A 220,172-nucleotide genomic window follows, 5' to 3' on the forward strand; every position below is an offset into this window, starting at 1 on the left:
TAGCCGTTGCCGAGGTCGCGCGGGTCGAGCAGGCGGGACTCGAGTGCGGCCGAGGAGAGCGCGGTCGGCTTCTGGACGGCGTCGGCCGGCTTTCCCGTACGGAAGGAGGGGGTCTGGTGCTTGGCCCCGGTGGTGTCGGTGGCGCAGGCGGGCAGGGCGAGGAGGGCGGCGGTGATGCCGAGTGCGGTGGTGGCGACGCGAACGCGCATGACGGAACTGACCCCTTGGTGCTAGGCGACGGGTGGTCAGTGCGGGCCCGCAGGCCCGGTGGGGTCGTAGGAGTGGTGGTCAGTGCCCGAGGTGGCGCAGGCAGTCCTCGAACGTGGCGTGCGTCGCGTCCGCCGGTCCGGAGTGCCGGTTGTACCAGGCGGTGTCGATGCGGGTCTCCTGCTGCTGGTGGCCTGCCCGGCAGCGCAGCCAGATCTCGCCACGGGTGGAGAGGATGAGCCAGTCCCGGTATGCGCCGCACTCGGTGCAGGCGGCCATCTCGCCTTCGAGAACGAGGGGCTGCTTCCACGGCATCATCTTGCCGTCGACCTGGTCGTGGCTCGGCACGCGCAGTTCCGGCGGGAGGAAGTCGTCCACGATGGCGGCTGGCTCGGCGGACTCCGGCTCAGGCGCCGGCACTCCGAAGCCGGGCGGGACTTGGCCCTGCAGCTGCACGTACAGCTCGGCGAACTGTCTCTGAGCTTCGCTCGGCTCCTTGGCCCTGCGGCGTATCCGGTGAAACACCTCGGCGTCCTCCTCTACCTCAGCACCTCGTCCTGCGCGTTTCATGATCGTGCCCCACGCCCCCGGCGGTTTCAATTCACAAAGTCCACAGTCACCTCCGGCCAGGTCAGCAGAGGTATTCGGCTTCTCGGCTGCCCAGAGGATGAGTTGGCCACGATGCGTGTCTCCATGCGCCAGGGTGGCCATGCCAGGGTGTGCCCGATCACACGCCATCGTCTCCCTCGACCGCTCAACTTCGCGACGCCTACTGGCTCGACTCGCCCCACCTGCGCCATGCCCTCCGTCCTGCGGGTGCACGGATGCCGACAGCCCCCACATCGGACCTGGTCGCCACCGAGGTTCGATGTGGCGCACGACCATGCTCTGGATTGCGGGCGAAGCGGTGGCGCTGTCCCTCCTCTCGGTGATGCACTGAGTCCGCGTGCAGGCACCCGGCGGGCTCACAGGGTCTTACGTGATGTGTCCTCTCCGCTGCGCTGCCTGCCGGGCGCGGAGGGCCTGGTGGTCGTCCCGCGCGTTGCGGACCGGCGCCCTGCGGTGCTGGTCTCGGGCAGGTGGGAGGCGTCGGCGGGCAGATCGGCGGTCCGCCGCATCCGCCACACGAGCACGTCGCTGACGGAGTCCGCGGTGCCGAGTTCGCGGCGGCCGGCAACGTCGGACAGAAGGACGGCCGCGTCGTGTCCGGCGGCTTCGGCTTCCGCGATGGTCGCCGCCAGGGCGTACCAGCCGGGTACGGCGAGGATCTGCTCGGCCAGCTCCGGCAGTGCCTCGCGCAGCAGCACGGTCTGCCGCTGGAGCATCGGTCGGCTCAGGCGTCGGCCGCGCTGGTAGAGCACGCCTAGGGGCTGGGCGGCGGCGGCCTGGTAGGCGGTGCGCAGGTGCGCGGCGGCCCGGGTAGCGGCCTCGGCCTGCTGGGCGTGCCCCTTCCTGGCGTGCCAGTGCGCGGCGGCGGTGATGAGGAAGAACAGCATGTCGATAGCCATGGCCGTGGTGGCTCCGTCCTCGCCGCGGCCGAGGGCCGGGCCGCTATGGACGAGGTCGCGGGCGGCCTGCCGCAGGGCTCGATCGTGCCCGCGCACGGCGCGGACGTGGGAGCGCGAGGCCCGTTCGAAAGCCGTTGCAGCGTCGCGCAGTTCGCGGCGGGTGTGGGCGGCGGAGGTCTTCGCGAGGGCATCCAGGACCTCGCCGGCCGCTGCGATGTGGGCGGCGGCGACCGCGTCCTCGCCGTGCTCGACGACGAGCACGGCCTGCCACACTGCCGAGGCTGCCCCGCGGCGTGCGGCGGCCGGACTGCCCGGCTCCGTACGGATCGCATCCTCCTGCCGGGCAGCCGGAACGTCCTGCGCGTCACCGGCCCAGCGCTCGCGGATGCGGGGCAGCGACAGGTCGGGGGCCAGGCGCGCGCCGGGGTAGAACACCGGCTCGCCGTCCTTGTTCAGGTCATCGGGCAGGGCGACCTTGTACCCGAGGAGGTCGCCAGAGGGAGCGGCGCGCTTGCGGATCAGGAGGCCGGCGGTGGCGAGCCGGTCGAAGAACTCCTCGTCGCTCCTCGCGCCGGCCACCGCCCGTCGTACGGTTTCGCGCAGTTCCTCGCGGGCGGTGCGCTCGCGACCCTGCCGCTCGGCTTTGTGGCGTTCGGCGCTGGTGGGCCGTTGGGCTGCGGTGCCGTCACCGGGGGCGACCTGGTGGAGGCCGAGTTCCTTCTCGATGAGCCGGGCTTCTGCCTGGGCGCGGGCGCCGGAGCGGAAGTCGTCGGGGCGGTGGCCGTCCTCGGTGACGAGGGTGGCGACGATGTGGATGTGGTCGTCGGCGTGGCGTACGGCGGCCCAACGGCAGCCGGGCTGTCCGTCGCCGGGGTCGATGCCGGTGGCGGCGACGATGCGGCGGGCGATGTCGGCCCACTCCTCGTCGGACAGGATCCGGTCGCCGGGGTCGGCGCGTACGGAGGTGTGCCACACGTGCTTGGCCGGGCGGGCGTGCTTGGCGAGGGCCATCACGGGTTGGTCGAGGAGCTGCTGGAGGTCTGTGAGGGTGGCGCTCGGGTGGCGTCCGGGGTCGGGGGACATGCCGTCGAAGGAGGCGACGAGATGGGGGTCGGTGTGATCCTCGTACTTGCCGGTCTCGTAGAGGTAGTAGAGGAGACCTCTGGTGTCCGACCCGGACGGGTTGACGCTGGGGATCATGAGCCGTGGTGCCCGATCAGCCGTGTGGCGGCTTCGTGGGCGGTGTCGGCGGCACGCCGTACGGCGGCGACGGCCGCTTCGAGTTGAGGAACGTCTGCACCGGAGTTGAGCGCCTTGACTGCCTGGTTGAGATTACTGCCGGCCCAGCCGAGCCGACGTCGGCTGTCGAACAGGGCTGTGATGACTTCGCGTTCGTCGGCGATCTCGGCGCTGGTGCGGTTGAGGTCGCGGGCGGCGGCGAGCGCGGAGCGGGCGAGGAACCCGGCGACGGACAGATTGCACTGGGCGGCGGCGGACTTGATCATGGCGAACTCATCATCATTGAAACGTGTGTTGGGCTGGTGGAGGCGCTTCTTCTCGGGCGACTGGCGCGGACGCTGGCGGGCGCGAGGAGCGCGCTGTCGGCGTACACGCGGTTCAGTCTGCTTCTCCTCCTGCCCTGGCTTCGATCCGCCCCCGGTCGAAGCCTCAAGGACCTGCGCCCCCCGGTGCAGGTCCTCTCCCGCCCCCGAGGGGGCGGGTTCGGCGGAAGCTACGCTTCCGCCCCAACTTGCTCGCCCCGAGACCGAGTTGGAGTCGGGATCAGGTTCCGGGGTGGTGCCGTTCTTGCGTGCGTTCGTCATCAGGATTCGGGCCTCGTAGAGCGGGTGCGCTGCTGGATGGTTGCGGCCAGCGCGAGGACATCGGCTGGGCTGGCAAGGACGCGGACCGGCCCGTCGGGGCGGTCCTGGACGAGCCACTGCCCGGTCGGCGTGAGGACGACGGCGTGTAGGAGTTGCCGGCGGACCAGGACGTCCGCCCAGGCATCGGCCTCGGCGACGGTGGGCTCGGAAGAACGAGGGGGACGCGGAATCACGGCGTACCTCCTAAGCGGGGCGGTGGCCCGGCACGGAGCCGGGCCACCTTTGCGGGCACGGGCTTTGAACTGGGGCTTTGCCGGTTCAGCCGCACTCGGGGCAGCGCCCGACGTGGCTGTTGAGCGCGCGAGCCATCCGCTGTTTCGCCGAGGCAGCTTGCTTCGCGCTGGACTTCGCCGCCGGCCTGCCCGCGTGCCGCTCGGAGTGAGCGAGCATGAACCCGATCTCTCGCTCGTACTCCGCGCGGACGGTGTCGAACTGGTGGCAGGTCTTCATCGGGCGGTGCTCCTCGTCGTCGTGATGTCCTCGTTCCGCAGCTCCTGGAGGACGAGGCCGAGTCGGTCGTTCCCGACACCCGTCAGGCCCTGGCGGCGGATGATTTCGCGCAGCTGCACCCGGGTGATTGCTCCGTTGCCGTCCCGTTCGAGCAGGGCGGGAACATGGGGGCGTACCTCGTGGACAAGCTGGCGCTCGGGCTCGCCCAGCTCGCGTGCCGGGCGCTCCGTCTGCGGAGAGCGGGACCGGGCACGGTTGTCCTTGTTCTTCGTCCGGGACTTCCTGGCCGGCTTCCGACGGAGTGGGACCTTGTGTCCTCGGTCCTGGGTGGTCTCGGTCCCGGACTCGGTGGCGGTCGGTCCTCGGTCCTCGGTGCTCTCGGTCCCCGACTTCGCGAGGCTCGGTCCCCGATGAGAATCTGGGTCCTGAGCTGCTACTTCTCGCGCGTTGCGGTCGGTCCTCGTGGCCGCTGAGACCCGGGCTGCGGCTTCTGGATCGGCGGGACCGGTCCCCGGGACCGCGCCGTCTTCAGGGGGCTTGGTCCCCGCGGTCGTTCCCGTTTCGTCGCCCTTGGTCCCCGCGCCGACCTTGGCTTCAGGGTCCGCCTCCTCCGGGACCGGTCCCCGAGGAGTCCTCAGTCCTCGGTCCGGGACCGGCTCGTCGGAACTGTCGGGGCCGGGGACGGGGACCGGCACATTCGATGTCGGCTGTGCGGGGACCGTGGCCGCCGATGCGCTGCTGTGCGCCGGGGACCAGGGAGAAGGGAGCGGGACCGTGGCGAGCGCGAGCGCGTGTCGCCGGGCGGCGAGCTGGTCGAGCAGCTGTGCTCGCTGGAGGGGGTCAGTGCCGACCGAAGCCCTGCCGACCGCCTTCGACAGGCGTCGGGTCAGCCGCCGGCCTCGACGGTTCCGCTGCTGCTCGGGTGTGCGCTCGGCGAGGCGGGCGGCGAGGGCGACCGCACGGGCGGTGGCCCGGTCCCGGGTGATCTGTGCGGCGTCGCGGTCTCGCGCGGCGATGCCGAGGCGGGACAGGAGACGCTCACGTGCCTCCCGGCCCAGGACGGCGATCAGTCCTTTTGAGGCGGCGCCGGGTGTGCGCAGGCGCAGTTCGATGCCCATGGCCAGGTGCCACAGCATCGCCGCCATGACTGGTCCGACGAAGGCGCGGACCGTGCCGCCGATGGGGCCGCTCTCTGCGTAGGCGGGGATCACCTGCACCGTGGTGATCACCCAGACCAGCATGCCCGGCAGGCCGGGGGCGCCCTGGACGGCGAGGTTCTGCCGTGCCATCAGCGCGGTGGCGAACAGGGCGAGCTCGGCGGCGGCGAACATGCCGGCGCGCTCGGTGGCGCCGGCCATGTCGAGGTAGTCGGCGGCGAACCGCCACGAGGTGTCGGCGCTGTAGGCGGTGCAGCCGAGGGCGGCGACGGCGGCGACCTTGACCGCCGGGCCGCCGAGACGTTTCTGCGAGCGAGATCCCCGGCGCCGGATGGTCCAGGCGGTCAGCACGAGCGCGAGGGTGGCGGGCACGACGGCGGCGAGGAGGAGAGGGAGGTCCGAAGTAGCACCGAAGGCGAGGAGGGGGTGGGTCATGCTGCCTTTCCGAGAGGGGCGTGCGTCGGGGGCGACGCTGCCGGGCGGCCTGCCGGCTGCTGCGTGCCGGGAGCTGCGGGCGCGGGGGTGCCCTTGGTCTTGGAGGTCCTCTTCCGCTTCTTCTTGGGGCGGGGCACGCCGTAGTTACGGTCGCGGTCGAGGACCTTGTTGGCGGCTTGCCGGAGCAGGTCTCGGGCGTGCTTGTGGCTGATCTGCAGGGCGGCGGCGAGCCGGTCGGGCTGCCAGCCCCGGACGTAGGCGTGGTCGATGACGACCTGCCGCTCGGCCTCGGTCAGGTGCACGTCGCGTCCCTGGAAGAAGGCGGTCACGCGCCGGTAGTCCAGGCGCTGGTGCAGTCCGTCGTGCAGCGGGCGCCGCTCGGCTTCGGTGAGGCCGCCCCAGACGCCCTCCTTGAGGACGTTCTCCAGGGCGAAGTCCAGGCACTCGCGGCGTACGGGGCACCAGCCGCACAGCTCCTTCGCCTCCGCGATCTCCTCGTGGTCCCGGGGCCCGGGGAAGAACACGGCGTCGGCGTCTTCGACGTCCATGCCGTGGCACGCTGCGCGGGTGTGCCAGCTGGTGTCTGCGATGCCGCGCAGGCCGGTGGCTGGCGCGTCGTGGGTGGTGATGTGGCGCAAGGCGGGTCTCCGATGTGCTGCCGCGGCGGCCGGCTAGGGCGGTGCTCGGCGGGTGCGGCGTCGGGTGCCGGCTGCGGCGCGGGGCGTGCGTCGCAGCCGGTGCGGGACGTGTCGGGTGGCGGTGCAGCGGACGGGATGCACGCGCCGGGTGCGCCGGTCAGGCCAGGGCGGGCTGCTGGGCCTGCTCGGTGTGCTGGGCCTGCTGGGCGGTGGCGAGGTCGAGGCGGCCGGGGTGCGGGGTGGCGCGCGGGGCGGTTCCGCGGGCTCCGCCGTCGGGGCCGATCCTTCGGCGGCGGCATGGTTCGCCGGGCTGGGCCAGGCACCACTCGCACCGCACGCTCAGGGCATCGGGCATTCCCTGCGCGACAGCGGCCTCACGGGCTGCGCGGGCGGGTCGGTAGGGCGCGAGGGCTGCTCGGGCGGCGGGCGGTATGCAGGAGCCGATCTCCCGCAGCCGCGCCTCCAGCTTCGGGTCGACTCCGTCGCGACCGCTGGTGATTGCTCGGGCCTGCGCGGGCTGGGCCGTGCCGGCGGCGACGGCGCGGCGGGTGCCGGCCAGCTCTGCGGTCCAGGCGGCCTGGTCGTCCGGGTCGACGGACGGCGTGGGATCGGAGTGCCTCGCCAGGCGGTCGCGTCGGTAGCTCTCCCAGGGGCGGGCCACGTCCGCGGGCAGGATCTGGTACGGCGAGGTGCGGATGTGCTGGCGGGCGGCGACGCGGACGTCCCAGCCGTGCGGGGTGGCCATCGGCACGTCGCCGAGCAGCTCGTGCCACTGGGCGAGCTGGTCGCGCGCCTCGCCTTGGTCGGTGCGGATGGTGCGGGGGTCGAGTCGGCCGATGTAGGCCAGCAGGGCTGCGATTTCGCGGCGATCCACGGTCAGCCCTCCGTTCCGGTCGGCTCGTCGAGGGCGGCAAGCAGGGCGGCGGTGTGGGCCTCCGTCCGCGTCATGCCCCCCGGTACGGCGGTGTTCTTGCCGGGCACGGCGTAGAGGTTCGGTCGGCTGGGAGCGTGCTCCCGGGCGACCCAGGCGCGCCAGTCGGCAGCCCAGGCTTCCGCCGCCCTCGGGGCATGGCCCGCCCGGTGTACACGCCACTTCGCGTCGGCGGCCCGCAGGCCCTGCTCGCCGAGGCGATCGAGGTGTCCCTGCTGGCGGGCCCAAGTGTGGGTAGCGGAGTCGACCTGCCACTCGGCAGCCGGGAGGACGGCAGCACCACTACTGCTGTACCTCCGGTTCAAATCAGGTTCACTACGGTTCTGTGTGCCGGTAGCCGGTACATCGCTGTGCCGGTGGCCGGTACGTCGCTGTGCCGGTTTCCGCCTCGACCTGCCGGTTTCCGGTACTGCCGGATTCCGGACCCTCGCGGGGGATTCCGGCACCTCACGCGGGCGGATTCCGTACCGCCGCAGAGCCGAGAGCCGAAGCTTCGCGGGGCCCGCGGGCTCGTCTGCTGCTGTGTCGCTGTCTTCCTGCTCCTGCTGCTCTCGCTGGGCCTGGGCGACCACTTCGGCGGCGAGAGGCATGCGGTAGACCGTGCTGCGCTGCGGACCCACGAGGTCATCGAGCTGTTCCAGCTCGCCGGCCAGGAGCAGGCGCTCGATGGCTTCGCGCACCGTGGAGACCGAGGCGCGGGTGCGCTTGGCCAGGCTGGACAGCGAGGCCCAGGAGATGCACTGCTCGTCGGCCACCCGGTCGGCGATCGACAGCAGGACCAGGCGCGCGGCCCCTCGGCTGGAGCTGTGCTCCCACACCCACTCGCGGGCTTCGCTGCTCATCGGCCGCTCCAGACGAGCGGGCGGGTCCGGCTGGCCGCCGGGGCCAGGGTGGTGCGGTCCGGCTCGGGGCGCTGAGGCGCCGAGGCGGTAGTGGCTGCCGCGCAGGCCAGGCGGAAGGGCCTTTTACGCAGGGCAGGAGGCATGCGATACTCCCCTTTGCAGTGTTGCCACGCTGACGCGCCCCTCGGAAGGACTCAGCGTGGTGATGGTGGGCACTCTCCGCCCTTGCCGGGGCGGGTATGCCGCTTAGCGTTCGGCGTCCGTGAGTTACCGCTCTCGGGCGCCGTCGCTGTTTGCGGACCTTCGCGGTCCGGTCCGTGCTCGCGGTCTCCTCACGTTCGTCGCCGCAGGCGGGCTGCCCGGGGACGACGAACATACGCACGGACCGGTGTCAAGATCCAGACTTGGTCTTAAACTCTGTACTGGTTGCAGAGAGTCACCGAACCTTCGCGTGCCGCAGCCGTCCGCAGAGAGCCTGGCGGGGTCCGCCCTCGCGTCGAAGTGCACCGTTGCCGCGGTTGCCTCGTACGTCAAGAGCCTGCCATTGTGCCCGAGTTGGAGCGGGAGTCTGGTATTCCCGGCAGCGGAAAAGCGATGTGGATGAGGAGTTTCCACGGTCGCCTCCGCGCTTTCCGATCGAAGATCAAATACGGCCTGCCAGACGTGACGTATGTGGCTGGGTGAATGTGGCTTGCACCACGTCGCCCGGCGTACTCCAGCCGGCAGAAACGGACAGGTCGACCTGAAACAGGCGGTACGCGCCACACGGAAACGTGCTGGTGAAGAAGAACTTTCCACACGGGTGATCGGCGCGTCAAACTGGTGTTTATGGCGGGGTAGGGTGGCTGAAGTTACGACGAACCCGTCCTGGAAAGGATCATGAAAGAGTGGCCGAAGGTCAGGTGAGCCCCAAGGGGCTCATGGATCGTCTAAACCGCCTGTTCGACACTGTGCACCCGCCTGATCGCGGCCCTTACAGCAACGCTGAAGTGGCCGAACTGATGGAGAAGCGAGGGCTGGGCAAGCTGTCGGGGCAGTACCTGTGGCTCTTGCGGACCGGGCAGCGCGATAACCCGACGAAGCGTCATCTCGAAGCGCTCGCAGGGTTCTTCGGCGTGGATCCCGCCTATTGGTTCGACGATGCCGTCGCCGAAAAGACCGTGCAGGAACTTGAGTTGCTCGCGCTGCTTCGCGACGCGAAGATCAAGAACGTTCTTCTTCGCCTATCCGACGTCTCCGCAGACGGAAAGGATGCCGTCCTGGGGATCGTTGAGAGCGTGCGAAAATCCGAGGGGTTGCCGCCCTCAACTGGCGCGTAAACGGCCGTAGTTCAGTAAATGATCAAGGAAAGCAATGTGGTCTGCACGTAGGCTGCGCCGGCCTGACCTCTTGGCCGAGCTGAAGCTCCCGCACGTCACCAACATCCGCGACCTCAGCGACGAGGTCTCTCGCCGCACGGGACGGACGGTGGTCCTAGAGCCCCGGGAGCAGGCGCCCTCGGTGTGCGGGGCATGTGCCGTTACAGAGAGTGCCGTCCACGTTTTCTACGACCCGTGGACCAGTGTCCTGCACCAGGATCACATCATCGCCCACGAGTTCAGCCACCTACTGCTCGGCCACCACGAGAACCGACCGGTCTCCGCGCTGGCTCCGGCCTTTATCACCAGCGTGGACCCGGCCACCGTGCAGATGATGTTGGGGCGCACCAAGTACGACGAGGACGAGGAGCGAGACACCGAACTCCTAGCATCGCTGCTCCAGCGCCGCATAATCGACCGGTGGTTGCGCAGCGACGAGCCCTCCGGGGACGAAGTGCAGGATCGGGTGACGCACACGCTGCTGCGCCGACGGGAGGCCCGGCCGTGAAGGACCTGCTCCACCCGATCAGCCTCGTCGTCGCGATGCTCGGCTTCCTCTGCCTCCTGCGGGACGTGCCCACCCGGCGCCGCGACCCCGCCTCCGCCCCTGCTGTCAGGGCTCTCGTTCCTGTTCTCCATCACGCCGATGTGGAACTACCTCGACCGCGTGCTCGGCACCGTCAACATATCCGCGCCCCTCGCGCAGGGCTGCGTGGCCGCGCTCCTGGCCTGCCAACAGGTGGTCCTCACCTACTGGGGATCCCCGCCCGAGGTAGCCCGCCTGCTTAGTCGCCGCTGGCTCTGGGCCGGCTTCGCGGTGATCGCCGGGCTGCTGGTGCTGTTCGCCCTGCTGACGCCCAACGCGCCGCACCCGATCGACTTCACGCTCTACTACGCGCACGACGACTGGTACGCCGCGTACCTCACCCTGTACGTCACGGCCTACACCATCGGCGAAGTCTTCCTCGCCCGCGCCTGCTGGCGCCTGGCCCGCCGCAGCACTCGCGGGTCCGTCCGCGTCGGTCTGCGCATCGTCGCCCTCGGCGCGACCGTCACCCTCGGATACAGCGCCGTCCGCATCGGCAACGTGATCGCCGGCGCCTTCGACACCTCCCTCGCGGAATGGGAAGGCTTTGCCTGGACCTGCGGCGATGTCGGCGCCATGCTCACGCTGATCGGCTGGCTCGTGCCCACGATCAGCGACCAGGCCCAGAGCGTCCGGTACCGGATCAAGCAGTACCGCAGCTACTACGGCCTGCGCCCCCTGTGGCTGGCCTTCTACAGCGAGGCACCTGAGATCGAGCTGCCGATCGACAGGGTCGACCCGGCCCAGCGGCGCCGTTTCCGCCGCATCTCGATCCGGCTCTACCGCCGAGCCGTCGAGATCCGGGACGGTCGGTTCGTGATCCGCCAGTACCTCGATGCCGCCGTCCGCGAGGCCAGCGAAGCCCGTCACCGGGCCCGAGGGCTTCACGGAATGGATCTGTCCGCGGCCGTCACGGCGGACCAGATCCTCGCCGGAATCGCGGCCAGGGCCGCGGGCACCCGCCCGGAGCCCGACCAGCTCACCGAGTTCGCCGACTCCGAACGCCAGACCGCCAGGCCCATGGACGACATCGACGCTCTCCTCGACGTCGCGCGCCACCTGCCCCGCCAGCCCGCACGAGCCCCCCACCTTGAGCGAGTCCCAGCATGACGAACGACCTCACCCACCAGCCCGCTCATGTCCAGCTCCAGGCCCTGGACCGCGGCGAGATCTCCAGCCGCGAACTGCTTGACCTGCACCTCGCCCAGATAGACGCCAGCCAGATCAACGCCGTCGTCACGCGCGACGACAGCGCGGCCCGAGCAGCCGCGCATGCAGCCGACGAACGCCGCGCCCGCAGCGAGAGCACCGGCGTCCTCAACGGCCTTCCCCTCACGATCAAGGACAGCTTCGAGACGGCCGGCCTGCGCACCACCAGCGGCGCCGAAGACCTCGCCGACCACGTCCCCGCACGAGACGCCGACGCGGTCGCCCGGCTCCGCCACCAAGGTGCCGTCATCATGGGCAAGACCAATACCCCTGCGTACTGCCAGGACCTGCACACCGACAACGTCCTGTTCGGCCCCACGCTCAACCCGCACGACCCCAAGCACACCACCGGCGGCTCCTCCGGAGGCCCCGCCGCAGCAGTCGCCGCCCACCTGACCCCCGCCGACCTCGGCAGCGACCTCGCCGGCTCCCTGCGACTCCCTGCCCACTACTGCGGCGTCTACGGCCTGCGCCCCACCCACGGACTCATCCCGGCCCGCGGCCACATCCCCCGCCCGCCGGGATGGATCACCAGCAGCGACATGGTCACCCCCGGCCCCCTGGCCCGCCACCCCCGCGACCTCGACCTGCTCCTCGCCGCACTGACGACACCGTCACCCGACGAAAACAACCCTTGGAGCGTCACGCTGCCCACGGCGCAGCGCCAGATCGGCCAGCTCCGCGTGGCGGTGTGGGCCGACGACGCGAGCTGCCCCGTCGACCGCAACATCGCCGATGCTGTCGCCGCCCTGGAAGGGACACTCGCCTCCGCCGGCGCCAGTGTCCACCGCACTGCGGGGCCGGTCGGCTTCGCCGAATCACTCCGCCTCTTCGAGCAGCTCCTCCACGCCACCACGACGGCCGCCACCGACGATGCCGTCGGCGAGGCCGAACTCGCCGCGGCCCGTGACCTGCACGCGGACGACGCGAGCCCACGGGCCGCCATCCTCCGCCACCGCACGCAGACACACCGCGCCTGGCTCCGCGCCAACGAGGAGCGCCTCCGGCTCCAGCAGACGTGGCACCGGTTCTTCGCCGACGGTCAGTACGACGTCCTCATTACGCCCGCCGCTCCCACCGCGGCGATCCCGGCCGGGAGCCGTTCTCTCACGGTCGGCGGCGTCGAACGGAGCTTCTTCGACCAGACCGGCTGGGCGAACCTCACCAGCCACGTCGGGCTGCCCAGCCTGGTCATGCCGATTGCGCACGGCGCCGACGGCCTCCCGATCGGTGTGCAGCTCGTAGGACCGGCCTATTCGGACCGGACCCTGCTCGTGATGGCCGAGCACCTGGCGCCCCTGCTCGGAGGAACGGCCGAGGGCGTCATCGCACCACGGAGCGGATGACCTCTACGTCACCGTTGTAGGTGACTGCGTCTTCATCGGCGGTAGGCGGTTCGAACCGAGCGAAGAAGTCGTCCAAGGCTTCGGGATATGGACAGGATTTGTTGCTGTCCGTTGTCCACGTCTCGGCCACCGCGATGTGCCCCCGAACGCCTTCATGAGGCGATGGGCCGGGTGGTGCTGCGCTCCAGGCGCGGCACCGAGATACTTCCGGCGTTCCCGGAGATGGGGGCTGGGGCTGTGCAACTGCCGGATGCCACCACTCTGGACGGCGAGCTGCTCGGCTGGTTGGAAGCGTTCGAGGACGGCGACGGCCCGGGCGACCGGGGCGGTAATGATCCAGCTGGCCGGAACTCCATGGGCGTCTTCGCCCTTGAAAGCGAGACTACGCAGCCGGTGGCGGTAGACGCGGCCGTCCGGATCGCGTTGGACGCTCAAGCAGCCGCGTTGCAGGTGCTTGACTACTGGTGCAGGGGTGTTATTCCGACCATGCGCAATCCTCGCCCAAGGCGGATCTGTCAGCGCGCTAGTCGAGACCGTGGGCTCACGCCACCCCGAACGTCCGCTTGTGCCGATGAGCGAGCGTAACCTTATGGTGCCGAAGTACGTGCACGGCCTCGGCTCCCCGGCCCCGCACCATAGCCCTAAGCTGATCAGATGGCGGACAACCTGCTCATCCATGGCGGCAACGAGAACGCACTTCGCACCCTGAAGGACACCGGCCAGTATCGAGGCAGGGTCAAGTCGGCATATCTGCGACCGCCGTGGGACACGCAATGGGGGTTCGAGCACCACGAAGCCCCTGGCCGCGCGTCCTGGCTCGGCATGATGCAGGTGCATCTGCGTCTGGTGCGCGACCTGCTCGCCCCTGACGGCTCTGCGTGGGTGCACGTCGACGACCGGCAGTTCGCTGACTGCCATGTGCTCATGAACAAGGTCTACGGCCGATCGAACTTCGTATCTACAGTCGTCGTTCCAAAGCCTGCACGGAATAACTCCCGTCACTTCACGGTCAGCCACGACTACCTACTTGTCTTCGCGAAAGACGCCTCGACATGGCAGCCGAACCCTCTCCCTCGTACAGCCGAATCAGAGTCGAGTTTCCGCAACCCTGACAACGATCCCCGCGGGCCGTGGCGAGCAGCCGACCTCTCCTCCCCCGTTCTTCGTGAGAATCTGCGCTACGAAGTGGTAGGTCCGTTCGGCACGGCCATACAGCCACCTGCCCGCCGTTCTTGGCGATTCACCCAGCAGCGTTTCGAGGAACTCGATCGCGACGGACGTATCGCATGGTCGCCCAGCGGCCGTCCGACGCTGAAGCTCTATCTATCGGAGGCCCCTGACAAGCCGCCCTCCACGGTATGGAGCCCGTCCGACATGGGGACAAGTTTCCAAGCGCGCCAGCACCTGCGCGGACTGCTCGATGACATGCACCAGCCGGCTCCGCCGCCGGAACAACTGCTGCAACAGATTCTCACGATCGCGACCAACCCCGGTGACCTCGTGTTCGACTACTTCGGCGACTCAGGCACGGCCGCTGCGGTCGCGCACAAAACTGGCCGCCACTGGCTCGCTGTCGACGGCGAGTCGCACGTCGTCCGCGACCGTCTGGACAAAGTGATCAGCGGTAACGACTCAGGCGGCATCACACATGAAGTGAACTGGACAGGCGGCGGTCACTATGACGTAATTGCGGCGGCGAGACCCGACGAAGAATCCGGGCCCCTTGATTCGGGCGCCGACGAACATGTGCGGATTCAGGTCGTCACGTACCGCAAAGACGGCAGCGTCGTTCCCGCATTGGACTCGACCGAGAAGGACCACCGATCGGCCGAGCTAAAGGTCATCAGGCAACGCCGCGAACTCCTGCAGGAGCTGCGGAAGGTCGTCAGCGACAGGAGTGCGCCGGAAGCCGCAGTTCAACGGATAATCGGACGCAATCACTGGATCTTCGGGGGTGAGTACACGGAAGCCTCGGAACGACGTGACCTGTTGCCCCTCGACCAGCACGACATTCTTCTCGTGCGCGCTGACCGAAGCGTTCACGTCGTCGAACTCAAGAAGCCCGGCGCCGCACTTGTCAGGTGGCACCGCAACGGCCTGATCATGTCGAACGAGGTGCACGAGGCGGTGAGTCAATGCAGGAACTACGTTCAGAGAATGGATGACGCGGGACCGACACTGGAAACAATCCACCGCAACACACTTGACCTTGACTACGATTACCTTCGTACACGGGGGACCGTTGTGATCGGGAATCCTGATCACGTGGAGGTACCTGGAGTCACTCAGCAGATGGTCGCCCGTACCATCCGTTCCTTCAACACGGACCAGAGCCGAGTTCAGGTACTCACCTACTTGGATCTGATCGAACGCGCGGAAGAAGCACTCCGCTTCGTCGAGGACGACCTCGAAACTCCTGGTATCGAGAGTGCACCCTGATGAGGTACACGCTGGTCTCTCTGCGGACAAGTCGATGCACTCCAGCGTGTGTTACCGGCCTGAACTCTGCTCGTGGTCTTGTGTAAGGCGGGCGGCGAGGTAGTCGGCCCAGTCTCGGCGGCCGTAGGTGACCCAGCGGACGGCCGTGTTGACGTGGAGGCCGAGGAAGTCGGCAAGAATTGCGGCGGGCAGGTCGGCGGCAAGGGCCGGTTCGCGCGGGCCCACGCCTGCCAGGACGGCCGCCGCAGCGGATCGGCTCCGAGGTGATCGGGCAGACGGCTGCGGTAGGCCCACAGAAGCCGCACCGCACGCCGGTAGCGGTAGGTGGAAGTAAGGCACAGACGCAGGCTGACCGGCTCACGGTGGTAGTCGTTCAACTCCGCGCCACTCATCTGGGCGAGCGTGCGTCCGCGGGCGTCGGCCCACAGCAGGAAGTGGCGTACGCAGCTGAAGTAAGTGCGGATGCTGGCGATGGTGATCGGCTGCTCCCCGGGCGGGGTGTCCTGGGTGAGCTGGGCGTAGAACAGGCGCTTGGCGGTGGGGACGAACGCCGTCGGCAATGTCGTGAAGTCCAGCTTGAGCGACTTGCGGTCGGCACGCAGCCACGCCGGCGTCGTCGACGAGCGCGCCGACGGTGACCCGCAGGACACCAGCGACGTGATCGACGAGCGTGCCCAGGAGCCCCACGTCCTTGGCGCGAGCGACCAGACCGCTCTCCTCGGTGGGTTCGCGGTTCACCGCGTCCTCGAAGGATTCCCCGGCCGCCACGTTGCCGCCAGGCAGTTCGAGGGTGCCGCGGCGGTGCAGGCCCAACAAGATGCCCTGTTCACTGAGCAGGATCGCTCCGACGCCGACGCCGGCGTGCGCTTTCGGCGCTCTGGTGCTGCGGGGTCGGCTGGAGACGCGCGCCGGCCGGTCGGGGACGCGCCGGGCGCGGATGAGCTGCTGGATGACCATGGCGCACTTGTCGGGGTGCGGTAGCAGGTCGATGGCCTCGACGCGGAAGCCGTACTCGGTGAGCAGGTCCTCCCATAGCTGCGGTGCCAGGACCCACATCTGTGTCGGCAGGGGTGGGTCGTCGCGCAGCAGGATCATCTGCTCGCGCGGGGCTACTTCCGTGGACGGACCGCGGCCGTGCAGGTCGGTGTGCAGGAGCGAGAGGATCAAGGGGGCGCCCGGACGCAGGCCGTCGCGCAGTGCCGGCAGCGAGCGGTGCGGGTCGATGAAGGCGAGCGTCCCGATCGCGTACGCGGCGTCGAACGGCTTGGCTCCGGCCAGGTATTCGGCCACGTCTGCCTGGACGAACTCCACGCCGTCAACGTCCGCGTGGGCGGAGACGGCGCGTTCATGCTGGGTCGGGGACAGCTCGATGCCGTGACGCGGGCTCCGTGAGCCTGGACGAGGTGGACGGCGTGGTGGCCGGCTCCGGACCCGATGTCCAGGACCCGGCGGCCGGCGACGTCACCGAGGACTTCTGCACCCGGTCCGATCCCTTCCCAAGGCGTCCAGCCGAGCCGGTCGGGGATGGGCGGGGTGTAGGAGCGGGCCAGTTGGCGCTGGCCGTAGATCTGCCAGGCCCGGGTGTTGCTGTCCTCGGCGGGCATGGTTGCCTCCTGGGTGGGGGAGCTGGGGAGATCAGGTGTGCGTGATCAGGTAGGCGGGGCCCTCGCCGCGCCGGGCTCGTTCGATGGCGTCGAGGCGGGCGAAGGCGCGCGGCGCCATCAGCTCCTGCCAAGTCGCGAGGTCGTGGACGGCCCACATGTCGTGCTCGGCGGGATCGAGGCGGATCCGGCCGAACTGGTCGGCGGTCAGCTGGCCTCCGTCGAAGATGAGCCCCACCTTGTTCAGCGGCAGGCGCGGCCCGGCGTGCAGGAAGTGCGTCAGGAGCAGCTTCGGCGTGTCCAGACCGAGTTCGAGGCCCGTCTCCTCGACCGCCTCGCGCCGGGCGGTCTGCAGCGGGTCCTCGCCTGGGGCGTCCAGATTGCCGCCCGGGAACTGCCAGAATCTCGAGCCGCAGACCGAACGGAGCTGGACCGGCCGGTCGTGTTCGTCGCGGATGTAGAGGCAGCCGTACACCGTGTGGTGGGGGACCGTCGCCGCGTACTGCGTGGGCGTCATTGGCAGGGGGGCGGCCGGGCCGGGCAGGGCGGTGGTCGAAGGCTAGGGCGAGAACGCCGAGGGCTTCCTTGGCCGGCGGGTAGATGCTGCGGAGGTTGGCGAGCAGCTCTCCGGGCGGCCCGTCCGGGTCGATGCGCACGGTGTCCTCCGAGCTGAGCAGATCCTCGAAGGAGGCGTATGGGGTGATCCGCTGCACGATGATGTCGAGTTCCCGACCGGTGTCCCGGTCGTGGAAGACGACCCTGTCGCCGACTGCGACGGCGCGCTTCTGCGAGGTGGCCACTCTTACTTCGATCGTCTTGCGGCCTGCTTCCACTTGGCGGTAGTACCGCCCGAGCAAGTGCATGTGGTGCTCTTGTGGTTCACCTCCGGTCGCCGGACTCGGGACAGTTGGGATCGCCTGCTGGGTGTCGTCAGGCACGCGTGCCTCCGTTCGATGTCTTCCGTCCGTCGCGGTCTTGGGATCGCAACCGGGCCAGGGTGCGGTGGCGGCGCTCCTGTCCGTCCGGATCGGCGTGGGTGGCGATGAAGTGGACGAGGATGCCAGCGCGCTAGGGCAGTTCGATCGGTCCGTAGCGCGCGTGCGGCTCCTGCCGCATCAGCGCGTCGTACCGGTCCGCTACCGAGAAGTGCCAGAACTCGGTCGCATAGTTGGTAAAACCTGCGTTCTCCATGGCGTTGAGCAGCAGCGTGCGGTGGTGGCGCGCGCGATCGCTGAGGTTCGGGGCGTGAGTGAAGCAGGCGCCGTCGCTCTCCTCGGGGGAGGCATTGACGCGGGTGCCGAGGTCGAGTTCGTGGCCGTCCTGGTCGATGAGGGTTACGTCCACGGCCGCGCCCGCGGAGTGAGGCGCGATCTCCGGCGGCGACACGTACCGGCTGGCGGCCTGATGCAGCTGCTCAGCTGTCCAGTCGGGGTGAGCGGCGGCTAACTCGCCCCGGTACTCGGTGAAGTAGTGCTGCTGTAGGACCAGCGGCCGGTAGCCCTCGATGAACAGCAGGTCGGTGCCAGCGGGCAGGAGCGAGCGGGCGTGCTCCAGCCGGGCGAGGACGCCCTCGCGGACGTGGGCGAAAGCGCCCAGCGGGTCTTGCTTGCGGGGATGGATGCGGAAGCTGTGATCACGCACGTCGACGAGCGGCTCCCCGCACTCGCGCACCGGGATCGCGGCGACCCGCTGATCGGACATCAACACCAGAAGGTCCATCGAGTCTCCCTGTGACGGCTTGCACTGCGGTGGCGGGACGGGGGAGGCAGAGGCCAGGTCGGTTTCGCGCGATGGTGTCCTGCAGCGTGCTGTCGGCCGGGATCACGGTCTCCAGACTGCCGGGCAGCAGATCCAGTTCGCGGTACCAGGAGGCGAGGTGGTTGTCGGTGACTTGCGCCAGGTACGCGGCATCCGCCTTCGACGCGTGTCGGACAAACGTCGTTTCCAGCGGCACGTCCAGGTAGTAGCAGTTGGAGACGCCGCGGTGGTCGCGTACCAGAGACGTGATCATGTGGCTGTAGCGGTCGGCGTACAGGATCCCTTCGAGCACCACGTGAAAGCCGGCGTTCAGTGCTTCGCGTGCGATCCGGCCGAGCAGGGCGATGTTGGCGCCGCGCGCGGTGTCGTGTTCCCTGAGCACGTTCCGGCGGATCACGTCCTGGCCCACGATCGCGATACCGCGGCCGTAGTGATCTCGCAGGCCCTGGGCCACGCTTGACTTGCCTGACGCCGAGTTGCCGCGGATCACCACCAGACGGGTGTTCTCACGGCCGGCCGCAGTTGCAGTGGACAGACGACGGTGTGCGCCGCTCGGTGTGCGGGTCATGCGGGCCAGCCCGTCTCGCTGTACAGGTCCCCGTTCTGGATCTTCGCGATGGCTTGGCGGGTGTAGGAAACGAGGTTGTCGGGCAGCGCGGCGGGGTCCCAGAACTTCCACTGGGTGCACTTGTCCGGCTCACGCAGTTCCGGTTCGCCGCTCCAGGTGCGAGCGCGGAAGAACAGGCCCATGCGCGGCCGGTCCCCGGCCTTGTCGATGTGGTGGACGACGTGGACGAGTTCGACGTCTTGTCGCTCGATGTGCAGGCCGGCCTCCTCCTGTGCCTCCCTGATCAGGCAGGTGATGGCGCTCTCCTGCTCGCAGTGGCCGGCCAGGACGTGCCAGGTGGACGGCGCGAACGCGGAGTCGGGGTGGCGCAGCCCGAGCAGCACCGTCCCGTCGGGCCGCTCCAGGTAGAGGTGGACGCCGATGACGTTGAGGACCGTGCCGTGCGGGGAGGCAGGCCGGCGCTCCTCGTTCGATGACGGCCCGCCCTGCGGCGCGGTGCTGGCCGGGCGGCTGGCGGCGTGGCGCCGTACCAGGTCGCTGGTGGTGGGCGCGATGCGGAGACGGTGGAGGTCATCGGGGGCGAACCAAGCCAGCATCACCCCTTCCGTCAGGTGGAGTTCGCGGGGATCTCCGTTCCAGCGGCCGGCGTAGATAGCGATGGGCACGGTCGCGCCGGCGTCGTCGGAGGCGTACTCGGTGCCGAACGGGGTCAGGTCGGCGAGGTCGAGGCCGGCTTCCTCGGCCAGTTCGCGCCGCACGGTGTGTTCCAGGGTGGCGTCCTGGGGCTCTCGGCCGCCGCCCAGCAGGGACCACATGCCCGGCTCCCAGATCCGGCCGGGGAAGTAGTCACGTAGGTGGAGCAGGTACTCGCCGCGGTCGTTGTAGATCAGGGCGGAGGCGTTGACGGTCTCCGGTTCAGTTTCGGGCGTGAGCTTGAGCAGCTTCTCGCGTAGGGAGGGGGAGGTCACCCTGTCCACGGGCCGCCACTCGATGCCGCCGACCTCTTCGTCCAGCAGCACCACCGGCACCTCTGTGGCGGTGTGCAGGCGGAAGAGGAACCGGAGGTCGAAGTGCTGGTGGCCGGGTTCGCCTTTGCCTGGGTGGGCGTCGATGTCGTGGGTGTCGATGTCGAATGGCACGGTCTCGTAGCCCGGCAACGGCGCCACAGCCTCGGCCGGGATCCCGGTCTCCTCGTGCAGCTCCCGCAGCGCCGCCCCTGCCAGGGACTCGTCCTCGGGCTCGGTGTGTCCGCCGGGGGCGAGGACCTTCCCGCTCGCCAGGTGCAGCAAGTGCAGGACGCGGCCGAGGGGTCGACGACGATCGCGCCGCAGGTGACGTGTCCGGTGAAGGTGGTCCGGCTGGCGATGTCGGTGGGACGGTCGAGGGCGTCCAGGAGGCCGCCGAGCTGTTCTCGCTCGTGAGGGTGGCGAGCAAGGTAGGTCTCGACGGTGGTGCGGATGTGGTGGTGCGACAGTGGCATGGGGCTACCTCAGAGGTGCGTGGAGCGGGACGAGTCGAGGCGGGGTGGTCGTTCGTGTCAGCTCAGCCGCATCCCCTCCGGCGGGACTTCCTCGATGGCGGCGGCGCGAGCCGTGGGCAGGCGCCACCGCTTCCGGGCTGTCTCCGCGGCGAGCAGGGCTTGCCGCGCTCCGGGCGGGCCCCATCCCAGGAGAGCGGCTGTCTGGGCGGGGGTGGCGAGCAGGCGGGCGAAAGGGCGCCCGGTGGCGGGGTCGACGGTCGCAGGCCCGATGGCGGTGACCCGGGCGGCAAGGCGGAGCCGGGCGTTAGGCCCCACTCCGCCGTAGACCTCGCCGGTCTCGTCCAGCACCCAGCCCAGTCGTACCGGATCGGCCAGGGTGAGTTGGGCTTCCTCGGCGGCTTCGCGGCGCAGGGTGTCCTCGGGCGTCATGTCGGTCGTCTCCACGGTGCCGCCGGGCAGCATCGGCAGCGCGCCACGGGGGCCGGGGTCGGCCACGAGGACGACCCGGCCGTCCGGGACGAAGCACCACGCCCAGGCTTGCTGCACGGGGAGCCGCTCGGGGACGGGGCCGCGGTTGAGAGGGCTGTCCCACAAAGGCCGGTAGCGGACGTGCACGTCGTGGCGGTCCAGCGCCGGGACGTCGAGGATGTGTCGGCCGTCGGCGAGTTGGGCGGTGGCCGTGTTCCCGAGCCGGGCACGGTAGGCGGCGAGCATGATCTGCCCGTCCACAGGGCGCAGCCGCTGTACCGCATCCCGGGTCTCCAGGAAGGCGAACTCGGACAGCTCCTCGCGCGGCAGGCGGATGGCCTCGACCTGGTCGGGGCAGAGGGTTCCCCCGTCGAAGACGAACCGGATCTCCCCGGGGAAGGGAGTGCCGGGCTGAATGTCGGGGTGGTTCGGGGAGAGGGAGTGGACGGCGAGCACGCCCGCCAGGGGCATGTTCGCCAGGCCCAGTTCCTCGGTGATCTCGCGGCGGCAAGTGACGTCCGGATGTTCGCCGGGTTCGACGACGCCTCCGGGCAGCAGCCACGAGCCGTCCTCGCGGTAGGTGGGGTGCACCAGCAGGACCCGGCCGACCTCGTCGGTGATGATCGCGGCGGCGCCGACCCATACTGCGTGCCGGGGTGCGGCGTGCTGTCCCGTGGACAGGGCGGCACGTGGTGTGACGTGATCCGAAGGGGAGACGGGAGAGGTCACGTAGCTCTGCCTTCCGAGACGGTGGACGGGCGAGTGCAGCGCGGGCGGGTGAGCGGTGATCAGGAGGCACCGCCGTTCATCGGGCGCTGCAGCTCCCCGGGTCGGTGAGCAGGGAAGCGCTGCTGGGAACGATCGGCCAGTCCACGGTGATACGGGTGTGCTTCTTGGCGAACACGTGCGGTTCGTGGTCCGTGCCTGCCGGAGCACAGTCGGCTGTCGGGCGGGCGGTGATGAGGGGGCAGCGGGCGCCGCGGTGGTTGCGCTGCCAGTGCTCGACCTGCTCGGCCATCTCCTGCGCGGCGACGTGTCCTTGGGCGCCATGGCCGTGGACGACGAACCTGTACAGGCCCTTGCCATCGTCTCCATCGCCGATGCGCTCAGTGGCCAGCCGGGCGAGGGAGGCCCCGCGGACGATGGCGGCGCCGGGCCAATGCCGGGGCGGCGGGTTCAGGACCCCGTTGTCGCCGTCGGGGTCGACCTCCAGGCGGCAGAAGCCGGGCAAGGCGCCGGCGAGGTAGAGGGTGAGGGCGTCGAAGGGTTCCTGGCCGCCGACGGTGACGTGGGTGCGTGTCACGGTCGGCTTGCGGGTGAGGGCAGAGGCGAGTTGATCAACGGGCAGCGGGGTGCCGTCTTCCCAAGACAGGTGGACTCCGGTGCCGGGGACGGTGCGACGGTCCGTCTGCCAGGCGCCGTCGCCCTGCATGGCGACGAAGCCGCAGACGATGAGCGGCTCGTCGCTGTGCAGCGTCCCCTCATCTTTGGTGAAGCCGATGGCCCAGTGGTAGCCGTGCAGACGCAGCGGTGCGATGAGACGGCCGCCCTCGGCCAGGGCGCCGATCCAGGGCAGATCCCAGGTGTCGACGGTGACCACGATGGCGTCGAATCCGCCGTCCGGAACCACACCGGCGGGCAGGTGCTCGGCGTCCGCAGTGACCACGCGGACGCGGTCGTACCCGGCCTCGGTGAGGAAGCGGGCGGCCCTCTCGGAGACGGCAGGGTCGATGTCGAGGGTGGTGACGTGCCCGGCCGGGCCGACGAGTTCGGCCATGAGGGCGGCGTTGTAGCCCCCGGAGCCAATCTCCAGGACACGGTGGCCAGGCCGAATGCGAGCGGCTTCGAGCATGTCGGCCTGTAGCCACGGTGCGGAAACGGAGCTGATCACCCGGCCGTCGGGCGCGTGGCGGGTGGGGATGATGTCGTTGGCGTACGCCGCTTCCACAGCGACGTCGGGAGCGAAGACGTGCCGGGGCACGGTGCGGAAGGCGCGCTCGACAGCGGCGGTGCGGATGTGGTTGTCGGCGCGGAGCTGCTCGACGAGCTGGTGGCGTAGCTCGCTCACGTCGCTGACTTCCGTAGCCGGTGGAGTCGTCACGGCATTCCTTCCGGGGCTAGTTGGGCGGGTTCGGACGTGGAGCGGAGGGAGCATCGGGAGCGGCCCTGTGCCTCTGCCTGGCAGAACGGTGGCCTCGCACGGGCCGGGTGATCAGGGGGTGTCGCCGCTCATCCGGCGCTGCAGCTCCCACAGGGTCCGGAAGAGACCTGGCTCCTGGGTGAGCTGGGCGTAGGTGCCCTCCTGGACGATCCGCCCTTCGTCCAGGACCACGATCCGGTCGGCGACGGCCACGTTGGTGAGGCGGTGCGTGATCAGCAGAATGGCGCGGTCCTTGGCCAGTTCGCGCAGGCCGGCGAAGATCCGGTGCTCTGCGCGGGCGTCGAGGGCGGCCGTGGGTTCATCCATCACCAGGAGAGCCGCCTGCCGGTGGAACGCGCGAGTGAGGACCAGGCGCTGCCACTGCCCGCCCGAGAGCTGCTGTCCGCCGAACCACTCGCTGGTCAGGAGGGTGTTCAGGCCGGAGCGGAGGCCCGGCAGCATCTCCGCGGCGCCGGACGCCTCGCAGGCGGCTAGCAGGGCCGCGTCGCTGGTGTCGCCCTGCCCGAACGTGATGTTGTCGCGCATCGTCAGCGGCAGGTACGTGAACTTCTGCGGGACCAGAGCGACGTGCTCCCACGACCCCCACGGGTGCAGGTCCGCGGTGGAGGCGTGGTCCCAGGCCACGTCGCCCTCGGTGGGCAGCAGCAGTCCGCACAGCAGGCGCGAGAGGGTTGTCTTGCCGGAGCCGTTCTCCCCGACGAGCGCCACGATCTCCCCGCGCCGCACGTGCAGGGAGACGTTGCTCAGGCTGTCCTTCGGGGCGCCGTCGTAGCGGTAGGCGACGTCGCGGACCTCGAAACGCTCCGGGGCCGTGGTCACGGGCGCGGTGCCGCGGGAGTCGGTCATGGCCTGGCCGTGTGCGTTGTCGAGGAAGTTCTGCCAGTCCTGTACGTACCAGCCGGTGCGCACCAGGCGGGCCCCGCCGTTGATGATGCCGCGCACTGAGCCGGTGGCGGTCTGGAGAGCGAATACGGCGCCGCCGCCGGCCGCCAGGCTCATCCGCCCGGAGGCCAGGAGCCACAGCAGCGCCGCCCACACCGCGGTCGAGGCGATCCCGCCGGCCACTGCTCCGGCCAGTCCCATCCAGGCACCGGTGTTCGCGGCTTGGCGTTCGGCGGCGTTGACCGAGGCGGCCAGCCGCCGGTACCGCCCGATCAGGAAAGGGCCGGCCAGGCAGGCGCGCATCTCCTCACTGGACTCCTGATAGGCCATGTGCCAGCGCAGCTTGCCCAGCATCCGGCGCCGCCCGGAGGTCTCCAGCCCGGCGAGGTAGATCACGCGGGCGGAGCGGACGTAGGCGGCGGCCTGCGGCAGGCAGGCGAGGAAGAGCAGGGGAAGGAGCAGGGGGTGCAGGACGGTCAGGACGGTGGCGCCTGCCGCGAGCGTGGCGGTGGCCGCGAGGACGTCCTGCGCTTCTTCGACGAGGTCGGGGGTGACCTGGGCGCCGCGGTCGGCGATGTCGTAGGCGTCGTTGTAGCCGGGCTTGTTGTTGGCGGCCAATTCCGCGCCGAGCGCGGCCTCGATCATCGTCAGCTCTGCTGCCCGGCCGAGCACCGGGCGCAGACGGCCGGTCAGCCAAACGACGGTGATGCCCAGCAGGGTGCGCAGGCCGGTGGCGGCGGCGATCACGGCCAGCTGTGGGGCGGCGTCCCACAGCCGCTCGGTGATGTCACCCGAGGAGATCAGCGCGGTGATCGTGCCCGTGACGGCCAGGAGGCTGAGGGCAGCGAGGAGGCCGGTCCCGATCTGGCACACCAGCAGGCCGATGGTCGCGCCGCGGTCCACGCGCCAGGCCATCTGCACCGAGCGCCGCACGAGCGAGGGAAGGCGCCGCGCCATGGTGCGGGAGGTCAGCAGGGAGCCGGCCTGGAGCCTCGACTCGTCGCGGTAGAGGTATTCCTCCTCTCGAACACCGGCCTCCTGCGGTTCGTCGTCCGGCGCGGTCTTCTTGGGCGGTTGCGGCGGCTGGTCTTGCGTAATGGCCGAGGTCATCGTTCCCCCTAGGACGGTCGCTGCGGCAGAGTCGTGAGGTCTAACGACACGGCTGCGATATCGAACACACGTCATTCGGTCGTGCTGGGAAGCCCGCTATTTCCTGCGTCAGGGAACCCCGCGGGCGCGGGATCCCTGGTGGCTTGGAGCGGCTGCGGGCAGGAAATGGCCGAAACGCCGACACCGCCAAACAGCATGGGCAGCACGGGGGCATCCCGGGTCGTCCCCTCTTAGCTGGGATCTGGTTCGGCCTGCAGCAGCCTTTCCAGTTCTGTCTCGGCGTGGCCGACCGCGCCCGTCAGAGCCTCATGGTGGTGGGCGGACAGGACGCCGGATCCCAGTCCGGCCGCGGCGATCACCGCGTTGAGCGCGTCTGTCGCCCCGTCGTCCAGGGCGGACGCGGCGACGGGGTGGTGCAGTGCGTCTCGTGCGGCGTAGGCGTCGAGTCGGGCGACGCTGACGAGGGAGTCGAGTATGGGGGCGGCATGTCGTCCGGTGCGGTCCAGTTCCAGGGCTGACAGGCCCGTCCGGGTCTGGAAGGCGGCAGTCGGCGGATCGGGGTGGGCAAGGAGCTGGACGGCCTCATCAAGGGTGCGGTCGAGGTCGAGTTCAGGGACGGGGGTGTCTACGGGCCGGCAGTGGGCGTGCAGGAGGAGGGCGATGGCTCCCTCCCAAGGCTCCGTGGGCTGGGTGGTGTCGATCAGGTCGCGGGCCTGTTGGTCCAGGCCCTGTTCCATCAGAGCCATGATCTTGATCTGGCGGCCGTCGAGGAGCCGGTTGCCGATGCCGCGGTGCTGGCTCATGGCGTCGGCGGCCTCGGCCCACCGGCCGATGCAGGCGAGGGCGCGGGAGCCGTCCACGAGGAGGGTGACGTAAAGCTCCTGGCACACCGCGCGGTGATCCTCGTCCGTGCCGGTCAGGGTCGAGAGGTCGACGGTGTGGCCATCGATCTCGGTCTTCTCCCGCTGCCGCGCGGCGCGGTTGAGGCGGACCAGCAGGTCGTAGGCGGCCTCGCCCTGGCCGTCCCGGGTCAGCAGCCGGGAGAGGTTGACCAGCGGCATCAGCGACATGACTGCGATCGGTCCGCTCAGGCGTCCGGCGTCGGCGAAGACCTGGTGCTGGCGCCGGCACAGGTCGGCGGCCAGGTTGGGCAGGCCGACGTCGGAGGCGATGAGCGCGGCGTAGTTGAGGACCCCGCAGGCGCGGGCCACCAGGTCGTGGTGGCTCACACCTGCGGGCGCGACGGTCAGCCCGGTGAGGTGGTTGATGCGCTCCTCCAAGGGGAGCGCGGGCGCCTTGGTGCGGCGGACCAGGGGGATGCGGCTGGCTATCGCGGGGATCATCGGCTCAGCCCTTGCGCGCCCAGTCGATGACGAGTCGGCTGTAGGGCTTGTCGACGAGGAAGCGGGCGTCGTCCGCCGTCAGCCGGTCACGCGAGTCCGCGACGGCCATCCGGAAGCCCGGCTCGGGGGCGTCGTTGCCGCCGGTCGCGTCCCAGGCGCGGATCTCGCTCACGACGCGCTCGGTGAGGTCGGCGCTTCCCTCGCCGTGGCCGATCACGCCGACTTCCCAGTACCGGCCCTGCTCGTCCTCGCCCTCCCGGATGGTCAGGTATGCCAGCGACCCGCCGTCGAGGGCGGCCATGGAGCCCCACCCGAAGTGCGGGGTGAACCCGGGGCGCTGGCCCGGCAGCCGGGACAGGCCGTTGGGCAGCACGCAGGCCAGGTACAGGTACAGCCACTCCCAGGCTGAGCCCTGCCGGAACTTCACCCCGGTGTAGAGCTTGGTCTGCTGCTGGTCGAGGACGGAGCGCAGCGCGTCGCGGTCGACGTCCTGCTCGCTGAACGTCTCCAGGCGCACGTTGCCCTCGCCTGCCATCGGTACGAGGGTGTACACGTCGTCGCAGACGCCCTTGCGCAGCGGGATGAAGGTGGCCATCTCGCAGGAGACGGTCTTCCACGTGTCGCCGTCGCGTTCGAAGGCGAAGGATCGGGAGATGCTGCCGCGGATGCGCATCGGCAGGACGAGGCGCCCGCCGGGGGCGAGCTGGTCGAGGATCTTCACGGGTACGTCGCCGGCGCCGACAGTGAAGATGATCCGGTCGTAGGGGGCGTGCTCGGGCAGCCCGGCCGCGCCGTCGGCCATCACCGCGGTGGCGTTGTCGACGCCGGCCTCGGCGAGGTGCTTGCTCGCGCCGGAGACGAGGTCCTGGTCGACGTCGAGGGTCCACACCTGCCCGCCGGGGGAGACGATCTTGCCGAGGAGGGCGGCGTTGTAGCCGGTGGCGGCTCCAGCCTCCAGGACCTTGTGACCGGGCTGGGCGCCGAGCTGTTCGAGCTGCGTGGCGACGATGGACGGCGCGGAGATGCAGGAGATCATCTCCCCGTGCTCGTCGTGCTTGATCGGGACGGCGTCCTCCTTGTACGCGCTCCCCAGGTCGACGCCCGGCAGGAAGGCGTGCCGGTCGGTGGTGCGGAAGGCGTCGATGGCCGCCTTGCTGCGCAGGTGGCCGCTGTCGACGAGCCGCTGGGCGAGGGCTTCGCGCAGCTGGTTGGGGTCGGTTACGGGTGTCACGGTGGTCTCCATTCGAGGGAGGCTAGGGTCCGCTGAGGCGGACTTGGGGGTAGACACGTCAGCTCCTTCTCCGGTGGAGAAAGCGACGTGACGGCCGAGCCACGCGGTGGCGGCCTGCGTCTCGACAGGCACGCCCGCACGGTTAAACGCGAAGATCGCGTGATGGGCGATGACGGCCCGGATTCCGCGTATCAGTCGGCCGTCTGCGGCGAGCCGGCGCAGGCGGCGGCCAGCGTCCTCGAACTCGGCGACGCGCTCGACCCAGCCCGCTTCCGCGTCCGGGCGCAGGGCCGCGTCCGCGTTCATCAGCCGCCGCATCGCGGAGACGGCTCTGTCCAGTGCGGGCCCCTGGGGCGGGGTGACGGGGGGCCGCAGGGCGGCCCACCGGGCCCATACGTCTCCGGCTTCGAAGGGGTCCAGTCCCGCCGCGCGGATCATGGCGGACAGCAGCATCACGCTGCGCTCGCGGGCGCCGGGGGTGCCGGTCTCGGCGAGCGCGGCCGGGCTGTCGGCGCAGAACACGTCGTGCGCGACCTCCATGCCCTCGGGGCCGCCGAAGGCGTGCGTCTCCGGCTCGTAGATCCCGCCCACCCAGCCGCTGATCACGCGGTCGGCGACGAGCTGGTCCAGCAAGTCGGCGACGGGCTGTTCGGTACGCAGGCGCACGCCGGCGTCCTTGCGCAGGAAGTGGAAGCGGCGTTCGCCCAGCGCGGTCGCCAGGGCCTGGGCGGCGTCCGCGTGCGGGTCGGGAAAGGCCACGGAGGCGTGCCACCAGGACGTGTCCGGGGGGACGGGCAGGTTCTCTTCGTCGAGGGTCATGAGGAGGGAACTCCTTGCGAGACGGCGGGGTGGGGTCAGGTGAGCAGGAGGACGCGGGTCCAACCGGTGTCGTCGGTGGCCTTCAGGGCAAGTTGGGCCCCGGCGCGGCCTTCCATGAATCCGGGTTTGGGCAGGTGCTCCCAGTCGGCGGCCAGCCGTCGGTGCAGGTCTTGGATGATCGGGGCGAAGCGTTCGGGGCTGGTGCTGTCGGCGGCGACTGCGCGAGTGAGAGTCAGCAGCCCGGCCCAGCCGTGGCAGAGCGACGAGTCGGTGATCCGGGCGAGCCGCAGCGGGTCGGTCAGGATCGCCTCGACGGTGTCCTCGGCCGCTTGGCGCCGTACGGGGTCGCCGAGGGCAAGCGCGGCGAGCTGCTGGGCGCGGGCGATGCCGGGCTGGCCGTAGCACCAGGACTGGCGGGCCGGCTCCGCTGCGGGCGGCTGGTCGGCGTCCAGGTGGGCTGTGGTGGACCAGTAGTGGTCGCCGTGCCGGTCGAGCCAGGTCGCGAACGTGTCGACGGCCTCCTCCTGGCCGGGGACGCTGACTCCGGCGCGCAGGGCGAGGGAGAGCACGGCCAGGGGCCCCGCGATGCCGTGGGCCATGCCGTTGTTGCCGTGCCCGCCTGCCATGTCCTTCCCGTCGGGGCCGACCGGCGACCACCACCCGGGCAGGATTCTGCCGTCACAGCGGGCGGGGTGTGCGAGCGCGACGAGGCAAGCGAGCACGTCGGGCAGCCGGGGCGCGATCGGGCGGCGGGACAGCAGCAGTGCGGCGAGCCCGGTCATGCCGCGGATGAGGTCCCATTCGGCGAGGTGGGGCAGCGCGCCGGCCTCCTGCCGGCGGTGGGCGGCGGCGAGCCGGGCGTCCACGACGCGGTCGACGGCCGCGCGGACGTCGTTTGCGGCCCCGTGGGCGCGGTCCAGGACGAACTCCAGGGCGGGTGCGCCGTGGAAGAGGCTGGCGTTGCTGCCGGTGCTGACGCCCCGGACGGTGGCCTGGGCGAGGTGGCGGCGGGCGGTGGACAGGTCACGGCGCTCGATATCGAGCAGGGCCATCCCCAGGGCGCCCTCGGACAGGTCCTGCGTACGGGGCACGGTCGTCGTAGTCATGAGCGCCTGGCCAGGGGGACGACGATGCTGTGGGCCCGGCCGCCGATCCACCCGTTGGCGTCCGGCGGGGGCGCGTCGTGCAGGGTGGCGATGCCGAGGGGGCTGGCGTCCAGGTGCGCGCGCAGGAGGTCCAGGTCGACGTCGCGGGTGAGGTTGAGGGGCAGCTGCTGGTCGTCCTCGGCGAGCAGGACCCGATCCGGCACGCGGAACCGGGAACGCCAGGCATGGAGTTGGTCCGCCCACTGCTGGAGTGGGGCGGTGCGGGCAGGCAGCGTACGGCTGCGGATCTTCCACCGCGCGGTGGTGAGGAGGGTGCGACGGTAGGTGAGGGTCGGGGTGAAGGGCAGGGTCCAGGCGGCGCCCCAGTCGAACCAGGTCACCTGCGGGGACGCGGCCCGGCTGATCTCGCCGAGGAAGCGGGCCATCGGCGGGGTGTAGTTGTTCCATAGGAAGTTGATGGCGGTGGGGGCCAGCAGCTCCAGCGGCTTGCCCGTCGCGGACTCCACCAGCTGGGGGCGGCCGTCCGCGACGGTGACCGCCAGGTCGCGTGGGAAGAGCACGTGCGGTTCGGGACGGCGGAATTCGCCGACGCTGACGATCCGGGGCAGGGCCTGTGGTGCGCGGGTGAGCAGGTCGGCAGGCACCCGCCCGGCGTGGAAGGAGAGCTGCGCGAGTTCCGCCTCCGGATCGACGGTGGGCAGCTTCGCGTACGCCGTCTCGGTGCCGGGCAGGAGGTGCCAGAACCGACCGGTCATCGATCCGGCTGAGCGGGAGACGGTCAGAACGTGCAGCCGGAAGTCGCCTCGGTCCAGGGCCGGAAGAGAGGAGGCGTGGACCTGCGCGGCCAGTTCGAGGTGGGGTGCCAGGGCCTGGGGCTTGTCGCCGGCCGCTGCTTCCAGTTCCTCGATCATCGCCCCGGTCAGCGCGACGGTGCGGCTGCCTTCGGTGGCTGCGGTGCCGGCCAGCTCCAGCAGCAGGCGGTCGCGCCGGGACATCGGCCGGGGCGGTTCGCTCGCCGTGACGAACCCTGCCGGGAAGCCCACGCCCCGGTCGGGGTCAGTCACCGCTTCCACTGGCACTGCGGTGTTCTCGCCGTAGCGCTCGGAGAACTGCTCGATCCACCGGCGCCAGGTCGGTGTCCCGTTCGGATGGGTAACCAGGCGGGCCAGGACGGTGGCCGCGGTCTCCGATTCGGTCAGCACCTGCTTGGGCAGCCGCACGTCGGCGTCCAGCCGCAGGTCGCACGCTGTCCGCAGGCTGGCTGCCTGGGTGTGCGTTGCAGGCGGTAAGACGTCGGTGGGGTCGGCGATGGTGGCGGGGGCGCGCAGGGAGGAGCGCAGCAGCCGCACCCGCAGCAGTTCACCTAGCAGCCGGTCGCGCGCCGTGTCGCTCACGGTGGGGAACTCCGCGGCCAGTTTGTCGGACAACTGGCGGTACGTGATCGGTGATCGCGCGAGGTCGAGTACGAGGCGCAGCGCGGGGCTGAGGGCCAGGCGGAACTCGGCATCGCCCTCGGACGGTACGTGGATGTGCTGGTCGCGCTGTCGGATCAGGGTGTTGACGCAGACCTCGGCGTCGGCCATGCGCGCAGCGTCGCTCTCCCAGGCACTGAGCATCTCTTCGAGCCCCACCGGGTCGGGGCGGGTGACCGCCTGGTGCTTCTCACCGAAGCGCACGGACGTGGCCTGGGCGAAGCCGAGCGGGGCAACGCCGGCGAACAGGCCGTAGGGGGTGGAGCGGCGGGCGTAGCGGATCGCGTAGCGGGCGGTGGCCAGCGCCGCCCGGCGCATCCGGCGCACCTTCGGTGTGCGGCCGTCGATGATGGCCTGCACCTGGTCCGCCAGGTGAGGGCTCGTCTGCGACACGGTCCGGCGGAAGTCGGTGTCGGACCACACCGTGCTCAGCCACGCGCGCCACTCGTCCACGGGCGCTTTGGCCACCGGCCAGGGCGGCATGGGGGGCTCGGTCGTGTGCACCGCGGCGCGCAGCATGGCCTGCCCCGCGCCCTCGTACAGGCTGGACCGGTGCCGTGTCATCAGCGCTCTCCTCATCTTCTGCGTGGCGGGCGGGGCGGGCCGGACGGGGAGAGCCCCGTCCGGCCCGCGTTGCTGGGGTGTCCCGGCTTACGAGGTGGTGCAGGCGCTGGGGCAGGAGCTGCCGCAGGTGTCGCCCGTGCTGCACATCAGGACCGTCTCGGTCGCCGGCGTGCCCTCGATGAAGGTGATGTCGAGTCCGAACGGGTCGGTCTCGTCGGTGGTTGCCAGGTCCGACTGCACGGGGGCGGTCGGCCTCTCCGTCTGAACGGCGGTCATGCTTGCCTCCTAGTGGCGATGGGTGGTGCGGGATCCCGGGACCCGGTCGGGGCCCGGAGCTTGGTGCCAGACGGTGGCGGGCGAAGGCGTCGCCTGGTCCAGGACGTCTGGGATTCGATGGGCCCCGTGCCGTCAGGCTGCTACGGGCTGCGCTTCCTGGTGGGCCTTTGCGGCCTGGTTCAGGACCTTGGTGAAGTGCTCGGCGCGTTCGTCGCCCTCGGCCTCCTGGGCGCGGAGGTCTCCGAAACGGGCCCAGTAGCGCCGGCAGACGTCGCTGTTCATGAGCATCGAGGCGTAGAAGGGCAGTTGTCCGTCGCGGACGAAGCCCAGGCGGTCGCGCAGGCTGAGGGTGCAGATCTGCTGGTTGGCATGGAGTAGCTGCATGTACTCCTCGACGTCCACGTCCTCGGGCGCCCAGAGCTTGGCGAGGTCGGCGTTGGTGGACATCTGCGCCAGCCAGTCGAGCTGATTGCGGGCGACGACCGCCTCGTTGCGCTCGGCCTGGTGCCGCGCGTCCTGCCTGAGCCGGGCGGCTCCGACCACGGCGGTGGTGACGGAGACGGCAGCACCGGCAGCGAGGACGGCGGTGGTGAGCTTCATCTGTCAACGACCCTTTCGCAGAGTGAGTTGCGGCCGGGAGGCCGACTGGTGGAGAACCTGGGGTTCCGCTGCTTCACGCGGCCCCCGCGAGGACGACGGTCGGGGCTTCATCGGCCGAGTCATGCGCGGTGTACCGGCGGCGCACCGCCTTCAGAGCGACAGCGATCGGCGGCAGACCCACGGTGGCTCTGCGTGCGTCGACTGACTCCGGCGCGCGCAGCGGGCACAGCTCGATGCCGTCGGCGCACAGCAGGAGCTGGGTGCCGTACTCCTGGTCGCGCCCGCAGGTGATGAGGGCGCGGTCGTGCAGGTGCGCCCAGTGCTGGACCAGCGCGTCGCCGGCCTGGACCGCACGTCCCAGCAGGGTGGTGGCGGCGCGCTGGAAGTCGGGTTCGTCGTCGCTGTGCAGGGCGATGCTCCACGCGGCGCGGGCCGCGTCGGTGCCGACGAGGCGGTGGCCGGGCCAGTCGTGCTCGGCCAGGATGCGGCGCAGCACCTTGGTGTTGGCGTGGTCGGTGTCCCGGCCCTGTCCGAGTTGGACGGCGTCGAGCTGGTCGCGCACTCGTTTGGCCCGATGCGCGGCCGATTCCGTGGCGCGGGCGATCAGCTCGCGGGCGAGGTCGGGCCGATGCGGTTCGTCAGTTGTCACGCGTTGCTCCGATCATCCGGGGCCGGCTGAGGCGCGTGGACCTGGCAGCTGATCAGCGCGCAGAGCCCGAGGCGGTGCTCGGCGGGGAGTTCGAGGCGGGCGACTCGATCGCCGTCGCGTCCCGGGCCGGATCCGCAAATGTCCCAGCCGTTGTCGGTGAGCCGACGCAGGAGGGCAGCGAGGGGTTCGGCTTCGAGAGTGTGGCGGGCCAGCGTCTCGGCCCGTACGTCTTGGAGGTCGAGTCGGGCGGCGAAGTCGGACGCCCACAGGGTGATCAGGCGGGTGATGTCATCGGACTGGCCGGGCAGGGTGTGGACGCTTTGGAGGAAGAGGCACGCACCCTGGCCCCATCCGAGGTCGGGGTCACGCTCGGGGATCATGCAGGCCAGCAGCTTTCCGTCCTCGTACAGTCCGGCGGATATGGTCTGCGCCTCGCGGAAGAATGCCGGGATGTCGGCGCGGGCGGGTACGGGCAGGCCGTGCATTGTGAGCCAGCGCTGGCGGTCCTGGACGAGGGCCGCAGCTTCCTCGCGCTCGGCCGCCGTGCGCAGCATGCGCATCTCGTAGATGGCGGTCGGAGGCGTCTGCGTGAAGGGGACGGAGGCGGAGCGGTACTCGCTGGCCGCTGAGGTCGTAGGCCGGGTCACTGGCTTGCCCCGTTTAGCGTCGCGTGGGCGGCCTGCTCGGTCGGCAGCAGCTGCCAGCTGTGCGCCAGGACCACCAGTTCGGTGGTGTCCTGTGCGCCCGTGTCGGCGCGGAGCTGGTCGAGCGCGGCGCGCTGGTCGGCCGGGGCGAGCTTGGCGGCGACGGCGATGTCGCGCGTATCGCTGTGCTCAGCGACGGCTCGCAACAGCAGCAGCTGCTCGGGGCTGAGCTTCGGAGCTGGCCTGTCCGCCGTGGGAGAGGCCACCTGCTGGGTGGTGAACAGGCGGTGCACGATGACGGGGGGCTTGCAGCGGGGCGGGCAGTGGAGGCTCGCGCGGATGTCGCGGATGTACTGGCGGACGGTGACCGCCGAGAGCCCTGTCTTCGCGGCGATCTCTTGGGGTGCACAGCCGTTCGCGAGGTGTTGGGCGACGCGCTGCAGCGTCGGCGTCAGAGGGGTGATCGGTGCGCTGGTCGTCATGGGCGGGGTCACGGTGTCTCTTTCTCGGCTGGAACGGACGGTCACCGGGGTGGGTGCCGCCGGTCCCCGCGGGGGACGGGGCCCGGCGGCACCGGCCCGTGCGCGGCGGTCGGGATTCACGGGGTGCCGCGTACGGGGGCTCATGCGGCGGTCGGGTCGGGGCGTGCCCAGGCGGCTTCGGCGGTGAGGCGTTCGGACCACTGGATGTGGTCCTCGTCGAAGGCGGCGTCGGCCAGGTGTATGCGCTGGACCTCGAAGGTTCCGGCGGGCGGGTAGGTGTGCTGGATGTCGCGCCACAAGCGCTGGAGGACGTAGTCGCGGTCGAAGGCGTGGGCGCCGTGCAGTTCCATGGCGTCCTGGGCCGACTGCGCGGCCCACTGGTGGCCGAGGTACTTGGCGTTGATCAGGTCGGCGTCGCAGGGCAGGCCCTGGTCGAGAAGGTGCACGGACTGGTAGGCGAGTATCCGGCCGGCGCGCAGACGGGCCTCCATGCCACCGATCCGGTCCCGCAGTACGGGCAGGTCGGACAGGCTGCCCCGATAGCGAGGACGGGTCTTGAGACGAGCAGTGGTGGCGGTCACGACCGCTTCGTGAATGCCGAGGCTCACGGCGGCCAGGTTGGGACGGCCATACAGAATGCTGCTGCTCTGGGCCACGCTCAGCCCTCGACCGATCTCTCCGACCACGTTGTCCTCGGGAACACGGACGTGATCGAGGTCGAGTCGGCCGACGGAGAAGCCGTGCAGACCGAGGCCGGGGCGGTGCTCGGGGACCGAGAGCCCGCGGCGGCTTGATTCGACCATGAACGCGGTCAGCGCCTGGGAGGTGCTCACGCCCGCTTCGGCGGTGCGGGCGACGACGAGGTGGGCACCGGCGAGGTGACTATTGCCGATATGGACCTTGCGGCCGGTGATCACCCACTCGCTGCCGGCGCGTTCGGCTGTGGTTTCGATGCCACCGATGTGTCCGCCAGCATGTGGTTCGGTCACGGCGATCGATAGCAGCAGGGAACCGTCCGCGACACGGGGCAGCCAGCGGCCCTTCTGCTCGTAGGTGGCGAAGTGCAGCAGGGCGCCGACGGGGATCAGGGTGGCCTGCAGGATGGCTGCGGCAGCCGCCGAGATCCGCGCGATGCGGTGGACAAGGATGGTCTTGGCCACATGTCCGGCACCCAGCCCGCCGAAGGAGGCCGGGATGGTGACGGCGAACCAGCCCCGTGCGGCCATCAGGTCGGCGACCTTGCGCTCCACCCTGCCCGGAGCGGCCTCCATACGCGCGGCGCGCGACGCGATGTGCTCGGCCGCGAAGGCGTCCGCCTCGTCCCACAGCACTTCGTGGCGGGCGGTGAGGTAGGGGCGCAGCGCCGGTGGCGGTGTAGTGGGTGTGGCGGACATGGTCTCCCTCTCCCTGGGCGAAGGTCGCAACGTGGAGCGGCCGGGGATCGACTACGGCTCCCGGGTGGGGGTGGTGGAACGGCCTAGCGGACGGGGGCGCGGACCATGTGGTCCATCACCTGGGCACCGGCGTTGATGACGATGTCTCTGAGCCGTCGGGCCTCGCTCAGGGGGCGCTTCTCGGGGTCGATGACGCACACCGTGCCCAGCACGGTGCCGCTGTCATGGACGAGCGGGGCGCCGAAGTAGGAGCGGATCCCGACGGCGTCGACCACGTGGTTGCCGCTGAAGCGCGGACTGGCGTGCACGTCGTGCAGCGGGAGAGCCTTCTTGCGGGCCATGACGTCCGGGCACCAGCCGTGGTCGCGGCTCATGGTGCGGCCGACGATGAAGTACCCGCTGTCCGCCGGCGGCTGGTGCAGCCCGACGAAGGTCTGCTCCTCCAGGAAGAGATTGACGAACCCGTACAGGAACCCGGCCTTGGCGGCCATGTCGCGGGCCAGGTCGTCGAAGTCCTCGCTCGCCACGGTAGGCACGCCCAGGCGGTTGAGCAGCTCGTACCGTTGCGCCAGCTCCGGTGCCTGCTGGGTCTGTGGCCCGGTGACGGCGGTGGCGGGCGGGGTGATCAGCCCGCGGGCGGCGTCCCGCGTGCCGCGTCGCGGCAGGGACAGTGCGGGTGGGTCGGTCGGCGATGCGAGGTAGGGGTTGGGGTGATGTGACATCAGGCGTCCTGGAGGGTGGTAGTGGGCGTGTGGTGCACGCGGCTCGCGGAGGCGTTCTTCACGGCGTGGCCGACGAGGGTCAGCAGGACGCCGGCGACGTGGTTCGGGTCGCGGGCGTCACAGGTGATCACCGGTACGGAGGCAGGGAGTTCGAGGGCAGTTCGGACCTGCTCGGGCTGGTAACGGTGCGCTCCGTCGAACTGGTTGATGGCGACGACGAAGGGCAGGCCGATGTCTTCGAAGAAGCTGATGGGGGTGAAGCTGCTCTCCAGACGGCGGGTGTCGACCAGGACGACCGCCCCGACGGCGCCGAGGGAGAGGTCGTACCAGAGGTCGACGAACCGGTCCTGGCCGGGCGTGCCGAACAGGAACAGTTCCAGGGGTACGGGCGCGTCGGGCAGGCTGAGGCGGCCGAAGTCGAAGGCGACCGTGGTGGTCTGCTTCGCCTCGATGCCCGCCAGGCTGTCCACGTCTGCGCTCGCCTCGGTCAGGTACTCCTCCGTGCTCAGCGGCGCGATCTCGCTGACGGCGCCTACGGCGGTGGTCTTGCCCGCGCCGAAGCCCCCAGCGATCACGACCTTCAGCACGGTCGGCGCGGCGTCGGCGCGCGGCTGCGGCGAAGTACGCAGCACCGCGCCCGGGTCATCCGGCCTGGGGGTAGGCGATGGCATCAGGCCACTTCCTCTTCAAGCCCGCTGAAAGGGCTGCCAGCAGTTGGGTAGACGGACCGGATTCCGCGCCTGTATCGGCATAGGGGTGGGTGAGGGGGACGACCAAGGCGTCGGCGTCCAGGAGGTCCGAGACGAGGATCTTGACGGCGGTGACGGGCCGGCCAAGTCGTCCCGCCAGTTCGACCACCGATCGTCGGCGCTCCCGGCACAGGGCGAGGATCTCCTCGCATTCCTCGGCCTGGGCCGGGCCGGGCCTTCCCCGTCCTGCTTCCAGCACGGTTTCCAGACCGAGCAGGTGCCGCGGCCTGGTCCGCCCGCGCGTCAGGGTGTAGGTCCGCACGAACATCGACTCCTCGGTCGCGCGGCCGTGTGTGCTCACCGGACCTCTCCGCCCGTGCCGACGCGGACCGGGATCAGCATGTAGGGGGCGAACTTCTGGACGAGGCGCCCCATCTCGAATCCGACGGTGCCCGCATCGGCGTCCGTGGTTGCGATGACGGCGAGGATCGTGTCCATCTCACCGCGTTCGTTGCCGGGGTGGTTGTCGAAGGCCGCGCTGCGCCCGGCGCTTTGAACGAAGAAGAGGCAGTCGTCGCGCTCGATGATGACCTGCCGGGCCGGCCTCTTCTTGTGGCTGGGGCCGGTGATGTTCGCCGCGAGGGAGGCAACTCCGCTGAGGGCTGCCGACAGTTCGTCCGCCCAGTCCTTGTCGACGTCGCTGTCCAGCAGCCGCAGTCCGTCGCGGGACAGCAGGACGGCGTGCGTGACGCCCGGGACGTCGGAGGCGAACTGACGCAGCAGCCAGGCCATGTTGTCCCGCTGTCCGCTTGCAGTTGTCTCGGTTACGGGCGCGTCGCCGGTCACGTTGTCCATCGCGGGGTGGGTGCTCATAGGGATCGCTCCAGAAGGGGGAAGGTCGCCCGTGGATGTAGCGGGCCACCGGGAACGTCGAGGGACGGGGGTTCAGGGAGCGGGCTGCTCTGTCGAAGCGGTGGAAGAACCGGCTCTCCCGCCGGCCTGGATGCCGTTCCGGAAGGCGGCTGCGAGCCCTGGCGTCGCCCCGGTCACGGGGGCTTGCTCCCGCTCGCGCGATGGACGTAACGAGCCGGCCTAACGTCTACGCGTGGGAAGAGCGGGCGCATCAGCAGAGTGACCTGCCTCTACGGCTCCTGGTGCCCCCACATTGCCGGGGTGCGTGACCTGGCCTGCCGTCGGGACGGCTGGAGCCGCGGCGACCTGCTGCGGCGGAGCGGAGCGGGCTTCCTGGGGTCGCGCGGTCGCATCGTCAACAGAGGGAATCGCTACCAGGAGGCGTGTCGGGATGACGACGAGGGCGGTGGTCCCTCCTGTTACGTTCTCCTGCAGGAGAACGGACAGCCCGTGCGACTGGGCGATCTTCGCGGCGACCAGCAATCCGAGTTGGCCGGCCCGGACTTGGCCGCTGACGTCGACTTCGTCGGGGGCTTTGAGCAGGTGGTTCATCTGCGCCCGCGTCTGCGGATGCATGGGGACAGCCCGGTCCTCGACTTCGACCGCCAGCCCGTTCGCCACGCGCTGCGCACGCACCATCACCTTCGTCGCGGGATCGGAGCACTCGCAGGCGTTCTCGATCAGCTCGGCCAGCAGGTGCGTCAGGTCCGGGCCCACATGGCCGGGAAGACCTAGCTCGGCGCCCACGGACCCGGCGGCGACGGACACACGTGGATACTGCACGACCTCGGAGACGGCGCCGCGCAGTGCCGTCGCGACGGGAACGGGCCGGCGCACGCTGCGCAGGGACTGGCCGCCCAGCACCGCAGTGCTCTCGACCTGGCGACGCATCCGCGTCACGAGGTGGTCGATCTCGAAGATCTTGGCCAGTAGCTCCGGGTCGTCGGTCAGCATCTCCAGCTCGCTCAGTGCCTGAAGCGCTTTGCCGACCAGGGCGTGCTCGCGCATGGCCAGACGGCGCAGCACTTCCAGGAGGACGACGGACTGGGACTCGTCGTGCACCCGTATCAGCGACGCGATGGCCTGCACCTGGAGGGCACTCAACGCCGTGTTGATCTCGGCGTTCGGACCGGCCGACGTTGGCGCCTGCAGGTCCGGCAGCGGCGGGCGTCCCCCGCGGCACAGCTCATCCGCCGACCACTGCACCGACTTCTCGACAGCCGCCGCTGCCCCCGCAACCGCTGCCAGTGCCACTGCCCAGTCCTCCTCCGCGGTCGCCTGCACGGCCCCTGCCGCCGTACGCGCTCCGCGAGCCGCCGCCGTGGCGACTCCGGCCAGTCCGCAGACCAGGCAGGCCAGGAGCCACCCGGGGCCTACGGCGGACACCGACCAGAGGGGGAAGGCGGCACCCAGCAGCGCGGCTAGCAGCACCAGGGGCAATGCCACGGCGCGGCGGACACGGTGCAGCGTGAACGCGTCGATCGGAGGCCGCCGTCTGCGGTGGCCGGTAGCGGCCGGCCGTGCCGGGAAGGCGCTGTCAGGCATGGGAATCCTCGTCAGGTGGGGGTGGCTAAGCGTGTTGCGGCGTCAGGTCTGCGCAGGTCTGGCGAGTGCTGCGTGGAGCCGAGCGGGGCGTCGGAACCGCGACCGCGCTGCGGTGGCGGGAGGAAGGCGTCGACAGGAGCTGAAGGAGCCGGGCGCTCTGGATCAGGCCCATGTGGCTGAACGCCTGCGGGAAGTTGCCGAGCTGGCGCTGTTGGACGGGGTCGTACTCCTCGGCAAGGAGCCCGAGGTCGTTGCGCAGCGCGAGGAGGCGTTCGAACAGGGCGTGGGCCTCGTCGAGGCGGCCGATCAGGGCCAGGGCATCGACGAGCCAGAAGGAGCAGAGGACGAAGGTGCCCTCATCGCCCTTCAGGCCGTCCACCCCGGTACGGTCACCGATGGTCGGGTAACGGCGCACGAGCCCGTCAGACGAGGAGAGTTCACGACGCACTGCGTCCACGGTGCCGATGACGCGAGGGTCGTCGGGCGGGAGGAAGCCGACGCGGGGGATCAGCAGCGTGGCGGCGTCCAGCTCTTGGGAACCGTAGGACTGGGTGAAGGTGTTGCGCACCGGATCGAAGCCCTTGGTGCAGACCTCGTGGTGGATGGTTGCCCGCAGCTCGATCAGCCGGGCTACGTCGATGTGGAGGGCACCGGCCTCGGCCAGGCGGAGGGTGCGGTCGACCGCCACCCAGGCCATCACCTTGGAGTGGACGAAGTGCCGGCGTTCTCCGCGGATCTCCCAGATGCCCTCGTCGGGCTCCTGCCAGCGCTGTTCCAGGTGCTCGATGAGTCGCCGTTGCAGCACGGCGGTGTCGGCGCAGTGGGCGACACCGCACTCGTGTGCGAGGTACAGGGTCTCGATGACCTCGCCGTACACGTCGAGCTGCAGTTGGTCCGCCGCCCCATTGCCGACCCGTACCGGGGTCGAGCCCTCGTAGCCGGGCAGCCAGGACAGCTCCCGTTCCCGCAGGTCACGCTCTCCGGTGATCCCGTACATGATCTGCAGGTTCTCCGGATCACCGGCCACGGCGCGCAACAGCCAGCGCCGCCATGCCTGCGCCTCCTGCCGGTACCCGGTCCCCAGGAGCGCGGCCAGCGTCGTGGAGGCGTCCCGCAACCAAGTGAAGCGATAGTCCCAGTTCCGGTTTCCGCCGATCTCCTCTGGCAGCGACGTGGTCGGCGCCGCGACGATCCCACCGCTCGGCTCGTACGTCATCGCCTTCAGCGCGATCAAGGATCGAACCACGGCCTCGCGATATGGCCCCTCGTAGGTGCAGTCCCGTGTCCAGTCCTCCCAGAAAGTGAGCGTCTCGGTCAGCGCGGCCTCGGGGACGGGAACGTCGGGCGCCGCTGCGTGGGACGGGCACCAGCTGAGGACGAACGCCACGCTCTGCCCGGCGGCGACGGAGAAAGCACTGACCATGACGCCGTCCTTCTCCACCTGCGGGACGCAGGTGTCGAGCCACAGAGCGTCCGCGCCGGCCTCCGCGACCATGCGCCCACCGACTTCGTGAATCCACGGGCTGACGCTGCCGTACCCCGGCCGTGGACGCATGGCCGAGATCATGGAGACCTCACCGGTCAGGCCCTCGACGATCCGGATCACCTGCGGTGCCCCGTCGCGCGGTGGCATGAAGTCCCGGACACGGACCGAACCGGCCTCGGTGCGCCATACCGATTCGAGGACGAGCGAGTCACCGCGGTACCAGCGCTCGGCGACTGCTTCGGAGCTGGAACGGTCGGCAGGAGCGGCCGGAGCGATCCGCCAGGTGCCGTGTTTCTGCGTGCCGAGCAAGCCGGTGAAGACGGCCGGCGAGTCGAACCGGGGCAGGCACAGCCAGTCGATCGAACCGTCATCGCAGACGTGGGCACTGGTCTGCATGTCGCCGATCAATCCGTACTGCTCGATGCGCGGAATCCGTTTCATTGTGTGGATCTCCGTGAGCCCCGCAGGTCCGGGGCGGTATCGGGGCCGCCGCAGCGGCCGGGAATGGTGGGAAGAGGAGAGGCCGGTGGTTACCGGAGCGAGGCAGGGGCGTTCCAGGGCGGCGGCAAGTCCTCGTCGGCCCCTGCAGGGCTGGCCGCGCGCTCACCGCGAACCAGCCAGGCCATCGGCCCGAGGACCAGCCCGATAACGACGGCCCCGGTCACCGTCATGTCCGCGGTACCGAAGCGGCGAAGACGAGACAGGCCAGGGCGACGGCGAAGACCGCCCCGCGCAGCACGTTGATCTGCGGCTTCCGCCAACGCCGCCCGTGCTTCGATCGGATCGGCTCGGGACCGCCCCGTTTCACGTGTGCCAGCAGCTCCCGGGTGGCTTCGGCGAGCTTGACCAAGTACACCCGGCTCGGCATGTAGCCCTCGGGAATGCTTTCGGAGCAGAGCCGTTGTGCTCGCACCAGGACGGGGCTGCCCACAGCGGTCCGTGCTCCCAACTGGGCGACATGACCGCGCAGAAGCCGAACAAGGTCCTCCACATCGGCAGCGTTCTCGGGCAGCGGTGAATCCTCGCCCAGCACGAGCGTCACCGTCTCCGACGCGGCAACCACGTGATCGCGCTCTGGCGCCAGCACCACGGTGGCGGACTCTCGCCGCCCGCGCCCGCCTCCGAGCTGGCTGTCGCCTCGGCGAGGGTCCAGCGAAAGGCGCATGACACAACTCCTGTTCGGATCAAGCCAAAGTGAGCCCAAGTCACCAAGTGGCACCGACGACTGACGTGCGAAGTGAGTGATTTGGTCGCTACGTTGAGCGAACCGTGAATCACGGCCGAGCGGTATGCCCACACCGCCCGCAGGGCCGTCAAAGGCGTCAAAGATCATTCCGGAACCGAGGGGCAGTCCATGGCCCGTGAACGCAACGTCGCCCTCGCCGCACTTCTGCGCGAAGCAGGCTGGTCCCAGCCACAAGCAGCCGCCGCGGTGGCCCGCGTGGCCGCTGAGAGCGGAGTGCGCGAACTCGACGTGATCTCCCGCTCGCACATCGCCATGTGGGTCCAGGGCACAAAGCCCAGCGGCAGAGCACCGCATATCCTGCGCGAGACGCTGTCCCGCAGACTCGGCCGCCGCCTCTCCCTGGCCGATCTCGGGCTGGAAGAAGAGCCGACAGGCACGACCGACAGCGGTTCCGACTGGAGCGTCGACCCTCTGACCGCGCTGGCCGAGCTGGGAAGCGACGATCTCGACATGCACCGACGCAAGCTGCTGGCCACCGCCGCCTACTCCGCGGCCGGCCTTGCCCTGCCCACTACCTCGTGGTGGGCAGCCGCCCCCGCTGCAGCGGCGAACCGCCGACCGGCCTCCTCGCGCTCGGTGACCCAGGCGGACATCGACGACGTCCGCGATCTCACGGTCTACTACTCCGCGCGCGACCAGCAGCGAGGCGGCGCATCCGGCCGCAAGGCCCTCGCCAGCCACCTGCTCGACGGTGCGGTACCGCTGCTCGGCGGCCGATTCCGCACAGATCAGCTCCGCCGCGACACGTACTCCGCCGTGGCGGAGATGACCTACCTCGCTGGTTGGATGGCCTTCGACGCCAGCGAACACCGCACTGCCCAGCGCTACCTCACCATTGCCGCCCGCATCGCGGCGGAAGCTGGAGACGGACCGCTCGGTGGTCACGTCCTGCGCGCCCTCGCCCACCAGGCCGTGGACCTCGGGCATCCACGCCGGGCACTGGCCCTGGCCGACGCCTCGATGTCCCGCGACCGCTACGGCCAGGCCAGCCATCGTGAAAAGGCGCTGCTGGCGATCGTCCATGCACGCGCCCTCGCATCTGATGGCGACCGGGCCGGCACCCTCGCGGCCATTAGCCGCGCGGAGCGGGACCTCGCCCGCGCCGACGCCACCGAGGCACCGGCCCGCGTCGGCTTTTTCCAGGAAGCCTCCCTCGCCCACGAGACGGCCTGCGCTCTGCGTGACACGGGCCAGCCTCGGGATGCGGAGATCCACTTCAAGCGCAGCGTGGCCACGCGCCGACGCCAGCAGTTCGCCCGTACCCACAGCGTGACGCTCGGCTACCTCGGCGCTGTCCAAGTCCAGCAGGGACGCCTCGACGAGGCATGCGCAACCTGGAACGAAGCACTCGACGCCATGGCCGGTATCCAGTCCGGGCGAGCCCGCGACGTCATCGTCCGCATGCAGAGCGACATCTCGCCCGTCCGGCAGCGCGGTGGTCGCCACGTCGCCGAACTGGACCGTCGCGCGCGAGGCATGTTGCGCGCCATAGGCTGACCACTGAACGGTTTCGCGGCGCTGACCGGAGGCCGCCGCGCACGCTACGCCCAGGGAGAGGAACGAGCGCTGATGCCGACCTACGAGGTCAAGTCGATCGCAACGGTCGTCGGCGGCCACACCCGCGTACAGGACGACTACCAAGGCGGGGTCGAATCGATCATCCGGCTCGACGACGCGTATCCCCTGGAAACGCTGCAAGGAATCGAGGAGTTCTCCCACCTGACCGTGACCTGGCGCTTCCATCTGGCCCGACCCGAAGACGTCCAGCTCCATGCACGCAGTCCAAGGGGAAACCAGAACTGGCCGGCGACCGGTACGTTCGTCCATCGCAACCACCGGCGCCCCAACCAACTGGCGGTCAGTTACCCGCGGTTGCTCAAGGTCGAGGGCAGGGACCTCCTGGTCACCGATCTCGACGCCGTCGACGGGACGCCCGTGATCGACCTGGCACCGTACTTCGAACAGATGGGGCCTCAGGGCCCCATCCGTCAGCCTGCATGGCCTGGCGAGATGCTTGAACCGAACTACTGGGCGAAGGCAAGCGAACGGCCCTCCGAGCGTCCCCTGTAGAGGAAGTGACTGAGCTGCCCGACTCGTCAACCGCATGGCCGGGAACCATTGGGAAGTCTGGCTCAACCCGCAGCCCTCGCATACCGGAACTCACACCACGTCTCCTCGCCGCTGCTCTCCCACGCGTCTGAGATCGCATCGACAAGCCGGATCCCTCGTCCGGATTCACCGTCGGGTCCGGCTTCCTTGAGTACAGCTGGGGCCGGATGGTGATCGGTGACCGAGACGCGCACCACGTCGACGGCCACCGTGATCCGGAGCACGACTTCTCCCTCACCGTGAAGCACGGCGTTGGTGACCAGCTCCGAGACGGCCAGTACGACGACCCCCGCCACCGGCTCCGAAACACGGCACCGCCGCAGGAACGCCCCGGCTGTCCGCCGCATCTCCCCAACTTTCGCGAGATCAGGGAGAAAGGCCGCCTGACAGCCATGGGATGCCGCCGGTATGCCTGCTCTCGCCGATTTGATGTGCCGGTCTTCGTGAACCGACCTCGCGCATGACATGCCTGCCACGTCGGCAAAGCTAGGGATGCCCCCGCCGGGCGGGGTCTCCTCTTGGAGCCTGGTCATGGGGGCTATCGCACCGCGTGGCGATGCCGTCGACCAGGGGAATCCCGAGGGGGAAATATGGCAAGGGGGAAAGTTGGAGGGGGAATTGAGGCCATGATTGGATTCCGCCCACCAACAGAGGTCACACTCATGCCAGATCCGTTCGCCGACCTGCTCCTCCGGCTCCGGCAGGAGGCGGGCAGGACGCAGGAGGAGCAGGCAGACGCGATCAACGCTGTCTCCGGCCGGGACACCATGACCCGCCGAGAGATCAGCCGCTATGAGAACTTCGAGAACGTCCCTACCAATCACACAATCGCCCACATCGCGGCGGCCTGCGGTGTGCCCTTCGAGGAGCTACAGCGGGAGGCCAAGGCTGCCCGCGCTCGGAAGAGAAAGGGGCATGCCAATGCAGAGGAGGACCAGGACGCCGTGAAGCGTCGCACGCTGCTGGGTGGCGCCGCTGTCGGCGTGAGTGCGGCTGCCGAGCCCTGGGGGCGCCTCGCCTTCGCCCTCAGCAAGGGGTCCAAGATCGATTCGCCCTCCGCCGTCGCACTCATCGACCGGGCCGCTGAACTACACGTCCAGGAACTCAATCTCAGCGCCCGGCGGCTACAAAGCACGGTCGAGTCGCATCTTGACGCGATCACCGCGGCTCTGCCGCGTGCCGGCGAGCACGAGCGGGCTCTCACTATCGCCGCCGGAGAAACCGCCGCCCTGGCCGGTTGGGTTGCCTGGGACCTGGGTGAGCACGACAAAGCCGACGCCTATTACACGGTCACGTCGCAGTGTGCGACGACCGCCGGGCACCCTCCGCTCCGAGCCCTGGCCCTGACCTACAGCAGCTACGGCGCCTCGACGCCGAAGGCGAAGTTGGAGTTCCTTTCCCAGGCGGCCAGCGATGTGCGAGGCCACGGCAACGCTACTGCTGCCGCTTGGGTCCTCGGCAGGCACGCCGAGGAGGCTGCGGCGACCGGCGACGAGATGGGGGCGCTCCGGGCGTTGGAGCGAGCGCGCTTCGCCTACGACTTCGCGGATCACACCAACGAGCAGGCGTGGGTCCGGTTCGTGACCCCGTACCGCATAAACTCGCTGGCCCTCTCTGTGTACGGGCAGTTGGGGCGTCCCGAACTCACCGCTGCAGCAGACACCGCAGTCGACCGCCTCGGAGACGAACTCCCGGACGGAGGCGTCGTAGTCCTCGGTGATCTCGCTTCGGCCCTGCTGCGTGGAGGTGACGTCGACCAAGGGGTCTACGTGTCACTCCAGTTCGCCGCAGCGGCACAGGTTAAACCCAACACGATGGGCAAGGAGCGCGCATCGACTATCGCAGCGTCGCTCCCAGACAGTGAGCAGGAGCTCGGCCGCTATCTACGGCAGTTCGCTTCCTGAGTCCCCACACGCGGTAGGCGGGTAAGCCCAGGACGCGAACGCCGTCGTACGGCCGGCCCGGCGCTCCGCAGAACCTATGCCGTCTCCTCGACAACCCAAGACAGGTATGCCTCCGACCCTCCGGTCACGGGCAGCGTGATCCACTGGGGGACGTCGTACGGGTGCTTCTCGTGCAGCCACGCCTCCAGTGCCGGGAGACGGTCCGTCGTAGTCATGTACGAGATCCGCCACTCCTGCGCCGTCTCAACCTTCCCCTTCCACCAGTAGAAGGCGGTGATCGGCGCATCGATGTGGACGCCCGCTGCCAGCTTGCTCTCGACAGCACCCCAGGCCAGCGCCTTCGCCTGGTCCTCGTTGTCGCTGGTCGTCTGCGCGATCACAATATCGTTGGCCATGCAACTACCTCTCCAGCTCGGGTTCCGCGACCCTACCCAGCCGTCCAGCGCGCATCGAAGTCGGTAGCTACCGGTGAAGGCGGGCGGGACTCAACCAGCGACCTGGACCACTGAGACAGGCAGCAGGCCATTCAAACGCTTGGCGACCTGAACGCGTGGACCGCATAGGTGCGTGACCTCACCGGGGTGTCGTGTCGTCCGTTGGGCTTCGTACTGACCGCAAGGCAGGTCGGCGAGCCCTTGACTTCCGGGGGCGACAGCGCGTCGGCGTGTTCCTAGCGGAGAGCGAGCGGCGGCCCGGACGAGGTCGGCCGATAGGGCGAATACTTTCTGTGTCCTCAGGCCGACTCGGTATTTCGCCCATGGCAGACGAGGAAGAGGCTCGAAAGACTGGAACCCTCTCCGGGTGTATGTCAACGTACAACACCTCGGAAGTGCGAGGTCGGTAAGCGACCCGCCTGGAGATCCGATGAGGAGTATTTCCGCCGATGCGCGTCCTTCGGTCAGTCCGGCCGACCGTCCCTGTCCGCTTACTCTTTGTGCGATACACGGTGCACCGTTCATGCCGGATCCACATACGGGGGCGGATCGATTGGCGTCGAGGCTGGCAGTCGGGGCGAGCCTCTTTTCGGAGCGCGAGCGCAACATAGACCAAGATTGCCGGTTAGCCAAACCGGCGATCGTCGCGACCATTGAGCAGGTCCGCGTTTGGCTGTACTTGGCGGTGGAGCCGTAGCGGACACAGAAGAAGGCAGAGCCCCCCAAACCCACCGGGGAGGAAGAGGAGGGGCATCGGCTGCCGCAGTGGTGATACCCGCGGCACCCTTCGCTGAAGCGCAGTGGCCCCTCTGCCCGCGTGTATTTTCCACACCCTCAAGGAGAGTGAGCATTCTGTCCGGTCCCATCAAGAAACTTCCGCCGAACTCGAAGGGGAAGGTTCGATACCGGTTTGTTGTCGACGCAGGAATTGACCCCGAAACTGGTAAGCGTAAGCAGTTGAGGCGCACCTTCGACTCGTTGAAGGAAGCTAGGGCTGAGTACGCGAACATAACTAACCGGCGGCATGACGGGTCGCTTGTGCCGCCCAACAAGATCACCGTGAATGAGTGGCTCGACCGATGGCTGGCCATGAAAGCGGAGGACCTCGAAGAAACCACCATATACAACTACGGGATTACCCTGGACCGAGTTCGGGGGAGGCTCGGCAATATCCGTCTCCAGGACCTTACTGAAGAGCACGTGGAAGAGTGGAGGGACTGGGCGCTGGCGCATGGCCGTGTGCGTGGCAAAAGGGCCGGGACGCCACTCAGTGTCACGAGTGTGGATATGAGCCTCGCTCGGCTGAAGGAAGCGCTGGAGAGAGCCGTTACCCGGCGGTTGGTGTACGTCAATGTCGCTGCGCACGTGACCATTCCCCGGAGAGCGCGCAAGGAAGAGCGGAAGACTAAAGAGGAGGTGCCGCCCTGGAACGTCCAGGAGGTTCAGAAATTCATCCATGGAATTAGGGGTGAGCGTCTCTATGCTGCGCTTCTTCTTTCGCTGATGGGGCTTCGTCCAGCTGAAGTCTGCGGCCTCCGGTGGGAAGATGTTGACTTGGAGAACGCCACGATCGTCATTGCCAACACGCGCACGATGATGGGCAACCGGTACGTGGTGGAGAAGGACACCAAGTCTCTTGCGGGTGAGCGGGATCTGCCGCTGCCGGCGCTGGTGCTGGGAGCCCTCAAGGCATTCCGGGCTCTCCAAGCCGAGGAGAGGCTCGCTCTGGGGGAGGCGTACACGGTGTCGGGCTACGTGCTGGCGCATGAGGCGGGCGACGCATTCACGATCAAGCAACTTCGCCGACGCGCGTACCGGCTTATGGAGCTTCTCGGGCTCCGTCGCGTCAGGCTCTACGACGCACGCTCGTCGTGCTTCACCTTCCTGGCCAACAACGGCGTCCCGGACCACATCCTCGCGCGATGGGCCGGACATACGAACGTAAAGACGACCAAGCGGTGGTACGTCAAGCCGGATGTAGAAGATCTTCGCGGAGCCGCCACCACTTGGGATGGCCTGCACGGGGGTGCGGCAGAGGGGCAAGAGTGAGCCACGCGGAATATGAGCCGAGCAACTTGCGCGCCGTATGGCCTGCAGGATTGGGGCGAGGGGGCTTCGGAGTCCGCTTGCTGGTTTTGGACCGGTGGCTGTAACTGAGAGCATCCGGCTACGGCCAAGCCTTCTACCAAGCGTTCACCGTGTGGCGTTTAAGTTGCTGTTGGGCGGGGTTTCGGAAGGTTTCCAGGTGGATCGCGCCGAGCCTCGTTCGTGCCACCACACTCGATGCTGCTTCCTGAACCGCCTGGAGGCCGTGATCAAAGAGGAAAGCGTTGCTCGTAGCGGCTGAAGGAGGGCACGCGCCCGGAGGGCCCACTGCCGACACGGCCACGAGTACATGCCGGAGAATGTATACCTGGGTTCTCGTTGGCAGGACCGGAGCGGGGCAAGGCCCGCTAGGTCCACCCCGGCGATGTGACATCTCGTGACAGATGAGAGGCTCAGGCGGGTGAGTGAGACACCACCGAACACCCTGCAATACCGCTTTGACGGGCCAGAAGACGCTCCCGTCCTGATCCTGGGTCCCTCACTGGGTACCACATGGCACATGTGGGACCGACAGGTCCCCGAGCTGACCCAGCAGTGGCGGGTGTTCCGATTCGACCTGCCGGGGCACGGTGGCGCGCCCGCATACCCGGCGGGCTCCGTGGCCGAGCTCACCGACCGGCTGCTCGCCACCCTCGACGGCCTCGGCGTGCAGCGGTTCGGCTACGCGGGCTGCGCGCTCGGTGGGGCACTCGGCATCGAACTCGCCCTGCGCCACCCGGAGCGCATCGCCTCGCTCGCGCTCATCGCCGCGTCTCCCCGGTTCGGCACGCCGGACGAGTTCCGCCAGCGGGGCGTGATCGTGCGCACGAACGGCCTCGACCCCATCGCCCGCACCTCGCCCGACCGCTGGTTCACCTCCGGCTTCGCCGCAGCCCAGCCCGCCATCACCGAGTGGGCCGTGCAGATGGTGCGCACCACCGACCCCGGCTGCTACATCGCCGCCTGCGAGGCGCTCGCCTCCTTCGACGTACGGCCGCAGCTCGGCGGCGTCGCGGTGCCCACGCTCGTCCTCGTCGGCTCGGACGACCAGGTCACCGGCCCCGCCGAGGCCCGCACGCTGGTCGCCGGGATACCGGACGCCCGTCTCGCCGTCGTGCCCGGCGCCTCCCACCTCGTACCGGTCGAGCAGCCCGCCGCCGTCACCGATCTGCTGGTCCGGCACTTCTCCACCGCCTGGCAGCCCGCGTACGACTCCTCGACCGGCCAGATGGCCATCGTCGCCGCCCCCGTCAAGCCGGTCCTGGTCGCCCCGCCCGCGCAGCCCGCGCCCGTCGCCGAGATCGCCCCGGCCGTCGTGGCACCGCAGACGACGGGACGCCCGGACCCGTACGACGCGGGGATCAAGGTCCGGCGCGAGGTGCTCGGGGACGCGCATGTCGACCGGGCGCTGGCGCAGGCGGACGAGTTCTCGGGGGACTTCCAGGAGTTCATCACGCGGTATGCCTGGGGTGAGATCTGGGACAGACCCGGGCTCGACCGGCGCTCCCGCAGCTGTGTCACCCTCACCGCCCTGGTCGCGGGCGGTCACATGGACGAACTCGCCTTCCACACCCGCGCCGCCCTGCGCAACGGCCTCACGCCGGACGAGATCAAGGAAGTGCTGCTGCAGGCGGCCGTCTACTGCGGCGTGCCGGCGGCGAACAGCGCCTTCAAGGTCGCCCAGCAGGTCATCAGGGAGGAGACCACTCCGCAGGAGTGAGGACCCGAGGCGGTCGGCATCCGCGGGAGCGGGCATCCGCAACCGGCGCGCGTCAGGATGGAGCCATGAAGCTCACGAAGAAGTCGCACGCCTGCGTCCGGCTCGAGAAGAACGGGCAGACGCTCGTTCTCGACCCCGGCGGATTCAGCGAGCAGGACGCCGCGCTCGGCGCGGATGCGATCCTCGTCACGCACGAGCACCCCGACCACTTCGACGAGGGACGGCTGCGGGCGGCCATGGAGGCCAACCCGGCCGCCGAGATCTGGACACTCGGCTCCGTCGCGGAACTGATCGCGGCGGCGTTCCCGGGCCGGGTGCACACGGTCGGCCACGGCGACACCTTCACCGCCGCCGGCTTCGACGTCCAGGTCCACGGCGAACTGCACGCCGTCATCCACCCGGACATCCCGCGCATCACGAACGTCGGCTACCTCGTCGACGGCGGCAAGGTCTTCCATCCCGGCGACGCCCTCACCGTTCCCGACCGCCCGGTGGAGACGCTGATGCTGCCGGTCATGGCCCCCTGGAACAAGATCGCGGAGGTCATCGACTACGTCCGCGAGGTCAAGCCGCAGCGCGCCTACGACATTCACGACGCCCTGCTCACCGACCTGGCCCGGCCGATCTACGACCGCCAGATCGGCGGCCTCGGCGGCGCGGAGCACCTGCGCCTGACGCCGGGGGACTCGGCGGAGGTGTGAGCGGTCCCACCTCGGGCGGGACCGGGTTGTCAGTCCCGCCCGGTAGGTTGTCAGGCATGCGCATCGCGACCTGGAACGTGAACTCGATCACCGCCCGCCTGCCGAGGCTCCTGGCCTGGCTGGAGAGCAGCGGCACCGATGTGCTGTGCCTCCAGGAGGCCAAGGTCGCCGAGGACCAGTTCCCGTTCGACCCGCTGCGCGACCTCGGCTACGAGGCGGCGGTCAACGCGACCGGCCGGTGGAACGGCGTGGCGGTGCTCTCCCGCGTCGGCCTCAAGGACGTCGTCAAGGGCCTGCCGGGCGACCCCGGCTTCGACGATGTCGTCGAGCCCCGCGCCATCTCCGCGACCTGCGGCCCGATCCGCGTCTGGTCGGTGTACGTGCCGAACGGCCGTGAGGTGGACCACCCCCACTACGCGTACAAGCTCCAGTGGTTCGAGGCCCTCAAGGCGGCCGTGGCCGGCGACGCGGGCGGCAGCCGCCCGTTCGCGGTGATGGGCGACTACAACGTGGCTCCGACGGACGACGACGTCTACGACGTGGCCGCCTTCGAGGGCCTCACCCACGTCACCCCCGCCGAGCGCGCCGCCCTCGCCTCCCTGCGCGAGTCCGGCCTGTCCGACGTGGTCCCGCGCCCCCTCAAGTACGACCACCCGTACACGTACTGGGACTACCGCCAGCTCTGCTTCCCCAAGAACCGCGGCATGCGCATCGACCTGGTGTACGGCAACGAGCCGTTCGCCAAGGCGGTCACCGACTCGTACGTGGACCGCGAGGAGCGCAAGGGCAAGGGCGCCTCGGACCACGCGCCGGTCGTGGTGGATCTCGACGTGTAGGGCGACGCCCCTTCAGCCTGTCCGGCGTTTGCGGACGAGGCCGTTCAGGCCGATGCGGGCGTTCGGGGGCAGAGCCCCCGAACGGCCACCGTGACGCCGCACAGCCTCACCGCACCAGCGCCCGCAGATCCACCGACCGAGCCAGGGCAGCGAGCCCCGCGTCCCCGGGATGCAGATGGTCCCCGCTGTCGTACGCGGGCAGCAGCCGGGACGGCCGCGCAGGGTCCCGTGCCACCGCGTCGAGGTCGAGCACACCGTCGAACGCGGTGCCGGAGCGGATCCACTGGTTCACCGCGACCCGTTCGGCGTCGACGGCGGCCGTGCACCGCGCCTCCCCCTCGCACGGCAGGATCGTCGCCGCCAGCATCCGCAGCCCTCGCGCATGCCCCCGGTCCGCGATCGCGCGCAGCCCGGCGATGAGCTGCTCCGCGGTCGTGCCCCAGCGCACATCGTTGATGCCCTCGAACACCACCACCGTACGCGCCGACGTCTGGGCCAGGACATCCCGGTCGAACCGGTACAAGGCGCTCACTCCGGCCGTGTCCGTGGAGACCCCGTCACCGGGATAGCGGTCGGACACCACACGGTTGCCGGAGATCCCCTGGTTGAGCACTCCATAGCGCGGGACCACACTCTGGTTCAACAGCCGTGTGGCCAGCACATTGGGCCACCGCCGGTTGGCGTCCGTCGTGGACTTCTCGCCGTCGGTGATCGAGTCCCCGAGCAGCACCACGGACCCCGGCCCCCCGCTCACGTCGACACCGGTCAGCAGCGGCCAACTGGTCAGGACGGTGGGGTAGGCCGACGCGGAGACGTCCGCCGTGTGGTCGCCCGGCGCGCTCACGTACGACCGCTGCTGCGCGAGCCGGTGCACCGGCGCGGCCGGCACGGTCCCGGGCAGATGGAAGCTCACGAGCAGATTGCTGTCCGCGGGCACCTGGAACCCGAGCGGATCGCTGTACGCCTGTGCCCCGGCCGGGATCTCGACGCCCGCCGCACCGCGGAAGAGCACCCGGACCGGCGTCGTCTTCGCCGCCGCGCCCGCCGCCTGCACCGCCACCGTGGCCCTGCCGATCCGCACCGGCGCCGCCGCGAAGGTGTTGTCGAACCGCAGCCGTACCCGCGGCCCGCCCGCCGAGGTGTGCACGACCAGGCGCAGCGTCCGGTCGGTCCACGGCCCGACGGTCGGATAGCCGCCCGTCGCGGCCGCCCAAGTCCCCGTCCAGCCGGTGGCCGGGGCCCGTACCGCCAGCGCGAACACATGCAGCCCGGTCGCCCGCGGCAGCCGTACGGACGCGACCTCGCGCCCCGCCATGATCGGCACGGTGATGACGTACAGCCGCGCCCGCTCGGCGAGTTGGCCGTTCGGGGTGTTGATGTGCGACAGGGCCACCGCCTTGGTGGCGAGCGGGCCGGTGCGCCAGTCGGGGGCGGTCAGGCTGTAGGTCGAGCGGGCGCCGCCGGTGTACGACACCGTCCCCGCGCCGCCGACATCGAAGCCGTCCGTGCCCGCCACGAGGAACGCGAGGGCGTCACCCCGCCCCTGCACCTTCACGTCCTGTCCCGCGGCCAGGACGTTGTCGGCCTGGCCCGGCTGCCGCTTCGGCCAGGTCAGCCGGGCTCCCTGCACGGTCAGCGCCCGGCCGGGCGTCCAGCCGGCTGCCGCCAGGGCCTGCGCGGACAGCGAGCCGCCCGCCCCGTCGAAGTCCGCCTGCGCGGGCCGGGCGTCGTCGCTGACGGCCGTGTTGTCGAAGAGCCGCTCCAGCGGGAGCGGCCCGGCTCTGCGTTCGGCGGCCGCCTGTGCGGAGACCCCCGGCACCAGGACCGCGAAGACAGCGAGGACGACCGCGGAACTCCACACACGTCGGCGCAACTCCGACTCCTCCCGTTCACGACCGCTCAGGACTGCGTATGACTGCGCATGACAACTTCAAGCGAGACGTTCAGGCGCGACACTCGGACGACAGGTTCGCCTGAGACGTTCGGACGAGACGCAAGGCGCACCGAGAAGTTAGAGAGGCACCCGTGACCCGTCAACGCGCCATGCCCGAACTCGGCGTGAACTCGACCGGAATCGGCGGCCAGCGCGCCTGTGGTGCGTTCGGCAGGGCGAATGACACGCTGGGCGTATGAAGATCCCTTTTCTGGGCCACCGGCGCGAGAAGCGCGGGGCCCCCGACCCCGAGGGCATCGCCGAACTCCTTGCCGAATGTGAACTCCTGCGTTCCCATGCGTCCCGGGCGGGGGTCGAACTCGACGACACCACTGCCTCGTTGGAGGCGGTCGACCAGTTGGTACCGCGCTGGCGGGAGGACGCGGAGATCCTGCCCTGGCTGGGCAATGACGCCGGTCTGTATCTCGGCACCGTCATCGTGCGCACCGTGCCCGGAGCCGCGTGGAAGATCCGGCCGGACGGTCAGCCGGTCGTACGTCTCGCGTCCGGCCGTGAGTTCGACGTCGTGGCCTCGGGGCAGGAGTGGGCCGCGAGCGGGGTGCCCGAGCTGTCGCAGCTGTATGCGGAAGTCGCGGAAGCGTAAGGCTCTGGCCTGGAGTTCGACATAAGTTCGGCGTAAATACGGCTTATGCCCGAAAAGTGCGTGTCGTGTATTAAGTACTCTCTTGCCCGGATAGTTTGCGGAAACCGCTACACAGCTGAGAGTGACTGGGGCTGGGCATGGCTGGCGATCCACTGATCGAGCTGCGTGACGTCAACAAGTACTTCGGGGAATTGCATGTCCTGCACGACATCACCCTCACCGTCGGCAAGGGGGAGGTGGTCGTGGTCATCGGCCCCTCGGGATCGGGGAAGTCGACGCTGTGCCGGGCCATCAACCGACTGGAGACCGTCCAGTCGGGCACGATCAAGCTCGACGGACAGCCGCTGCCCGCCGAGGGGAAGGGTCTCGCCCGGCTGCGCGCCGAAGTCGGCATGGTCTTCCAGTCCTTCAACCTCTTCGCCCACAAGACGGTCCTGCAGAACGTCTCGCTGGGCCAGGTCAAGGTCCGCGGGCGCAAGAAGGACGAGGCCGACAAGCGCTCCCACGAACTCCTGGAGCGCGTCGGCGTGGCCGATCAGGCGGACAAGTACCCCGCGCAGCTCTCCGGCGGCCAGCAGCAGCGCGTGGCCATCGCCCGGGCCCTCGCGATGGAGCCCAAGGCGATGCTGTTCGACGAGCCGACCTCCGCACTCGACCCCGAGATGATCAACGAGGTCCTCGAGGTCATGCGCCAACTCGCCCAGGACGGCATGACGATGATCGTCGTCACCCATGAGATGGGCTTCGCCCGCTCGGCCGCCAACCGCGTGGTGTTCATGGCCGACGGCCGCATCGTCGAGGACCGCAGCCCCGAGGAGTTCTTCACCAACCCCAGCAGCGAGCGCGCCCGGGACTTCCTCTCGAAGATCCTCCATCACTGAGCGGGGAGTACGACCCATGCCGAGAAGAACGGCGTTTGTGGACACCGCAATCCCCTCCGCGTCCGACCTCGACTACGATGTTCCGTCCGTCCCCAAAGCCGTGGTGGTGACCTCGGCCGCGACCAGGGACGCTGCTGCCGGGTGGGGATCCCCCCACGGCCCCTAGCAACAGGGGCAGCAGGGGGCAGCAGTTACAGAGCCATACCCGCCCGGCGCCGGCCGGAGATCACTGCTCGCGCAGTGGAATCGACACGTACGACGGGTCGTTCGCCGGCGAGGAGAAGGTCAGCCGCGCGCCGGACGGGTTGTGCTCGATGTAGAGCGGGTCGACCGTGTCGACGACCAGGGCCAGCCGGTGTCCTGCCGGGACGTCGTAGGCCGTGGAGTACAGCTCCAGGTCGACGCCGAACGGCTTCCCGGGCGTACGTCCGTGGAAGGTGTACGGCGCGTTGCTGACCAGCTTGCCGAGGCCGAGCGGGCCCACGTCGTACAGATAGGCGACGAGGGTGCCGCTCTCCTTGGTCGGAGTGACGGTGGTGTGCAACTTCGCCGTGCCGCGCACGTGCTGGGCCGTGGCGTACTTCTCGGACTGCCACACGCCCGCCCAGAGCCGGGGGAGCAGCGGGATCGAGGCCATCGGGGGCAGCTGGGCCACCTGGTCGAGGATGCTGGACAGGAAGACGACTCCGCCGTCCGCGCCCGAGTTGACGTTCGTGCGGATCGTGGTGCTGCCGCCGAGGGCGATCTTCCTGTTCGTCGCGCCGACCGACTTCCAGTCCGGGTAGCCCTCGTAGCCCCCCGCGGAACGGGACTTGAGCTGGACCGGCAGCTCGCGGTTGATGCCGTTGTCCTCGCCCTTGAGGTAGTGGTCGAACCAGCGCTCGGTGTCCGTCCACACGTCGTTGGGCAGTCCGAACAGGCCGGTCAGCTCGGGGGTCGCGTGATCGCCCGGACGGAACTCCAGACGCTTGGGGCCGGTCAGTTTCTCGTAGAAGTCCGCGTACTGGTTGGGCGGGAAGACCGTGTCGCCCCAGGCGTTGGCCATCATGACCGCGGCGCCGCTCTTGTTGAGTTGATCCACGTATGTTGCGGCCGAACGTTTCTTCCCCCAGTTGATGATGTCCTGTTCCCTGGACAGGTCGGAGGCGTAGAAGTCGTCGAAGATCTGCCGGAGTTCGGCGCTCTGGCGGCCGGTGACCAGGCTCGCGCCGTCCAGCAGCCCGGCGGCCTGGAGGTGCTGGGTGCGGCCGGCGTAGATCGAGCCGATGAGGTCGGCCCAGCCGCTGAGGGCGGCGACCGCCCTGACCCGTTTGTCGTGCGCGGCGGCGAGGAGGCTGATGCCGGCGCCGTACGAGACGCCCGCCATGCCGATGTGCTGCGCGTCGGACGGGGTGTTTGCGAGGGCCCAGTCGATCACCTTGGACGCGTCGGCTATGTCGGGCGGGCCCGCCACTTCTATCTCGCCGCCCGACTGCCAGAAGCCGCGCACGTTGTAACTGACCACGATGTAGCCCGAGTTCGCGAGCTTCTGGGCCTGTGCGAAGTACTCGACCTGGGGCAGGCCCCAACTCGTGGGCATGACGAGCAGCGGGTAGCGGCGCGAGCCGTCGGCGCCGGTCGGCGTGACGACGTTCGCCTTGAGGGTGGTGCCGCCGTCGCCGGTGATGTCGACGAAGCGGACGCCGTTCGGGGCGGCTTGGGCGGCGGGGGCGAGCCCGAGGGCGCTACCGGCGACCAGGGTCGCGGAGACGACGCCCACCGCGGTCGTGCGCAGGGCCTTGCTTTGGTGTCCCACGGGTCACTCCTCACTCGTGTCAGTGCAAAGTGACCCGACGGTAACCGCGGCCCCTTACCGCAAGTAACCCGTCGGTAAGTTACGTGCCAGTAACGATTACCGGAATGTGTTGGACCTCAGGAGGACCGATGGCTATTCCGCGCGGGCGCGGGTGTCGGCAATGGCGCCTGCGCCGCCCGTGTGACGTCCGCGATCAGCTCCACGACATCCGGGCCGTACGCCTGCGAGTTGACCACCTTCAGCAGCAGGACGAAGGAGCCCGTGCCGTGTTTGCGGGTCAGCCGCTCGTGGTTGCGGGCGAGGTAGCGGGTGGCGGCCTGGTTGGTGATCGCGGTCTGCCCGCAGAACAGGAAGACGGGGCGGGGTCCCTGGCTCTCGCCGACGGTGAGCCGGGCGAGCAGCGCGTACTCCTCCTTGCCGACCTCCACCCGGTAGCGCTCGGAGCCGATCTGGAGGGCGCCGCGATCCGGGCCGGGTTCGGCGTCGACGTTCACCCGCACCCCGGGCAGCAGGGAGGCCAGGTGTGCCGTCATGCGGCGGTTCGACGCCGGGCCGCCGACGCAGAACTCGGTGCGCTCCCCGAAACCCTGGCGTGCCGCGTCGTGCGGGATGATCTGGGCGTGGGCGTTGCAGTCCTTGATCAGCGCCGCGAGTTCGAGCAGCGCGAAGACGTCGTATCGCATCACCGTGAGCTCGGGTCCGCCGGCCCCGCGGTTCACCACCAGCAGGGACTCGGCATTGTCGGGCAGCCCGAAAAACGCCTGCTTGCGGCGTAGTTTCCGCTTCCACAGGTATGTACGGGCAAGCCAGCCGAGGGCGGCACTGATGGCCGCCGCGACCACGCCCAGAACGATGTTGCGCACGTCGTCATTCATGGGCGCGCATGGTAGCGGGCCAACGCAAACCGTTGTTCGACACACGGGGCCACGCGCTCCTGACGGGGGCATGGCGATCGATTAGGCTGCGCCAACAGCCCCTGCCTGGAGGTGCGGATGCGTCGCCCTGTCGCGCGGAAACTGTCGGTCCTGGCGGTCTCGGCCGCCGTGCTGTCGGTGGGTGCGGCAGCGCCCCCTGCCGCGCACAGCAGCCCCGAGAAGGTCCCCGTGGCGGTCGGCTACGGCGGCGCCGTGTCGAGCGTCGACGCGGACGCCTCCGCGGCCGGCGTCGAGGTGCTGCGCAAGGGCGGCAACGCCGTCGACGCCGCCGTGGCCACCGCCGCCGCGCTCGGCGTCACCGAGCCCTACTCCGCCGGCGTCGGCGGGGGCGGCTACTTCGTCTACTACGACGCCAAGTCCCGTACGGTCCGGACCATCGACGGCCGCGAGACCGCGCCGCTGAGCGCGGACTCCGACCTGTTCGTGGAGAACGGCAAGGCGATCCCCTTCGCCGAGGCCGTCACCAGCGGCCTGAGCGTCGGCACCCCGGGCACGCCCGCCACCTGGCAGAAGGCGCTCGACAAGTGGGGCAGCAAACGGCTCGCCACCGTGCTGAAGCCCGCCGAGCGGCTGGCCCGGGACGGCTTCACCGTCGACGACACCTTCCGCTCGCAGACCGCCGCGAACGAGACCCGGTTCCGATACTTCCCGGACACCGCCGAGCTGTTCCTGCCGAACGGCGCCCTCCCGGTCGTCGGCTCCACCTTCAGGAACCCCGATCTCGCCCGCACCTACGCGGAGTTGGCGAAGAGGGGCGTCGGCGCGCTCTACCGGGGCGACATCGCCGAGGACATCGTCGACACGGTCAACCACCCGCCCGTGGACCCGGGCTCCGGCTGGAACGCCCGCCCCGGCGACCTCACCGCCAAGGACCTGACCACCTACCGCACCAAGTCGCAGGCGCCCACCAGGACCTCGTACCGCGGACTCGGCGTCTACTCCATGGCGCCCTCCTCCTCCGGCGGCACGACGGTCGGCGAGGCGCTGAACATCCTGGAGAACACGGACCTGTCGAAAGCCAGTAAGGCGCAGTACCTGCACCGCTACATCGAGGCCAGCCGCATCGCCTTCGCCGATCGCGGGCGCTGGGTCGGTGACCCGGCCTTCGAGGACGTACCGACGAAGGACCTGCTGTCGCAGCGGTACGCCGACTCGCGGGAGTGCCTGATCAAGGACGACGCGGTGCTGACCAGCCCGGTCGCGCCGGGCGACCCGCGCAACCCGGCGGCCTGCGGCGCCGGCGGCACGGCGGCCCCGACCACGTACGAGGGCGACAGCACCACCCACCTCACGGTGGCCGACAAGTGGGGCAACGTCGTCTCCTACACGCTCACCATCGAGCAGACCGGCGGCAGCGGAATCACCGTCCCGGGCCGTGGATTCATCCTCAACAACGAGCTGACGGACTTCTCCTTCACGCCCGCCAACCCGGCCGTGCACGACCCGAACCTGCCGGGTCCGGGCAAGCGTCCGCGCTCCTCGATGTCCCCGACCATCGTCCTCGACCGGCACGACAAGCCCGTCGTGGCGCTGGGTTCGCCCGGCGGCGCGACCATCATCACGACCGTGCTGCAGACCCTGACCGGCTTCCTCGACCGCGGACTGCCCCTGGTCGACGCGATCGCCGCGCCCCGCGCCAGCCAGCGCAACGCGGCCCAGACCGAGCTGGAACCCGGGCTCGACAGCGAGTCGAAGGCCCGGCTGGAGGCCATCGGCCACTCCTTCAAGGCCAACCCCGAGATCGGCGCCGCCACCGCTGTGCAGCGGCTGCCGAACGGGAAGTGGCTGGCCGCCGCCGAGACGGTACGGCGCGGCGGCGGCTCGGCGATGGTGGTGCGGCCGGGGTCGTAGCGCCCGCGCCGGGCGTCACAACTCGGGGGCGGGCGGCAGCTCTTCCGCACGGAAGGTGAGCTCTCCGTCCGCCACGTCCACCGTCACCCGGCCGCCCTCGCCGATCCGGCCGTCCAGGAGCAGCCGGGAGAGCTGGTTGTCGACCTCCCGCTGGATCGTGCGGCGCAGCGGCCGGGCGCCGTACTCGGGCTGGTAGCCGCGCTCGGAGAGCCAGTCGACGGCCGCCCCGGTGAAGTCGACCGAGACGCCCTGGGCGTGCAGCAGGCGACGGGTCTTGTCCAGCAGCAGGTTGGTGATCCGCTCCAACTGCTCCGGGGTCAGACGGCGGAAGACGACGACCTCGTCGATGCGGTTGAGGAACTCGGGCCGGAAGTGCTCGCGCAGCGGCCGCAGGACCCGCTCGCTGCGCGCCTGCTCGTCGGCCTCCTCGTCCCCCGCGCCGAATCCGATCCCGGTGCCGCCGCGGCCGATGGCCTCCGAACCCAGGTTGCTGGTCATCACGATGACCGTGTTGGTGAAGTCGACCGTGCGGCCCTGGGAGTCGGTCAGCCGGCCGTCGTCCAGGACCTGCAGCAGGATGTTGAAGACGTCGGGGTGGGCCTTCTCGACCTCGTCGAGCAGGAGCAGCGAGTACGGGTGCCGGCGCACCACCTCGGTGAGCTGCCCGGCCTCCTCGTGGCCGACGTACCCGGGCGGGGCGCCGACCAGGCGGCTGACGGTGTGCCGTTCCTGGTACTCGCTCATGTCCAGGCGGACCATCCGCTCCTCGCTGCCGAACAGCGCCTCGGCGAGGGCGCGGGCCAACTCCGTCTTGCCGACGCCGGTCGGGCCGAGGAAGAGGAAGCTGCCGATCGGCCGGTCGGGGCTCGCGAGTCCGGCCCGGGAGCGCAGCACCGCGTCGGAGACCACGCGCACCGCGTCGTTCTGGCCGACGACCCGCTCGTGCAGGTGCTCCTCCAGACCGAGCAGCCGGTCCTTCTCCTCCTCGGTGAGGCTGCTCACCGGGATTCCGGTCTGCCGGGACACGACCTGGGCGATGGCCTCGGCGGTGACCTCCAGATGCTGCCCCTCGTCGGCCTCCTCGTTGTCGGAGGCCTCCGCGATGCGTTGCTTCAACTCGACGATGCGGTCGCGCAGTTGCGTGGCCTGCTCGTACTGCTCGTCGCTGACCGCCTGGTCCTTGTCCCGGTACAGCTGCTCGACCTCGCGCTCCAGGGTCCGTACGTCCGTCCCCTTGCTCCGTGCACCGAGCCGGACCCGGGCGCCCGCCTGGTCGATCAGGTCGATCGCCTTGTCCGGCAGGCGGCGGTCGGTGAGATAGCGGTCGGAGAGCTCCACGGCGGCGACGAGCGCCTCGTCGCTGTAACGGACCTGGTGGTGGGCCTCGTAGCGGTCGCGCAGGCCGCGCAGGATCTCGATCGCGTCGGCGGTGGTCGGCTCGGGGACGAGGATCGGCTGGAAGCGGCGGGAGAGGGCCGCGTCCTTCTCGATCCTGCGGTACTCCTCCAGCGTGGTCGCGCCCACGATGTGCAACTCGCCGCGGGCCAACGCCGGCTTGAGGATGTTCCCGGCGTCCATGGAGCCGCCCTCGCCGCCGCCTCCGGCGCCCACGACGGTGTGCAACTCGTCGATGAAGACGATCAGTTGGTCGGAGTGCGAGCGGATCTCGCCCACGATGTTGTTGAGCCGCTCCTCGAAGTCGCCCCGGTAGCGGGTGCCGGCGACCACACCCGTCAGGTCGAGCGCGACCACCCGGCGGCCGCCGAGGATGTCGGGCACGTCGCCGTCCGCGATCCGCTGCGCCAGGCCCTCCACGATCGCGGTCTTGCCCACGCCCGCGTCGCCGATCAGCACCGGGTTGTTCTTGCCGCGCCGGGAGAGCACCTCGACGGTCTGCTCGATCTCCTCGTCCCGGCCGATCACCGGGTCGATACGGCCCCGGCGCGCCAGGTCGGTGAGGTCGCGGCCGTACTTGTCGAGGGTGGGCGTACCGCTCTCGACGCGCGGTCGCTGGTCGACGCGGGGCCGGTTCTGGGAGCTGTCCGAGGCGTCGGGCGGCATGCCGGGGCCGGACGGGGCGAAGCGGGCCGCGTTCAGGATGTGGCCGGCGGCGGAGTCGGGGTTCGCGGCGAGGGCGCTGAGCACATGCTCCGGGCCGATGTAGCCGGTGCCCCGCGCCCGGGCCAGGTCGTGCGCGTCGAGCAGGGCCCGCTTGGCGGCCGGGGTGAGGGACAGCGACGTCGGCGGCGGGACCTCGCCCGGCGGGTGCTGGACCGGGCCCGACCGCTCGTCGATCTCCGTCGCGAGCGAGTCGGGGTCCGCGCCCGCCCGGGTGAGCAGACTCCGGGTCGGCTCGGCGGACAGCGCGGCGCGCAGCAGGTGCTGGGTGTCCAGGTCGCGGCTGCCGTGCTCGGCGGCGTACTGGGCGGCGCCCTGCACCAGCTCGCGGGCCGGCTGACTGAGCAGGCGGCCGATGTCGATCTGACGGGGGCCGGGGCGCGGGCCGCCGAAGAAGCGGGCGAGGAATTCCCCGAAGGGGTCGTAGTCTTCCGGACCACCAGTGAAGCCGCTGGTCATGGCGTTCCCATCCGGCGTCCCTGCGCGGGCAGGGTCGCCCTCGCTCATCGACGTGCCGGAGTCGGGTAACCCGGGCGCAAGCCGGTTACACCTGGCCGCGTTCGTAGAACACCTTCGCACGATCGGTGGCCGGGGGCACCTTCAGGGAACGGCGCCCGAGGGTCCCCGCCGAGCCGTACCGGCGGGGGCGCCGCCTCAGCGTGCCGTCAGGATCCGGGGCCCCGACTCCGTGATCGCCACCGTGTGCTCCGCGTGGGCGGCACGGGAGCCGTCGTTCGTGCACAGGGTCCAGCCGTCCGGTGCCGCGTGGTAGCCGTCCTCGCCGCCCGCGATGAGCATCGGCTCGATGGCGAGGACCAGGCCGGCCCGCAGCCGCATGCCCCGGCCTGGAGGGCCCTCGTTCGGCACCGACGGGTCCTCGTGCATCTTGCGGCCGATGCCGTGCCCGCCGAAGCCGTCCGGGATGCCGTATCCGGCCGTCCGGCACACCGAACCGATCGCGTGGGCGATGTCGCCGAGACGGTTGCCGACGACGGCCGCCTCGATGCCCGCCGTCAAGGCCCGTTCCGCGGTCTCGATCAGGCGTACGTCGGCCGGGCGCGCGCTGCCGACCGTGAAGCTGATCGCCGAGTCGCCGGTCCAGCCGCCCAGTTCGGCGCCGCAGTCGATGGAGACCAGGTCGCCGTCGCGCAGGCGGTAGCCGGTCGGGATGCCGTGCACGATCGCGTCGTTCACCGAGGCGCAGATGACCGCGGGGAAGGGCACCGGGGCGAAGGAGGGGCGGTAGCCGAGGAAGGGGGAGGTCGCCCCCGCGTCGCGCAGCACCTCGCGCGCCACCTCGTCCAGCTCCAGCAGGGAAACCCCCACGTCGGCGGCCTTGCGTACGGCGGTGAGGGCCTGGCCCACGACCTGACCCGCCTCGTACATCGCATCGATCGACCGGTTCGTCTTCAGCTCCACCATGCCAATTACTATACCGGTATTAGAATGGTCGCATGGTGCGCACCCCTCTCACCCCTGAAGAGCGTGAACGCGGCGAGCGGCTCGGCCGGCTGCTGCGTGAAGCCCGCGGCGGCCGCAGCATGACGGACGTCGCGGCGAGCGCCGGCATCTCCGCGGAGACGCTCCGCAAGATCGAGACCGGCCGGGCGCCGACGCCGGCCTTCTTCACGGTGGCGGCGGTGGCGCATGCCCTCGGCCTGTCGATGGACGAACTGGTCGGGCGCTGCGCGCCGGTTGCCGAAGCGGCCGCCTGAGGTCGCTGCTGACGCTGCGGCCCGAACGGGTGTGCACGTCACGCTCCGGCAGCCTCGGCGTACTCTGCGTCCAGCCGGAAAACTCCCCGTAGCACGCTCGTAACATCACTGGTGTTGCCTAACGGACCGGAGTGCTCCGGTCTGGCGGGAGTTGGGCGATGTCAGTGGATCAACTCCCGGCTCGGATGCGGGAGTTCGTGAACTACCTGGACGGCCTCGTGGCGCGCCTGGACCAGGGCGGCGGCTGGTGCGGGGTGTTCTGGCAGCGTGACCCGGAGGGCATGCAGGCCTGCCTCGACGGACGCGAAGTGCCGCCCTGGGACGTGGTGGAGTCACTCCTGCACGACCTCGCCGGCCAGTACGGCCCCGGCGGCGCCGGCCCCGAGACGGAGCGCGCCCGCGCCCTGCACGCCGGTGCCCTCACCACGTACGACGCCCGGCCCGGCGGCCGTGACGCCCTCGGGGATCGCCTCGACGTCATGCTCCGCGAACAGCGCTACGCCGCCGAACGGCAGGCAGAACTGGGCCGGTTGCTCGCCTCGGCCCCCGACCCCCGCGGTGCCGACACCATCCGCCTGGACCTCGCCTGGGCCCGCGACGACCACGAACGTGCCACCGCTCGATGCGCCGAACTCCGCGCACGGATGGCCGACTCGGACCGCAGGGCGGCGAGGGCGCGGGGGCAGGCGATACGACGGGGCCGGCCGGGGGAGGAGGGCTTCTTCCGGGGCGACGTCGGGTTTGAGGGCGAGGGCTCCGGGGGCGACCGGTTCGGGGCTGAGGGCTCCGGAGGCGGCGGCTCCGAGGGCGAGGGGGCCGGGGGCGGCGGATTCGGTGCCCGCGCCGGGCGCGCGCGGTTCGGAGGCGAAGGGTTCGGGGGCGCCGGCGTCGAGGGAGGCCGGTCCGGAGGTGACGTGTTCGGCGGGGGTGGACCCGGCGGCGGCGCATCCGGACGTGAGGGCGTCGGGGGCGGCGGCCTCCAGGAAGGCGGGCCCGGACGCGATCGGTACGAGGGTGCCGGCGTCTTTGGACCGACCGCGCCCGGAGACGACGGGTTCGGGGACGGCGGGCCCGGAGACAACAGGTTCGGGCGTGACGGCTCCGGACGCGGCCCGTCCGGGGACGGCGGCCCCCGAAGTGACCGGTCCGCCCCTGCAGGCGCGGTCAGCGACGGCCTCGGCGGCGAAGGGCCCGCGGCCGTCGATCATGCGCAGCCGAGCGAGGCCTATTCCTCAGGCGGCGGCCGTCACACCGTGCCGCGTCAGCGCGCCGCGCAGCCGGGAGCCGGGGCGGTGGAGCGTGGGAGGGCGTCCGCGGCGCCGGAGACCTGGGGCGGAGGGCGCGGAGATGCCTCTGCCCGGTCGGCGGCCGAGCCGATGGCTGACGAGGCGCTCCCGGTCGAGGAGCAGGCAGACTCCTCCGTCCGCGAAACCGCCCGGACCGACGAGCGGTCGGCGCCGCGCAAACGCCGTCGAGGCAGCGCCCGCTTCGCCGGGATCGTCGAGGAGGAGGCCGCCCCCGCGGCCGTACCGCCGACCGACCTGACCAGCCTCCCGGCGCCGCCCGTCACCGCCCGCCGCACGCCACGCGGAGCCCGATTCGCCGGTGCCGCCGAGGAAGCGCCCGCGTCCGCGGACCTCCAGCCGCAGGCCGGGCCCGCCGATGCCGGGGAGCGGCGTGCGGTCGCCGGCGTCGTGGAGACGCTGGTGCGGCTGCGCGCTGCGGGGCGTAGTGGTGAGGCGCACGCGCTGCTCGTCGAGGCCGCGTACTGGCCCGCCCGCCGCTTCCCGCTGCTCGCCGCCGAAATGCAGCGCGCCGGTCTCGGAGCCGACTGGGCGACCTTGCTGTGGGAGGCCGCCTCGCTGCCCGCCGAGCGGCTCGTCGCCGCGGCCGACGCACTGACCGCGGCGGGGCGAGCCGACGACGGGGAGCAGATCCTGCGCCAGGGCGTGGGGCGGCCAGCGAACGAGATCGGGCGGGCCGTCGTGGGGCTGGCCGGTGCGGGACGGCACCGCGAGGTCCGTGCCCTGCTCGACGCATACGTCCGCGTCCGCACCCCGGAGGAGGCCGCCCGCAGCGCCGCACCCGACCCGAAGACGCTCGTCCCGCTGCTTCTCGCAGCCGCCCAGGGCGTCTCGGACGAGTGCCAGTGGGATCTCGTCCACGCCCTGCGGGTGGCCGGCTTCACGGCGTGACGCCCTCGGCCCCCGGCGACAGGCGCCCCTGAGCGCCGTCCCCCCTCGCGCACTCCCGTCACACCCACCCCACCGGCCCCATCCATCACCCGCAGGAGTGTGAAACGTGATCGACTCAGCGGGTTAACGACGATGGTCTTGGCAAGGCTGTTCCAGGGGCTTACTTTCGAGCCTCTACGGCCCCCCTCTACGGGCGTAGAGGCTCTGACGTCCCGTCGAAGGAGCAGCTCATGGCCAACGTCGTACGCGCCGCTCTGGTCCAGGCCACCTGGACCGGCGACACCGAGTCCATGGTGGCGAAACACGAGGAGCACGCCCGCGAGGCGGCCCGGCAGGGTGCCAAGATCATCGGCTTCCAGGAAGTCTTCAACGCCCCGTACTTCTGCCAGGTCCAGGAACCCGAGCACTACAGCTGGGCCGAGCCCGTCCCCGACGGGCCGACCGTGCGCCGTATGCAGGAGCTGGCCCGCGAGACCGGGATGGTCGTCGTCGTGCCGGTCTTCGAAGTCGAGGGGGCCGGCTTCTACTACAACACCGCCGCAGTGATCGACGCCGACGGATCCTTCCTCGGCAAGTACCGCAAGCACCACATTCCGCAGGTCAAGGGCTTCTGGGAGAAGTACTACTTCAAGCCCGGCAACATCGGCTGGCCCGTCTTCGACACGGCGGTGGGCAAGGTGGGTGTCTACATCTGCTACGACCGCCACTTCCCGGAGGGCTGGCGGCAACTCGGGCTCAACGGTGCCCAGTTGGTCTACAACCCGTCGGCCACCCACCGCGGGCTCTCCTCCTACCTCTGGCGCCTCGAACAGCCCGCCGCGGCCGTCGCCAACGAGTACTTCGTCGCCGCGATCAACCGGGTCGGTGTGGAGGAGTACGGCGACAACGACTTCTACGGGACGTCGTACTTCGTGGACCCGCGCGGCCAGTTCGTCGGGGAGACCGCGAGCGACAAGGACGAGGAACTCGTCGTCCGTGACCTCGACTTCGACGTGATCGAAGAAGTGCGGCGGCAGTGGGCCTTCTACCGTGACCGACGCCCCGACGCCTACGAAGGGCTGGTGCAGCCGTGACCAAGGACCTGCTGGGACGTCACCGGGCCGTCATGCCGGACTGGCTCGCCCTGTACTACGAGGAGCCGCTGGAGATCACCCACGGCGAGGGCCGCCACGTGTGGGACGCCGCGGGCAACCGGTACCTCGACTTCTTCGGCGGCATCCTGACGACGATGACCGCGCACGCGCTGCCCGAGGTGACGAAGGCGGTCAGCGAACAGGCCGGGCGGATCGTCCACTCCTCGACCCTGTACCTCAACCGGCCGATGGTCGAACTCGCCGAGCGCATCGCCCAGTTGAGCGGCATCCCGGACGCCCGCGTCTTCTTCACCACCTCCGGCACCGAGGCCAACGACACCGCCCTGCTGCTCGCGACGGCCTACCGGCGCAGCAACACGATCCTCGCGATGCGCAACAGCTACCACGGCCGCTCCTTCAGTGCCGTCGGCATCACCGGCAACCGCGGCTGGTCCCCGACCTCGCTGTCCCCGCTCCAGACGCTGTACGTCCACGGCGGGGTGCGCACCCGTGGCCCGTACGCCTCACTCAGTGACGAGGACTTCATCGCCGCCTGCGTCGACGACCTGAAGGACGTCCTCGGCCACACCCGCCCGCCCGCGGCTCTGATCGCCGAGCCCATCCAGGGCGTCGGCGGTTTCACATCCGGGCCCGACGGGCTGTACGCCGCCTTCCGCGAGGTGCTCGCCGAGCGCGAGATCCTGTGGATCGCCGACGAGGTGCAGACCGGCTGGGGCCGCACCGGCGACCACTTCTGGGGCTGGCAGGCGCACGGCCGGTCCGGTCCGCCGGACATGCTGACCTTCGCCAAGGGCATCGGCAACGGCATGTCCATCGGCGGTGTCGTCGCCCGTGGTGAGATCATGAACTGCCTGGACGCCAACAGCATCTCGACCTTCGGCGGCACCCAGATCACCATGGCGGCCGGCCTCGCCAACCTGTCGTACCTGCTGGAACACGACCTCCAGGGCAACGCCCGGCGCGTCGGCGGACTGCTCCTCGAACGGCTGCGGGCCGTCGCGGCGCAGGTGCCGCACGTACGGGAGGTACGCGGCCGGGGCCTGATGCTCGGCATCGAACTCACCCGGCCCGGCACCGACGAGGCCGACCCGGTCGCAGCGTCGGCGGTGCTGGAAGCGGCCCGCGAGGGCGGCCTCCTCATCGGCAAGGGCGGCGGACACAACACCACGTCCCTGCGCGTCGCCCCGCCCCTGTCCCTCACCGTGGCGGAGGCCGAGGAAGGCGCCGCGATTCTCGAGAACGCTCTGAGGAGCATCTAGCAGGAGTCATCTGAGTACCTGTGAGTACCTGAGCAAGGGAAACGCCGCCATGACCATCGCCTCGGAGCCTTGGGAGCCCTTGGAGCCTTCGGAACCCCTGGAACCCGCTCTGTCGGTTCGTCAGGTCCTCACCCTGGAGCGGGTGCTCGCCGGGGAGCCCGAGGTGGTGGCCGGCGCCGGTCAGCTCGACCGGCCGGTGCGCTGGGTGCATGTCGCCGAGGCGCCGGACGTCGGGGTGATGCTCAGCGGCGGCGAGATGGTGCTCACCACCGGGGTGCTGCTCGCCGGGGACGAGGACAAGCAGGCCGAGTACATCCGCTCCCTGCACCGGGCCGAGGCGGCGGCCGTCGTGCTGGGCCTGGGCCGGGCGTTCCCCGCACCGCCGGACGTGATGCGGCGGGCCGCCGAGCGGTGCGGGCTGCCCATGGTCGTCCTGCACCGGCCCTTCCCCTTCGCCGAGCTCACCGAGGAGGTCCAGTCGCGGCTCGTGCGGCGGAAGTTCGCCGCGGTCAGTCTCTCGGAGGCCGTACGGACCGCACTCACCGGACTCATCACCGCGGGCGCCCCGCTGCAACGGCTCCTCGACGAGGTCGCCTCGCACAGCGCCTGCCCCGTCGTCGTCACCAACCTCGCGCACCGCGTCCTCGCCACGGCGGGGGAGCGGTCGGCCGTGGACGACGTGCTGCGCGACTGGGAGCGGATCGCCCGTCAGGCCGGCGGCAGTGAGGGCGACGGCTGGATCCGGGCCGAGCTCGGCGGGCGCGGGGAGCGGTGGGGCCAGATCATGCTGTGTGGCCATCGCGGTGACACCGCCACCGGGCGGCTGCTCGCCGAGCGCGCCGCAGAGGCCCTCGTCCTGCACCGGATGCTCGGCGGCAACTCCGCGCACAGCTGGGAGGAGCAGTCCGCGCAGAGCCTGCTGACCGACCTCGTCAGCGGGGTCGTACCGGCGAGGCAGCTGCTGCCACGTGCGCGAGCCGCCGGTCTGCCGGTCAACCGGCGTACCTTCGTACCGCTGGTCGTGCGGGACTGTGAGCCGGCCCAACTGGAGCGCGTGCTGCGGATGCTGGGCCTGCCCGGGATCGCCGCCGAACTCGCCGACGGGGCGACCGCCGTGCTGCTCAGCCTCGCCCGGGACCAGGACGCCGCCGTGCTCGCCGCGAACTTCGCCGCCCGGGTGCGCTCCGAATCCGGGGCCGAACAGACCGTCGTGGCCGCCGCCGACGCCCGCTGCGGTTGGGACGACGTGCCCGCCGGACTGCGCGAGGCCCAGCATGTCGCCGAAGCCGTCGCCGACTCCTCCGCCGCCCTCGACCTCCCGGCCGTCGTCCGCCTCAAGGACGTCCATCTGCGGGGCCTGATCCGGCTGTTGCGGGACGATCCGCAGGTCCAGTCGTTCGCGGAGCGGGAGTTGGACGGGCTGCTGTGCGCGGCCGACGACGACATGCTGGCCGTACTGCGCACGTATCTCGCGACCGGCCGCAACAAGTCCCGCACCGCACAGCTCCACCATGTCTCGCGGCCCGCGCTCTATCGCCGCCTGGAGGCGATACAGACACGGCTCGGCGTCGACCTCGACGACTTCGAGCAGGCCGCATCCGTGCACATCGCACTCCTCGCCCACGACGCGCAACAAGCTTGAAACCTGCCACGACCTGGGAAAACGGCGGTGAAACATGGGATCACGACAGGGTGACACCGTGGCACGCCGCATGCCCGTAGACGTGACACCGTGCAACTCAAACCGGCGCCCGGGACTTCCTAGCCTTCTCGCACACCGAGCGACCGGAGGTCCCGATGAGCCGAGTGATCCGTGCCGCCCTCTTCCAGACCGCGTGGACGGGCGACAAGGAATCGATGATCCAGGTACACGAGCAGGCGGCCCGCGACGCGGCCGCGCAAGGTGCTCAAGTGCTGTGCTTCCAGGAGCTGTTCTACGGGCCCTACTTCTGCCAGGTCCAGGACAAGGCGTTCTACGAGTACGCCGAGCAGATCCCCGAGGGCTCGACCGTCCGCCGCTTCCAGGCGCTGGCCAAGGAACTGGGCATCGTCCTCGTGCTGCCGATGTACGAGGAGGAGCAGCCCGGAGTCCTCTACAACACCGCCGCAGTGATCGACGCGGACGGCTCCTACCTCGGCAAGTACCGCAAGACCCACATCCCCCAAGTGCAGGGATTCTGGGAGAAGTTCTACTTCCGCCCGGGGAACAGCGGCTGGCCGGTCTTCGAGACGGCCGTAGGGAAGATCGGCGTGTACATCTGCTACGACCGCCACTTCCCGGAAGGCTGGCGGGCGCTCGGCCTGGGCGGCGCCGAGATCGTGTTCAACCCCTCGGCCACCTCCCGCGGGCTCTCCCGCTATCTGTGGCAGCTGGAGCAGCCGGCGGCGGCCGTCGCCAACGAGTACTTCGTGGGCGCGATCAACCGGGTCGGCGTGGAGGATCTCGGCGACAACGACTTCTACGGCACCACGTACTTCGTGGACCCGGAGGCCCAGTTCGTCGGGGAGGTGGCGAGCGACAAGGAGACCGAGCTCGTCGTACGCGACCTGGACCTGGCCAAGCTCCGCGAGGTCCGCGACCGCTGGCAGTTCTACAGGGACCGCGCGCCGGGGGCGTACGGCCCGCTGACAGCACCCTGAAAACGCCGGTAGCGGCAACGCCGCCAAGGGGCGCGGGGCTGCATCGACATGCGGCTCCGCCGCGTGGGCGCGACCAGCCACACACAACCGCCACTTCGACACCGCGAGGAGCGACCACGACATGACCGGCCGAACAGTAATCCGCGGCGGCCTCGTCATCACCGCGTCCGACGAGCTGCACGCCGACGTCCTGATCGAGGACGGCCGTATCGCCGCCCTCGCCGCCGCCGGAACGTCCGCCGCCGAGGCCTGGACGGCCGAGCGGACCATCGACGCCACCGGGAAGTACGTCATCCCGGGCGGCGTCGACGTCCACACCCATATGGAGCTGCCGTTCGGCGGCACCTTCGCCTCCGACACCTTCGAGACCGGCACCCGGGCCGCCGCCTGGGGCGGTACGACCACGATCGTCGACTTCGCCGTGCAGAGCCAGGGCCACTCGCTGCGCGAGGGCCTGGACGCCTGGCACGCCAAGGCGGAGGGCAACTGCGCGATCGACTACGGCTTCCACATGATCGTCTCCGACGTGAACCAGGAGACCCTGAAGGAGATGGACCTGCTGGTGGAGGAGGGCGTGACCTCCTTCAAGCAGTTCATGGCCTACCCCGGCGTCTTCTACTCCGACGACGGCCAGATCCTGCGCGCCATGCAGCGCTCCGCCGAGAACGGCGGCCTGATCATGATGCACGCCGAGAACGGCATCGCGATCGACGTGCTGGTCGAGCAGGCGCTGGCGCGGGGCGAGAGCGATCCCCGCTACCACGGCGAGGTCCGCAAGGCGCTCCTCGAAGCCGAGGCCACCCACCGGGCCATCAGGCTCGCCCAGGTCGCCGGCGCTCCCCTGTACGTCGTGCACGTCTCGGCCACGGAGGCGGTGGCCGAGCTGACGCGGGCGCGCGACGAGGGGCTGAACGTCTTCGGGGAGACCTGCCCGCAGTACCTGTTCCTGTCCACCGACAACCTCGCCGAGCCCAACTTCGAAGGCTCGAAGTACGTGTGCTCGACGCCCCTTCGGCCCAAGGAGCACCAGGCACAGCTGTGGAAGGGGCTCAGGACGAACGACCTCCAGGTCGTCTCCACCGACCACTGCCCCTTCTGCTTCGTCGGCCAGAAGGAACTGGGCCGGGGCGACTTCTCGAAGATCCCCAACGGTCTGCCGGGCGTCGAGAACCGGATGGACCTGCTGCACCAGGCCGTCGTCGACGGTCACATCTCGCGCCGCCGCTGGATCGAGATCGCCTGCGCGACCCCGGCCCGGATGTTCGGCATGTACCCGAAGAAGGGCACCATCGCGCCGGGTGCCGACGCCGACGTCGTGATCTACGACCCGCAGGCCGAGCAGGTCATGTCCGCCGTCACCCACCACATGAACGTCGACTACTCGGCGTACGAGGGCAAGCAGACCACCGGCCGGGTGGAGACGGTCCTCTCGCGCGGCGAACTCGTCATCACCGAGCGGGAGTACACCGGGCGCGCCGGGCACGGCGTCTACACCCCCCGCTCCAACTGTCAGTACCTCAACTAGGAGCGGAGCACATGGACTTCGGACTCGTCCTGCAGACCGACCCCCCGGCCTCGCGGGTCGTCAGCCTGATGAAACGCGCCGAGCGCAGCGGCTTCAGCTACGGCTGGACCTTCGACTCGGCCGTGCTGTGGCAGGAACCGTTCGTCATCTACAGCCAGATCCTCGCCAACACCGAGAATCTGACGGTCGGCCCGATGGTGACCAACCCGGGCACCCGTACCTGGGAGGTCACCGCCTCCACGTTCGCCACCCTCAACGACATGTTCGGCAACCGCACGGTCTGCGGCATCGGCCGCGGCGACTCGGCCATGCGCGTCGCCGGCCGCAAACCCAACACCCTGGCCCGCATCAGCGAGGCCATGAAGGTCATCCGCGCGCTCGGCAGCGGCCAGGAGGCCGACCTCGGCGGTGGCACGGTCGTCAGGTTCCCGTGGATCAAGCCGGACGCCCAACTCCCCGTCTGGATGGCGGCGTACGGCCCGAAGGCCCTGAAGATGACCGGTGAGGAGGCCGACGGGTTCATCTTGCAGCTCTCCGACCTCTATCTGACCGAGTACATGGTCAAGGCGGTGAAGCAGGCCGCGATCGAGGCCGGTCGTGACCCGTCCGAGGTGAAGATCTGCGTCGCCGCGCCGGCGTATGTCACCGAGGACGACTCTCCCGAAAAGCTCGCCCATGCGCGCGAGCAGTGCCGCTGGTTCGGCGGGATGGTCGGCAACCACGTGGCCGACCTGGTGTCGAAATACGGTGAGCACTCCGCCGCCGTGCCCGACGAACTCACCGAGTACATCAAGGCCCGCGAGGGGTACGACTACTCCCACCACGGACGCGCCGACAACCCCGACACCGCGTTCGTTCCCGACGAGATCGTCGACCGGTTCTGCCTGATCGGCCCGGTCGAGAAGCACATCGAGAAACTGAACGCACTGCGTGAGCTGGGCGTCGACCAGTTCGCCGTCTACGACATGCACGACGCGCAGGAAGCCGTGATCGACGCCTACGGTGCGTCGGTCATCCCGGCCATCAACTCCTGATCCCGGCCCGCAACCCGGCGCCACCCGACCCCCCACCCCTTGTCTCCCTCCCCGCGGTCATGGCCTCCCCGCCGCCGTCCTCGGGGAGGGCCCAAGGCCCCCGCGCGGCCTTTCCCGTCCCGTTCTGATCGATTGGCCTGCCCATGACCGAGACAGTCCCCACGGGGGCGCCGATATCCCAGTCCGCCGACGCCGGCGGACGGATCGAGCTCGCCCCCGAGGCATTCCCCGCCGACAGCCCCTTCGCCAACGAGGACCTGCGTCCCGTCCCGGTCGCCGAGCGCAAGTGGACGACGTACAACTTCGCAGCCCTGTGGATCTCCATGGCCCACTGCATCCCCAGCTGGACCCTCGCCTCCGGCCTGGTCGCCCTCGGCATGGACTGGAAGCAGGCCGTCTTCACCATCGCCCTGGCCAACGTCATCGTGCTGCTGCCGATGCTGGCCACCGGGCACGCCGGGCCCAAGTACGGCATCCCGTTCCCGGTGCTGGCGCGGGCCTCCTTCGGGCTGCGGGGCGCCAACATCCCGGCGCTGATCCGGGCGGCCGTGGCCTGCGGCTGGTTCGGCATCCAGACCTGGATCGGCGGCAGCGGCATCTTCGCGCTGGGGTCCAAGCTCACCGGCGGCGGATGGGAGAACGCCGGGAAGATCGCGGGCAATCCATGGCCCCTGTGGCTGTGCTTCCTCCTTTTCTGGGCGCTGCAGATCGCGATCATCTACCGCGGCATGGACTTCCTGCGGCACTTCGAGAACTGGGCCGCGCCCTTCGTGATCGTCGGCGCGCTCGTGCTGCTGGTCTGGATCGCGGTCAAGGCGGACGGGTTCGGCGCGCTGCTCGACCAGCCGTCGAAGCTGGGCTGGGGCCCCGACTTCTGGCCGGTCTTCTTCCCGTCCTTGATGGGGATGATCGGTTTCTGGGCGACCTTGTCCCTCAACATCCCCGACTTCACCCGCTTCGGTGCGAGTCAGAAGGCGCAGACCTGGGGTCAGTCGCTGGGCCTGCCCACCACCATGACCCTGTTCGCGGTCCTCGCCGTCCTCGTCACCTCAGGGTCCGAGGTCGTCTACGGCGAGGCGATCTGGGACCCGGTCACCCTCGCCGCCAAGACCGACAGCACCTTCGGTCTGCTCTTCGCCCTGATCGTCGTCCTCGTCGCGACCGTCTCCGTGAACATCGCGGCGAACGTCGTCTCCCCGGCGTACGACCTGGCGAACCTGGCGCCGAAGCTCATCAACTTCCGTACCGGCGCGCTGATCACCGGTGTCGTCGGCATCCTGATCTTCCCGTGGAAGCTGATCTCCACCCCGGAGTTCTACATCTTCACCTGGCTCGGCGTGGTCGGCGGCCTGCTCGGCACGGTCGCGGGCATCCTGATCGCCGACTACTGGATCGTCCGCCGTACGGTTCTGCATCTCGCGGACCTGTACACGCCCGGCGGGCGCTACTGGTACTCGTCCGGCTGGAACTGGCGCGCGATCCTGGCGTTCCTGGTCGGCGGTGTCCTGGCGGTCGGCGGTTCGTACTCGGGCGTCGGCGCCGACGGTTCGAAGACCGGACCGTTCCCGGCCGACGGACTGATCCCGTTTCTCAAGCCGCTGGCCGACTACGGCTGGGCGGTGGGCCTGGGCGCCTCGCTGGTGCTGTACGTGGTGCTGACGGCCGGCCACAAGGAACGCGTGGAAGCCTGAGCCCCGGAGGACGGTCAGTCCTTCTGACCGTCCTCCAAGGCGGCCACCGCCTCCTTGGCCGCCTTGATCGCGCCCTTGTTGATCTCGGCCGTGGCTGGCGCCTTGTTCGACTCGAAGTCACTGCCGCTGTAGGTGATGGAGACGAGCGCGTTGGCCGCGCGGACCAGCACCACGCCCTCGCGGGTCTGCTGTTCGTCCTCGGTGGTGAGGTTCACGACGGAGTACCCCGCGTCGCCGACACCGGGGACCTCGCCGCCGCCGCTCCTGTCCGCGACACGCTCCTTGTAGGACTTCTCCGCCGCCTCGTCGGACTCCGTGACCTCGTAGGACACGTCCAGCCACCGGTAGTCGAAGCCCTGGAGCGCGTTCCACGAGCAGGTGCGGCGCACCTTCGCGTCCGTGGACGGGATCTCCTTGCCGGCCGTCTTGGCGCCCGGGACGAGCTCCTTGACCGACTTCGAGCTCAGGCTGTCGCAGGGTGCGGGCGCGGCGGCGTACGTCTTCGACACGGCGGCTGTCGCGGGGGCCGAGGGCGACTCGTCCCCGCTCTTCTGCGTCGCCGTGTCCTCGGCGGCCGGTGTCGCGGGTCCGGACGACAGTGCCCAGCCCGCCGCGGCGAGCACGACGACGGGCGACAGGCGCGCGGTGAGGGCGAGCGGCAAGGGAAGAGAACGCACGGCGCACTTTTCGTGGGGGACGGTGCGGAGGGAGTCCGCACTGCGGACGGGACGCCAGTGTCACATGACTCCCTGTGGGGCGGAAGTGCCAACTCGCTCCGTGCTGACGCGGTTACCGCCGGGTCGCCGGTCGGCCGCAATTACGTGGTGGCCTGGGCCACTTGCTCGGCATCCCGGACGATTTGCGAGGAAAGCGAGCTTTCGATGCGGTCCACGGCCGTGAAGGCGCCGTACGCGACGAGATGCACCAGACAGTGGTCGGTGTGCTCCGGCCGGCGCCACGCCCGCACGTCCTCGTCCGTGATGCGGTACGGCGCGAGGGCGGCCAGCAGCGCCAGCCGCGCCCCCGGACGCTCCCTGCGGTCCGGGAACCCGTCGAGAGTGAGCGGCGGATGGGAGCCGTCCCAGTCCTGCAGCGTCGCCTCCACAAGGTCGTGGTCGTCGGCGTCGAGGAGGCCCGCGCCCGACATGGCCGCCCTGAGCAGCGCCGCGTACGCGAGGCCGACGGGCGTCCCGGCCGCCCACGCGGGGGCCTCGCCGGGGTCGATCGGGTCGAGCAGGGGCAGGGACACGCCGGGACGGGCGGGACGGCGTACGGGCCGGGCGAGGGTACGGCCCGCGAGGCTGCGTACCGCCCGGAACCGCTGGACGCCGGCCGGGAGCAGGTTCTCGGTCAGCAGAGCCGACGCGATGCGGTTGATGAAGTGGAAGGTGAGCGCGGTGCCGAGATAGGCGGGGGCGTGCTCGCGCGGGAACGGGTACGGCGTGAGGTCCGCGCCTGGCACGCGCGTGTGCCGTCCCCAGGCCAGCACGCGTGCGTGCTCCTCGTTCTCCGGTTGCTCCCCGCGGGCCAGCCGCTCGGCGAGCGCGTGGTCTCCGGTGGCGTGCAGGAGCACGGTGTGCGCGTCCACGCAGAACGGGCACTTGTTGGCGAGCGACACCCCGAGGGCCGCCAGTTCCTTGCCTCTCCGGCTGCCGGCCCCCGCGATCAGCGACTCGCGCAGCAACGCCCAGGCGGGGGCGAGCAGTCCGGGCGCGGAGGACAGCACCACGAAGGTGACGGGTTCGGCGATGCCGAAGTCGCGGGCGATCTGCCCGTACACCTCGGCGACGGTGCCGGTGGCCGACTTGGGAGGGAGGGGCTCGGTGTAACGGAAGGGTGTGGACATGGGCAGTAGCGTGCGCCGCCGGGGTGGGCCGGGTCGTCGTACCGGTGATGGCAGTCGGCGCTGCGACGGAGGGGCGGGCCGGTGCCGGGCACTACTGCGTGGGGAGTAGTCGCAGAGCCGTCCACAGGGGTGACGTCGCTGTCGGTGGGGCCGTCTAGTGTGCGGGCATGAGTGAGCACCGGGTCACACGCGAGCGGCTCGTCGACGGGGCCGCCGGGGTCGTGGTCGGCGTGATCGTGCTGCTCGCCGCCGTGGCGGACGACCGTGCCGGACTCCTCGACTGCGCGCTGATCGCGCTCGGTTCGCTGGCCCTGGCCGCGCATCGCACCGCCCCGCGCGTGGTCCTCGCCGTCACCACCGGCGCTCTGCTCGCCGAAGTGCTCCACGCCGGGCCCGCCGCGACCCTGGCCATCCCCGTCGTGGGCGCGGTGCACACGGCGTCGCGAACCGGACACCGGGGCACCGCGGCGGCGACCGCCGCACTGTTCCTGGGCGGCTATGCAGCGGCGGGTTCGGCGACCTCGGCCATCGCTCAGGAAACGCTGCTGCTGGCCGGCTGGTTCCTGTGTGCGGTGGTGACGGGCCTCGCCGACCGCAACTGGCAGGCGTATCTGCGCCAGACGGAACAGCGCGCCCTGGAGGCCGAACGCACCCGGGAGGAGGCAGCGTTGCGCAGGGCGGGCGAGGAACGACTGCGGATAGCGAGGGAGTTGCACGACTCCCTCACGCACAGCATCTCGATCGTCAAGCTCCAGGCGGGCGTCGCCGTGCACCTCGCCCGCAAGCGCCGCGAGGAGGTGCCGCCCGCTCTCCTCGCCATCCAGGAGGCGAGCGGCGAGGCCATGCGCGAGCTGCGGGCCACGCTGGAGGTGCTGCGCACCGACGAGTCGACGGGCACACCGGCGCTGCTCGTGGAGCGGGCGCGGGCTGCGGGGCTCGCGGTCGACCTGAGGGTGACGGGGGAGGAGCGGCCACTGCCCGCGACGGTCGACCGGGCCATGTACCGCATCGTCCAGGAGGCGCTGACGAACGCGGCCCGGCACGCGGGACCGGCGAAGGTGAGCGTTCAACTCGCTTACGACAGCGGTGACTTGACGATACGCGTCGAGGACGACGGGGCCGCCGACCCGTCCCGTCCGCCCACCCCCGGCATCGGCCTGACCGGCATGCGCGAACGCGTCACGGCCCTCGGCGGCACTCTGGACGCCGCCCCGCGCGAGGAGGGCGGCTTCGCGGTGCGGGCACGGCTGCCCGTGGGGGAGGCGGGATGACGGACGGTGTGATCAGGGTGGTCCTGGTCGACGACCAGGCGCTGATGCGGGCCGGCTTCCGGGCCCTGCTGGACGCCGAGGACGGCATCGACGTGGTCGGCGAGGCGGCGGACGGTGAGCGGGGCCTGGCGCTGATCCGCGCGCAGGTGCCCGACATCGCGCTGATCGACGTACAGATGCCGGTGATGACGGGCATCGAGACGACCCGCCACATCGCCGCCGACCCGGCCCTGTCCGGAGTCCGCGTCGTGATCCTCACCAACTACGGCCACGACGAGTACGTCTTCGAGGCACTGCGGGCCGGTGCGAGCGGATTCCTGCTGAAGGACACCGAACCGGCCGACCTGCTCCAGGCGATCGAGGTGGTGGCGGGCGGCGAGGCGTTGCTGTCGCCGTCGGTGACGCGCACCCTGATCGGTGAGTTCGTCTCGCGGCCGCCCGACCGGGCCACGGCGCCCGGCCTGGAGTGCCTGACCCGCCGCGAGCGTGAGGTGACGGCGCTGGCGGCGCGCGGGCTCACCAACGAGGAGATCGCCGCGCACATGGTGATCAGCCCGTTCACGGCGAAGACCCACATCAGCAGGGCGATGACGAAGCTCGGCGCCCGCGACCGGGCCCAACTCGTCGTGTTCGCCTACGAGTCGGGGCTGGTGGCTCCGCGGGGTTCCGACGCGTCGGCGTGCTGAGCCGCCGGGCCCGACGGCCGTCCCGACGGTGCCACCTCGAACGCCGCGAGGATCCGCTCGGCGGCCAGCGTCGCCGTCAACTCGCCGTTCCTGACCTGCTGTTCCAGTGTCGGCGCGAGCGCCCGGACCGCCGGGTCGGCGTGCAGGCGGCCGAGGAGTTCGTCGCGGACCATGGTCCACGTCCAGTCGACCTGCTGGTCACGGCGCTTGGCGGCGAGCCGGCCGGTGGTGTCGAGCAGGGCCCGGTGCTGTTCGAGCCGGTCCCACACGCCGTCCAGGCCGATCGACTCGCGTCCGCTGCAGTGCAGGACGGGCGGCGTCCAGGCGGCGTCCTTGCCGTGCATCAGCCTGAGCGCGCCCGCCAGTTCGCGCGCGGCGGCCCGCGCGTCGCGCTCATGGGGGCCGTCCGCCTTGTTGACGGCGAGCACGTCGGCCAGCTCCAGGACACCCTTTTTGATGCCTTGGAGCTGGTCGCCGGTGCGGGCAAGGGTGAGCAGCAGGAAGGAGTCGACCATGTTCGCGACCGCGGTCTCCGACTGGCCCACCCCGACCGTCTCCACCAGCACCACGTCGTAGCCCGCGGCCTCCATCACCACGATCGACTCGCGGGTGGCCTTGGCAACCCCGCCCAGCGTGCCGGCGGTGGGGGAGGGGCGGATGAACGCGGCCGCGTCGACCGACAGCCGCTCCATCCTCGTCTTGTCGCCCAGGATCGAACCGCCCGTACGACTGGACGACGGGTCCACGGCCAGCACCGCGACCCGGTGGCCGAGCGCGGTGAGCATCGTGCCGAACGCGTCGATGAACGTCGACTTCCCGACCCCCGGCACCCCGCTGACGCCGATCCGCCGGGCCCGCCCGCTGTGCGGCAGCAGCTCGGTCAGCAACTGCTGGGCCAGCACCCGGTGCTGAGGGCGGGTGGACTCGACGAGCGTGATGGCGCGTGCGACGACCGCCCGCTTCCCGTCGAGAACACCCTTCACATACGCGTCGAGATCGATCACAGCTCGTGCCCGAGGTCGGCACCCAGCCGCTGCACCAGGTCGAAGGCCGCGTCCGGGATCACCGTCCCGGGCGGAAACACCGCAGCCGCGCCCATCTCCAGCAGCGTCGTGACGTCCTGCGGCGGGATCACTCCGCCGACCACGATCATGATGTCCTCGCGGCCCTCCTCGGCCAGCGCCTCCTTGAGCGCCGGGACGAGGGTGAGGTGGCCTGCGGCCAGCGACGACACCCCGACGATGTGCACGTCGGCCTCGACGGCCTGGCGGGCCACCTCGGCCGGGGTCTGGAACAGCGGGCCGACGTCGACGTCGAAGCCGAGGTCGGCGAAGGCGGTGGCGATCACCTTCTGGCCGCGGTCGTGGCCGTCCTGGCCCATCTTGGCGACCAGGATGCGCGGGCGGCGGCCCTCGGCCTCCTCGAAGTCGGACACGAGGGTGCGGGTGCGGTCCACGGACGGCGACTCCCCGGCTTCGTTGCGGTACACGCCGGTGATGGTACGGATCTGGCTCGCGTGCCGGCCGTACACCTTCTCCAGGGCGTCCGAGATCTCCCCGACGGTGGCCTTCGCGCGGGCCGCGTTCACCGCGAGCTCCAGCAGGTTGCCCTCGCCGCCGGCGGCCCGGGTGAGCGCGTCCAGCGCGTCCTGGCACGCCGTCTCGTCCCGCTCCGCCCGCAGCCGCCGCAGCTTCTCGATCTGCTGGGCGCGCACGGAGGAGTTGTCGACCTTGAGCACGTCGATCTGCTCGTCGCTGTCGACGCGGTACTTGTTGACGCCGATGACCGGCTGCCGTCCGGAGTCGATCCGGGCCTGGGTGCGGGCCGCGGCCTCCTCGATGCGCAGCTTGGGGATGCCGGCGTCGATCGCCTTGGCCATGCCGCCCGCCTGCTCGACCTCCTGGATGTGCTGCCAGGCACGGCGGGCGAGGTCGTACGTCAGCTTCTCCACATAGGCGCTGCCGCCCCACGGGTCGATGACCCGGGTCGTGCCCGACTCCTGCTGGATCATCAGCTGGGTGTTGCGCGCGATGCGGGCCGAGAAGTCGGTCGGCAGCGCGAGCGCCTCGTCGAGGGCGTTGGTGTGCAGCGACTGCGTGTGGCCCTGCGTCGCGGCCATCGCCTCGACACATGTGCGCGTGACGTTGTTGAACACGTCCTGCGCGGTCAGCGACCAGCCCGAGGTCTGCGAATGGGTGCGCAGGGACAGCGACTTGGAGTTCTGCGGGTCGAACTGCTTCACCAGCTTCGCCCACAGCAGCCGCGCCGCCCGCAGCTTGGCGACCTCCATGAAGAAGTTCATGCCGATCGCCCAGAAGAACGACAGCCGGGGCGCGAACGCGTCCACGTCCAGGCCCGCCTCACGGCCCGCGCGGATGTACTCCACCCCGTCCGCGAGCGTGTACGCCAGCTCCAGGTCGGCCGTGGCACCGGCCTCCTGGATGTGGTACCCGGAGATGGAGATCGAGTTGTAGCGCGGCATCCGCTGCGAGGTGAAGGCGAAGATGTCGGAGATGATCCGCATCGACGGCTTCGGCGGATAGATGTAGGTGTTGCGGACCATGAACTCCTTGAGGATGTCGTTCTGAATGGTCCCGGCCAGCTTCTCGGGCGGTACGCCCTGTTCCTCCGCCGCCACGATGTACAGCGCCAGCACCGGCAGCACGGCGCCGTTCATCGTCATCGACACGGTCATCTTGTCCAGCGGGATGCCGTCGAAGAGCTGGCGCATGTCGTAGATCGAGTCGATCGCCACGCCCGCCATGCCGACGTCGCCCGTCACACGCGGGTGGTCGCTGTCGTAGCCCCGGTGGGTCGGCAGGTCGAAGGCGACCGACAGGCCCTTCTGGCCGGCGGCCAGGTTGCGCCGGTAGAACGCGTTGGACTCCTCGGCGGTCGAGAAGCCCGCGTACTGGCGGATCGTCCAGGGCTGGTTGACGTACATCGTCGGGTACGGGCCGCGCAGATACGGCGCCATGCCCGGGTAGGTGCCCAGGAAGTCCAGGCCCTCCAGGTCACGGCCGGTGTACAGCGGCTTGACCGCGATGCCTTCCGGGGTCTCCCACAGGGGCTCGTCCCCGCCAGTGGCCTGCTTGACGGCCGTGCGCCACTCGTCGGCGCCGCCCGCGGCGGCCGGGGTCCCCAGCTCGATCCCGGAGAAGTCGGGGATTCCCATCAGGACACTCCCATGCGGTCGAGGGCGGCGGACAGCACGGCGACCGCGTCGCAGCCCGCGAAGACGTAACTGTCGACATCGGTGTACTGCCCGGGGCGGCCCGCGAGGAACACGTGTGTGGCGCCCGCCGACCTGAACTCGGCGGCCTCGGCCTCGGCCTGCTCCTCGTAGAGGGCGTCACTGGAGCACAGGCACACCTCCGTGGCGCCGCTCTCCTCGAAGGTGCCCTCGGTGACCGGCTCGACGCCGCCCGCCTGGAAGAGGTTCGAGGCGAAGGTGAGGCGTGCGGTGTGCGCGGCGGCCGGGCCGAGCGCGGCCAGGAAGATCCGCGGCCGGGAGCCCGTGGCGGCCAGGTGGGCGTCGGAGCGGGCGCGCAGTGCCTCGTACGCCTCGTCGCGGCGGACCCGCGGGAGGCCGCCGGACCGGGGCTCCGGCGCGGGCGCACGCTCCACGGGCGGCTCGGTGAGGTTCGGGAACTCGCTGACGCCGGTGATCGGTTCGCGCCGCTTGGCGAGCTTGCCGGTGCGCGCCTGCCACGTCTCGGCGAGGTCCTGGCCCAGCTGGCCGGAGCGCAACGCGGCCGCCTGGCCGCCGGCCTGCTCGATCCGCTGGAAGAACGCCCAGCCCGCCCGGGCCAGTTCGTCGGTGAGGGACTCCACGTACCAGGAGCCGCCCGCCGGGTCGATCACCCGGGCGAGGTGCGACTCCTCGATGAGGATGGTCGAGGTGTTGCGGGCGATACGCCGCGCGAACGCGTCCGGCAGGCCGAGCGCGTGGTCGAAGGGCAGCACGGTCACGGCGTCGGCGCCGCCGACCCCGGCGGCCAGCGTGGCGACCGTCGTGCGCAGCATGTTCACCCAGGGGTCCCGGCGCGTCATCATCACCGGCGAGGTGACGGCGTGCTGCACCTGAGCGCTGGGCGCCCCGCAGACCTCGGTCACCCGCGCCCACAGCCGGCGCGCGGCCCGCAGCTTGGCGATCGTCAGGAACTGGTCGGCGGTGGCCGCATAGCGGAACTCCAGCTGGGCGCAGGCCTGTTCGGCCGTCAGCCCCGCCTCGGTGAGCTCGCGCAGATACGCGACACCGGTCGCCAGCGAGGAGCCCAGCTCCTGGGCGGCCGAGCCACCGGCCTCGTGGTACGGCAGCGCGTCCACGGTCAGCGCCCGCAGCCCCGGGTACTCCTCGGCGCACTGCCGGGCCAGCGCGGCGACCGGCGCGAACTGTGAGGACGTGCCCGTACGGGCCTCATGGCCGAGCGGGTCGGCGCCGAGGTTGCCGCGTGCCGCCTCCTTGGCGACGCCCCGCTCCGCGTACTGGCGCAGCAGCTCCCGTGCGGCGGGCTCCACGTCGGCGCCGGCGTCGAGGACGACGGGGGCCAGGTCGAGATAGACACCCTCCAGGGCCCGGCCGAGCGACGACACCGGGATGCCGGCCTCGCCGAGGACCAGCCAGAGCGAGGTGACGCCGTTCTCCAGGTCCGCGAGCACCAGGCCGTCCGTGAGCGCCGTGTGCCGCTGCCGCAGGTCCCAGCCGCCGGCCGTGCTGCCCTCGGCGCGACCGCCGCGGACGAACGGGGCGAATCCGGGCAGGCCGGGATCGGGCGCGGCTTCGCGCGAGGTGTAGAGGGGGCGGGTGCGCAGCCCGTCCTCCAACGCAGTGGACAGGGCGTCTTCCGCAGCCGGGCCCGAGACGTCCTTGCCCGACTTGCGCAGCACGCCTTCCACCAGGCGTTGCCATTGCTCATGGGTTGCGTCAGGGAACTCGGCGGCCAGCGAGAGCCCGTCGTCAGGCAGGACCGTCATGCTCGGATGCTAGGTCAGATCATCAAAGGAGCAGCAGAGGGCACGGCTGTGACCTTGCCCTCTTCCAGGTTGTGACCTGAGTCTCCGCACCCTGTCGAGCCTCCGGAAACCCGGACGAACGACCCGGCCACGAGCTGGGCTTGATAGCCTCCGGGAGCCAGTCGAGCCACACCCGAGGCCAGGGAATCCGGTGCGAATCCGGAACTGACGCGCAGCGGTGAGGGGGACCGGCGGGGCACAGACGCACGCCACTGGGAGACCGGGAAGGCGCCCCGTCGGGACGAACCCGAGTCCGAAGACCTGCTGGCACCTCCACGCCCCCGCGCGGAGGACGTCCGTAGGCCAGGCTCCGCGTACGAGCCCCGACAACCGAGGCACGCCTGTGTACCGTTTTGCCCTCCGTCCCGCCGCCCTGCTGCTCGCGCCCGCCCTCCTGCTCACCGCGTGCGGCGGCTCGGGAAGCGGCAGCGCCGAGGACACCGGGAAGTCCGCCGCCGCGGGCTACCCCGTCACCCTCGACAACTGCGGCCACAAGGTCACCCTGAAGGCGCCCCCGAAGCGGGCCGTGTCCCTCAACCAGGGCACCACGGAGATCCTGCTCTCCCTCGGCCTCGCCGACCGGGTGGTCGGCACGTCGACCTGGACCGACCCGGTCATGAAGGGCCTGGAGAAGGCGAACGCCTCCGTGCCGCGGCTCGCGGACAACGCGCCCTCCTTCGAGAAGGTCCTGGACGCCGACCCCGACTTCGTGGCCTCCTCCTTCGTCTCCACCCTCGGCAAGGGCGGCGTCGCCACCCGCGAGCAGTTCGAGGAGCTGGACGTGCCCACCTACGTCTCGCCCTCCGACTGCTCGGCGGGCAAGGACAACGACAGCGGCGGCGACGGCTCGCGCTCCACCCCGCTCACCCTCGACACCGTGTACGGCGAGATACGCGACCTGGCCCGCGCGTTCGGCGTCGCCGACCGCGGCGAGAAGCTCGTCGCCGAGCTGAAGGAGCGGGTGCGCAAGTCCATCGCCCAGCTGGACGCCTCCGATGTCACCCTCATGTACTGGTTCGCCAACTCCCAGTCGCCCTACCTCGCGGGCTGCTGCGGCGCGCCGGGTGCCATCACCCGCGCCGTCGGCGCGCGCAACGCCTTCTCCGACACCCACGACGAGTGGCCCCAGATCGGCTGGGAGACCGTCGCCGACCGCGACCCCGACGTCCTCGTGATCGGCGACCTCACGCGCAAGCAGCAGACCGCGGAGACCGCCGGGGCCAAGATCCGCTTCCTGGAAACAGACCCCGCCACCCGCAATCTGACCGCCGTGAAGAAGAAGCGGTACGTCCTGCTCAGCGGGCAGGCGATGAACCCGTCCATCCGCACGGTCGAAGGGATCGAGAAGGTCGCCGCGGCCCTGCGCGACTTCGGGCTCGCCGGGCCCGCCGGGCCCGCAGGACCCTCAGGACCCGCCAAGTGAGCGTCCGTACGCCGCTGCTGACCCTCGGCGGCCTGGCGGCGCTGCTCGCGTCGGTCGCCGTCGCCGTGACGATCGGGCCGGCCGACATCTCCACGGCGGACGTGTGGGCGTCCGTGGCCGCCCATCTCGGCCTCGGCGAGGGCAGGTTGGCGCCGCTGCGGGACGGCATCGTGTGGAACCTGCGCATGCCGCGCACGCTGCTCGCCGCCGTGTGCGGGGCCGGGCTCGCCGTGTGCGGGGCGGTCATGCAGTCGCTGCTGCGCAATCCGCTGGCCGATCCGTTCGTCCTCGGCGTGTCCTCCGGCGCGTCCACGGGAGCGGTCGCCGTGGTCGTGCTGGGGGCCGGCGGGGGAGTGCTCTCGCTGTCGTCGGGTGCCTTCCTCGGCGCGCTGCTCTCCTTCGCCATGGTGCTGCTGCTCAGCCACGTCCTCGGCGGCAGCACGGACCGGGTCGTGCTGTCCGGGGTCGCGGCCATGCAGCTGTTCTCCGCGCTGACCTCGTTCATCGTGCTGACCTCCGCCGACGCCGAGACCACCCGGGGCGTGCTGTTCTGGCTGCTGGGCTCGCTCACCGGCGCCGACTGGGGACAGGTCCTGCTGTGCGCCGCCGTACTGGCCGTGGTCCTCGCCCTCTGCCTCGGGTACGCCCGCACCCTGGACGCCTTCGCCTTCGGGGACGACGCCGCCGCCGGACTCGGCGTCCGCGTCGCCCGCACCCGGCTGGTCCTGCTCTGCGCGACCGCACTGCTCACCGCCGCCCTGGTCAGCTGCGCCGGCGCGATCGGCTTCGTCGGCCTGGTCCTGCCGCACGCCACCCGGGCCCTCACCGGCTCCGGCCACGCCCGTCTGCTGCCGGTCACGGCACTGACCGGAGCCGTCTTCCTGGTGTGGGTGGACACCGTCGCCCGCACCATCCTCGACCCCCAGGAGGTCCCCGTGGGCGTCGTCACGTCCCTCATCGGCGTACCGGCCTTCATCGCCGTGCTCTACCGAGGACGGAGGACGGCGGCATGACCAGCCTGCGCGCGGACCGTGTCGTACGGCGCCTCGGCGACAAGGTCGTCGACGGCGTCACCCTCACCCTGACTCCCGGCGAGACCGTCGGCCTGCTCGGCCCCAACGGGTCCGGCAAGTCGACCCTGTTGAGACTCCTCGCCGGGGTGCTCGCCCCCACGGCCGGGGTCGTCTCCCTGGACGGACGCCCGCTGCCCGAGGCCGGCCGCCGCGCCACCGCCCGGCGGGTCGCCACCGTCGAACAGCACGCCCACACCCAGACCGAACTGACCGTCCGCGACGTCGTCGCCCTCGGCCGCATCCCGCACCGCCGTGCCTGGACGCCACCGACGGCCGCCGACGCCGAGGCCGTCACCGCGGCCCTCGCCCGCACCGGCCTCACCGACCGGGCCGCCCAGTCCTGGCACAGCCTCTCCGGCGGCGAACGCCAACGCACCCAGATCGCCCGCGCGCTCGCCCAGGAACCCCGCGAGCTCCTGCTCGACGAACCCACCAACCACCTCGACATCCAGCACCAACTCGACCTGCTGGCCCTCGTCGCGAACCTCCCGGTCACCACCGTGATCGCCCTGCACGACCTCAACCTCGCCGCGATGTACTGCGACCGCCTGCTCGTGCTGCGCGAAGGACGCGCGGTCGCCGAGGGCACCCCGGCAGACGTGCTGACACCGGCGCTCATCGAGCAGGTCTACGGCGTCCGTGCCGAGGTCACCGACGACCCCGGCCACCCGGTGATCCGCTTCCTGCGCCCGGCCGGCCCCGTGGGGCGGTGCTGACGTGCGGACACCCTCGGAACAGCCGGTGCCCAGCCGGATCGTGGTGTGCCGGGACTGCTGCTGCGGCACCCCGAAGGTGCCCGGAGTCGATCACGCGCAGCAGACCGCGCGACTCGCCGAGAACGCGCCGGTGCGCATCTCCGACTGCCTCGGCGTGTGCGAACACGCCAATGTGATCGTCGTCCAGCCCTCCGCCGCGGGCCGCGCCGCAGGCGGCCGTCCCGTCTGGCTCGGCCTCGTCAACGATCCCGACGCCACCGAGGACATCATCACCTGGGTCAGGGCCGGCGGCCCCGGCGTCGCACCCTGCCCCGACGTGCTCGACCTCTACACCTTCACTCCGCCCAGGCGCGCACGATGAATCGGACGATCACTCACGGGCCACTCACCACTCACACCGAACCAGCCCCGGCGGAAGGTTGAACCTCGAACGGGTAGTCCCTGAAGATCGGATGGACCGATCCGCGCGACAGCGAGGTGTCAGACCCGATGTTCACCACCCGCCCCACCCTCCAAGGCACGTTCGGCATGGTGTCCTCCACCCACTGGCTCGCCTCGCAGTCGGCGATGGCCGTACTGGAGGGCGGCGGCAACGCGTTTGACGCCGCCGTGGCGGGCGCGTTCGTGCTGCACGTCGTCGAGCCGCATCTCAACGGCCCGGCCGGCGAGGTGCCGATCCTGATCGCCCCGGCGGACGGCGAGGTGCGGGTGGTGTGCGGGCAGGGCGTGGCGCCCGCCGGGGCGACCGTCGCGCACTACCGGGGGCTAGGACTGGACCTCGTACCCGGGACCGGACCGCTCGCCGCCGCCGTGCCCGGCGCCTTCGACGCCTGGATGCTGCTGCTGCGGGACCACGGCACCAGGCCGCTCGCCGACGTGCTCAAGTACGCCATCGGGTACGCCGAACACGGGCACGCGCCCGTGGAGCGGGTCGGCGAGACCGTCGAGACCGTGCGGGAACTGTTCGAGACGGAGTGGCCGTCGTCGGCCGACGTGTACCTGCGGGACGGCAAGGCGCCCCGGCCCGGGGAGCTGTTTCGCAATCCCGCCCTCGCCGCCACCTGGAAGCGGCTGCTCGACGAGGTCGCCGGGGCCGGGGACCGGGTCGCGCAGATCGAGGCCGCGCGGGAGGTGTGGCGCTCCGGTTTCATCGCCGAGGCCCTCGCACGGCAGGCCCGGCGCCCCACGATGGACACCAGCGGCGAGCGGCACTCCGGCACACTCACGGCCGCCGACCTCGCCGCCTGGTCCGCGACCTACGAGGCACCGGCGACGTATGAGTGGAACGGCTGGACCGTGTGCAAGGCCGGCCCCTGGAGCCAGGGCCCGGTCCTCCTCCAGCAGCTCGCGCTCCTCCCGCCCGAACTGCCCCGGTACGGGTCCGCCGAGTACGTCCATCTGCTGATCGAGGGCTGCAAGCTGGCCATGGCCGACCGGGAGGCCTGGTACGGCGACGCGGCCGACGTACCGCTCGCCGCGCTGCTGTCCGACCGGTACAACGCGGACCGGCGGGAGCTGGTCGGCGAGAAGGCCTCCCACGAGCTGCGGCCCGGCAGCCCGGGCGGCCTCGCCCCGCGGCTGTGCGCGCACGCGCGCGTGGCGGCGGCCGAAGGGCCCGGCCTCGACGCGCTGGGCGGCGGGGAACCGACGGTCGCCAAGCGGCCGACCTCCCCGGTGCCGGGCGAGCCCGAGGTCTTTGCCGACGGGGGCACCCGCGGTGACACCTGCCACCTCGACATCGTCGACCGGTGGGGCAACATGATCGCGGCCACGCCCAGCGGCGGCTGGCTCCAGTCCAACCCCGTCGTGCCCGAACTGGGCTTCCCGCTCGGCACCCGGCTGCAGATGACCTGGCTGGAGGAGGGCCTGCCGAACTCGCTCACCCCGGGCCGGCGGCCCCGCACCACCCTCACGCCCTCCGTCGCCCTGCGCGACGGCGTGCCCGTCATGGCCTTCGGCACGCCCGGCGGGGACCAGCAGGACCAGTGGCAGCTGCACTTCCTCCTCGCGGTCGCCCTGCGCTCCCCGGTCCGCGGCGGCCTTGACCTCCAGGGCGCGATCGACGCCCCGAACTGGCACAACGACAGCTTCCCCGGCTCCTTCTTCCCGCGCGGCATGCGACCGGGGAGCGTCACGGTGGAGTCCCGGATGGACGCCGGGGTGGTGGCGGAGCTACGGCGGCGTGGTCACGCGGTGACCATCGGTGACGACTGGTCGGAGGGCCGGCTGTGCGCCGTCGCGAGGGACCCGGAGACCGGTGTCCTGTCGGCGGCGGCGAATCCGCGGGGGATGCAGGGGTACGCGGTAGGTCGCTGACCTGCCGATATCGGCACCACGAGTTCACGGCGATGCCATCCGCCGTCCACCCGGCGGGCGGGGGTTGTCAGTGGGACGTGCTCTTATGGAGGGGTGATCGAAAACAACGAAACCATCGACGAGTTTCTCGCACAGCACGCGGCAGACGTGGAAGAAGCGGTCCGCAAGGCGGCCGCGGCCGAGATCATGCCCCGCTTCCGGCAGCTCGCCGCCCACGAGGTCGACCAGAAGAGCGGACCGCACGACCTGGTGACCGACGCCGACCGGCTGGCCGAGCAGTACCTCACCGAGGCGCTCGGCGCACTCCTGCCCGGCTCGGTCGTGGTCGGCGAGGAGGCGGTGCACGCGAACCCCGCGTCGTACGACGCGATATGCGGCGACGCCCCGGTCTGGATCGTCGACCCCGTCGACGGCACCCGCCAGTTCGTGCACGGGGACGACGGCTTCTGCACCCTGGTCGCGCTCGCCCGGCACGGCGTCCTGCTCGCCTCCTGGACCTACGCCCCGGCCCGCGACCAACTGGCCACGGCGGTAAGGGGCAAGGGCGCCTTCCTGGACGGCGGGCGACTGCAGTCCGGCGCGCCGGATCCCGGCCGTGACCTGCGGGTGGCCACGTCCCACCCGGACTACACGACCGACGAGCAGAAGCAGGCGTTGCTCGGCCTGTGGACCGAGGGCGTACAGCCCCGCGCCTGCGGTTCGGCGGGGCTGGAGTATCTCGCCGTCGCCCGGGGCGAGTTGGACGCGACCGCGTTCAGCTGGGAGGCCGCCTGGGACCACGCGGCGGGCATCCTCCTCGTCGAGGAGGCGGGCGGCGCCCACCGGACCCGCACGGGCGAGCCGTTCCGCATCACGGGCGGCAACGATCTGCCGTTCACGACGGCCCGGGACGCGGCCACGGCTCGGCGGGTGGTGGAACTGCTGTCGGGCGGAGCCTGATCTGCGGGTGGGAGCGGCCGCCGACACGCAGGTCGACCACCTCGAACTCCGCGCGTGTGCCGTCCCCGGGCCACTGGCACCCCGTTTCCAGCAGCGCCGCGGCGTCCACGAAGCCCAGGGCGGGCAGACCCACGTCGACGAACACGCCCGTCACCCCGGGCCCCCAGGGTGACCTGGTGAAGGTGCCGGTCAGACGCGTGCCGACGGGCAGGGGACCGCTGTCGTGCCGCACCTCGCACCGGCGGTGGGACCGGGCGCGGCCCCACGCGAGGTCGAACTCCCGACGGTCCACCGGCCGTGCGTCCGGCGGCTCCACGACCGGTTCTCGCGCCGGCACCCCGTACACGACCTCGTACAGCCGAACGCCCCAGTCCCCGCACGTCTGCCGGGCCATGGCGAGCTCTGCGGCCTCGACGGCGACCACCGGCAGCGAGGCGTGCCCCCGGAACGACATCTGCCGCACCACCCGGCCCGTGGCCCCTACCTCGAACCAGTGCCGGACATCGTCCTCGGGCACGTGGATGAGAAAGCGGCGCGTCACCCGGCGGACCTTACCCGTGCCCCGAGGCTGTCAGCGGCCCGGCATATCCTGACCCTCAATGGCCATCGGCTGACGAAGGAGTCCGAAGGTGCCGTCGATGCTCGATGCGGTCGTGGTGGGTGCGGGGCCGAACGGACTGACGGCTGCCGTGGAGCTGGCCCGTCGCGGCTTTTCCGTGGCCGTGTTCGAGGCGCGTGACACGGTCGGCGGAGGAGCCCGCACCGAGGAGCTGACCCTCCCCGGCTTCCGGCACGACCCGTGCTCCGCCGCGCACCCCCTCGGTATCAACTCGCCCGTGTTCCGGACCATGCCGCTCGACCGCTACGGCCTCGAGTGGCTGCACGCCGAGCTGCCCATGGCCCACCCCTTCGCCGACGGCACCGCGGCCGTGCTGGCCCGGTCGGTCGCCGAGACCGCCGCCTCCTTCGGCCCGCGCGACGCGGGCACGTACCGCAGGCTGGTGGATCCGTTCCTGAGCAAGTGGGACACGCTGGCCCGCGACTTCATGTCCCTGCCCCTCACCGCGCTCCCCCGGGACCCGGTGACGCTCGCCAGGTTCGGCCTGGTCGGGCTGCCGCCGTCGACGTGGCTGATGCGGCGCTTCCGCGACGAGCGGGCCAGGACCCTGTTCGCCGGCCTCGTCGCGCACGTCATGGCGCCGCTGGGCGGCTTCGCCACCGGCGCCATCGGCCTGGTCTTCGCCCTCGCCGCGCACGCCCGCGGCTGGCCCGTGGCCCGCGGCGGCTCCCAGTCCATCTCCGACGCCCTCACCGCCTATCTCAAGGACCTCGGCGGCACCGTCCACACCGACTACGAGGTCAAGCGGCTCGACGATCTGCCGCCCGCGCGGGCGTACGTCTTCGACACCTCGCCCACCGCGCTGGCCCGCATCGCCGGCTTCGGCCGCTACTACGAGGGCTTCCGCTACGGCCCCGGCGTCTTCAAGATCGACTACGCGCTGGACGGCCCGGTGCCGTGGACGTCGCCGGACGCCCGCCGCGCGGGCACCGTGCAGATCGGCGGGAGCAGCGCGGAGATCGCCACCGCGCTGCGCGCCGCGTCCCGGGAGGGCCGGGCACCCGGCAAGCCGTTCATGATCACGGTGCAGCCCGGTGTCGTCGACCCGACCCGGGCCCCCGCGGGCAAGCAGGTCTTCTGGGCGTACGGGCACGTGCCGAACGGCTGGACCGGAGACCTCACCGACGCCCTCGAACGTCAACTGGAGCGTTACGCCCCGGGGTTCCGCGACCGCGTCCTTGCCCGCGCGACGGCGGGCCCGGCCGAACTCGTCGCCCGCAACGCCAACTACATCGGCGGCGACATCGGCTCCGGCGCGGCCTCCGGACTCCAACTTCTGCTTCGGCCCAAGCTGTCGCTCTTCCCCTACCGCACCCCGCACCCGGCGGTCTTCATCTGCTCGTCGGCCACCCCGCCCGGTCCCGGCGTGCACGGCATGTCCGGGCACAACGCGGCCAAGGCGGTGTGGCGGCGGCTGCGGCAGGAGCCCTGAGGCCGAGCCTGCTCAAACGACCCACCTTTACCGGTAGTTGGGGCCGTGCCGTAAGAGAAATCCGTGTTCTCTTTGTCACTTCTCTTACCGGGGGGTAGGTACCTGAACGGTCAGTAGCCCCCGAGTAGGGTGCGGCCATGAAAGATCGGAAAGCGGTTGTCCGCTTCGGATCCCGGTCTGCCGTGCGCCTCGCCGACCTCGCGCAGCTGGTCAGGGCGCCGGCCGCGCTGAGTGTCCCCGGTGACGTGATCGCGGGTGCAACCGCAGCCGGACGCCCGCTGGGCGCCCGTACGTTCGGCGTGATCGGTTCCTCCGTCTGCCTCTACTGGGCCGGCATGGCCCTCAACGACTACGCCGACGCCACGGTCGACTCCGTCGAGAGACCCGAACGACCGGTGCCGTCGGGCCGGATTCCCCGGCGTACCGCTCTCGCGGTGGCCGGCGGGCTCACCGCGGCGGGACTCGGGCTTGCGGTGGCCGCGGGGGGTCGTCGCAGTGTGGGCGCCGCGCTGCCCTTGGCCGGGCTGGTGTGGGCGTATGACCTGAAGCTCAAGTCGACCCCGGCGGGGGGCTTCGCCATGGCGGGGGCTCGGGTTCTGGACGTGTTGGCGGGAGCGGTTGCGCCTGGGCCGGGTGCGGAGTCGGTCGGCGTCGCGCTTCGTCGTGCCGCCGTGCCTGCCGGGCTGGTCGGCGTCCATACCGGCACGTTGATGGCGCTCAGTCGGCACGAGATCGGTGGGGCGCCGGGGTGGGTTCCGGTCGGGACGCTTGCCGTGTCGGCGGCGACGGCGGTCGTCACGGCTGTTCCGGTCGCCCGAGGCGACGCCGGAAGTGCCGCGAAGGATCGTCGTTCGTCTGCGGGTGTGTGGGGGCTGGTCGCGCAGTTCCCCACGCCCCTGAGGGGCGTTGCGCGTGCCGCCCGCTCCAAGAAGCTCCGTACTGCTGTCACCGCCGCCGGGTCCCTCGCCTACCTGGGCACCTATGGCACCGCCCAGGCCCGTGCCGTGCAAAAGCCCTCGGCCGAGAACGTACGGCGGGCCGTCGGGGCCGGGATCATGGGGCTGATGCCCCTTCAGGCGGCGCTGACCGCACGTGGCGGGGCGCCTGCCGTTGCCGCCGCACTCGGCGTAGTCCACCCCCTCGCACGACGGCTCGCCCGACGGATATCCCCCACCTGAGACCCACCACCTCCGTGTCAGGAACCCGCACCGTGAGACCTCCCCCCACCCCACTCAAGTTCGGCTACGGCACCAACGGCTTCACCCACCACCGGCTGACCGACGTCCTCGTCGTCCTCGCCGACCTCGGCTACGACGGCGTCGCGCTCACCCTCGACCACGGTCACCTCGACCCGTACGCCGACGATCTGCCCCGGCGGGTCACCGCCCTCGCGCGGCAACTCGCGCGGCACGGCCTGGACGTGACGGTGGAGACCGGAGCGCCGTACTTCCTCGACCCCTGGGGCAAGCACCTGCCCACGCTGATGTCGGACGGCCCCGAGCCGAGGATCGACCTGCTGCGCCGCGCCCTGCGGATCGCCGCCGACCTCGGCTCGCCCACCGTCCATCTGTGCAGCGGCCCTGCGCCCGTCGGGCTGTCCGAGCGGGACGCGTGGAAGCGGCTCGCGGCCGGTGTCGGGACCGTGCTGGAGTCGGCGGAGAAGTACGGGGTGGCGCTGGCCTTCGAGCCGGAGCCGTACATGTTCGTCGACACCGTCGAACGCTGTCTGCGACTCGCCCGACTGGCCGGCGGGCACGAGCTGTTCGGTATCACCCTGGACGTCGGCCACGCGCACTGCGTGGAGGAGCGTTCCGTGCTCGACTGCGTGCAGCGGGCGGCACCGATCCTGCGCAACGTGCAGATCGAGGACATGCGGCGCGGCATCCACCAGCACCTCGAATTCGGCGCCGGCGAGATCGACTTCCCGCCCGTGCTGGATGCCCTGCGCGATCTGAACCACCGAGGTCTGGTCTCCGTGGAGATCCAGGGCGGCTCGCTCGACGCGCCCGACGTCGCCCGCCGCTCGATCGAGTTCCTGCGCGCGGCCGAACGTGCAGGTGCGCGCGTCTAGCCCCCTCCCTTGCATTCGGCTCGACTCGTCCCACCCTCCCGGAAGTTGTCCCCCCATGGTTGTCACCACCGGCTCCTCCACGGCCCCGCCGGACCACCCCCACCCCGCCCTGACCGACGTACTGGACCCCACCTCCCGCACCTGGCTGGACGACGGCGTCGCCAAGGTCGCCGCCGAACCCGGCGCCGTACGGCGTCTCTTCCCCGCCGCGCGAAGGCGCTGCGGACACTGGCGCCTCACCGCGTACTGGACCGTCGACGAGGCCGCCCGGGCCGTCCTGCTCACGGCCCTGCCCCTGCGCGGCCAGGCCCTCGCCGACGAGGTCACCGGCCTCCACCGGCACGGCGACCCGGCGGAGCAGCGCGCCGTCCTGCGCACCCTGCCGCTGCTCGACCTGGGCGACCTCGCGCTGCCCCTCGTACGGGAAACCCTGCGCGGCAACGACACCACCCTGATCGAGGCAGCCCTCGGCCCGTACGCCGCCGCGCACCTTCCGGACGCCGAGTACCGCCAGGCCGTACTGAAGTGCGTCTTCTGCGAGATTCCGCTCGACCGCGTCAGCGGCCTCGGCGTCCGCGCGGACCGCGAACTGGCCCGGATGCTCGCCGATTTCGCTCATGAGCGGATCGTCGCGGGGCGGGACGTACCCGAGGACATCCTGCCCGTCGTCCGTGCCTTCCCGGACGTCATCGGCGCTGAACTCAACCAGGCACTCAAGGAAGAGGGCTGACCGTGCGGATCTTCGACCCCCATATCCACATGACCTCCCGGACGACCGACGACTACGAGGCGATGTACGCCGCCGGGGTGCGCGCGGTCGTCGAGCCCGCCTTCTGGCTGGGACAGCCCCGCACCTCGCCCGAGAGCTTCTACGACTACTTCGACGGACTGCTGGGCTGGGAGCCGCACCGCGCCGCCCAGTTCGGCATCCAGCACTTCTGCACCATCGCGCTCAACCCGAAGGAGGCGAACGACCCCCGCTGCCTCCCGGTCCTCGACGAACTGGACCGTTACCTCGCCAAGGACCGGGTCGTGGCCGTCGGCGAGATCGGCTACGACTCGATGACCCCGCAGGAGGACGATGCGCTCGCCCGACAGCTCCAGCTCGCCATCGAGCACGACCTGCCCGCCCTCGTGCACACCCCGCACCGCGACAAGGCCGCCGGTACCCGGCGCACCCTGGACGTCGTACGGGAGTCGGGCATCGCCCCCGAACTCGTCGTCCTCGACCACCTCAACGAGCTCACCGTCGGCATGGTCCTCGACAGCGGCTGCTGGGCCGGGTTCTCGATCTACCCGAAGACCAAGATGAGCGAGGACCGGATGGTCGGGATCCTCAAGGAGCACGGGACACAGCGGATGCTGGTCAACTCCGCTGCCGACTGGGGGCGTTCAGACCCGCTGAAGACGCGGAGGACCGCCGACGCCATGCTCGCCGCCGGGTTCGACGACGACGCCGTGGACGAGGTGCTGTGGCGCAACCCCGTCGCCTTCTACGGCCGGAGCGGGCGGCTGGAGCTGGAGGAGCCCAAGCCGGACGAGGCGGCCACCTTCCAGGGCAACTCCATACGTCGCGGGGGAGCGTGAGCATCCGATGCGCTTCCTGCATCCGGACGGTACGACCGTCCACCTCGGCTACTGCAGCAACGTCCACCAGGCGGAGGACCTCAAGGGCGTGATCGCCCAGCTCGCGCAGTACGCCGAGCCCGTACGCGAGCGCCTCGGCGCCGACCGCCTCGGGATCGGCCTGTGGCTGGCGCGCCCCGTGGTCACCGAACTCGCCGACGATGAAGCGGCGTTGGAGCGACTGAAGGCGGAGCTGCGGGCACGCGGCCTGGAGACCGTCACCCTCAACGCCTTTCCGTACGCCGGATTCCACCGCGAGGTCGTCAAGAAGGACGTCTACCTGCCCGACTGGGCCGACGAGGCCCGGCTGAAGTACACCCTGGACTGCGCCCGCGTCCTCGCCGCGCTCCTCCCGGACGACGTCGGCCACGGCAGCGTCTCCACGCTGCCGCTCGCGTGGCGCACCCCGTGGACGCCCGCCTGTGCCGACGAGGCCCGGCACGCCCTGGACCGGCTGACCACCGGGCTCGCCGCGCTGGAAGCGTGGACGGGCCGCCGTATCCGCGTCGGCTTCGAACCGGAACCCGGGTGCGTCGTCGAGACCACCACCCAGGCGGTACGCGAACTGCGCGGACTGGACCCCGACCGGCTCGGCGTCTGCCTCGACGCCTGCCATCTCGCCGTGCAGTTCGAGGAGCCGGCCGAGGCGTTGCGGCGGCTCGCGGAGGCAGGGCTGCCCGTGGTCAAACTCCAGGCGTCCTGCGCGGTGGAGGCCGAGCACCCGGCCGACCCGGCCGCCCGCGCGGCCCTGCACCGGCTCGCCGAACCCCGGTTCCTGCACCAGACCCGCACGCCGGCCGACGGTGTCGTCCTCGCCGTCGACGACCTCCCGGACGCCCTCGACGGTGACCTGCCCGCCGACGGCGGCCCCTGGCGGGTCCACTTCCACGCCCCGCTGCACACCGAGCCCGAACCCCCGCTGCGCACCACCGCCGGCCAGCTCGACCAGGTCCTCGCCGGGCTGCTGGGCGGAGCCTCGGCCGGCTGCGACCACATCGAGGTCGAGACCTACACCTGGTCCGTCCTCCCCGAACCGCCCACCGACCTGCCCGGCGGCATCGCCGCCGAACTCGCCTGGGTCCGGGACCGGTTGACCGGCCTCGGCCTCAAGGAGGACCCCTCATGACCGCATCGGCGAACCGCGTGGTCGTACTCGACATCGTCGGCCTGACCCCGAACCTCCTCCGGCACATGCCCGCCGTGGCCGCTCTCGGCGAGCGCGGCTTCCAGTCCCGCCTCGACACCGTGCTGCCCGCCGTGACCTGCACCGTCCAGTCCACCCTGCTCACCGGCGAACCCCCGGCCACGCACGGCGCCGTGGCCAACGGCTGGTACTTCCGCGACCTCGGCGAAGTCATGCTGTGGCGCCAGCACAACGCGCTCGTCGGCGGCGAGAAGATCTGGGAAACGGCCCGTAAGGCGAACCCCGACTACAAGGTCGCCAACATCTGCTGGTGGTACGCGATGGGCGCCGACGTCGACTGGACCGTCACCCCGCGCCCCGTCTACTACTCCGACGGCCGCAAGGAACCGGACTGCTACACCTGGCCGCCGTCCCTGCACGACGAACTCACCGACCGGCTCGGCCCGTTCCCCCTGTTCACCTACTGGGGTCCGAACGCGGGCATGCCCTCCACCCAGTGGATCCTGGCCGCCGCCCGCCAGGTCTTCGACGAACACCGCCCCGACCTCACGCTCGTCTACATCCCGCAGATGGACTATGAGCCCCAGCGCTCAGGCCCCGACTCGCCCGCCACCATCGCCGCGGCCCGCCAGCTCGACGACGCGCTGGCCCCGTTGATCGGCCACTTGCTGCGGGAGGGCGCCACCGTCGTCGCGCTCAGCGAGTACGGCATCACGCCCGTCTCCCGCCCGGTCGACATCAACCGCGCCCTGCGCCGGGCAGGCCTGCTGGAGGTGTACACGCAGGACGGCATGGAGTACCTCGACCCCTGGACCTCGCGCGCCTTCGCGGTCGCCGACCACCAGGTCGCCCACGTCTACGTCCGCGACCCGGCCGACATCGACGCGGTCGCGAAACTGGTCGGTGAACTCGACGGCGTGGACCAGGTGCTGGACGCCGACGGCAAGGCGGCCCACGGCCTGGACCACGAGCGCTCGGGCGAGCTCGTCGCACTCGCCGACCCCGACGCCTGGTTCACGTACTACTACTGGCTGGACGACGATCGGGCCCCCGACTTCGCCCGCCAGGTCGAGATCCACCGCAAGCCCGGCTACGACCCCGCCGAGCTGCTCTACGACGAGACCGTCCCCGCGGTGAAGCTGCGCGCCGTCGGTCAGGTCGCCCGCAAGAAACTCGGCTTCCGCTACCGCCTCAAGACCGTCCCGCTGAACCCATCCGGCGTCCGCGGCAGTCACGGCCGGCTGCCCGCCGACCCCGACCACGGCCCCGTACTGCTGTGCTCGGAGCCGGACGGAGCGAGGGAGGCGTACGCGGCGACGGAGGTCAAGTCGCTGCTCCTGGACCTCGCGGGCCTGCCCACGGAAGGAACGGAGAAATGACGATCCACCCGCCGCTCCCCACCGTCCGGCCCCTGCTCGCCCCGGCGCCCGAATACGCCAAATGGCAGTCCGAGGAGCCGATCCGCCGGGTCACGGTCTGGGGCGACAACAGCCCCTGGCTGATCACCCGGTACGAGGACGCCCGTACGGTCCTGGCCGACGAGCGTTTCAGCGCCGACGCCAACCACCCCGACTTCCCCCACACCCGCCCGGGCGCCCCGCCGCAGGCCCCCGGCCTCTTCCACCAGATGGAGCCGCCGGACCACACCCGGCTGCGCCGCATGCTGATCCCCGACTTCACCTTCCGGCGCGTCGAGCAGCTGGACGGCGCCATCCAGCGGATCTGCGACGACCTCCTGAACGCGATGACCGGCGGCGACGCGACGGAGGCCGACCTGGTCGCCTCGTACGCCCTGCCCCTGCCCACCCTGGCCATCTGCGAACTGCTCGGCGTCCCCTACGAGGACCACGGCTTCTTCCGGGAGAAGTCCAACGCCCTCACCAGCGTCGCCGGCGACCCTGCCGAGGCGATGGCCGCCCGTGTGGCGCTCTACGGCTATCTGCGCGGCCTCATCGAGCGGCGCACGCACGACCCCGCCGACGACCTGATCTCCCGCCTGGCCACGGAACGCGTCGCGACCGGCGAGGCCACGCTCGACGAGGCGACCGGCATGGTCTCCCTGCTCCTCCTGGCCGGGCACGAGACGACGGCGAACATGTTCCCGCTGGCCGTGATCGCCCTGTTGCACTACCCCGCCGGGCTGGACGCGCTGCGCGCCGACGACTCGCTGTGGCCGGGCGCGGTGGAGGAACTCCTGCGCCATCTGACCGTCATCCACTCCGGGATACGGCGGGTCGCCACCGAGGACGTCGACCTGTCCGGCGTCCGTATCCGCGCGGGGGAAGGCGTGGTGGTGGCGTTGCAGTCCGCCAACCGCGACCCGTCCGTGTACGCCGACCCCGACGCCCTCGACGTCCGCCGGGACGCGAGCGGCCACGTCGCCTTCGGGCACGGCCTGCACCAGTGCCTCGGCCAGTCGCTGGCCCGCGCCGAACTCCGCCTGGGCCTGTCCACCCTGTTCCGCAGGCTTCCGAACCTGCGCATGACGGCCCCGCCCGAGTCGCTCGCCCTGTCGGCGAGCACGGTCCACGGGGTGCGCTCGCTGCCGGTCGCCTGGTCATGACCGGCCGAGGGTGCCCGTGGCTGCTATAGAGGCAGTCATGACCACCATCAGGCTCGTCCAGGGCGACATCACGCGAGAGTCCGTCGACGCGATCGTCAACGCCGCGAACTCCTCCCTCCTCGGCGGGGGAGGAGTCGACGGCGCCATCCACCGCCGCGGCGGTCCGGCGATCCTCGACGAGTGCCGCAAGCTGCGCGCCTCCCGGTACGGCAAGGGTCTGCCGACCGGGCAGGCGGTCGCCACGACGGCGGGGGAGCTGGACGCACGCTGGGTGATCCACACGGTGGGCCCGGTCTGGGCGGCCACCGAGGACCGCTCCGAGCTGCTGGCCTCCTGCTACCGGGAGTCGCTGCGGGTGGCCGACGAGCTGGGTGCCCGGACGGTCGCCTTCCCCGCCGTCTCCACCGGCATCTACGGCTGGCCGATGGACGACGGCGCCCGGATCGCGCTTGCGACCGTGCGGGCGGCAGACACGCTGGTCGAGGAGGTGAGATTCGTCCTCTTCGACGAGGCGGCGTACGAGGAGTTCGCCCGGCAGGTCGGCTGAGCGCGGTCCGCCGTCAGAGGTCCAGCAGATCCCGCGTCCGTACCGGCAGGCCCGTCTCGAAGGAGCGGTTCGCGGCGAGGCCGGTGACCAGGGAACGGGCGCCGTCGGCCGCGTCCGCCGCGCGGTGCAGGGGGTCCGGAGCCCGGGTGCCGAAGAGGTCCTCCAGCATGCGTACGTCACCGCCGCCGTGCCCGCCCTCGCCGGTCGCCACCTTGATCTCGCGCGGCCTCTCCCAGAAGCGGCGCAGCAGCAGCTCGGTGCGTCCGGCGGTCTCCTCCACCTCCGCGCCGTGCAGGACGGGGCCGGAGGTGTCCGTGCGCGGCCGGGGGCGGGTCCAGGCCGACTCCTCCACCAGCAGCTCCAGGCGCCCTTCGCTGCCGTTGAAGGCGATCCGGTAGCCCTCCCAGGGGGAGTACGCGGCCAGGTGGTAGGTGAGGGTGGCGCCGGTGGCGCAGCGGCATCCACTACCGCCGCAGCCCCGCCTCGACGACGGGCACCCGATCGCCCCGCCGCGGACTGCGCGCCGGGGACCGCCTGCCCGACCGGCCGCACGGGCTCCAGGCCCGGATCGCCGCCCCCGGCTGGCCTCTGCTCCTGGCCGGACCCCCGCACCTCTGGCCGGACCAGCGGCTCGCCCCGCTCCTGGCCGGCCGGACCGACCTGATCACCGTGCACCGCCTCGCCGACCGGAGCCCCTGGCCGGGCGTCGCCCAGGCACTCGTACGCCCCGACGGCCACCTCGGCTACGTCGCGCGCGGTGCCGACCTGGACGGGCTGCGCGCCTACGCCGCCCGCTGGCTGCCTGTCGCCACCGCGGGACACCACGGGTGAACGGCTCGCGGCGCTGATCCGTACCACTCTGCGCGCCGTCACACCGAGGAAGCACCGGGGAAGAATCGTGCAGTCACACCGAGGAAGCATCGGCCGTATCGCGACGGTCGGCAGTCTGGCCCTCCTGCTCCTGACCACCGCGTGCGGCGGAGGTGAGGACGACAAGGCCGCCGCGAAGAGCACTCCGGCGAAGGTCTCCGCGACCGTCGCCGGCGTCGTGGCCCCGGCGAAGGTCGAGGTGATCGCCGACCTGACGGGCTGCAAGGTCAAGATCCGGACCGAGGCCGACGAACTGCGCGAGGGCGTCTGTCACACGAAGAAGGGCGACTACCTCATCACCACGTTCCCGCAGGAGAAGTTCAAGCTCACCTGGCTGGACGCGGCTGCCGTCTACGGCGGCAAGTACCTCGTGGGCACCCGCTGGGTGGTCAGCGCCAAGCCGGAGGTGCTGGACCGGCTCCGACCCCAACTGGGCGGAAAAATCCAGCAGTTGCGGGGTGTGGGCCCGAAGCCCGCGCCGAGCGCGTCGTAGCGCCGGCGTCGGCGAAGGGCGCCCCGGGTCGTCCGGCGCGGCTCACTCCGCCGCGTCGCTGATGCCCAGGCGCAGATGCTCCACGTGGTAGACGGCCTGGTCGAGCAGCTCGGCGACATGGTGGTCGTGCAGCGCGTAGACGACCGAACGACCGCGCCGCTCACCCACCACCAGCCCCAGGTTGCGCAGCAGCCGCAGCTGGTGCGAGCAGGCGGACTGCTCCATGCCCACCTCCGCCGCCAGCTCCGTGGCGGGCAGCGGCCCCTCGCGCAGTCGCGCCAGGATCAGCAGGCGGGAGGGGGTGGAGAGGGCCTGGAGGGTGGTGGCCACCTTGGCGACGTTGGCCGCGTCCAGGCGTACGCGCTCGGCGGCGTCCTGCGCGGCGGTGACGGCTCCATGACCCATGCCGGGTATCTTACTCATCGTACATGAACACATGAATGCTTCTTCATGCGTCTCGGATCGGGCTCGGGCGGGGCTCAGGTGATCCGGCGGCTCCCAGCCCAGCCGAGGTTGATGTCGGATTCTCGCCAGCCCGCCTCGCCTCGCGTCGACGATGCTGGACCCATGCAGAAGGGGATGCACACCGACACCGAGCGCTGCGTGCGCGCCGTCCAGTCCAAGGACGCCCGCTTCGACGGCTGGTTCTTCACCGCGGTCGTCACGACCGGGATCTACTGCCGGCCCAGTTGCCCGGTGGTCCCGCCCAAGCCGGAGAACATGCGGTTCCACCCGAGCGCCGCCGCCTGCCAGCAGGCCGGATTCCGGGCGTGCAAGCGCTGCCGGCCGGACACCAGTCCCGGCTCACCGGAGTGGAACCAGCGCGCCGATCTCGTCGCCCGCGCGATGAGGCTCATCGCCGACGGAGTCGTGGACCGCGAGGGCGTACCGGGCCTCGCCGCCCGGCTCGGCTACAGCACCCGGCAGATCGAACGCCAACTCCTCGCCGAACTGGGCGCAGGCCCCCTCGCCCTGGCCCGCGCCCAGCGCGCCCAGGCGGCCCGCCTCCTCATCGAGACGACGCCCCTGCCCATGGCCGACATCGCCTTCGCGGCCGGGTTCGCGTCCATCCGCACCTTCAACGACACCGTGCGCGACGTCTACGCCCTTGCCCCGACCGAGCTGCGCACCCGCGCGGCACCGCGCAACAGCCCGGTGACTTCAGGACCTTCGGGGATCCCCGGGGTCTCGGCGAACACCGCCGGCGGCGCCCTGACGCTGCGCCTGCCGTTCCGGGCCCCCCTCAACCCCGACAACCTCTTCGGCCACCTCGCGGCGACCGCGGTCCCCGGCGTCGAGGAGTGGCGGGACGGCGCGTACCGGCGCACGCTCAGGCTGCCGTACGGCCACGGCATCGTGTCCCTGATCCCCCAGCCCGACCACATCGCCTGCCGCCTCACCCTCAGCGACCTGCGCGATCTGACCGTCGCGATCAGCCGGTGCCGGCGGATGCTGGACCTGGACGCCGATCCGGTGGCGATCGACGACCAGTTGCGCACGGATCCGCTGCTGGCGCCCCTGGTCGACAAGGCACCCGGCCGGAGGGTGCCGCGCACGGTCGACGAGGCGGAGTTCGCCGTACGGGCCGTGCTCGGCCAACAGGTCTCCACGGCGGCCGCCCGCACCCACGCGGCCCGTCTGGTCACCGCCCACGGCGAGCAGGTCGACGACCCCGAGGGCGGCCTCACCCATCTCTTCCCGGCCCCCGAGGCGCTGGCCTCGGTGGACCCGGTGTCACTGGCGATGCCCCGCTCCCGCCGTACGACCTTCACCACCCTGGTCCGCCAACTCGCCGACGGCGACGTCCGCCTGGGCCCGGACAGCGACTGGCCGCAGACCCGGGCCAGGCTCCTGGACCTGCCCGGCTTCGGCCCCTGGACGGTCGACGTCATCGCGATGCGCGCCCTCGGCGACCCCGACGCCTTCCTCCCCACCGACCTCGGAATCCGGCGCGCCGCCCAGGAGTTGGGCCTGCCGTCCACTCCCGCGGCCCTCACGGCCCGGGCGACCGCGTGGCGCCCGTGGCGGGCGTACGCCGTCCAGTACCTCTGGGCGACGGACAGCCACCCGATCAACTTCCTCCCCGTCTGAGCACGTCAAGGACCTCCTGATGAAGCAGCACACCCTGATCGACAGCCCGTACGGCCCCCTCACGCTCGTCGCCGATGACGGCGTCCTGTGCGGCCTCTACATGACCGACCAACGGCACCGACCACCCGAGGAGACCTTCGGCACCCGCGACGAGTCACTCTTCCGGGAGGCCGAGGACCAGCTGGAGGCCTATTTCGCGGGTGAGTTGAAGGAGTTCACCCTCGAACTCCGTCTGGACGGAACACCGTTCCAGCGCAGCGTCTGGGAGCAACTGCGGAAGATCCCGTACGGCGAGACCCGCTCCTACGGCGAACTCGCCGACACCCTCGGCAATTCCGGCGCCTCCCGCGCGGTCGGCCTCGCCAACGGCAAGAACCCGATCGGCATCATCGTCCCCTGCCACCGCGTCGTCGGTGCGAAGGGCAGCCTCACGGGCTACGGCGGCGGCCTGGACCGCAAGCAGCGTTTGCTGGACTTCGAGAACGCAGGCGCGCTGTTCTGAGCCCCGGCTAGCCGACCCGCTCCGCAGCCCCGCGCTCCACGCAGAACTCGTTGCCCTCCGGGTCGGCCAGGACCGCCCAGCCCCGGCCGTCCGAAGCGCGGCGGTCGTCGACCAGGGTGGCGCCGAGGGCGAGGAGCCGTTCGACCTCCTCGTCACGGGTGCGGTCCTGCGGCTGAAGGTCCACATGGATCCGGTTCTTGAGGGTCTTGCGCTCCGGGACGGTGACGAACAGCAGGCCCGCGCCCTCGATCAGCACCTCCTCGTCCCCGGGCTCGTCGTCCTTGTGCACCGGCAGGCCGAGCACCTGGGACCAGAAGCCGGCCAGGGCGTAGGCGTCGGCGGAGTCGATCGTCACATGGCGTATCCGAGAAGTCATGATCGCATTCTGAGCTACTCGCCCAGCCCGCGCAGCAGCTTTGGCAGCGCGGTGCCGATCGGCTCGCGGATCACCTCGTCGGCGCGGTCGTCGTACGGCGTCGGCTCGGCGTTGACGATGACGAGCCGGGCGCCGTGGTCGGCGGCGACGCCCGCGAGGCCGGCGGCGGGCTGCACCTGGAGGGTGGTGCCCACGGCGATGAACACCTGGCACGCCTTGGTGATCGCGACCGCCTCACCGAGGACCACCGGATCGAGCCGCTCGCCGAACATGACGGTCGCCGACTTGAGGACACCGCCGCACTCCAGGCACGGCGGGTCGTCCTCCCCCGCCTCGACCCGAGCGATCGCGTCCTGCATCGGCCCGCGGGCGTGGCACTTCGTGCAGACCACACTCCGCGCGCTGCCGTGCAGTTCGAGCACCTTGCGGGTGGGCATCCCGGCGAGCTGGTGCAGCCCGTCCACGTTCTGCGTGATCACCCGCACCGGCACCCCGGACCGCTCCAACTCGGCCACCGCCAGGTGCGCCGCGTTGGGCTCGGCCTTGAGCGTGCGGTTCTTGCGCCGCATCTGCCACGAGCGCCGCCGGATCTCCGGGTCGCCCATGTAGTACTCGTATGTCACGAGCTTCTCGGCCTCGGGGTCCCGCCGCCACAGCCCGTTCGGCCCGCGGTAATCGGGGATGCCGGAGTCGGTCGAGATACCGGCGCCGCTGAGGAGGGCGACGAGGGGCTTGGTCATGCTGCCGAGGGTAGGACGGGCGTCGTACGGGCCGCGAATGGATATTCGAGGCGGCCCGAGCCCGCCGCCGTCGGCCGATCCGGTGTGCCCGCCGCAGGTCAGCCCACCCGGTGACCGTTCTCCAGCTCCACCGTTCCCCCGCCGTCCGCGAGCACGTCCAGCGCGGCCAGGACGCGGCGGCCGAGTGAGCCCGGCAGATGAGCCGTGATCTCCTCGCGCGGAACGAGCCGCCAGGACAGCAGCTCCTCCTCCTGCAACCTGATCGCCTTGAAGTCGTCCTCGCCGAGGACCCCACCGTCGTACAGGTACGCCACCAGCGGCGGCCGCCCCGTGCCGTGCGACCAGTCCACCGCGAGCAGCCGGCCCAGGTCACGGTCCAGGCCGATCTCCTCGGCCGTCTCACGGCGCGCTCCCTGGCGGGGCGTCTCGCCGTCGTCGGACTCGATGGTGCCGCCCGGAAGCGCCCAGCCCTCGCGGTAGTTCGGCTCCACGAGCAGCACCCGGCCCTCGGCGTCCCGGAACAGGGCGGCGGCACCGGCGAGGATGCGGGGGAGAGTTGCGATGTACGCGGCGAAGTCAGGCGTGGTGGTCATTGGGGAAGCGTAACCAGCCCGGGCAACCGGCCCCGCCCGTCGCCCGGACCGCCCTATACCGCCGCCTCGGCCTGCGCCTCCGCCAGCCGCACCGTCCGTTCCGCCAGCTCGCTGATCCGCATCCCGTCGAACCCGAACACCGCACTGCGGACGGTGTCCTCCAGCGGCCCGGTCCACTGGTCCGGGATCGCCTCCGCCCCGGTCAGCACCCCCGCCACCGAGCCGGCCGTGGCCCCGTTGGAGTCGGTGTCCAGGCCGCCGCGCACGGTGAGGGTGATGCTGCGGGTGAAGTCGCCGTCGCCGTACAGCAGACCCGCGGTGAGCACGGCCGCGTTCGGGATGGTGTGGATCCAGCCGAGCCCGGCGGTCTCCTCGGCGACCGTGGCGAGCGTGTCCTCCCAGGTCATCCGGGTGTCATGGAGCGAGACGACGCGGCGTACGGTGCGCGAGAGCCGGCTGCTCGCCGGGATGACGGCGAGCGCCCTGTCGACCGCCTGGCGGACCGTGGACGCCGTGAACGCCGCCGAGACCAGCGCCGCCGCCCACATCGCGCCGTACACCCCGTTGCCGGTGTGGGACAGGACCGCGTCCCGGCGGGCGAGGGCGGCGGCGCGACGCGGGTCGCCGGGGCACGTCCAGCCGTAGATGTCGGCGCGGATGAGGGCGCCGATCCACTCCTGGTAGGGGTTGTCGTACGTCGCGGTCAGCGGCGGTTTCAGGCCGTTCGCGAGGTTTCGGTACGCGGCCCGCTCCGCCGTGAAGGTCTGCAGGTACGGCAGCCGCAGCAGCCACAGGTCGCCGACCTGCTCGGTACTGAAGCCGAAGCCGTGGGTCTCCAGCAGGTCGAGGCCGAGGATGGCGTAGTCGACGTCGTCGTCGCGGCAGCTGCCGTGGATGCGGCCGCGCACGCACTGGCGCCACTCGGGGCGAAGCTCGAAGCCGTCGTCCTCGCTGATGGGCTCGGGGAGATAGTCGGTGAGGGGCAGGGCTGCGGCCTGCCGCAGATAGCGGTCGATACGGTCCCGCGTCCACAGGTCGCCCTGCTCGACCGGCTTACCGAGCATGTTGCCCGCGATCCGGCCGAGCCAGCCTCCGAGTACGCGGTCGGCGAGCTCCGGCTCAGTGCCCACAGGGGTCATAGGACCGGTTTACCCAATTCCGGGGGCGTCCGCTCCGGGTTCGGCCGGTCCGCACAGCGGGCCCGCAGGGCGTTCTCAGGCTCCGGGCAGGGCATGACGTCACCGGCCTCCTCCGGTTAAGGTCGCAGCGGCGCGACTGGCCTTGACATGCGCGAGGCCCGGAGAGCAAGGGGAAAACAGGTGACACAGCGCGTGCTCATCGCCGCGGACAAGTTCAAGGGGTCGCTGACGGCCGTGCAGGTCGCCGAGCGGGTGACGGCCGGCCTGCGCCGGGTCGTGCCGGACGTCCGGGTCGAGGCCATGCCCGTGGCCGACGGCGGCGACGGAACCGTGGACGCGGCGGTCGCGGCCGGTTTCGAGCGCCGGGAGGTACGGGTCGCCGGGCCCCTCGGGCACGAGGTGACGGCGGCGTTCGCGCTGCGCGGCGACACGGCGGTCGTGGAGATGGCCGAGGCGAGCGGCCTGCAGCGGCTGCCCGCCGGCGTCTTCGCGCCACTCACGGCGTCCACATACGGCTCGGGCGAGTTGCTGCGGGCCGCGCTGGACGCGGGCGCCCGCACGATCGTGTTCGGCGTCGGCGGCAGCGCCACCACCGACGGCGGCGCCGGAATGCTGAGCGCGCTGGGCGCCCGGTTCCTGGACGCGGACGGGGAGCCGGTGACGCCGGGCGGCGGAGGCCTGGGCGACCTGGCCACCGCGGACCTCTCCGGCCTGGACCCGAGGCTCGCCTCGGTCGAACTGGTGCTCGCCAGCGACGTCGACAACCCGCTGACCGGCCCGAAGGGCGCACCGGCGGTGTACGGCCCGCAGAAGGGCGCCTCGCCGGACGACGTGGCGACGCTGGACGCGGCGCTCGCGCACTTCGCGAAGGTGCTGGAGGAGTCGGTCGGCGCCAAGGCCGCCGAGCACGCCGCCGCACCGGGTGCCGGCGCGGCCGGTGGCATCGGCTACGGCGCCCTCCTCATCGGCGCCCGCTTCCGCGCCGGCATCGAGGTCATGCTCGATGTCCTGGGCTTCGCGCCCGCGCTGGAGCGGGCCGATCTCGTCATCACCGGCGAGGGCTCCCTGGACGAGCAGACCCTGCACGGCAAGGCCCCGGCGGGCGTCGCCGCCGCGGCCCGCGCGGCCGGCAAGGAGGTCGTCGCGGTCTGCGGCCGCCTGGCACTGGCGCCGGAGGCGCTGGGGCGTGCCGGGATCCGGCGGGCGTACCCGCTGACGGACGTCGAGCCGGACGTGGCGAAGTGCATCGCGGACGCGGGGCCGATTCTGGAGCGGGTGGCGGAGCGGATCGCCGGGGACTTCCTGGCCTGAGGCCGGCTCTTCTTCGCCTCTGGGGGCGGCAGCCCTCAGAGGCCTCGGCTCCCACCCCGGGCGCGGACAAAGCGAAGGGGCCCCGAACCAAACCGGTCCGGGGCCCCACTCAGCGGAGCATTACGGCTGTGCCGCCCGCGCCTCACGTCGGTTGTCGCGGAAGTTGTTCACCCGGCGGGCCGTGGCGAACAGCGGGATGACCGCGCCCATGACCAGCTGCAGCGCGCAGCCCGTCTGGAGCAGGAGCTGGCCGCTGGGGGCTTCGAAGGCCCAGGCGGCGAGCAGACCCATGCTGACCACGATCCAGCCGAGCATCGCCACCGCGAGGCGGCCGCGCGGCTTCGGGTACTCGACGCGGCTCACCATCAGCCAGGCCGTGCCCAGGATCGCGAGCAGGGTCGCCACGAAGGGCAGCTCCAGCAGGACGATCGAGACCACCGTCAGCGCGCCGAACGGCGACGGCATGCCCTGGAACATGCCGTTCGGTGGCGTCACGCAGGAGAAGCGCGCGAGTCTCAGCACCACCGCGAGCAGTACGACGATCGCGCCGACCGCCGCCACCCGCTGGTGCGCGTCGTCGGCGACCATGCCGTAGACCAGGACGAAGTACGCCGGGGCCAGACCGAAGCTGATCAGGTCGGAGAGGTTGTCCAGCTCCGCGCCCATCGGGGAGGAGCGGAGCTTCCTCGCGACCAGGCCGTCGAACAGGTCGAAGACCGCCGCGCAGAGCATCAGGATGACCGCCGTGGCCGCGCTGTGGCGGGCCATGCCGGTCTCCTGGCTGCCGGTGAGGTGCGGGATCAGGATGCCGGTGGTGGTGAAGTACACCGCCATGAAGCCGCACGTGGCGTTGCCGAGGGTGAGGGTGTCCGCTATCGACAGGCGGAGAGAAAGAGGCATCTCCTCCTCTTCGTCGACCTCGTCGGCCTCGGGCACCCAGCCCGGCTGTGTCTCAGGATCAATCACGGTCAATGCGAGTCACCCCAGCCACGGTCTTCTGCCCGACCTCGACCGCGACCTCCACGCCCTCGGGCAGGTAGATGTCGACACGGGAGCCGAAGCGGATCAGACCGATACGGTCGCCCTGCTCGACCTTCGTACCCTGCGGGATGTAAGGAACGATGCGACGGGCCACCGCGCCGGCGATCTGGGTCATCTCGATGTCGCCGAGTTCGGTGTCGAAATGCCAGACTACGCGCTCGTTGTTCTCGCTCTCCTTGTTGAACGCCGGAACGAACCCGCCAGGGATGTGCTCCACGGACGTGACCGTGCCGGAGAGCGGCGCACGGTTGACGTGGACGTTGAGCGGGCTCATGAAGATCGCGACGCGGGTGCGGCCGTCCTTCCACGGCATGATGCTCTGCACCACACCGTCGGCGGGCGAGATGACCCGGCCCTGGGCGATCTCGCGCTCGGGGTCACGGAAGAACCACAGCATGCCCGCCGCGAGCGCGGTGGCGGGCACGGCCACGGCCTTGGCGACGCCGGAGCGGCGTGCGCGGGCCAGGCTGAGGGCTGCGGTGGCGACGGTCGGGAGAAGCCACGGCGATGCTCCGCGCGCGAGGCGTACGCCGGCCCGGCTGTCGCGAGGTGCAGAGGTTTGGCTGTGGGGCATGGATGACCTTCGTAGCGGATGATGCCGCGCTTCGACGGGGGACGGCGGCTTTCCGGGGATCGTACCGGGCGCGGGCCACAACTGGGCAAGCCAGGAAGCCGAGTCGGCGGCTGAAGAGTGTTGACGGGGTGTGATCTTCTTCTCGGAGAAAACACCCCGAACCCGTACATCTATCCCTGGAACCGATACTCTTCGAGCAGCCTGCGACCGATGATCATTTTCTGGATCTCGGCGGTACCTTCACCGATAAGCAGCATCGGAGCCTCTCGGTAGAGGCGCTCGATCTCGTACTCCTTGGAGAAGCCGTAGCCGCCGTGGATCCGGAAGGCATCTTCGACGACCTCCTTGCAGTACTCGGAGGCGAGGTACTTCGCCATCCCAGCCTCAAGGTCGTTTCGCTCCCCGGAGTCCTTTTTGCGTGCCGCGTTCACCATCATGGCATGCGCCGCCTCGACCTTGGTAGCCATCTCGGCCAGCTTGAACTGGATGGCCTGGTGCTGGGCGATCGGCTTGCCGAACGTGTGACGCTGCTGGGCGTACTGGACGCCGAGTTCGAAGGCACGCTGAGCGACGCCGCAGCCACGCGCCGCCACATTGACGCGGCCGACCTCGACGCCGTCCATCATTTGGTAAAAACCTCGGCCGGTGACGCCGCCGAGCACCCGATTGGCCGGAATGCGCAGGCCGTCCATGATGAGCTCGGTCGTGTCGACGCCCTTGTAGCCCATCTTGTCGATCTTGCCGGGGATGGTGAGGCCGGGGCGGACCTCTCCGAAGCCGGGCTCCTTCTCGACGAGGAAGGTCGTCATCGACTTGTGGGGCGCGGTGCCCTCGGGGTGTCCTTCGTCACTTCGGACGAGAACGGCGACCAGAGAGGACGTGCCGCCGTTCGTCAGCCACATCTTCTGGCCGTTGAGGACGTACTCCTCGCCGTCCTTCACCGCCTTCGACGTGATGGCCGACACGTCGGACCCCAGGCCCGGCTCCGACATCGAGAAGGCGCCGCGGATGTCGCCGGCCGCCATGCGCGGCAGGAAGTGGTCCTTCTGCTCCTGCGTGCCGTGCTGCTTGAGCATGTACGCCACGATGAAGTGCGTGTTGATGATGCCGGACACCGACATCCAGCCGCGGGCGATCTCCTCGACGCACAGCGCGTACGTCAGGAGCGACTCGCCCAGACCGCCGTACTCCTCGGGAATCATCAGGCCGAACAGGCCCAACTCCTTCAGACCGTCGACGATCTGCTGCGGGTACTCGTCGCGGTGTTCCAGCTCGGTGGCGACCGGGATGATCTCCTTGTCCACGAAGTCGCGGACGGTGGAGAGGATCTCCTGCTGGATGTCGGTCAGACCGGCGGTCTGGGCGAGTCGCGCCATGGCTACTTCTCCTGCTCCTTGAGCTCGGGGCGGCCCGGCTGCTCGCCGCCGCGCTCCTTGATGTACGTCTCGGTCGGCACCATCACCTTGCGGCGGAACACGCACACGAGCGTGCCGTCCTGCTTGTAGCCCTTGGTCTCGACATAGACGATGCCGCGGTCGTTCTTCGACTTCGACGGCCACTTGTCGAGCACGGTCGTCTGGCCGTAGATCGTGTCGCCGTGGAAGGTCGGCGCCACGTGCTTGAGCGACTCGATCTCCAGGTTGGCGATGGCCTTGCCGGAGATGTCCGGGACCGACATGCCGAGCAGGAGGGAGTAGATGTAGTTGCCCACGACGACGTTCTTGCCGAAGTCCGTCGTCTTCTCCGCATAGTTGGTGTCCATGTGGAGCGGGTGGTGGTTCATCGTGAGGAGACAGAACAGGTGGTCGTCGTACTCCGTGACCGTCTTTCCCGGCCAGTGCTTGTACGTCGCCCCGACCTCGAACTCCTCGTAGGTGCGTCCGAACTGCATCGCGCTCAGGCCTCCGGGATCTCGAACTTGCTCGTGCGCTGCATGCCGGCCGCGCGGCCCTTGCCGGAGATGACCAGCGCCATCTTGCGGCTGGCCTCGTCGATCATCTCGTCGCCGATCATCGCCGAGCCCTTCTTGCCGCCCGCCTCGGACGTGAAGTACTCGTACGCGTCCAGGATCAGCTCCGCGTGGTCGTAGTCCTCCTGCGAGGGCGAGAAGATCTCGTTGGACGCCTCGACCTGGCCCGGGTGCAGCACCCACTTGCCGTCGAAACCGAGCGCGGCGGCGCGCTGGGCGACCTCGCGGTAGCCGTCGACGTTGCGGATCTGGAGGTAGGGGCCGTCGATCGCCTGGAGGTTGTTGGCGCGGGCGGCCATCAGGATCTTCATCAGGATGTAGTGGTAGGCGTCCGCCGGGTAGCCGGGCGGCTGCTCGCCCACGACCAGCGACTTCATGTTGATGGACGCCATGAAGTCGGCCGGGCCGAAGATGATCGTCTCGACGCGCTGGGACGCCGTCGCGATCTCGTTGACGTTGTTCAGGCCCTGCGCGTTCTCGATCTGCGCCTCGATGCCGATCTTGCCGACCTCGAAGCCCATCGTCTTCTCGATCTGGGTCAGCAGGAGGTCGAGGGCGACGACCTGCTGGGCGGTCTGCACCTTCGGCAGCATGATGCAGTCGAGGTTCTGGCCGGCACCCTCGACGACGGTCACGACGTCACGGTACGTCCACTCGGTCGTCCAGTCGTTGACGCGCACGACCCGCGTCTTGCCCGTCCAGTCGCCCTCGTTGAGGAACTTGACGATGGTGTGCCGCGCCTCGGGCTTGGCGAGCGGGGCGCACGCGTCCTCCAGGTCGAGGAAGACCTGGTCCGCCGGCAGGCCCTGCGCCTTCTCGAGGAAGCGGGGGTTGCTTCCCGGGACCGCGAGACACGAGCGGCGGGGACGCAGACGGTTGACGGTCATGCGGGGACCTCCAGGGGGTCGAGCTTGTTCGCTTTCCGGATCTCGTCGACGATGCGGCCGATGATTCCGGTGATGTCGAAGTCCTTCGGGGTGAAGACGGCGGCCACACCCGCGGCCCTGAGCTGCTCGGCGTCGCCATTGGGGATGATCCCACCGGCGATGACGGGTATCTCTGTGGCACCGGCCACACGAAGGCGCTCCAGCACGTCCGGCACGAGCTGGGCGTGCGAGCCGGACAGGATGGACAGGCCGACCGCGTGCACGTCCTCCGCGAGGGCCGCGTCCACGATTTGTTCGGGTGTCAGGCGGATGCCCTGGTAGACCACCTCGAAGCCGGCGTCACGCGCCCGCACGGCGATCTGCTCGGCGCCGTTGGAGTGTCCGTCCAGGCCCGGCTTGCCGACCAGGAAACGCAGCTTGCCGACGCCCATGTCCTTCGCCGTCAGGTCGACCCTGCGGCGCACGTCGGCCATGGCCGAGCCCTCCTCCGCGGGGACGGCGACCGGCGCCGACGACACGCCCGTCGGCGCCCGGAACTCCCCGAACACCTCGCGCAGCGCCCCGGCCCACTCGCCGGTCGTGACACCGGCGCGGGCGCACTCCAGGGTGGCCTCCATGAGGTTGGCGGTGCCCTTGGCGGCCTCCTTCAGCCGGTCCAGCGCCTTGCACGGGCGCGGGTGGTTGAAGGGCGGCTGGTAGCGGGTGTCGCGCCAGTGCTCCAGGGAGCCGATGACACGGGCCTCGACGGCCGGGTCGACCGTCTGGATCGCCGTGTCGAGGTCGGCCGTGAGGGGATTCGGCTCGGTCGTCTCGAAGATGTTGACGCCGATGATCTTCTCTTGGCCGGACTCGATGCGACCGCGGCGCTCCGCGTGCGAGGAGACGAGCTGCGACTTGAGGTAGCCCGACTCGACGGCGGCCATCGCACCGCCCATCTCCTGGATCCGGTCGATCTCGGCGAGAGACTCCTCGACGAGCTTCGCGACCTTCGCCTCGATGACGTGCGAGCCCTCGAAGATGTCCTCGTACTCCAGCAGATCGCTCTCGTGCGCCAGCACCTGCTGGATGCGCAGCGACCACTGCTGGTCCCAGGGCCGGGGCAGACCCAGCGCCTCGTTCCAGGCGGGCAGCTGCACGGCACGCGCGCGTGCGTCCTTCGAGAGGGTCACGGCCAGCATCTCGAGGACGATCCGCTGGACGTTGTTCTCCGGCTGCGCCTCGGTCAGACCGAGGGAGTTGACCTGGACGCCGTACCGGAAGCGGCGCTGCTTGGGGTTCTCGATGCCGTAGCGCTCGCGCGTGACCTGGTCCCAGATCCGCCCGAACGCCCGCATCTTGCACATCTCCTCGATGAAGCGGACGCCCGCGTTCACAAAGAAGGAGATACGGGCCACGACGTCCCCGAACTTCTCGGCGGGGACCTGCCCTGAGTCGCGTACGGCATCGAGAACCGCGATCGCGGTGGACATCGCGTACGCGATCTCCTGGACCGGCGTGGCGCCCGCTTCCTGCAGGTGGTAGCTGCAGATGTTGATCGGGTTCCACTTCGGGATGTGGGAGACCGTGTACGTGATCATGTCCGTCGTCAGCCGGAGTGAGGGCCCCGGCGGGAAGACATGGGTCCCCCGCGACAGGTACTCCTTGACGATGTCGTTCTGGGTCGTGCCCTGGAGCTTGGTGATGTCCGCGCCCTGCTCCTCGGCGACGACCTGGTAGAGCGCCAGCAGCCACATGGCGGTGGCGTTGATCGTCATCGAGGTGTTCATCTGCTCCAGGGGGATGTCCTGGAACAGCCGGCGCATGTCACCGAGATGGGCCACCGGTACGCCGACCCGGCCGACCTCGCCGCGGGCGAGGATGTGGTCGGAGTCGTAGCCGGTCTGTGTCGGCAGGTCGAACGCGACCGACAGACCGGTCTGGCCCTTGGCGAGGTTGCGCCGGTACAACTCGTTGGACGCCTCGGCCGTGGAGTGACCGGCGTACGTGCGCATGAGCCACGGCCGGTCCTTCTCCCGCTTGCCTTCGGCGGGCTGACGCTCAGTCATCTATGACCTCGGGTGTCTCAGATGTTGCGGAAGCGGTTGATGGCGTCGATGTGCTTGGCGCGCATCTCCTCGTCGCGCACGCCGAGGCCCTCCTCGGGGGCGAGGCACAGGACGCCGACCTTGCCCTGGTGGAGGTTGCGGTGCACGTCGTAGGCCGCCTGGCCGGTCTCCTCCAGGGAGTAGACCTTCGACAGCGTCGGGTGGATCTTGCCCTTCGCGATGAGCCGGTTGGCCTCCCAGGCCTCGCGGTAGTTGGCGAAGTGCGAGCCGATGATCCGCTTCAGCGACATCCACAGGTAGCGGTTGTCGTACTCGTGCATGTAGCCCGAGGTGGAGGCGCAGGTGGTGATGGTGCCGCCCTTGCGCGTGACGAAGACCGAGGCGCCGAAGGTCTCGCGGCCGGGGTGCTCGAAGACGATGTCGATGTCCTCGCCGCCGGTGAACTCGCGGATGCGCTTGCCGAAGCGCTTCCACTCCTTCGGGTCCTGAGTCTGCTCGTCCTTCCAGAACTTGTAGCCCTCGGCGCTGCGGTCGATGATCGCCTCGGCGCCCATCGAGCGGCAGATGTCCGCCTTCTGCTCACTGGAGACGACACAGATCGGGTTGGCTCCACCGGCCAGCGCGAACTGCGTGGCGTACGACCCGAGTCCGCCGCTCGCGCCCCAGATCAGGACGTTGTCGCCCTGCTTCATGCCGGCGCCGTTGCGGGACACCAGCTGGCGGTACGCGGTGGAATTGACCAGACCCGGAGCGGCGGCCTCCTCCCAGCTCAGGTGGCCCGGCTTGGGCATGAGCTGGTTGGACTTGACGAGCGCGATCTCGGCGAGGCCGCCGAAGTTCGTCTCGAAGCCCCAGATGCGCTGCTCGGGGTCGAGCATCGTGTCGTTGTGGCCGTCGCTGGACTCCAGCTCGACGGACAGACAGTGCGCGACGACCTCGTCACCGGGCTTCCAGGAGTTGACGCCCGGGCCGGTGCGCAGGACGACGCCCGCGAGGTCGGAACCGATGATGTGGTACGGCAGGTCGTGGCGCTTGGTCAGCTCGGAGAGCCGGCCGTAGCGCTCCAGGAACCCGAAGGTCGACAGCGGCTCGAAGATCGACGTCCACACCGAGTTGTAGTTGACCGAGGAGGCCATGACGGCCACCAGGGCCTCACCCGGGCCGAGCTCGGGCAGCGCCACGTCGTCGAGGTGGATCGACTTGCGCGGGTCCTTGTCGCGGGTCTCCAGGCCCGCGAACATCTCCGTCTCGTCCTTGTGCACGGTGATCGCGCGGTACGACTCGGGGAGCGGCATGGCGGCGAAGTCGGCGGGCGTGGAGTCCGGCGACTGGATCGCGTCGAGGATGTCCTTCACGGTCACGGTGTTGCCTCCGGCGATACGCACCCTGAGGGAGGGGTGCTGAGGGTTACGTCGGTGCTGCTGAGGGTTTTGGTGGTTGCCGTCGGTTCGGCTGTTGTGATGTTCGGCAGCGCTTTGTGGCGCGGGAGGTTGCCTGTGACGCAGGCGTCCGGGCGCGCAGGCCCCGGGAGGGGTTTGCGGGGACAGCCGACGTACGAAAGGTCTCTGCACGCCGGCCGCCCGGACACTTTCAACGTATGGCACGGCGTGTCATCCGGCAAGGCACTGGGTGCCAGAACTTGCTCTCAGATGAAATCTTTACGTAACAAATGAGCGATGATCGATCAAAGCTACCGACGAGTAGGCGGTAATCGGGCGCTATCGGTCACCCATCGTCGTCAGTGGCTGGAACAGGGTGTCGCGGTGGACGACGAGGCGCTCGGCGGTCCGCACGAACGGGAAGCCCACTCCGCCCAGGTGATCAACGCCTCCCGCCGTACGACCGGGGCGGCCAGCTGTGGCACCCGCAGGTCGGTCACCAACGAACACGGGGCCCTCCGGCTCCAGCCGTGAACCGGCACGCAGTGCCGGCGCGGCGTCCCGGTGCGAGTCGTGCATGCCGGCGACGCCCCGGCCTCGCTCCTCGCCCGTCGTGCCAGGGTGCGGCGCACGGGCTGACGGGCTTCCGTCGGCTCGGCGCGGCGGTCGCGCTGGATCGGGCGCTGGGGGGCGCGGCGCCGGTCGGGACGGAGCCCGCCCTCGGGCCAGCCGCCCCTGCCAAGTTCCTGCGAGCCTCAGCTAGTAGTGACTGGTGGGTAGTTCGTGGCTGCGACGCGATGGAGCCGAGCTGGTCGAGGGCACGCGGGTGACGCCGGTGCGGGAGGACGCGGATCGCGTCGAGGCCCGTACGGTCGCGGGGCCCTACCAAGCGCGTGCCGTCGTGATCGCCGCGGGCGTCCGGTCCCGGGCGGTGTGTGCCTTGCTCGGCGTACGCATCGAGTCGGCCGCCGGGTAGATGGGGTTCGACCGGGGCCCGGACCTCTTCCGACAGGGCCGCGTTCAGGCGCTGGTGGCGACTGCCCGGCCGTATCTGCCGGGCGCCGGCTGGGAGCGGCGGGAGCAGGAGTGGATGGGGCCGCCCCTCGATGCCCCCGACGGCCTGCCCCTCATCGGCCCGGTACCGGGCCGACCCGCGATCCTGCTCGACGGCCACAACATGCCGGCCCCGGCGACGGGACGGCTGGTGGCGGGGCTGCTCACCGGGGGAGGCGGACCCGGGCTCGGCGGCGAGATTCGTCCCCGGGCCGGTCGGTCCGGCTGCGCCGGGGACAGGGCCTGGTCCGGCGGGTCATGTCTCCGGCGCGAGGCCTGGCGCGAGGCTGTCGCTCGGGACCGGCCCGATCCGCCGGACAGGCGCTGGGCGTTAGATCGTGTCCGCAAAGTCCCGCCTGCCCCGCGACGCCCGGCACGCCGAGAGCACGCACCAGACCCCCGCGGGGCCCGCCCTCCGGTCGAACGACGGGACTATGCGGACACGACCTAGGCCCCCAGCCCGAGCAGGGCCACCTGCAGGGGGAGCGCCGGCTCCTCGGGGAGGGCGGGCGGCTCCTCGCCGCGGCCCGTGTGCGTGGGCGCGACGGCACGCAGGCCCCCGATGCCGTCGGCGGCCCACTTCGCGTCCGTCGCGGGGAGGGACAGCGTCATGCGCCGCCCGTCGGCCAGCGTGGCCTGGAGCTCGGTCGAGTCGTTCGTCTGCATGGCAACCCACTTCCGTCGCACACCATGAAGATCATGCTTCGACATGGAGGACGGACGGGTCGGGCCATTGGTTCCCGCGGAGGGCCTCGCCGCCAGAAGGCCCCGCAGCCGCAGGAGGAGCCCTCCCGCAGCCCCGGTGGCGCTCTAAGCCCGCTCCTTCAGCGCCTGCTCGATGGTCCGCATCACCTCGTCGAGCGGCGCGTCGGTCCGCGCCACGGTCACGAGTACCTCGCCCTGGCCTGCCACGGAGGCCGGCACCGTACGCGGCGCGGTCTCCCGCCCCGCGCCGATCCCCGTCCCGAACGTCCGCCGCACGATCGCGAAGGCGTGGTCGAGCTGCGCCTCCACATCGCCCTGTCCGCCGGCCCGCAGCCAGCGCCGCAGGACGTGGTTGTGCGCGGTGACCACGGCCGACGCGGCGACCTCCGCCAGCAGCGGGTCGTCGTTGGCGTCGTCGTCGTGGGCGTGCTCGTCGAAGTGGCCGAGGAGGTAGCGGGTGAACAGGCGCTCGTAGCGGGCCACCGACGCGATCTCCGCCTCCCGCAGGGTGGGCACCTCGCGCGTGAGCTTGTAGCGGGCCACCGAGATCTCCGGCCGGGCCGCGTACATCTTCATGACTTCCTTGATGCCCCGGCACACGGTGTCGAGCGGGTGCTCGTGCGCGGGCGCCGCGTTGAGCACCGCCTCCGCGCGGATCAGCGTGTCGTCGTGGTCGGGGAAGATCGCCTCTTCCTTGGAGCGGAAGTGGCGGAAGAACGTGCGGCGGGCGACCCCGGCCTGCGCCGCGATCTCGTCGACGGTGGTTGCCTCGTACCCCTTGGTCGCGAACAGCTCCATGGCCGCGGCCGCCAGTTCGCGGCGCATCTTGAGCCGCTGGGCGGCCGCGCGACTGCCTGCGGCACTTTCCGGTGCGTCGGGCGTGGCTGGTGTACGTGAGGACTTGGCGGGCTGGGGCATGACCCGAACGTACTGCATGTGCGCAGCTTGATGCGCATGTACGGGGTTTCCCCCGCCCTCGGCGGGCGGGGGAACTCCGGGTTCGGCGGGCGGGGCCGAGCCGCACCGGGCGGCCGGGGGAGAGCTGCCGGGATCCAGCAGCCCGCCCCACTCCTGACCCGCTCCGAACCAGTCCCCGGGCCGCTCAGCGCCGGGCATATTCGCGGAAGCCACGGCCCGTCTTGCGGCCGAGGCAGCCCGCGGCCACCAGGTGCTCCAGCAGCGGCGCCGGAGCCAGGCCCGGGTCGCGGAACTCGCGGTGCAGGACCTTCTCGATCGCAAGGGACACATCGAGCCCGACGACGTCCAGCAGTTCGAACGGGCCCATCGGGTAGCCGCCGCCCAGCTTCATCGCCGCGTCGATGTCGTCCAGCGTCGCGTAGTGCTCCTGCACCATCTTGATCGCGTTGTTCAGGTACGGGAACAGCAGCGCGTTGACGATGAATCCGGCCCGGTCGCCGCAGTCCACGGCGTGCTTCCTGATCCTGCCGCAGACCTCGCGGACCGTCGCGTGGACGTCGTCGGCCGTCAGCACCGTGCGGACGACCTCGACCAGCTTCATCGCCGGCGCCGGGTTGAAGAAGTGCATGCCGATCACGTCCTGCGGACGCGAGGTGGCGCGGGCACAGGCGACGACGGGCAGCGAGGAGGTGGTGGTGGCCAGCACCGCGCCCGGCTTGCAGACCTTGTCCAGCGTCGCGAACAGCTGCCGCTTGATCTCCAGGTCCTCGGCGACGGCCTCGACGGCCAGATCGACGTCGGCGAACGCGTCGTACGAACCCGCCGCGGTGATCCGGTCCAGGGTCTGCGCGGCGACCTCGGCGGTCATCCGGCCCTTGTCGACAGAGCGAGAAAGGGACTTGCCGATACGGGCCTTCGCGGTCTGCGCCTTCTCCTCGCTGCGGGCGGCGAGCACGACCTCGTACCCGGCCTTGGCGAAGACCTCCGCGATCCCGGACGCCATCGTGCCGGAGCCCGCGACACCGACCGAGCGGACCTCACGGCCCGGCGTGAGGGCGGCGCCGTCCAGCGGCGTCAGCGCGTCCCGCACGACGGCGGCGCTGCCCGGCGCCTCGTACGTGTAGAAGCCGCGGCCCGACTTACGGCCCGTCAGGCCCGCCTCGCTGAGCTGCTTGAGGATCGGCGCGGGGGCGTGCAGGCGGTCGCGGGACTCGGCGTACATGGCCTCCAGGACCTTGCGCGCGGTGTCGATGCCGATCAGGTCGAGCAGCGCCAGCGGGCCCATCGGCAGTCCGCAGCCCAGCCGCATCGCGGCGTCGATGTCCTCGCGGGAGGCGTACTTCGCCTCGTACATCGCGGCCGCCTGGTTGAGGTAGCCGAACAGCAGCCCGTCGGCGACGAATCCGGGCCGGTCGCCCACCGCGACGGGCTCCTTGCCGAGGTCCAGGGCGAGGTTGGTGACCGCGGAGACGGCGGTCGGCGCGGTCAGCACGGAGGAGACGACCTCGACCAGCCGCATCGCCGGCGCCGGGTTGAAGAAGTGCAGACCGAGCACCCGCTCCGGGCGGGAGGAGTCGGCGGCCAGCCGCGTGACCGAGAGGGCGTTGGTGCCGGTCGCCAGGATCGTCTCCGGGCGCACGATGCCGTCCAGCTCGCGGAAGATCTGCTGCTTGATCTCGTACGACTCCGGCGCCACCTCGATGACCAGGTCGGCGTCGGCCGCGGTCCGCAGGTCGGTGGAGGTGCGGACGCGGGAGAGGAGGTCCGCGCGCTCGTCCTCGGTCAGCTTGCCGCGCTCCACGGCGCGGGCGGTCGAGGATTCCAGGGCGGCGACGGCCTTGGCGGTCGCGGCCTCGGTGATGTCGATGCCGATGACGTCGCGGCCCGCCTTGGCGAGGACCTCGGCGATGCCGGTGCCCATGGTGCCGAGGCCGACGACGGCAACGGTCTTCAGCGGGGACAGAGGGGTGTCGGACAGGGGAGTGGCCATCGCGGGACTCCAGGAATGAGGGTGACGACTGGGAGCGCGCCCGGGTGCGCCGAGGCCGGCCCCACTGGGGCCGAACTGGGAGCGCACCGGGTGCGGAGAGGAGTGAGTGCGGGTGTTGCCGGGCTACTGGCGCACACGCCCGGTGCCGTCGCCGAGGGGCGTGCACACGCCCCGGGGAACGGAGGATCCGACCGGCCCTGTCCCGGAGCCGGGTCGTACTGCGGTACGCGATGTACCGAACCGACCAGCACTCGCGGCGGCTGCGTCACCAGGCCGCTGCAAGCAAATGTGCGAGTGGGTGACTCGCTCGTATGAGCTTAACCGGTGGGTAACGAGCACGCCAGCCCCCGTCTTTGTGATGTAGGTCCCGAGAAGCGGGCCGCTTGCATACGCTCGCCTTCATGGACGAAGAGTTGCGATCACTCACGGAGCGCTTACGGCAGGAGTCCGGGGCGTCCGCCGCGTACGACCGCCTCGTGACGACCGAGGACCTGGGTGAACTGGCCGACGTGCTCACCGCGCCGGGGCAGCCGCTGTGGGCCAGGGAGCTGGCCGCGTTCCGGTTGGGCCTCGCCGGGGACCGGCGGGCCTTCGAGTCCCTCGTCCTGCTCCTCAACCATCGCGACCCGCAACGCTGCGCCTCCGCCGCCCACGCCCTCGCCCGCCTCGGCGACCCGCGCACCGCCCGCGCGGCCGCCGCCCTCGCCACCAACGAACTCCGCGTCGCCTACGCCCTGCACCCGGTCCGGCTCCTGGTCGAACTGCGCGCCCCCGAGGCCGTGCCCGCCCTCATCACCACCCTGGAGCGACGCCTGCGCCCGCACGACCCCTACCGCCGCGTGGCCCTCGCCTGCGTGGACGGCCTCGGCACCCTCGGCGACACCCGGGCCAGACGCATTCTGAACGAAGCCCTGGCCCACCCGACCCTCGCGGAGGCGGCGGTACGGGCGCTGGCACGCATCCCGCACCAGCGGTGAGGCCCCGGCCGACAGGCGGCAACGCGCAAGAACGGACGGCAACACGCACGAGCGACGCCCCTGTCAGCCGGCCCTCAGCGCACGCGCGTACCGCACCTCGGGCACCTCGACGCCGTCCACCTCGAAGGGCTCCTCGGCCCCGTCCGGTCGGAAGCCCGCACGTTCGTAGAAGCGCCGGGCGCGGTCGTTGTCCTTGAGGACCCACAGGAGCATGCGGGCGTGTCCGGCGGTGGTGCACCGGCGTACCGCCTGCTGGAGGAGGGCCTGCCCGATGCCGGCCCCGTATCGCACCGGGTCCACGTAGATGGCGTACAACTCGGCGTCCCCGGTCCGCACTTCACCGTCGCGGTACGGACCGTGGCAGGCCCAGCCGACGATCCGGCCGTCCTGCTCGGCGACCAGGTCGACCACACTGCCGTCGGCCTGCGAGAAGTAGCCGCGGCGGCGTTCGGCATCCCGGGCCACGTCCAGGGCGTCCAGGTACGACTGCGGGATCAGCCCCTTGTAGGCGGTCCGCCAGCCGCCGATGCGGATCTCGGCGACGCGGTCGCAGTCGGCCAGGGCCATGGGGCGGATCCGAATCCCGTCGTCATCCATCGCATCCATGACAGCACCGTAGCCACCCGTCACCCCGGCCTGCCCCCGGATTGACCCGGCAGCACCGCGAACGCCTCGACCTCCATCAGGAACTCCGAGCGCACCAGGCCGGCGACCTGGGCGCGAAGTAGGTGAGCTTGATGACGTCGTCGAAGGCCGCTCCCCCACTGCCTCAAGGGCGTGGGAGTACCCCCAGCCGCGGTCAGGCACCGCCTCAGGTGCTCAGAGACCTGGCGGGCCTGGGCCGCGGGGGCGCCCTCACCGACCAGCTTGCCGTCCTCGTCGAGGGCGAGCCGGCCGGAGACGGGCGACGAAGCGGCCGGTGCCGAGCACGACATGGGTGTACTGAGCGGCGGGGGCGACCCGTCGGGGGCGGGAATCCTGGTCAGCTCACTCATGCGTCCATGGTGGACCTTGGGTCTGACAACGCCCCCGACGGACCGTCAGGCGATCGGTGACCGGTGACCGGGCGCTCAAGCGCTCAGTGGCGGAAGCCGACCAGCCGGTGCAGCTCCGCGCCGCGCGCCGCCGCCGACACCACCTTGGAGCTCAGCGGCTTCGGGTCGGGCCGCGCCTCGCACACCGCGTCGACCTCACCCGCGCCGCGCGGCACCGTGCCGTCGGCGAGGTAGGCCGCGAGGTGTTTGTCCAGGCAGGAGTTCCCGCCCAGCGTGACGGCGTGGTTGCCGCCGCCCCGCTCGACCACCAGGCTGGAGCGGGCCAGCTGCCGGTGCACCGTGACGGCGCCCTGGTACGGGGTGGCCGCGTCGTCGGTCGACTGGAAGAGCAGCACCGGTGGCACCTTGCTGTTGGCGATGCTCACCGAGGGGAGCGGGTCCTTCGGCCAGAACGCGCACGGCGCGTTGTACCAGGCGTTGTTCCAGGTCATGAACGGCGCCTTCGCGTGCACGGACCAGTTGTCCGTCCGCCACTGCTGCCAGTCGCGCGACCAGGCGGCGTCCCGGCACTGCACGGAGGCGTAGATGCTGTAGCTGTTCTCGTCGGACGCGTCGGCGGCGCCGAACCTCTCGTACGCCTCGACCAACGGGTCGGCGTTCCCGTCGTTCACGTACGAGGCGAACGCCTCGGCGAGGTAGGGCCAGTAGCCGTTGTAGTAACCGCCGGGCAGGAAGGTGTCCTCCAGCTCGGCGGCGCCCACCTTCTCGCCGGCCGGCGTCCTGGCCAGGGCCGCCCGCATCCGGTACCACGCGGCCTCGACCCTCGACGGATCGGTGCCGAGCCCGTACGTCCGGTCGTACTTGGCGACCCACGCCAGGAACGCGCGGTGCCGGTCGTTGAAGGCGACGTCCTGCGCGAGGTTGGCCTCGTACCAGACGCCGGTGGGGTCGACGACGGAGTCGAGGGCCGCGCGCCGCACCCGCTGCGGGAAGAGCTTGGCGTAGACCGCGCCGAGGTAGGTGCCGTACGAGTAACCGAAGTAGTTGATCTGCCGCGCCCCGAGTGCCGCGCGGATGCGGTCCATGTCGCGCACGGCGCTGACGGTGTTGAGGTGCGGCAGCACGTCCGCGTACTTCTTGCCGCAGGCCCGCGCGAAGGACTTGGCGCGCAGCAGGTTGGCCCGCTCGATCCACGGTGTGCTCGGCAGGGAGTCCGGGCGCACCGGGGCGAAGTGGCCGGGCTTGCAGTTGACGGCAGGCTTGCTCCTGCCGACGCCGCGCGGGTCGAAGCCGATGACGTCGTACTGGGCCGCCACTGCCTTGGGCAGTGCGGAGGCGACGAATCCGGCGAGCAGGAGACCGCTGCCGCCGGGGCCGCCCGGGTTGACCAGCAGCGGGCCCTGGTACTTCTTCGCGGTGTGCGGGACGCGGGACAGCGCGAGGGTGATCTGCCGTCCGCGCGGTTCGGTGTGGTCGAGCGGCACGTCGAGGGACGCGCACTGCAGCGTCGGGTATTTCGTGGTGCCGCACTTCTTCCAGGCCAGAGGTGCGGTCTTGAAGGTGTCCGCGGTGTCGGTGGCGCTCGCTCCGGCGGGGACAGCCGTCACGGTTGCGGCCATGACGACGGCGGCGCCGCACAGCACGGCTGCGCGTCTTCCCATGGGGTCCTCCCAGGACGGAGGGTGCGGGACCGCGAAGGCCACGATCCCGGCCGCATTCATCCCGGAACGGGCGCCTGGAAGAACTGCTTCGGGCAAGACTTGACCCTATTGGGCCGAGAGATGCGCTCCAATGCCTGCCAACGCTCTCAGATCAGCGAGAGCTGGGTCGGTTCGGACGGCGCGTGCTCCGCGGGGGCCGGCTCCGGCTCCCGGATCCGCCGGGGCATCTCCTTGCGCGTGGGGCCGATCCCGTACTCCTCCGCCAGGTCGTGCACCTGACGGGTGACCCGGCGCTGGTACCACTTCGGCGCGTAGGCGCCCTCCGCGTACAGCCGCTCGTACCGGCGCACCAGATACGGATGCTCCCGGCCGAGCCAGGCCATGAACCACTCGCGTGCCCCGGGCCGCAGATGCAGCACCAGGGGCGTGACCGAGGTGGCCCCGGAGGCGGCGATCGCGCGGACGGTGGCCCGCAGTTGGGCCGGGCTGTCGCTCAGGAACGGGATCACCGGCGCCATCAGCACACCGCATGAGAGCCCGTGCTCGGTCAGCGTCCGTACGACGTCCAGGCGGCGCTCGGGGGCGGGTGTGCCCGGCTCCACGGTGCGCCACAGCTCGGGGTCGGTGAAGCCGACCGAGACGGAGACGCCGACGTCCGTCACCTGCGCGGACTGCTTCAGCAGCTCCAGGTCGCGCAGGATCAGCGTGCCCTTGGTCAGGATCGAGTACGGGTTGGCGTGGTCGCGCAGGGCGGCGAGGATCCCCGGCATCAGGCGGTAGCGGCCCTCCGCCCGCTGGTAGCAGTCGACGTTCGTGCCCATCGCTATGTGATCGCCCTGCCAGCGGCGCGAGCCGAGCTGGCGGCGCAGCAGCTCCGGCGCGTTCACCTTGACCACGATCTGGGAGTCGAAGCCGAGGCCCGTGTCCAGGTCCAGATAGCTGTGGGTCTTGCGGGCGAAGCAGTACACGCACGCGTGCGAGCAGCCCCGATAGGGGTTGACCGTCCACTCGAAGGGCATGCGCGAGGCGCCCGGCACCCGGTTGAGGATCGAGCGGGCCCGGATCTCGTGGAACGTGATCCCGGCGAACTCGGGCGTGTCGAAGGTACGGGTGACCACCGCGTCCGCGCCGAACAGCGCGGAGTCGGCACGGCTGTGGTCGGACTCCAGGGTGAGGTTCTCCCAGCGCATGAGGCCTCCTCGGTAGCACTGCCCTCAGAATAGAACACATGTTCCCTTGATCGTGCGACCTATCTCCGGGCTTCGTTTTCGATCACTGTGCGATCGCTTCGGAGAGCTGATCGGGACCCCGATTTGGGCGGTCCGGCAGCGGGGTGGTTGGCTTGCTCCAACCCCCGAGCATTCAGGTCCTGGAGGAAGTCAATGGCGCAGGTCGAGGCCACTACGGAGCGGGTCGTCGCGGCGGACGCGGAGAAGGTGTTCGACGCCCTCGCCGACTACAGCGGCACGCGGCGGAAGCTGCTGCCCGGGCACTTCAGCGAATACGAGGTGCGTGAGGGCGGCGACGGCGAGGGCACCCTCGTCCACTGGAAGCTCCAGGCCACCAGCAAGCGCGTGCGCGACTGCCTCCTGGAGGTCAGCGAGCCCACCGACGGCGAGCTCGTCGAGAAGGACCGCAACTCCTCCATGGTCACCACCTGGCGGGTCACCCCGGCCGGCGAGGGCAAGTCCCTCGTCGTCGTCACCAGCACCTGGCAGGGTGCCGGCGGTATCGGAGGCTTCTTCGAGAAGACCTTCGCCCCCAAGGGCCTCGGCCGGATCTATGACGAGCTGCTCGCCAAGCTCGCCACCGAGGTCGAGAAGTAAGTCCCAGGTGCCCGGGGGCCCTTGGCCCCCTCACCGGATCGAGTGGATCTCCGCCGTGTCCGGGACTGCGCCGTAACTCGCCGTGCTTGCTCGTAGTTGTCGCCTAATGCGGGAAATGTGAGCAGGTACGGCGAGGGGAGCGGTACGTGGGCGGCACGACTCTGGTGCAGGACGAAACCGTCACCGCACCACCTCAACAGGCTCCGCCCCGAGACGTCGATTCCCAACTGAGCCCGCGTCGCGTGCGGTTGGTCTTCTTCGCGCTGATGCTCGCGCTGCTGCTGGCCGCGCTGGAGCAGATGATCGTCGCCACCGCCCTGCCGAAGATCGTCGGCGAGCTGCACGGCCTGGACAAGATGTCCTGGGCGATCACCGCCTACCTGCTCACCGCGACCGTCGGACTGCCGATCTACGGTAAGCTCGGCGACCTCCTCGGCCGCAAGGGCGTCTTCCAGTTCGCGATCGTCGTCTTCGTCGTCGGCTCCGCGCTCGCCGGGCGGGCCGAGAGCATGGACCAGCTCATCGCCTTTCGCGCGGTGCAGGGCGTCGGTGCCGGCGGGCTCATGATCGGCGTCCAGGCGATCATCGCGGACATCGTGCCCGCCAGGGAGCGCGGCCGCTTCATGGGCCTGATCGGCGCCGCGTTCGGCCTCGCGTCGGTCGCCGGCCCGCTGCTGGGAGGCTACTTCACGGACCACGTCTCCTGGCGCTGGTGCTTCTACATCAACGTCCCCTTCGGCCTCGTCACCCTGGCCGTCGTGGCCGTCGTACTGAAACTGCCGAAGCCGAGGACCAGGGCCCGGCTCGACGTCCTCGGCTCCCTGCTGCTGGCCGCCGCCTCCACCTGCCTGGTCCTGCTGACCAGTTGGGGCGGCATCGAGTACGCCTGGGACTCCCGCGTCATCCTCGGCCTCGCCGGGGGAGCGGCCGTCGCCTCGGTCCTCTTCGTGGTCGCCGAGCACTTCGCCGCCGAACCCCTCATCCCGCTGCGGCTGTTCAGGGACTCAGTCTTCAACGTCACTGGCCTGGTCGGTCTGGTGACCGGCGTCGCGCTGTTCGGCGCCGCCAGCTATCTGCCGACCTATCTGCAGATGGTCGACGGGGCCTCGGCCACCGAGTCGGGCCTGTTGATGCTGCCGATGATGGGCGGGATCGTCGGCGCCTCGATCGTCTGCGGCCAACTCATCAGCCTCACCGGCCGCTACAAGATCTACACCGTGCTCGGCGGCGCGCTCTCGGCCGTCGGCATGTGGCTGCTGTCCCGCCTCGAAGTCGACACGCCCCGGCTGCACTACAGCCTCTGGATGGCCGTGCTCGGCGCCGGCATCGGCATGGTGATGCCGGTCCTGATCCTCGCCGTGCAGAACTCCGTACGCCCCGCCGACCTCGGCACCGCCACCAGCGCCAACAACTACTTCCGGCAGATCGGCGGCAGCGTCGGTGCCGCCATCTTCGGCACCCTCTTCGCCGACCGGCTCGCCGACGCCCTGGCCGACCGGCTCCCCACGCGCACGGGCGCCGGGCTGCCCGACCCCGAGTCGATCACCCCGCAGCTCGTCCACACCCTGCCCCCGGCCCTGCGCGACGACTACATCCAGGCCTACGCCGACGCCATGCCGAGGATCTTCCTCTACCTCGTGCCGGTGCTCGTGCTGGGCCTGCTCATCGCCTTCTTCCTCAAGGAGAAACCGCTGGTGTCCCACAACGCCCAGGCCCCGGAGACGGAAGCGGCGCCGGTGAACGCCCCGATCCCGCCCGCCCGTTCGCAGTACGCCACCGGAGTGCCCGTCTGCGGCCTGGTGCAGCATCCCGACGGGACCGTCGTACCGCGCGCGGCACTCACGCTCATCGACATCGGCGGGCAGCAGGTCGGGCGCGGCGCGAGCGGCGACGACGGCCGGTACGCGCTGGCGACGCCGGGCCCCGGGTCGTACGTCATGATCGCCGCGGCGGGCGGCCACCAGCCGCAGGCCGTCACCGTGACCGTCGGCGAAGGCCCGGTCGATCTGGACATCGTCCTCGGCGGCGCCGGACGTCTCGCCGGGCGGGTGCTCACCCCCGACGGCACGCCCGTGGACGCCACGGTCACGCTCACCAACGTGCAGGGCGAGGTCGTCGCCACCACCCGCAGCGGGCGCGAGGGCGGCTACGTCATCACCGAACTCGTCGCCGGCGAGTACACCCTCGCCGCGAGCGCCTCCGCCTTCCGCCCGGCCGCCGTCCCCGTCACCGTCAAGGCGGCCCGCGAGACCCGCCAGGACATCGAACTCGCCGGCGGCGCCCTGCTGCGGGGCACCGTGCGGGCAGGCGGGGGGCGCCCCGTCGAGGACGCACGCGTGACGCTGCTCGACGCGGCCGGCAACGTCATGGACACGCTCACGACCGGGCCCGACGGGACCTTCCGGTTCGTCGACCTGTCCACCGGCGAGTACACCGTCATCGCCACCGGTTACCCGCCGGTCGCCACCGTGCTCCAGGTCGCCGGCGGAGGCCGTACGGAACGCGATCTTCAGCTCGGACACGAGGACTGAGCCGGCGCACCCGCACCTGGGCTGTCCTGCGGGGACGTGGCGCGGACGGGTCTTTCGGTCCCTGTGCGGGCCGTCTTGATCTCGTCATATCAATTCCCGTATTGCCGCACATCACGTCGGCTCGGAGCCGTACGGTGGTGTGGGCGCGCAGATCTTGTGGAGCCGTGGGGAGAGAGGGCCTGGGCCATGGACCGTGGCACCGAGAGGGACGGCGCGGTGACGGAACACGCCGCGTCCGGACGGATCCCACTGGCCGTGGTCGTGGTGGACCGTGAGGGCCTCGTGTCGCACTGGAGCTCCGGCGCACGCCGTCTGTTCGGCGCCGCCAAGGAGGAGGCGATCGGACGCGCGGCCGTCGATCTGCTGCCCGTCTCCGGCGCGCTGCCCGAGGACGACGACGTCTCGCTGTACGGCGCCTACTCGGCGTACGACGGTCTCGGCCACGATCTTGAGACGTCCCTCGACGGGCGGCTGTACTACCCGGCCGCGGGCCGCGCCCGCCTCACCGTGCCCGAGCGAAGCGAGACGGGGAGCGACCGGGTCGACGTCCTGTGGTGGGCCTACCCGCTGGTGGGCCCCGGCCCGGAGCGGCTGCTGGTGCTGGGCGCCGACGTGGGCCGGCTCCAGCAGGAGGCCCAGGAGGACACCGGCTACGAGCGCGTCGCCCCCGGATTCGCCCTGCACACCGACTTTCCCGGCGCCGAGGAACTCGCCCGCAGGCTCCCCGAGATCCTGCCCAGCATGAGCGTCGAGGAGAGCGCCCGCATCGTCGGCCAGATCCTCGAACTGGGCTATCCGGTACTGGAGTTCAGCCAGAACGACCGCGTCCCCGTCACCCCCGACTGGGGCGTGCCCCGGCGTGCCGAGCGCAGGGCGCGCCGCGAGCGGGCCGCCCGGGCAGCCGCTCAGGGCCTGCCGTTACCGCGGGAGTACACCGACGAGGCCGAGGACCTCGAGTACGTCGCCGTACGCGAGCGCCTGGAGTTCCTCAACGAGGTCAGCGGCCGCATCGGCACCTCCCTCGATCTGTCCCGGACCATCGTCGAGGTCAGCAAGGCCGTCGTGCCCCGCTTCACCGACGTTGCCGGAACCTATCTGCGCGAACAGGTCGTCGCCGGCGAGGGATTCCCGGAAGGCGTGCCGGACACGACCACCATGTGGCATCGGGTCGCCCTCGAACACACCGACGAACCCGGCCGCTGGGAGGATGTCGTGCCGGTCGGCGAGGCCATGCCCTTCCCGGCGCACACGCCCTTCTTCCAGTGCATGACCACCGGCGACCCCGTGCTCGTGCCGCGCATCAGCGAGCAGATGGGGCACGCCATCGCCTCGCAGTTCGAGAAGCGGGACATCCGGCCGCTCATCACGGGCCGCTCCATGCTGGTCGTGCCGCTCAAGGCCCGCGACGTGGTGCTCGGCTTCATGATCCTGCTGCGCCACCCCGAGCGCGTCGAGTTCAACGACATGGATCGGGTCACCGGCGCCGAACTCGCCGCCCGCGCGGGCCTGGTGCTCGACAACGCGCGCATGTACACGTACCAGGAGAGCGTCGCCGAGACCCTCCAGGACAGCATGCTGCCGCACATCCCGCCGCGCATGGCGGGCTGCGACATCGCCACCCGCTATCTGCCGGGCACCCTGCTCGGCCGGGTCGGCGGCGACTGGTTCGACTCCGTCAAACTGCCCGGCGCCCGCACCGCCCTGGTCGTCGGTGACGTGATGGGGCACGGCCTCAACTCGGCCGCCATGATGGGCCAGTTGCGTACGGCCGTGCAGACGATGGCCGCCCTCGACCTGCCGCCCGCCCAGTTGCTGCGCAACCTCGACGACCTCGCCCAGCGCCTCGGCGACACCTACCTCGCGACCTGCCTGTACGCCGTCTACGACCCGATCGCCGGCGAACTCCACATCGCCAACGCCGGCCACATCCCGCCCGTCCTGGTCCGCGCCGGCAACGGGCGCAGCGAGCTGCTCGACCTGCCCACGGGCGCGCCGATCGGCGTCGGCGGGGTGCCCTTCGAGGCGGTACGCGTGCACGTGCGGCCCGGCGACCGGATCGTGATGTGCACCGACGGCCTGGTCGAGGTGCGCGGCGAAGACATCGGTGTCGGGCTCGCGACGCTGTGCGAGTCCGCCGCCCATCCGGCCGCGTCCATGGACGACGCCTGCGACACGATCATCCGCGCGCTCGCTGTGACATTTTCGGAAGCGGGCTGCGGCGGTCGCAAGGACGACGTCGCCCTGCTGATGGCCCGCCTCAACGGCATCGAGCCGGACGACGTCGCCGAATGGCGGCTCGCCCTCGACCCGGCGGAGGTCTGCCGGGCCCGGGCCGTCGTCCGTGAACAGTTGCACGGCTGGGGCCTGTCGCGGCTCGCCGACAGCGCCGAGCTGCTGGTCAGCGAGCTCGTCACCAACGCCGTACGCCACTCCCACAGCCGTCCCGTAGAGCTGCGCCTCGTCCGTGGGGAGACGTTGCTGTGCGAGGTGGACGACGACGACCACGAGCTTCCGACCCTGCTCCACGCCGGGCCGGACGACGAGACCGGACGCGGGCTGCGGGTGGTGAGCGTGCTCGCCCGCGCGTGGGGCACCAGCCGCACCAGCGCCGGAAAGGCCGTCTGGTTCGAACTCACCCTCCCGCGACGCTGACGCTTCGCGCCCCCAGGGGCGTACGACTTGTGCCCCGAACGGCGTACGACGGCGCACGAGTCTCGAATGCGGAGTGAAGGAATGCGCCACGCGCTTGTAGCCGTCACCGGGCCGCGATAGACCGTACTCGCCCGTCACTTGACGACGGGTCGGCGTCGCATCCTGGGGAGTTGGGCACATGAGCGTGACGAGTCGGTACCGTCAGGCCTGGGAGGGCTTCTGGCGTGAAGCGAGCGGTGAACAGGGCGCGGTGTTCTGGGACGCCGAGCCTGCTTTGACCGCCGGCCGCCACCTGGCCCTCTTCGAGGCGCACCTGACCGATCCGGGCCTGCCGATGGTCGACCTGGGCTGTGGGAACGGCACTCAGACGCGTTTCCTCGCTGAGCGCTTCCCGCGCGTGGTCGGCGGCGAGCTGTCCGCCGCGGCCCTCGACCACGCCCGGCATTCCGACCCCGCCGGGCAGGCCACGTACCGGCTGTTCGACGCGGTGGAGAAGACCGAGGCCGAGACGCTGCACGCCGAACTCGGCGACGCCAACATCTACATGCGGGGCGTGCTGCACCAGGCCGAGCCCGACGACCGGCAGCTGATGGTGAACGGGATCGCCACGCTGGTCGGCGAGCGCGGCCGGGCCTTCCTCGTCGAACTCTCCGAGTCCGCGAAGCCGCTCCTCATGGGCCTCGCGCAGAGCCCGTCGGGACCGCCGCCCAAGCTCGCGCCGATCTTCCGGCACGGCATCGCACCCGGCGAGGTCGCCGACGCCGCCGTGCCCGAGTATCTGCGCGCGGCCGGGCTCAGCGTCCTGGCGAGCGGTGAACTGCCGCTGATCACCACGGAGTACGGGCCTGACGGCGCTCGGATCGAGCTGCCCTCGAAGTGGGTGGTGGCGGGCCGGACGGTATGACGGCTGCGGCGGCGGGCGGGGCACGCTGACCCCGTCCGCCGCACCGTCAGCCGGCGTTGCGGCCCTTGCGGTACGCCGCCCATTCGGCGGCGAGCAGCGCGGCCGCGAGCACGGCGACGGAGCACGGTCACGCCGGTGGAGGCGAGGCTGCCACCCGCGGCCGAGGTGCCGCCTCCGCCGGAGCCACCCGTGGTGGATGTCGTTTGACTGCCGGATGCGGCAAGGGGTTTGGGCGTGCAGATGGGGCGTGAAAACATGAGAAAAGTTCACGACTGCAGCATCTGGCGACCCTGGCACCCCCTGGGCTACCGTCGGTAACACCCGCTTTCGCAGCGGCCTCTCGTGTGTCTCCCGCCCCTTGCGCATCTCCCCGGAAGGCAGCCCATGGAGAACTCGTCAACCCCTGCCGCGATCACGCGCCGTCGTGCCCTGACCGTCGCCGGCGGAGTGCTCGCCGGTGCCGCCCTCGCGCAGGCCACGTTCCCGGCCTTCGCGGCCTCGGCCGGCTCGTCGGACGCGGACGCCATCGTGGTCGGCCACGGCCTCGCCGGGCTGGTCGCGACGGCCGAACTGGCCGCGGCGGGACGCAAGGTGCTGCTCCTGGACCAGGAGCCGGAGGCCAGTCTCGGCGGGCAGGCGTTCTGGTCCTTCGGCGGACTGTTCCTCGTCGACTCCGCCGAGCAGCGGCTGATGGGCATCAAGGACTCCCACGAGCTGGCCTGGCAGGACTGGCTGGGCACGGCCGGCTTCGACCGCGGGATCTCCGACCCGTCGGGCCAGGACCACTGGGCCTACAAGTGGGCCGAGGCGTATGTGGACTTCGCCTCCGAGGAGAAGCGGTCCTGGCTCGCCGGGCTCGGCATGCAGTGGTTCCCGATCGTCGGCTGGGCCGAGCGCGGCGGCGGCCTCGCGGACGGGCACGGCAACTCGGTGCCGCGCTTCCACGTCACGTGGGGGACCGGACCGGCCGTGGTCGAACCCTTCGAGAAGAAGGTTCGCGCGGCCGTGGAGAGGGGCCTCGTGACCTTCAGGTTCCGCCACAGGGTCGACGAGTTGATCGTCACGGGCGGTGCCGTCACCGGCGTACGCGGCGCCGTCCTGGAGCCGAGCAACGCCGGGCGCGGCAAGCCCAGCTCCCGTACCGTCGTCGGCGACTTCGAGCTGAACGCCCCCGTCGTGATCGTCACCTCGGGCGGCATCGGCGCCAACCACGAGCTGGTGCGCAAGAACTGGCCCGCCCGGCTGGGCACCCCGCCCAAGTCCATGATCACCGGCGTGCCCGCGCACGTGGACGGCCGGATGCTGGCGATCACCGAGAAGGCGGGCGGACGGATCGTCAACCCCGACCGGATGTGGCACTACACCGAGGGCCTCAAGAACTACGACCCGATCTGGCCCGGCCACGGCATCCGCATCCTGCCCGGCCCGTCCTCCATGTGGTTTGACGCCGAGGGCAAGCGTTTCTCCAGCCCCGACATCCCGGGCTACGACACCCTGCACACCCTCAAGTCGATCAGCGACAGCGGCTACGACTACTCCTGGTTCGTCACGACCCAGAAGATCATCGCGAAGGAGTTCGCGCTCTCCGGCTCCGAGCAGAATCCGGACCTCACGGAGAAGAACATCTGGATGCTGCTGTCCCGCATCTGGCAGACGCCGGAGCCGATCGAGCGGTTCAAGGAGAAGGGTGAGGACTTCGTCGTCGCCAAGACCCTCCCCGAACTCGTCGCGGGCATGAACAAGCTGACCGGCGACAACCTCATCGAACTCGCGGACCTCAAGCGGCAGATCGAGGCCCGTGACCGCGAGATCGACAACCCGTACACCAAGGACGTCCAGGTCATGGGCATCCGCAATGCGCTCGCCTACCCGGGTGACACGCTCAGCCGGACCGCGTCCGCCCACAAGATCCTGGACACGAGCGCCGGCCCTCTCATAGCCGTGCGCCTCAACATCCTCACCCGCAAGACCCTCGGAGGCCTCCAGACCGACCTCTCGGGCCGTGTCCTGGACGCCTTCGGCACCCCGATCTCCGGTCTGTACGCGGCCGGAGAGGTCGCCGGCTTCGGCGGCGGCGGGGTGCACGGCTACCGCTCCCTGGAGGGCACCTTCCTCGGCGGCTGCCTGTTCTCGGGCCGCGTGGCGGGCAAGGCCGCGGCACAGGCCACCGCGAGCTGAACCCAGCGGGTCACGGCTCGGTCGGCACACACAGGACGGGCGTACGGGACAGATGCAGCAGTTTGTGGGGTGTGGAGCCCAGCAGGGCCCCGCGCAACGGGCTCTCACCCCAGCTGCCGACCACGATGAACCTCGCCGCATGGCGCGTCGCTGCCTCGATCAGCGCCTCCGCAGGCTTCTGGTCGATGACCTCGACGGTGGTCCGCACACCGGCCTCGTCGGCCACCGCGACGGCGTGACCGAGTGCGGTGCGGCCGACCTCCTGGACGGCATCGCGGTGCGCGGTGTACTCCTCGCCGAGTGCGCCGGGCGCCGCCGCGCCGTAGACCAGCACGAGCGGCTCGCGAAACGCCGCCGACACCTCGATGGCGACGTGCAGTGCGCGGACCGCGCCCGGGGACTCGTCGTATCCGAGAACGATCGACATCTTCAGTGCTCCTTGTCGCCGTGCACGAGATCGGGGTCGGCAACCTCGGGGCGTTCCTCCCAGAAGGTGGGGGCCATCAGCCGCCACACGATCATGAGGATCACCCCCGCGAGAGTGATGCCGATGCCGATGACCAGCGGCGGGCCGAGCCCGAACCACGAGACGCCGCTGTAGGAGTTCTCGGGATCGGCCATGTCGCCGATCGACTCGACGAGCAGCCAGACCAGCAGTCCGGCACCGATCAGCGGGCCGAGGCCGATGAGCAGGAAGTTGTGCAGGCTCTCGGTGAGATGGCGGCGGTAGTAGACGGCGCAGGCGATGCCCGTGAGCGCGTAGTAGAACGCGATCAGCAGGGACAGCGCGGTGAGCGAGTCGAAGAGGGCGTTCTCGCTGATCTGACGGACGATCAAGTACCAGGCGATGGCGATGCCGGCCACCCACCACGTGCTCACGTCGGGGGTGCGGAAACGCGGGCTGATGTGACCGTAGTGGGACGGCAGCGCGTGCCGGCGGGCCATGGACAGCGCCGTGCGCGAGGCGGGGATGATCGTCGTCTGCGTGGAGGCGAGCCCGGAGGTGGAGACCGCCAGCAGCACCACCCAGTCCCAGCCGCCCATCGCCTCGTCCGCGAGGATGGCGAAGATGAACTCCTCCTCCGCGGCGTTCTCGGACAGGAACGCCGGCCCCGCGTAGGCGACGACCGCGTAGGCGACCGCCACATACGTCACCAGCAGGATGACCGTCGACCAGACGGCCGCCTTGCCCGGAGCGGTGGCGGAGTTCTCGACCTCCTCGGTGAGATTGACCGCCGACTCCCAGCCCCAGTAGATGAACACGCCCAGCAGCAGGCCGGCCGTCAGCCCGGCACCGCCCGCCCCGAAGGGGTCCAGCCAGCTGAACGCCGGGTCGACGGCGTCGAGGGTGCCGGTGTCGGCGTAGACCCTGTAGAGCGCCACCACGGCGAACGCGATCAGGCACGCGACCTGCGCGAGGATGAGGACGTTCTGCACCCGCGCCGACACCTCGGTGCCGATGACGCACACGGCCGTCATCACGATGATGAGCAGCACCGTGAGCAGCTGGCGCACGAACTCGTTCTCGGCCCAGCTGTCGAGACCGAAGGCCAGCAGGGCGAACGTCACCGCCACGTCCGCCAGCGAGCCGATCACCAGGACTCCGGTCATCGTGATGGCCCAGCCGCCGAGCCAGCCGGCCCACGGGCCCATCGCCCGGGTGACCCACGAGAAGGTCGTCCCGCAGTCCTGGTCGACCTTGTTGAGGTAGTAGAACGCCGAGGCGATCAGCAGCATCGGGACGAACGACGCGAGCATGACGCCGGGGGCGTAGACACCCACCAGCGCCACGACCGGGCCGATGGCCGCGGCCAGCGAGTACGCGGGCGAGGTGGCGTTGAGCCCGATGACGAGCGCGTCGACGAACCCGATCGCATCGGGCTTCAAGCCCGCGGCCTGCGGCGGGCCCGCGTCCGCGATGTCTTCGGCCATGTTCCCTCACTCCCTTTGGACGTGAATCCATACAACAGGGAGCTGCGAAACATTCAAGACATTGATGCCCTTGGCGGGCATATATGTCGTGTCGGGACGGCCGCTACTCCGGTGCCGGGACGAGCGCCGCCAGGTCGTCCGGGGTGCGGGGGCCCGCCGACGCGTCACCCAACAGCCCCTGCGCCCGCAGGAGTTGGGCCGCCGCGACCCCCCATGGGAGCCGCAGGCCGGCCTGCTGGAGGAGGTCGGTGCGGGCCAGCATCTTTGGTGCCGCCCCGATGCGTGCGCCGGACGGGGTGAGGAGCGCCGCGTCGTCGGCCCAGCGCAGGGCCAGATCGACGTCATGGGTGGCCATGACCACCGTGGTCCCGCTCGAGCGCAGTCCGTCGAGCGTGGCGAGCAGGCGTTCTTGCCCGTCCGGGTCGAGCCCGGCAGTCGGCTCGTCCAGGATCAGCACCCGGGGCCGCATCGCCACCGCGCCGGCGATGGCCGTGCGCTTGCGCTGCCCGTACGACAGCAGATGCGTGGGCCGGTCGGCCAGCGCACTGATGTCCAGCGCGGCGAGCGCCTCGGCGACCCGCACCCGCACCTCGGGGTCGGAGAGGCCGAGGTTCAGCGGGCCGAAGGACACGTCCTGGGCGACGGACGCGGCGAAGAGCTGGTCGTCCGGGTCCTGCACCACCAGCTGGACGGTCGTCCGCAGCCGGGTCAGCCCCTTGCGGTCGTACGTGACGGGCGTGCCCTGCACCGTCAACCGGCCGTCGTGCGGCCTGAGTCCGCCGCTGAGCAGCCGCATCAGCGTGGTCTTGCCGCTGCCGTTGCGACCGAGCAGCGCCAGTGCGCGCCCCTCGCGCACGTCGAAGTCGAGGCCGCTGAGCACGACGGGGCCGTCCTCGTAGGCGTAGGACGCGCCCCGCAGGGCGACCAGGGCGATGGGCTCGCTCATGGCAGGGCCTTCTCCAGTACGAGGGTGAGGGCGGCCAGCGCCGCGAGGAGGGCGCAACTTGCGGCCGTGAAGCGGGCGGAGACCCGGGCCTCGGGCACCAGGACACGCAGGGTGCCGTCGTAGCCGCGCCCGGCGAGCCCGGCCTGGAGCCGGGTGGCCCGGTCGAAGGCCCGTACGAAGGCGGTCGCGCCGAGCCCGGCCAGGGAACGCCACTCCGCGGCCCGGCTCGTGTGCCCCAGCCGGGCGGCCTGGGCGTCCCTGATGCGGCGCACGGAGTCCAGCAGCAGGAAGCTCATGCGGTACGTCACCAGGGCGACGTCCACGACGGGCGCGGGCACCCCCGCCTTCACGAGGCGGGGCAGCAGGTCGGACATGGGGGTGGTGAAGGCGAACAGCAGCACCCCGAGCGAGGCCGCCGAGGTGCGCAGGAGCAGTTCCCCGGCGCGCAGCGGGCCGTCGTCCGCGAGGGACACGAAGCCTTCCGGCCCGCCGACCTGGACGAGCAGGGTGACCGCGCCGGTCACGCAGAAGCCCAGCGGCACGCGGTAGGCACGCCACAGCCGCCGGCCCGGCACGCCCGCCGGGCCCAGCAGCACCACGAGGGACGTCAGGAGCACCAGGGCCGCGCCCGGCCAGGGCGGCAGCGAGATCGCGAGCAGGGTGAGACCGAGCCCGAGCACGGCCTTGTCCACGGGGTGACGGCGGCGCCAGCGACTGCTGTGCGCCGCCGCGTCGATCGGCAGCACGAGGGGTCAGGCCCTTTCGGCCGTGGACTCCTCGGCGGGCGCGGCGCCACCGGCCCCGCTCTCGGCGTCCCGCGACCGCTCCAGCGCCCGCTGCTCGCCCTGCCGCCTGCCCCGGTGCACGCCGAAGTAGTAGGCGAGGACACCGGCGCCGAGGGCCGCCTGGAGGGCGAACAGGGCCGACTCGATCTCACCGGACGGCGGCTCGTACAGCGGCGAGAACCAGGGCTCGTAGTCCGGCTTGATCTCGGTGATCGCGGTCTCGGCCTCGGCGTCGGCGCCCGTGAAGGGCTCCTCCTTGTGATCGCCGAGGCCCAGGGCCAGCGGCAGGACCGCGAGCGCGGCCACGACGATCAGCAGCAGGACGTTGATCTTCGTGTTCCTGCTCATCGGGCTCTTGCTCATCGGGCCACCGCCTCGGTCTCGGTCCGGGACTGCTTCTTGGCGAGGAGCACGCCCAGCCGGGTCAGCTCGCCCTTGCTGGACTGCACCAGCAGCCGCATCACGAGCACCGTGAGCAGTCCCTCGCTCACCGCGAGGGGGATCTGGGTGACGGCGAAGATGGAGCCGAACTTGCCGAGCGCGCCCAGGAATCCGCTGCTCGGATCGGGGAACGCGAGCGCCAGCTGGACGCTCGTGACGCAGTAGGTGGACAGGTCGGCGACGAACGCCCCGAAGAACACCGCCACCATCAGCGGCACGTCGTAGCGGCGCAGCAGTCTGTAGATCGCGTATCCGGCCCAGGGGCCGACGATCGCCATCGAGAAGACGTTGGCGCCGAGCGTGGTCAGGCCACCGTGCGCGAGCAGCAGCGCCTGGAAGAGCAGGGTGATGGTGCCCAGTACCGCCATGATCGGTGGCCGGAACAGGATGGCGCCCAGCCCGGTGCCGGTCGGATGCGAGCAGCTGCCGGTCACCGAGGGCAGCTTCAGCGCGGACAGGACGAACGTGAAGGCTCCGGAGGCGCCGAGGAGCAGCGTGCTCTCGGGGTGCTCCCTGACCTCACGGGTGAGCGAACGGACTCCGTGGACTACGAACGGCGCGGACGCGACGCCCCAGGCGACCGCGTGCGCCGGCGGGAGGAAACCCTCGGCTATGTGCATGGCTCAGCAGACCCTCTCCAGCACCTCGTGGATGGTTGACGCGCCTTGGCCGGTCTCCTGGCTGACGGGTACCACCGCCCGTGCTCCGCCTTCCCGGGTCCCGAAGGACCCAGTGGCTGCCCGTGAGGGCCAGAGCCGGACTTCCCGATTCACAGTGGCGAGGGCCGCACCGGCATCACACCGGATTTCCCGTTCACCAAGGCGTGGTGACAGTAGTGCCCGCACAGGGTGGCTGACAAGCGCGCCTCGGGGGCGTGAAAAGGGGCGTTCGCGCGCCGCAGGGCCGGGGCGGGCGGTCCGCCAACTCCGCAACCGTGCGTGAACCCTGGGTAACCGTATGCGGATCACTTACCAGAAGTTTGTGAATGCGGTGATCTGTCCGCGCTCCGGTGCCGAATCAAGTGCATGGAGGAATCCACGGCCCTGCTGGACGGATGCGGTGAACCGGCCGGCATCGAGAGAACCCTGGCCGCGGTGCTGGCCGAGGTCGTGCGGAGCGAGCAGGTTCCGGTCGACGATCACTTCTTCGACGACCTGGGCGCCGACTCACTGGTGATGGCGCACTTCTGCGCACGAGTCAGGAAGCGCGCGGATCTGCCGTCGGTGTCGATGAGGGACGTCTATCGCCACCCGACGATCAGGAGCCTGGCGACGGCGCTCGCGGATGCCGAGCCCGTGCCCCGGTCCGAACCGGCGGCTGTGCTCACGGCACCGGAGTCCCCGGCCCCGGCCCCGGCCCCGGCCGCGGCGGGCAAGCGGCAGTACGTCCTGTGCGGCGTCCTGCAGTTCCTGGCCTTCCTGGCGTACGTCTACCTCCTCGCCTTCGGCACCGCCCTGGGCTACGGGTGGATCTCCGCCGGATCGGGCGCACTCGACGTGTACCTGCGCTCGGTCCTGTTCGGAGGTGCGGTGTTTTTGGTCCTGTGCGTCCTCCCCGTCCTCGTGAAGTGGACCCTCGTAGGCCGGTGGACGCCTCAGCGCATACCCGTCTGGAGCGTGGCGTACGTCCGCTTCTGGATCGTCAAGACGCTGGTGCGGGCGGATCCCATGGTGCTGTTCAGCGGCTCCCCGCTCTATCTGCTCTACCTCAGGGCACTGGGCGCGAAGGTCGGGCGGGGCGCCGTGGTCCTCTCCCGGAACGTGCCCGTGTGCACCGACCTGTTCACCATCGGTGACGGCACGGTCATCCGCAAGGACTCGTTCTTCTCCTGCTACCGGGCGCACGCCGGACAGATCCAGACGGGCCCCGTCACCATCGGCAGGAACGTGCTGGTCAGCGAGGCCACCGTCCTCGACATCGACACATCGCTCGGCGACGGCGCCCAGCTCGGGCACGCCTCCTCACTGCACCGCGGGCAGACGGTGCCCGACGGCGAGCACTGGCACGGGTCCCCGGCACAGCGGACCGACGTGGACTACCAGGTGGTGGGCCGGGCCCGCTGCGGCGCGGTGCGCCGAGCGACCCACAGCGTTGTGCAACTGCTGCTCGCGCTGGCCGTGTACGTACCCCTGGCGGTCGGCGGGGTGGCCGCGCTGCTCGTCGAGGTCCCGCAGCTCAGCACGGCTCTGGAGCCGGGACCCGCGGTCTTCGCCGACGGATCGTTCTACCTCGAAGCCCTGGCGATGTCCTTCGTGCTCGTCTTCGGCGCCGTACCCGCCGGTCTCCTCGTCCTGACCGCCCTTCCGCGCCTGCTCAGCCTGACCATCACGCCGGGCAGGACCTACCGTCTGTACGGCTTCCACTTCGAGGTGCACCGGACGATCACGCTCCTGACCAACTGGCGCTTCCTGAAGCGTCTGTTCGGTGACAGCTCCGCCATCGTCCACTACCTGCGGGGCCTCGGATACGACCTCTCCCGCGTCGAGCAGACCGGGTCGAACTTCGGCACGGAGATGAAGCACGAGACGCCGTACCTGAGCTTCGTCGGGCGCGGCACGATGGTCGCCGACGGCCTGTCGATCATGAACGCCGATTTCTCCAGCACCGCGTTCCGGGTGTCCCGGGTGTCGATCGGGCCGCGCAACTTCCTCGGGAACCGGATCGCGTATCCCACGCGGGGCAGGACCGGCGACAACTGCCTGCTCGCGACGAAGGTGATGGTGCCGGTCGACGGGGAGGTCCGCGAAGGCGTCGGCCTGCTGGGCTCGCCGAGCTTCGAGATTCCGCGTTCGGTGCTGCGGGACAGCACGTTCGACCGGCTCAAGGGCCGTGAGGAGCTGCGGCGCGGCCTTGCCGCCAAGAACAGGCACAACGTCGCCACCATGGCCTGGTACCTGCTGTCGCGTTGGATCTTTGCCTTCGTTCTCATCCTTCTCGTCACGGCGGCCGCGGAGTTGTACGGGCCGCTCGGCGTGTCCGGGCTCATGCTGGCCGACCTCCTGGTCGTGCTGTGCACCATCGCGTACTTCGTGCTGGTCGAACGCGTCGTCACAGCGGTCCGTCCCCTGAAACCCCTCTTCTGCTCGATCTACACGCCGGACTTCTGGCAGCACGAGCGCTACTGGAAGGTGCCGTCGGAGACGTACCTGAGGATGCTCAACGGCACCCCGTTCAAGAACGTCGCCTGGCGGTTGCTGGGGGTGCGGCTCGGCCGCATGGTCTTCGACGACGGCTGCCATCTGACCGAACGGGCCATGGCCGCCATCGGGGACGGCTGCACGCTCAACCTGGGAAGCGTGGTCCAGTGCCACTCGCAGGAGGACGGCGCCTTCAAGTCCGACCGGAGCACGATCGGCTCCGGATGCACCCTCGGGGTAGGCGCTTTCGTCCACTACGGCGTGACGGTGGGCGACGGTGCGGTGCTCGCCCCGGACTCCTTCCTGATGAAGGGGGAGGCGGTCCCGCAGCAGGCCTGGTGGGGCGGGAATCCGGCACGGCCGATCCGCTCGTACGGCGAGGACGAGGTGAGGTCGGCCCCATGACATCCACGGCATCGACGGCATCGACGACCGCGGCTGCGGACGCCGCCCGGGCGTACTGGCGGGATGTGCTCGCCGCCGGCGGGGTCACCACCGTCCCTCGGTGGACCCTCGACCCGGTGTCCGGTGTCGCCACGCACGAGGCGCCGCTTCCCCAGGATCTGACGGACGCGCTGAGCCGCCTGACGGACGATCTGGCGGTACCCCTGCGCACGGTGCTGCTCGCCGCGCACGCCAAGGTTCTCGCCGCTCTGTCCGGCGAACACGAGGTCACGACCGGTTACGTCGCCGTACCGGCCGCGTCGCCGCTGCCCTGCCGGCTGACCGTCGACCCCGGCTCGTGGCGGACGCTGGTGCTCCACACCCACCGGACCGAGTCGGAACTGCTGCTGCACAAGGACTTCCCCGTCGACGGACTTCGGCGTGCGGCGGGTCTGCCCGGACCGGCCGGCGAGGCCGAGTTCGATCCGATCGGCGACGGCGGCGAACTCGCCGGGAACGCCGTGCTGCGGCTGGGCACACCGCGGCCGGGCGAGCCGCCCACGCTGCGGCTGCGGTACCGGACCGACGCGCTCGACGCGGACTGCGCCGCGAGGATCGTCGGCTACCACCTCACCGCGCTCACGCTCATCGCGGCCGATCCGGACGCCGCGCACGACCGGCAGAGCCTGCTCTCGGCCGAGGAGCACCGCTTCCAGCTCGAAGGACTCGCCGGACCCCGCCGCGAACTGCCCGACCACCGCTTCCACGAGCTGTTCGAGCAACGCGTCAGGACGCACCCCGACGCCGTCGCGGCCGTACACGGCGACCAGCGGTGGACCTACCGGGAACTCAACGCGCGGGCCAACCGGCTGGGGTGTGCCCTCCTGGCGCGGGGGCTGGGCCGTGAAGGGGTCGTCGCGGTGGTGACCGAGCGGAACCTGGACTGGACGGCCGCCGTCCTTGCGGTCCTCAAGGCCGGCGGGGTGTACCTGCCCGTCGAGCCGCACTTCCCGGCCGACCGCATCGCGACCATGCTCACGCGGGCCGGGTGCCGGCTCGTGCTGACGGAGCCGGGCAGCACCGCCATGCTCGACCGGGCCCTCGACGCGCTGCCCGCGGTCCGGGCGCTGTCCGTCGACGCCGCCTACGCGGAGGGCCACGCGGACTCCGACCTCGGCGTCGGCGTCGCACCGGACCAACTCGCCTACATCTACTTCACGTCCGGCTCCACCGGCGAGCCCAAGGGAGCCATGTGCGAGCACGCGGGCATGCTCAACCACCTCTACGCCAAGATCGACGACCTGGGGATCGGCGAGGGGCAGGTGGTCGCCCAGACCGCGCCCCAGTGCTTCGACATCTCGCTGTGGCAACTGGTCTCCGCGCTGCTGGCCGGCGGGCGGACCCTGCTCGTGGAACAGGACGCGATCCTGGACGTCCCGCGGTTCGTCGACACGATCGCCCGCGGCGGGGTCGGCGTCCTCCAGGTCGTGCCGTCGTACCTCGACGCGGTCGTGGCCTACCTGGAGCGGCACCCGCGTGCGCTGCCGGACCTGCGATGCGTGTCGGTCACCGGCGAGGCACTGAAATGGGAGCTCGTGCAGCGCTGGTTCGCGGCCGAGCCCGGCATCAGGCTGGTCAACGCGTACGGGCTCACCGAGACGTCGGACGACACCAACCACGAGGTGCTGGACCGGGCGCCGGACAACGGACGGATCTCGCTCGGCTCGCCGATCAGCAATGTGCACGTCCGCGTCGTGGACGAGCACCTGTCACCGGTGCCGCTCGGCGCCCCCGGTGCGATCGTCTTCTCCGGGGTGTGCGTCGGCCGCGGCTACGTCAACGACCCCGAGCGCACCCGGCAGGCCTTCGTACCGGATCCGCACCGCGCGGGCCGGCGGCTCTACCGGGGCGGCGACTACGGCCGCTGGGTGCCCGGGGGCAAGCTGGAGTTCCTCGGCCGCCAGGACACCCAGGTCAAGATCCGCGGCTTCCGGATCGAGATCGGCGAGGTCGAGAGCGCCATGCTGCGGGCACCCGGCGTCCGCGACGGCGCGGTGGTGGCCGTCGAGGGGGCCGGCCAGGGCGGACGCCTGGTGGCCTTCTACTCCGGTGACGGCCCGCTGGAGGACGCCGACCTCAGGGACCGGCTGGGACGGTCGCTGCCCGAGTACATGGTCCCCTCCGAGTTCCACTGGCAGGAGAACCTGCCGGTGACCGCCAACGGCAAGGTCGACAAGAAGGGGCTCACCGCGCTCGCCGCGCAGGTCAGCGCCGTGGTGCCGGATCCCGGAGCCGCCGGCACCGGGCTCGACATGGCCGAGGAGGGCCGCGACACGCCCCGCACGCCGACCGAACGGCGGCTGGCCGTCCTGTGGGCTCAGGTCCTCGGCATACCGGAGCACACGATCCGCCGGCACGACCACTTCTTCGACCGTGGCGGCACCTCCCTCGCGGCCGTACGGCTCGCGATCGCCCTGGACCGTGCCGTGGACATCAAGGACCTCACGCGCCACCCGGTGCTGGCCGACCTGGCCCGCGTCGTCAACGGCAGGTCCCCGGCCGCCGCGCCCCCGGCCTCCGCGGCCGGCGTCGGCCCCGCACCACCGGCTTCCTCCTGAACCCGCGACCGAAAGGAGACCGAGATGCCGACCTCGCCCCCGGTGCCGACGCTCGACGTCGACCTTCAGCCCGGCAAACCCCCCATCGTGCGCGCCGGCTCCACCGGCGACGCGGCGAGTTGGGCCGCCGAGCACCGGGACGCGGTGCGCGCCGTCGTCGCCGAGCACGGTTCGGCCCTGGTCCGTGGCCTCGGGCTCGGCGACCAGGCCGGGACCGCCGCCGTCTTCCGGCGGCTGGCCGCCGGTCTGATGACCGAGAGGGAGGCCTTCGCATCCCGGCGGACCTACGCCGACGGCGTGTACTCCTCGTCGAAGTGGCCACCGCACCAGCCGATGTGCATGCACCATGAACTCAGTTACACCCTGGAGTTCCCCGGTCTGATGCTGTTCGCCTGCCTCAGTGCCCCCGACGCCGGCGGCGCGACCGCGCTGGCCGACGCACCGACCGTGCTGGGCGCGCTGCCCACCGATCTCGTCGAGCGGTTCCTGAGAGAGGGCTGGCTGCTCACCCGCAACTACAACGAGGAGATCGGGGCGTCCCTGACCGACGCCTTCGGCAGTGAGGACCGCGGTGCGGTCGAGAGCTACTGCCGGGCGGCCGCGATCGAGTTCGAGTGGCAACCCGACGGCGGACTGCGGACCTGGCAGCGCCGTAGCGCCGTGGTGCGGCACCCGGTCACCGGCCGGCGCTGCTGGTTCAACCAGATCGCGTTCCTCAACGAGTGGACCCTTGCCCCCGAGATACGCGAGTACCTCGTCGACATCTACGGCGCCGACGGGCTGCCGTTCAACACCCGCTACGGGAACGGCGCACCGATCGGCGAGGACACCGTGCAGCTGCTGAACGACGTCTACCAGTCCCACACCGTGCGCGAGCCGTGGCAGGCCGGCGACCTGATGCTCGTCGACAACATCCGCACCGCCCACAGCAGGGAGCCGTACGAGGGGCCGCGCGAGGTGCTCGTCGCGATGGCGGACGCGGTCCGCCTGGCCGACTGCTCGCCGACCGTGGAGGTGATCACCCGATGACCACCATCCGTTCCGGCACCTGGGAGTCCGCACCGTCCGGGCCGGCCGCCGTGCCGCCCTTCGCGATCGTGCCGGGCGGCCAGGTCCAGCAAGCGCTGCGAGGGCGCGAGAAGCAGATCGTGGAGGTGGTCGAGGAAACCTACCGGCTGCACGACGACGGTGATTCGGTGAACCCGCCGTCCCACTTCCTGCGCTTCCCCGACCGCCCGTCGTCCCGGATCATCGCCCTGCCCGCCTCGATCGGCGGGGAGGCAGGGGTGGACGGCCTGAAGTGGATCTCCAGCTTTCCGCAGAACGTGGCCGCCGGCATCCCGAGGGCCTCGGCGGTGCTCGTCCTCAACGACCGCCACACCGGCTACCCGTTCGTCTGCATGGAAGCCTCGATCATCAGCGCCACGAGGACGGCCGCGTCGGCGGCACTGGCGGCGGACCGACTCAGCCGTGGCCGGGAGCGCCCGACCCGTGTCGGCTTCATCGGGACGGGCCTGATCGCCCGCTACATCCACACCTTCCTGACCGGGACCGGCTGGTCGTTCGACACCATCGGCGTGCACGACGTGTCCGCCGACAGCGCCGCCGGGTTCCGCTGCTACCTGGAGCAGTCCGGCGCCACCGGCTGGATCGTCCTGCACGACAGTGCCGAGCAGCTGATACGCCAGAGCGACCTGGTCGTGTTCGCCACCGTCGCCGCCCGGCCGCACATCCACGAGCCGTCGTGGTTCGCACACCGTCCGCTCGTGCTGCACGTGTCGCTGCGCGATCTGGCTCCCGAGGCCGTGCTCGCCTCGGACAACATCGTCGACGACGTCGAGCACTGTCTGAGGGCGGACACCTCCGTCCACCTGGCCGAACAGCTCACCGGCAACCGCGACTTCGTGACGGGGACGCTGGCGGACGTGATGTCCGGGCGCGTGTCGCCGTCGGCGGACCGGACGGTGGTGTTCTCGCCCTTCGGCCTCGGCGTTCTCGACCTGGCAGTCGGCAAGTACGTCTACGACGAGGTGGCCGGCTCCGGCGAGCTGCACGTCGTCGACGGCTTCTTCCATGAGCTGAGCCGGTACGGGTGAACACCGTCCGGGCCCGGTTGCTCTTCAATCCGCGGAGGCCATCGTGTCAGTCATATCCGCCCCCTACACCTTCAACGAGGAGGATCTCTACGTCGACCTCCAGCCGATACTGGGGCACACGCTCTTCCTGAAGTGCGAAGGCTTCAACTTCGCCGGCTCGATCAAGCTGAAGCCCGCCACCGAGATGGTGGAGGCTGCCGAACGGGCGGGGGTTCTGACCCCGCGGTCGGTCCTGCTGGAGTCCTCGTCGGGCAACATGGGCGTGGCACTCAGCATGATCGCCGCCAGCAAGGGCTACCGGTTCCTGTGCGTGACGGACTCCCGCTGCAACCTGTCGACCAGGCTGGTGATGGAGGCCCTGGGCGCCCAGGTGCACGTGGTCACCGAGCCGAGCGCCGACGGCGGCTTCCTCCAGGCACGCCTCGACTACGTACGCGCACTGTCCGCCCTCGACGACCGGTACGTATGGCTCAGCCAGTACACCAACCCGGGCAACTGGCGAGCGCACTACCGCAGGACCGCACCGGCCATCGCCCGCTCGTTCCCGGGACTGGACGTCCTGTTCGTAGGGGCCGGCACCACCGGAACCCTGATGGGCTGCGCCCGCTTCTTCCGGCAGTGGCACCGGCCCGTCCGCATCGTCGCGGTGGACAGCGCCGGCTCGGTGACCTTCGGCGGGACCCCGGGCCGTCGCATGCTTCCCGGCCTGGGCATGAGCGTGAGCCCGCCCCTGCTCGACGAGTCCTACGTCGACGAGGCGGTGCACGTCGAGGAGGCGGACACCATCCGCGCCTGCCACCGCCTGGCCAGACGCGGATTCCTCTTCGGCGGCTCCACCGGCACCGTCGTCAGCGGTGCGACGCGCTGGCTGGCCGCGCACGACCCGGCCGATCTGACCGCGGTGGCCATCGCCCCTGACCTGGGCGAGCGCTACCTGGAGACCGTCTACCAGGCCAACTGGGTCCAGGCCCTGTACGGCGACGACGTGCTCGGGGGCGGCGGCCGGGTCACCGCCGGTTCCCTGGCCGCCCGCCTCGCGTCACTGCGGGATGCGGACGACGGCCGGGACTCGGACACTTAAAGAAGGGTGGGTGAACCGAACATGCTGGATCGGGGCATTTGCACAGGTGGGAGAGGGTGTGGCGAAGCGGGAGGCTTCCGGGGCCCGGCACATCGGTACGTCCGAGACGGATCGCCTGTTGGTGTCCGTCGCTGCGGGCAGTCAGGACGCCTTCTCCCGGTTGTACGACGCGGCCGCCGGACCGATCTACGGAATCGCGTGCCGGGTCCTTCAGGACCCCGCGCGCGCCGAGGAGGTCACCCAGGAGGTCATGCTGGAGGTCTGGCAGAGCGCCCCCCGCTACCGGCCCGAGAGCGGGCACGCCATGACCTGGATGCTGACAATCGCTCACCACCGAGCCGTGGACAGCGTCCGCACGCTGCAGAGGTCCGCCGAGCGCGAGCGCGCCGTCTCCCAGCACGAGTCGACGCCGGCCTTCGACGACGTCGTGGACGCGGTGGAGGCGCTCGGTGAATGCGAACAGGTCCGCTCGTGCCTGAAGGAGCTCAAGCCCGAGCTGCGGCAGCCGGTGGTGCTCGCCTATTACGAGGGTCTGACCCATACCGAGATCGCTTCGAGGCTGTCCCTGCCCCTCGGCACCGTCAAGAGCCGTCTGCGCAGGGCTCTGACCCGTCTGCGGAACTGCCTGGGAGCTCCGCCGTGATGACAGCCGACTCGCACGATGCACACGACCTCGCGGGTGCCTATGCGGTGAACGCGCTCACCCGGGAGGAACGGGAGGCCTTCCGCCGCCATGTCGCCGACTGTCCCGACTGCGCCCACGAGACGCTCCGTCAGCAGGAGGCCGCGGGCTGGCTCGCGCTCGCGGCAGCCCGCACCCCGCCGCCGCGTCTGAAGGAACGCGTCCTCGCCGAGGTGGCCCGGACCCCCCAGCTCCCTCCGAAGCTTCCCGGTCCGGCGGACGGCCGCCGCATCCGACGATCCACACCGCCTCTGCTGCATCTCGCACTGGCCGCCAGCCTGGCCGCGGCGGCCGCGCTCGGCGGTCTGGCGGCCTGGCAGCACCAGGAGGCGCGGGAGGCGAGGGAGGCGCGCCAGGAGGCCCGGAGCCAGGCCGCCGACCTCGGCCGGCTCTTCGCGGCTCCCGACACCACTTTCGTCAAGAAAGACCTGGCCTACGGCGGATCCGGCACCGTGGCGGTTTCACGGGAGCTGAACGAGGCCGTCTACTTCTGCCAGGACCTGGCCCCGCTGCCCGCGGACAAGACCTACCAGATGTGGTACGTCGACCCCGGCGACGCCGTCCGCCCCGCCGGGCTCCTCGCCGCCAAGGCCGGCCTCCAGTCGGCGTTCCTTCCCCCGCCCGGCGCCGCCGCCGCACTCGCCGTCACCGTCGAACCGAGCGCGGGCTCTTCCCACCCCACCAGCGATCCGGTCGCCACCTGGCCCTTGCCGACTTCCTGATCGGGTGGGCCGGCCTCCTGCTGTCTCGTAGGAAGTTGCCTCGCCGACGCGTAACGTGAAGCAGCATGAGAATCCTCATCAGCGCCGACATGGAGGGCGCCACCGGCGTGACCTGGCCGGCCGACGTGCTGCCGGGGACGCCTCAGTGGGAGCGGTGCCGGGGGATGTTCACCTCGGACGTCAACGCCGCCGTGCTGGGATTCTTCGACGGCGGTGCCGACACGGTGCTCATCAACGAGGCCCACTGGACCATGCGCAATCTGCTGCTCGAACGGCTCGACGAGCGGGCGGAGATGCTCACCGGGCGGCACAAGACGCTGTCCATGGTCGAGGGCGTGCAGCACGGCGACGTGGACGGCATCGCCTTCGTCGGCTACCACGCGGGCGCCGGCACGGAGGGCGTCCTCGCGCACACCTACCTGGCGAACTCTATCACCGGGGTGTGGCTGAACGACGTACGGGCGAGCGAGGGGCTGCTGAACGCGCACGTCGTCGCCGAGTACGGCGTGCCCGTCGTGCTCGTCACCGGCGACGACGTGGCCTGCGAGGACGCGCTCGGGTACGCGCCCGAGGCACTGAAGGTCGCCGTCAAGGACCATGTCTCGCGGTACGCGGCCGTGTGCCGTACGCCGGCCAGGACCGCGGCCGACATCCGCGCCGCGGCCAAGGAGGCGGCCGGGCTGGCGGTCCGTCAGGAGCCGGTGAGCGAGGGCCCGTTCACCATCGCGGTCGAGTTCGACGCCGAGCACCTCGCGATGGCCGCCACCGTCGTCCCCGGTGTCGCACGGATCGGTGAGCGCAAGGTGGCGTACACCAGCGAACGCATGTACGAGGGAATCCGTACCTTCAAGGCGGTCACCACGATCGTCTCGGCCGCGGTGGAGGAGCAGTATGGCTGACGGGCAGGCACTGGACGAGGTCGTGACGTTCACGTCCGACCTCATCCGCATCGACACGACCAACCGCGGCGGCGGCGACTGCCAGGAGCGCCCCGCCGCCGAGTACGCCGCCGCGCTGCTGGCCGACGCGGGCCTGGCCCCCACCCTGCTGGAGCGCACCGGCGGACGCACGAACGTCGTCGCCCGGTTCGAGGGCACCGACCCGTCGGCGGACGCGCTGCTCGTCCACGGTCATCTGGACGTGGTCCCCGCGCAGGCGTCCGAGTGGAGCGTGCACCCCTTCTCCGGGGAGATCCGCGACGGGGTCGTGTGGGGCCGGGGCGCGGTCGACATGAAGAACATGGACGCGATGATCCTGGCCGTCGTCCGGGCCTGGGCCCGCGAGGGCGTACGCCCCCGGCGGGACATCGTGATCGCGTTCACCGCCGACGAGGAGGCGAGCGCCGAGGACGGCTCCGGATTTCTCGCGGACCGGCATGCGGAGCTGTTCGAGGGCTGCACCGAGGGCATCGGCGAGTCCGGCGCGTTCACCTTCCACGACGGCAGCGGCCGGCAGATCTACCCGCTCGCGGCAGGGGAGCGCGGCACCGGCTGGATCAAGCTGACGGCACGCGGGCGGGCCGCGCACGGCTCCCGGCCCAACCGGGAGAACGCGGTGAGCCGCCTCGCCGCCGCCGTCACCCGGATCGGCGCCCACGAGTGGCCGCTGCGGCTGACCCCGACCGTGCGCGCCGCCCTCACCGAACTCGCCGCGCTGTACGGTCTCGACGCCGACCTGGACGACGTGGACGGCCTGCTGGAGAAGCTCGGCCCGGCGGCCCGGCTCGTCGAGGCGACCGTCCGCAACAGCGCCAACCCGACCATGCTGGAGGCGGGTTACAAGGTCAACGTGATTCCGGGGGAGGCCGTGGCCTATGTCGACGGGCGCTACCTTCCCGGCTTCGAGGACGAGTTCCGCGCGACCGTCGACGAGCTGACCGGGCCCGACGTGGAATGGGAGTTCCACCATCGCGAGGTGGCCCTCCAGTCACCGGTGGACTCACCCACGTACGCCAAAATGCGCGCCGCCGTCGAGGAGTTCGCGCCCGAGGGCCACACGGTGCCGTACTGCATGCCCGGCGGCACCGACGCCAAGCAGTTCTCACGGCTCGGCATCACCGGCTACGGCTTCTCACCGCTGAGGCTGCCGGACGGGTACGACTACGGGGCCATGTTCCACGGCGTCGACGAGCGCGTGCCGGTCGAGGCGCTGCACTTCGGCGTCCGCGTTCTCGACCGCTTCCTGCGGTCGGCCTAGGCGAGAAAAGGGGAGACAGTGCAGACGCTGGCGTACGGTTCCTGGCCCTCGCCCATCGACGCGGCCCTCGCCGCCAGTCACGACGGGCACCCCGAGTACGTGGGCTTCGTCGGCGACGAGGCGTGGTGGACCGAGCCGCGTCCCGTCGAGGGCGGGCGGCGCACGCTGGTGCGGCGGCGGGCCGACGGCACGGAGGAGTCGGTGCTGCCGGCACCGTGGAACGTGCGCAGCCGGGTCGTGGAGTACGGCGGACAGCCCTGGGCCGGAGAGGTCGTCGACGGCCGGCCGCTCGTCGTCTTCGTCAACTTCGCCGACCAGCGCCTCTACCGGTACGAGGAGGGCGCCGAGCCACGTCCGATCACCCCCGTGTCCTCGGTGGGCGGCGGACTGCGCTGGGCGGAGCCGCAGCTGCGGCTCGACCTCGGTGAAGTGTGGTGCGTCCTGGAGGAGTTCACCGGCGAGGGGCCCACCGACGTGCGGCGCGTCCTGGCCGCGGTCCCGCTGGACGGCTCGGCTGCCGGGGACCGGGACGCCGTACGCGAACTCACCGACGGCCGGCACCGGTTCATCACCGGAGCGCGGCTCTCGCCCGACGGGCGGCGCGCGGCGTGGCTCGTCTGGGACCATCCTCGGATGCCGTGGGACGGCACGGAGCTGCTGGTCGCCGACGTCGGCGCCGACGGCACGCTCGACGCCCCGCGGACCGTCGCCGGTGGCCCGGACGAGGCGATCGCCCAGGCCGACTGGTCGGCCGACGGCCGGCTGCTGTACGCGAGCGACCGCAGCGGCTGGTGGAACCTCTACCGCGACGGCGAACCGCTCTGTCCGCGTGAGGAGGAGTTCAGCGGACCGCTGTGGAAACCGGGCCTGCGCTGGTTCGCCCCCCTGGCGAGCGGCCCCGTCGCCGTCGTGCACGGGCGCGGCTCGACCGCCCTCGGCATACTGGACCCCGAGACCGGCGAGGTCGTCGACGCGGCCGGACCCTGGACCGAGTTCGCGCCCACCCTCGCGGTGTACGGCGAGCGGGTCGTCGCCGTCGGAGCCAGCCCCCGCAGCGCCTACGAGGTGGTCGAACTCGACACCTGCACGGGCCGGGCCCGGGTCATCGGAGCCGAGCACGACGACGCCGTCGACCCCGCCCACTACCCCGAGCCGCAGATCCGCACCTTCACCGGCCCCGCCGGCGACGACGTTCACGCCCACATCTACCCGCCGCACAACCCCGGCTGCGTGGCCCCCGGCGACACACCGCCGCCGTACGTCGTCTGGGCGCACGGCGGCCCCACCGGCCGTGCGCCGCTCGTCCTCGACCTGTCGATCGCCTACTTCACCTCGCGCGGCATCGGGGTCGCCGAGGTCAACTACGGCGGCTCCACCGGGTACGGCAGGGCGTACCGCGACCGGCTGCGCGAGCAGTGGGGCGTGGTCGACGTCGAGGACTGCGCGGCCGTGGCGCTGGCCCTGGCCGACGAGGGCACCGCCGACCGCGACCGGCTCGCCATCCGGGGCGGCAGCGCGGGCGGCTGGACCACGGCCGCGTCCCTCACCAGCACCGACGTCTACGCCTGCGGCACGATCCTCTACCCGATCCTCGACCTGGCCGGCTGGGGCGACGGGGAGACCCACGACCTGGAGTCGCAGTATCTGGAATCCCTGATCGGACCGCTCGCCGAGGTGCCGGGCCGGTACGCGGAACGATCGCCCGCGGCGCACGCCGACCGTCTCACCGTGCCCTTCCTGCTGCTGCAGGGCCTCGACGACGTGATCTGCCCGCCGACCCAGTGCGAGCGGTTCCTCGCCCGCATGGAGGGGCGCCGGGTCCCGCACGCCTACATCGCCTTCGAGGGGGAGGGCCACGGATTCCGGCGGGCGGAGACGATGATCCGCGTCCTGGAGTCCGAACTCTCCCTGTACGCCCAGGTGTTCGGGCTCAACCCGCCCGGCGTCCCCAGACTGGAACTCGCCAAGTGAAGCCACTCGTCCGCCCTTCCAGGCTCGCCCCCGGCGCCCGCGTGGCCGTCGTCGCGCCCAGCGGACCCGTGCCCGAGGAACGGCTGCGGACCGGCCTCGACGTGCTGCGCGGCTGGGACCTCGACCCGGTGGTGGCGCCCCATGTGCTCGACCGGCACGGCGAGTTGGCGTACCTGGCGGGCACGGACGCCGACCGGGCCGCCGATCTGCAGAGCGCCTGGTGCGATCCGGCCGTCGACGCCGTGCTGTGCGCTCGGGGCGGCTACGGGGCGCAGCGCCTGGTCGACCTCCTCGACTGGGAGGCGATGCGGGCGGCCGGACCCAAGGTGTTCGTCGGCTTCAGCGACGTCACCGTGCTGCACGAGGCGTTCGCCAACCGGCTCGGCCTGGTCACCCTGCACGGTCCGATGGCCGCGGGCGTCGACTTCATCAAGAACGCGCGGGCGCAGGAGCATCTGAGGGCCACGTTGTTCGAGCCGGAGTCGGTGCTCACGATCGCCTCCACCGGCTCGGCGCTGATCCCCGGGCGGGCGCGGGGAGTCACGCTCGGCGGCTGTCTCTGCCTGCTCGCCGCCGAGGTCGGGACCCCGTACGCCCGGACCTCCGCACGCGGCGGTCTGCTGTGCCTGGAGGACGTGGGGGAGGAGACCTACCGGCTCGACCGCTACCTCACCCAACTTCTGCGTTCCGGTCTGTTCGAGGGCGTGCGCGGCGTGCTGCTCGGGTCGTGGCAGGAGTGCGAGCCGTACGAGCGGGTGCGTGCGCTGCTCCTGGACCGGCTGGGTGGCCTCGGTGTGCCCGTTGTGGAGGAGTTCGGGTTCGGGCACGGTGAAGGAGCGCTGACGATTCCCCTCGGCGCGAGCGCCGAACTCGACGCCGACGCGGGGACGTTGATCCTCGGCGAGCCCGCTCTGCGCTGAGCGCACAGTTCACTGAATCTCCGTCAAGAAACCCCCGTCACGGCGATTGACCTCGCTTGACACGTGTCACACCATGACAACTGGCCGGTACTTACTGGCCGGTAAGCCGGGCTGTCCTCAGCGTGCATCAGTGTGGAGGTCTCCGTGTCCCGTCGCGTGCCCAGATTTCGATCCCCACTTGCCCTCGTCCTCGGCGCCACGCTCACCGCACCCCTCGCGCTCACCGCTCCGGCCGCCGCGAGCGGCCAGTTCACCGTCACGGCCCTGAAGTTCACGGTTCAGGCGGGCGGCCGCACCTGCACCGTCGACGCCGATCTGTACCGGCCCGCGAGCGTGGACCGCGCCCACCCCGCGCCCGCCGTCCTCGCCACCAACGGCTTCGGCGGCAGCAAGTCCGACGGCTCGACCGACGCCATGGGAAAGGCCTTCGCCCAGCGCGGTTACGTCTCCCTGATCTATTCCGGCCTGGGCTTCGGCAGGTCCGGCTGCCTGATCTCGCTCGACGACCCCACCATCGACGGCGTCGCCGCCTCGCGGCTGATCGACTTCCTGGGTGGCGGGCGCGCCGCCGACGACGGCACCAAGGCGGACTTCGTCACCCTCGACGCCCCCGGCGACCCGCGCGTCGGCATGGCCGGCGGCTCCTACGGCGGGGCCGTGCAGCTGGCCACGGCGGCCGTCGACCAGCGTCTCGACGCGCTGGCGCCGATGATCACCTGGAACGACCTCGCGTACTCCCTCGACCCCAACAACGCCGTCGGAAGCGGCAGCGTGCCCGGCGCATTCAAATGGCAGTGGGCCAACGGCTTCTACCTCATGGGCGAGGGCCAGCCGCTGCTGGAGGCAGGACTCGACCCCTCCCGCATCAACTCCCTGGCCTGTCTGCACTTCGTGACCAAGGCCTGCGACACGATCCGCACGCTCAACTCCGGCCGCTACCCGGCGAAACAGACCGCGGAGCTACTGGCCTATGCACGCAGCGTCTCCCCGGTGTCGTACCTGAACCGCGTCAAGGCACCCACCCTCCTCGTCCAGGGCCAGGCCGACAGCCTGTTCAACCTCAACGAGGCGACGGCGACGTACAACACCCTCAAGGAACAGGGGACCCGACGAAGATGATCTGGCAGTCCTGGGGCCACAGCGGCGGCCTCACCGACCCGGCCGCCGGTGAACTCAACCTCGGCCAGGGCAACCTGGAGACCAGCTACGTCGGCCGGCGCATCCTCGCCTGGTTCGACCGCTACCTGGGGAAGAAGAACGTCGACACCGGGCCGGCCTTCGCCTACTACCGCGACTGGATCGACGACCCCGACAACACGTACGCCACCGCCGACCGGGTCCCCGCGCTCAGCCGGACGCTCTACCTCTCCGGCGACGGCAAACTCGTCGACGACCGCCGCAAGGTGGCAGGAGGCAGCCGTACGTACACCAACTGGCTGACCCCCACCAGCCACTCGGAGAGCTCACTCGCCGCACTCCTCGGCATCCCGGACCCGGCGCCGTACGACACCGAGGGCACCTACCTCGGCTGGACCAGCGAGCCGCTCACGCGCACCACCGACGTGGTGGGTGCGCCCCGGGCCACGCTCAAGGTCGTCTCCCCGATGGCCGAGCGGACGCAGGCCTCGGCGGACGCCGCCGACAAGCTCGTGCTGTTCGCCAAGCTGTACGACGTGGCGCCCGACGGCACCCGGACGCTGGTACACCGGCTGGTGGCACCGGTGCGGGTGCCCGACGTGACGAAGAGCTTCACGGTGACCCTGCCGGGGATCGTGCACCGGTACGAGAAGGGGCACCGGCTGCGGTTCGTGATTGCGGCGAGTGACGGTGCGTACTTCGGGCACCGGGGGATCAAGCCGGTGACCGTGGTCAGTGCGCCCCAGGACACGGGGGTTCTCCAGCTGCCGGTGCTCGGCTGAGCGCATGTGGTGGCCGCTCACCGTGCGTGATCGCCGATCCGGGAGCATCCTGGACGTATGACCGCGAAGACGTCGGAGAGCGGCAGGAAGGTCGACGGGCGCCGGGGTGGCGTGCGCGGGGCGATGACTCCCACCCGGGTCGCCGTGCTGGTGCTCGTCGTCCTCGCCCTGATCTTCATCTTCGAGAACACCGGCGAGACCGAGATCCGGCTGCTGATCCCCCTGGTGACGATGCCGCTGTGGGCGGCGCTGCTCGCAGTGGGCATCATCGGCGCGCTGTTCGGGGCGTACTTCATGCGACGGCGCCGCTGACCGGTCGTACGCTGTCGGAATGCCGCACCCTGCGTCCCGCTACCTCGCCGAAGGCCCCCGCGTGGGCATACGTCACTTCACCTACGAGGACGCCGGCGAGTTCACCACACGCGCCCGCGAGAGCAAGGAACTGCACCAGCCGTGGCTCTTTCCGCCGGACAGCGGCGCCGCGTACGCCGCCTACGCCGGGCGGCTGATCGAGGATCCGACCAAGGCCGGGTTCCTGGTCTGCGCGAAGGACGACGGCGGGGGCATCGCGGGGTTCGTCAACATCAACAACATCGTCGAGGGCGCCTTCCAGAGCGGCGCCCTCGGCTACGGCGCCTTCGCGCACGCGGCCGGGCGCGGCCTGATGCGGGAAGGCCTCGACCTCGTGGTCGGGCACGCCTTCGGCCGGATGCGCCTGCACCGGCTGGAGATCAACGTCCAGCCGGCCAACGCCGCCTCCGTGGCCCTCGCCCGTGCCTGCGGCTTCCGGCTGGAGGGCTTCTCGCCGAGCATGCTCTTCGTCGACGGGGCCTGGCGGGATCATCAGCGGTGGGCGATCACCGCCGAGATGCGGGCTTGAAGTTGATCTTCATCGTGTCCAGGTCCGTGACGGTCGACCTCAGATCGCGGAAGCCGTAGCCCAGCTCCCGCAGCGCCCTCTCGGCCCGGTCCTCGGCGATCGCGCCGGCCATCTCCTCGCCGTCCGCCGCGTCGGAGACCACCACGTACCGCATCGAGAAGTGCTTGAGCGGCGACGGCTCGTAGGAGAGCGACCCCTCCTCGCTGAACCGCATGCTGGTCAGACCGTGCTCCGCGGCCTCGGTGAGCAGCCGCGTGCGGGCCGCGTCGGTGAGGGCGTCCCAAGTGCCGCGGACGATCACCCGGTACGTGTGCTGCTCGCTCATGCTTCCTCTGCCTGCTCCCATGTCGATGGCATTGAGCGTCGACTGTACGTCGGCGAGGATGAAGCGCATGCGGAATATCGTCGTGCTCGACGCCCCCTCCAACCTGGGCCTGCGCCCGCCCGCCCCCGGCACCGTGCCCGGCTGCCACAAGCTCGCCGGGGCGTTGCGTGAGCAGCGGATCGTGCAGCGGCTGCGGGGCCTGGAGGGCGGGGTGGTGGTGCCGCCGAGGTACGACCGGGGGGACTGGCAGGAGGGGGACGGCGTGTTCAACGCCGCCGCCATCGCCGGGTACACCCGCAGGCTCGCCGACCGGATCGAGCACCATGTGCGCGCCGGGGACTTCCCCGTGGTCCTGGGCGGCGACTGTTCCATCAACCTGGGCGCCGCCCTCGCGCTGCGCCGGATCGGGCGCTACGGCCTGGCCGTCGTGGACGCCTCCCCTGACTTCCGGCACCCGGGCAACTCCGACCGGGTCGGCGCGGCGGGCGGCGAGGAGGTCGCCCTGGCCACCGGGCGGGGGCAGGAGGACCTGACGAACCTCGAAGGGCTCAGGCCCTATCTCCGGGACGAGGACGTGCGGTACTTCGGCATCCGCGACTGCTTCGAGGAGGATCGCGCCGAGCTCGCCGGCCTGAAGATTCCCGTGGTGACCGTCGGCGACCTGCGCGAATGGGGCGCGGAGGCGCTGGGGTCCGTCACCCGCCAGGCCTTCGAGATCCCGCAGCTGGACGGCTTCTGGGTGCACCTGGACGCCGACGTCCTCGACCCGTCGGTCATGCCCGCCGTCGACAGCCCCGACCCGGAGGGCCTCACGCCCGACGAACTCGTCGCTCTGCTCCGGCCGTTGCTCGCCTCCGCACACTGCGTCGGCCTCAACGTCACCATCTACGACCCCGATCTGGACCCGGAGGGCACGGCCGGGGCGCTGCTCACCGACACCATCGTGGCGGCTCTCGATCAGGACTGACGGTCCGCGTACTCGTAGATCGTCCCGTCCGGGTGCAGCGCCAGCAGATTGCGTCCCACGGGCGTCGGCACCGGGCCCGCGATGATGTGCGCGCCCAGCTCGCTGAGCACTTGGTGCGCCTCGTCGACGTCCTTGACGGCGATCGTCGCCGCGACCTTGCGCAGCACCTCCAACTCGGCCTCCGGACCGCTCATCAGCAAGAAGCAGCCGATCGCGGCCACCTCGACGCCGCCGCGTTCGAAGCGGAGGGCGGTGGCGCCCGCGAGCCGTTCGTAGAAGGGGACCGCGGTCTCCAGGTCGTCGACGCAGACACGCAGCGTGGTTCCCAGGATGTCCATACGGACGAGCCTAGTTGGGGGTGGCGGGGGAGTGTGATCGTTTCACGCGATCCCCTCACGCGGCGCGTGACGGAGCGCGTTATGCGTACTCCTGTACGGGTACTCGGCGCCCATGGACCGCTTGGATCATCTTGAGCACCTGGACAAGCAACTGGTCGACGAGCTGGCACAGGTGGCGCGTGAGACCGTCCGCGACGAGCTGCGCGAGCAGACGCGCAAGCAACGCCGCCGGGCCACGCTGTACGCCGCGTCCGGCGCCGTCGCCCTGTACGCGGGCGCGGCTCTCGCGCTCGCGCTGGGACTGGGCCTCGCCGCCGGGCTTCCGGACTGGGCCGCCGCACTGATCACCGCGGTGATCCTCGGCGCGGCGGCGTACGCGCTGCGCAGCGCGGCACGTCCGAACGCGTCCCGGCCGACGGCGGACGAGGCGGAACTGACGGCCGCTCACGGACACACCGGCGGCGGCACCCCGCCGAACGGGCCAGGCCTGCCGTATCCGCCGATGCCGCCCGCCCCGCCGGAGACCGCAGTGCCCGGCGCGGGAACGCCGAACGCGGCCGGCGCGCGCAAGCCGCACCCTGACGACATCGCCCCCGAGCAGCCGCACCACCGGGCGTGACGCCGGTACGCATGCCGAGGGAGAGGGCCCCTGCTGCACGGTGGCAGGGGCCCTCGTCGTGACCGGGCCGGCGGCGGACGAGGTGCAGTGGGCCGGCGGAGAGGCCCTGACCGTCACCGTGGACATGGCCGACGCCAAGGCCGTCGGCAACGCCGCCCAGCAGGTCGCCGACACCTTCGGGCACATCGACGTCCGGGTCAACAACGCCGTTGGAGTACTGGGTGGGCGGGTCGACGGTGGCCCCCCGGCAGCCGACCCGCATGTCCCGTCGTCAGGCCGTGGCCCGGTCGGTCGCGCAGGCCTTGCCTAGACGACCCGGTACTCCCGCGCCTCCTCCGCCCGCAGCGTCAGCCCAAGGCCGATGCCCTGGGCCGGCGCCACCGCGCCGCCTGTCGGGTCCAGGGCGCCGGTGAAGAGCATGTCCTCCAGGCGGACGTGGTCGTGGAACCACTCGATGTGGCGGAGGTTGGGGACGGCGGCCGCCGCGGCGGCGTGGGCGTGCGGGGCGCCGTGGGCCGAGACGTCCAGGCCGTGGGCCTGGGCCAGGGCCGCGGCGCGCAGGAACTCGGTGAGGCCGCCGCAGCGGGTGGCGTCGATCTGGAGACAGTCGACCGCGCCCGCGGTGATCATGCGGGCGAAGTACGGGAGGTCGTAGCCGTACTCGCCGGCCGTGACGTCGCACGGCAGGGTGTCGCGCAGCAGGCGCAGACCCGTCAGATCGTCCGAGGACACCGGCTCCTCGAACCAGCCGACGCCGTGCTCGGCGAGGGCGTGGCCGACGCGGACCGCCTGCTTACGGGTGTAGGCGCCGCCTGCGTCCACGTACAACTCCGCCTCGGGACCGATCACTTGACGCGCCGCCTCGACCCGGGCCACGTCGCGCAGCACCGCCCGGCCCCAGTCCTCACCGACCTTGATCTTCACGCGCGGGATGTGCTGGCCGTGCACCCAGCCGTTCAACTGCGCGGCCAGATGCTTGTCGTGGTACGTCGTGAAGCCGCCGCTGCCGTAGACGGGGACGCGTTCGCGGCACATGCCGAGCAGCCGGGCCAGGGGCAGTTCGAGGAGGCGGGCCTTCAGGTCCCACAGGGCGATGTCCAGCGCCGAGATCGCGCACGCGGCGACGCCGGGGCGGCCCGCGTCGCGGATCGCGCGGGACATCGCGTCGTGCGCGGCCGGGATGTCCAGGGCGTTGCGTCCTTCGACGAGGGGTGCGAGGTGGTCGCGCAGGAAGTCGCCGATCGCCGCCGGGCCGTAGGTCCAGCCGGTGCCGGTCGCGTCGCCCGCCGCCACCTCGGCGATCACCACGGTCGTGGCGTCCCAGGCGAGCGTGCCGTCCGCCTCGGGGGCGTCGGTGGGAACCGTGTAGACGGAGACGACGGGGAGATGGAGTTTCATGGGGTCCTGTGCCGTCCCTCTCAGCGCGGGAGCTGCGGCAGCACCTTGGTGCGGTAGAAGTCGAAGAAACCGCGTTGGTCCGGTCCGATCTGGTTGACGTAGATCCGGTCGAAGCCCGCCTCGGCGAAGGCGTTCAGCGCGGACACATGCTCGTCGGCGTCGTCCCCGCACACCGTGTTGTCGCGCACCATCTGCTCGGTGATCAGCGGCTCCAATTGCTCGAAGTGGCTCGGCGAGGGCAGGATCTGGCCCATCTCGCCGGGCAGCAGCTGGTTGGACCACAACCGGCGCACGGTGCGTACGGCCTCGTCGCGGTCGGTGCCGTAGCAGACCTTCGTGCCGCCCATGACCGGCTTGGCGTTCCCGCCGCCCTTGCGGAACTGCGTGACCAGTTCCTCGTCCGGCATCATCGTGATGAACCCGTCGCCGACCCGTGCCGCGAGGGACGTCGCCGCCGGGCCGAAGCCGGAGATGTCGATCTGGACGGGCTCGTCGGGGACGGTGTAGAGGCGGGCGTTCTCCACCCGGTAGTGGTTGCCGTAGTGGCTGATCTCCTCGCCGGAGAACAGCCTGCGCATGATCAGGATGGCCTCCTCCAGCATGTCCATGCGCACGCTCGCGGGCGGCCACACATGGCCGAGGATGTGCTCGTTCAAGGCCTCGCCGGTACCGACGCCGAGCCGGAAGCGGCCGTTCGTCATCACCGCGCAGGTCGCGGCCGCCTGGGCCACCACCGCCGGGTGGATCCGCACGGTCGGGCAGGTCACGGCCGTCTCGACGGGCAGCGACACGGCCTCCGAGAGTGCGCCGATCACCGACCACACGAAGGGGCTCTGGCCCTGTGCGTCGTTCCACGGGTGGTAGTGGTCCGAGATCCACAGCGAATGGAATCCGGCCTGCTCAGCCATCCGCGCCTGCTCGACGAGATCGGCGGGGCGGAACTCCTCGGTCGCCAGGAAGTAGCCGTACTCGGGCATGAGGGACACCTCCGGGAGTGCCGCGTCGGCGGCGGGAACGGTCGCCGTCCCGGGTACCCGGAGGTCCGGCCGGAAACCGGGGCCGGCCCCGGGGCGGACGTTTGGTGGTCCTGACCAGGGGGACGCGGAAGGCTCCCGAGGTACGCGACAGGCCCGGAGGCCAACCGTGAGTCGACCCCGCATCGTGATCGTCGGCGCCGGATTCGCCGGGTACCGGGCAGCACGCACCCTGTCCCGGATCACCCGGCGGAACGCCGACATCACCCTGCTGAACCCGACCGACTACTTTCTGTATCTGCCCCTGCTGCCCCAGGTCGCCGCCGGCATCCTGGAACCACGCCGGGTGACCGTCTCGCTCTCCGGCACCCTGCGCCATGTGCGGCTCGTGCTGGGCGAGGCCGACGGCATCGACCTCGACGGGCACACCGTCCACTACACCGGCCCCGAGGGCGACGTGGGAACGCTGCCCTACGACCGGCTGATCCTCGCCGCGGGCAGCGTGAACAAGCTGCTGCCCATCCCCGGCGTCGCCGAGCACGCGCACGGCTTCCGCGGCCTTCCCGAGGCGCTGTATCTGCGCGACCACGTGACCCGGCAGGTGGAGCTGGCGGCCACCGCCGACGACCCCAAGAGCCGTGCCGCCCGATGCACCTTCGTGGTGGTGGGCGCCGGGTACACCGGCACCGAGGTCGCCGCGCAGGGCCAGCTGTTCACCGACTCCCAGGTGCGCAAGCACCCGTTGCGCACGGGCATGCGGCCACGCTGGCTGCTGCTCGACATCGCCGATCGCGTGCTGCCCGAGATGGACGAGAGGCTGTCGCGGACCGCCGACCGGGTGCTGCGGCAGCGGGGCGTGGACGTGCGGATGGGCACCTCCGTGAAGGAGGCCACGCACAACGGGGTGGTGCTGAGCGACGGCTCGATCGTGGACACCCGCACGCTCGTGTGGTGCGTCGGCGTACGGCCCGATCCGCTCGCCGAGTCCCTCGAACTGCCGATGGAGAAGGGCCGCCTGCTCGTCGACCCGCACCTCCAGGTGCCGGGCCGGCCCGAGCTGTTCGCCGCCGGGGACGCGGCCGCCGTGCCCGATCTGGAGAAGCCGGGCGAGTACACGCCGATGACCGCCCAGCACGCATGGCGGCAGGGCAGGACGGTGGGCCAGAACGTGGCCGCGTCCCTCGGCATGGGCGAGCGGCGCGCCTACCGCCACCGCGACCTCGGCTTCGTGGTCGACCTCGGCGGCGTCAAGGCCGCCGCCAACCCGCTCGGCGTCCCGCTGTCCGGCGTGGCGGCGGGCGCGGTGACCCGCGGCTACCACCTCGCGGCGATGCCCGGCAACCGCGTCCGCGTCGCCGCCGACTGGCTCCTGGATGCCGTACTGCCGCGCCAGGCGGTGCAGTTGGGTCTGGTGCGGTCGTGGTCGGTACCGCTGGACACGGGGTCGCCGGAGCTGGCCCGGGTGCCGGGGCGGTCGGATGCAGGGGCGGAGGACAAGAAGTCGACCACAGGGGCGCAGGACAAGAAAGGGGAGGAGCGCGGCGATCCCGCCGAGGAACGGGCCGACGGTCCCGAGGCCACCGAACCGCCCGACCCCGTCCAGGACCCCGACGCCGGCAAGCACCCAGAACCACCCGGCCCCGTGAAGCGGCCCAACTCCCGAGCGGGCGGCAGCGAGCCGAGCCCCGGCGCCGGCACCGCGACCGGAACGGCCGGCCAGCCGCCCCCCGGGACACCGGCCGTCCACAAACCGCACCCGGACGCGCCCATCGCCTCCGAGCCTCGCTCCCAGCACCCTCCGAAAGGAGACTCATGAACACCGCTGAACTCGTCGAACTGGCTCAGCAGCTGCGCGTGGACAGCGTGCGTGCCTCCGACGCCGCGGGATCGGGGCATCCGACCTCGTCGATGTCCGCCGCGGATCTGATGGCCGTACTCCTCGCGGAGCACCTCCGCTACGACATCGACCGGCCCGCCCACCCCGGCAACGACCGCTTCGTCCTCTCCAAGGGACACGCGTCGCCGCTGCTGTACGCCGCGTACAAGGCCGCCGGCGCCATCGAGGACGGCGAACTGGTCACCTTCCGCAAGCTCGGCAGCCGGCTCGAAGGGCACCCGACGCCGCGGCGGCTGCCGTGGGTGGAGACCGCGACCGGGTCGCTCGGGCAGGGACTGCCGGTCGGCGTCGGTATCGCGCTGGCCGGGCAGCGGCTGGACCGGACCGGGTACCGGGTGTGGGTGCTGTGCGGAGACAGCGAGCTCGCCGAGGGGTCCGTGTGGGAGGCCGCCGAGCACGCGTCGTACGAGCATCTGGACAACCTCACCGCCATCGTCGACGTGAACCGGCTCGGCCAGCGCGGCCCGACCCGGCACGGTCATGACCTCGATGCCTACGCCCGCCGCTTCCAGGCCTTCGGCTGGCACACCATCGAGGTCGACGGGCACGACGTGGACGCCATCGACCGTGCGTACGGCGAGGCCGAGTCCACCGTCGGGCAGCCCACCGTGATCCTCGCCCGGACCCTCAAGGGCAAGGGCGTCGAGGCCGTCCAGGACCGCGAGGGACTGCACGGCAAGCCGCTACCGGATGCCGACGGGGCCATCGCCGAACTCGGCGGACGGCGCGACCTGCGCATCCACGTCCACGAGCCGTCCGCCACCCGCATGCTGCACGCCGTACCCGGCGGACGCCTCGACCTGCCCCGCTGGGACAAGGGGGAGGAGGTCGCCACCCGCAACGCCTACGGCGAGGCGCTCGCCGCGCTCGGCACCGGTCGCGGCGACGTCGTCGCCCTCGACGGCGAGGTGAGCGACTCCACCCGCGCCGAGTTCTTCGCCAAGGAACACCCCGACCGGTTCTTCGAGTGCTACATCGCCGAGCAGCAGCTGGTCGCCGCGGCGGTGGGGCTCGCGACCCGCGGCTATGTGCCGTACGCCTCCACCTTCGCCGCCTTCCTCACCCGCGCCTACGACTTCGTGCGCATGGCGTCCGTCAGCGGCGCCGGCATCAACCTCGTCGGCTCGCACGCGGGCGTCGCGATCGGGCAGGACGGGCCGAGCCAGATGGGCCTGGAGGACCTGGCGATGATGCGGGCCGTGCACGGCTCGACCGTGCTGTACCCGTGCGACGCCAACCAGACCGCCCGGCTCGTCGCCGCCATGGCCGGCCTGGAGGGCGTCCGCTATCTGCGCACCTCCCGCGGCGCCGGCCCGGTCATCTACGGCCCGGACGAGGAGTTCCCGGTCGGCGGCAGCAAGGTGCTGCGCTCCAGCGACCGCGACCGGCTGACCGTCGTCGCGGCCGGCGTCACCGTGCACGAGGCGCTCGCCGCCGCCGACGCGCTGGACCGCGAGGGCATCCAGGTCAGGGTCGTCGACCTCTACTCCGTCAAGCCCGTCGACCGGGACACGCTGCGCCGGGCCGCCGAGGAGACCGGCTGCCTGCTCACCGTGGAGGACCACCACGAGGAGGGCGGCATCGGCGACGCGGTCCTCGACGCGTTCCTCGACGGGCGCCCCGTGCCGCGCCTGGTGCGCCTCGCCGTCCGCATGATGCCGGGCTCGGCCTCGCCGGACGAGCAGCTGCACGCCGCGGGCATCGACGCCGCGTCCATCGCCGCCGCGGGCAAGCTGCTGGTGGAGGAGGCGGTCGTACGGTGACCGGCGACGGCGGTACGACGAAGGTGCGGGCGGGCCGCCGTACCGTCGAGGTCAAACGTGTCGACAAGGTGCTCTTCCCCGGCGACGGGGGTGCGAAGGAGTACACCAAGGGCGACCTCGTGGACTACTACCGGGCCGTCGCCGCGTTCATGCTGCCGCACCTGCGCGGCCGCCCGCTGATGCTGGAGCGGCACCCCGACGGTGTCGACGGCCCGCAGTTCATGCAGAAGAACACCCCCGAGCACTACCCGGACTGGATCACCCGCGTCGAGGTCGCCAAGGAGGACGGCACCGTCCGCCACACGGTCTGCGACGACGTCGCGACCCTCGTCTTCCTCGCCGACCAGGCCTGTCTCACCCTGCACCGCTGGCTGTCGCGCACCGATGACATCGACCGGCCCGACCGCATGGTCTTCGACCTCGACCCGGCCGGGGACGACTTCGGGCAGGTGCGGGAGGCGGCCGGACTGCTGGGCGAACTGCTCGACGAGCTGAAGCTGCCGTCGGCGCCGATGACCACCGGTTCGCGCGGCTTGCACATCGTGGTGCCGCTGAAGGGCGAGGAGAACTTCGACCAGGTGCGCGAGTTCGCCCGGGACGTCGCCGACATCCTCGCCGACGCCCACCCGGACCGGTTCACCACCGCCGCCCGCAAGAAGGACCGCGGCGACCGTCTCTACCTCGACATACAGCGCAACGCCTACGCCCAGACAGCAGTCGCGCCCTACACCGTGCGCCCCCGTCCCGGCGCACCCGTGGCCACCCCGCTGACCTGGTCCCACCTGGACGACCCGGACCTCGACGCCCGCCGCTGGACCATCGCGGACGCCGTGGAACAGGCCCGCACCAACCCATGGGAAGGGGTGATGAGCCGGCCCCGCGCCCTGGGACCCGCGCGGCGCAGGCTCGACGCACTCCGTGGCTGACACAAGGAGACTGATGGGTTTGGCCAACGCCTTTCGGGCCACTCGCGGTTGGAGGAGCCCATGACTGATTCACAGAACTCACCCAAATCATCCAGACAACGACAGGGACGACAGGGCGGGGCGGACGACAAGCCGTCGCCGATGGAGGTGCTGCGCCAGGCACGAGCCCAGCTCGCCGAACTCACCGGCAAGGACGCCGAGACGGTGTCCTCGTTCGAACAGACCGAGGACGGGTGGGCACTGGAGATCGAGGTCCTGGAGCTGTCCCGCGTCCCGGACACGATGAGCCTGATGGCGAGCTACCAGGTGGAACTCGACCACCAGGGACAGCTCACCGGCTATCGCCGTGTCCGCCGCTACGAACGCGGACGGTCCGACGGACGCAGGTCCGGCGGCCGCTAGGCCGCACACGCCCGTCACATCATTCCCAGTCACATTCCCAGACGAATTTTCAGACGAATTCTTAGACGAATTCTCAGACAAGGAGGAACGGCGGCATGACCGTTGTCCCGGCACAGCAGTCCGGAGGCGGAGGCGGCAGCAGCGGCCTCTACGACGTCCTTGAGCTCATCCTCGACAGGGGGCTCGTCATCGACGCATTCATACGGGTCTCCCTCGTCGGCATCGAGATCCTGAAGATCGACGTCCGGGTCGTCGTCGCCAGCGTCGACACCTACCTCCGCTTCGCCGAGGCGTGCAACCGGCTCGACCTGGAGGCCGGCCCGCGCAAGAGCCCGGGCCTGCCCGACCTCGTCGGAGAGATCACCGAGTCCGGCGCACGCGGCAAGTCCAAGGGGGCGCTGTCCGGCGCCGCCGAGACCATCTCGGACGCCTTCAAGCAGGCGCGGGACGACAACGGCGAGCGCGAGTCCAGGCCGCGCGCCCGCAAGTCCACCGCGTCCCGCAGGAAGGAGGAGCAGGAGTGAGCACGTACGTGTACGCCATCACCGCGAGCTCCCACCCCACACTCCCGAGCGCCGTGGGCGGCGTGGGCGACCCGCCCCGCCAGCTGCGCATGCTCAAGCAGGGCGATCTGGCCGCCCTCGTCAGCGACGCCCCGGAAGGGCTGCGCCCCAAGCGCAAGGAGCTGCTGGCCCACTCGAACGTGCTCGCCGAGGCGGGCGCGGTCGGCTGCGTGCTGCCCCTGCGGTTCGGCAGCGTCGCCCCCGACGACGAGACGGTCACCGGCGTCCTCGCCGAACGCGCCGAGCACTACAAGGAGCGGCTCGCGGCCCTGGACGGCAAGGTCGAGTACAACATCAAGGCCAGCCACGCCGAAGAGGCGGTGCTGCACCGGGTGCTCTCCGAGAACCCGGAGATCCGGTCCATGACAGAGGCCAACCGTCAGGCGGGCGGCGGCACCTACGAGGAGCGGCTGCGGCTCGGCGAGATGGTGGTCGCCGCGATCAAGGCCCAGGAGGCCGAGGACGCGACCGACGTGCAGCACACCCTGGAACCGGCCGCGGACGCGGTCAGCGTGGGCCCCGAATCCTCCGGCTGGCTCGCCAATGTGTCGTTCCTGGTGGACCGCGGCGGGGCCGAGACGTTCCTGACGGCCGTGGAGCAGCTCCGCAAGGGCCATCCGCACCTCGACCTGCGTCTCAACGGCCCGCTGCCGCCGTACAGCTTCGTCGAGCCCGGCCCCGCCGAGCCCGCGGGGACCACGATCGGCGCGGAGAGCGCGGAGGAGTGAGGCCGTGGGACTGGTCGGGGAGGTACTGCTGCTGCCGTTCGCCCCGGTGCGCGGCAGCGCATGGGTAATCGGACAGGTCTTGAACGAGGCGGAGCGCCTCTACTACGACCCGGCGACGGTGCGCGCCGAACTCGCCGCCCTGGAGGAGCAGTTGACCTCGGGCGAGATCGACGAGGAGGAGTTCGACCGCCGGGAGGACGAACTCCTCGACCGGCTGGAGATCGGGCTCGCGCGACCGGCACCGGAAAACTGATGGGACGGCAGGATGAACCGATTGGCACTCGGCCTCGCGGTAGGGGCCGGGTACGTCCTCGGACGTACGAAGAAGATGAAACTGGCATTCGCCGTCGGCACCATGGTGGCCGGTAAGCGGATGCATCTGAGCCCGCGGGCGCTCGCGGATCTGGTGTCCCAGCAACTGCAGAACAACCCGCAGTTCAAGGAGATCGGGGACCAGCTGCGCGAGGACCTGCGCGGCGTCGGCCAGGCCGCGTCGGGCGCCCTCGTCGAGCGGCAGCTCGACGCCTTCGCCGACCGGCTGCACGGGCGTACCGCACAGGTGCGTGACCAGCTGGAGGGTGTGGTTCCCGAGACGCCGGATCTCGGCCTGGAGGACGAGGAGGACGAGGAGCCCGAGTCCGAGGAGCCCGAGTCCGAAGAGCCCGAGTCCGAGGAGCCCGAGTCCGAAGAGCCCGAGGCCGAGAACGAGGAGCCCGAGGAGGCGCCGCGTCGGAAGGCCGCCAAGAAGGCTCCGGCGAAGAAGGGCGCCGCGAGGACCGCCGAGTCGGCGGCCAAGAAGGCGCCCGCCAAGAAGACCGCGGCCAAGAAGGCCCCCGCGAAGAAGACCGCGGCGAAGAAGACGGCAGCGAAGAAGACGGCGGCCAAGAAGACGACCGCCGCGAGCGGGGCCGCCCGTAGCGCGCGGGCCCGTGTGCCGAAGGGTGGTGGCGAGCGATGACCGAGACGCTCGGATCTGCGAGTTCGACCGCCCGCGGGGCGAAGGAGTCGCTCAGCGGCGTCGCCCAGAGCGAGGCAGCCGACCGGCTCAAGGCCGAACTGCGGGACTACGTGGCCGCACAGGCCACGCGACTGCTGACCGGCGCCGGCCGCAAGCTCGGCGAGACCACGCTCAAGCTGAACGACATAGCCGACGGCAAGAGCCCGGGCTTCGCCAAGCTCGCCCTGGACGGCGGCCGCAAGCTCGCCGAGGGCAAGGGACCTCTCCGCTCCGCCCTGGAGCTGGGCGCCTCCCGGGCCAAGGACAGCGTGACCGGGGCGCTGAAGAACCTCGTCGGCGGCAAGGGCAAGCGCAAGGGCGGGGCCGGCAAGAAGCCCACCGTCATCCTTGAGTACGTCGATGTGGGCGTCCCGCTGCGCACCGCGTACGACCAGTGGACCCAGTACCAGGACTTCAGCACCTTCGCGAAGGGCGTGAAGAACGCGAACCGTGCCGACGACACGAGTTCCGACTGGCAGCTGAAGGTCTTCTGGTCCAACCGCAGCTGGAAGGCGCACACCACCGAGCAGGTGCCCGACGACCGCATCGCGTGGACGTCGGAGGGCGCCAAGGGCACCACGAAGGGTGTCGTCTCCTTCCACCGGCTCGCCGAGAACCTCACCCGGGTCCTGCTGGTCATCGAGTACTACCCCAAGGGCCTCTTCGAGAAGACCGGCAACATCTGGCGCGCCCAGGGCCGCCGTGCCCGCCTCGACCTCAAGAACTACGTCCGCTTCATCACCCTCAAGGGAGAGGCGGAGGACGGCTGGCGCGGGGAGATCCGCGACGGCGAGGTCGTCCGCAGCCACGAGGACGCGGTCGCGGAGGAGGACGAGGAGGCGTACGAAGGAGAAGAGGAGGAGAACGAGGAAGAGCCTCGCGCCGAGGAGGAGGACGAGGACGCGGAGACCGGGGAGTACGCGGACGAGGACGCGGAGGAACCGGAGGGCGAGTACGAGTCCGACGGCGAGGACGGGGCTGAGTACGAGGCCGAGGAGGAGCCCGAGGCCGAGTACGAGGCCGAGGAAGAGCCCGAGGCCGAGTACGAGGACGAGCCTGAGCCCGAGGACGCGCACGCCGGTGGCGGGAGCCGCCGATGACGACTCCCGGGCGGATGCCTCAGCCCTACGGCCACGACAGCGGCGCCAACCTGGCCGACATCCTTGAGCGCGTGCTCGACAAGGGCGTGGTCATCGCCGGCGACATCCGGATCAACCTGCTGGACATCGAACTCCTCACCATCAAACTGAGGCTCATCGTCGCCTCTGTGGACAAGGCGAAGGAGATGGGCATCGACTGGTGGGAGGACGACCCGGCACTTTCCACCCGGGCCCGTCGTGACGAACTCACCCGGGAGAACGCCGAGTTGCGTGAACGTCTGGCTCAGCTGGAGCCCGCCCGGGCACAGAAGGAGGCCCCATGACCGCACTGCGCTACGTCTACGCCGTCTGCCGCCCCTTTCGCTCGGCCCTCCAGGTCCAGCTGACGGGGGTGGCCGGGGCGCCCCCGAAGCAGCTGACCCACCACGGCCTGATCGCCGTCGTCAGTACGGTGCCCGAGGCGGACTTCGCCGAGGAGCCGCTCAGGGCCCATCTGGAGGACATGGACTGGCTCACGGCGACGGCCCGCGCCCACCAGCAGGTCATCGACGCGCTCACCGTCGTCACCACCCCCCTGCCGCTGCGGCTCGCCACCGTCTTCCGGGACGACAGCGGCGTACGCACGATGATGGAAGCCCGCGAGGAGGACTTCCGGCGCATCCTCGACCGGCTCGAAGGGCGGGTCGAGTGGGGCGTGAAGGTGTACTCCGAAACGGAACCCACGGAGGGCGTGCAGCCCACGCCGCCCGCCGAGCCCGCGAGCACGTCGGGCCGTGACTATCTGCGCCGGCGTCGCACGCAGACGCGGGCCCGTGAGGACGTATGGCAAAAGGCCGCCGAATTCTCCGGACGGCTGCACGAAAAACTTTCCCTCTTCGCCGAGGACGCCCGGCTGCACGCCCCGCAGAGCGCCGCGCTTTCCGGGGCGTCCGGGCAGAATGTGCTCAATGCCGCCTATCTGGTACCGCGCGCGGAATCCGAGGAATTCGTGGAACTGGTGGACCGGGAGAAGGACGACGCCCCCGGAATCCGGGTCGAACTCACCGGGCCCTGGGCGGCCTATTCGTTCACCGAGGAGTTCGCGGAGGAAGGGGAGGAGCGGCAGTGACCGTAGTGGAACGCCGTGAGGTCGCCCTCGTGGACCTGCTCGACCGGCTGCTCGCCGGGGGCGTCGTCGTCACGGGGGACATCACCCTGCGCATCGCGGACGTCGACCTCGTCCGTATCGACCTGAACGCACTGATCAGCTCCGTCAACGAGCAGGTTCCGTCGCCCTGGGGGGAGTTGGCGTGACATCGCAACGCAACCGCCTGGACCTCGAACCCGACACCGTGGAACGCGACCTCGTGAAACTCGTCCTGACGGTCGTGGAGTTGCTGCGCCAGCTCATGGAGCGCCAGGCGGTGCGCCGCTTCGACACGGGTGAGCTGAGCGAGGAGCAGGAGGAGCGCATCGGGCTCACGCTGATGCTGCTCGACGATCGCATGACCGAGCTGCGCGAGCGCTACGGACTGCGGCCCGAGGACCTCAATCTGGACCTCGGGCCGCTGGGACCGCTGCTTCCCCGGGAGTGAAATCGACTCAGCGAATTCAGTTCAGCGAATTCAAGTTCACTCCCGGCGTATCCTTTTTCTCACCACCGATACCAGCGGCCCCTGCCTCCTGCCGCGGTCGTACCGCGCATCACGAATCCCAGGAGCCACAGAACGAGGACCACGATTGCGATCCACCACAGTGCCTTCAGTGCAAATCCGGCACCGAAGAGAATCAGAGCCAGTAGCAGTACGAGCAGAATAGGAACCATAGTTTGACCTCCTGCTCGCCGAGTTACCAGAAAGGCGCGATTCAGGCGTCCTTTCGGCACAGAATTTCCCCGTGCAGCACGCTGAACCAGCCGTCGTCGTGGCGCCCCCACTCCCGCCAGGCCTCCGACACGGCCCGCAACTGCTCCGCACTCGCGTGCCCGTCCTCGGTGGCCCGCTCGGCATACGCAGAGGCCAGCGTGCGATCCGCCCACAGCCCGCTCCACCAGGCCCGCTCGTCCGGTGTCGCGAAGGTCCAGGTGCTCGACGTGGCCGTGACGTCCGTGAGCCCCGCCCGCAGCGCCCAGGACCGCAGCCGGCGTCCGGCGTCCGGCTCGCCGCCGTTGGCGCGGGCGACCCGGCGGTACAGGTCCAGCCAGGCGTCCATCTCCCGGGAGGCCGGATGCCAGGCCATGGCCGCGTAGTCCGAGTCCCGGACCGCGACGAAGCCGCCCGGCCTGGTCACCCGCGTCATCTCGCGCAGCGCCCCGACCGGATCGCCGACGTGCTGGAGCACCTGGTGGGCGTGGACCACGCAGAACGTGTCGTCCGGGAAGTCCAGGGCGTGCACGTCGGCGACCGTGAAGCCGACATTCGCAAGACCGCGTCCGGCGGCCGTGGCCCGGGCCTGCTCCAGGATCTCCGGTGACCGGTCGACGCCGGTGACGTGACCGTCGGGGACCAGGGCCGCCAGGTCGGCGGTGATCGTGCCCGGGCCGCAGCCGACGTCCAGGACCGACATGTGCGGCTTCAGCGCACCGAGCAGGTAGGCCGCCGAGTTGGCGGCGGTGCGCCAGGTGTGCGAACGCAGCACGGACTCGTGGTGCCCGTGCGTGTAGACGGCGGTCTCCTGCGGCTTCGCAGGTGGCTTCGACATGCCGGTTCCCCTCGTCTCGTCGTCACGGCTCAGGGGGCGTGCGGCCCCGGGGGCGGTACCCGACACCGTACGCGCGCATGCCGAATGCTGAGACCTGCGTTTTACTATTTGGACAAGTCCGGAAGGCTCCCCTGGCTGATCAGACGCCGCGCAGCGGCCGGTAGACCGTCAGCGCCTCCGGCAGCTTCTCCAGCGTCACCTCGCCGCCCACCTCGGTGACTTCGCCGTCGTAGGCGAGCAGCGCGCCCGGTGTGACGCCGGACAGGTGCAGCCGGCCGACCTGGACCGCGGCGTGGGCGGGGGAGCGGGTCAGCGGGCCCGCCACGGCGGCCGCGAGCAGGCGCAGTGCGGGCCGGCGGCCGCCGTGCACGACCCGTACGTCGAGCACGCCGTCCGCGAGATTCAGCCGCCGAGCGGGGGCTAGGCCCATCCGGTGGTACGTGCCGTTGCCGGCGAACAGCATCCACAACGGGTGGGCCCGGCCCGCGACTTCGGTGTGCAACGGGTGGCGGTCGCTGCGCAGGACGCGCAGGGCCGCGAGCACTCCGGCCGGCCACGCGCCGACCCGGTGCTCGAAGCGTTCCCTCTCGCGCACCAGCTCCGGATACACGCCGAGGCTGCACGTGTTGAGGAACAGACCCTGCTGTCCGTCACAGGTGAACCGGCCCACGTCCACGCGCACGGCCTCGCCGCGCTGGACGGCCCGGCTCAGATCACGTTCGTCCTCCACGCCCAGGTCGAGGGCGAAGTGGTTCAACGTGCCGCCGGGCAGCACCGCGAGCGGCAGCCCGTGCAGCAGCGCGACCTCCGCGGCCGCGTTCACCGTGCCGTCGCCGCCGCACACGCCGAGTACCCGGGCCCGTTCCGCCGCCTTGTGCAACTCGGCCCGGGTGTCGTCCGGTTCGCACTCGACGAGCTCGGCGCGCGGCAGCAGGTCCAGCAGCGCGTGCACCCGGTCGGAGCTGCCCGACCCCTTGTTCGCCACGACGACCAGGCCGTCCCCCTCCGTCAGCGCCGGGACGTCCGTACAGGGCCGGGCCGGCGGGACCGCCCGGTCACGCGTCGGCACCATCCCCCGTACGGCGAACGCGGCACCCGCGCCGAGGGCCGCGCCCGCCAGCACGTCGCTCGGGAAGTGGACGCCGGTGTACACCCGCGACAGCGCGACCGACCAGGCGACCGGGGCCACCGCCAGGCCCCACGCGGGCGACTCCAGCGCGACACCCGTCGCGAACGCGGCCGCCGACGCGGCGTGACCGGACGGGAACGACGTGGTGATCGGCTGCCGCTTCAGCTGCCGGACCGCCGGTACCGGGTCCAGTACGGGGCGGGGCCGGCGCACCGACCGCTTGCCGAGGGTGTTGATGGTCAGCGAGGCCAGGCTCAGGGAGGCGATGCCGCGGACCGCTGCCCGGCGGCCCCGGGGTGTCCGGCTTGCGGCCATGGCGGCGGCCGTCGCGAACCACAGCACCCCGTGGTTGGCGCTCCGGCTCAGCTTCGGCAGGACCCGCTCGGCATACGGCCAGTTCCGCTCGGCGGCGAACTCGAACAGCCGGGAGTCGAGAGCGAGGAGCCGGTTGCGCAGGGCATGGCGGCCGCGCTTGGACAGGGTGAGGTCGACGTCTGGGCTCATACAGGGGTGGGTACCCTGAAGTCGCCGATTGCTGTCCGGCCAGTGGTGACCGACACACGGAGGAACCCGTACATGCGCCTGCTCCTCGTCCGCCACGGTCAGACCACCGCCAACCTGGACTATCTGCTGGACACGGCCGTCCCGGGCGCGGGCCTGACCGCGCTCGGCGAGCAGCAGGCCGCCGCCCTGCCCGCGGCGCTGGCCGACGAGGACATCGACGCGATCTACGCATCCACCCTGGTCCGCACCCAGCGCACCGCCGCCCCGCTGGCCGCCGCACGCGGTCTTGAGGTGCTCGTCCGGGACGGGATCCGTGAGGTGTTCGCCGGCGATCTGGAGATGCTGCGCGGCGACACGGAGGCCGGGCACACCTACATGAAGACCGTGTTCGCCTGGGCGGCCGGCGACACCGAACTGCGCGTGCCCGGCGGCGAGAGCGGCACCGAGGTGCTGGCGCGCTACGACTCGGTGATCGCCGAGGCCGCCGACAGCGGGGCCGGGGCCGTCGCCATGGTCAGCCACGGCGCTGTGATCCGGATGTGGACGGCGGCCCGGGCCACCAACGTCGACGTCCCCTTCGCCGCGGCGCACCCGCTCGACAACACCGGGGTCGTGGTCCTGGAAGGGGCGCCCGAAAGCGGCTGGAAGGCGCTCTCGTGGGCGGGAGCGGTCGTCACTCCCGCGAGCGACAGCGGGCCGGCAGGACAGGCCGTCGACGAGGACGCGCCGTAGGGCTGCGGCCCGAAACCGCCCGGCCTTCGGAATATGCGTTTGCCCGGGCTCCTCGGCGGCCCCCACAATTCGACCCCATGGGACATCTGGAAGCCGCGCACCTCGAGTACTACCTCCCTGACGGGAGGGCGTTGCTCGGCGACGTGTCCTTCCGGGTGGGGGAAGGGGCCGTAGTGGCGCTGGTCGGCCCCAACGGCGCCGGCAAGACGACCCTGCTGCGGCTGATCTCCGGGGAGCTGAAGCCGCACGGCGGCACCGTCACCGTCAGTGGCGGGCTCGGCGTGATGCGGCAGTTCGTGGGGTCCGTACGGGACGAGACGACCGTCCGCGACCTGCTCGTGTCGGTCGCGCCGCCCCGGATCCGCGAGGCCGCGAAGGCGGTCGACGCCGCCGAGCACGGGATCATGACCGTCGACGACGAGGCCGCCCAGCTGAAGTACGCGCAGGCCCTCGCCGACTGGGCCGAGGCGCGCGGCTACGAGGCCGAGACGCTGTGGGACATGTGCACCACGGCCGCGCTCGGCGTGCCGTACGAGAAGGCGCAGTGGCGGCAGGTGAGCACGCTGTCCGGCGGTGAGCAGAAGCGGCTCGTGCTGGAGGCGCTGCTGCGGGGCACGGATGAGGTGCTGCTGCTCGACGAGCCCGACAACTACCTCGACGTACCCGGTAAGCGGTGGCTGGAGGAGCGGCTGAAGGAGACCCGTAAGACGGTCCTCTTCGTCTCCCACGACCGTGAACTCCTCGCCCGCGCCGCCGAGAAGATCGTCTCCGTCGAGCCCTCACCGGCTGGTGCGGACGCCTGGGTGCACGGCGGCGGCTTCGCCACCTATCACGAGGCCCGGCGCGCCCGCTTCGCCCGCTTCGAGGAGCTGCGCAAACGCTGGGACGAGAAGCACGCCCAGCTGAAGAAGCTGGTGCTGGCACTGCGTCAAGCCGCCGAGAACAGCCCCGACATGGCCTCTCGCTACCGCGCCGCCCAGACCAGGCTGCGCAAGTTCGAGGAGGCCGGCCCGCCGCCGGAGCCGCCGCGCGAGCAGGACATCAGGATGCGGCTGAAGGGCGGGCGTACCGGGGTGCGGGCCGTCACCTGCGAGGCGCTTGAGCTCACGGGGCTGATGAAGCCGTTCTCCCTGGAGGTCTTCTACGGCGAACGAGTCGCCGTTCTCGGCTCCAACGGGTCCGGCAAGTCGCACTTCCTGCGACTGCTGGCCGGGGAGAACGTGGCGCACACGGGGGAGTGGAAGCTCGGGGCGCGTGTCGTGCCGGGGCACTTCGCGCAGACGCATGCGCACCCCGAGCTGATGGGGCGGACCTTGCTCGACATTCTGTGGAAGGAGCATGCTCAGGACCGCGGGGCCGCGATGTCCCGGCTGCGCCGCTATGAGCTGACCCAGCAGGCCGAGCAGGCCTTCGACCGGCTCTCCGGCGGGCAGCAGGCCCGGTTCCAGATCCTTCTGCTGGAGCTGGAGGGTGTGACTGCCCTGCTCCTCGACGAGCCGACGGACAACCTCGACCTGGAGTCCGCCGAGGCGCTCCAGGAGGGGCTGGAGGCCTTCGAGGGGACGGTGCTGGCCGTCACGCACGATCGATGGTTCGCTCGGTCGTTCGACCGATATCTGGTGTTCGGCAGCGACGGGCGTGTCCGTGAGACTCCGGAGCCGGTGTGGGACGAGCGGAGGGTGGAGCGGGCGCGATAGTTCTCCTCGCCCCGCCGCCCCCACCCGTCCGCGGGCTGGTTGCTCACGTCCAGCGCAGCAGTGCCCCCAACCCGCCCGCCGGGTCCTTCTCCGGCCCGGTCGGGGTCACCGACAAGGCGCCGGCGCCCGTCGCGACCGCGCAGCGGAGCAGGGCGTCGTCGGCCCGGGCCGACCAGGAGTTCTGTTCGCCGAGGATCTTCAGGTCGGTACGGCGTACCGCCAGCTGGTCCGCGTCCTCGCCGACCCAGACCTCACGGTGGGCGTCGGGGCTGTCAGGGCGGATCAGGAGTTCGTCGATGCGGTGCTCGCGTGCGGCCTCGACCAGGGCGGGTACGCCCTCCACGGCCCCGGCGCGGCCCTCGGGCCCGGGATCGCGGGCCGCCAGGAACCGTTCCAGTTCCCGGGCCGCCCGCTGCCGTACGTGCTCCGCGCGGGCCTGTTCGACGTCCTCGTCGAGCAGCCTGCTGCCGGTGCCGTGCGGGGCCTCGACCACGAGGTCGTGCAGCCGCTGCGGCAGCCGTTCGTGCACGGTCCGCCGCTCGCGGTCGTCCCCCACGAGGATCAGCAGATCGGCGCGGGTCTCCTCCTGGCAGACGGTGAGCGCGTCGGCGATCTCGGCCGCGTTGTGCTCCCAGGTGTTCTCCACCTTGAGCTGGAAGTGCCGCTCCGACCAGTCGGCCGTGCTCGTACGGTGCACCGGACGCTGCCGCCCGGTGACCGCGCCGGCGTCCTGCCGGCCCAGCGCGGTGCGCAGCTCGAAGGCGGCGCCCCTGCGGTCGACGTACGCCACCACGCACACCGGATCCTCGCCCGCCAGCTCCAGCAGGGGCGCGGTGTGCGGCAGCGGGGCCCAGCGGGAGCCGTCGCGCTGCGGGGCGCGGGCCAGCGGCGGATCCAGGGCCACCTCACCCGCCCGGGCGAAGATCGCGCGACCGTGCGGTTCCGACGAGTGCTCCAGCCCTTCCAGTGCTTCCTGTACGGCCCGGCAGGTCGCGTCGTCGGCGCCCTGCCCGGCCAGCTCGCGGATCAGGGCCCTGGCCGTCAGGTGCCGCTCATGAGGGGTGTCCTCCGTATGCCGGGACGTGCCCACGTACACGGAGGCCCAGGGCCCGGGGTGTTCGTACAGTGGATGCAGGAAGGCGAGATCCATGGCTGTCTCCCGTACTCCGCTCGGGTGCTGTGTGCTCGGCGGGCGGGTACCCGGACCGCATGATTGAACACGACGAGCGGGGTACCACCATGACCGGAGTCGACCCCGGCCGGCTGGACGACCAGCAGCTCATGAAGGAGCTGGAGACCATCCACCGGACGCGCCACGACACGCTGCTGTACGGCTCGAACGACGCGCTGCGGGCCCACAACGACCGCATGGCGCAGCTGGAGGGCGAATACCTGCGCCGCAACCCCCGCCGCACCGTGGCCGCGGGCCGCACCCGCGAGGGCGCCCGCGACCGCGGCGCGGGGTAAGAGGAGACGGGAGGAGGCGGGAGGTGGGCCGCGTCAGACGGCCTCCCTCTTGGACTCCCTGGCGAACACCTCCAGGAACGTCTCGCAGAACGCCTTCAGATCGTCCGGCTTGCGGCTGGTGACCAGCTTGTTGGTGCCGTGGTCGCAGATCCGCACCTGCTCGTCGACCCAGGTGCCGCCCGCGTTGCGGATGTCCGTCTGCAGGCTCGGCCAGGAGGTCAGCACCCGGCCGCGTACGACGTCCGCCTCCACCAGCGTCCACGCGGCATGGCAGATCGCGGCGACCGGCCGGCCCTGCTCGAAGAAGTCCCGCACGAACGCGACGGCCTTGCTGTTCGTCCGCAGATAGTCCGGGTTGGCGACCCCTCCCGGCAGGACCAGCCCGCCGAAGGAGTCGGCCGACGTCTCGCCCACGACCTCCTGCACGGGGAACTTGTCCGCCTTGTCGAGATGGTGGAATGCCTGGATCGTGCCCGGCTTCGTCGACACCAGCACCGGTTCATGGCCCGCGTTCACCGCCGCCTGCCACGGATCGGTGAGCTCGACCTCCTCGACGCCCTCGGGTGCGGTCAGAAATGCGATACGCATGGTGCCTCAACTCTCTTTCGTGGCGCGTCCCACAGCGCGGTGGCGCCGTGGGCGCTGATCCGCGGGCCCGGTCGCCGCTCCTGCGGGCTCACTCGCCCGGCGCTGCACGGCTGATGTCGGCCAGCGCCGAGTCGGGGTCCTCGGTCTCCGCGAGATCGCCGAGGCTGACGACGCCGACCGGCAGCCCGTCCTCGACGACCGGCAGCCGCCGTACGGAGTGCTTCCGCATCAGGGCGACCGCGACGGACACCCGCTCGCCCGGGCGGATCACCACCGGGTTGCGGGTGCACACCGACCGGGCGCTCACCGTCAGCGGATCGGCGCCGTCCGCGACCGCCCGCACCGTGATGTCACGGTCGGTGAGGACGCCCACGACGTCCTGGCCGTCGGCCACCACGACATCACCGATGTCCTGTGCCCGCATCAGCTGTGCCGCCTCGACGAGCGAGGCGTCCGGGCGGACGGCGACCACGCCCGGCGTCATGACGTCCTTCACGAATTCAGCCATCGCTGGCCCTCCTGCGTTCCCGGCCGGTGACGGGTGCCGCGGCCGTGGCGGCGTGACCCCGCCCGCAGTACCCACCGACCGGGCCGCTATGCCTTCGTCCGGCGCGTGGACCGCCCGCCCCCGGTCAGGCGGTCAAGGCCTCGGCCAGCTCCTGGACATTGGCGTAGCGCTTCGAGCGCGGCAGGCGCTCCATCGGATCGACCAGGGCGTCGGGGGCGTACCCGCGGCGCAGCACACTGATCAGCTCCCGTGGGGTCGCCGGGAACGAGCTGCGGCCCAGGAACCGGGCCAGCTCCAGCCGGACCACCGCCAAGGAGGCCGTGGACGTCCCAGGCGCCACCGGGCCGCCCGCGACCTCCAGGTCGTCGTCGGCGGTCGGTTCCGGATCGTGCCACTCCTCCGTCCGGGTGGGATGCCCGGATCGCAGCAGCCCTTGCAGTTCGTGCTTCATCTCGTCGTCGCGATGGACGCTCAGCCGAGCACTGCCTCGCTGCATGAGTCCCTCCAGATCTTCGCGTTCGCACCGCGTACCCGCACATCGGTGGCCGACACAGGGTTTGGCGAGGCCGGGGAGGGTGACCCGGATCTCATCCCCCACATACGTTCGGTTCTGGGGAAGGACCAGGTCATGGCACTGCTCGCTGTGCTCCTCCCGCTTCTGATGCTCGGCGTGATGCTGGCACTGGGCCGCTACGAGGAACTGCTGCTGCCGAGGGAGCAGGACGAGGACCGCCGCCCGGAAGGGGCGGCGCTGGGTCACTGAGGCGCCGGGGCCGGGTACTGGCTCTTCGTTCACCAGCCGACTGTGTTGCAGCCGGTGTGATCAGCGGGTTCGACTTGCAAAGTCGCGTGTGCGACGCCATGCCGTTCCCGGAGTACATCGCGGGCCTGGTCCAGCACGTCGTGGCCGTCTGCGAAGTTGTCGGTGACCAGGTGTGCGGTAGCCACGTTCATGCCGGAGGTCAGTGTCCACAGGTGCAGGTCGTGCACGTCCTTGACGCCGACGACGGTTGCCAGGTCGTCGGCCACCACACCCGGGTCCATCCCGGCAGGGGCGTGCTGTCCCAGGACGGCGAAGACTTCCCGTCCCAGTCCGACCGCGCGCACGGCCACGAAGATTCCGATGGCCAGAGCCACCACGGTGTCCCAGACGGGCTGGCCGGTCGCAGCCACCAGCCAGCCGGCCAGGATCACTCCGACAGAGCCCGCGGTGTCGGCCGCGACCTCCAGGTAGGCGCCCTTCACGTTCAGGCTCTCGGCTGCCCCGGACCGCAGAAGGAGCAGTGCCACCAAGTTGACGATCAGGCCGATCGCGCCGACGACAAGCATGGGACCCGAGGACACCTCGGCCGTGTTGCCGATCCGGCTGGCCGCCTCGAACACGACGTAGACGGCGACGCCGAACATGAGAAGCACCGACAGCAGTGAGGCGAACACCTCTGCGCGGTACGAGCCGTACGTGCGGCGGCCCGTAGGGTCGGTGCGTGTGGCCACCCGGGTCGCTACGAGAGCGGCTCCCAAGGCCACCACGTCCGCTGCCATGTGTCCGGCGTCCGACAGCAGCGCGAGCGAACCCGACAGCAGGCCGTAAAGCAATTCGACTAAGAAGTATGAGCTGATCAGCCCGAACGATACTGCGAGGCGCCATCGGTGCCGTCCTCCGGCGTGGCTGCCAACTCCATGGTTGTGGCCGTGGTTATGGGTGCCCATGACTAGTTCCCCTCCCCTTGTTCTGCCGCTCGGCCCTGGAAGAAAAGCACGGACCGGGAAATTGGGCAAAGGTTGCATCGGTGACCGTTGTCATCACCGAAAAGGGGAATCCAGTACCGGAGTTCACGGAACGGGGCGCCGGCCCGCCGAGCAACTCGCGCGCGGGCGAAGCGCCTACGGTTCGTGGAGCGCTGTGGCCTTTTCGGTCACTCGGCGCGCGGTTGTGTCGCCGTCATACCCCGGAGCAGGACCTGTGTGGCCTCCCACAACGCGCTCTCCAGGTTGAATGGAGACCTCGCCAGAGTCCAGCGCAGCACCATGCCGTCGATCATGGACGCGAAAGCCAGCGCGGCGGTGTGCGTATCGGGCCTGCCTGCACCGGAACTGCCCATCTGGGACAGCAGAGTCGCGATTTGCTCGACGAACTGTTCGTGATGAGAGTCGAAGCAGGTGCGGATGTCAGGGATAGTGCGCGCCAGGGCCAGCAATTCCAGGGCCAAGGGTGCCCGGTCGGGATTCTTCATCAGTTCGCCGGCGAATGCCCGCACGAGGTGCTGCAGGCGGTCGGCAGCAGGCGTTTGACTGTCCATGACGGCCTGCATGGCGTCCGCTTCGTGGGCGAGCATCTGATGGACGAGGCCGGTCGCCAGCTCCTCCTTGCTCTTGAAGTACCAGTACAGCCCCCCTTTGCTCACTCCCGCAGCCTTCACGACATCGTCCATGCGGGCGTTGTGGTAGCCCTGCCGCGCAAAGACCACGGCGGCGGCCTCGAAGATCTGATTCTTCCGGGTCGCGACACGATCCTCGTCGACTGTCATGACCATCCGTTCTGCGCGAACTGCTGCGCCTTCTACGAGAAGGCATGGAAGCGGGGATCGTTTCCATTACCACCAAAAGTATCACTAGACCGGCTGGTCGGTCTAGTGCCATACTCGACTCGACCGACCAGTCAGTCGAGTGAGGAGTGGCGTATGTCTCCCCGTAGGCAGCCGGGAAAGGGTGGCTACGGCCCGCCCCTTCTGAACCGGCTCGGAACCTGGTGTGCCACTCACGTATGGAAGGTCCTGGCCGCTTGGCTGATCGTCCTGGTGGCGGGCGGATTACTGGTCCCGAAGTTCACCGACAGCCTCACCGGCTCCTCCCTGAAGGTGACCGGCTCGGAGTCGGCCCGGGCCGAGAAGGTGATGAAGGAGGACTTCGACAGCGCCGTCACCGAGGACGTCGTCGTGGTCTTCGACTCGACCACCCGCTCGGTGAAGGACGCCGCGTTCAGGGACGTCGTCGAGCAAGGCATCGCGGAACTGCGCAAGCAGCCCGGCGTGGCCGCCATCGAGGACCCGTACGCACCCGGCGGCGAGGCACAAATCGCCCCTGACGGCCGCACCGTGCTCGTCCTCGCGGGGCTGACCGGCGACGAGCGTGACCGGCAGGGCGCCGCTCCGGACATCCAGAAGGCGTTGGACCGTATCGACGGCGACGGCGTCGACGTCATGCTGACCGGCTCCAGCGCGCTGAACGCCGCCGTGGTCGAGCAGGAGGACAAGGACCTCGCACGGGCCGAGTCCATCGGCGTGCCCATCGCGCTGCTCGTGCTGCTGATCGCGTTCGGCACCCTGGTGGCGGCCGGCCTGCCGATCCTGCTGGGCGTGGCCGCGCTGATGACGTCGTTCGGAGTGCTGGGCGCGCTCAGTTATCTGACGAGTTTCGACACCTTCGTCCAAGCCGTCGTCACCATGCTCGGCCTGGCGCTGGGCATCGACTACTGCCTGTTCATCGTCACCCGTCAGCGCGAGGAGCTCCAGGCGCAGCCCGACCGCCCGATCGCTCAGACGGTCGGCGCCACCATGGCCAGCGCCGGCAAGGCCGTGCTCTTCTCCGGCTTCACCGTGCTGATCTCGGTCGCGGGCCTGCTCCTCGTACGTGCCCCCGTGTTCCGTTCCATGGCCTTCGGCGTCATGGTTGCCGTCGCCGTGATGCTGACCGTGGCGATGACCCTGCTCCCGGCCGTGCTCGCGCTGTGCGGCAAGAAGATCAACAGGCTGGCTGTTCCTGGACTGCGACGAGCCGTCAGCCACCCGGACCCGGAGCACTCGATCTGGGCCCGCTGGACCAAACTGGTGCTACGGCGCCCGTTGTTGATCGGCGGTGCCGCAGTACTGGCGCTGGGCGCGGCTGCCATCCCGGTCACCGGCCTGAAGCTGGGCTTCGATGTCGGGGCCAGTGCCGTCGCTGACGCGCCGGCCGGCGCGGGATACAACCTCGTCTCTGAGAAGTTCGCCCCCGGCGCCGCCACCCCCATCCAGATCGTCGTCACCAGCGAACAAGGTGCCTTCGACGACGAAGATCTCACCGCCATGGACCGGTTGGCGACTCAGGTCGGGGGCCATGACCAGGTCGACAGCGTCTTGTCGGTCACCGGACTGCTCAAGGAACAGACCGGACGCAGTGACAGTGCAACCCTGAAGGCGGCCCTGGCCAAGGACAGTGCCTCGCTCGACCGGATCGTCAACTCCCGCGCGGACGCCGCCATCCTCACCGTCTTCTCGAAAGCGGCGCCGGACGCGGACGAGGCCATCGATCTGGTGCACTGGATCCGCGACACCGCCGCCCCGCGCACGGAGAGTTCCGCCGACGGACTGACCGTCGCCACCGGCGGACTGACCGCGCAGACCGTCGACGTCGCCAACGAGATCGACCGCTCGACCCCCTGGGTGCTGGGCGCCATCCTCGGTCTGTCCTTCGTGCTGCTCCTGCTCGCCTTCCGGAGCCTGTTGCTGGCGTTCAGCGCGATCGTGATGAACCTGCTGTCCGTCGGCGCCGCGTTCGGCCTGCTCACCTGGGTTTTCCAGGAAGGTGCGGGAGAGTCGCTGCTGGACTTCACCAGCCGCGGCTTCATCCAGGCCTATCTGCCGCTGCTGACCTTCGTGGTGCTGTTCGGACTGTCCATGGACTACGAGGTGTTCATCATTTCCCGAATGAAGGAGGAGTGGGACCGCACCCGGGACAACACCCGCGCCGTGACCGTCGGCACGGTACACACGGCCAAGGTCATCACCGCGGCCGCCGCCATCATGGTGGTCGTCTTCGCCGCCTTCATGATCACGAAGGTGGTCGAGGTGAAACAGATGGGCTTCGCCCTGGCTGTGGCGGTTCTGGTCGACGCAACTCTGATCCGGGTGGTCGTCGTCCCCGCCGCCATGCGCCTGGCGGGCGACGCCAACTGGTGGTTGCCCAGCCGGCTGGACAAGGCGCTCCCGCGCGTCGACCTCACCGAAGGAGCAAGTCCCGTCGCGGCCGACAACCGCACCGACCCGGCAGTACCCGCTCCCGCGCAAGCAACGAGGACATCGAGCACGTCTGCGACATCCTCTGACTGACCGCGTTGCTTGCGCACACCGGGAGCAGACATCACTGACTTACTGCCGACGCCGACGCGGCGGTGGCTGGGCCTGGTCTGCCTGACCGCGGCGCTGCTGATCATCGGACTGGATGTCACTGTCCTGACGATCGCGCTGCCGACCCTGGCCACCGCCGTCGGAGCCTCTACCTCCGAATTGCAGTGGATCACCAACGCCTTCACCTTGCCGTTCGCCGCGCTGCTGCTGCCCTCCATGGCACTGGGCACCCGCGGCCGTAAGCAACTTCTGATGGCCGGCCTGGCGCTCTTCGCGGCAGGATCCGCCGTCGCCCTGCCGGCGGACAGCGCGGCCGGCCTGATGGCCTCGCGGGCCCTCATGGGGGCGGGTGCGGCGGCGACGGTACCTCACGCGCTGTCGCTCGCACCCACCCTGGCGTCACCAGAGGGCCGGGACGGGGCCGCGGCCGTGGCCTCGGCGGGCTTCGCCCTCGGCCTGCCTCTCGGTCCCGTCGTCGGGGGCTGGCTGCTGGCCACCTACGGGTGGCATGCGATCTTCGTGGTCAACATCGTGGTGGTTCTTGCCGCGTTGGCCGGAGTCGCACTGGCCGTCCCTGAGCAACGGCGGCGGCGCGTCGAACCCGTCGACGCCGTCTGCACCGTACTCGTCCTCGCCGGAACATGGGCTGTCGCGTATGCGGTCACCGAGGCGACCACCCGGGGCTGGGCCCATCCGGTGACTGCGCCTGTGTTCCTCGCGGGTGCCGCGCTGTTGTGCGCCATGGTGATCCGGCTGATCCGGACACGATCCCCGCTGGCTGACGCCGCCCTATGGCATCACCCGCGCTTCACCTGGGCGATCTGCACCCTGTCGTTCATCACGCTGATCCTGCTCGCGCTGCTGTTCATGATTCCCCAATACCTGCAACAGGTGCAGGGATACGACGCCTGGGCCACCGGCGTCCGTCTGATGCCCATGATGGTCGGGTTCGCTCTGGGAACAGTTGCCGGCAACCGGCTCGTGACCGTCGCCGATGCCAAATGGACCCTCGTCCTCGGCATGTTGCTGTGGTCCTTGGGGCTGTTGTGGATCGGGCAACTGAGCCACGGCAGTTCCTATCCGGTCGCCGCCGGTGCGCTGGTCACCACGGGCCTCGCCCTCGGTTTCACCCTCCCCACCGCTCTCAGCGCGCTCACCGGCTCGCTGCCGCCCGAGAAGGCTGTGACCGCACACGCGCTCGCCAACACCTGCCGGCAGATCGCGGCAGCCTTCGGGATCGCCGTGATGGGTGCCGTCCTCAACACCACCTACCGACGGGAGTTACGCGAGGAGGCGCCCGCCGACCTGGCTGACGGGGTTGTGGATGAGGCGCGTCAGAGCATGGCAGGCGCAGCCGAGGCCGCCGCCGCGCTACCCACGAGAGAGGGTGAGGACCTCGTGATGCTTGCTCAGCATGCCTTCGTCACCGGGATGACCACCACGGCGCGGATCGGCGCGTCCGTCACCGCCCTCCTGGCCCTGCTCCTCATGGTGCGCATGCCCACACTTCGGCGTGCCCCGCGCCGAGCCCCTTGAGAAGCAGACACACGGCAAGGCGGCGGCCCCGCACTCCCCGCTCACGCGGTGGGGCCGCCGCCGACAACTCCGATGGGCTCACCTCGCGCTGACGCGCGCCCGCACCCCCGGATTCGGTCGAAGGTTCACCAACAGCTCGGGTGTCACCTCCGCGCCCTGCGGGAGCAGTTCGAACGCCAGCCGCTGATTGAGCACCACAGTGAGCAGATGCCCCTCCATATTGGCCAGATGGCTGCCCGGGCAGACGTTCCCACCGGTCCCGAAGGGGAGGTAGGCGCCCTTGGGCAGCGCCTTCTCCCGTTCCCGGGTGAAGCGATCGGGGTCGAAGCGCTCCGGGTCGGTGAACACGTCGGGATTCCGGTGGAGGCTGAAGGCATTGAGGAAGATCATGGTCCCGGCCGGAACCGCGTACCCACCGACCACCGTGTCCCTGATCGCCTGCCGGGGGATCACAGCTGCCGGCGGGTACAGGCGCATCGCCTCCTTGAACACCTGCAGAGAGTACGGAAGTTGAGACAGGTCCTCGAAGCGCACCGACCTCTCGCCCAGGACCGTGTCGATCTCGTGGTGCACCCGCTTGAGGACGTCGGGATGGCGGGCGAGTAGGTACAGCGTCCACGCCTGCGCGTCGGCCGACGTCTCCTGAGCCGCGCCCCATGCGGTCAGCACCTCGTCGAGCAGCAGCTCCTGGCTCATCGCAGTGCCGTCCTCGTAGCGGGAGGCCATCAGATCGCCCAAGATGTCTTCAGGAAGTTCAGCGCCGCCCTCCGCCGCCTCCTGCCGTTCCCGGATGAACTGGGCAATCCACGCACGGATGCCGGTCATTGCCCGCTGCGCACGCCGGTTCCGGGGCACGGGCACCCACAGGGGGAGCGCCGCCGGACTGGTGATGGCGTGCATCTCCCACTCGAAGGCCTCGGTTATGGCCTCTGCCAGGGCCCCGTTGTCCCGGCTGGAGGCTGTGAAGAGGAGCCGGCTGACGATGTCCATCGTCAGCGTGTTCATCTCCGCGACCAGGTCGACGTCGACCCCGTTGCGCCAGCGCTCGGCCAGGCTCTCTGCCGTCGAGACGACGGCCTCCGCGTGACGGGGTATGCGGCGGGGTGAGAAGTGAGGCAGCATTAACCGCCGCTGCTTCTTGTGGAGTTCGCCCTCACTGGTGAGCAGCCCGTTGCCCATCAGCGGGGTGAGCGCGCGCGTCTGCCGCTTGCCCCGGCCGAAATCCTCCGCGTTCTCGATCAGTACGTCTCGGGCCGCGGCCGGCGTCGAGACCGTGGCAGCGAGACTGCCGCCGATCCGGAAGGCCATCACGCCGTCCGACGCTGAGGCGAGCCGGTGCAGGGTCGCGATGGTGTCGGCCCGGAGAGCCGTGGCGTGTCCGAGCAGCCCACCACCGGGCGCCATGGGCAGCCGCCGAGTAAGGGGCGATGACGGGCCCTGCGACGGGGCTACGGTGGTCATACCGAGGCCTCCTTCAACGGGGAGCGCTCCAGCAGCGTCCCCGCCTTCTTGTGCGCGCGGGACTCCCGCCACAGACGGCGCAGGGAGAACGCCAGGCCGGAGCTCTCGGTCAGCCGGTAGGCGGAATCCTGCGGAAGGCCGGCCACCAGGCGTGCGTGTGCGCGGGGAAAGCTGTGGTAGGGCAACCCCGGCATCAAGTGGTGCAGGGCGTGCAGCCTCAGCCCCACCGGCGCCCACAGCTCACCCAGTAGCCGGGCCCGCGGGTGGTTCACGGTGTCCATCATCTGCTCCACGATGCTCATCTCGTCCTCGTCACCGAGATAGCGGTGTGCGGCCAGCAACCGCAGAGAGTTGATGAACGCGATGGCGACGAACAGTGCGTACCACTGCGCCAGTCGCTCCAGTGGCACCACACCCAGCGTCAGCAGGGTCGCGGCCGTTGCGATCCACGCCAGGCAGAGCAGTTCCTGGCCGCGCCACAGCCACTTCTCCTCGGCGGTGGGCTGCCGACCCCGGTACTCGAAGTCGATCTTCAGAGCCGAGACATTGCGGTACAGGTACTCCCGGATGCTGGGCACGAACCACGACAGTGGCGTGAGCACGGCGAACCGGTAGGGGCCGAAGAACGGCAGGAAGAGCGGCGTGATCAGCAACCCCACGATGTTCGAGGGCGCCATCCGCGCGAGCGGCAGGTACTCGGCGTCCTGCGCGGTGCCGTACAACTTGCGGTTGTGGTGCTCGCCATGGCACTCGTACATGAAGACCGGCACCATCATGGGGATGCCGAACACGGCGTTCCACCAGATGCGGAACGGCCCGAAACTCTTCTTGGCCCGGAAGTGCGCAATCTCGTGAATGAAGGCGAAGCAGCGGTACGTCGCCAGGACCGAGACCAGGAACGCCGCCACACCTAGGATGGTGAAGCCACCCAGCGGCTCCACCGCCCAGAATGCCGTCCCCGCGAGCAGGACGCTGAGGGTGAAGTCACTCCAGTAGACCGCCATCCGCGGGCGGAACAGTCCGCGCAGCAGGTCGTGCGCCTCCTTCACGGAGAACCGCTCCATCGCGGTGACCAGGTGAGGCTCCCATGGAATCGCCGTCTTCCGTGTCTGCTCCCCGGTCGTCATCAGGCGCCTCCCCGGCGGCGTCGCCGCAGCGCCCGACGCACCTTGCGCACCCTCGTGTCGGCGATGTCCAGCAGCGTTCCCAGCGACGTCATGGCGACGAGCATCGGGCCGGAGCCGGCCGGGATGACCGGCCGGTACTCGGTACCGGTCACCTGCATGAACTCGGGCTCCTTGATGGCCGGCAGGGTCAGGTCGGCCCGTTCCAACCGATGCACGTAGGGCAGCCGCCAGATTCCCGGAAGGGCCGCGTGCGCGCGCATTCCCGCCTTGGTCGGAGGCAGCTTCTCGCCGTTGTCCAGCCGCCACAGCGCCCGGCGCTCCAGGCCCTGGTGCCACTTCTCCACCAGCCCGGCGACCCGGTGCGGGTCCAGCCTGTGCCAGGGAGCGGACTGGGACAGGAACAGCCGTCGTTCCAGTCCCGCCCGAAGACGCGCGTGCTCCACACTCTCCTCGTCGGTGCGGCCGCCCGTCTCGGTCAGCCAGCGTGAGACGCGGTACCGGCCCAGCAGCGCCGCCCCGAAGACCATGTAGTCCAGGAGGTGGTCCAGGATGAAGAAGCGGCTGTCGGCGATGGCGGGCCCGTACTTCGAGCGCACCATCGAGCGGATGATGCGCCAGTCCGCGGTGGCGGCCCGGTTGACGTGGTCGAGGTAGTCCATGTCGAGCCGGCCCTGCTGCACATCGCGCTGCGCGATGTTCGCCAGATGCCAGGCGGTGACCATGGACAGGCTGATGCCCTGGCTGTAGAAAGCGTCGATCATGCTGGAGGCGTCGCCGACCATGGCGTAACGCTTGGGAGAGATAAAGGTGTTGGTCATGCGCTGGACGTCGCGGTAGGCGCTGAACTCCAGAACGTTCTCCTCCTTGAGCCAGTCCAGCAGCGGATACCGGCGCAGGACCTTCCAGAACACCTCGCGGGCGTTGCCTTCCTCCGGCGGGCGCTGCTGGCTGTAGGTGATGCCGACGCTGATGCGGTCGTCCTTCAGCCGGATCAGCCAGATCCAGTACCCGTCGCCCCACAGGTGCACGGTGGTGCGTTCCCGGTCGGTCGTCTCGCCGTCGGGGAACGCGAACTTCCAGCGCTCGTCGAACAGATCCTGGGTGCAGTTGGAGAACTGGGCCCAGGCCGCCGTTGTGGAGAACCCGTCGTCGAGGGGGATGTCGTGGCCGAAGCGACGGGACAGCAGACGGGTGCGGCCGGTGCAGTCGGCGATCCAGCGGGCGGAGATCTTCCCGCTGCGGTCCTTGTCGCGGGAACTCCAGTGCAGCGTATGGTCGTTGTCCTCGTCGCCAAGGACGACGTCCCGGATCAGACCGCAGTCCAGGAAGGTCAGCCCCGGTGTGGCGCGGGCGCGGTCGCGCAGCACGGCCTCGACCTCGGGACGGACGATCTGGGCGTCGTTGAACATGGTGCGGTGGAACAGGGGGTTCTCGATTTTCTCGATCCAGTGCGGCGGCAGCGTGCTCTGGAAGCCCCATTCCGAGACGGACTCGTCGAAGTCGGTACGGCCCTCAAGCCCGTGAACCATCCAGAAACCCTTCTTGCCGAAGGACTCCTCCAGCGTCTCGTCGAGCTCGCCGAGGCCGCGCAGGAAGGCGTTGGAGAACACCAGGAGGGACTCGCCGACCTTGTAGCTGGCCTGCTGCTTCTCCGTCGGCTGGTCGATGCAGACCACCGACATGCCGCGCTTGGCCAGTGCGATGGCGGTGATCAGACCTACGATCCCGTGGCCGACCACACAGACATCGGCGCGCACATCGTCGTTCACGACCTTTTCGTCCTGCTCGCCGGCCGGTGCTACGGCGCGGACGCGGGACCTGGCGCCGTGCGTGGTCCGGGCGGTCGTCTTGTCAGAGTTGGGCACCGAATCTCCTCAGTCCGCGGTTCGGGGGGCCAGGCGGGCGAAGCGTCGCGCCACACGACGATGGCGATGGGCGAAGAGCTGCCGGACGGTCTGGCGGTAGACCGGGGTCAGCGGCCGGAGGTGTGGCTTGAGCACGTAGGTCAGGCGGTCGCTGAGGATCGTCCCGCCGTGCTCGCCCTCGATGATCCGCTCATGGATCCAGGCATGGGCCGACGACATCCGCGACACCTCCAGGAAGCGCCGCCCCTCCTCCCGCTCGGCGATGACGACGTCGTCGTAGTCGTACGGCAGCAGCCGGCCCAGCAGGATCCAGGAGCGGCCCAGCGGCTGCCCGAGCGGCACCCGCGCCAGCGACGGGGTGCCGATTCCCCGCATCTCCCTGGGCAGCGTCATGCGCATCACGGGGGAGAGTTCCTCGTTGATGCCCACGACCTCGGTGGCGCCGTTCCACACCTGGGCCGGATCGGCGCCGGGGAGAAACGTGGAGCGGTGGACCTGCTGCCAGCGGGCGTCGGGGACGCTTTCGAGGTCGGGGTAGTAGGCGAGCACCGAAGGGTCGGGACGGAAGGACGACCGTGGCGCGGTCGCGGTCGCGGTCGCGGTCGCCGTCGGCGTCCGGCCGGCGTCGTCGAGTGCGTCATTCATGAGGTAAGGCCTCCCTGCCGCTCCTGATCGGTCTCCGTCGGCAGGTACAGCCGGTAGCCCAGCTTCCGGGCCTCGTCGCGGAGCATGCGCACCAGATCGACGGAGAGCTTGTCGCCGTGACTGACGACGGGGTCGTGAAGACGGTGGGCGATGATCATCGTCTCTGCGGTGCAGGCGTAGGTGACCCCGCTGGGGACGCCGAAGTCGATCCCGAGATCCCGGCCGCCCGGCATCCGGACGAGACCGCCCGCGACCACACGCAGATCGGGCCGGGCTGCCTTGAGCTGCGGGCCGACGTTCGGCGGCTGCGACACGTCGCACACCGCGGCGTCGCGCTTCACCAGCTCCGGCTGGATCAGCTGGTCCGGTGTCGACGTGGCGGCCAGGACCAGATCGCCGGCCGGCAGGACCGCCTCGGCGTCCACCGAGGTGGTCAGCAGCCCCTGCTCGACGAGTTCGGCCGTGATGTCCTGCGCGCTCGCGCCGGACGCGGTCCGCCTGAGCACCGCCCGGGCCAGCGAGCCCGCCTGCGGTACGTCGTCGGCCTGCATCAGATGCCCGACCACGGACTCCAGGGCGGCGGCCAGCCGGCGCTCACTGCGTGCCCGGTTGGCGGGGTTTCCCACCAGGACCAGCCGGCCGACCTTCTCCGCCAGCAGCAGGCTGGACGCCAGACCGATCGCGCCTGCACCGCCCAGCACCACACAGCACGCCTCGCCCAGCTCGATGTCCTGTCGCCGTGCCGCCTCCTCCAGTCCGTCCACCGCGGCCGCCACGGTGTAGGCGTTGCCCGTGGTCACCGGAACCGGCACGTCCCGCAAGGCCGTCGCGTTCGCGGTGATCACCGACGTGTAGGCGCCGAGCCCCACCAGCTGGGCACCTCGCGCGACCGCGTCGTCGACGGCCTCCTGCACCAGCGCCGCGGACTTCGCGCTCGGCATGTCCAGCAGCCGCTGCGCCCCGTAGGGCAGCGCGAATATCTCCCCGTAGGAGCTCTCGCCGGTGTCCGTCTCCACCCGGCACCGGCCGACCAGCATGGCGGCCGCTGTGTCGACGTTGCGGCACTGGTTCATCCGGTCGAACAGCACCCGTACCTGCTCGCCGGGCAGCTGGAGGCGGCTGTCGTAACTCTCGTAGCTCGCCAGGTCCGTGGGGTGGGCGATGAACGCCCAACGCGGCTCGCCGCCGCGAGGGCGCAGCCGCTCGGCCCGCGTCACACCGGACACCTGGCCGTCATCCTCGCGAGGGGCGGGCCGCTCCGAGGCCGGCAGAAGGTGGGCGAAGAAGCGTGCGCTGTCGCCCCGTTCGATCACCTCCAGACCCCGGTCCAGCGCGCCCAGCAGGGTGTCGCAGTCCGCCTCGGTGACGTTCAGCGGCGGTTCGACCCGCAGCACACTGTTGGCGAAGTACGCGGGCGCCAGACGGATGCCCTCGTTGCGCAGGAGATAGCCGCACAGGAACCCGGCCAGCCCCTCCTGGTCGGCCAGTGAGCGGAACAGACCTTGCCGCGCATGGAGGTCCGGGTCGTCGGAGAGCTGCACACCGAGCAGCAGTCCCTGGCCGCGCACGTCCGCGACCAGCTCCGGATGCCGGGCGGCGATCTCACGGAGTCCGGCCAGCAGATACTCGCCCCGCTGGGCCACCTGCCGTACGAGGGCATGGTCGTCGGCGGTGAGCAGATCGACCGCGCCCACGCCCACCCGGGAGCAGAAGGCGTTGCCGCCGAAGGTCGAGGTGTGCCGCAGCCCGAAGTCCTCGGTGAGGCTGTCCTGTCCGAACACCACGGCCCCGATCGGCACCATGCCCCCGCCCAGCGCCTTGGCCAGCGGCATGATGTCGGGGACCACGCCGTGGTGCTCGCACGCGAACATGCGCCCGGTGCGGCCGAGTCCGGTCTGGACCTCGTCGACGATCAGCTTGGCGCCGTAGCGGGTGCACAGCTCACGCGCGGTCGCGAGGTAGCCCGGCGGGGCCGGCACGATGCCCCCTTCGCCCTGCACGGGCTCGACGATGAACGCGGCGATGTCGTCGGGGTGTTCGTCGAAGATCTGCTCAAGAGCCCGCGGGTCCCCGAAGGGGATGTGGTGGAAGCCTGCCGAGGGCGCGCCGAAGGGTGTCTGGTAGCGGGGCCGTCCCGTGGCGGACAGGGCGCCGAGGGTCTTGCCGTGGAAGGAGTCGCGCGTCGAGACCACCAGCCGGCGGCCGGTGGCGGCCCGGGCCAGCTTCAGGGCCGCCTCCACCGCCTCGGCACCGCTGTTGCACTGCCACACCTGGTCGAGGTGGCCGGGCGCGACAGTGGCCAGCCGCTCCGCGAGCAGGGCGGACGCTCCGAGGACGGATGGGAGGGTGATGCTGGGTTCGCCCGACTCCTGTACGGCGGATATCGCCTTCCACATCTGCGGCGGGTTGTGCCCGAAGGGCAGGGCTCCGTAGGCGCCCGCGAAGTCGAGGTACTCGTTGCCCGCGCCGTCGTAGAGCCTGGTGCCCTCGCCCCGTACGTAGTGCACGTCGATACCGAGACCGTCGAGCATGCGGGCGATGTAGGGGTTGGCGTGACGGCGGTAGCGCTCGGCGGTCTCGTCCCGGGCGGCGACACCGCTCAGCCGGGCCCGCAGCGCGGCACGTTTTTCTTCGGCGGTGCTGGTGGGTGGGGTGGAAGCCACAGTTATCGTCCCTCTTCGGAGTCGAGCGCCGTCATCAGACGGTCGAGTTCTTCCTCGGACAGTTCGTCGAGGTGGTCCAGGGCGTGCCGGGCCTCGGCCGAGGTGGGGCCACGTGTCGCGCCGGCCGTCGCGAGGGTGTGGGCGACCTCCCGCAGCGTCGCGCCCTCGGTGAGCACCGTGATCGGGATCGCCGCCCCCAGGTCGCTCTCCAGGCGGTTCTTCAGCTCCACGAAGGACACCGAGTCGACGTCCAGGTCCCGTGCGGACCGGTCGGGGAGCAGCACGGCGGGGTCGGCGCGCATGATGTCGGCGAGGTGAGTTATGAGCCGCTCCAGGACCGAGTCCACGTCCAGAGCGGGCGCCGCCGCATTCATCGGATCGTCCTTCCCGGTGCCCGACGTGCTGTCAGGTGCGGAGCCGGAGACCCAGTGCGAGCGGTGCTGCCAGGGATAGGTGGGCAGCGGCACCATCGGGCACGGGCCGGGGAAGACGGCGGACCAGTCCACTTCGCTGCCCGCGGACCACAGCTGTCCCACCGCCGCGTGCAGTCCGGGCAGTTCGTCCTGGCGGCGGCGCAGGGTGGCCACCGTGTGGATGCGTCCGTCCCCGGACCTGGCCTCGGCCAGGTGCTGTATGTGGGGGAGGAGCGCGGGGTGGGGGCCGATCTCCACGAAGCAGGTGACGCCGTCGTCGATCATCGCCTCCACGGCGTCGCTGAAGCGGACCGGGAGAGCGGCGTTGGCGGCCCAGTGAGACGCTGTCAGATCGCCGCCCGCGTGCGCTGCACCCGTCACCGTCGAGTACAGCGGCACCTGGCCGGCGGTGGGCCGCAGGGTCCGCAGCTCCTTGTGCAGACGTTCCGAGACGGGGCCGAGCGCCGGACTGTGGAAGGCGTAGTCCGTGTCCAGGCGGGTCAGGCGCCAGTCGGACAGATGCGGCAACAGCGCCTCCAACTGCGGTGTCGGCCCCGCGATCACGGTGCCCTCCGGGCCGTTCAGCGCCGCGACGCCCACCTCGCTGCCCGGCCCGTCGGGGTGCCGGCGGGCACGGGCCAGCGCATCGGCGACCTGGTCGGCCGACGCCCGCACCGCGTACATCGCTCCGCCGGAGGCGTGCACATGCAGCGCCTCGCTGCGGGCCATGATCACTTCCACGGCCTGTTCGCGGGTCAGCGCGCCGCACGCGAGCGCGGCCGACACCTCTCCCACGCTGTGTCCGCAGACCGCGTCCGCCGTCAGGCCCCAGGCGTTGAGCCTTGCCGTGAGCGCCGCCTGGAGGGCGGCGATCGCGAGTTGCGCGAACCGGGTGTCCCGCAGCGCCTCCTCGCACGCGGGACTCGAGAGCGTTTTCAGCAGCGGAGGCCCGCCCGCCTCGCCGATCCTCCGGTCCCAGGCGAGCAGTTCGTCCCGGACGAGCGCGTCCCGCTCGGCCAGGGCCACACCCATTCCGGCCCACTGGCCGGCCTGGCCCGAGTAGACGAAGCCGAGCCGCTGCGGTGTCGAGGGCGTCCCGGAAGCCAGGCCGCCGTGACTGTCCGCCGCGCGCTGCAGGGCCCCGGCCAGGGCGTCGGGGCTCGCCGCGGTCACGGCGGCACGCCAGGGATGCGGCTGGCGTCTGCGCGCCGCGGCGGCCATCACGGCGCGCACCTGCGAGCCGTCCAGGTCCCGCACATGGGAGGCGAACCGGCGCAGCGCGTCCGCCAGTGCCGGGCCGGATCGTGCCGAGACCGGCAGCAGCACGGGCTCGTCCCCGGTGTGGGCACGGAGGGGTCCCGCCGTGTCCCGCTGGTGGTTGCGGACGGCCGGGACGGCGTCGGGATGGGCGACGATGAGATGCGCGTTGGTGCCGCCGAAGCCGAAGGAGCTGACGGCGGCATACCGCTGCTCGGACGGCTGCCATGTCTCCAGGCGGCGGGGGATGTCGAAGCGCTCGCCCTCCAGCTCGATGAAGGGGTTGACCTCCTTGAGATTGATCTGTTCCGGCAGCCGGCCGTGGCGCAGCACGCCGAGGGCCTTGATCAGCGAGGCGACTCCGGCGGCGGACTCCAGATGACCCAGGTTCGCCTTGACCGAGCCGAGCCAGCAGGTGGGGTCCTGTGCGCCCCGGCCGCCGTAGACCGCGCGCACGGCCTCGTACTCGATGGGGTCGCCGAGCGGTGTCCCGGTGCCGTGCATCTCGACCATCGTGATGTCGCCCGCGTCGAGCCCCGAGGCGTCCAGCACCTGGCGCATCAGGTGCTCCTGTGCGATCGGCGAGGGCGCGGTGAGGCCGTTGGTGCGGCCGTCCTGGTTGGTCGCGTCGGCGAGGATCACGCCCTCGACCGGGTCGCCGTCCGCCAGCGCGTCCGACAGCCGCCGCAGGACCACCAGGCCGGCGCCCTCGCCGCGCACCATGCCGTCGGCGTCCGCGGCCAGGGCCTTGGTGCGTCCGTCCGGGGCCAGCGGCAGCGCGCGGCCCGTCATCGTGGTGGACAGCGGGGACAGGATGAGGTTGACGCCACCGGCCAGCGCCCGGTCGCACGCGCCGTTCCGCAGGGCCTGACAGGCGAGATGGACGGCGACGAGTGAGGAGGAACAGGCCGTGTCCACCGCCATGCTGGGGCCGCGGAATCCGAACTCGTAGCTGAGCCGGTTGGCGATCAGACTGCGTGCCCCGCTGCCGGTGGACAGCCTGCTGCCGATGTCGTCCCGTGCGGCCAGGGAGGCCAGCATGTAGTCCTGGTGGCCGACACCGACGAACACCCCGGTGACGGACCCGCTCAGTTCCCGGGCCGGCCAGCCGGCCCGCTCGACGGCCTCCCACGCGATCTCCAGGAGGACGCGCTGCTGCGGGTCCAGCAACTCCGCCTCGACGTCACCGATCCCGAAGAAGGCGGCGTCGAATCCGTCGACGTCGTCGATCTGTCCGGCGTACTGAGTGAGCCGGGCGTAACCCGGGTCGTCCAGCCCGGTGAAGTCGATGCCGGCCCAGCGCTCACCGCGCAACGGCCGTACCGCGTCGCGGCCCTCTGCCAGCAACTGCCAGTACTCTTCGGGCGTTTCGACCCCGCCGGGCAGGCGGCAGCCCGAGGAGACGACGGCGATCGGCTCTGTGCGTGACCGTGCTTCCAGCTCCGAGACACGTGAGCGAAGCGACCGGATGGTCTCAGCAGCGCGCAGCAGTGCCTGGTCGGTCGTGGTGTCGGTGTTCATGCCTTCCCCCGTGGCCGGCCGTCGAGTTCTGCCAGCAACTGGCTCAGGGCGTCGGAACCGGCGGTCCCCGGGCGCGTCATCGCGTCCTGGGCGGCGCCGGGCGCCACCTGCTGTGCCTGCTCCGTCTCCTGGACGATCCGCCCGAGCAGGGCGTCGGCGAGCTGGCGGATGGTGGGGTGCGCCCAGACCAAGGTGGCCGAGAGCCGGATGTCCAGCTCCTTCTCCAGCCGGTTGCGCAGCTCCACGCCCATCAGCGACTCGAGCCCCATCTCGGCGAAGGACAGGTCGTCCGTGGCACCCTCGCGCAGTCCGTTCGGCAGGACGCTGTCGAGCGTCGTGTGCAGCCAACTGCCCAGTGCCTGCCGCCGCTCGGTGTCGGAGGGCAGCGACAGCAGCGTCTGCCGCAGCTCACCGCCGGAGCGGGCACGACCTCCGGAGCCGATGTCGGCCGTCTCCTCCGGATCGTCGGTGCCGCCGCGCTGCGACAGCTGTGCCAACGCCATGTGCTGCACCTGCGCGAGCAGGTTGCCCGCCGTGGAGACGAACGCCAGATCCATGAGCACCTCCCCGTCGCACTCCCGCAGCTGTCCTTCCGCGACGGCGCCGTCCGCCGTCCACAATGCCGCCGAAGCGTGCACCGCCCCGACGCGGGAGACCGCGACCAACTCCGGGTCGATATCCGTTCGTTCGGCCAGCAGCGCCCGCGCCACGGCGGGCAACGCCCGGTCCAGCACACTGGCCAGGGACGCGGGCGACGCGGTCGGCGGCGGAGCGGGCACGTTCACCTCGCACCTGACGGTCGCGGTGACGTCCGGCAGGGGTGCCGGCGGCCGGGCGCCGACCGTGCACGACGCCGCCGTCGTCCAACGGCCGGCGCGCCGGAAGAGGAACCGCACCGCGGCGGAGCGGGCGGGCCGCCGCGAACCGTTCCCTCCCAGGTGCACCACCAACTGCCGCGGCACGCTCGGTTCGGCGGGCAGCGGCCGGTGCATCTCCAGGTCCTGGACGAACGCGGCGTCCTCGACGCCGGCTTCCCGCGCCGACCAGAGTGCCGCCGCCACGAACTCCGCGACGGACACCGCGGGCTCGCCCGCCATCAGGTGGTTCTCGCGCGTCTCGGGCAGGCTGAGGCCCGCCAGGTACGTCCCGGGCTGGAAGGACGCCTCCGTGAGGATGCCGGGACCGGCGCCCTTCGTGCCGTCGGCCTGCCCGGCCGCCGGCGCCCGGTAGACGTGGGTGCGCCGGAAGGGGTGGACCGGTAGACGCGGGGCCCAGGCGTGGGTCACCGCGTCGGCGGCCACCCTCGGATGCAGGCCCCGCTCGAACAGGGCCGCCTCCACCTCGCGCAGCCCGAGGTCACCGCGCTGGTCGCGATGACCCGTGGCGAGCGCCACGGCACCCTCGCCCTGGGCCTCTAGGGACTCCCGCAGCGCGACGAGCAAGACCGGGTGCGGACTGATCTCCAGGACGTGGGTGACACCGTCGTCCGCCATGGCCGTGACCGCTCCACGGGCACGGACCGGGTGGGTGAGGTTGTCCTGCCAGTACCGCGCGTCCAGGGGTTCCTCGTACGACCGGCCGTGCACCGAGGAGTAGAACGCCGGGCCCGAGCCGGGCTCAGGTGCGTCCACGCTGCCCAGCACCCGGCCGAGCTGTTCGGCCGGCCCCTCCATGAGAGGGCCGTGGGAGGGGTAGTCGACCTTGACCCGGCGGGTGTCGCGGCCCCGGCGCTCGAACTCCGCGAGGGCCGCCGTCAGCGCGCCGTCGTGCCCGGAGAGCACACAGGAGCGGGGACTGTTGTCGGCGGCGACGGTGACGGGACTGCCCAACTGAGCCAGAATCTCGGCCGCTTCGTGCGCGCCGGCCTCCACCACGGCCATACCGCCGGTGCCGCGAGCCGCATCGACGGCGTCGTTGCGGGCACGCAGTACCCGGCAGGCGGTGGCCAGTTCGAGCCTGCCCGCGACGACGGCCGCACTCAGCTCACCCATGCTGTGACCGGTCACGGCATCGGGCTGGATCCCCAGGCCGGCCAGTTGTGCGGTGAGAGCGAGCTGCACCGTGAAGATCAGCGGCTGTGCCACGCGGATGTCGTCGAGGTCCGCCGACTCGGTCCCCTCCAGCGCCGCGAGCGGGCTCCAGCCCAGCATCGGCGCCAGTACGGCGTCGACCTCTCGCACCCGCTCGGCGAAGGGCGGGCAGGCGCCCAGCAGTTCGCGGCCCATGCCGTCCCACTGCGAACCGTGCCCCGAGTACACGAATCCCAAGGACGGGGACGCGCCCGTCCGGGTGTGCGGGGCGTCGCGGGTGCCGTCCCCGATCGACGCCAGCTGGTCCAGCAGCTCCTGCCGGCCGGCCGCGACCACCCCGGCACGCCACTCGAAGGCAGTGCGGTGTGCGGACGCCGCCCGCGCCGCCTGCCGTACGTCCTCCCAGTCCTCGATGGAGCCCAACCAGTCCGCCCAGTCGCTGGCTGTCGCTGCCAGCGACTGGGCGCTCCGGGCCGACAGTGGGAGAACGACGGGCCCGGAGTTCGCCCGCGCGCCGACCTGCACGGGGGATTGCTGGTGCGGCGCGCGGGCGAGTACGACGGAGGCGTTGGTGCCTCCGAAACCGAAGGAGCTCACGGCGACCGCGGAGGCGTCGGCCGGCAGGGGGATGTGGCCGTCCGACATCGCGAGGCCGAAGCCGTCCAGATCGATGCGCGGGTTGACCTCGCGCAGATGGGGATTGCCGGGCACAACGCCGTGCCGGAGCACCAGTGCGGCCTTGATCAGGCCAAGTACGCCTGCCGCTGCCTCCAGGTGGCCGATGTTCGCCTTGATCGATCCCACGGGCAGCGGCGGCCTGTCCTTGCCCACCGCCCGGTCCAGGGCGGCGCCCAGCGCCCGGCCCTCGATGGGGTCGCCGAGCGGGGTGCCGGTGCCGTGCAGTTCGACGTACCCGAGGCTCTTGGCGGACCTCACTCCCGCCTGCCGCAGCGACTGCACGATCAGCTCGGTCTGCGCACGGCCGCTGGGGGCGGTGAGCCCGTTGGTCCGTCCGTCCTGGTTGACGCCGGACCCCTTGATCACGACGTGGATGTGCTCGCCCGAGGCCAGCGCGTCCTCCAGACGGCGCAGCACGACCGCGCCACCGCCCTCGGAACGGACGTAACCCTGACCTGAGGCGTCGAAGGTTCGGCAGCGGCCGTCGGCGGCCAGCGCGGTCAGGCCGGCCGCGCCCAGCTGCGGGACGGGAGACAGCAGCGCGTTCACGCCACCCGCGATCGCGAGGTCGCACTCACCCGACCGAAGGCTCTGGACGGCGAGGTGCACGGCGACGAGGGAGGACGAGCAAGCGGTGTCGACGGTCATCGAGGGACCGCGCAGGTCCCAGAGATAGGAGAGGCGGTTGGCGGTGATGGCGTGGGAGAGGCCCGGGTTGGTGTACGGGCCCTGCATCTCGTGCGTGGACTGCCCGCTCAGGAGCATCGCGTGATCGTGCGTGGCCTGTCCGAAGAAGACGCCGGTACGGCTGCCGAGCAGATCTTCCTGTACGACTCCCGCGGATTCCAGGGCTCGCCAGGCGACCTCCAGGGCCAGCGCCTGCTGGGGATCGATCCGGGCCGCCTCGCTGGGCGATATGCCGAAGAACCCTGGATCCCAGCTCTCCAACTCCGCCAGGAATCCACCCCATTGGGCGCCCGTGGCCCGTGAGCCGGCTGTGGTCACCTCGGTGTACATGGGCTCCCGGTGGCCGGGCACCGGGGTGATCTCGTCCCGCCGCTCGTCCAGCAGCCGCCACAGTGCGTCGACGGTGTCGGCGCCGGGGACCCGGCAGCCGAGTCCCACGACGGCGACCGCGCCGTCCTTGCCGTCCTCAACCACGGGCGGGCTCCGGCGTCGCGAGGGTGTCGGCCAGGAACGCCGCCAGGCTGTTGACGGTGGGATGGTCGAAGAGCCACTCGGTGGGCACCTCGATTCCCAGCTCCTCGGTGACCGTGCCCGCGAGTCCGATCAGGGCGGCGGAGTCCAGACCGAGATCCACGAACGTGGTCTGGCGGTCCACTCGTTCCTCCGCGGCGAGGCCCAGTTCGCCGGCGATCGACGCCTGCACCACGGCCGAGATGTCGCGCTGAGTCATGTTGGCCTCGGCGGTCACCGCGGTCCCCCCTTGCTCGTCTCTCCCCGGTGCCAGAGGGCCACCGGCTTGAACTGATCTGCGCTCCAGCGTTGTGCGGCCTCGGCACGCCGGAGCTTCCCGCTGGTCGTGCGCGGCACCGCCCCGGACCGGACCACCGCGACCGCGGCGGGCGCGATTCCGTGCTCTTCGAGGACGGCCCCGCGAACCGCCGCCAGGACTTCGGCGTGGTCCGCCCGGGGGCCGTAGGTGAGCAGTTCGCAGGCGAGCACGACCTGCTCGTCCTGGTCCTCCCTCTCGCGGGTCGCGAAGGCCACGGCCCGCGCCACCAGTTCGTGGCAGCCCTCGGCCGTGGCCTCGAGGTCCTGCGGATGGTGGTTGGTGCCGCGGTGGATGATCACGTCCTTGATGCGGCCGGCGATGCAGAGCTGGCCCTCGTGCCAGACCCCGAGGTCCCCGGTGCGCAGGAAGCTGCGTCCCTGGAGCGCGGGCTCGTCCACCGTCGCCCGGAAGGTCTCCCGGGTGGCCTTCTCGTGTCCCCAGTAGCCGCCGGCGACACTGGGCCCACTGATCCAGATCTCGCCGACCTCGCCGTCCGGGCGACGACGGGAGGTCTCCGGGTCGACCACGGCCACCTCGATGTCCGGGGCGATGCTGGATCCGCATCCGACGAGCTCCGTGCGCAGGGTCTCGGGCCGTGCGTCCTGAGCCTCCCGGTAGGCCCGGCCCAGGGTCGTCCTGTCCACCTCGCCGAGTGCCGGCGCGGCCTGCCGGTCCAGACAGGTGACGACCAACGTTGCCTCGGCCAGACCGTAGACCGGCATCAACGCGTGCGGATCGAAGCCGTACGGCCCGTAGGCCTCGGCGAACGCCGTGACCGTCCTGCGGCGCACCGGCTCCGCGCCGTTGAGCGCATGCCGGAGCCCGGACAGGTCGAGGCCCTCACGGTGCTCCTCGGGGACCTTCTGCACGGCGGTCGCATAGCCGAAGTCGGGGGCGATGGTGAAGCTGGACCGGGTCTCACTCAGCGTCCTCAGCCAACCCAGCGGGTTGCGCAGGAAGCCGGTGGGCGTCGACATGTGCAGGCTCATGCCGGCCGTCAGCGGATGGCAGACCATGCCGATCAGACCCATGTCGTGGAACAGCGGCAGCCAGCCCGCCGCCGACTGACCGGGCCCGGTCCCCAGGTTGCGCCGGATGTGGGCGATGTTGTGGGCGAGGTTGGCGTTGGACACCATCGCGCCCTTGGGGCTCGACGTGGAGCCCGAGGTGTACTGGAGCAGCGCCAGTTGCCGCGGCCGGGTCCGCACCGGGCCCGCCTCGCCGTCGGCGTCCCAGGGGATCTCATCCGGTGCGATCACCAAGGGGGCCGACCGAGCGGCGTCGGCGACGGCTCGGACGCGGGAGTGCAGTTCCGGTGCGGTGATGACGGCCGAGGGCTCGCAGTCGCGCAGGATCTGTTCCAGCCGGTGGTCCCACGCCCTGCCGGCCCGCATGGTCGACATCAGCGGCGGGTGGAAGGTGACCGCCACGGTGTCGGCCAGCAGGCATCCGAAGAAGGACGCCACGTAGTCCACGCCGTTGGGCAGCGCGATCAGCACGAACGGGCGGTCGTGTGTGCGGGACGGCAGCTCGTGCAGGACCGCGCCGACAGCCGCGGCCTGCGCGTACAACTCGGCGTAGGTGCGCCGGTCCTGTGTCCCGTCGGGGCGGTCGTACACGAGTGCCGTGGTGGAGGACAGCTGCTCCGCGTGCGAGGCCAGGGCGTGGCCGAGGGTGAGGTGCTCAGTCGTGGTCTGCGACGCTGCGGAGGGCACTGCCCCGCCTCCCTTCGGACCCCAGGGCGCTTATCAGTCCGTCGACCTCCAGCTCGGTCAGCCAGTTGTCGACCGAGGCGACGGAGTCGTGCAGCGAGGTGGGGCGGAACCCCAGCTCCCGCTGGGCCCGGCAGGTGTTGTAGAAGAGCCTGTTGACCGACAGCGCCGCGTTCTCGGGAACGAGGAACGGCGATCGCAGCGGGTCCTTGCGCATCGCGGCCACGACCGCGCCGACCCGGCCGGCTGCCCGCACCAAGGTGTCGGGCACCGCCCGCTTCGGCGGCGCGCAGCCCACGACCTCCGCGATCTGGTGGAACAGCTCCCGGTAGGTGAGGTTCACCGACGAGACGATGTAGCGGGATCCCGGCGTGCCGCGCTCCATCGCGGCCCGCATGCCGAAGTTCATGTCGTCGATCGAGGTGAAGGCGGCGCCGCCCAGCGGATAGGCGACGAGCTTGTTCTGCCGGGCGCTCTCGATGAGCATCGCCCAGCCGTAACGGCGGTCGCTGTACGGGGCGATGCAGGCGCTGAGGTTGACGATCACCACTTCCGGGCCGCCGGTGCGCCAGCCGCGCAGCAACTCCCGCTCACCGGCGCGCTTGGTGATCATGTAACTGTTGACGCAGCTGGAGCGGGAGATGTCGAAGTTCTCGTCGGCGATCTCACCCGGTGGCGGATAGCCGATGGCGGAGATCGAGGAGGCGTGCACGATACGGCGTACCCCGGCCGTCGTCGCGGCCTTGACCAGGTTCGCGCAGCCCTCGACGTTGACCTGCTCCATGAGGGAGTGCAGCTTGTTCAGCGTGATGGCGATGCCGGCGAAGTGGTAGACCTCGTCGATGCCCTGGAGTGCCGTTTCCAGCGAGGCGAGGTCGGTGACGTCGCCGCGGCGGATCTCGCACCGGTGCAGGTGGTGCTCCAGTCCGCCCGGCCCTTCGCCCGGGCGGAGCATGCAGACGACGTCCGCGCCGGATTCGATGAGGTGACGGGCAAAGGCGGAGCCGAGACTGCCGGACGCTCCGGTGATCAGCACGCGGGTCACAGCGAGAGGTCCTTCCCGTAGACGGCGTAGGTGCGCGCCGCGCCGGTCTTGGTGTGCGCGAGATAGGCCCGGCTCTGCCAGTTGTGCTCGTGGACCCAGGTGGTGTGCATGTCCCGGTAGGAACCGACGCGGCCGAGGACGACCTTCGCGATCTCGCCGACCAGGACCCGGCCGACGCCCTTGCCCTCGTACTCGGGGCGGGCGCCCATCATCAGCACCACGGTGCCCCGGATGCCGGCCTTGAGTTCCTCGTAGCGGGCGGCGAACTCGTCGGTGACGGTGCCGCCGGCCACCTTCAGCAGCTCGTTGCCGTCGGCCGCGAGCATGCTGAAGGCGACGGCGCGGCCCTCGTGCTCCACGATGCGGGTCAGGCGCGGATCGATGAGCTCGCGCAGCTCGTCCAACTGGAACCGCAGGACGGGCTTGCTGATCGGGACCATGTCGTGGTTCTCGGCGAAGGCGGCCGCCAGCAGCTCCTGGACGAGGTCGACCTCGTTGTCCCAACGCTCCGGGTCCAGGTCGCGCACGGTCAGGCCGAGCTTGTCGCGCAGCTCCTCGCCCCTCCGGACGAGCGGCTCCACCAGGGATGAGTCACGCTCGCCGTGCCAGCTGAAGGTGTTGGTGCGGAAGTCGGGTCCGTACCCCGCGTCCTCCAAAAGCTGCCGGTAGTAGGGCGGGTTGTGCGGCTGGAACACGGCCGGCCGGTTGTCGTAGCCCTCCACCAGTAGCCCGAACTCCTGCGTCGCACAGTACGAGTAGGGGCCGGCGACCCGTTCCATGCCGCGCTCGGCGACCCAGGTCTCGGCGGTGCGCAGCAGGGCCGAGGCGACGTCCGGGTCGTCCACGCACTCGAACCAGCCGAAGAAACCGGTCTTGCCGAAGCGCTCCACGTAGGCGGGGTCGATCGTGGTGGAGATCCGGCCGACGGTCCTGCCGTCCGAGTCGAGCGCGAGGAAGTGCTCGATCTCCGCCTCCGCGAAGTAGGGGTTGACCGTTGCGTCCATGAAACGGCGCACGTCCGAGGACAGTGGAGGAATCCATTGGTCATCGCCGAGCTCACGGTAAAGGCGTGGCGCGAAGCTGATGAATTCCTCTGTCATCTCGTCGCCGCGAACAGGAACCACTGACGGCACGGCTATTCCTCCCTGTCGGAAGTACTGAGGACGGATCCGTCCGATCGCCACGTATTAAGTGGGTTCTTGGAATGAGGCGCAGTGAAGCACGACGGGGCGGGGACCGGCAATGAATTTCTGGCTGACCGGGCCGCATTTCGTCCACCTTACGTCTCTGAGCTGCGAGAATGCGACTCGACATGACAGTCATTGCCACTTTCTCGGCGTTAATGGTAGTCGTTTTCAAGGCTTCGAAATGAATTCAGAGGGCCTGTGGAAATACTCTTGAGACCGTGTTACTTTCGTCCGCCGAAGGAGGTGATGAGTCATGCAGAAGAGTGCTGTGCTCTGCGGTCTCGGCGCCTATCTGCCGGAAAAGGTGGTGACCAACGATGACCTCGCGAAAATCATGGACACCACGGACGAGTGGATAGGTAGCCGAACCGGAATCCGCGAGCGCCGCGTCGTCGAACCCGGTATCTCCACCGGAGATCTCGCCGTTCAGGCGGGGGCCCGGGCGCTGAAATCCGCCGGAGGTGAACCTGTCGATCTGGTGATCCTCGCGACGAGCACGCCGGACCACCCGTGTCCCGCCACCGCGCCCTCCGTGGCGCACCGGCTGGGCCTCGTGGACACCCCGGCGTGGGACCTGTCCGCGGTGTGCAGCGGCTTCCTGTACGGGCTGACCGCCGCGAGCAGCTTCATCGCGGCCGGCAACGCGCGACGTGTCCTGCTCATCGGGGCGGACGCGTTCTCCACGATCCTGGCACCCGCCGACCGCGGCACCCGGCCCATCTTCGGGGACGGGGCGGGCGCCGTCGTCCTGCGCCGCGGCGACCCGGACGAACCCGGCGCCCTGGGGCCCTCGGTCCTCGGGAGTGATGGCTCCCTGAGGGAGCTGATCACCGTTCAGGCGGGCGGCTCCAAGGAGCCCCTCGATCCGGCCGATCCGGAACAGGAAGGCCGGTACTTCACGATGCAGGGGAGGTCCGTCTTCCGGCACGCCGTCGGCCGTATGACCGCCGTTGCCGCGGAGGTGCGAGAGCGGGCCGGCTGGCGTCCCGAGGATGTCGACTGTCTCGTCGCGCACCAGGCGAACCGCCGGATCCTCCAGGCGGTTGCCGAGCGTCTGGCGCTGCCCATGGAGCGCTGCGCCCTCCACCTCGACCGCGTCGGGAACACGGCCGCGGCATCCATCCCGCTGGCCATGGCCGACGCCGTGGCCGGCGGACAGCTCAAGCCGGGCCACCGGGTCCTGCTGACCGCCTACGGCGGCGGAGCCACCTGGGGCGCGGCCGCGCTCACCTGGCCGAGCGTCACACCGCAGCCCGACTGACGCGATCGCGTCGCGAACGGCACAACCACCACCCCTAGTCACACCTACCGAAGGGAACACCGTGACTGCCTCCGTGCACCCCTCCGCCGAGCAGCTCCAGGACCAGCTGCGCTCCGAGCTCGTCACGCGATTCGGTGTCGAGGACGCCGAAGTCACTCCGGAGATGACCTTTGGAGAGCTCGGACTCGACTCCCTGGCGCTGGTGGAACTCTCCGACGTGCTCCAGAGCGTGCTGGAGATCCCCATCGCCGACGACGACTTCAACGGCGAGCAGAAGATCGCCGAGGTCGTCACCCTGCTCCAGGACAAGCTCGTCGAACACGCCGGCGCGCAGGGCCAGGTATGAGCGACGGGCCGCACACCCGAGCTGTCGAAGGGGCAGCTGTGACTGCCGGGCCATCACGTAGCGGCCCGGGCCGGCGGCGCCGAACGGAGCCCTTCCACGCCGCCATCACCGGTATCGGCATGATCACCGCGGCGGGCCCGGACACGGCGCGGACCTGGGAGGCTGTCGTCCATGGCCGTCCCACGACTGCGGTGATACCGGAACTGGCCGGAATGCCGGTCCAACTGGCCTGCCAGGCATCGGCGTTCGACGGGGACGCGGTCCTCGGCCGGCGTGCCGCCTGGCGGCTGGACCGCTGCACCCAGATGGCGCTGGTCGCGGGCCGCGAGGCGGTAGCCGACGCCGGCCTCGACCCGGCGCGGTGGGACGGTGCCCGCGTCGGTACCGTGCTGGGCTCCGCACTGGGCGGCATCGGCACCTGGCAGCGAGAGTACGACCGGCTGCGCGAACTCGGTCCCGAGCGGATCTCGCCGCTGACGATCCCCATGTCGCTGCCCAATCTGATCGCCGGCCAGCTGGCCACCGACCTCCAGGCCTGCGGACCGAGCCTGGTCACCAGCACTGCCTGCGCCTCCGGGACCACGGCCCTCGGAGTCGCCCGCGATCTCCTGCGCCACGACAGCTGCGACATCGTCATCACCGGGGGCGCCGAGTCCAGTCTCGTGCACTCCGTCGTCGCCGCCTTCGCCCGCGCGGGAGCGCTGTCCCGCAACACAGAGGACCCCGGCAGGGCATCCCGGCCCTTCGACGTGGACCGGGACGGATTCGTCATCGCCGAGGCCGCCGCCATCCTGGTGCTCGAACGCCCCGACCACGCGCGGGCCCGGGGCGCCCAGGTCCATGCGTACGTCAGCGGGTACGGTGCCTCGGCCGACGCCGGACACGAGACACGGCCGGACCCGGAGGGGGCGGGTGCCCAGCGGGCGGTGGAAGCCGCCCTGCGGGACGCGGAGTTGTTCCCGATCGAGATCGACCACGTCAACGCACACGGCACGTCGACGCCGCTCAACGACCTCGCCGAGGGGCGGATGGTGCGGCGCGTCATCGGCGGACACCCCCTGGTCACCGCGGCGAAGGGCGTCACCGGTCACTCCCTCGGCGCGGCCGGCGCCGTGGAGGCCGCGCTCACCGCCCTCACCCTCAAGCACCAGGTCGTGCCCCCCACGGCCGGTCTTCGAGAGATGGACCCGGCTGTCGATCTCGACGTCGTCCAGGGCACCGCACGCGAGCAGACGGTGGAGGCGGCCCTGAGCAACTCGTTCGGATTCGGCGGACAGAACGCCGCTCTCGTACTCACCCGGGCTTAGGGGCTGACATGCAGAACGTACAGCTGGCCACCGCGGACGCCAATGCGCAGCTGGTCCTCGATGTGCTGCCTGCCGTCCTGGTCATCCTGGTGATCTCCGCCCTGGTCGGAAAGCTCTTCGTCATCATGGGCCAGCCCCGGGTTCTCGGCGAGATGATCGCCGGCATCCTGCTTGGCCCCACCTTGCTGGGGCGCGTGGCACCAGACGTCAAGGAGTCGCTGTTCAGCGCGGACGTGAAGCCGGTCCTCTATGTGCTCAGCACGATCGGGCTGACCCTGTTCATGTTCCTCGTGGGCGTCGGCCTGGATCATCACAAGGCCCCCAAGGGCTATCAGGGCACGGCCGTGTATCTGGCCGTGTCGAGCATCCTGCCCGCGATCGCCGCCGGCTTCGGGGTTGGCCTGGTCTTCTACGACAACCTGTCGTTCGAAGGGGTCAGCCCGACGATGTTCGCGCTGTTCGTCGGCGGGGCGCTCTCGGTGACCGCCTTCCCCATGCTCGCCCGCATGCTGTTCGACAACGGTCTGGAGCGGACGTCCCTCGGCGTTCTGGCGCTTCTGGCCGCCGCGGTCGATGACGCGGTCGCCTGGTGTCTGCTGGCCTTCCTCCTCGCCTTCCACAACGGCGGAGCTCTCGACCAGAGCATGCGCACCGTGCTGCTCACCGCGGCCTTCGCGGTCTTTGTCCTGACCGTGGGCCGGCGACTGCTGGGCAGGCTGGGCGAGCAGGTCGAACGCAGCGGCATGCTGACCGGCGGTCAGTTCTGCATCCTGCTGGTGGCGGTGCTCGGCGCGGGCCTGACCACCGAGAAGATCGGCGTCCACGCCGTGTTCGGCGGGTTCCTGGTCGGCCTGGCCATGCCCCGCGGCGCAGTGATCCGACGTGCCCTGAGAGAACGCCTCCTGGACACCGTACAGATCCTGCTCGTGCCCATCTTCTTCGCCTTCTCCGGTCTCAACACCCAGATCGACGGGTTCACCGATCCCGCCACGTTCCTCCCGCTCGTCGCCCTGATACTGGCCGCTTTCGTCGGCAAGTACGCGGGCTGCATCGCGGTGATGAAGGCGCGCGGGTTCAGCTGGCGCGAAGGATCCGCCATGGGTTCCCTGATGAACGCCCGCGGGCTCATGATTCTTGTTTTCATCAACGTGGGATTTGCACAAGGGGTCATCAGCCAGAAGGCGTTCTCCCTATTGGTGCTGGTCGGCCTGGTTACCACTGCCAGTGCGCTCCCGCTGTGCAAACTCTCGTTGGGCGGAAGGTTTCCCTCCGCGGACAACGATGACCAGAACCGAGCGGTATCGGTTAGCGTGGACAGCCGCTCCAGCATGGGAGGCGCGCGAGCACCCAAGTGACTGATTAGCGATTCAACTACGTGAAGCCAACGGGGGAAGGCTGTAGATGGCGCACGCCGGTTTATTGAAAACTCTGGTCAGGTGGCTGCTGCCGCTGCTCATGTGCGGGCACGCCCTGCTCGGCCACGCCGCGCCACTGCCGGAGATGCAACCACCGCCTTCGGCCGGAGCGCCGGCCCAGCACAACGAGGGCACGGAGAGGCATGACGACCGCCCCTCGGCGCCCACCACGGTCTGCGAAATTGAGGGTGAAGCGACCCTCCAGACACAGCGGATGTCACACCAATGTGCCGCTGGGCCACCGCTCTTGGTGTCGCTCAGCCCATTGAGGGACAAGGCGCCACGTGGGCCACCCTGGAAGCCTACTGCGGCACGTCAATCGATTGTTCTGCATGACGGAACCATCAGGTCGAAGCTCCAGATGTGGTTGCTCTGAAGCGGTCACGTTCAGACGCGTTCTGTTCGTAAACCACCGCGACAGAGGGACGACATCATGCGCACCCCACGTTCATCCCGGTCGGCTCTGCCACGCCAGCGCTCACGAGCTCGCGACCAGATGAGCCAGGAACTGCCCAAAGTCCTGTTCATCTCCTGTACGGAATCCCGCCTGGCACCGCAGAGGTTCGTCCCCGATCCGGAGCAGATCTATGAAGTGCGGAACATCGGAAACATAGTCCTCCCGTACAACCCACGTATCGTCTCAGGAGACATAGCCACGATCGAATACGCGCTCACCCTCCCGGACCTCAAAGACGTCGTCATCTCAGGGCATTCCGACTGCGCCGTGGTCGCCGCACTCCTCTCCCAGAAAAGTGTCTCGTCCTCCATGCGGAGGTGGCTCTTCGTGGGGAACTCCCGAGCGGCCAGCCGAGAAGCAGTCGGCGCGCGGGCGGGCGCGGACCTCGACGCCGAGGCCTGTGACCGTGCGGCCCGTGCCCACCTTCTGACGCAGCTGGCCAACCTGGCCGGCTATCCCGGTCTGGAGTCCGGCCGGCGCGGCGGGGACCTCCGCCTTCGGGCGCTGTTCCATTCCTCCGAGACGAGGGCCACCGAAATTTACTCCCCGCGGGACAACTCCTTCGTCCCCCTCACCCGTCAGGTGCCCAGCGCGGCGCGGTGAAGCCGGCTCAGCAATGAATCGAGCGTGAGGAATCATCCCGCGCTCTCACCGGCCCCTGCCCAAAACAGGGAGCCTCCCGACGAAAGGAATCGACTTGAGCGGCGCCGGCAGTCTCGCGCTGACCAACCTCACCAAGTACGAAATGCTTGCGCTCGATGGCGAGTTGAACGTGAGCGACGGTCATCCGCGACAGAGTCTCTCGTCCACCCAGCACCGCATTCTCCAGCGAATGCCGGAGATCTTCGCGCGGGCCGCGGAGGAACAGTTCGTCGACATGGAACGACGAGCTCAACGCACCTTCCTCGACTCCCTCGGGCAGTTGAGGGCCCCCGTCGAGGCAGGTCGGGTCCACTCCAGCTACGCATCGTCCGTGGCGATGGACGTGGTCGCACGTTCCCTGCGCCCAAGAGTGCGGACCATCGGGCTGATCCACCCCACCTTCGACAACATCCCCGACCTGCTTCTGGGCTGGGGCCATCAGCTGGTCCCCCTGGAGGAGAAGGCGCTCACCGAGGGCGAGATACCAGAGCTGCAACGGCTCGACGCCGTCTTCCTCACCGTGCCCAACAACCCCACCGGCACCACCATCGGAACCGAGGCCCTGCGCCAGATCGCCGTCACCTGCGCCGGCCGTGGCATACCTCTGATCCTCGACACCTGCTTCCGCGGATTCACCCCCCAGGACCGTCCCGACATGTACGCGCTGCTCGACGAGACCGGCGTCGAGTGGATCATGATCGAGGACACCGGCAAGCTCTGGCCGCTCCTTGAACTCAAGCTCGGCTTCATCTCCCACTCCCGGCAGTGCTCCTTCGACATCGTCGAGAACCTCTCCGACGTCCTGCTGAGCGTCAGCCCCTTCGTGCTGTCCCTCGTCACCGAGTTCGCGGCGGACGCACGCGACGGCGGCTACGAGCAGATCCACTCGCTCATCCGCCGCAACCACACGGTGCTGGACGAAGCCCTTGCGGACACCGACGCGTCGCTCGCCTCCCGCTCGTGCGACGTCAGCGTCACCCTGGTGGAACTGCCGGACCACCTGTCCTCCCGCTCCGTCTGGCGGGAACTGCGCCATGCCGGACTGCACACCCTGCCCTGCGACCCCTTCTTCTGGGCCGACAAGCGCCAGGGCGAGCGATACCTCCGCGTGGCCCTGAGCCGGGACACCCCAGTGATCGAGAAGGCCGCCGCGCTGTTGCGGGACTACTTCCTCTCCCAGCGACTCGGCTCCGCTTCCCGGACGGCCTGAGCGCCGCACGCATCCGCCCCCATCCGTTCCACTGAGCAAGGGAGAAGCATGTCCGTCGAGCCCGCCGAGACCTACCCGCTGTCGGCCGCGCAATCCGAAATCTGGATCGCGCACCAGATCGCGGCCGACTCCTCGGCCTACAATCTCGCGGACTTCGCGGAGATTCACGGCGAGCTCGACGACATCGCCCTCCGCGCCGCCCTGTCGCAGGCCGCCGAAGAAGCCCGAGCCTTCCACACCCGGTTCACCCTGCGCGACGGCAAGCCCGTACAGACCCTGCCGGCCAACCCCCGCTGGTCCGTCCCCCTCACCGACCTCACCGGCGAACAGGACCCCAGGGGCACGGCGCTGGAGTGGATGCGCCAGGACGCCCGGACCCAGGTCGACCTGCTGCGCGACCCCGTCTACACCGACCGGCTGTTCAAAGTGGCAGCCGACCACCACCTGTACTACCGGCGGGCCCACCACATCGTGGTGGACGGCTACAGCGCCGCGCTGATCATTCGGCGCGCCGCGGACCTCTACACCCGCTTCTCCCAGCACCTTCCCGCGGGCGAGCCTCTGCCGGACATGAGCACACTGCTCAGCGACGACATCACCTACCGCGCGTCGAGCAGCTACGCGGACGACCGGACGTTCTGGACTCAGCGACTCGCGAACTGCCCCGAGCCACTGTCGCTGTCCAGCGGCCGGTCGACCGACCAGCAAGAGCGTCTGCGGCACACAGGGGCCCTCGGTGACGAGGACTTCGACGCGCTGCGTGCGGCGGCCCGCCGGCACCGCACCAGCTGGCCCGTGCTGATGATGACCGCTCTCGGCCTCCTCGTGCACCGGCTCACGGGCAGCACCGACCTCGTCATCGGCCTGCCCTCCAGCGCCCGGACAGGGGCGCAGCGAGACACCCCCGGCATGGTCTCCAACATGGTCCCCTTGCGCCTGGCCTTCGACGGGGGCACGACACTGGGCCAACTCGTCGAGCGGACCGCCCGCGAGGCACGTGCCGCGATCAAGCACCGTCTCTACCGCTACGAGCAGACACGACGCGACCTGGCGGTCCCCACCAACCGCCGCCTGTGCGGCCCACACCTCAACATCATGCCGTTCGCCAACGAGTTCAATTTCGCGGGGCATCCGGCGACCCTGCACAACCTCACGATCGGTGCCGTGGAAGATCTGGTGCTCGGCGTCTACCCCGACGGCGAAGGACTCCGCATCGACCTCGACGCCAACCCCCGGCTCTACGGCCCCGACGAGCCGCTCGCCCTCCACAACGCCTACCTCGCACTGCTGCGCAACCTTGCACCAGTGGGAGCCGAGACCCCCGTCGCGACGATCGGCATGGTGCACCCAGCGCATGCCCGGGCCACGGACACCGGCAACGAGCTCGCTGCCGATCACACCACCCTCCCCAACCTCTTCGAACGCTCCGCCGCCCGCACCCCGCACCACCCGGCGATCAGCCACGACGGCCGGACGTTCAGTTACGCGGAGGTGGACACACGCGCCAACCAGCTCGCCCGGCTGCTCGCCTCCTCCGGTGCGGGGCCGGGCGAGCATGTCGGTCTGGTACTGCCCAGGGGCCCCGAACTCGTCATAGCCGTCCTCGCCGTCCTCAAGACCGGTGCCGCGTATGTGCCGGTCGACCCCGACTACCCGGAAGCGCGCATCGTCTTCACCCTCACCGACGCGGCCCCCCTCGTAGTCATTGGCACGGCGGCGACCGAGCCGGTCCTGGCACGCGCAGAGGACGTCACGGCGCCCGTACTGCTGCTGGACGCCCCCGCCGTACAGCAGGCCCTCGAGCAGCAGTCCGGTACCCCGCTGGGGCAAGGCGACCGCAGCACACCCCTGCACCCGTCCCACCCGGCCTACGTCATCTACACCTCAGGTTCCACCGGCACACCCAAGGGTGTGACCGTCACCCACCACAACGTCATGTCACTCCTGACCGCCGCCGAGTCGCACTTTTCCTTCGGCGCGGACGACCGGTGGACGCTCTTCCACTCCTACGCCTTCGACTTTTCCGTATGGGAGATGTGGGGAGCCTTCCGCGACGGTGGCGCCGTGGTGATCGTGCCCAAGGACATCGCCCAGGACCCGGGACGCTTCCTCCACCTGCTCGTCGACGAACAGGTGACGGTGCTCAATCAGACACCCTCGGCGTTCTACGAACTCGTCCGAGCCGACCAGGACAACCCACTGCTCGGCGACGCCCTGAGCCTGCGCACGGTCGTGTTCGGTGGGGAAGCCCTCGACCCGGCACGCCTCGCCCCCTGGTTCGACCGGCACCCGGACGACACCCCTGCACTGGTCAACATGTACGGCATCACCGAGACGACCGTGCATGTGACCCACCGCCGGCTGCGCGCCACCGACGCCCTTGACGGACGCTCCAGCGTGATCGGCTCCGGCCTGCCCGGCTTCCGGCTGCACCTTCTGGACGTCGGCCTCCAGCCCGTCCCGGACGGTGTCGTGGGCGAGCTCTACATCGCCGGACCCCAGACCGCGGCCGGCTACCGGACGCGCAAAGCGCTGACCGCCGGCCGGTTCGTCGCCGATCCCTTCGCCGGTGACGGCACCCGCATGTACCGCAGCGGTGACCTCGCGCGGCGTACGAGGGACGGCGGCTTCGAGTACGTCGGACGCGCCGACGGCCAGATCAAGATCCGGGGCTTCCGCATCGAGCCCGGTGAGATCCAGGCCACCCTGCACCGCCACCCCGCGGTCGCCGAGGCAGCCGTCGTCGCCCGCCAGGACGAGGGCCGGGACCCGCGACTGGTCGCCTACGTAGTGCCCGCCGCCGACGACACAGCACCGTCCCAGCACGACGAGATCGTCAGCGGGTGGGCCTCCGTCTACGACCGCCTCTACGACGGCGGACAGGACGCGGCCCCCTTCGGTGAGGACTTCTCAGGCTGGGACAGCAGCTACGACGACGGCACCTCGATCCCGCTGGCCCAGATGCAGGAATGGCGCGCGGCCACGGTGGAGCGCATCGCGGAGCTGGGCGCCCGGCGCGTGCTGGAGATCGGGGTGGGCTCCGGCCTGCTGCTGTCCCAACTGGCCGCCGACTGCGCCGAGTACTGGGCGACCGACCTCTCCCCGGTGGTCGTGGAACGCCTGGCCCGCCAAGTGGCCGGCGAGTCCGCGCTGCGCGGCAAGGTCCGACTGCGTGCCCAGCGCGCCGACGACCCGAGCGGACTGCCCGAGGGCCACTTCGACGCCATCGTGCTCAACTCGGTCGTGCAGTACTTCCCCTCGGGGGAGTACCTGCTGAGCGTCCTGCGCGGAGCCGCCAGGCTCCTGGCACCAGGCGGCGTCCTGTTCATCGGAGACGTACGCCATCGCTCGTTGCTGCCCACCCTGCGCACCGCCGTCCAGCTGGCCCGCGGCGGCTCTGACGCGGATCCCGCCCAGGTCCGGCACGCCATCGCCGAGGACCTGCTCAGGGAGACCGAACTCTGCCTCGACCCCGGCTTCTTCGCCGCGGCCGCACAGCACATTCCCGGCCTTGCCGAAGCCGAGACGTACCTCAAGCACGGAACCCATCACAACGAGCTGACCAGGCACCGCTACGACGTGGTGCTGCGCTCGGCACCCGCCGCCGCACATGCCCACCCCACGCGGCTGACATGGGGTTCGGACGTCGCGGACCGCAGCGAGCTGCACCGACGCGTGCGGCAGAACAACGGCCACCTACGGATCGACGGCATCCCCAACGCACGGCTCGCGGCCGAACACGCCGCAGTTGCGGCACTCGAACAGAACCCGCACGACATCCGCGAGGCCCACGCGGCACTGCACGACACCGCCCACGCCGTCGACCCCGCGGAACTGGAGGACATGGCGCGCGAGTTGGGCCTCCACGTCCGCTTCACCTCGTCGCACGGCAGTGGCCCGCACCACTTCGACGCAGCATTCAGCACCGTCGGCACGCCCCGACTGACCCTTCCCGAACCACGCCCCGACGAGGCCGACCCGGGCCGGTACACCAACGACCCGGACGGCGCCCACCGCCACACCGCGGTGATCCCTGCCCTCCGGAACTGGTGCGAGGAGCAACTGCCCGCCCACATGCGCCCCACCGCGTTCGTACTCCTCGACCGGCTGCCGCTGACCGCCAACGGCAAGATCGACCGGGCAGCGCTGCCCGCACCGGACTTCCTGCGCACCGCCGGCATCACGCGCGCCCCCGCCAACGAGCGTGAACGCGTGCTGTGCGATCTCTACGCCGAAGTGCTGGGCCTCGAACGCATCGGAGTCGACGACAGCTTCTTCGACCTGGGCGGCCACTCCCTGCTGGCAACCAGGCTCATCAGCCGTATCCGCACAGTTCTGGGTGCCGGTGCGGAGATCCGCACGTTGTTCGAGAACCCCACCGTCGCGGCGCTCGCCCGGGCATTGGAAGCCACGTCCACCCGCCCGGCACTCGTCCCGCAGGACAGGCCCGAGCGTATTCCCGTCTCCTCCGCCCAACGCCGTATGTGGTTCCTGCAACGCATGGACGAGGACACCCTCGCCTACAACATGCCTGGCGTCCTGCGCCTACGCGGACCTCTCGACCACGGTGCCCTGGAGCAGGCCTTGGCCGACCTGGTGACCCGGCACGAGACTCTGCGCACCATCTACCCGGAGCACGCGGGAGAGCCCGTGCAGTGTCCGCTGGCCCCGGAACGGGCGTTTCCCCGTGTGGAGGCCGTGGACGTGGAGGCGTTCCCGGACGCCGACGCGCTCCTACTCGAAGCACTGGCCGGCTTCGACCTCGCCACCCAGACACCCTTGCGAATCCGGCTCTACCGCAAGTCACCCGACGACCACCTGCTCCTGCTCGTCGTCCATCACATCGCCGCGGACGGCTGGTCGCTCACCCCGCTCCTCAAGGACCTGGCGACTGCCTATGACGCACGCCGCGCGGGCACCGCTCCCGAATGGGAACCGCCGGCCGTGCATTACGCGGACTACACCCTCTGGCAGCGGCATCTGCTGGGCGACGAGGAGGACGCCACGAGCCTGGCCGGCCGGCAACTCGCCTACTGGCGTACGCAGCTGGCCGGGCTGCCCGACCAACTCGCGCTCCCCTTCGACCACCCACGCCCAGCCGTCGCCGACCCGCGAGGGAAGACGACCGGCATCAGCCTGGATGCCTCGGTGCACCGGGGTGTGGTGGCGTTGGCCCGGGAGTGCGGGGTCAGTGTCTTCATGGTGCTTCAGGGCGCCGTGGCCGCGCTGCTGACGCGGCTCGGTGCGGGGGAGGACATTCCGCTGGGGTCGCCGGTCGCCGGGCGGATGGACGAGGCGATGGACGATCTCGTGGGGTTCTTCGTGAACACCCTGGTCCTGCGCACCGACACCTCGGGCAACCCCACCTTCCGTGAACTGCTCGAACGCGTCCGGGAGACCAATCTCTCCGCCCACCAGCATCAGGACGTCCCCTTCGACCGGCTGGTGGAGGTGCTCAACCCGCACCGGTCACCCTCCCGGCACCCGCTGTTCCAGGTGATGCTCGCGCTCCAGAACAACCCTGAGCCCGCACTGGAACTACGCGACCTGGACATCGACTTGGAGCCCCTCGACCCCGGCGTCGCCCGCTTCGACCTCACCTTCGACCTCACCGAGCGCCACACCCCGGAGGGCGAGCCCGCCGGAATCGACGGCCGACTCACCCATGCGGCGAGCCTCTTCGAGACCACCACGGCCCACGCCCTCACCGACCGGCTGGGTCGGCTGCTGAACGCCGTCCTGACCGACCCGGACCGACCCCTCGGCGACCTGGACATACTCACCGCCGAGGAGACCCGGCGCCTCGCCGAGCAGACGCGACCGCTCCAACTTCACCTGGCCGGCGCGGACATACCCACGCTCTTCGCTCGGCAGGTCACCCTTCGGCCCGACGCGATCGCGCTGACCACCGAGGCGGAGAGCCTGACGTACGCCGAACTCGACGCGCGCGCCGAGCGACGCAGCGTACAACTGACTCGCTACGGCGCCGCTCCTGAACGGGTGATCGGCATCGCCCTGCCTCGCGGCGTCGAGCAGATCGTCACGATCCTCGCGGTGCTCAGGACCGGCGCCGCCTTCCTGGCCCTCGACCCCGATCACGCCGGTGACCGCACCACCTTCATGCTGCGGGACACCGCCCCGGTGTGTGTGGTGGCCGGCCCCGCCACCGAACACATGGCGCGGGACGCCGACCCCACCACGACGCTCCTCGTTCTGGACGAGACGCGACACCCACTACCGCTGGAGGACACCCCGGCACTGATGCCGCCGCACCACTCGGCGGGCACCGCACGGGCGGCGGCAGTGCTGTACACCTCGGGATCAACGGGCGTCCCCAAGGGCATCGTGCTCACCCACGACAACGTGTCGAGCCTCGTGGCGGCACTCCAGCAGGAGCACCCACTGAGCCCGCAGGACACGGTGCTGCACAAATCGCCGCTCCACTTCGACGCGGCCGTCGAGGAGATCTTCTGGACGCTGCTGACGGGAGCCCGACTCGTCATGGCTCCGCCCGGCGCCGACCGTGACCCCGCCAAGCTTGCGGAACTCGTCCGACGGCACCACGTGACGACCCTCGACATCGTGCCGGCCGTTCTCGACCTGCTCGCCGAGGAACTGTCGCACACACCCGCGCCCACGCTCCGGCGCGTCATCAGCGGCGGCGACACCCTGTCCGCGGCAACCGTGCGCAAGCTGCGCGCGGTGTCCGAGGCCGAGCTGATCAACGCCTACGGCCCCGCCGAATGCACCGTCAACGCCACCACCTGGAAGGCACCCGCCGAGCTGGGCTCCCAGGCCCCGCCCATCGGAACGGCGGCCCCGAACACCCTTGTGTACGTCCTGGACACCGGCCTCCGGCCCGTGCCCGACGGTGTGTTCGGTGAGCTGTACATCGCCGGCGAGGGAGTGGCCAGAGGCTACGGCAACCGTGCCGGCCTCACCTCCGAGCGCTTCGTGGCCAACCCCTTCCTGTCCGGGTGCCGCATGTACCGGACCGGCGACATGGCCCGTCGCAACGGCGACGGACACCTGGAGTTCGCCGGCCGCGCCGACCGCCAGGTCAAACGGCGCGGTGTGCGCATTGAGCCGGCCGAGATAGAGACAGCCCTCGCCGCCCACGAGGCAGTCGACTCCGCCGTCGTACTGACGCGGCAGGGAACCCAGGGCCAGGACCTGCTCGTGGCCTACGCCGTCACCCCTGCCTCTCCGGCGCCGACGTCGCCCCAGCTGCGTACGTATCTGGGGTCGAAGCTCCCTGAGTTCATGCTCCCCGACGTCATCACGACCATGACCGAAATGCCCCTCACCGGCCACGGCAAGGTGGACGTCGAGGCACTGCCCGAACCCGACTTCACGCCCCGAACGACCTCCCGGGAGCCGGCCACCGCACAGGAACACGTGCTGCTCGCTCTCTTCTCCGAGGTCCTGCGCACCCCGCACCTCGGGGTCCACGACAACTTCTTCGACATGGGGGGCCATTCGTTGTTGGCCACCCGTCTGATCAGCCGCATCAGGACAGAACTCGGGGTCGAGCTCCCCATCGCCACCCTCTTCGAGGCACCGGACGTGGCCGCCCTCGCGCGCCGCATCGACGAAGCCGGCAGCAGCTCACGTCTCCCCTTGATCGCGTTGCCGCAGCGCCCGGATCCGCTGCCGCTGTCCTACGCACAACAGCGCATGTGGTTCCTCCAGGACCTCAGCGCCGGCGACCTCCGCTACCACCTGCCTGGTGTGCTTCGGCTGGTTGGTGGGGTTGATGTGTCGGCGTTGGCTGGGGCGTTGGTGGATGTGGTGGGTCGGCATGAGGTGTTGCGGACG

Annotated in this window: 193 protein-coding genes, 3 pseudogenes and 2 riboswitches (1 of these 198 only partly in view); of the genes and pseudogenes, 97 read left to right on the forward strand and 99 right to left on the reverse strand. The window is 70.6% G+C overall.

The features are described from left to right. From ACZ7L5_RS04095 to ACZ7L5_RS04140, 10 genes are all read right to left on the reverse strand, one after another. Positions 1-209, reverse strand: partial view of a hypothetical protein gene (locus ACZ7L5_RS04095; protein WP_471514186.1) — the 5' portion only. The gene continues 484 nt to the left of window position 1, outside the view; 209 of the gene's 693 nt are visible here — the first part of the coding sequence; it begins with the start codon at positions 207-209; its stop codon lies beyond the left edge, outside the window. A 79-nt stretch (positions 210-288) separates the two neighbouring features. Then, entirely contained in the window at positions 289-777 is a 489-nt protein-coding gene (locus ACZ7L5_RS04100; RefSeq protein WP_112438308.1) for a hypothetical protein, read from the reverse strand. Positions 778-1,172: 395 nt separating this feature from the next. Then, complete coding sequence (locus ACZ7L5_RS04105; RefSeq protein WP_471514188.1) at positions 1,173-2,915, reverse strand: relaxase/mobilization nuclease domain-containing protein; 1,743 nt, start codon at positions 2,913-2,915, stop codon at positions 1,173-1,175. Then, complete coding sequence (locus ACZ7L5_RS04110) at positions 2,912-3,220, reverse strand: mobilization protein (protein ID WP_112438306.1); 309 nt, start codon at positions 3,218-3,220, stop codon at positions 2,912-2,914. The genes ACZ7L5_RS04105 and ACZ7L5_RS04110 overlap by 4 nt, the downstream gene beginning before the upstream one ends. A gap of 317 nt (positions 3,221-3,537) precedes the next feature. After that, complete coding sequence (locus tag ACZ7L5_RS04115) at positions 3,538-3,771, reverse strand: hypothetical protein (protein ID WP_112438305.1); 234 nt, start codon at positions 3,769-3,771, stop codon at positions 3,538-3,540. Positions 3,772-3,856: 85 nt separating this feature from the next. Beyond that, a complete protein-coding gene (locus tag ACZ7L5_RS04120) occupies positions 3,857-4,048 on the reverse strand; it encodes a hypothetical protein (protein ID WP_057608355.1) in 192 nt (63 codons plus the stop codon). Further along, a complete protein-coding gene (locus ACZ7L5_RS04125) occupies positions 4,045-5,640 on the reverse strand; it encodes a hypothetical protein (protein WP_471514190.1) in 1,596 nt (531 codons plus the stop codon). Before ACZ7L5_RS04125 ends, ACZ7L5_RS04120 begins: the two co-directional genes overlap by 4 nt. Further along, positions 5,637-6,278 carry a WhiB family transcriptional regulator gene (locus ACZ7L5_RS04130; protein WP_334450656.1) on the reverse strand — a complete coding sequence of 214 codons (642 nt, stop codon included), beginning with the start codon at positions 6,276-6,278 and terminating at the stop codon, positions 5,637-5,639. Before ACZ7L5_RS04130 ends, ACZ7L5_RS04125 begins: the two co-directional genes overlap by 4 nt. Before the next feature lie 157 nt (positions 6,279-6,435). Continuing rightward, positions 6,436-7,152 (reverse strand): zinc finger domain-containing protein, encoded by a 717-nt coding sequence (locus tag ACZ7L5_RS04135; protein WP_405795058.1) that lies wholly within the window; start codon positions 7,150-7,152, stop codon positions 6,436-6,438. Positions 7,153-7,154: 2 nt separating this feature from the next. Then, positions 7,155-8,051: a helix-turn-helix domain-containing protein gene (locus tag ACZ7L5_RS04140; RefSeq protein WP_471514192.1), complete on the reverse strand. Its 897-nt coding sequence runs from the start codon at positions 8,049-8,051 to the stop codon at positions 7,155-7,157. 887 nt (positions 8,052-8,938) lie between these two features. Between ACZ7L5_RS04140 and ACZ7L5_RS04145 the strand changes: the two genes are divergently transcribed. From ACZ7L5_RS04145 to ACZ7L5_RS04165, 5 genes are all read left to right on the forward strand, one after another. Further along, positions 8,939-9,370 carry an XRE family transcriptional regulator gene (locus ACZ7L5_RS04145; protein ID WP_245237322.1) on the forward strand — a complete coding sequence of 144 codons (432 nt, stop codon included), beginning with the start codon at positions 8,939-8,941 and terminating at the stop codon, positions 9,368-9,370. A gap of 34 nt (positions 9,371-9,404) precedes the next feature. Next, on the forward strand, positions 9,405-9,917 hold the full coding sequence (locus ACZ7L5_RS04150; RefSeq protein ID WP_246040957.1) for a hypothetical protein: 513 nt from the start codon (positions 9,405-9,407) through the stop codon (positions 9,915-9,917). Between the two features lie 138 nt (positions 9,918-10,055). Then, positions 10,056-11,105, forward strand: a complete 1,050-nt coding sequence (locus ACZ7L5_RS04155; protein ID WP_471514194.1) for an MAB_1171c family putative transporter — start codon at positions 10,056-10,058, stop codon at positions 11,103-11,105. Beyond that, positions 11,102-12,550 (forward strand): amidase family protein, encoded by a 1,449-nt coding sequence (locus ACZ7L5_RS04160; RefSeq protein WP_471514196.1) that lies wholly within the window; start codon positions 11,102-11,104, stop codon positions 12,548-12,550. The genes ACZ7L5_RS04155 and ACZ7L5_RS04160 overlap by 4 nt, the downstream gene beginning before the upstream one ends. Positions 12,551-13,204: 654 nt before the next feature. After that, positions 13,205-14,989 carry a Shedu anti-phage system protein SduA domain-containing protein gene (locus ACZ7L5_RS04165; RefSeq protein ID WP_471514198.1) on the forward strand — a complete coding sequence of 595 codons (1,785 nt, stop codon included), beginning with the start codon at positions 13,205-13,207 and terminating at the stop codon, positions 14,987-14,989. 51 nt (positions 14,990-15,040) lie between these two features. Here the strand turns inward: ACZ7L5_RS04165 and ACZ7L5_RS04170 are convergent, their stop codons facing one another. The 26 genes and pseudogenes from ACZ7L5_RS04170 to ACZ7L5_RS04295 form a co-directional block, all read right to left on the reverse strand. Then, the gene (locus ACZ7L5_RS04170; protein WP_471514200.1) at positions 15,041-15,214 is read right to left on the reverse strand and encodes a hypothetical protein; all 174 of its coding nucleotides are present in this window, start codon (positions 15,212-15,214) and stop codon (positions 15,041-15,043) included. 132 nt (positions 15,215-15,346) lie between these two features. Further along, positions 15,347-16,300, reverse strand: coding sequence for an NUDIX domain-containing protein (locus ACZ7L5_RS04175; RefSeq protein WP_471514202.1), 954 nt, complete (start codon positions 16,298-16,300; stop codon positions 15,347-15,349). Between the two features lie 324 nt (positions 16,301-16,624). After that, on the reverse strand, positions 16,625-17,107 hold the full coding sequence (locus ACZ7L5_RS04180) for an NUDIX domain-containing protein (RefSeq protein WP_471514204.1): 483 nt from the start codon (positions 17,105-17,107) through the stop codon (positions 16,625-16,627). A 551-nt stretch (positions 17,108-17,658) separates the two neighbouring features. Then, entirely contained in the window at positions 17,659-18,231 is a 573-nt protein-coding gene (locus ACZ7L5_RS04185; protein WP_471514206.1) for a M15 family metallopeptidase, read from the reverse strand. After that, positions 18,224-18,916, reverse strand: a complete 693-nt coding sequence (locus tag ACZ7L5_RS04190; RefSeq protein ID WP_471514208.1) for an AAA family ATPase — start codon at positions 18,914-18,916, stop codon at positions 18,224-18,226. Before ACZ7L5_RS04190 ends, ACZ7L5_RS04185 begins: the two co-directional genes overlap by 8 nt. Next, positions 18,913-20,205 (reverse strand): NUDIX domain-containing protein, encoded by a 1,293-nt coding sequence (locus tag ACZ7L5_RS04195; RefSeq protein ID WP_471514210.1) that lies wholly within the window; start codon positions 20,203-20,205, stop codon positions 18,913-18,915. Before ACZ7L5_RS04195 ends, ACZ7L5_RS04190 begins: the two co-directional genes overlap by 4 nt. A gap of 248 nt (positions 20,206-20,453) precedes the next feature. Further along, a complete protein-coding gene (locus ACZ7L5_RS04200) occupies positions 20,454-21,593 on the reverse strand; it encodes an NUDIX hydrolase (RefSeq protein ID WP_471514212.1) in 1,140 nt (379 codons plus the stop codon). A 76-nt stretch (positions 21,594-21,669) separates the two neighbouring features. Continuing rightward, positions 21,670-22,932, reverse strand: coding sequence for a methyltransferase, FxLD system (fxlM, locus tag ACZ7L5_RS04205; RefSeq protein WP_471514214.1), 1,263 nt, complete (start codon positions 22,930-22,932; stop codon positions 21,670-21,672). 144 nt (positions 22,933-23,076) lie between these two features. After that, positions 23,077-25,017 carry an ATP-binding cassette domain-containing protein gene (locus ACZ7L5_RS04210; protein WP_471514216.1) on the reverse strand — a complete coding sequence of 647 codons (1,941 nt, stop codon included), beginning with the start codon at positions 25,015-25,017 and terminating at the stop codon, positions 23,077-23,079. A gap of 230 nt (positions 25,018-25,247) precedes the next feature. Next, entirely contained in the window at positions 25,248-26,360 is a 1,113-nt protein-coding gene (locus ACZ7L5_RS04215; protein WP_471514218.1) for a hypothetical protein, read from the reverse strand. Between the two features lie 4 nt (positions 26,361-26,364). Beyond that, complete coding sequence (gene fxlM, locus ACZ7L5_RS04220) at positions 26,365-28,410, reverse strand: methyltransferase, FxLD system (protein WP_471514220.1); 2,046 nt, start codon at positions 28,408-28,410, stop codon at positions 26,365-26,367. 35 nt (positions 28,411-28,445) lie between these two features. Further along, a complete protein-coding gene (locus ACZ7L5_RS04225; protein ID WP_471514222.1) occupies positions 28,446-29,516 on the reverse strand; it encodes a lanthionine synthetase C family protein in 1,071 nt (356 codons plus the stop codon). Further along, complete coding sequence (locus ACZ7L5_RS04230; RefSeq protein ID WP_471514224.1) at positions 29,513-31,552, reverse strand: lantibiotic dehydratase family protein; 2,040 nt, start codon at positions 31,550-31,552, stop codon at positions 29,513-29,515. The genes ACZ7L5_RS04225 and ACZ7L5_RS04230 overlap by 4 nt, the downstream gene beginning before the upstream one ends. Before the next feature lie 87 nt (positions 31,553-31,639). Beyond that, on the reverse strand, positions 31,640-31,828 hold the full coding sequence (locus tag ACZ7L5_RS04235) for an FxLD family lanthipeptide (RefSeq protein ID WP_057608338.1): 189 nt from the start codon (positions 31,826-31,828) through the stop codon (positions 31,640-31,642). 132 nt (positions 31,829-31,960) lie between these two features. Next, complete coding sequence (locus ACZ7L5_RS04240) at positions 31,961-32,428, reverse strand: DUF6082 family protein (protein ID WP_057608337.1); 468 nt, start codon at positions 32,426-32,428, stop codon at positions 31,961-31,963. Positions 32,429-32,501: 73 nt separating this feature from the next. Further along, positions 32,502-33,077: a DUF6624 domain-containing protein gene (locus ACZ7L5_RS04245; protein WP_471514226.1), complete on the reverse strand. Its 576-nt coding sequence runs from the start codon at positions 33,075-33,077 to the stop codon at positions 32,502-32,504. Further along, a complete protein-coding gene (locus tag ACZ7L5_RS04250; RefSeq protein WP_471514228.1) occupies positions 33,074-33,724 on the reverse strand; it encodes a hypothetical protein in 651 nt (216 codons plus the stop codon). Before ACZ7L5_RS04250 ends, ACZ7L5_RS04245 begins: the two co-directional genes overlap by 4 nt. After that, complete coding sequence (locus tag ACZ7L5_RS04255; protein ID WP_471514230.1) at positions 33,721-34,203, reverse strand: DNA-binding protein; 483 nt, start codon at positions 34,201-34,203, stop codon at positions 33,721-33,723. Before ACZ7L5_RS04255 ends, ACZ7L5_RS04250 begins: the two co-directional genes overlap by 4 nt. A gap of 140 nt (positions 34,204-34,343) precedes the next feature. After that, the gene (locus tag ACZ7L5_RS04260) at positions 34,344-35,597 is read right to left on the reverse strand and encodes an acyl-CoA dehydrogenase family protein (protein WP_471514232.1); all 1,254 of its coding nucleotides are present in this window, start codon (positions 35,595-35,597) and stop codon (positions 34,344-34,346) included. 83 nt (positions 35,598-35,680) lie between these two features. After that, the gene (locus ACZ7L5_RS04265; protein WP_471514234.1) at positions 35,681-36,319 is read right to left on the reverse strand and encodes a GAF domain-containing protein; all 639 of its coding nucleotides are present in this window, start codon (positions 36,317-36,319) and stop codon (positions 35,681-35,683) included. Beyond that, complete coding sequence (locus tag ACZ7L5_RS04270; RefSeq protein ID WP_471514236.1) at positions 36,319-36,990, reverse strand: GTP-binding protein; 672 nt, start codon at positions 36,988-36,990, stop codon at positions 36,319-36,321. Before ACZ7L5_RS04270 ends, ACZ7L5_RS04265 begins: the two co-directional genes overlap by 1 nt. Next, positions 36,962-37,369 (reverse strand): DUF742 domain-containing protein, encoded by a 408-nt coding sequence (locus ACZ7L5_RS04275; RefSeq protein WP_057608332.1) that lies wholly within the window; start codon positions 37,367-37,369, stop codon positions 36,962-36,964. The genes ACZ7L5_RS04270 and ACZ7L5_RS04275 overlap by 29 nt, the downstream gene beginning before the upstream one ends. Next, positions 37,366-37,881 carry a roadblock/LC7 domain-containing protein gene (locus ACZ7L5_RS04280; protein ID WP_471514238.1) on the reverse strand — a complete coding sequence of 172 codons (516 nt, stop codon included), beginning with the start codon at positions 37,879-37,881 and terminating at the stop codon, positions 37,366-37,368. The genes ACZ7L5_RS04275 and ACZ7L5_RS04280 overlap by 4 nt, the downstream gene beginning before the upstream one ends. Before the next feature lie 72 nt (positions 37,882-37,953). Further along, positions 37,954-39,465, reverse strand: a pseudogene (locus ACZ7L5_RS04285) (sensor histidine kinase). Positions 39,466-39,490: 25 nt separating this feature from the next. Further along, a complete protein-coding gene (locus ACZ7L5_RS04290; RefSeq protein ID WP_471514240.1) occupies positions 39,491-41,392 on the reverse strand; it encodes a glycoside hydrolase family 15 protein in 1,902 nt (633 codons plus the stop codon). A gap of 226 nt (positions 41,393-41,618) precedes the next feature. Further along, complete coding sequence (locus tag ACZ7L5_RS04295; protein WP_471514242.1) at positions 41,619-42,116, reverse strand: DUF6415 family natural product biosynthesis protein; 498 nt, start codon at positions 42,114-42,116, stop codon at positions 41,619-41,621. Between the two features lie 189 nt (positions 42,117-42,305). On the opposite strand from ACZ7L5_RS04295, the gene ACZ7L5_RS04300 reads away from it, so the two are divergent. Beyond that, positions 42,306-43,694, forward strand: a complete 1,389-nt coding sequence (locus ACZ7L5_RS04300) for a tetratricopeptide repeat protein (RefSeq protein ID WP_471514244.1) — start codon at positions 42,306-42,308, stop codon at positions 43,692-43,694. A 72-nt stretch (positions 43,695-43,766) separates the two neighbouring features. Continuing rightward, entirely contained in the window at positions 43,767-44,267 is a 501-nt protein-coding gene (locus ACZ7L5_RS04305; RefSeq protein ID WP_175435692.1) for an SAM-dependent methyltransferase, read from the forward strand. Between the two features lie 62 nt (positions 44,268-44,329). Here ACZ7L5_RS04305 and ACZ7L5_RS04310 read toward each other — a convergent pair whose 3' ends face one another. Next, positions 44,330-44,839, reverse strand: coding sequence for an ATP-binding protein (locus ACZ7L5_RS04310; RefSeq protein WP_471514246.1), 510 nt, complete (start codon positions 44,837-44,839; stop codon positions 44,330-44,332). A gap of 129 nt (positions 44,840-44,968) precedes the next feature. Here ACZ7L5_RS04310 and ACZ7L5_RS04315 point away from each other — a divergent pair, with 129 nt between their 5' ends. Beyond that, positions 44,969-46,210: a helix-turn-helix transcriptional regulator gene (locus ACZ7L5_RS04315; protein WP_471514248.1), complete on the forward strand. Its 1,242-nt coding sequence runs from the start codon at positions 44,969-44,971 to the stop codon at positions 46,208-46,210. A gap of 74 nt (positions 46,211-46,284) precedes the next feature. Here ACZ7L5_RS04315 and cutA read toward each other — a convergent pair whose 3' ends face one another. Continuing rightward, positions 46,285-46,605: a divalent-cation tolerance protein CutA gene (gene cutA, locus ACZ7L5_RS04320; protein WP_360555209.1), complete on the reverse strand. Its 321-nt coding sequence runs from the start codon at positions 46,603-46,605 to the stop codon at positions 46,285-46,287. An 882-nt stretch (positions 46,606-47,487) separates the two neighbouring features. Here cutA and ACZ7L5_RS04325 point away from each other — a divergent pair. The 4 genes from ACZ7L5_RS04325 to ACZ7L5_RS04340 all read left to right on the forward strand — a co-directional run bounded on the left by ACZ7L5_RS04325 (position 47,488) and on the right by ACZ7L5_RS04340 (position 51,986). Beyond that, complete coding sequence (locus tag ACZ7L5_RS04325) at positions 47,488-48,693, forward strand: tyrosine-type recombinase/integrase (protein WP_471514250.1); 1,206 nt, start codon at positions 47,488-47,490, stop codon at positions 48,691-48,693. 457 nt (positions 48,694-49,150) lie between these two features. Next, positions 49,151-50,449 carry a bifunctional 3-oxoadipate enol-lactonase/4-carboxymuconolactone decarboxylase PcaDC gene (pcaDC, locus tag ACZ7L5_RS04330; RefSeq protein ID WP_471514252.1) on the forward strand — a complete coding sequence of 433 codons (1,299 nt, stop codon included), beginning with the start codon at positions 49,151-49,153 and terminating at the stop codon, positions 50,447-50,449. 65 nt (positions 50,450-50,514) lie between these two features. Continuing rightward, a complete protein-coding gene (locus ACZ7L5_RS04335; RefSeq protein WP_471514254.1) occupies positions 50,515-51,150 on the forward strand; it encodes an MBL fold metallo-hydrolase in 636 nt (211 codons plus the stop codon). Between the two features lie 56 nt (positions 51,151-51,206). Beyond that, a complete protein-coding gene (locus ACZ7L5_RS04340; RefSeq protein ID WP_328421546.1) occupies positions 51,207-51,986 on the forward strand; it encodes an exodeoxyribonuclease III in 780 nt (259 codons plus the stop codon). A 106-nt stretch (positions 51,987-52,092) separates the two neighbouring features. On the opposite strand, the gene ACZ7L5_RS04345 is transcribed toward ACZ7L5_RS04340, so the two are convergent. After that, positions 52,093-53,859, reverse strand: a complete 1,767-nt coding sequence (locus ACZ7L5_RS04345; protein WP_471514257.1) for an SGNH/GDSL hydrolase family protein — start codon at positions 53,857-53,859, stop codon at positions 52,093-52,095. A gap of 256 nt (positions 53,860-54,115) precedes the next feature. Between ACZ7L5_RS04345 and ACZ7L5_RS04350 the strand changes: the two genes are divergently transcribed. Together ACZ7L5_RS04350 and ACZ7L5_RS04355 are read left to right on the forward strand one after the other, a co-directional pair. Continuing rightward, positions 54,116-54,523: a DUF6278 family protein gene (locus ACZ7L5_RS04350; protein ID WP_383232117.1), complete on the forward strand. Its 408-nt coding sequence runs from the start codon at positions 54,116-54,118 to the stop codon at positions 54,521-54,523. 137 nt (positions 54,524-54,660) lie between these two features. Then, positions 54,661-55,404: an amino acid ABC transporter ATP-binding protein gene (locus ACZ7L5_RS04355; RefSeq protein ID WP_471514259.1), complete on the forward strand. Its 744-nt coding sequence runs from the start codon at positions 54,661-54,663 to the stop codon at positions 55,402-55,404. 226 nt (positions 55,405-55,630) lie between these two features. On the opposite strand, the gene ACZ7L5_RS04360 is transcribed toward ACZ7L5_RS04355, so the two are convergent. Together ACZ7L5_RS04360 and ACZ7L5_RS04365 are read right to left on the reverse strand one after the other, a co-directional pair. Next, positions 55,631-57,199: a CocE/NonD family hydrolase gene (locus tag ACZ7L5_RS04360; protein WP_471514261.1), complete on the reverse strand. Its 1,569-nt coding sequence runs from the start codon at positions 57,197-57,199 to the stop codon at positions 55,631-55,633. Positions 57,200-57,315: 116 nt separating this feature from the next. Continuing rightward, positions 57,316-58,074 (reverse strand): hypothetical protein, encoded by a 759-nt coding sequence (locus ACZ7L5_RS04365; RefSeq protein WP_471514263.1) that lies wholly within the window; start codon positions 58,072-58,074, stop codon positions 57,316-57,318. Between the two features lie 117 nt (positions 58,075-58,191). Between ACZ7L5_RS04365 and ggt the strand changes: the two genes are divergently transcribed. Next, a complete protein-coding gene (ggt, locus tag ACZ7L5_RS04370; protein ID WP_471514265.1) occupies positions 58,192-59,985 on the forward strand; it encodes a gamma-glutamyltransferase in 1,794 nt (597 codons plus the stop codon). Between the two features lie 15 nt (positions 59,986-60,000). Here ggt and ACZ7L5_RS04375 read toward each other — a convergent pair whose 3' ends face one another. Beyond that, the gene (locus ACZ7L5_RS04375) at positions 60,001-62,562 is read right to left on the reverse strand and encodes an ATP-dependent Clp protease ATP-binding subunit (protein ID WP_471514267.1); all 2,562 of its coding nucleotides are present in this window, start codon (positions 62,560-62,562) and stop codon (positions 60,001-60,003) included. Between the two features lie 195 nt (positions 62,563-62,757). Further along, positions 62,758-63,525 carry a type I methionyl aminopeptidase gene (map, locus tag ACZ7L5_RS04380; RefSeq protein ID WP_471514269.1) on the reverse strand — a complete coding sequence of 256 codons (768 nt, stop codon included), beginning with the start codon at positions 63,523-63,525 and terminating at the stop codon, positions 62,758-62,760. Positions 63,526-63,557: 32 nt separating this feature from the next. Here map and ACZ7L5_RS04385 point away from each other — a divergent pair, with 32 nt between their 5' ends. From ACZ7L5_RS04385 to ACZ7L5_RS04425, 9 genes are all read left to right on the forward strand, one after another. After that, the gene (locus ACZ7L5_RS04385) at positions 63,558-63,818 is read left to right on the forward strand and encodes a helix-turn-helix domain-containing protein (RefSeq protein ID WP_363045660.1); all 261 of its coding nucleotides are present in this window, start codon (positions 63,558-63,560) and stop codon (positions 63,816-63,818) included. Positions 63,819-63,976: 158 nt separating this feature from the next. Continuing rightward, a complete protein-coding gene (locus ACZ7L5_RS04390) occupies positions 63,977-66,013 on the forward strand; it encodes a hypothetical protein (protein WP_471514271.1) in 2,037 nt (678 codons plus the stop codon). A gap of 230 nt (positions 66,014-66,243) precedes the next feature. Further along, positions 66,244-67,086 (forward strand): nitrilase-related carbon-nitrogen hydrolase, encoded by an 843-nt coding sequence (locus ACZ7L5_RS04395; RefSeq protein WP_471514273.1) that lies wholly within the window; start codon positions 66,244-66,246, stop codon positions 67,084-67,086. Continuing rightward, positions 67,083-68,366: an aspartate aminotransferase family protein gene (locus ACZ7L5_RS04400; protein WP_471514275.1), complete on the forward strand. Its 1,284-nt coding sequence runs from the start codon at positions 67,083-67,085 to the stop codon at positions 68,364-68,366. The genes ACZ7L5_RS04395 and ACZ7L5_RS04400 overlap by 4 nt, the downstream gene beginning before the upstream one ends. A 49-nt stretch (positions 68,367-68,415) precedes the next feature. After that, the gene (locus ACZ7L5_RS04405) at positions 68,416-70,008 is read left to right on the forward strand and encodes a PucR family transcriptional regulator (protein ID WP_467483510.1); all 1,593 of its coding nucleotides are present in this window, start codon (positions 68,416-68,418) and stop codon (positions 70,006-70,008) included. A gap of 155 nt (positions 70,009-70,163) precedes the next feature. Continuing rightward, complete coding sequence (locus ACZ7L5_RS04410; protein ID WP_471514277.1) at positions 70,164-71,006, forward strand: nitrilase-related carbon-nitrogen hydrolase; 843 nt, start codon at positions 70,164-70,166, stop codon at positions 71,004-71,006. 121 nt (positions 71,007-71,127) lie between these two features. Further along, positions 71,128-72,531: a dihydropyrimidinase gene (gene hydA, locus ACZ7L5_RS04415; RefSeq protein WP_471514279.1), complete on the forward strand. Its 1,404-nt coding sequence runs from the start codon at positions 71,128-71,130 to the stop codon at positions 72,529-72,531. An 11-nt stretch (positions 72,532-72,542) separates the two neighbouring features. Continuing rightward, positions 72,543-73,565 (forward strand): TIGR03842 family LLM class F420-dependent oxidoreductase, encoded by a 1,023-nt coding sequence (locus tag ACZ7L5_RS04420; RefSeq protein WP_471514281.1) that lies wholly within the window; start codon positions 72,543-72,545, stop codon positions 73,563-73,565. A 143-nt stretch (positions 73,566-73,708) separates the two neighbouring features. Next, entirely contained in the window at positions 73,709-75,256 is a 1,548-nt protein-coding gene (locus ACZ7L5_RS04425) for an NCS1 family nucleobase:cation symporter-1 (RefSeq protein WP_471514283.1), read from the forward strand. A 14-nt stretch (positions 75,257-75,270) separates the two neighbouring features. On the opposite strand, the gene ACZ7L5_RS04430 is transcribed toward ACZ7L5_RS04425, so the two are convergent. Together ACZ7L5_RS04430 and ACZ7L5_RS04435 are read right to left on the reverse strand one after the other, a co-directional pair. Further along, positions 75,271-75,933 (reverse strand): hypothetical protein, encoded by a 663-nt coding sequence (locus ACZ7L5_RS04430; RefSeq protein WP_471514284.1) that lies wholly within the window; start codon positions 75,931-75,933, stop codon positions 75,271-75,273. Positions 75,934-76,073: 140 nt separating this feature from the next. Beyond that, positions 76,074-77,102: a carboxymuconolactone decarboxylase family protein gene (locus ACZ7L5_RS04435; RefSeq protein WP_471514286.1), complete on the reverse strand. Its 1,029-nt coding sequence runs from the start codon at positions 77,100-77,102 to the stop codon at positions 76,074-76,076. 167 nt (positions 77,103-77,269) lie between these two features. Here ACZ7L5_RS04435 and ACZ7L5_RS04440 point away from each other — a divergent pair, with 167 nt between their 5' ends. Together ACZ7L5_RS04440 and ACZ7L5_RS04445 are read left to right on the forward strand one after the other, a co-directional pair. Continuing rightward, the gene (locus ACZ7L5_RS04440; protein ID WP_471514288.1) at positions 77,270-78,373 is read left to right on the forward strand and encodes a sensor histidine kinase; all 1,104 of its coding nucleotides are present in this window, start codon (positions 77,270-77,272) and stop codon (positions 78,371-78,373) included. Beyond that, positions 78,370-79,059 (forward strand): response regulator, encoded by a 690-nt coding sequence (locus ACZ7L5_RS04445; RefSeq protein ID WP_471514290.1) that lies wholly within the window; start codon positions 78,370-78,372, stop codon positions 79,057-79,059. Before ACZ7L5_RS04440 ends, ACZ7L5_RS04445 begins: the two co-directional genes overlap by 4 nt. Here ACZ7L5_RS04445 and meaB read toward each other — a convergent pair. Genes meaB through ACZ7L5_RS04460 form a run of 3 tightly spaced genes read right to left on the reverse strand, consistent with a single transcriptional unit; the run spans position 79,008 to position 84,036 of the window. After that, entirely contained in the window at positions 79,008-80,063 is a 1,056-nt protein-coding gene (meaB, locus tag ACZ7L5_RS04450) for a methylmalonyl Co-A mutase-associated GTPase MeaB (RefSeq protein WP_471514292.1), read from the reverse strand. The genes ACZ7L5_RS04445 and meaB overlap by 52 nt on opposite strands. Continuing rightward, positions 80,060-82,234, reverse strand: coding sequence for a methylmalonyl-CoA mutase (scpA, locus tag ACZ7L5_RS04455; RefSeq protein ID WP_471514295.1), 2,175 nt, complete (start codon positions 82,232-82,234; stop codon positions 80,060-80,062). The genes meaB and scpA overlap by 4 nt, the downstream gene beginning before the upstream one ends. After that, positions 82,234-84,036: a methylmalonyl-CoA mutase family protein gene (locus ACZ7L5_RS04460; protein ID WP_471514297.1), complete on the reverse strand. Its 1,803-nt coding sequence runs from the start codon at positions 84,034-84,036 to the stop codon at positions 82,234-82,236. The genes scpA and ACZ7L5_RS04460 overlap by 1 nt, the downstream gene beginning before the upstream one ends. A 141-nt stretch (positions 84,037-84,177) precedes the next feature. Further along, a riboswitch (cobalamin riboswitch) is annotated at positions 84,178-84,358 on the forward strand. Between the two features lie 60 nt (positions 84,359-84,418). On the opposite strand from ACZ7L5_RS04460, the gene ACZ7L5_RS04465 reads away from it, so the two are divergent. From ACZ7L5_RS04465 to ACZ7L5_RS04490, 6 genes are all read left to right on the forward strand, one after another. After that, complete coding sequence (locus ACZ7L5_RS04465; protein WP_471514299.1) at positions 84,419-85,498, forward strand: ABC transporter substrate-binding protein; 1,080 nt, start codon at positions 84,419-84,421, stop codon at positions 85,496-85,498. Continuing rightward, positions 85,495-86,511, forward strand: a complete 1,017-nt coding sequence (locus tag ACZ7L5_RS04470; RefSeq protein WP_471514301.1) for a FecCD family ABC transporter permease — start codon at positions 85,495-85,497, stop codon at positions 86,509-86,511. Before ACZ7L5_RS04465 ends, ACZ7L5_RS04470 begins: the two co-directional genes overlap by 4 nt. Continuing rightward, positions 86,508-87,287 (forward strand): ABC transporter ATP-binding protein, encoded by a 780-nt coding sequence (locus tag ACZ7L5_RS04475; protein WP_471514303.1) that lies wholly within the window; start codon positions 86,508-86,510, stop codon positions 87,285-87,287. The genes ACZ7L5_RS04470 and ACZ7L5_RS04475 overlap by 4 nt, the downstream gene beginning before the upstream one ends. A 1-nt stretch (position 87,288) precedes the next feature. Further along, on the forward strand, positions 87,289-87,648 hold the full coding sequence (locus ACZ7L5_RS04480) for a (2Fe-2S) ferredoxin domain-containing protein (protein ID WP_363038391.1): 360 nt from the start codon (positions 87,289-87,291) through the stop codon (positions 87,646-87,648). Between the two features lie 128 nt (positions 87,649-87,776). After that, positions 87,777-89,603 (forward strand): gamma-glutamyltransferase family protein, encoded by a 1,827-nt coding sequence (locus ACZ7L5_RS04485; RefSeq protein ID WP_471514305.1) that lies wholly within the window; start codon positions 87,777-87,779, stop codon positions 89,601-89,603. A gap of 93 nt (positions 89,604-89,696) precedes the next feature. Then, positions 89,697-90,542 carry an inositol monophosphatase family protein gene (locus ACZ7L5_RS04490; RefSeq protein WP_471514306.1) on the forward strand — a complete coding sequence of 282 codons (846 nt, stop codon included), beginning with the start codon at positions 89,697-89,699 and terminating at the stop codon, positions 90,540-90,542. On the opposite strand, the gene ACZ7L5_RS04495 is transcribed toward ACZ7L5_RS04490, so the two are convergent. Further along, complete coding sequence (locus ACZ7L5_RS04495; protein WP_471514307.1) at positions 90,478-91,083, reverse strand: hypothetical protein; 606 nt, start codon at positions 91,081-91,083, stop codon at positions 90,478-90,480. The genes ACZ7L5_RS04490 and ACZ7L5_RS04495 overlap by 65 nt on opposite strands. Before the next feature lie 97 nt (positions 91,084-91,180). On the opposite strand from ACZ7L5_RS04495, the gene ACZ7L5_RS04500 reads away from it, so the two are divergent. The 9 genes from ACZ7L5_RS04500 (at position 91,181) to ACZ7L5_RS04540 (ending at position 100,544) form a co-directional block, all read left to right on the forward strand. Beyond that, positions 91,181-92,593, forward strand: a complete 1,413-nt coding sequence (locus ACZ7L5_RS04500; protein WP_471514516.1) for a phytoene desaturase family protein — start codon at positions 91,181-91,183, stop codon at positions 92,591-92,593. Between the two features lie 137 nt (positions 92,594-92,730). Beyond that, positions 92,731-93,771: an SCO3242 family prenyltransferase gene (locus ACZ7L5_RS04505; protein ID WP_471514309.1), complete on the forward strand. Its 1,041-nt coding sequence runs from the start codon at positions 92,731-92,733 to the stop codon at positions 93,769-93,771. Between the two features lie 32 nt (positions 93,772-93,803). Further along, complete coding sequence (locus ACZ7L5_RS04510) at positions 93,804-94,664, forward strand: sugar phosphate isomerase/epimerase family protein (RefSeq protein ID WP_471514311.1); 861 nt, start codon at positions 93,804-93,806, stop codon at positions 94,662-94,664. 55 nt (positions 94,665-94,719) lie between these two features. Beyond that, complete coding sequence (locus ACZ7L5_RS04515; RefSeq protein WP_471514313.1) at positions 94,720-95,394, forward strand: EboA domain-containing protein; 675 nt, start codon at positions 94,720-94,722, stop codon at positions 95,392-95,394. Between the two features lie 2 nt (positions 95,395-95,396). Then, the gene (locus ACZ7L5_RS04520) at positions 95,397-96,251 is read left to right on the forward strand and encodes a TatD family hydrolase (protein ID WP_471514314.1); all 855 of its coding nucleotides are present in this window, start codon (positions 95,397-95,399) and stop codon (positions 96,249-96,251) included. 7 nt (positions 96,252-96,258) lie between these two features. Beyond that, complete coding sequence (gene eboE, locus ACZ7L5_RS04525) at positions 96,259-97,416, forward strand: metabolite traffic protein EboE (protein ID WP_471514316.1); 1,158 nt, start codon at positions 96,259-96,261, stop codon at positions 97,414-97,416. Continuing rightward, entirely contained in the window at positions 97,413-98,813 is a 1,401-nt protein-coding gene (locus ACZ7L5_RS04530) for an alkaline phosphatase family protein (RefSeq protein WP_471514318.1), read from the forward strand. The genes eboE and ACZ7L5_RS04530 overlap by 4 nt, the downstream gene beginning before the upstream one ends. Then, positions 98,810-99,997, forward strand: coding sequence for a cytochrome P450 (locus ACZ7L5_RS04535; RefSeq protein ID WP_471514320.1), 1,188 nt, complete (start codon positions 98,810-98,812; stop codon positions 99,995-99,997). The genes ACZ7L5_RS04530 and ACZ7L5_RS04535 overlap by 4 nt, the downstream gene beginning before the upstream one ends. A gap of 37 nt (positions 99,998-100,034) precedes the next feature. Continuing rightward, complete coding sequence (locus tag ACZ7L5_RS04540) at positions 100,035-100,544, forward strand: O-acetyl-ADP-ribose deacetylase (RefSeq protein ID WP_471514321.1); 510 nt, start codon at positions 100,035-100,037, stop codon at positions 100,542-100,544. A gap of 13 nt (positions 100,545-100,557) precedes the next feature. Here the strand turns inward: ACZ7L5_RS04540 and ACZ7L5_RS04545 are convergent, their stop codons facing one another. After that, positions 100,558-100,896 (reverse strand): hypothetical protein, encoded by a 339-nt coding sequence (locus ACZ7L5_RS04545; protein ID WP_471514323.1) that lies wholly within the window; start codon positions 100,894-100,896, stop codon positions 100,558-100,560. A gap of 215 nt (positions 100,897-101,111) precedes the next feature. On the opposite strand from ACZ7L5_RS04545, the gene ACZ7L5_RS04550 reads away from it, so the two are divergent. Together ACZ7L5_RS04550 and ACZ7L5_RS04555 are read left to right on the forward strand one after the other, a co-directional pair. Continuing rightward, a complete protein-coding gene (locus ACZ7L5_RS04550; RefSeq protein WP_471514518.1) occupies positions 101,112-101,375 on the forward strand; it encodes an aromatic-ring hydroxylase C-terminal domain-containing protein in 264 nt (87 codons plus the stop codon). A 67-nt stretch (positions 101,376-101,442) separates the two neighbouring features. Next, positions 101,443-101,907 (forward strand): hypothetical protein, encoded by a 465-nt coding sequence (locus ACZ7L5_RS04555; protein WP_471514325.1) that lies wholly within the window; start codon positions 101,443-101,445, stop codon positions 101,905-101,907. 42 nt (positions 101,908-101,949) lie between these two features. Here ACZ7L5_RS04555 and ACZ7L5_RS04560 read toward each other — a convergent pair whose 3' ends face one another. Next, positions 101,950-102,312 carry an ArsR/SmtB family transcription factor gene (locus ACZ7L5_RS04560; protein ID WP_328878242.1) on the reverse strand — a complete coding sequence of 121 codons (363 nt, stop codon included), beginning with the start codon at positions 102,310-102,312 and terminating at the stop codon, positions 101,950-101,952. A 162-nt stretch (positions 102,313-102,474) separates the two neighbouring features. Here ACZ7L5_RS04560 and ACZ7L5_RS04565 point away from each other — a divergent pair, with 162 nt between their 5' ends. Beyond that, the gene (locus ACZ7L5_RS04565; protein ID WP_471514327.1) at positions 102,475-103,998 is read left to right on the forward strand and encodes an AlkA N-terminal domain-containing protein; all 1,524 of its coding nucleotides are present in this window, start codon (positions 102,475-102,477) and stop codon (positions 103,996-103,998) included. 19 nt (positions 103,999-104,017) lie between these two features. Further along, on the forward strand, positions 104,018-104,500 hold the full coding sequence (locus ACZ7L5_RS04570) for a methylated-DNA--[protein]-cysteine S-methyltransferase (RefSeq protein ID WP_471018141.1): 483 nt from the start codon (positions 104,018-104,020) through the stop codon (positions 104,498-104,500). Positions 104,501-104,507: 7 nt separating this feature from the next. Here the strand turns inward: ACZ7L5_RS04570 and ACZ7L5_RS04575 are convergent, their stop codons facing one another. From ACZ7L5_RS04575 to ACZ7L5_RS04590, 4 genes are all read right to left on the reverse strand, one after another. Then, positions 104,508-104,876: a VOC family protein gene (locus tag ACZ7L5_RS04575; RefSeq protein ID WP_471514329.1), complete on the reverse strand. Its 369-nt coding sequence runs from the start codon at positions 104,874-104,876 to the stop codon at positions 104,508-104,510. Between the two features lie 14 nt (positions 104,877-104,890). After that, positions 104,891-105,616 carry an SIR2 family NAD-dependent protein deacylase gene (locus ACZ7L5_RS04580; protein ID WP_365054122.1) on the reverse strand — a complete coding sequence of 242 codons (726 nt, stop codon included), beginning with the start codon at positions 105,614-105,616 and terminating at the stop codon, positions 104,891-104,893. 98 nt (positions 105,617-105,714) lie between these two features. After that, positions 105,715-106,209 carry an NUDIX hydrolase gene (locus ACZ7L5_RS04585; RefSeq protein WP_363038428.1) on the reverse strand — a complete coding sequence of 165 codons (495 nt, stop codon included), beginning with the start codon at positions 106,207-106,209 and terminating at the stop codon, positions 105,715-105,717. A 53-nt stretch (positions 106,210-106,262) separates the two neighbouring features. After that, complete coding sequence (locus ACZ7L5_RS04590) at positions 106,263-107,348, reverse strand: ADP-ribosylglycohydrolase family protein (RefSeq protein ID WP_471514331.1); 1,086 nt, start codon at positions 107,346-107,348, stop codon at positions 106,263-106,265. Between the two features lie 192 nt (positions 107,349-107,540). Here ACZ7L5_RS04590 and ACZ7L5_RS04595 point away from each other — a divergent pair, with 192 nt between their 5' ends. Then, a complete protein-coding gene (locus tag ACZ7L5_RS04595; protein WP_471514520.1) occupies positions 107,541-108,659 on the forward strand; it encodes a glycerate kinase in 1,119 nt (372 codons plus the stop codon). A 120-nt stretch (positions 108,660-108,779) separates the two neighbouring features. Here ACZ7L5_RS04595 and pssA read toward each other — a convergent pair whose 3' ends face one another. From pssA to ccrA, 7 genes are all read right to left on the reverse strand, one after another. Then, positions 108,780-109,631: a CDP-diacylglycerol--serine O-phosphatidyltransferase gene (gene pssA, locus ACZ7L5_RS04600; RefSeq protein ID WP_363038431.1), complete on the reverse strand. Its 852-nt coding sequence runs from the start codon at positions 109,629-109,631 to the stop codon at positions 108,780-108,782. After that, positions 109,618-110,274, reverse strand: coding sequence for a phosphatidylserine decarboxylase (locus tag ACZ7L5_RS04605; RefSeq protein ID WP_471514333.1), 657 nt, complete (start codon positions 110,272-110,274; stop codon positions 109,618-109,620). Before ACZ7L5_RS04605 ends, pssA begins: the two co-directional genes overlap by 14 nt. Positions 110,275-110,444: 170 nt before the next feature. Further along, complete coding sequence (locus ACZ7L5_RS04610) at positions 110,445-111,650, reverse strand: acyl-CoA dehydrogenase family protein (protein WP_031475707.1); 1,206 nt, start codon at positions 111,648-111,650, stop codon at positions 110,445-110,447. A 2-nt stretch (positions 111,651-111,652) separates the two neighbouring features. Further along, positions 111,653-112,165 carry a MaoC family dehydratase gene (locus ACZ7L5_RS04615; protein ID WP_030948303.1) on the reverse strand — a complete coding sequence of 171 codons (513 nt, stop codon included), beginning with the start codon at positions 112,163-112,165 and terminating at the stop codon, positions 111,653-111,655. Between the two features lie 5 nt (positions 112,166-112,170). Next, on the reverse strand, positions 112,171-113,130 hold the full coding sequence (locus tag ACZ7L5_RS04620; protein ID WP_328751602.1) for an HpcH/HpaI aldolase/citrate lyase family protein: 960 nt from the start codon (positions 113,128-113,130) through the stop codon (positions 112,171-112,173). Continuing rightward, positions 113,127-115,175: a protein meaA gene (locus ACZ7L5_RS04625; protein WP_328878233.1), complete on the reverse strand. Its 2,049-nt coding sequence runs from the start codon at positions 115,173-115,175 to the stop codon at positions 113,127-113,129. The genes ACZ7L5_RS04620 and ACZ7L5_RS04625 overlap by 4 nt, the downstream gene beginning before the upstream one ends. Before the next feature lie 17 nt (positions 115,176-115,192). Beyond that, complete coding sequence (gene ccrA, locus ACZ7L5_RS04630) at positions 115,193-116,530, reverse strand: crotonyl-CoA carboxylase/reductase (protein WP_328884269.1); 1,338 nt, start codon at positions 116,528-116,530, stop codon at positions 115,193-115,195. Positions 116,531-116,851: 321 nt separating this feature from the next. Here ccrA and ACZ7L5_RS04635 point away from each other — a divergent pair, with 321 nt between their 5' ends. After that, positions 116,852-117,088, forward strand: a complete 237-nt coding sequence (locus ACZ7L5_RS04635; protein WP_471514336.1) for a hypothetical protein — start codon at positions 116,852-116,854, stop codon at positions 117,086-117,088. 238 nt (positions 117,089-117,326) lie between these two features. Then, positions 117,327-117,530, forward strand: coding sequence for a hypothetical protein (locus ACZ7L5_RS04640; RefSeq protein WP_471514338.1), 204 nt, complete (start codon positions 117,327-117,329; stop codon positions 117,528-117,530). Between the two features lie 524 nt (positions 117,531-118,054). Here the strand turns inward: ACZ7L5_RS04640 and ACZ7L5_RS04645 are convergent. The 3 genes from ACZ7L5_RS04645 to ACZ7L5_RS04655 all read right to left on the reverse strand — a co-directional run bounded on the left by ACZ7L5_RS04645 (position 118,055) and on the right by ACZ7L5_RS04655 (position 121,220). Beyond that, positions 118,055-118,273: a hypothetical protein gene (locus ACZ7L5_RS04645; protein WP_467483458.1), complete on the reverse strand. Its 219-nt coding sequence runs from the start codon at positions 118,271-118,273 to the stop codon at positions 118,055-118,057. Between the two features lie 144 nt (positions 118,274-118,417). Then, positions 118,418-119,230 (reverse strand): TetR family transcriptional regulator, encoded by an 813-nt coding sequence (locus ACZ7L5_RS04650; protein ID WP_362381512.1) that lies wholly within the window; start codon positions 119,228-119,230, stop codon positions 118,418-118,420. 184 nt (positions 119,231-119,414) lie between these two features. Beyond that, entirely contained in the window at positions 119,415-121,220 is a 1,806-nt protein-coding gene (locus tag ACZ7L5_RS04655; RefSeq protein WP_471514340.1) for a 3-hydroxyacyl-CoA dehydrogenase family protein, read from the reverse strand. A gap of 401 nt (positions 121,221-121,621) precedes the next feature. Between ACZ7L5_RS04655 and ACZ7L5_RS04660 the strand changes: the two genes are divergently transcribed. After that, positions 121,622-122,197 (forward strand): adenylosuccinate lyase, encoded by a 576-nt coding sequence (locus ACZ7L5_RS04660; RefSeq protein ID WP_363045685.1) that lies wholly within the window; start codon positions 121,622-121,624, stop codon positions 122,195-122,197. A 63-nt stretch (positions 122,198-122,260) separates the two neighbouring features. Here the strand turns inward: ACZ7L5_RS04660 and ACZ7L5_RS04665 are convergent, their stop codons facing one another. The 4 genes and pseudogenes from ACZ7L5_RS04665 to ACZ7L5_RS04680 all read right to left on the reverse strand — a co-directional run bounded on the left by ACZ7L5_RS04665 (position 122,261) and on the right by ACZ7L5_RS04680 (position 126,043). Further along, positions 122,261-122,794, reverse strand: coding sequence for a GNAT family N-acetyltransferase (locus tag ACZ7L5_RS04665; RefSeq protein WP_471514523.1), 534 nt, complete (start codon positions 122,792-122,794; stop codon positions 122,261-122,263). Between the two features lie 29 nt (positions 122,795-122,823). Then, a pseudogene (locus tag ACZ7L5_RS04670) lies at positions 122,824-123,192 on the reverse strand (Rid family hydrolase). A gap of 83 nt (positions 123,193-123,275) precedes the next feature. Next, the gene (locus ACZ7L5_RS04675) at positions 123,276-124,853 is read right to left on the reverse strand and encodes an alpha/beta hydrolase (RefSeq protein ID WP_471514342.1); all 1,578 of its coding nucleotides are present in this window, start codon (positions 124,851-124,853) and stop codon (positions 123,276-123,278) included. A 146-nt stretch (positions 124,854-124,999) separates the two neighbouring features. Further along, positions 125,000-126,043 carry an Rv2578c family radical SAM protein gene (locus ACZ7L5_RS04680; RefSeq protein ID WP_471514344.1) on the reverse strand — a complete coding sequence of 348 codons (1,044 nt, stop codon included), beginning with the start codon at positions 126,041-126,043 and terminating at the stop codon, positions 125,000-125,002. Positions 126,044-126,235: 192 nt separating this feature from the next. Between ACZ7L5_RS04680 and ACZ7L5_RS04685 the strand changes: the two genes are divergently transcribed. The 5 genes from ACZ7L5_RS04685 to ACZ7L5_RS04705 all read left to right on the forward strand — a co-directional run bounded on the left by ACZ7L5_RS04685 (position 126,236) and on the right by ACZ7L5_RS04705 (position 134,944). Continuing rightward, positions 126,236-126,679, forward strand: a complete 444-nt coding sequence (locus ACZ7L5_RS04685; RefSeq protein ID WP_471514346.1) for an SRPBCC family protein — start codon at positions 126,236-126,238, stop codon at positions 126,677-126,679. Positions 126,680-126,825: 146 nt separating this feature from the next. Further along, positions 126,826-129,210 (forward strand): MFS transporter, encoded by a 2,385-nt coding sequence (locus tag ACZ7L5_RS04690; RefSeq protein ID WP_471514348.1) that lies wholly within the window; start codon positions 126,826-126,828, stop codon positions 129,208-129,210. Between the two features lie 186 nt (positions 129,211-129,396). Next, a complete protein-coding gene (locus tag ACZ7L5_RS04695; RefSeq protein WP_471514349.1) occupies positions 129,397-131,862 on the forward strand; it encodes a SpoIIE family protein phosphatase in 2,466 nt (821 codons plus the stop codon). A 178-nt stretch (positions 131,863-132,040) separates the two neighbouring features. Continuing rightward, on the forward strand, positions 132,041-132,766 hold the full coding sequence (locus ACZ7L5_RS04700; protein ID WP_471514351.1) for a class I SAM-dependent methyltransferase: 726 nt from the start codon (positions 132,041-132,043) through the stop codon (positions 132,764-132,766). A gap of 384 nt (positions 132,767-133,150) precedes the next feature. Next, positions 133,151-134,944 (forward strand): FAD-binding dehydrogenase, encoded by a 1,794-nt coding sequence (locus ACZ7L5_RS04705; protein ID WP_471514352.1) that lies wholly within the window; start codon positions 133,151-133,153, stop codon positions 134,942-134,944. A 10-nt stretch (positions 134,945-134,954) separates the two neighbouring features. On the opposite strand, the gene ACZ7L5_RS04710 is transcribed toward ACZ7L5_RS04705, so the two are convergent. The 6 genes from ACZ7L5_RS04710 to ACZ7L5_RS04735 all read right to left on the reverse strand — a co-directional run bounded on the left by ACZ7L5_RS04710 (position 134,955) and on the right by ACZ7L5_RS04735 (position 139,668). Continuing rightward, entirely contained in the window at positions 134,955-135,371 is a 417-nt protein-coding gene (locus ACZ7L5_RS04710; protein WP_363039854.1) for a universal stress protein, read from the reverse strand. Between the two features lie 2 nt (positions 135,372-135,373). After that, positions 135,374-136,876 carry an APC family permease gene (locus ACZ7L5_RS04715; protein ID WP_471514354.1) on the reverse strand — a complete coding sequence of 501 codons (1,503 nt, stop codon included), beginning with the start codon at positions 136,874-136,876 and terminating at the stop codon, positions 135,374-135,376. A 103-nt stretch (positions 136,877-136,979) separates the two neighbouring features. After that, positions 136,980-137,822 carry an ATP-binding cassette domain-containing protein gene (locus ACZ7L5_RS04720; protein ID WP_471514357.1) on the reverse strand — a complete coding sequence of 281 codons (843 nt, stop codon included), beginning with the start codon at positions 137,820-137,822 and terminating at the stop codon, positions 136,980-136,982. After that, positions 137,819-138,568, reverse strand: a complete 750-nt coding sequence (cbiQ, locus tag ACZ7L5_RS04725; RefSeq protein ID WP_363039849.1) for a cobalt ECF transporter T component CbiQ — start codon at positions 138,566-138,568, stop codon at positions 137,819-137,821. The genes ACZ7L5_RS04720 and cbiQ overlap by 4 nt, the downstream gene beginning before the upstream one ends. 6 nt (positions 138,569-138,574) lie before the next feature. Next, positions 138,575-138,955: an energy-coupling factor ABC transporter substrate-binding protein gene (locus ACZ7L5_RS04730; RefSeq protein WP_467483441.1), complete on the reverse strand. Its 381-nt coding sequence runs from the start codon at positions 138,953-138,955 to the stop codon at positions 138,575-138,577. Between the two features lie 11 nt (positions 138,956-138,966). Continuing rightward, positions 138,967-139,668, reverse strand: coding sequence for an energy-coupling factor ABC transporter permease (locus ACZ7L5_RS04735; protein ID WP_471514359.1), 702 nt, complete (start codon positions 139,666-139,668; stop codon positions 138,967-138,969). Positions 139,669-139,698: 30 nt separating this feature from the next. Then, positions 139,699-139,884: riboswitch (cobalamin riboswitch) on the reverse strand. 189 nt (positions 139,885-140,073) lie between these two features. Here ACZ7L5_RS04735 and ACZ7L5_RS04740 point away from each other — a divergent pair. The 14 genes and pseudogenes from ACZ7L5_RS04740 (at position 140,074) to ACZ7L5_RS04805 (ending at position 157,654) form a co-directional block, all read left to right on the forward strand. Continuing rightward, positions 140,074-142,590, forward strand: coding sequence for a Pls/PosA family non-ribosomal peptide synthetase (locus ACZ7L5_RS04740; protein ID WP_471514361.1), 2,517 nt, complete (start codon positions 140,074-140,076; stop codon positions 142,588-142,590). After that, positions 142,587-145,187, forward strand: a complete 2,601-nt coding sequence (locus tag ACZ7L5_RS04745; RefSeq protein WP_471514363.1) for a non-ribosomal peptide synthetase — start codon at positions 142,587-142,589, stop codon at positions 145,185-145,187. Before ACZ7L5_RS04740 ends, ACZ7L5_RS04745 begins: the two co-directional genes overlap by 4 nt. 24 nt (positions 145,188-145,211) lie before the next feature. Next, the gene (locus ACZ7L5_RS04750; protein WP_471514364.1) at positions 145,212-146,216 is read left to right on the forward strand and encodes a TauD/TfdA family dioxygenase; all 1,005 of its coding nucleotides are present in this window, start codon (positions 145,212-145,214) and stop codon (positions 146,214-146,216) included. Then, positions 146,213-147,283 (forward strand): 2,3-diaminopropionate biosynthesis protein SbnB, encoded by a 1,071-nt coding sequence (gene sbnB / locus ACZ7L5_RS04755; RefSeq protein ID WP_471514366.1) that lies wholly within the window; start codon positions 146,213-146,215, stop codon positions 147,281-147,283. Before ACZ7L5_RS04750 ends, sbnB begins: the two co-directional genes overlap by 4 nt. Positions 147,284-147,326: 43 nt before the next feature. After that, on the forward strand, positions 147,327-148,364 hold the full coding sequence (sbnA, locus tag ACZ7L5_RS04760) for a 2,3-diaminopropionate biosynthesis protein SbnA (RefSeq protein ID WP_471514368.1): 1,038 nt from the start codon (positions 147,327-147,329) through the stop codon (positions 148,362-148,364). 58 nt (positions 148,365-148,422) lie between these two features. Beyond that, positions 148,423-149,007 carry an ECF RNA polymerase sigma factor SigK gene (sigK, locus tag ACZ7L5_RS04765; protein ID WP_471514369.1) on the forward strand — a complete coding sequence of 195 codons (585 nt, stop codon included), beginning with the start codon at positions 148,423-148,425 and terminating at the stop codon, positions 149,005-149,007. Further along, positions 149,007-149,768, forward strand: a complete 762-nt coding sequence (locus tag ACZ7L5_RS04770) for an anti-sigma factor (protein WP_471514371.1) — start codon at positions 149,007-149,009, stop codon at positions 149,766-149,768. Before sigK ends, ACZ7L5_RS04770 begins: the two co-directional genes overlap by 1 nt. A 65-nt stretch (positions 149,769-149,833) precedes the next feature. Further along, positions 149,834-150,667: a M55 family metallopeptidase gene (locus ACZ7L5_RS04775; RefSeq protein ID WP_328878207.1), complete on the forward strand. Its 834-nt coding sequence runs from the start codon at positions 149,834-149,836 to the stop codon at positions 150,665-150,667. Then, complete coding sequence (locus ACZ7L5_RS04780) at positions 150,660-151,964, forward strand: M20/M25/M40 family metallo-hydrolase (RefSeq protein ID WP_471514373.1); 1,305 nt, start codon at positions 150,660-150,662, stop codon at positions 151,962-151,964. Before ACZ7L5_RS04775 ends, ACZ7L5_RS04780 begins: the two co-directional genes overlap by 8 nt. A gap of 18 nt (positions 151,965-151,982) precedes the next feature. Next, positions 151,983-153,935: a prolyl oligopeptidase family serine peptidase gene (locus ACZ7L5_RS04785; protein ID WP_471514375.1), complete on the forward strand. Its 1,953-nt coding sequence runs from the start codon at positions 151,983-151,985 to the stop codon at positions 153,933-153,935. Beyond that, on the forward strand, positions 153,932-154,855 hold the full coding sequence (locus tag ACZ7L5_RS04790) for a S66 peptidase family protein (protein ID WP_471514376.1): 924 nt from the start codon (positions 153,932-153,934) through the stop codon (positions 154,853-154,855). Before ACZ7L5_RS04785 ends, ACZ7L5_RS04790 begins: the two co-directional genes overlap by 4 nt. Before the next feature lie 144 nt (positions 154,856-154,999). Beyond that, positions 155,000-156,774: pseudogene (locus tag ACZ7L5_RS04795) on the forward strand (CocE/NonD family hydrolase). A gap of 57 nt (positions 156,775-156,831) precedes the next feature. Further along, entirely contained in the window at positions 156,832-157,086 is a 255-nt protein-coding gene (locus ACZ7L5_RS04800; protein WP_391396318.1) for a LapA family protein, read from the forward strand. Positions 157,087-157,105: 19 nt separating this feature from the next. After that, positions 157,106-157,654 (forward strand): GNAT family N-acetyltransferase, encoded by a 549-nt coding sequence (locus ACZ7L5_RS04805; protein ID WP_471514379.1) that lies wholly within the window; start codon positions 157,106-157,108, stop codon positions 157,652-157,654. Here the strand turns inward: ACZ7L5_RS04805 and ACZ7L5_RS04810 are convergent. Continuing rightward, positions 157,632-157,979 carry a DUF6204 family protein gene (locus tag ACZ7L5_RS04810; protein ID WP_471514524.1) on the reverse strand — a complete coding sequence of 116 codons (348 nt, stop codon included), beginning with the start codon at positions 157,977-157,979 and terminating at the stop codon, positions 157,632-157,634. The two genes, ACZ7L5_RS04805 and ACZ7L5_RS04810, sit on opposite strands and share 23 nt — an antisense overlap. Before the next feature lie 67 nt (positions 157,980-158,046). Between ACZ7L5_RS04810 and ACZ7L5_RS04815 the strand changes: the two genes are divergently transcribed. Then, the gene (locus ACZ7L5_RS04815; RefSeq protein ID WP_471514381.1) at positions 158,047-158,946 is read left to right on the forward strand and encodes an arginase family protein; all 900 of its coding nucleotides are present in this window, start codon (positions 158,047-158,049) and stop codon (positions 158,944-158,946) included. Here ACZ7L5_RS04815 and ACZ7L5_RS04820 read toward each other — a convergent pair. Then, a complete protein-coding gene (locus ACZ7L5_RS04820; protein ID WP_328878199.1) occupies positions 158,937-159,284 on the reverse strand; it encodes a VOC family protein in 348 nt (115 codons plus the stop codon). The two genes, ACZ7L5_RS04815 and ACZ7L5_RS04820, sit on opposite strands and share 10 nt — an antisense overlap. 112 nt (positions 159,285-159,396) lie before the next feature. Between ACZ7L5_RS04820 and ACZ7L5_RS04825 the strand changes: the two genes are divergently transcribed. Continuing rightward, positions 159,397-159,903, forward strand: a complete 507-nt coding sequence (locus ACZ7L5_RS04825) for a phage holin family protein (RefSeq protein WP_471514383.1) — start codon at positions 159,397-159,399, stop codon at positions 159,901-159,903. 58 nt (positions 159,904-159,961) lie between these two features. After that, the gene (locus ACZ7L5_RS04830) at positions 159,962-160,213 is read left to right on the forward strand and encodes a hypothetical protein (protein ID WP_471514385.1); all 252 of its coding nucleotides are present in this window, start codon (positions 159,962-159,964) and stop codon (positions 160,211-160,213) included. Here the strand turns inward: ACZ7L5_RS04830 and ACZ7L5_RS04835 are convergent. Together ACZ7L5_RS04835 and ACZ7L5_RS04840 are read right to left on the reverse strand one after the other, a co-directional pair. Then, the gene (locus tag ACZ7L5_RS04835) at positions 160,210-161,301 is read right to left on the reverse strand and encodes an enolase C-terminal domain-like protein (RefSeq protein ID WP_471514387.1); all 1,092 of its coding nucleotides are present in this window, start codon (positions 161,299-161,301) and stop codon (positions 160,210-160,212) included. The genes ACZ7L5_RS04830 and ACZ7L5_RS04835 overlap by 4 nt on opposite strands. Positions 161,302-161,321: 20 nt before the next feature. Then, a complete protein-coding gene (locus ACZ7L5_RS04840; protein WP_471514389.1) occupies positions 161,322-162,278 on the reverse strand; it encodes an LLM class F420-dependent oxidoreductase in 957 nt (318 codons plus the stop codon). 166 nt (positions 162,279-162,444) lie between these two features. On the opposite strand from ACZ7L5_RS04840, the gene ACZ7L5_RS04845 reads away from it, so the two are divergent. The 13 genes from ACZ7L5_RS04845 to ACZ7L5_RS04905 all read left to right on the forward strand — a co-directional run bounded on the left by ACZ7L5_RS04845 (position 162,445) and on the right by ACZ7L5_RS04905 (position 172,225). Continuing rightward, the gene (locus ACZ7L5_RS04845; protein WP_471514391.1) at positions 162,445-164,091 is read left to right on the forward strand and encodes an NAD(P)/FAD-dependent oxidoreductase; all 1,647 of its coding nucleotides are present in this window, start codon (positions 162,445-162,447) and stop codon (positions 164,089-164,091) included. Then, a complete protein-coding gene (locus tag ACZ7L5_RS04850; protein ID WP_471514393.1) occupies positions 164,088-165,935 on the forward strand; it encodes a transketolase in 1,848 nt (615 codons plus the stop codon). The genes ACZ7L5_RS04845 and ACZ7L5_RS04850 overlap by 4 nt, the downstream gene beginning before the upstream one ends. Continuing rightward, on the forward strand, positions 165,932-166,861 hold the full coding sequence (ligD, locus tag ACZ7L5_RS04855) for a non-homologous end-joining DNA ligase (RefSeq protein ID WP_471514395.1): 930 nt from the start codon (positions 165,932-165,934) through the stop codon (positions 166,859-166,861). Before ACZ7L5_RS04850 ends, ligD begins: the two co-directional genes overlap by 4 nt. Before the next feature lie 60 nt (positions 166,862-166,921). Then, positions 166,922-167,263, forward strand: a complete 342-nt coding sequence (locus tag ACZ7L5_RS04860; RefSeq protein WP_328878192.1) for a gas vesicle protein GvpO — start codon at positions 166,922-166,924, stop codon at positions 167,261-167,263. Positions 167,264-167,358: 95 nt separating this feature from the next. Beyond that, positions 167,359-167,787: a gas vesicle structural protein GvpA gene (locus ACZ7L5_RS04865; RefSeq protein ID WP_471514397.1), complete on the forward strand. Its 429-nt coding sequence runs from the start codon at positions 167,359-167,361 to the stop codon at positions 167,785-167,787. Beyond that, positions 167,784-168,554, forward strand: a complete 771-nt coding sequence (locus ACZ7L5_RS04870) for a GvpL/GvpF family gas vesicle protein (RefSeq protein WP_328878190.1) — start codon at positions 167,784-167,786, stop codon at positions 168,552-168,554. Before ACZ7L5_RS04865 ends, ACZ7L5_RS04870 begins: the two co-directional genes overlap by 4 nt. A gap of 4 nt (positions 168,555-168,558) precedes the next feature. Next, on the forward strand, positions 168,559-168,807 hold the full coding sequence (locus ACZ7L5_RS04875) for a gas vesicle protein GvpG (RefSeq protein ID WP_362381590.1): 249 nt from the start codon (positions 168,559-168,561) through the stop codon (positions 168,805-168,807). Positions 168,808-168,819: 12 nt separating this feature from the next. Continuing rightward, entirely contained in the window at positions 168,820-169,512 is a 693-nt protein-coding gene (locus ACZ7L5_RS04880) for a DNA primase (protein WP_471514400.1), read from the forward strand. Next, positions 169,509-170,651, forward strand: a complete 1,143-nt coding sequence (locus ACZ7L5_RS04885; protein ID WP_471514402.1) for an SRPBCC family protein — start codon at positions 169,509-169,511, stop codon at positions 170,649-170,651. The genes ACZ7L5_RS04880 and ACZ7L5_RS04885 overlap by 4 nt, the downstream gene beginning before the upstream one ends. After that, complete coding sequence (locus tag ACZ7L5_RS04890) at positions 170,648-170,974, forward strand: gas vesicle protein (protein ID WP_328878186.1); 327 nt, start codon at positions 170,648-170,650, stop codon at positions 170,972-170,974. The genes ACZ7L5_RS04885 and ACZ7L5_RS04890 overlap by 4 nt, the downstream gene beginning before the upstream one ends. Beyond that, positions 170,971-171,759 carry a GvpL/GvpF family gas vesicle protein gene (locus tag ACZ7L5_RS04895; RefSeq protein WP_471514404.1) on the forward strand — a complete coding sequence of 263 codons (789 nt, stop codon included), beginning with the start codon at positions 170,971-170,973 and terminating at the stop codon, positions 171,757-171,759. The genes ACZ7L5_RS04890 and ACZ7L5_RS04895 overlap by 4 nt, the downstream gene beginning before the upstream one ends. Further along, positions 171,756-171,944, forward strand: coding sequence for a gas vesicle protein (locus tag ACZ7L5_RS04900; protein ID WP_471514405.1), 189 nt, complete (start codon positions 171,756-171,758; stop codon positions 171,942-171,944). The genes ACZ7L5_RS04895 and ACZ7L5_RS04900 overlap by 4 nt, the downstream gene beginning before the upstream one ends. Continuing rightward, a complete protein-coding gene (locus ACZ7L5_RS04905; RefSeq protein WP_328421329.1) occupies positions 171,941-172,225 on the forward strand; it encodes a gas vesicle protein K in 285 nt (94 codons plus the stop codon). The genes ACZ7L5_RS04900 and ACZ7L5_RS04905 overlap by 4 nt, the downstream gene beginning before the upstream one ends. A gap of 59 nt (positions 172,226-172,284) precedes the next feature. On the opposite strand, the gene ACZ7L5_RS04910 is transcribed toward ACZ7L5_RS04905, so the two are convergent. The 3 genes from ACZ7L5_RS04910 to ACZ7L5_RS04920 form a co-directional block, all read right to left on the reverse strand. Next, entirely contained in the window at positions 172,285-172,455 is a 171-nt protein-coding gene (locus tag ACZ7L5_RS04910) for a hypothetical protein (protein WP_062716500.1), read from the reverse strand. A gap of 41 nt (positions 172,456-172,496) precedes the next feature. Further along, complete coding sequence (locus tag ACZ7L5_RS04915) at positions 172,497-173,330, reverse strand: methyltransferase domain-containing protein (RefSeq protein WP_471514407.1); 834 nt, start codon at positions 173,328-173,330, stop codon at positions 172,497-172,499. 139 nt (positions 173,331-173,469) lie between these two features. Continuing rightward, positions 173,470-174,963 (reverse strand): bifunctional phosphatase PAP2/diacylglycerol kinase family protein, encoded by a 1,494-nt coding sequence (locus ACZ7L5_RS04920; RefSeq protein ID WP_328878183.1) that lies wholly within the window; start codon positions 174,961-174,963, stop codon positions 173,470-173,472. 72 nt (positions 174,964-175,035) lie between these two features. Between ACZ7L5_RS04920 and ACZ7L5_RS04925 the strand changes: the two genes are divergently transcribed. Beyond that, positions 175,036-175,695, forward strand: coding sequence for a histidine phosphatase family protein (locus ACZ7L5_RS04925; RefSeq protein ID WP_471514410.1), 660 nt, complete (start codon positions 175,036-175,038; stop codon positions 175,693-175,695). A gap of 77 nt (positions 175,696-175,772) precedes the next feature. Continuing rightward, the gene (locus tag ACZ7L5_RS04930; RefSeq protein ID WP_362381606.1) at positions 175,773-177,392 is read left to right on the forward strand and encodes an ABC-F family ATP-binding cassette domain-containing protein; all 1,620 of its coding nucleotides are present in this window, start codon (positions 175,773-175,775) and stop codon (positions 177,390-177,392) included. A gap of 43 nt (positions 177,393-177,435) precedes the next feature. Here ACZ7L5_RS04930 and ACZ7L5_RS04935 read toward each other — a convergent pair whose 3' ends face one another. Continuing rightward, entirely contained in the window at positions 177,436-178,542 is a 1,107-nt protein-coding gene (locus ACZ7L5_RS04935) for a baeRF2 domain-containing protein (protein ID WP_471514412.1), read from the reverse strand. Between the two features lie 59 nt (positions 178,543-178,601). Between ACZ7L5_RS04935 and ACZ7L5_RS04940 the strand changes: the two genes are divergently transcribed. Beyond that, a complete protein-coding gene (locus tag ACZ7L5_RS04940; protein ID WP_328878179.1) occupies positions 178,602-178,859 on the forward strand; it encodes a DUF6158 family protein in 258 nt (85 codons plus the stop codon). A gap of 33 nt (positions 178,860-178,892) precedes the next feature. Here ACZ7L5_RS04940 and ACZ7L5_RS04945 read toward each other — a convergent pair whose 3' ends face one another. The 3 genes from ACZ7L5_RS04945 to ACZ7L5_RS04955 form a co-directional block, all read right to left on the reverse strand. Continuing rightward, positions 178,893-179,447, reverse strand: a complete 555-nt coding sequence (locus ACZ7L5_RS04945) for a type 1 glutamine amidotransferase domain-containing protein (RefSeq protein ID WP_328878178.1) — start codon at positions 179,445-179,447, stop codon at positions 178,893-178,895. Between the two features lie 88 nt (positions 179,448-179,535). Further along, positions 179,536-179,955, reverse strand: a complete 420-nt coding sequence (locus tag ACZ7L5_RS04950; protein ID WP_471514414.1) for a CBS domain-containing protein — start codon at positions 179,953-179,955, stop codon at positions 179,536-179,538. Positions 179,956-180,079: 124 nt separating this feature from the next. Beyond that, on the reverse strand, positions 180,080-180,451 hold the full coding sequence (locus tag ACZ7L5_RS04955) for a DUF2795 domain-containing protein (protein ID WP_328878176.1): 372 nt from the start codon (positions 180,449-180,451) through the stop codon (positions 180,080-180,082). A gap of 132 nt (positions 180,452-180,583) precedes the next feature. On the opposite strand from ACZ7L5_RS04955, the gene ACZ7L5_RS04960 reads away from it, so the two are divergent. After that, positions 180,584-180,718 carry a hypothetical protein gene (locus ACZ7L5_RS04960; protein WP_328878175.1) on the forward strand — a complete coding sequence of 45 codons (135 nt, stop codon included), beginning with the start codon at positions 180,584-180,586 and terminating at the stop codon, positions 180,716-180,718. A gap of 29 nt (positions 180,719-180,747) precedes the next feature. Here ACZ7L5_RS04960 and ACZ7L5_RS04965 read toward each other — a convergent pair whose 3' ends face one another. Continuing rightward, positions 180,748-181,665: a cation diffusion facilitator family transporter gene (locus tag ACZ7L5_RS04965; RefSeq protein ID WP_471514526.1), complete on the reverse strand. Its 918-nt coding sequence runs from the start codon at positions 181,663-181,665 to the stop codon at positions 180,748-180,750. A gap of 206 nt (positions 181,666-181,871) precedes the next feature. Next, entirely contained in the window at positions 181,872-182,483 is a 612-nt protein-coding gene (locus ACZ7L5_RS04970; RefSeq protein ID WP_471514417.1) for a TetR/AcrR family transcriptional regulator, read from the reverse strand. A gap of 153 nt (positions 182,484-182,636) precedes the next feature. On the opposite strand from ACZ7L5_RS04970, the gene ACZ7L5_RS04975 reads away from it, so the two are divergent. Beyond that, positions 182,637-185,042, forward strand: coding sequence for an MMPL family transporter (locus tag ACZ7L5_RS04975; RefSeq protein ID WP_471514419.1), 2,406 nt, complete (start codon positions 182,637-182,639; stop codon positions 185,040-185,042). Between the two features lie 9 nt (positions 185,043-185,051). Next, positions 185,052-186,596, forward strand: a complete 1,545-nt coding sequence (locus tag ACZ7L5_RS04980) for an MFS transporter (RefSeq protein WP_471514421.1) — start codon at positions 185,052-185,054, stop codon at positions 186,594-186,596. Positions 186,597-186,674: 78 nt separating this feature from the next. Here the strand turns inward: ACZ7L5_RS04980 and ACZ7L5_RS04985 are convergent, their stop codons facing one another. From ACZ7L5_RS04985 to ACZ7L5_RS05035, 11 genes are read right to left on the reverse strand one after another with little or no spacing between them, the layout of a single operon-like run. Continuing rightward, positions 186,675-188,057 (reverse strand): cytochrome P450, encoded by a 1,383-nt coding sequence (locus ACZ7L5_RS04985; protein ID WP_471514423.1) that lies wholly within the window; start codon positions 188,055-188,057, stop codon positions 186,675-186,677. Continuing rightward, entirely contained in the window at positions 188,054-189,184 is a 1,131-nt protein-coding gene (locus ACZ7L5_RS04990; RefSeq protein WP_471514425.1) for a fatty acid desaturase family protein, read from the reverse strand. Before ACZ7L5_RS04990 ends, ACZ7L5_RS04985 begins: the two co-directional genes overlap by 4 nt. Continuing rightward, positions 189,184-191,049 (reverse strand): NAD(P)/FAD-dependent oxidoreductase, encoded by a 1,866-nt coding sequence (locus ACZ7L5_RS04995; protein WP_471514426.1) that lies wholly within the window; start codon positions 191,047-191,049, stop codon positions 189,184-189,186. The genes ACZ7L5_RS04990 and ACZ7L5_RS04995 overlap by 1 nt, the downstream gene beginning before the upstream one ends. A gap of 9 nt (positions 191,050-191,058) precedes the next feature. Beyond that, positions 191,059-191,694 carry a hypothetical protein gene (locus ACZ7L5_RS05000; RefSeq protein WP_471514428.1) on the reverse strand — a complete coding sequence of 212 codons (636 nt, stop codon included), beginning with the start codon at positions 191,692-191,694 and terminating at the stop codon, positions 191,059-191,061. Then, the gene (locus ACZ7L5_RS05005; protein ID WP_471514430.1) at positions 191,691-194,357 is read right to left on the reverse strand and encodes an aminotransferase class III-fold pyridoxal phosphate-dependent enzyme; all 2,667 of its coding nucleotides are present in this window, start codon (positions 194,355-194,357) and stop codon (positions 191,691-191,693) included. Before ACZ7L5_RS05005 ends, ACZ7L5_RS05000 begins: the two co-directional genes overlap by 4 nt. 2 nt (positions 194,358-194,359) lie before the next feature. Continuing rightward, complete coding sequence (locus ACZ7L5_RS05010) at positions 194,360-197,548, reverse strand: type I polyketide synthase (RefSeq protein ID WP_471514432.1); 3,189 nt, start codon at positions 197,546-197,548, stop codon at positions 194,360-194,362. Then, positions 197,545-201,417, reverse strand: a complete 3,873-nt coding sequence (locus ACZ7L5_RS05015) for a type I polyketide synthase (protein WP_471514434.1) — start codon at positions 201,415-201,417, stop codon at positions 197,545-197,547. Before ACZ7L5_RS05015 ends, ACZ7L5_RS05010 begins: the two co-directional genes overlap by 4 nt. Beyond that, on the reverse strand, positions 201,410-201,691 hold the full coding sequence (locus tag ACZ7L5_RS05020; protein ID WP_328878163.1) for an acyl carrier protein: 282 nt from the start codon (positions 201,689-201,691) through the stop codon (positions 201,410-201,412). Before ACZ7L5_RS05020 ends, ACZ7L5_RS05015 begins: the two co-directional genes overlap by 8 nt. Continuing rightward, entirely contained in the window at positions 201,688-203,487 is a 1,800-nt protein-coding gene (locus ACZ7L5_RS05025; protein WP_471514437.1) for a fatty acyl-AMP ligase, read from the reverse strand. The genes ACZ7L5_RS05020 and ACZ7L5_RS05025 overlap by 4 nt, the downstream gene beginning before the upstream one ends. Continuing rightward, positions 203,456-204,529, reverse strand: a complete 1,074-nt coding sequence (locus ACZ7L5_RS05030; protein WP_471514439.1) for an SDR family NAD(P)-dependent oxidoreductase — start codon at positions 204,527-204,529, stop codon at positions 203,456-203,458. Before ACZ7L5_RS05030 ends, ACZ7L5_RS05025 begins: the two co-directional genes overlap by 32 nt. Further along, on the reverse strand, positions 204,526-205,533 hold the full coding sequence (locus tag ACZ7L5_RS05035; protein WP_471514441.1) for a hypothetical protein: 1,008 nt from the start codon (positions 205,531-205,533) through the stop codon (positions 204,526-204,528). Before ACZ7L5_RS05035 ends, ACZ7L5_RS05030 begins: the two co-directional genes overlap by 4 nt. Before the next feature lie 436 nt (positions 205,534-205,969). Here ACZ7L5_RS05035 and ACZ7L5_RS05040 point away from each other — a divergent pair, with 436 nt between their 5' ends. The 7 genes from ACZ7L5_RS05040 to ACZ7L5_RS05070 all read left to right on the forward strand — a co-directional run. After that, positions 205,970-206,977 carry a beta-ketoacyl-ACP synthase III gene (locus ACZ7L5_RS05040; protein ID WP_471514443.1) on the forward strand — a complete coding sequence of 336 codons (1,008 nt, stop codon included), beginning with the start codon at positions 205,970-205,972 and terminating at the stop codon, positions 206,975-206,977. Between the two features lie 61 nt (positions 206,978-207,038). After that, on the forward strand, positions 207,039-207,323 hold the full coding sequence (locus ACZ7L5_RS05045; protein WP_328878158.1) for an acyl carrier protein: 285 nt from the start codon (positions 207,039-207,041) through the stop codon (positions 207,321-207,323). A gap of 38 nt (positions 207,324-207,361) precedes the next feature. Next, complete coding sequence (locus tag ACZ7L5_RS05050; protein WP_471514445.1) at positions 207,362-208,630, forward strand: beta-ketoacyl-[acyl-carrier-protein] synthase family protein; 1,269 nt, start codon at positions 207,362-207,364, stop codon at positions 208,628-208,630. A gap of 62 nt (positions 208,631-208,692) precedes the next feature. After that, a complete protein-coding gene (locus ACZ7L5_RS05055; RefSeq protein WP_471514447.1) occupies positions 208,693-209,985 on the forward strand; it encodes a cation:proton antiporter domain-containing protein in 1,293 nt (430 codons plus the stop codon). A 556-nt stretch (positions 209,986-210,541) separates the two neighbouring features. Continuing rightward, positions 210,542-211,105 carry a carbonic anhydrase gene (locus ACZ7L5_RS05060; RefSeq protein ID WP_471514449.1) on the forward strand — a complete coding sequence of 188 codons (564 nt, stop codon included), beginning with the start codon at positions 210,542-210,544 and terminating at the stop codon, positions 211,103-211,105. A 94-nt stretch (positions 211,106-211,199) separates the two neighbouring features. Further along, complete coding sequence (locus ACZ7L5_RS05065; protein WP_471514451.1) at positions 211,200-212,354, forward strand: aminotransferase class I/II-fold pyridoxal phosphate-dependent enzyme; 1,155 nt, start codon at positions 211,200-211,202, stop codon at positions 212,352-212,354. A gap of 48 nt (positions 212,355-212,402) precedes the next feature. Continuing rightward, positions 212,403-220,172 (forward strand): amino acid adenylation domain-containing protein (locus tag ACZ7L5_RS05070; protein ID WP_471514453.1); only part of this gene is annotated, 7,770 nt, incomplete at its 3' end.

This window comes from Streptomyces sp. NPDC107528, from assembly GCF_055639295.1.

Coding starts and splice junctions, on each gene's coding strand:
- ACZ7L5_RS04100 (WP_112438308.1), bottom strand. CDS start 777: ATGAAACGCGCAGGACGAGGTGCTGAGGTAGAGGAGGACGCCGAGGTG.
- ACZ7L5_RS04105 (WP_471514188.1), bottom strand. CDS start 2,915: ATGATCCCCAGCGTCAACCCGTCCGGGTCGGACACCAGAGGTCTCCTC.
- ACZ7L5_RS04110 (WP_112438306.1), bottom strand. CDS start 3,220: ATGATCAAGTCCGCCGCCGCCCAGTGCAATCTGTCCGTCGCCGGGTTC.
- ACZ7L5_RS04120 (WP_057608355.1), bottom strand. CDS start 4,048: ATGAAGACCTGCCACCAGTTCGACACCGTCCGCGCGGAGTACGAGCGA.
- ACZ7L5_RS04125 (WP_471514190.1), bottom strand. CDS start 5,640: ATGACCCACCCCCTCCTCGCCTTCGGTGCTACTTCGGACCTCCCTCTC.
- ACZ7L5_RS04140 (WP_471514192.1), bottom strand. CDS start 8,051: ATGAGCAGCGAAGCCCGCGAGTGGGTGTGGGAGCACAGCTCCAGCCGA.
- ACZ7L5_RS04150 (WP_246040957.1), top strand. CDS start 9,405: ATGTGGTCTGCACGTAGGCTGCGCCGGCCTGACCTCTTGGCCGAGCTG.
- ACZ7L5_RS04155 (WP_471514194.1), top strand. CDS start 10,056: ATGTGGAACTACCTCGACCGCGTGCTCGGCACCGTCAACATATCCGCG.
- ACZ7L5_RS04160 (WP_471514196.1), top strand. CDS start 11,102: ATGACGAACGACCTCACCCACCAGCCCGCTCATGTCCAGCTCCAGGCC.
- ACZ7L5_RS04165 (WP_471514198.1), top strand. CDS start 13,205: ATGGCGGACAACCTGCTCATCCATGGCGGCAACGAGAACGCACTTCGC.
- ACZ7L5_RS04180 (WP_471514204.1), bottom strand. CDS start 17,107: ATGACGCCCACGCAGTACGCGGCGACGGTCCCCCACCACACGGTGTAC.
- ACZ7L5_RS04190 (WP_471514208.1), bottom strand. CDS start 18,916: ATGACCCGCACACCGAGCGGCGCACACCGTCGTCTGTCCACTGCAACT.
- ACZ7L5_RS04210 (WP_471514216.1), bottom strand. CDS start 25,017: ATGACCTCGGCCATTACGCAAGACCAGCCGCCGCAACCGCCCAAGAAG.
- ACZ7L5_RS04215 (WP_471514218.1), bottom strand. CDS start 26,360: ATGATCCCCGCGATAGCCAGCCGCATCCCCCTGGTCCGCCGCACCAAG.
- fxlM (WP_471514220.1), bottom strand. CDS start 28,410: ATGACCCTCGACGAAGAGAACCTGCCCGTCCCCCCGGACACGTCCTGG.
- ACZ7L5_RS04225 (WP_471514222.1), bottom strand. CDS start 29,516: ATGACTACGACGACCGTGCCCCGTACGCAGGACCTGTCCGAGGGCGCC.
- ACZ7L5_RS04230 (WP_471514224.1), bottom strand. CDS start 31,552: ATGACACGGCACCGGTCCAGCCTGTACGAGGGCGCGGGGCAGGCCATG.
- ACZ7L5_RS04235 (WP_057608338.1), bottom strand. CDS start 31,828: ATGACCGCCGTTCAGACGGAGAGGCCGACCGCCCCCGTGCAGTCGGAC.
- ACZ7L5_RS04240 (WP_057608337.1), bottom strand. CDS start 32,428: ATGAAGCTCACCACCGCCGTCCTCGCTGCCGGTGCTGCCGTCTCCGTC.
- ACZ7L5_RS04255 (WP_471514230.1), bottom strand. CDS start 34,203: ATGACGACCAGCGCACCGATCACCCCTCTGACGCCGACGCTGCAGCGC.
- ACZ7L5_RS04260 (WP_471514232.1), bottom strand. CDS start 35,597: ATGTCCGCCACACCCACTACACCGCCACCGGCGCTGCGCCCCTACCTC.
- ACZ7L5_RS04265 (WP_471514234.1), bottom strand. CDS start 36,319: ATGTCACATCACCCCAACCCCTACCTCGCATCGCCGACCGACCCACCC.
- ACZ7L5_RS04270 (WP_471514236.1), bottom strand. CDS start 36,990: ATGCCATCGCCTACCCCCAGGCCGGATGACCCGGGCGCGGTGCTGCGT.
- ACZ7L5_RS04280 (WP_471514238.1), bottom strand. CDS start 37,881: ATGAGCACCCACCCCGCGATGGACAACGTGACCGGCGACGCGCCCGTA.
- ACZ7L5_RS04290 (WP_471514240.1), bottom strand. CDS start 41,392: ATGAAACGGATTCCGCGCATCGAGCAGTACGGATTGATCGGCGACATG.
- ACZ7L5_RS04295 (WP_471514242.1), bottom strand. CDS start 42,116: ATGCGCCTTTCGCTGGACCCTCGCCGAGGCGACAGCCAGCTCGGAGGC.
- ACZ7L5_RS04300 (WP_471514244.1), top strand. CDS start 42,306: ATGGCCCGTGAACGCAACGTCGCCCTCGCCGCACTTCTGCGCGAAGCA.
- ACZ7L5_RS04305 (WP_175435692.1), top strand. CDS start 43,767: ATGCCGACCTACGAGGTCAAGTCGATCGCAACGGTCGTCGGCGGCCAC.
- ACZ7L5_RS04310 (WP_471514246.1), bottom strand. CDS start 44,839: ATGACCAGGCTCCAAGAGGAGACCCCGCCCGGCGGGGGCATCCCTAGC.
- ACZ7L5_RS04315 (WP_471514248.1), top strand. CDS start 44,969: ATGCCAGATCCGTTCGCCGACCTGCTCCTCCGGCTCCGGCAGGAGGCG.
- cutA (WP_360555209.1), bottom strand. CDS start 46,605: ATGGCCAACGATATTGTGATCGCGCAGACGACCAGCGACAACGAGGAC.
- ACZ7L5_RS04335 (WP_471514254.1), top strand. CDS start 50,515: ATGAAGCTCACGAAGAAGTCGCACGCCTGCGTCCGGCTCGAGAAGAAC.
- ACZ7L5_RS04340 (WP_328421546.1), top strand. CDS start 51,207: ATGCGCATCGCGACCTGGAACGTGAACTCGATCACCGCCCGCCTGCCG.
- ACZ7L5_RS04350 (WP_383232117.1), top strand. CDS start 54,116: ATGAAGATCCCTTTTCTGGGCCACCGGCGCGAGAAGCGCGGGGCCCCC.
- ACZ7L5_RS04355 (WP_471514259.1), top strand. CDS start 54,661: ATGGCTGGCGATCCACTGATCGAGCTGCGTGACGTCAACAAGTACTTC.
- ACZ7L5_RS04365 (WP_471514263.1), bottom strand. CDS start 58,074: ATGAATGACGACGTGCGCAACATCGTTCTGGGCGTGGTCGCGGCGGCC.
- ggt (WP_471514265.1), top strand. CDS start 58,192: ATGCGTCGCCCTGTCGCGCGGAAACTGTCGGTCCTGGCGGTCTCGGCC.
- ACZ7L5_RS04375 (WP_471514267.1), bottom strand. CDS start 62,562: ATGACCAGCGGCTTCACTGGTGGTCCGGAAGACTACGACCCCTTCGGG.
- map (WP_471514269.1), bottom strand. CDS start 63,525: ATGGTGGAGCTGAAGACGAACCGGTCGATCGATGCGATGTACGAGGCG.
- ACZ7L5_RS04385 (WP_363045660.1), top strand. CDS start 63,558: ATGGTGCGCACCCCTCTCACCCCTGAAGAGCGTGAACGCGGCGAGCGG.
- ACZ7L5_RS04390 (WP_471514271.1), top strand. CDS start 63,977: ATGTCAGTGGATCAACTCCCGGCTCGGATGCGGGAGTTCGTGAACTAC.
- ACZ7L5_RS04395 (WP_471514273.1), top strand. CDS start 66,244: ATGGCCAACGTCGTACGCGCCGCTCTGGTCCAGGCCACCTGGACCGGC.
- ACZ7L5_RS04405 (WP_467483510.1), top strand. CDS start 68,416: ATGACCATCGCCTCGGAGCCTTGGGAGCCCTTGGAGCCTTCGGAACCC.
- ACZ7L5_RS04410 (WP_471514277.1), top strand. CDS start 70,164: ATGAGCCGAGTGATCCGTGCCGCCCTCTTCCAGACCGCGTGGACGGGC.
- hydA (WP_471514279.1), top strand. CDS start 71,128: ATGACCGGCCGAACAGTAATCCGCGGCGGCCTCGTCATCACCGCGTCC.
- ACZ7L5_RS04420 (WP_471514281.1), top strand. CDS start 72,543: ATGGACTTCGGACTCGTCCTGCAGACCGACCCCCCGGCCTCGCGGGTC.
- ACZ7L5_RS04425 (WP_471514283.1), top strand. CDS start 73,709: ATGACCGAGACAGTCCCCACGGGGGCGCCGATATCCCAGTCCGCCGAC.
- ACZ7L5_RS04435 (WP_471514286.1), bottom strand. CDS start 77,102: ATGTCCACACCCTTCCGTTACACCGAGCCCCTCCCTCCCAAGTCGGCC.
- ACZ7L5_RS04440 (WP_471514288.1), top strand. CDS start 77,270: ATGAGTGAGCACCGGGTCACACGCGAGCGGCTCGTCGACGGGGCCGCC.
- ACZ7L5_RS04445 (WP_471514290.1), top strand. CDS start 78,370: ATGACGGACGGTGTGATCAGGGTGGTCCTGGTCGACGACCAGGCGCTG.
- scpA (WP_471514295.1), bottom strand. CDS start 82,234: ATGGGAATCCCCGACTTCTCCGGGATCGAGCTGGGGACCCCGGCCGCC.
- ACZ7L5_RS04460 (WP_471514297.1), bottom strand. CDS start 84,036: ATGACGGTCCTGCCTGACGACGGGCTCTCGCTGGCCGCCGAGTTCCCT.
- ACZ7L5_RS04475 (WP_471514303.1), top strand. CDS start 86,508: ATGACCAGCCTGCGCGCGGACCGTGTCGTACGGCGCCTCGGCGACAAG.
- ACZ7L5_RS04485 (WP_471514305.1), top strand. CDS start 87,777: ATGTTCACCACCCGCCCCACCCTCCAAGGCACGTTCGGCATGGTGTCC.
- ACZ7L5_RS04500 (WP_471514516.1), top strand. CDS start 91,181: ATGCTCGATGCGGTCGTGGTGGGTGCGGGGCCGAACGGACTGACGGCT.
- ACZ7L5_RS04505 (WP_471514309.1), top strand. CDS start 92,731: ATGAAAGATCGGAAAGCGGTTGTCCGCTTCGGATCCCGGTCTGCCGTG.
- ACZ7L5_RS04515 (WP_471514313.1), top strand. CDS start 94,720: ATGGTTGTCACCACCGGCTCCTCCACGGCCCCGCCGGACCACCCCCAC.
- eboE (WP_471514316.1), top strand. CDS start 96,259: ATGCGCTTCCTGCATCCGGACGGTACGACCGTCCACCTCGGCTACTGC.
- ACZ7L5_RS04530 (WP_471514318.1), top strand. CDS start 97,413: ATGACCGCATCGGCGAACCGCGTGGTCGTACTCGACATCGTCGGCCTG.
- ACZ7L5_RS04535 (WP_471514320.1), top strand. CDS start 98,810: ATGACGATCCACCCGCCGCTCCCCACCGTCCGGCCCCTGCTCGCCCCG.
- ACZ7L5_RS04540 (WP_471514321.1), top strand. CDS start 100,035: ATGACCACCATCAGGCTCGTCCAGGGCGACATCACGCGAGAGTCCGTC.
- ACZ7L5_RS04560 (WP_328878242.1), bottom strand. CDS start 102,312: ATGGGTCATGGAGCCGTCACCGCCGCGCAGGACGCCGCCGAGCGCGTA.
- ACZ7L5_RS04565 (WP_471514327.1), top strand. CDS start 102,475: ATGCAGAAGGGGATGCACACCGACACCGAGCGCTGCGTGCGCGCCGTC.
- ACZ7L5_RS04570 (WP_471018141.1), top strand. CDS start 104,018: ATGAAGCAGCACACCCTGATCGACAGCCCGTACGGCCCCCTCACGCTC.
- ACZ7L5_RS04575 (WP_471514329.1), bottom strand. CDS start 104,876: ATGACTTCTCGGATACGCCATGTGACGATCGACTCCGCCGACGCCTAC.
- ACZ7L5_RS04580 (WP_365054122.1), bottom strand. CDS start 105,616: ATGACCAAGCCCCTCGTCGCCCTCCTCAGCGGCGCCGGTATCTCGACC.
- ACZ7L5_RS04585 (WP_363038428.1), bottom strand. CDS start 106,209: ATGACCACCACGCCTGACTTCGCCGCGTACATCGCAACTCTCCCCCGC.
- ACZ7L5_RS04590 (WP_471514331.1), bottom strand. CDS start 107,348: ATGACCCCTGTGGGCACTGAGCCGGAGCTCGCCGACCGCGTACTCGGA.
- ACZ7L5_RS04605 (WP_471514333.1), bottom strand. CDS start 110,274: ATGCCCCACAGCCAAACCTCTGCACCTCGCGACAGCCGGGCCGGCGTA.
- ACZ7L5_RS04610 (WP_031475707.1), bottom strand. CDS start 111,650: ATGGCGCGACTCGCCCAGACCGCCGGTCTGACCGACATCCAGCAGGAG.
- ACZ7L5_RS04615 (WP_030948303.1), bottom strand. CDS start 112,165: ATGCAGTTCGGACGCACCTACGAGGAGTTCGAGGTCGGGGCGACGTAC.
- ACZ7L5_RS04620 (WP_328751602.1), bottom strand. CDS start 113,130: ATGACCGTCAACCGTCTGCGTCCCCGCCGCTCGTGTCTCGCGGTCCCG.
- ACZ7L5_RS04625 (WP_328878233.1), bottom strand. CDS start 115,175: ATGACTGAGCGTCAGCCCGCCGAAGGCAAGCGGGAGAAGGACCGGCCG.
- ACZ7L5_RS04635 (WP_471514336.1), top strand. CDS start 116,852: ATGATCGATCAAAGCTACCGACGAGTAGGCGGTAATCGGGCGCTATCG.
- ACZ7L5_RS04645 (WP_467483458.1), bottom strand. CDS start 118,273: ATGCAGACGAACGACTCGACCGAGCTCCAGGCCACGCTGGCCGACGGG.
- ACZ7L5_RS04650 (WP_362381512.1), bottom strand. CDS start 119,230: ATGCCCCAGCCCGCCAAGTCCTCACGTACACCAGCCACGCCCGACGCA.
- ACZ7L5_RS04655 (WP_471514340.1), bottom strand. CDS start 121,220: ATGGCCACTCCCCTGTCCGACACCCCTCTGTCCCCGCTGAAGACCGTT.
- ACZ7L5_RS04660 (WP_363045685.1), top strand. CDS start 121,622: ATGGACGAAGAGTTGCGATCACTCACGGAGCGCTTACGGCAGGAGTCC.
- ACZ7L5_RS04665 (WP_471514523.1), bottom strand. CDS start 122,794: ATGGATGACGACGGGATTCGGATCCGCCCCATGGCCCTGGCCGACTGC.
- ACZ7L5_RS04675 (WP_471514342.1), bottom strand. CDS start 124,853: ATGGGAAGACGCGCAGCCGTGCTGTGCGGCGCCGCCGTCGTCATGGCC.
- ACZ7L5_RS04680 (WP_471514344.1), bottom strand. CDS start 126,043: ATGCGCTGGGAGAACCTCACCCTGGAGTCCGACCACAGCCGTGCCGAC.
- ACZ7L5_RS04685 (WP_471514346.1), top strand. CDS start 126,236: ATGGCGCAGGTCGAGGCCACTACGGAGCGGGTCGTCGCGGCGGACGCG.
- ACZ7L5_RS04695 (WP_471514349.1), top strand. CDS start 129,397: ATGGACCGTGGCACCGAGAGGGACGGCGCGGTGACGGAACACGCCGCG.
- ACZ7L5_RS04700 (WP_471514351.1), top strand. CDS start 132,041: ATGAGCGTGACGAGTCGGTACCGTCAGGCCTGGGAGGGCTTCTGGCGT.
- ACZ7L5_RS04705 (WP_471514352.1), top strand. CDS start 133,151: ATGGAGAACTCGTCAACCCCTGCCGCGATCACGCGCCGTCGTGCCCTG.
- ACZ7L5_RS04710 (WP_363039854.1), bottom strand. CDS start 135,371: ATGTCGATCGTTCTCGGATACGACGAGTCCCCGGGCGCGGTCCGCGCA.
- ACZ7L5_RS04715 (WP_471514354.1), bottom strand. CDS start 136,876: ATGGCCGAAGACATCGCGGACGCGGGCCCGCCGCAGGCCGCGGGCTTG.
- ACZ7L5_RS04720 (WP_471514357.1), bottom strand. CDS start 137,822: ATGAGCGAGCCCATCGCCCTGGTCGCCCTGCGGGGCGCGTCCTACGCC.
- ACZ7L5_RS04730 (WP_467483441.1), bottom strand. CDS start 138,955: ATGAGCAGGAACACGAAGATCAACGTCCTGCTGCTGATCGTCGTGGCC.
- ACZ7L5_RS04735 (WP_471514359.1), bottom strand. CDS start 139,668: ATGCACATAGCCGAGGGTTTCCTCCCGCCGGCGCACGCGGTCGCCTGG.
- ACZ7L5_RS04740 (WP_471514361.1), top strand. CDS start 140,074: ATGGAGGAATCCACGGCCCTGCTGGACGGATGCGGTGAACCGGCCGGC.
- ACZ7L5_RS04745 (WP_471514363.1), top strand. CDS start 142,587: ATGACATCCACGGCATCGACGGCATCGACGACCGCGGCTGCGGACGCC.
- ACZ7L5_RS04750 (WP_471514364.1), top strand. CDS start 145,212: ATGCCGACCTCGCCCCCGGTGCCGACGCTCGACGTCGACCTTCAGCCC.
- sbnB (WP_471514366.1), top strand. CDS start 146,213: ATGACCACCATCCGTTCCGGCACCTGGGAGTCCGCACCGTCCGGGCCG.
- ACZ7L5_RS04770 (WP_471514371.1), top strand. CDS start 149,007: ATGACAGCCGACTCGCACGATGCACACGACCTCGCGGGTGCCTATGCG.
- ACZ7L5_RS04775 (WP_328878207.1), top strand. CDS start 149,834: ATGAGAATCCTCATCAGCGCCGACATGGAGGGCGCCACCGGCGTGACC.
- ACZ7L5_RS04780 (WP_471514373.1), top strand. CDS start 150,660: ATGGCTGACGGGCAGGCACTGGACGAGGTCGTGACGTTCACGTCCGAC.
- ACZ7L5_RS04800 (WP_391396318.1), top strand. CDS start 156,832: ATGACCGCGAAGACGTCGGAGAGCGGCAGGAAGGTCGACGGGCGCCGG.
- ACZ7L5_RS04805 (WP_471514379.1), top strand. CDS start 157,106: ATGCCGCACCCTGCGTCCCGCTACCTCGCCGAAGGCCCCCGCGTGGGC.
- ACZ7L5_RS04810 (WP_471514524.1), bottom strand. CDS start 157,979: ATGAGCGAGCAGCACACGTACCGGGTGATCGTCCGCGGCACTTGGGAC.
- ACZ7L5_RS04815 (WP_471514381.1), top strand. CDS start 158,047: ATGCGGAATATCGTCGTGCTCGACGCCCCCTCCAACCTGGGCCTGCGC.
- ACZ7L5_RS04820 (WP_328878199.1), bottom strand. CDS start 159,284: ATGGACATCCTGGGAACCACGCTGCGTGTCTGCGTCGACGACCTGGAG.
- ACZ7L5_RS04825 (WP_471514383.1), top strand. CDS start 159,397: ATGGACCGCTTGGATCATCTTGAGCACCTGGACAAGCAACTGGTCGAC.
- ACZ7L5_RS04835 (WP_471514387.1), bottom strand. CDS start 161,301: ATGAAACTCCATCTCCCCGTCGTCTCCGTCTACACGGTTCCCACCGAC.
- ACZ7L5_RS04840 (WP_471514389.1), bottom strand. CDS start 162,278: ATGCCCGAGTACGGCTACTTCCTGGCGACCGAGGAGTTCCGCCCCGCC.
- ACZ7L5_RS04850 (WP_471514393.1), top strand. CDS start 164,088: ATGAACACCGCTGAACTCGTCGAACTGGCTCAGCAGCTGCGCGTGGAC.
- ACZ7L5_RS04860 (WP_328878192.1), top strand. CDS start 166,922: ATGACTGATTCACAGAACTCACCCAAATCATCCAGACAACGACAGGGA.
- ACZ7L5_RS04865 (WP_471514397.1), top strand. CDS start 167,359: ATGACCGTTGTCCCGGCACAGCAGTCCGGAGGCGGAGGCGGCAGCAGC.
- ACZ7L5_RS04880 (WP_471514400.1), top strand. CDS start 168,820: ATGAACCGATTGGCACTCGGCCTCGCGGTAGGGGCCGGGTACGTCCTC.
- ACZ7L5_RS04885 (WP_471514402.1), top strand. CDS start 169,509: ATGACCGAGACGCTCGGATCTGCGAGTTCGACCGCCCGCGGGGCGAAG.
- ACZ7L5_RS04890 (WP_328878186.1), top strand. CDS start 170,648: ATGACGACTCCCGGGCGGATGCCTCAGCCCTACGGCCACGACAGCGGC.
- ACZ7L5_RS04895 (WP_471514404.1), top strand. CDS start 170,971: ATGACCGCACTGCGCTACGTCTACGCCGTCTGCCGCCCCTTTCGCTCG.
- ACZ7L5_RS04910 (WP_062716500.1), bottom strand. CDS start 172,455: ATGGTTCCTATTCTGCTCGTACTGCTACTGGCTCTGATTCTCTTCGGT.
- ACZ7L5_RS04915 (WP_471514407.1), bottom strand. CDS start 173,330: ATGTCGAAGCCACCTGCGAAGCCGCAGGAGACCGCCGTCTACACGCAC.
- ACZ7L5_RS04920 (WP_328878183.1), bottom strand. CDS start 174,963: ATGAGCCCAGACGTCGACCTCACCCTGTCCAAGCGCGGCCGCCATGCC.
- ACZ7L5_RS04925 (WP_471514410.1), top strand. CDS start 175,036: ATGCGCCTGCTCCTCGTCCGCCACGGTCAGACCACCGCCAACCTGGAC.
- ACZ7L5_RS04930 (WP_362381606.1), top strand. CDS start 175,773: ATGGGACATCTGGAAGCCGCGCACCTCGAGTACTACCTCCCTGACGGG.
- ACZ7L5_RS04935 (WP_471514412.1), bottom strand. CDS start 178,542: ATGGATCTCGCCTTCCTGCATCCACTGTACGAACACCCCGGGCCCTGG.
- ACZ7L5_RS04940 (WP_328878179.1), top strand. CDS start 178,602: ATGATTGAACACGACGAGCGGGGTACCACCATGACCGGAGTCGACCCC.
- ACZ7L5_RS04945 (WP_328878178.1), bottom strand. CDS start 179,447: ATGCGTATCGCATTTCTGACCGCACCCGAGGGCGTCGAGGAGGTCGAG.
- ACZ7L5_RS04950 (WP_471514414.1), bottom strand. CDS start 179,955: ATGGCTGAATTCGTGAAGGACGTCATGACGCCGGGCGTGGTCGCCGTC.
- ACZ7L5_RS04955 (WP_328878176.1), bottom strand. CDS start 180,451: ATGCAGCGAGGCAGTGCTCGGCTGAGCGTCCATCGCGACGACGAGATG.
- ACZ7L5_RS04960 (WP_328878175.1), top strand. CDS start 180,584: ATGGCACTGCTCGCTGTGCTCCTCCCGCTTCTGATGCTCGGCGTGATG.
- ACZ7L5_RS04965 (WP_471514526.1), bottom strand. CDS start 181,665: ATGGGCACCCATAACCACGGCCACAACCATGGAGTTGGCAGCCACGCC.
- ACZ7L5_RS04970 (WP_471514417.1), bottom strand. CDS start 182,483: ATGACAGTCGACGAGGATCGTGTCGCGACCCGGAAGAATCAGATCTTC.
- ACZ7L5_RS04975 (WP_471514419.1), top strand. CDS start 182,637: ATGTCTCCCCGTAGGCAGCCGGGAAAGGGTGGCTACGGCCCGCCCCTT.
- ACZ7L5_RS04985 (WP_471514423.1), bottom strand. CDS start 188,057: ATGACCACCGTAGCCCCGTCGCAGGGCCCGTCATCGCCCCTTACTCGG.
- ACZ7L5_RS04990 (WP_471514425.1), bottom strand. CDS start 189,184: ATGACGACCGGGGAGCAGACACGGAAGACGGCGATTCCATGGGAGCCT.
- ACZ7L5_RS05000 (WP_471514428.1), bottom strand. CDS start 191,694: ATGAATGACGCACTCGACGACGCCGGCCGGACGCCGACGGCGACCGCG.
- ACZ7L5_RS05010 (WP_471514432.1), bottom strand. CDS start 197,548: ATGAACACCGACACCACGACCGACCAGGCACTGCTGCGCGCTGCTGAG.
- ACZ7L5_RS05035 (WP_471514441.1), bottom strand. CDS start 205,533: ATGGACGCAACGGTCAACCCCTACTTCGCGGAGGCGGAGATCGAGCAC.
- ACZ7L5_RS05040 (WP_471514443.1), top strand. CDS start 205,970: ATGCAGAAGAGTGCTGTGCTCTGCGGTCTCGGCGCCTATCTGCCGGAA.
- ACZ7L5_RS05060 (WP_471514449.1), top strand. CDS start 210,542: ATGAGCCAGGAACTGCCCAAAGTCCTGTTCATCTCCTGTACGGAATCC.